The organism is Paenibacillus sp. J22P90 (assembly GCF_059692195.1).
Genome location: NZ_JCAUAY010000005.1, coordinates 403,701 through 572,612, shown reverse-complemented (window position 1 = coordinate 572,612; position 168,912 = coordinate 403,701). Strand labels below are relative to the sequence as shown.

The window sequence follows — 168,912 nt, the reverse complement described above, 5'->3', positions numbered from 1 at the left end:
TTCGTGGTGAACGGAGTACACCAATCATTGAACAAAATGATTTGAGAGAGATTAATATGGGAACCTGGGAGGGAAAGACACTAACATTCATTAAAGATACATACCCAGATGCGGGCTATGAGAGATACTAAGAACATAAGATAGGAGCATATAAAAGGGAGGGGCTGTGTTCATTTGCGCTTGTCGATAGATATTTCTACGATGAACAAAAAGAACTTCTAAGTAGTTTCCTGCATAATTCATACAATTTTCTAGTAGATAAACCATTCGAGTTGAAATGGTTAGCACAGAAAATTGCAGCTGCATATTTAACTAGTTCTTTAAGTGCATTTCGATTTTATTCTGAAAGTGGGGCCAGAAACAAAATTGCCCCAACTCGCACTATCTTTGAATCTTTGGTTCAAGACACTCTGCCATTTATCGTTATTAGACACCCAAAGAATCTGGCAAGCGGAGTGCCAATAACATTTTTTGAATTCAAAAAGAACCAACATGAGCAAGAAGATTTAGTGTGCCCAAACCAGAATAATCAAAAAATAAATAGAATGAAAGCGAAGATTCATACACCAATAGCATATTCCATGAGATATTATGGTTTGGAATATCCAGAAAATCACAAAAGCGAAACCAGGGAAATTGATAAGCATGTATTAGGCTTATGTGCTCCAACAAAATACTTGCACTATTGAGCGAGCAACCGCATGAATATGGCGGCGGAGTTAATCGGACAATGTTCTTGTCATCCGACATTTGTCGGGTGACAAGAACATTATCTCATTAATGGCCGCCTAAATCGCGGCTTTTTTGTTTTATGGGATCAAGTTCTTGTCACAAGTCGATGACAAGAACTTGATCCCATTCCCGATTTTGACAAGAACTTGATCTCATTCCCGACAGAATCATTCGAACGTTATTTGGTAAGTTCTAATGAGAAACTTCAATTCAAATAAACATGAGTTTCTATTGGCTGTCTTCGCTAAACTAACGGGCAGGTTAACGCAATAAGCCAATCTTTTGATATACTTTGTCAAAGGGTGTTTTATACGTTTGGACACATATAAAAAAAGGGGTGTAAGAATGAGCGGCTGGACTTTATTAGAAGAAAATGAGTTGGAAATGGTGTGGTCAAGAGTGTATAGGGATTTTCATTTTAAACCCAGCACAACAATATTTCCTTCGTACAGCCTCCCCAGCCCGTTCATCAAATACGATATATCTAACCGTTACACTGAAGAAATCATTATAGACTTTGAGGACAAATCGGCTATAGCGTTTCAACAATGTACTAAGCCTGGGGAGCTTATTTACGCTTTAGATTGGCAACATGATTGTTATTTAGTGGATACACGATTGGAGTTTCCGAGACATGTGCCTTGGAGAGTGGATAATGGAGATTGGATAATTTCTATTCATCCAGATGGAGATTATCATTTCTTTCTTGCCAGGGATTTTTCTTGGGGTATTTTAGGTCATCCATGGGAAAAAACGATAACTATCTATGGAGAAAAGCTTATTAGTTACTTGTTAAAAGATGAACCGCGACATGACCCAGTCATTGGGCACTTGGTCCCAAGCTAAGGCGGCAGGTATTGATGAACAGACCATTAGCAAGCAGCGTGAGGTCCGCAACGTCTATTATCAGGAATATCTAAGAACAGAAGCCATAGAGATTGAAGGCGTAGTTGAAACTCTAGCCGAACTGTCAAAGTACGTCCGCATGGCCATCGTGACAACTGCAAAACGTGCGGATTTTCAACTTATTCATGAAAAGCGCCAGATTAGACAATTCATGGAATTCGTCCTTGTTCGCGAAGACTACGAGCGCAGCAAGCCGCACCCGGAACCATACTTGACCGGCCTAAAGCGCTTCGGAGCTACCAAAGAAGAGACCCTGGTTGTAGAGGATTCAAACAGAGGGTTGAACTCGGCCGTGGCTGCTGGTATCGACTGTGCTATTGTCCATAACGACTTCACAAAAACACATGACTTCTCACAGGCCAGCTATCGAATCAAGACTCTGATTGAACTAAAGGACATTATCCTGAATGTAACCTGAGAGAGCATTCGCTAGCGAGTCCCGCACTCTCTTTAAAAGTGAAGAACAGTGCGGGCAGCGCGGGAGTGAATAAGTAATAATGTACTAGAATCCGCTAACGCAGAACGATAGTTCAAACATGACATGACGGCAACCAGCGCACGACTGGCTGCCGTTGTCCGTTGAAGTAACGGGCAGTTTAATACAGAAATGTATTCCATTAAATGGTATGATGGAATCGTTGGAGGTGGGTATTGTATGGAACTCATAGAGGTTTCCTTTGAGAAGAAAATCATTTTAAGGAACCTAATGGAATTGTATCAGTATGATATGAGTCAATTCGAGGATGAAAACGACAATGATGTCAACGAATATGGACTTTTTGATTACAGGTATCTCGACCATTACTGGACTGAAGAAGGTCGCTATCCATTCTTTGTTATGATAGCAGAGAGGCTGGCTGGGTTTGTTTTAATTAGGAAAATTACCACCGCTTCAGACCATCAATCGCCAAAATTCTCAATTGCTGAGTTTTTCATTTTAAAGAAGTACAGAGGGCATGGTGCTGGAAAAAATGTAGCAAATAAAGTATTTGAGATGTTTAAGGGTAAATGGAGTGTTTCTTGGTTGGAAAAAAATACACCTGCCAAGATATTTTGGACGAAGACTATCTCAGAATACTCGAACGGTAATTGTACTGAAACCATGTATGCAGGCAATCCAGCGTTAGAATTCAACTCCAATTTTTTAACTAACGGAGAACTATAGTTTAGGATCTGCTTCGCGGCAGATCCTATTTTGTTTATTGAAGTAACGGGCAGATTAGTTTAATAGTCTATGTTATAATCTTCCTGCGGGGAGATGAAATTATGGCTAGTACAGAATGGATTACTGAGCTTTTGGAGAATGAAAATCCTTCATCCGTTAAACAAGCAATCAGTCTTATTGAAGACCCAGAAATATTGCATGCCATCGCTCTGAATTATAATTGGGATAATGGTTTTGAAGTTCCAAATTGGATTGTAGAGAATGGAAACTGCGAGTTTGGAACAGCACTAACTATTGTTGTTCTATAGGGCTGATGGATACGTACTCTTAAAGAGTAATACGGAGATGACAACGGGGCAAACAGAGTGGGTAGCATTCGTAAATGTCCTTTTCAGTAAACTAATGAATAATTATTTTATTATTTCGCAAGTTACTTATCGACCAGAGTTGACTAAAGTACAAAAATATAAATTAATAAAAGCTAATCCAAACATACCCGAAATTATTTTTGATGGGGTCTAATCCCCGTTAGCCATTGGACTAACGGATAACTTTAGTTCAATTAAAAACAGGGAGCAGGATGCCGCAGGCAACTGCTCCCTGTTTCATTCATGTAACGGGGAGGATAATTTTGTGGTAAAATAGTAAAATGGTGTAAATTTTCTTTGGGGTGACTTATGAAAAATTGGATTTTTAATGCAACGCAGATTACGAATTATATGAATGCGATTAATTATTTCTCGCCATCAGCCAACACGATGACAGGGGCGAATCGCGTCATTTATGACATCATCCGACAACATTTATGAACAGTGTCCATAATGCGATATTTTGATTCTCAGACATATGTATAAAATACGGATTTTGTGAACTAGTATATAGGTTTTTAATATTTTCGTTTTAATTTGTGCTTTTCCCATTTCCCTCACATACAAGTGTTTGAAAATAACTTATTCGAATTCTACCGGACTAAATTGTGGATTTGCACACCAACTTAAATACCTCAGCCATTGTTTTATGATGAGCGTTCTTCTGATCCATCCTTTACTCCTTAGCTTACACATGTCTCTTTTATACATAAAGAAAAGAGGTCAGTTTATGAAAGCAAACTGACCTCTTTATTATTCAACGAAGTGGATGGAAAAATTCTTCTTTTGTGCAACAGGTTATAGCACTTGTAACATTGCAGCTACAACACCGTTATGATTGGACAAATGAGCTGCTGTTGTTAAGATTAGCTCTCCAAAGCTTTCCGCTTTTTTGAAATTCTCGGGTACAGCTTCCTCAAGGCGTTCGTTCAGTGTGTTGTAAATTCGTTCATGTTGTTCTTTTAACTGCGCAATCAGATCGTCCCAAGCTGGCAATTGTGCCAGTTGCTCATCTGTCCAGCCCTTTACACTTGTACCGTAAAAAAACAGATCCTTATATTTCTCCGGGAGCGAACTCGGTTGTTGTGCCAGACCATATACATGGAACTCTGTTATTTCTAGTACATGCCCCAGATGCCAATATAGGCTTGTGTTAAATCCCTCAGGAGCTACAGTGCGCTTGTCTTCTGGGCATTTGGCAAGGAGTTTCAGGAAATTCTCGTGCTCTACATTATATAGGTGAAATACGAATTCTTTTCTCATTATGATTAGCTCCTTTGAGTAAATTGGGTGAAGTTGCGTTGGAATGATACAGAATAAATCAACATGTAAATGACAAGCAACGCGGCGAACAAATTAATAATGACCAATGACAAATTCAGCGTAAAAAATACAGTTAGCAGACCTACGGCAACCGGAGGAACAATAAATCCGGCATAAGCACACATATAGAAAGCAGATATAATGCGCGGTCTATCCTCTGGCTTCGGTAATTGACTAGCAAACCTTAAAGCCGCTTGAAACGTCCATCCAGCTCCAAGTCCCTGAATAAAAATGCCAGCCCAAAGCAAAAACAAACTGGATGTTTCACCAGAAAAAACGATGAGCCATGAACCTATAGCTAGTGACAGGATACTAATACGCATCCTAGTAATCGGGTTACGCGGCCATGGGAAGAACTGAAGCAAGCCACCTCCACCCAGAAGCAACAATATTAATAGTCCGGAGATCGAAAGATTGCTAGTATGAAGGACATTTTTAACGAAAGATGGAATTAGAGCAAACACCACGCCGCCTAATGTAAATACGGTGAAAACAGGCAATCCGATAAATGACCAGAATGGAGACTTCATGTGACTTGGTATCCCAAGGGAGATTCTGTTCTTCTGCCGATTCTCATCTTCGCGTTGTGGCAGCCATTCCAATACAACTAAAGAAATTAACAACAGCCCGAGCAGGAACCAAAACGGTAAACGAAGAGGCTGCACATGCAGGTACTGTATAATCAAGCCAGAAATAGCCGGCCCCAATCCAAAACCTATATTTACGATTACCCCGGATAGCTTAAGTGCCGTTCCCACCTTGTCTTGCGCGGTTTGTTTTAGGAGAAAGGCGCTTGCGACACCCGTGAATGCACCATACGCTATCCCTTCTAGGATCCTTGATGCATATAACATCCATACGTTAGTACTGAGGATAAAAAGTAACGTTGATGCGATAGAAATCCAAATACTGTACCGAAGTACCTTCTTTAATCCCCAGTAGTTCCCTCTAGATCCCACGATTAATAAGGTCGGCAGTAAAAATAACGCATAAACAGCAAATAAAATGGTTATTTCCAGACTGCTAAGCTTGTAGTGCTCTCCATAAACAGGAAACAAGGAAGAAACGTAGGTGGCCCCGCAAGACATAAGAAGCACAACGAACAACATTCTACGCATTCAAGCATCCCCCGTCCTTTTGAGTTTCTGTATGCATTAGTATTTCCTCTCTAAGTTAATAAAATTTATCTAATTCAATAGTCTCATATGCCCGTATTTGACTCGAGTTAATCGACGATGTCCTATCACCGTCGATATTCAATACGTACTTAAATTTAATAGTTGTTAAATGGAAGGGCAATAATATTGTCCATGATATCTCTCATGTTCTTTGATTGATCAATGCCAAACTGTTTCTCGAATTCAGCTTGGGCCTTGACCCAACCGGGTTTTCCTATCGCTAGCTTTTGTAACCCTTCATCGGTCAATGAAACGATTCGTGCGCGCCGATCGGATTCACTGACCTCAATACGAACTAATTGGTTGCGTTCGAGTGGACGGAGATTATGTCCAATTGTTGCACGGTCCATCGTCATGAGTTCAGCTAGCTCCAGCATCGTCTTTGGCCCTTCATGCTTGAGATAGCCAAGGATCGAAAATTGAGTCGCTTTTAGCCCGACCCCAGTTTCTGCTAGGCAGGAATCGTACAAACGTGAAACATGACGTTGAGCTCTTCTTAGCTTCGTACAGTTGCATATGGCAGGTAGATTGATCGTTGTTGACATGTGTTCATCTCCATCTTTCGTTCCTTGTAGCTGGCTACAAACACATTTTAGTTTCATATGCCCTTAAATGCAAGCGGGGAATTTTTCTAACTGCTGCAACTAAAAAATAGAAAAGTTACCCTAGGCCGAATACTGCAAAGGATAACCTTTCTTAGTAAGATTTGATTATTTCATCGGATGAATTGGATTGTTATGCAAGATGTCTTCTACTTCTTGGTAGCCATCAGGGTAGGCAAAGTTATAGCGTGCCGGAAGTGCGAACACGTATTTGTCATTACGCGTCAGTTCGCTTGGTCCGATAGGCGCTGCACCGATATGGAACTTTTCCTGCTGAAGCTCGTTCCATTGGTCGATAGTAAAGATCAGAATAGGGATATCCTGTCTAGGCTTTTCAGCGGACCATTCGGGATGACGGATGCTGAGTTGCGCGCCGCTGACCTTATTGCCTTGCGCATCCCCTACATAAAGCCCCTCCCATTTGTCCGTTACGATCGTGTACCTTTTCCAACTGTCCGGCAGCGTAAAACGGAATCCATATTGGGTATTCTCATAGATGGTCTGGCCTACTTGACCCGTTTGTCCCGTTATACTAATCTCGCGTTTGTCCCCATCCCACTTTACATCAGCTCCAAGTGACTCAGAAACAACCCTCAAAGGAACATAGCTGGATCCATCTACGATCTGCATATCCGTTTTGATTAATTTCCCGTTAATAAATAATTTAATATCCGTTGCAGCATAAGCGCCAACAGCAATAGATGCAGCGATAACACCAGTAAGTCCAAGCGCAATTAATAATTTCTTCTTCAAGTAAATTCCTCCTCATTTTGTATAGATGTTAAAAGAAATGGCAATACCTGTTTTCTGCTAGACAGGTATCGTGTACATACGTGAAACATGCAGTTGAGCTCGTCTTAGCTTTTGTATATCACCTCCATCTTTCGTTACCTTTTAGCTGGCTACAAACACATTTTAGTCTCATATGCCCGTAATTTCAAGTGGGTAATTTTTCTAATTGCTGAGTATCACTTATTCTTTTTCAATGATTTTTTTGCTGTTCTTTTTTCAATTTTTCAGGAGTAACATCATTACCTAAAGGATCTAATATCGTTAATCCTGTAACTGTGCTGATTACTTGTCCACGAATAATTTGAAGATATTCTTGACGTAATTCTTGACGCTCCATTAATTCTGTTTGAGTCAAACCTTCTTCTTTTTGTTTTTTAGCTAATATGTTAATACGATGTAAAATTTCAATCATTTCTTTCTCCGCCTTCCTGTTTATAAAAGTTCTTGTGCAAGTAACCGATAGGATTGTAGTCTTGCTTCATGACTATGACTGATTGTCCCAATCACAGCTTCATGAATACCATAATTTTCATCATGTGCACGTAATGTATTTGCAACATCCTTTGCACTCCCCACTAAGAATCGTTTACGGTTATTCTGTATATGCATCTTATCCATTTCGGTATAAGAATAATTTAATGCTTCCTCAGGAGATACTACTTGAAAAGGCATCCCTTTGTCTAAAAATAATAAGTTTAAATCTAAACTAGCTGCATGATATTCAGCTTCTTCATCTGTTTCTGCCACCATCACGAAATAACCAACATTAATTTGAGGGGTTTGCATAAACTCCGAAGGACTGAAATTGGTACGATAAGACTCCAACGTTTCGGCAGATAATTGTCCACTAATGAATTGAGCAAACGAATATCCAATACCAAATCTTCCTGCTTGTGCTGCGCTGCTGCCATTAGATCCTAATAGCCAGACTTCAGGTATTGGAGCACCCAATGGAGCTGCCAGTGTACGATTATATAGATGGTCAATAGGCATCGTTTCTGACATAAACATCATCGTTTCTGCTAATTTATCATATAGGTTGAACAGGTTCGGTTGTTTTCCTTCATGTAATGCCAAAGTAGAAAATTGGTCGCCACCTGGCGCACGGCCTACACCGAAATCAATTCTATTCGGGTATAGTGTCGTTAATGTTTTAAATATTTCTGCCATTTTTAATGGCGAGTAATGCATCAGCATGATTCCACCGGAACCAACTCGAATTTGGTTTGTCACTGATGCAATGTGGGCAATCAATATTTCAGGTGAAGCACTAGCAAAGTTTGCAGATCCATGATGTTCGGAATACCAGATTCTTTGATATCCTAAACCATCAACTAATTGAGCTAATTCAATAGTATTTTGTATAGTTTCATGTGGAGTATGCCCATTAGAAACTGGAGTTTGATCCAAAACGCCTAATTTCATAATAAACCTTCTTTCGTAGTTAATATAGATACTTAAATGCGACCATAGCCGAAACTGCTAAGTGACCATCCTCTGCTTACTCGATTGATTCTAAAGAAGAATCCCTTTATGCTCAATCATCAGTTTTGGTGTTTTATCGCCTAAACAACAAACGAATTAAATTGTCGTCTATTCATAGAAAAGAGGAAGCCTTATTAATTGGTACTACTGTGTTGAGTTGGGGAATTTACGGAGCATCTGTGGATTGGGAAATTAATAGTTCTCTTTCAGCCATCAAAGATAGTGCATTGTTATCTCACTTCTGACTAAAAATCTTGCATTAATCCCCGTCTGTCCAATTCCCTTGGATATATAGTAAGTACCATATTGATTAGTATGGATACCTTTATATATTCCGCTCCTAGGTAAGTCTCCAGCATTCATGAGACGAAACATAAATGGGATATTAAATTGTTTACCATGAAGATGCCCCGCCATTAATAAGTCATATCTTTTATTTATATATAAGACAACATTAGGATCGTGGGTAATAACGACTTTTGTTCTATTGTGATCAACAGCATGAAATGAAGCTTCGATGTTGCTCTTTCCTGAATCATAATCATCGATTCCAATTAACTCAAATTGATCCAAGTGCACTGATTCATTCCTTAACAAATGCAAACCGTATTTCTGAAGTAGACTGATTAAATCATTTACATTTTTTTGTTGATAGTCATGGTTTCCGAGAACACAATAAATTGGCACGTTACAACTAGTCAATGCTCTTAGATATTTTTCTAACTTGGGGAGACTTTTACTGTGTTTGGTAAAATCACCTGTAATAATGATATAATCTGGTTTCTCGCGATGAGTAATTCTTTTAATTTTCAAGGGACTTATTCTTAGTCGTTCTACATGCAAATCACTAATCTGTAGAATTTTCAAATTTAAATTCAGAGGATGTTTAATCTGCTCAATTTTTAACCACTGCGTAGGTAAAATTAAACTTATATATAGTAAGATGATTAGAATCACTACTATAGAAATATAAATCATTTCACAATCTCCTCTTTTAAACTGCTATTATTTCTTAATCCTTATTAGTACATAGATCAGCACGTAACTAATAATTAAAACTATAAACATAAACTTACAAAAAGAAAAAATGTGATATAGCTTACTAGTATCCGTGAACATGATATATATTTCTTTTAAGATGGAGCCTGGCCGCATTACAACATCCCAACTATTCCATCGAACGAATCTGCCTATGTATATTCCAAAGCTACTTAGTATGAGAACAACGATCACTAAGATCCAACTTGTAATGACTCCAAATGAAGTTCTAACTAAACTCTGCACTGAAAAGAGTGAGTATGATCCCAGTAAGACCCCGAGTATAGCTATAGTAAATAAGGTAAATAAGTGCTGCCAAAACATGACATCTATCCAAAATCGTTCTGTAGGATCAAAGCTGTACCGTACGAATACATGAAGTAAATCGGTCACAAGGTATGGCGCGTTAGGTAAGAAAAATAACCATGCAGCACCGACGACTATGAGCATAAATCCACGGACTTTCTTGCGGGAATAACAAAATATTAGATCTAATGTGACGGCAAGTCCAACCGGTACCCATGCAAGAAAAGTATCCCAAAAGATAAATAAATAAGATCTTTCTCCTGATGAACTTTGGATGTTATAGACACATAGTAAACTAATCATAGTAGCGACACACATGACAATAATAAGCTGAATCTTTCTTGGGTAATTCAGTACTTTTAGTTTTTCCAAGATTGCCCTCCTCAATTACTCCGTTAAAAATTAGTTGCCGATTCCTACCCTATCACCTCTACCAATTAATCCCATATTTAAGACGTTGCAAATGCAACATAAGTTGCGATATTAAAAAAAGAACCACAGCAACACGCCGCGGCTCTATATTATTATGTTCTCTTAGTTTTTAACCAACTTTATATAATCAAAAGCTAACATAAAACCACTGCTGCTTGCGTTGCTGCCAGTCACCTTAAATCGGAACTGCTTATTGCCGGTGGAAGTAAAGGTCACTGTTCCCAGATTTGATTCCCTAAATCCACTCGCACTCGCATACTGATCAATCGCCGTGCCCTGGTTTACTCCATCAATGGCTAACTGGTAAATCCCTTTATTGGCTGCTATCCGATCCACGGCATACACCGTATGTGTCCCTGTTTGTGAAACATTAACGGTGTACTCTACATAGTCATTTACAGCATTCAAAGTTGCACTGTTGTATACGCCAGCACTAGCTGCTGAATCGCTATAATCAGCTTGCGTATCTGAGGTACTGACGGTGCTCGTCAGATTCTCAGCTTCGTACATAATCGGCGGTGCCGCAGACTCGAACCTTACCGCATCGACTCTTATATTTGGATTTGTCGCTGCTTGCGTCGTTGAAGTCAATTGCACATAACCCGATGATCCTGCCGCAAAACTTTTCGTACCTAATAGCTTCCATGCTCCCCCGCCCTGTGTCTGATCGACGAAATAATCCGTACTTCCGCCATTAAAAGAAACCGTATACTTGACGTTTTGAGCGTTAGCTGAATGCACCGGATACCAAACATAAACATTGTAATCGCCTGCTGTCCCGATGTTTGGAGTCCATTTAGCGGTGCTTCCTGTGTAGGCATTCGTCGTGTAGGAAGTCGATGACCCGTTATAGCCCGTGAGTGAGCTCGATAACCAAGTTCCTGTTTCTGTATAGCCGGTACCACCGTTATCAACAATAATTCCGCTAGGAGCTGGCGGCTCCGAAAAGCTAAACTTAACTTTAAATGTTTTGCCTTTAGCACCATTCACGTTGACCGAGATTTTTATCGGATTAAGCGATAACACCGTGATGCCGCTGTCTGCACTGATGGTAGAACTAGCAGTTTTGGCAATATCGATGGTGATCGACCCCGTATTGGCTTGCGTTGGATCACTAACCGCCACTTCCAAATCAAGGTCTGGATTTTCTTTTGTCATGACGGATGCTTTTTTGTTACTTGTGATGATATCTGCCGTTTGCGTCGTATCGCTCCAGAAATTGGCAGCAACGATATTTAAATTTGTTTCCTTCACGGCATGTACTTGAGCCAAATTTTGCAGCACCTGGATATTCGGGTTACTCGCATAAGAGCTTACCTGAGCACTCGATTTATTGGGCAATATGACATAAGAATAGTTAGCATTAGAAGGATTCGTACCGTGATTCACACGCATACTTAAATAATTTCGGGTTTGCGGCGTTGAGTCAAAGTGTGTTGAGCTCGTGTTGATCGCACTCCAAGCTGCAGTCCTCGATTGTCTCTCGCCAGTTATCGATGCTCCTCCCGGGAAATAGTACCCGATATCCGACCCTGTTACATTTCCTGCCAAATGAGCCCAATTCACGGATGACATCGTCTCAGTCCAGCCTAACGCTGTGGATTTGGACGTCCCATTCACCGTAAACGCATTATTGCCGCTGCTGTTAATTTTTCTGTTTTCCACGATAGTTTCAATGGTTCGGTTATCTGTGCTTGTGATGCCCGATCCTAAGGCTACAAGCTCATCATCAAACATGAACCAGGACTTTTTCGCCGCTAAAGATGATCCATAACCGTCCAACTCCATCCCTGTCGCACCGTATAACCCGAGTAGGCTTGATCCTCCTACCCAATTATTGGAGCTGCGGTAGCTTTGACCACTGGCATTTCCTCTGCTCAGGCCTGTGTCCACCGTAGTTCCGGGCAGCCGGTAAGGATCGATCGTTGACCAAAAATGGTCGTCATACTGGGCCAGATCGTTATTGAATAAATAGGTCATACCGTCCCCGGTATACCAGCCCTTCAAGTTTTCTGAATTGATACTTTCATAATTTGCAATGCGATTCGAGCTCATGCTGACCGCAAAACCAAAACCTGGTCTTAGATGGACAGCACGGTCCATTCGTGGGTATTGCTTATTTTTGATCAATTCCCCTCTCGGAGTCACTGCTCCATCGTTCATAATTTGTTTAAGTAAGACGACCATTTCAATGGATGAATCACTGTAAATGTTCTTAAACGTATCACTCTGAACCCAATATTTAATCATTCTCTTATATTCCGTTGCATCTGGCGTGGGAGCTAATTGAGATAACCGGACGATCGCTCTTATTGCTTTATGTCCGGAAGTATGGGTTTGCGAAACCTGCCTTGCAATTTCCCTCCCTCGTGCCAAATCCATAAACGATCCTTTATATATCAAAGGTTCGAACGCATCATAGACCCAATCGAATACATTTTGTTTATTGGTGTTTGTAACTTCCCAGGTCGTACCACTCAGCAAGTACATTAAATTTGCAATATCTGCAATCAACGCAATGCCATAGCCGCCTGTATATGAAAAGTAAGTATGCTGGACAAACGAACCGTCCGAATAAAATCCATCCCCACTGTTCACATAGGAAAAAACTGCCGATAAACCGTCTCGTGCAGCTGCAATATTTGTACTGTTCTTCACAATGACAGCCCTCACACCTACGACAGTGGAGATCCATACTCTGTTTGCGCCGGTATACGATGAGATCAGTGACGCAGGCGTATAATAGTTGACAGCATTCATATAGTTGGTTATTTGTGTCGAGGATAAATTGGCATAAAGCATGACAACGGTATCATTCAAAAGCAAAGGCACACCGATATTCCAGTCCCACCAATTTCCATACTTTGTTATACTCGTCGAGTACCTGTTTGCATTCAACCAGTCCAGCCCGCCAATAATGTCACTGATTAATGTTGAATTGTTAAAAAGACTGGAACCTTGAATGACAGCTGCCTGTGTCATGATTTTCAATCGCTTATAGGATGCCGTAATGTCCGCAGGGTCTGTCGTGCTATTGAGATCACTCCATAAATATGTTCTTGAGGCGTTTTTATCCATACTCGTCCAGTAAGTTTGCGCCTCAGTTACAATTGACGCCGTCCTGGTCGCGATATCTGTATCCAGCGTGTTGATCGAATTCCCTCCAGTCAATGTATCTCTCCATTTTAGCAGCATCGAATCGTACTCATCGGCATGAACAACTTTTGGCAGTGTGAAAAACAATGAGGATAAAAGTAATAATGCTGCCAGAAATAAACTAATGACCTGGTTTACATTCTTAACAACCAATGGCTATCCCTCCATCATTTCAATTATTAAACTGAACGCCCAAATCATTTCATCGAAATTGTACGCGCTTTCAACTCTTCAGTTAACCTCCTCTCTTATCTGAAAATAGGATTACCTCAAAATTCTAGCATGAAACGTTTGGCCATCGAATGCCTCCATCTTTTCAGAGTACGTCTTATTCTTGACAGAATGGGAAAAGTTCTGAGTAAGAACAAAAAGACGGCTCCACTTGGAACCGTCAAACCGAAAAAACGTGGAAGCCCACTATATCCTTTATTTGAATTGCTGCAGGAATTCGAGTACACGTTGCATCAGCAACGCTGTCGCCTCAGCGTCGTATGACGACAAACTACTATCGGCGAAGTAGTGTTGATCGCCTGGGTACAAATAGAGCTCGGCATGATTGGCCGAGGACACTAGCTCCTTTGCCGCCTCCAGGTCGCCTTCATCGACAAAATAGGGATCAGCGTCCATGCCGTGAATCTGCACCGGCAGATTCGCTGGCCAGGGTGACCCGAACATCGAGGTCGGAACGCAGGAGTAAAAGAATAACGCGCCACGGGTACCTTCACGGGTCTGTGCAAGTTTCTGAGCCGGCAATACACCGAGTGAGAATCCCGCATAGATAATATCACATGGTAGTTCACTTGCCACGCGTACACCGCGCTCTATAATCTCTTCGAAACCAATCTCGTTGATGTAGGCCATACCGTCATCGATAGTGGCAAACAAGCGACCTTCAAAAAGGTCAGGCACGTGCACAGTGTGCCCTCCCCTTCTAAGCTCGTCAGCGAAGGTGTAAATCTCTTGTGTCAGTCCCAGTGCGTGGTGAAACAAAACAACCTCAGCCATTTCTCTTTCTCCTCCCATGTGGAACAAACAAAATCAAGGATAAAGTGCGGTTAATTCCAAATCAATTTTATCAGCAATATGTTGACACTAGCTGGTATATAGTACCATTTTTGGACTATTTGTCAACAATAATCGCAAATAGAGACCCTCAGCAACGGGCTGAGAGTCTCTGTTTTATTTTATAAATGCTTATCCCTAAAAATCTACCCCGCGATAAAACTCGTTATAATAGAAAACTGGACTTGCCCCAAATTGAAAAACGAGTTGGAAGCCCGTCCTCGTCATTTGAACTGCGCGAAATGCTTCCGAGTTCACTTTGCTTCTAATTAATCGTGACAACAGCTTCTTATTTCCCGTCTTATTCGCTTTAACCACGCTTCCAGCAAAAGCTTGATTAGAAGCAATTTCTTGGTATAAAGGGAGAATAGCCCCCGCAATTGCCTGATGATGGCTGGTTTTGAAGGAGGTTCTCGAAGCATTACGGCTCATTGAAATACCATTGGAGAGTGCAACAATCGGATAAGGTGCTTCGAAATCAACCGAATAGAGATTATAAGTACTGCCGAACGAGAAAATGTCCTTATCGTTAAGGCTTATACCAATTTTATCTAACAAACGATGGTTTATTTGGGCTTTTCGTAAGGATGCTGTCCAGGCTTCCGCATATTTCCGATTTAGCGCAATTCGCGTATAAAAGGGAATCATTCGTGCAGCTGCTCGACGTAAGATGGCAATTGTTATATAACGATTCGTTACAGGTCTTTGATCCTTTTTCATCGGTCAGAACCTCCTAGCTAAATGGCTATTTGGTTTCAGCATATGATGTTTTTCCCAGATCGTGTGGACGCCGAATCTTAAAAAACAAGGAGCAGCTGCCGTGGCAAACTGCTCCTTTACTGATTAAACTCCCTCGGTCTGCATCGCTTTCAAATTGACATAAAATGCAGCTGAAGCGGCTGCCGTATATGTAAAGACAGGCAGTGTGAATAACGCTATAATGACACTACTCCAATAAGGGTCCGCCATTTCGATCCCTGGGAGTAAACCAATTGTGATTAACCCACCAATAATTGCAAGTAGATACCAGCCAATAAAGCTCAATTGAAGCTTGAAATAGTCCCATTTATGCCCTCTCATCATTTCCGAGCTGCGTTTAATGGCTTGTAGCGGTTTGATGTCTGGTTCATCATTCAAAATGTAGAAGGTCATGGCATAACGAATGCCTGCAATAATTCCAGGAATGATGAGTAAGAGTGTCCAGAGCAGGATGAAGAGTATAAACAAGAGGTAAGTCAGTAATGAAGAAACAAACTGTTGGAATCCGTAAAATAGATCTGTAAACTGTGCACGTTCATCACGATGCAGTTTTAGAAAATAATGCACAGAGCCTAGCATGAAAGCTCCACCTATTAGAAAGCATACAAGGTCTACGAGCCAGTTCGTCTCAGGACCCGTCAATGTACTGAAAAAAGAGGCAAACACCGTAACAAGCATAGCTGAAATCCAATTCCCTCTCAGACTCGACCTTGCTATTTGTTTGAGGTCCGATGAATCTTTGTCATAATAATTATCTTGGTTGGCGTTCATGTTGGTGCACGTCCTCACTTCATCTGGTATATTTTACATTTCCTTTCAATAATAAGGAAATTGGTCTAATCCGTAAAGAACCAAATTTATATGTAGGTGTATTGTCCTAATCCTTTGACTTCATTTGGCCAGTAACATAACACGGCTGCCGATACAAACCGGCAGCCGCGTTATGTTGAACTTTTAAAAAGTCACAGGAACCTCCACCAAATCTTGAATGCTGCCGTCGCGGGCGCTGCGTGTGTACACCATCAGTGTACCGGTTTGAGTCGTGGGAGATTGATCAAACTGAAGCTGTACGTCGAATACTCCAAAAGCTGGAGCGCCTTGTGAAGCTGTTGCAGCCCGTTCTTTCGCAATGACACGCCCCACCGCGTCAAGAATTTGGTAATTAATATTCGCTTCGAACGCTCGAGCGCTACCCGTCAGACGCTGTCCGGGAGCAATCTTCGTTGCGGGCAATGGATCTAGCACAACGATATTCGTCGACGATGGAAGCGGGACGACCAAACGGAAACCGGGATAAATGACGTCCAGTGATAAACCCTGGCGGTTACGGTTAGCTCGAACCAATTCGTTCAATGGTGTTCCTAAACGGCGGGAAATGCTGAACAGCGTGTCTCCCTGCTCTACTTCATATACGAAAGAAGCAACAAATAGCAGCTGCGCGACTCGAAGAATGTCCGGTTGTTGGATTTGGTTGAGTCCGGCTAACATATCAACGCTTACAGAGAAACGTTCGGCGATCCTAAACAGTGTATCGCCTTGCTGAACCTGATATAGAACAGAGCTTTGCTCCGCCATACCTGGCAATCTCGCTAACAGCACTTGACCGGGATAGATTCGGTTGGGATCTGCAACAGGTGGATATAACGCATTAATCTGCACGAGCGACGGTACGTTGGTACCCAATTGTTCAGCAATCATATACAGGGTGTCACCCGGGCGAACAGTATACAGCAAGTGGGTCCCTGATGAAATCGGCATGAAAACGCAACTCCTCTTAAAGTAGGTTAATACCCATCTTATGCCGTATTCATCTACAAAGGTGATTACTGTTTAAAGAACGATTCCCCCTAGGATGTCGCTCCCGCTAATTTGAGCGCTACTTTCGGCGTGATCGTTATTTTCGACTTGGCAAAAGCCGCAGCCCAATCGTTTTGTACGGTTTTCCATGCTGAATATTGATAAGCCCTTACATATAGCCCAAAGCCGAAAGGATCCACCTCATTTTTCTGACATTTCGCGACTAAATCTGCAAACTCTTGTTGAAGCTCAGCAGCGATCGCTTCTTCCAATTGCTTTTGTTGTTTGGCAATGTCGAGTTTAAAGTTGCGAGAGGTTAGATCGATAGCCATTTTCAAATCAACGTCAAATGCAAACCCTGTTTGATCATCTAGCCTTGATTTAATTTTCATCTTGATTTTCTTTACGTTTATGGTAATCACATGATCGGGAGAAACAGATGGATCTAGCGTTTCGGCGACAGGGATGGATAGCGAGATGTCTCCTTTAGCTTCCTTTTGCAGAATCAACAATAATGAGCTCTCTTGCAAACCGACTGCGGTGGCGTACGATCCATCGTCATGCAGCAATCCTGTACCTGTAACGCGGATCTGCTCTTTCTCCATCTTCACGTTGGAAATTGAAGGCGTTGTGCCCTTCTCTTCCATTTGCCAAGATAAATTCTGCAGTGTGGTTGATGTGGTAATTGTTCGATGATTGGCGGTATCGATTAACTTCCTCATATGCAGAGAAAGTCGAGGTTTATCTCTCGGTTTACTGTCGAAGATATCAACTATCGGCCCGTCTACGAGGATCATGCGCGAAGTTACGGTTGATTTGGGATCACGAATTAATACATCGAGTAACTGAAACCAATCCTCCCTTTGTTGAAGCAGACGCTTACCAAGTAGAATCGTTTGAATTTTGCCTCCAATGGTCAGCCCTGTCGCAATCGAGTCGAATTTCGTACGCGATTCACGTATGGAAGTTACCTTGACTCCAATGGACTCTGATTTTTCCTTCGCCTCCTTAAAAAATACAGGGCTTTGCTGAAATATGATTAAATTATTGTTCTCATCCAAATCCAGGCCCAACATCAGAGTTAGCGAAGAATCCTCTAAAGCCATTTGGTCGTAGCACCCCGTAGTCATCAAAAGACATACAACGATAACTAGCCCCGTAACTACGCGTTTCATAGCGAAGCCCCCTTTCGAAGCCTTCTGAATAGGGATGTGTACAGCCACAAAAACCAAGGAAATATAAATGCAAAGATGATCCCTGCTTCTCCTGACCACTCTTGAAACTTCTGCCCATTGCTATATCCCGGAGCATAGAAAAAGGAAGCCATTAGCAACATTAGGACATAGATCCTTACATAAGGACGATGGTCTTGTTTGCCGAAAATCAGGCTGGAACCCAGTGAGGCATAATACAAAGCAAAGATCCAAACTCTTGAAAGAATAAAGAGATAGCCCACAATCCATATCACTTCAAATCGCTCCATAAAACGAAATTCAATCGTTTTTAATAACCGAAGCGGAGGCCAATTATAATGCGTGATACCATCTGGCGGAAAATAAACAAAACATACGAGCACCGCCATGACATATATGAACAAAGTCAATGCATTGGCAATAAAGACTCCCTTCATCGCTTTCTCTTTGTTTTTCAAAAACGGATACAAAATAAAAAGGGTTTCGAATCCCTGAAAGGAAAGTGAGGTTGACTTCCCCCCTTGAAGGATAGGCATCCATCCCTCTTTTATAATGGGTAACAAATTTAGCCAAACACTTTCTTTCAAGGCATACATAAACAAAGGCAGCAACCATAAAGAGCCCCAGAACGTTAATTCCGCATATCTAGCTAGGACACGAAGATGGTTTTTAGCAATCGTATAAATCGGGATGCAAACTGCAAGCGCGAGTAAGTAATTTGGTGTCTTCGGAAGTAGCGTTTGCTTAACGACGGAAAGTGCTGCGAAGGTACTTGAAAAAAAAGCCAATAGAAAATAACCAACCAGCAAGAGGTTTAATAGCAGGCCCAACCATTTTCCAAAATACCTCGGAAGCAAGTCATACAGCGTATCCTCCGGATGGTGCTTCATGATTTGAATGATAACGACACTTATGATGACTGTAATCGCCCAGCCGATAAAAATCGAAATCCACCCATCCGTTCCAGCAATCTTGGCCAAATCCGCAGGTAAGGTTAGGATGCCAACGCCTAATTGCGCACCATGAATCATGAAAATAAACTGCATCAGCGTAATGTCGTTCAATGCATACCTTTTCATTCACCATCACCTTTGGGTGGATTTGACGCTTGTCGTTTTAATTGCGTAGGCCTTGCGCTAGTAGGACGCTTATCCAATTTCCAAAGCGGGAAACGGATGAACGCATCTTTCCAATCTGCAAAACGGACAGGACTAAAGGGACTAAAATACGGTGTCCCCAACGATTCCAGTGCGATTAGGTGCCCGATGAGCACCATCGTGCCAATCCCAACGCCCATAAGCCCGAAAAATGATGCCGACAGCATCATCGGAAACCGAATTAAGCGAACGGTCGCGGACATATCACTATTTGGAATAATATAAGATGATAGACCCGTCAGAGAAACGACGATAACCATAATATTACTAACAATCCCAGCCTGAACCGTCGCCTGACCGATAACAATGGCTCCTAATATACCGACGGTTTGACCAATCGGAGATGGCAGACGAATACCCGCTTCTTTCAACATTTCCAAAGTGAACTCCATGATCAAGGCCTCCAGAAGTGGCGAAAAGGGAACGCTAGCCCTAGATTCCCCAACAGACAGCAGCAGCTGTAATGGAATGACTTCGATGTTAAAGGAAATGACGGAGATATAAATAGCAGGTAATAAAATGGCCACAAAGAAGGCGCTGTAGCGCAGTATTCGCATGAACGTACCGACTTGCCATCCCATCGAATAGTCATCGATATTTTGAAAAAAGTTCACGAATGAAGCTGGTCCCATCAGGACGCCCGGTGACCCGTCGAGCACAACTGCGATTCTTCCTTCGAGAACATGCAACGCTACAACATCAGGCCTCTCCGATGTGAGAAATTGCGGAAATGGTGAATAAGGATTGTCCTCAATCAACTCCTCTAATTCCCCTACGCCGATGACAGAATCAATGTGTAATCGCCCGATTCGATCTTCGAATTCTTGAAGAACTTCTGGTTCTGTAACATCTTCCAAATAGATCAGACTAGCTTTTACCTTTCCCCTCTGACCTACCTCGATCTCTCTCACTTTTAATTCCGGGTTCGGAATGAGCGTTCTAATTATGGCAACATTAGTGCTTCCCTTTTCAATAAAGCCTTGATGCGCACCTTTAATCGACATTTCTGATTTGGGATCTTGAATATCCCTTTGTGGCAATTTGCTCGTATTTAGTACTTCTACGGTTACTTTGCCTTCCTCAAAAATCACGCTTTTGCCTAGTAGAATAGCTTGTTTAACTGCAAACCAATCATCTGCCTGCGTCACGTTGCCAATCGTGATGAGCTGTCTGATCGGCGTATTCCCTACTCCCTCGTGCATCAACGGATGGAGTACGTTGTTATGAATCATATCTCGATCAGATAGCAGATCCAAATAGACGAGGATAGCTGATGTTCCCGAAGACTTGATCTGAAATTCACGAACGATGAGCTCAGGGATTTCATTTTGCATATGCTGAAGCCTTGTGTGCGTGTCTGCGTAATCAGCTTGAATTGGTATCTTTTCTTGCGGATTGGAACCCATTGTGATCCCTACTTTTTTCACTATTACTCAGTAGCATGTGATATAAATTGAATTTTATTCCAAAAGAGGCTAAATCGTTTCAACAAAAAAGTGACCGCTCCCTAGTAATGAATGGGAATTGGTCACTTCATATTAGTCTTGCCGATTCTTAATGCCATATCCAATTTTCTTAAGGAGCTCAATAAGTTCAAGTTTCTCCTCATCCGTCACAAAGGACAAATTGTCCGAGATCGTCTGAACGTGCTTAGGGAATATCGTGTCAAAATAGGTTTGTCCTTCAACGGTCATAGTCACATTCGTTTTGCGTCGATCACCGGGGATTGGAAGCCGTTCCACGTACCCTTTCTTCTCCAGCTTATCTACTACATAGGTAATACTCCCGCTTGGGATGGAGAAAGTTTCACTTATTTTTTGGATAGATTGTGGACCTTTATTGTATAGAAACTCGAGGATTCTAAAGGTTTCCATACTGAGTCCATAGCTCTCAATGTCTCCTTCTAAGCTTCCGTACAGGGCGTTTACCATGTTTCTAAGTACTCTTGTAAGTCTTAAGTCAAGCTCTTTTCCTTCTGTATCACGTTCAGTCATGTTCGACCACCTTACGTTCAATATCCTAAAATTATTATATCTATTTATAAAAAATATAGTAATAAATGATGCTTCAGTCAATAGAGAGCTTGAACTAACGCCGCTTCCGGCGAACGCACCGTCCTGGGGACGATGAAGTGGACAAAGTGAATGTCGAAAGCAAAGGAGCTAAGCGAGAAAATCACTTAGCTCCTTTGTTATCTCTAACCGATTAGGGGCAGCCTCTTTTCATGCTCAACTCGGAATCCCTTCCGCTTCCTCCCATTTCGCTACCTCTTCCCGAACTCGCGGTGCGACTTCCGTTCCTAATAGTTCAATGGCTCTCATAACATCCTCATGCGGCATTGTACCGACAGGTAGATGTAAGAAAAATCGTGAGAAACCTAAATGTTTTCTCATATGAATCATCTTATTGGCAACCGTTTCCGCATCGCCTACGTAGAGTGCGCCTTCTAAGCTGCATGCAGCGTCAAAGCTTGAACGACTATAATGTCCCCACCCACGTTCTTTACCAAAATAATTAAATGATGCCTGTGTAGGTGGGAAATACTTTTCGGTTGCAAGCGAGGTACTGTCCGCAACGAACCCCAGTGAGTGCACGGCTATTTTTAATTTCGAGACATCGTGTCCTGCGCGAGCAGCAGCTTTCTTATAAAGTGGTACTAAGGGAGCAAATTGCATAGGACTTCCGCCAATGATGGCCAAAACAAGTGGAAGCCCGAGTACCCCTGCTCGTATGACGGATTCTGAATTCCCCCCACTACCAAGCCATACAGGTAACTGGTTCTGAACAGGACGCGGATACACACCTAGATTCGTAAAGGCTGGTCGATGTCCACCCCTCCAAGATACGATCTCCGAGTCCCTTAGTTTTAACAATAATTCCAGTTTCTCCTCGAAGAGTTCATCGTAATCTTTTAAATCATAACCAAACAATGGAAACGCATCGACCATAGAGCCTCGACCCGCGATAATCTCCGCACGTCCATTTGAAATACCATCGAGCGTGGCGAATTGCTGAAACAATCGCACTGGATCAGCAGCCGAGAGCACAGTAACGGAACTGGTTAAACGTATCCTTTTGGTCATAGGTGCCGCTGCTGCCAGAATAACAGCAGTAGCAGAATCCCCAAACTCCTTTCGATGATGCTCCCCAACCCCAAATACATCCAACCCAACCTGATCGGCAAGGACGATTTCTTCCACAACCTGCCGTAACCTCTGCGCATGACTGATCGTCTCACCCGTATTAACATCCGGGGTTGTTTCTACAAACGTATCTACGCCAATTTCCATGTTCAATCACCCTGCCCTTTATATGAAATAATACTATAATTAGATATCCTAATATTATTTAATATAATTATATTGTTTCGGTGTGTCAACATGGAAAAGTTGACATAGACTTCTATACCTTTATTTCCTGATACCCAATTGCGTAATATTCACTTTAACATTCAACGTAACGTTCATCGTTGGATATTCTTGTTTCCATACCTCTTCATTCCAATTTCGCTCTTTACTTCTAACGAAATCACCTAATCCGAGGGGGTCGATCCCTTCTTTTTTAAATAGCTGTATGAGATCCATGCCATTTGTCATAAGATCCTTTTCGAAAAGGTCTATTATTCTCTCTTGCTCTTGGATGGTTAATGGATTCCCTTTTGAATCAATTATTTCACTATTTACATTAAGATTTATCGTCACTTTTGGACTTTCGGAATCTTTCCCTATTCGATATTTCACTTTTGAACCGACATTTTTCACTGCAATATAAGAACCATTGTCCAGCTGTGCTTCTAGCGTGCCGTACTTCGTATCTTCATGAAGAAGCTTCATCACTCGCATCTGCTTTTCGTTCAGAGACATGACATATTTGTCATCCTTAAATAAAGCTAAGCCGGTAATCATAACTTGATTATTTTGCACAAAAAGAATCGGCAAAAATGGGTCCATGCCTTGGCCTATATAAGAATACTCGAAATCGTGAAGGTTTTGCCTTGGGACAAACCCGTTCCGCACGTTCGTATCGAGCAAATTGAACAAAAACTTCCCTTTTTCCTCATTCAAACAGAAATTCGATTTCAAAATATCCTTTGCTTTTCCATCTACGATAGCCAAATACATCCTTCGTGAAGCTACTGCGTCACGCAAAAACACATCCAGTTCATCTACCATTCCGTTTGCCGCTAACTCTTTTCCAATTAATATGACCGAAAGACTTCCTGGTTTAATAGGTCGGTTTAATTGCATATCCATTAATTCTGCGATGTTCCTAGTGGTATGGCCAACCTTTGAGTATAAAATATTAGTCACGGAACTGGGTTTACCGGCTTGATACTTAGGCGCGGCTATCGTAAATTCGATTTGATCGTTCGGAGCTTCATCTAATGCGCTGACAAAAGTAATGGTAATTTTCTCTAATGTATGTTGCGATACGCACCCCGTTAACAAGAAACAGATGAGCAACAATAAGAAAAAAGCTCGATTCATACTGTTCTTCTCACTTTCATTCTAACAAGGTCAACGATGTACAAAAATGGAATGTACGCAAAAATCATGTAAAATCCGATTTCGGATAACATGGTTTGAACAGCTTCAATACGAGCACGATCTGGAATCAGACATACAGCGGTAAAGACCAAAATCAATAATAGCGGCAGCGCTGTCAATTGTTTCACACTAAACATGAATTTACACATTCGGCTCGATATCCAAAGACAGAAGCATAGAATAGGAATGACCCATACGATCTGTGCAGCTGCGCCGATATATTCAAAACGTTCAATAAATGGAAAATGTATAAATTTATATTTGGTTAATTGCGGCCATATTTCCTTTGACAATTGTTCAGGCTTGAACATTAATATTGCAAAGAAAATGATTAAAAGATACGAAATGGTTGAGATTAAGTTAGCCCAATGAGCCCACTTTTGTGATTTTTTTGGAGTTTCGATGAACGTGTAACAGAATAATAACGTCTCCACACCTAAAAAAGGAAATGTCATTTCTTTTCCTGCCTTGACAATATCGGTAACCGAATGATTCAAAACTGGCGTTAAATTATTGAAATGAAAATAAGCAACTGGAAAAAACAAAGCCAATATGGTTACATAACGGACCAAGCTAAACATACAAATACCAACGATAACTCGAAAACCTCCAACCACGATGTAATAAACAAGTAGTAGCAAAACTAATGCCAATGGCCATGTCTCTAAGTCTGGAAATAGCCATACTTGTATTATTTCTATAAACTGCCGTATTAGGAAGCTTGCAACGAGCAGGAAATAAATGATGAAGCTGAAATTAAGAACCCCGCCTGCCAATTTCCCGAAAAATTGTTGATGAATATGGACAAGATCCGTCTCGTTATGGTTGAGAATTTGATAGATCATCCAAATAACGATATGGAAAATGATCCCCCAAAGGACGACTGAGATCCACGTATCTTGTCCAGCTATTTGAATCGGTTTGATCGACATTGAAAGATACTCGGGTCCGAATTGCATCGAATGAATCAACACGAATACAAGGAAAGGCGAAATAGTTAAACTCGGATTTTCTGTTGATTTCATCTTTGTCTCCCCCCAAGGTGATTCATTCATCTATGTCTTTTTTAGAGCTTGCGTTTTTCCTGTTGAATCTTTTAGGTTTTCTTGATCTTAAGAACGTAAATCTATGATCAAATTTAGAGTATGGTGGACGAATTAAGGTATCAAATAAGTCGGCAGTGCGAAAAGGATAAAAAGGAACCAGATAAGGCATGCCAAGCGACGTTAATCGCAACAGATGTGCAACCATCGCTAAGATACAGATGAAAATACCTAGCAACCCCCATAATTGTGCAGCGAAAATAAATGGAAAACGAAGAATTCGTATGGTTGCGCTCATTCGAAAAATAGGTGTAGTGAAAGAGGCCAAAGCCGACAAAGCCACTATGATCAATAAAAAATTGCTTGTAAGCGCAGCTTCAACCGCTGCCGTACCAAGCACAATACCTCCAACAATACCAATGGTTTGTCCGATTTTCGTTGGCAATCTAGCGCCAGCTTCCCGCAATAATTCAATGACAAGCTCCATAATGAGAACTTCCACGATAGGAGGAAAAGGCACATTAATTCTGGAAGAAATAATCGTAGGCAAAAAAACGGATGAAATACTTTGACCATGATAGGTGATAACGGCAACATACAGTGGTGACGCAAATACGGAAAACAATACGGAGAACATGCGAATCAGCCTCAGTATGGAGGCAATAATCCAAGGCAGATAATAATCTTCATAGGTAATAAAAAATTGCCAGAGGTTGACCGGTGCAAAAAACGCAGTCGGTGATCCATCCTTCAAAACACATACTTGACCTGAGGATACAGCCCAGGCCACATAATCGGGTCTTTCGGTCCCGATTGTCTGTGGAAAGATCGAGTTGGAATTATCTTCGATCATTTGTTGAAGCAACGTAGTATCCGTAATTTGATCGAACTGTACATCCTCTATGCGTTGAATGCATGTATTTACATATTGTTCGTTCGTTAATCCTTCTATGTAAACGATCGCAACTCTCGACTTCGAAATACTCCCTGTCGTGAGCTCTTTGATACGTAACTCAGGATAAGGAACTCGCTTGCGAATCAAGTTAAGATTGACGTCCAAGGATTCCACAAAGGATTCTTTTGGCCCTTCTACGGTGAATTCGGTTTCAGGTATCGATACGTTGCGCCCCATTAAGGCAGCGGCATTGACCAAAATACATTGATGGCTTGTAAGGCCATATTGAATAGCCACATATCCCCGATAAATTTTGCTTTGAATGAGCTCCCAATTGGTGGATATTTCTTTCTCCGGTACAGGGATCACTTGGTACAAATCCTCGAAAGTGATATCCGAATTGTTGCTCAAACTACCTAGGATATGCCATTGCAGTACTTCTGCCTCTGTTAGTGATTTAAAATAACCGATGAACAAAGGAATAGCGTTCATTTTATGTTCATAGCATACGAAATCGGCTGAATCACTGAGCTCCTTCCATAATGGAGGGACTGCATCCACTTCTAATCACTCTTTTCTAATCATAATTTCTAGTTAATTGTGTCTCTTCAAGCGAATATTTATTCAGAAGCCGCGCATGAAAAAAGGAGCCCCGTTAATCCGGTTCTCCTTAATTCTCATACTATATTGCTTTCGCTGAGCAGATCGCAAACAGTTCCGTTAAACTTGAAATCGTGTACGTACTTTGTATGTCCGGCGGGCTTTTCTGCGACTTTCTATTGATCCAACAACTATCAATGCCCGACTGCAGACCGCCTTTGATATCTGTATTTAGTGAATCCCCAATGATAAGTGCTTCTTGTCTATTAAAATTCGGAATGTGATCTATGACGTAATCAAAAAATTTAATAGATGGTTTTTGATAACCTATACTTTGCGAATCAAAGATGTCTTCAAAATAATCATACAGACCCGACTGCTTCATTCTCTTGATTTGCGTACGGGTGATCCCATTCGTAACCACGAACAATCGATGGGTTGCAGATAAACGCTGACAGACCTCCATAGCTCCTTCAATCAATATCTGCTCTCCATCTCCCAGTAGTTCTCTATAGATGTTTTCCCACTCAGTGCCGTCTACGACCTTGCCAAGCTTTAACATCGTTTCCGAAAATCTCGAGTTCAGAACAACGTCAAGTGTAATCGTTCCATTTTCGTAATCAGCCCATAATTGTTTATTAACAGCATTATAGAGTTGAAATATCTCGTCCGAGAACGAATAAGCATACTGCTGAAATAATTTGGTCAATGATTCCGCTTCATTCGTACCGAAATCTAGCAGTGTATCATCGAGATCAAATAGAAGTATTTTGTAACTCATTTTTTACTGACTGCTGGCTGGTAATTCCCAGGGATCATGCCTGTAGAAATCGCGATTCGGTTCCAACAGTTGATACCATTAATCGCCATGATTAAATCAACAAACTGTTCTTCGTCGAAATGTCTGCGGACTTGTTCATATAATTCCTCCGGCACACCACCGTCAGAAATCTTGGTAACTGCTTCCGTTAAAGCGAGTGCGGCACGTTCCGATGGGGTATAAAATGGTGCTTCTCGCCATGCGTTTAGCAAATATAAACGTTGTTCAGTTTCCCCCATCGCCCGCGTATCCTTCGTGTGCATATCAATACAAAAGGCGCAGCCATTAATTTGAGAAGCACGAATTTTAATTAGCTCCCACAGTTTATGATCTATGCCGCTATTCTTCACATACCCTTCCAATTTCAAAAGTGTTTGCAAAGACTCCGGGCGTACTTTCGTATAATCTAATCTTAATTCCATTTGGCATTACTCCTTTAATTTGAATTTTATTCGTCGACAACATCTATCGTCGATTAACTACATCTACAATATAACTCTTCCATTCTGTGTAGTCAACAATCATCCAAATGGCATTTTTGGGCACATGAACCACCCCGACTTCTATTTGACAAGGTTTATAAATCTATCTAATATGTAAAATATCAACTTTTGCATTTAGAAAGCAGGTGTTTGCATGCAGTACAGTATTGGCGTTGAGTATGCACTGCATTGCTTAGTATATTTGATCGATATTCCGCCCGATTCCACCATTGGTATTAAAGAGCTCTCTTCCTTTCAAGGGGTTTCAGAAACGTATTTATCGAAGATTTTCGGCAAATTATCGAAACACGGTATTGTTAGCTCAGTTCCTGGCGTAAAAGGCGGTTATAAGTTAGCCAAGCCACCTGCGGATATCTCATTTTGGGATGTCGTTGAAGCCGTTGAAGGCGCCTCTCCCATTTTTCAATGTAAAAACATCAAAGATAACAGCTATCTTTGTCGTGACGAAGAAACTGCCGCATGTACCAAAGCAACTCCCTGTGTGATTAATTTAACGATGCGTGAGGCCGAGGAAAGCATGCGGAATATGCTGCGGAACAAGTCGTTAATCTGGCTTAATGAAGAGCTAGACCGTGTGTTAACACCTAAGACGCGCCAAGAAACTCGCGACTTTTTTGCCAATAGTATTAGCATTTAATATCGTTAGATCCATGGAAAAAACAGCCTTAGCCCGGTGGAATGCCGCGGCTAAGGCTGTTTAACGTTTCAGAACCTTGCAGATAATATAATTATACTTGACTTGTTGAGCGGTTTAACCAATCCTCGAAACGAGTCGAGGCGATGATCGCTTGGCCTTTAGGGACGAGCGAATGATCTTTATCGTCGATCTCAACACCATAGTAACGTGCTTTGTCGTCTGTAACTACCTGTCTTGAGTCATTTTTTGCGGTCAGGAATTGACGAACGAGTTCGTCGAGACCTAGACGTTCTGGGCCAGCCAGATCAACGATACCGTTCACAGGCGCCTCAAGCGCGAAATCCACTAACGCGGCAGCAACATCATCTGAAACGATAGGCTGTATAGGGGCAGACGGCATACGAACGATTTGCCCTTCTGTGGAAAATTGTGCAATAGCTTCAACAAACTCGAAGAACTGTGTTGCCCGAACGATTGTGTAGGGAACTTCGGAAGCTTTAATCAATTCTTCTTGTGCCATCTTTGCTCGGAAATAGCCACTCTCAAGCAGGCCATCCGTACCAACGACCGACAACGCAATGTGATGTTTCACGCCAGCAGCAGCTTCAGCTTCGAGGAGATTTCGAGTAGAAGTTTTAAAGAAGTCTAGAACTGCTTGGTCCTCCCACGAAGGAGCGTTCGTAACATCTACGACAACTTGTGCCCCACTTACTGCTTCAGCCAATCCCTCTCCCGTAACTGAGTTGACGCCAAGGGAAGGTGATGCTGCCACAACCTCATGACCTTTCTCACGAAGGTTATTTACTAGTTTTTTTCCAATAAGTCCACTACCGCCAATAACGACAATTTTCATATAAATCCTCCTAGTTTAGAGCCCCTTATCACATGCAGGCTGTTATTGTTTTTTACTAACACTGATAAGACAATCGGCAGATTCAAAGTGTGACATCGTTCAGCCGTTTTTATTTTTCCTATAATCTACATCAATACATACATGGCATTAAGACAAATCCTAAATATATTCAGAGTACACTTCATCATCGATTCCGCTTCTTGAATTGATACAGGAAAAATTGCAGGGAAAGAATTATGAAAGTAAAAGCCATTCCCGCTTCGATCACGATAAAAGGATAAACTCGGATGTACTTAGCTCCGTAAGCGATCAACGAGGTCCACTCACCTGTCGTCGTCAAATAAATGACATAGGGCACCTCACCCGGCACTAATTTATCTACCATATCCAAAGTTTCTGAACCTCCGATAATAATATTAAAAATAGCCAATTGTCCCATAAGGAAGAGGACGATAATGAATTCACTTATGGCTATATAAAGCAACTCCAGTCTCATGCTTGGAATGATGTGCCTTACGATTATATGAAATGACGAACCACCCATCAGCCGGGATGCATCGACAAAAGGTTTGGAATAGTAGAAACGAGTTCTTTCGGCAATCTGATATGCGAGAGGAAAGATTCCTACGACAGTCACCATGCAGATAAAGATATTCGTAAAAAGCATCACGTTGTGAGGAGCCGCTTTATTCACCTCATTCAAACCAAGTTTGAAGTACATGCCAACCAGCGGTGGATACAAAAACAAGAAGGCAGGCACGGCAGAGATCACCCATTGCATGGCACGCAACATGCCCCTTCCTCTCCCCTTCGTTCCCGACCACATGCCAATCGGCACAGCGAAAATAAATCTGAATACCGTTAATAAACCAGCATATGCCAATGTGTATTTCAATCCGTTCAGCAGCAAGCTCAACATATCGAATCCCCTGTGGTCTGTCCCTAACAGGTAAGTTGTATTCGGACTAAGTGGAGGCGTTTCAAAACTCATTTTGCCGTCATTAATTTTCGTAATCACGTAGACTTTATCTGCGTTCGTAAGACCATGGGGCTTAATTATCCCCCCGAATGCCGCTAATAAAACGATGAAAATCATAATTGCGCAGGCGAAATAAAAAAGTATTGAGGAATTCTTTTTCATTGTCATGCACTCTCCTTTATCTGCACGACAAAGAGTTTGCTGAGTAAAGCATATGTGATATGAAGAATCATTGCCAAAATGCCAAGCACGATGCAAAAGATCGGAGTAGCGCTGATGTTTTGCATTCTGGGACTTACAATGTATCCCCCGAGCCCCAGAATATCGCACATGGCTTCCGCCACCGCCATGCTTGCGAGCGCCAAGGTCGTCGCTTTGGGTAACACCATCAATAGATCCTCCAAGATGTTTCGGATAACGTGTTGAAATAATACCTCCCGTTTGGACAATCCTTTGGCTTGTGCTGTCGTGAAGTAATCTTGCTTCATCTCTCGCTCGATTGCGAGCCGCAGTGTTCCATAAATCAACACGCCGGGAATTAAAGCGATCGCAAGAAAAGGAATCGTAAACGGAATGTTATTGCCGTAATGCGCGACAAGTATGACATTTCTTCCAGTCAAACGAGTTAAATAAATAGACACGAGCTGGATGAGAATGATTAAGAGAAAGTCTGGCAGGCCGCTTAGTAACGCATGGATCGAATCTAACAATCGCCCTATCACCCGCCACATCGAAGCAACTAGGGATAATAAAGTGGACAACAATACTCCAGCAATCAGACCCGGTACTAGATAAATACAAGTACGAACAATTGTTTCCTTTAAAATCTTATTTACCTGAATTTCGTATTTTCCAGTGCGGATCAAGCCTAAATCGCCATGCGCGTAGTTAAGTAAAATGTCCTTGAGGAAAAACAAATAGTAGCGAATCGAAATTTCTGGCTTCTCCAGCTGTACAGCTCTCGGAAGAGAAACGCCGGGAATTAGGACAGCAAGCTTCCCGTATTCGTCGACTCTGCCATAAGGTACGCTGAGAATGCGTTGACTCGCATCGAAGATCGTACTTTCAGGAAGCTGCGAAACAACTTCGTCAATCGTCGATTCAGAGTTAATGTTAATCCGCAACAGATCAGGCGCCTCATAGATGAAGGCTTTGCTAATATTGCTCACCAGAAAGACAGCTGCAATGGTAAAGAGGCTAAGCAATCCCCACTTCATGATGATTCTCAATAGGATCAGACTCCTTTCTAGATGTGAGATAATGACTTAGTCGTTATTTTGATGTTGATATGACAATTGAGGACTTTAATGTGTGACATGGAGGATACAAAAAAAACGCACTGCCGCTTCGGCAATGCGTTTTTGACAATATTAACATTTACTTCCCTTCCAAACACAGCCTAACCAAATCATCCACATGAGCGGTTGCCAAACACTCAACCGTATCTGCAGCCCCATAGTAGATTTTCACTTCGCCAGAATCCTCTAAAATCATGCCCCCTGGAAAAATAACATCGTTCCGGAATCCGCCGTCTGTTTCATAATGAACCTCTGGTGCCAATAACGGTTCTTTGTACAGACCGATTACTTTCTTCGGGTTATCTAAATCCAAAAGCATAATGCCCGCAGTGTAGCGTTTTTTCCACGTTGGCTCCCAACCATTCTTGCCTCGGTTTGCATCGATATCCACGGCATGGATCGTTGTCAGCCATCCCTTGGATGTTCGAATCGGCGGTGCTGCTGGTCCGATTTTATCGTTCGCATATGGAACATGTTCCACGCCTAATAGTAGATCTGTGTCTCCCCAGTATTTGAGATCAGGTGACTGAGATATCCAAATATCGAAGCGATCACTTCCCCCGCGGCTATACACCGGGAACGGTCGTTCTAATCGCACATAATTGCCGTTAACTTTCTCAGGGAATAAGACCATGTTGCGATTGTCCGGAGCTGAAATAGAAAGAATTTCAAACCGATCAAAGTCATCCGTTACAGCAATACCGCCTCGGACGCCATGACGTGTATCTACGGCGAAGCACATATAGACGCGTCCATCCATCACGGTTAATCTAGGATCGTAAACTCGCGTGATTTCCTCATCATAGAGCTTCCAACATGGTCGGGACTGCACTTCCCAATGGATACCGTCTTTGCTGTATGCTAGCCCCAAATCCGTAGTATGCGAAGGTTCCAATGTCTGGTTTTGGACGGATCCGTGATCATTGCGGAACACCATGACATATTGCCCTTGGAACTTCGTTACTCCCGCATTGAATGTAAGCGCGGTTGGATAAGGAACGGAATCTGCCGTTAGAATAGGATTGGCAGGATGTCTGGTAATAACAGAGCTTGACGTTAATGAACCGATGGTTAAAGTCATGAGAGTTCCTCCTTCATTCTTCGTTATCTTTAGGTTACAATAGGTGTGCTCAGGATTCCTATCAATCCTTGAACAAACCTCTCATTTCTTGAATAGGCTGTGATTCTCATGACATTTCCCATGAATAAACACTTATCAGATTATCCAAATATCGGATCGTTCCCGTTTCATTTATCCATAAATCGGGTTGATCAGCATTTTCCCAGTCATCGTCATGACTTTCTGGAATTCTCCTTGGTCGTAGAGGGCAGCGGACACGAAACCGTGAACGGTAAAGCTCATCCCATGAGACCTGGCACCTTTACCCTGCTGCTTCCTTATCAAGTACACGAAATTACCGCGAATCCCGGCAGTCCTTTAATTTTGTTCAATTGTATGTTCGGTATAGAACTGCTTGGCGACCCCGCTGAGCGGTTACTCCTTTCAGATAACAATCCGTTCCTAACACATTATGACCTGACCGATGAACAAATTGAATGGATGACACATAAGCTCCACGGCATGCTTCGCGAATATGAACACTATACCGATGATATTTGGCAACCGATTTTATTAAAAGGAGAGCTCCAAGGCATCTTAGCCTTTCTCCATAGACTTCGTTTGAATCAAGCGCAGCAGCCGAACTTATCCGATCCTCCTCCCAAAACGGCACTACCCTGGGCCATGCTGCGCTACATTTATTCCCGTTATCGGGAGCCGCTTACGTTGGAGCAGATTGGCGCTCATTTTCAATGCCATCCGTCCAGAGTGACGCAAATATTATCTCAGCATCTCGGTATCACTTTCGTCGCGCTCCTTCAAGAAACTCGAATACGGCACGCCTGCAGTTTGTTGTCTAGTACGGAGATGAAAGTAACGGATATAGCTTTTGAAGTCGGTTACGAATCGTTTGCCAGCTTTAGTCGTAATTTTCTTAAACATGTGGGTATTTCTCCAACAACTTATCGCGCAAAAATATAAATGCCAGCTCATTTACAAAAAATTAATATAGTAACTTATTTTAGTGTAGCTGCAACCTTATCATCAACATGTCCGTTATGGATCTTGAAAGGCCAGTAACACAAAAAATAAATGAGGTGAATTGTAATGAAACGTACGATGAAATCGATCACACTATCTGCAGCAACTGCTTTATTATCACTTGCAATTGTGGGTCAAAGTTTTGCAGCTACTACATCATTTACAGACATAGATAAAGTAGCATCCAAGGATAAAATCATTTCCCTGCAACAAAGTGGAATTGTCGATGGGATGACTGCAGACTTATTCGCTCCACAAGAGTCGGTTACAGCGGCTCAATCCGCTAAACTTCTGGTAAAAGCACTAGGGCTTAATTTAGACTTGGTTAATTTCGTGAAAGCTCCCAAAGCCAGCGATTATTTTGACAATGCTTCCAATGATGCTTGGTACTCGCAGACGCTGATCATTGCGGCGGTTAACAATGTCGATCTTCCTAAAGACATCACCCCGAATAAAAAACTAACACGTGAAGAGTTCACACATCTTCTCGTTCGTACCATCGAAGTGCATAAAAATCTTCCGCTGATTAACCCCGTCGTTGTTGATATCAAAGATGCAGATCAAATCAATGTTTCTTATTCAGGCTCAATTCAACGCGCACTAAAATACGGGATCATCAAACTAGATTCAGCGGGTACTTTTAATCCAAAAGCTGAAATTACACGTGCTGACGCTGCGGATGAAGTTTATAATGCCCTTGAATATTTGAAGGCTCATCAAAAATAAACAGTAAACAAAACAGACCCATTCATTACGAACGGGTCTGTTTTTCATTTTTAAAAGCAACCTTACTTCTTCCCTACTCGCTCAACTAACAATGAACTCGCTAGCTCAATTTCGTCTACCGTAGTATATCGCCCTACCGAAAAACGTATTGTCCCAGCGGCTGCTTCAGGAGTCACTTTCATCGCTTTTAATACCGGCGACATGGCACTGCTTCCCGTATGGCAAGCCGAACCCGTCGTAGCAGCGATTTCCGGAATTAGAGCTAAAATCTCCTGCCCAATACGATTCAAAAAACTTACGTTTAACGTATTTGGCAATCGTTTATTGGGGTGTCCATTCCTGAAGACCCCATCTTGAAAAGCAGTTGATAATCGATCCCATAACAGGTTTGTTAATGCCAACATCATTAACTGATCCTTGTGATTATTGGCCAGTTCTGCCGCTTTCCCTAATCCGACAATGTAAGGCACATTCTCAGTGCCTGCTCTACGGCCGGCTTCGTGACTAGCACCGTGATTATGGGGATGGATCTTCGTGCCTTCTCTAATTATTAAAGCGCCTACTCCTTTGGGTGCATATAACTTATGTCCTGCAATGGTGAGCAGATCCGCCTGCAAGTCATCCCATGTTAGTTCAATTTTGCCTACAGATTGTGCCGCATCCGTATGGAGAATGATCCCTCGACTCCTCGTGATTTCAGCAATTTCTTGAATTGGCTGGACGGTTCCCGTCTCATTGTTTGCATGCATGACGGACACAAGAATCGTATCTTCGGTTATGGCTGCAGCAAGATCATTGAGGTCCACAAGCCCCTGCGCATCGACATCTAAATATGTAACCTTAGCTCCGATAGATTCAAGAAAAACACAAGGATTCGTAACAGAAGGATGCTCGACTTTCGTCGTTATGATGTGATTGCCTCGATGCTTATTTGCAAAATAAGCGCCCTTAATGGCATGATTATTGGATTCACTTCCACCACTGGTAAAAACAACTTCCCTTGCTTTACACCCGATCAAGCGTGCTATGCGCTGTCTAGCAAGCTGGATCGCTTCATCAAGCTTTTCAGAAGCCCAATGTGAAGATGATGGATTACCGTAATGTCCATACAGAAATGGCATCATTTCATCCACAACCTCTTGAGCAATCGGTGTACTCGCATTATAGTCGAGATAGATGCGCATCTGTTCCTCCTACGTAAGCTTTAACAGCTTCTACAGCTTCATCTAGGTTCGTAACGTCTATTGTATGTATCTCTTGATCGTACTTGTTCATAGCATGTTCATATCGCGGATCGTAATAATGCTCCAACAGGAGGCTAACGGCCTTCTCAAATTGATCTTCATGAAGTGCGATTTCAATCTCTTTCGCAATTGGCGTGTGAATGCGGTCTTTGATATGGCTATAGGCATGAAGCAATTGTTCTTTATTTTCCCATGGACGGTAATCCGCCATAATATGACGAACACGTTCACCAAGTGGCATTCTTATATAAAAATGGGAACCGGTCTCCTTTTTGTTACAAATAAAGTCAGGGAGTACCGCTTTTCCGATACGCTTGCTTTCTCCCTCAATGATGACATACGGATAATCCTTCCATTTCAGAAGACTTGTAACGAGATGAGCTTCAAACGACTTTTGATTGCTTGCTTGAAGTCCGACATGTCCAAAGATAGATCCACGATGCCCAGCATAAGCTTCCAGGTCCAACACGGGATAACCCTCAGCCTGCAAACGTCTTAGAATTGCTGTTTTGCCTGCGCCCGTATTCCCGGAAATGACACATACACGAGGTTTAAAATCTATTTTCTCCAGCGTATCGACGACCCACCTGCGATAGGAACGGAAACCCCCAGTCAACCGATAGGTACGGATGCCCATTAACGAAAGTACAGTAGCTGATGAATGACTGCGCATGCCGCCGCGCCAACAAAAAACAGCTTTTTGCTCTTTGATCGCGTCAAAAGTCTTAACAAACGCCGGCAGCTTGGCTGAAATAATCTCAAGTCCACGATCTTTAGCCGCTTGTACACTGACTTGTTTGTAAATCGTACCAATTTCAGCTCGTTCGTTATCATCGAAAAATGGGATATTCATACTGCCGGGAATCGTCGCATCCTGAAACTCAGAAGGCGAACGCACATCGATCATGACGATTTCTTTCTTGTCTTGGAGCACTAATAGCTCTTCTATGCTGATGTCTTGAAACAATGATCTCGCTCCTTTACATGACGACGATATGACCTGGATGTTCTTCCGTTGTTTCTCCTATGATACTGGCTTCGACACCAGCAAGCTTCAGTTTACTAAGTAGTTCCTCTGCCTGTTCACCAGCTACAGAGATTAGTAACCCTCCCGATGTAACTGCATCGCATAGGATCCATTGACCAATTTGATCCAACGTATCTGGGAACGCAACTGAATTCTGTACATGGGCAAAGTTATTCTTAGTGCCACCAGGAACAAATCCTTCTTCCGCCAATTCTCTAACTCTCGGCAATAAAGGAACATTGTCAGCCGTGATGCGAATGCCGACCCCACTGCCTTTGGCCATCTCAAGCGAGTGCCCGATCAACCCGAACCCAGTCACATCTGTACAAGCATGTACATCGAATGGCTCCATCGTTTCTGCAGCTGTTTTGTTCAATGTGGCCATAACCTGCGTTACTCGCGCGACTTCCTCCTCATTCAATCGATCTTTCTTAATCGATGTTGTCAAAATACCAACACCAATCGGCTTCGTCAAAATCAATTTATCACCTGGAAGCGCTCCCGCGTTGGTGCGCACTTTTTTCGGATGCACGAGTCCCGTAACGGCAAGTCCGAATTTAGGTTCGTTATCATCAATGGAGTGGCCGCCCACGAGTGTAATGCCGGCTTCCTTCATTTTATCTCCAGCACCGCGTAATATATCAGCTAATACCTCTTTATCCAACGTACGAATCGGAAAAGCTACGATATTTAATGCCGTTAATGGTCTACCTCCCATGGCATAAATGTCACTAATCGCATTCGCGGCAGCTACTTGTCCAAACGAATAGGGATCATCCACAATAGGTGTAAAAAAGTCTACCGTTTGCACGAGTGCAAGATCTTTACTTAGTTGATAAACGCCAGCATCATCGCTTGTGTCGATCCCAACAAGTAGGTTCGGATTTGGCAGAGCCGGCGGTAATTTCTTGATCACTTCCGATAGATCAGCTGGACCAATTTTACAGCCGCAGCCCCCTTTAGTTGAATAGGAGGTTAGTTTAATTTTATCCGTTGTCGTCATAGGCTTCTTCCTTCTTTCAGCAAGGGAATTGGATTGAATCTAAGACTAATAATAACCGATTTTGCGGAGCAATATCTATTTTTTGGGGAATAAAAAACTGCCGATTGATCGGCAGCTTCCTCTATCCTAACATTGCAGCTTGACGCTTGTATTGATCTTCCAGTACTAAGCAGACCATCGCTTCCACCACAGGAACAATTCTCGGACAAATACAAGGATCATGTCGACCTTCTGTACGAATGTCCTGTTCTTCTCCATTCACGTGTAGTGTTTTCTGAGTAACCGAGATGGAAGAAGTCGGTTTCACACTAATTCGGAATATGATTTCTTGACCAGTACTAATCCCGCCTAGAATGCCGCCAGAATGATTACTTAGAAATCCGGATTTGTCCATTTCATCATTATGCTCACTGCCTAGCATCGAAGCTGCTGCGAAACCTGCACCAAATTCAATACCTTTGACAGCGCCGATTGAGAGCATGGCTTTTGCTAATTCTGCATCCAATTTATCGAAAACGGGCTCTCCAAGTCCCGGCATAACACCGCGAATGCGACATTCCACGATGCCTCCGCAACTATCGCCAATTGCGGCTAATTGTTCTATTTTTTCAATCATTTTGTTTGCGGCAATTGGATCACACGCCCGAACGGCATTAAGCTCAATCGCATTTTCATCGAAGGTCTCACATGCGATTCCTCCGACCTCTCTAGTATAGGCTAACACTTTCACGCCTCTTTGCTCTAATAACTTTCTAGCTACTGCTCCGCCAGCCACTCTGCCCGCAGTTTCTCTTCCAGAAGCTCGCCCACTCCCCCGATGATCCCGAATTCCGTATTTCTGCAAATATGTGAAGTCTGCATGGCCAGGTCGAAAAGAGTGCTGAATATCATTGTATGCTTCCGGCTTCATATCCTGATTATAAAGGGTGACAAATAGCGGTGTACCTGTTGTTTTTCCTTCGAAAACGCCAGATAAGATGTGAATCTTATCGTATTCTTTCCGTGGAGAAGTCACCGAGGATTGACCTGGCTTTCTCCTATCCATCTGTTTTTGAATATACGCTTCATCAATCTCAACACCAGGTGTTACACCATCCACGATAACGCCTACGGCTGCTCCGTGTGATTCCCCGAACGTAGTAATCTTGAAAATTTCACCAAAAGTATTTCCTGCCATATGGAATTATGCCTCCTATTTCAGTAATTTATTTCTATCCCTAGCGCAGACAATTGCTCAAAATATCCTGGACACGTTTTGGATACGCAGCCTGGATCGGTAATTCGTATGTTTGCCACTCTTAATCCAATCAAAGACAACGCCATGGCCATCCGATGATCGTCATGTGATTCTACCAAAGCAGGTACCGGTTGCCCCGGATATATCGTTAAACCATCCTGATGCTCCTCTACGTGAATGCCGAGCTTGCCAAGTTCTGTACAAATGGCAGCGATGCGATCGCATTCATGATGTCGAATGTGTGCAGCATCGGTTAGCGTAATCGGTCCATCAGTAAAAGGAGCCAAAGCGGCGAGTGTTAACGTTTGATCTGACCATTTTTTCATACTTAATGTGAATCCGCCTTTGAGATGCTTAGTTCCCTGCACTTCTACAAACGTATCGCCTCGTGTTACGGTACAGCCCATCTGCTCCAAAACATCTAAAATCTCAATGTCTGGCTGACTTGTCGTCCACGCATTTATCCCCTCAATTCGTACAGTTCCTGCTGTCAGCGCAGCTGCAGCCCAGAAGTAACAACATGTCGATACATCAGGCTCAAGTTGGAATGTCTGTGCTTGATATTTCCCGGTAGGAACCAGGATCGATTGACCGTCCTCGGAAACTCGCGGTGTGACACCAAAAGCAGTCATCATATCGATGGTCATTTGCACATAATCCCTTTGTACGATTTCCCCTTCAATTTGAATGGTAAGCGGAGTTTCCGTGTAGGGTGCTGCTAATAAAAGTCCACTGATGAATTGGCTGGATGTTGAACCGGGCAGGCTTACATTTCCCCCTTTTATTCCAGACGCTTGAAGTTTATAGGGCAACCGATGTTCTTCGTCTAAATATTCAAAACCAGCACCAATACTGGAAAGCGCAGACAGCAGCGGCGCTAACGGCCGCTCACTTAATCGTTTGCTTCCTTTTATCGTCCAATCGCCATTTCCTATAGCCAAAGCTGCAGGCAAGAAACGAGCAATCGTACCTGCTGCTCCCATGTAAAGCTCACCAGATGGATGGGGCCAGTTCCCTCCACAACCTTCCACAAAGGCGGTTTCTCCATCAATGGTTACAGACACACCAAGTTTGGTTAGTGCGTCAATGCACCAATAGGAGTCATCACTTTTCAATAAGCCATGGAGTTGAGATTTACCTTCGGCTAAAGATGCGATAATCAACGCGCGGTTCGTCAAGCTTTTGCTCCCAGGTACTCGGATGGTTGCTGCTACGTTGGATTTTGGAGGACTAATCTGTACCTCTTTCGCCTTATTCGTTGACCACGGGGAACGAGCTTCCCAATCAGGCTGCTGCATCGCCATTTGCTCCACCTCTTTTGAATTATTTGTATAATCCAATTATAATGAGAGGATTGAAATAAATGAAATTGGATTTTTAATATAATGCCATAGAGGTGATCTATACCAAATGATGAATCTAGAATGGTATCGCATTTTTTTACATACGGCTAAATGCCAGAATCTAACGAAAGCTGCGCAAGAACTTCATATTACGCAACCTTCCGTAAGCTACGCTATTAAGCAATTAGAAGAAGCTGTCGGACTGAAATTATTTCATCGGCTATCGAAAGGTGTAGAGCTAACAGAAGAAGGACGTACGCTTTTTGACTATGTGGAGCAATCATTTGCCATGCTGGATTCAGGACAGAAGCACCTACAAAATCTTAAACAATTGCATCAAGGTGAGCTTCGAATTGGGGCTAGTGATTCCCTCATTAAACATCTTCTGCTCCCTCAATTGAATGCATATCATCAGAAATATCCAGGAATCCGCATTCGACTTTCACATGGGAAAACGAACGAGATTACGAAACGCTTAAAAGAAGGCGAAATCGACTGCGCTATTGTGCACATGCCGATAGAAAATTCTGACTTTTCCATTCAAACATTAGCGGTGCTGGAGGATTGTTTTGTAGTTGGGAAAGATTACCAAGAAGTAGCAAATCGAACGCTTTCGACGCAAGAACTATCCGAGCTTCCGTTAATCCTATTATCTCCTGGCAGCAGCACCAGAGTGTTCATCGATAAATGGTTTGCCTCTAAAGGATTCGAGGTGCAACCAGATATTGAATTAGGGAATATTGATCTCCTAGCGGAGTTCGCAAGGTTAGGCTATGGAGCTGCCTTCATTAGTCGGTCATTTGTACAGGAAGAGCTTCAATCAGGCACACTTTTTGAGCTTAAAATAGTTGACTCTCTTCCACCGCGAAGTATAGGCTTGGCTGTTCGCAGCGATATGAACTTGTCGGTTGCGGCTGAAGGATTTATGGAGATTCTACAAGCTAAATTATCATAATTGAACGATTTCCCCTTTTCCTGCGTCTTATTTAGATGTACTAATTAATATGGTTAAGGAGTAGTTGAATGAAAAACTTTTTCACATCACGAAAGAACTGGCACACGTTCATTGAACAACTAGAGTCTTATTGGGAAGCAAAAGTGTTGAAATGGAAAAAACGGTTAAACCCTTTGACGAATAAAATTGGACATGGCATTTACTTTTATAAAAACTTGACCTTAAATTTAAATCGGTTGAACAAGGAAATCTTACAAATTGCTGAGGATCATATGAACCTCTCCCTTCTCAAGAAATCCGAGTTCCCTAGCTTCATTTCCGTTGTTGATGGGATTAATGCCTCTACGATGGTTATGAAATTACCAAACCATATCACGAAGCAGATCACGACCATGGTCAGAGCGCTCCCAGGGTTCAAATCATTGCAAGCCATTGCTTGTGAGTATGGGTACAAATGTGAGCTGCATTACAATCAAGGGAAAGCATTTTTTGGTTCATTGCAAATTCACTTTATTAAAATTAACGCATTCCCAGCTGCACACGCATGAAGAAAAGGCTGCCGACATTTAATGTCAGCAGCCTTTTCCTATTCCTCTTGCTTCCTTTACTTGCTTCGATACTGTGTAATCGCTTCGAGTACTGCTGCTAATTCCTGATCTGTTTCCGTTAAATGACTTTCGAGAAGTTCCATTTCCTTATGCTTGAGTGCTTCCTCTAACTTCTCCGCAGCGATCAATAACGGATTGGCACCAATCGTAGCAGCTAACCCCTTCAACGTATGGGAGATCCGAATTGCTATTTCTCGATTCCCTAATCGAACGGACTCCCGAACTTCATCTACGGTATGAGCATGATTAATCTCAAATTTCCCTAAAATCTGAAGATATAACTTGGAATTCCCACCTAAACGACTCATGGCTTCATCAACTTCAAGGACCGCCACGCTTTCGAGCGGGTTACTGATACTAGCAGCTATTGTTTCTTCATGAAGAGGTGACATCTTAATGAACCTACTCAGTTCATTGATTAACTTGAGGGGATTAAACGGTTTGGTAATATAAGAATTCATCCCCGCGGCCAGTACGAGCTCCTCCACACCTTTCATGGCATCCGCGGTCATGGCAATAATGGGCGTATCCATACCATTCTCTAACATTCGAATGGACCCCGTAGCTTTGTAACCGTCCATTCTGGGCATGATCAAATCCATCAATATCGCATCGTATCGCCGATTTTGAACGAGCTGGATCGCTTCCTCGCCATTATTAGCAATGTCCACTAACATGAAAACCTCACTTAGCAATTCTTTCACAACCAGCTGGTTTATTTCATTGTCCTCTACCAATAGAATGGCAGCATTTCGAAAATTAGCATAGTTGTCGCTCGAATCTTGGTCGGTTCCCTTACTTCTCATATGAGATACCGATGACTGAAACATGGAGAATGTCTTCTCGTTCATAGGTGACTGAGTAAGCCGGAATTGAACTGTAAAGGAAAAACAGCTCCCTTCTTGGGGAATGCTTTCGACGTCAATGGAGCCTCCCATTAGCTGGACTAGGTTCTTACTAATAACGAGTCCAAGCCCTGTCCCGCCATACTTACGAGTGATGGACATATCCGCTTGTGTAAATTCATGGAACAAATGCGCCATCTGCTCCATTGTCATGCCGACTCCGGTGTCACGAACATTAAATCGAAGTGTAACCCCTTCCTCCTCTTTAGAAACAACCTCAACGGAGATCGCTATTGTCCCTTTGTCGGTAAATTTCACAGCATTGTTCGCTAAATTGAGCAATACTTGATTAAGCCTGAATGGGTCGCCATTCAGTTGTTGTGGAACGTCCTCGTGCATTGAAATACTCAGTTCCAAACCTTTTTCATACGCCATAAAACCGATCATATCTAAAATGTTTTTAAGTACCTCATTCAAATCAAAGTCGGTATGTTCAATGACAATTTTGTTCGCCTCAATTTTCGAAAAATCGAGGATATCATTAATTAACGTCATTAAGCTTTGTGCCGAGGAGATTGCTTTATCCACATAATTTTTCTGCTGAGGGGATAAATTAGATTGCTGCAACAAATAATTCAGCCCCATAACCGCATTAATCGGTGTACGGATTTCGTGACTCATCATAGCTAGAAACTCACTCTTGGAGTGGCTAGACATTTCTGCAGCTTTTTTGGCTTCAACCAGCTTTGCGTTGTTAATCTCAAGTTCTTGCTCTTTAAATTCAATTAGGTTCTTTGACTTGATAACGCGTATGTATAACTCAACCAACTTGTAATACATTCGATTAAAAGCAACAATCAGCACAACAAGCATAATACTAGCGAAGATGAAACTATTTACGATTGCCATATACCAAGAGGTACTGAATCGACTATCAGCCAGATATAAAGAAAGAAGGATGTCGAGTAAAAAAGCAAAGACAGCAACCGCAAGCCATAAATTCACAACGGTTTTGATCCGTGTCTTGATGATGAGACCCAACAAAGCAGCTAAGATAAGCAGCGTCGCAACCAATCCTGGCCCCAGAGCAAAAAATAGCGTTACACGGTCATTCCTGACTAGGACAGGCAACGCGTTATGAAACATAGTCGTTATACAAGTCATGCAAACTACGCATGTAATAGTCATAAGAACCATTAAAATAGACCACAGTCTTGTCTTTTCTTTACTCATCACCTTGTCTACCTTACTTACAGAAACGAGTACATATACACACATCAGGAAACCAAATCCACCATGCCAAATACAATACATCCAGGGAGCGGTCTGCAGACCTGTACCTAATAGAGCTTCGTCGGAAAATAAATTGGGGAAACTTAATGAATAAGCCGTTGTAGTCAGCGCGGAAAATAAGTAAGCCGAGGAAAGCACAAGAACGGATGGTATCCGGTTAATTCGAAATTGCTGTAAAAAGATATACGAAGTGATGAGTTCAAAACATATACTTGCAAACAGAACAATAGGTAGAAATGAAGGATTTTCAATCAATGTTTTATCAGTGAGAGGTATGGTTACAAAAAAGAGTAAACACATAATTATGACCAGGGAAATTGCATTTTTTCGGTGTGCGGGGATCACTTCATAGGAAATTAGAGTAAGTGGCTTTAAAGCTTCTTGATCTTGCATGGGCATCTTGAGGACTCCTTCATGTTTTTCTCAGCTGCTTTTCGTCATTACTTACATGGAATAACCAATAATGAAGGGCAGAACGAATAATGATATTCGTCTGCCCTCTCTACAATTGAATGAGTAAATAAAATTTCTTTTTTACAACATTTTTCGACAAATATATAATGAAAAAACTATTAAATATTCAATTTTATGGGTCAAAAGAACTATTTTCATTGTAGGAACTATTGTATAATTTGATTGGAATAAAGTAAAACAAATAAATTTATACACTCTGCTTAGTTTTACTTAACAGTTGAGGAGTGAGACGATGAATATAGAACAGATTGGCTATCTTCTAGAAGTAGCTAAGGAAAAATCGATACGAAAAGCTGCGAATAACTTACACATAACTCCCTCAGCCATTAGTCAATCTATTTTATCTATTGAAAAGGAACTAGGAATAACGATTTTCCAACGAACTGGTAAAGGAACATACCCAACCCTAGAAGGGCAAATCGTTCTAGCAAAGTCACTTGAAATGCAAATTACATATAAAGAATTAACCGAAGATATTAAAAAATTAAAAAGTCAAAATGACATCTATATCAAAATAGCTTTCTCTGCTACTTTTGGACATATTATTTATAACGCATTAGTCGCTTTTAAAAGAAAATACCCCGATGTTAAACTCGAGATTCAAGAGAAACTGCATCAAGAAATTTGTGAAGATATCAAAGATCAGGTTATTGATCTCGCATTTATCGGGGAAAACAGTGAACTAAAACATCAGTTAAATGATCATATAGTCATTGAACGGTTGTACCGAAGTCATGTTTGCGTATGTGTTGGTAAAGATTCTCGGTTTCGATTCAGGGATTCCTTATCCTCTAGTGATTTAGCAAACGAAAAAATTGCCGTGCTCGACTCAATCTCAAATAAAGAAATGGTCAAAAAAACAAATCTTGCCGATAACCCCGTTTTTATCTCTTCAAATAATAGCACCTTAGTGAGAGAGTCTATTAAGGGAGGTCATGCCTTTTGCATTATGGATGATTTCACTCTTTCAAGCCATCCCGATATTACAAGCGGCAAGCTGATCCTTATTCCGTTTAAAGACCCCGATTATATCTATCGCGATTTGTGGGCGGTTCATAGTAATGCGAATGAAATTACCAACACAGCTAAAGAATTTTCGAAATTTGTAAAAGCGCAATTTACATAAGATGCCGCGCATCGCATACACAAAAGGATCTCCAACATTTGGAGATCCTTTTCAATATCTACTCCGTTGAGTACCGAATGAAAGCCAATAATGCTAATATCCCTGCTGCAATGGAGATTACATATAAAGACGTAAGCCTTACCCACTTCGTACCTGTTTTTTGAAAATAGGACTGATCCCCTTCTCGATTTTTACGAGAAAAACCGATTATAAATGTCGATAACAGACCAAATAATAAAATGATTGAGAATATCACGAAATATATGGAAGTATTCATAAAAAATCAACCACCCATCTTTGTCTAGTCAAATCGTTTCCATTGCGGAAACATTTGTTATAACCGTATTTTCAATTGCACGTAGTTCCGTTCAAACGTTATGCTACTCTTATAGATGAAACCTATTGGAGGCCATAACCATGTTAAAAATCGGAATTATTCTCGGCAGCACTCGCCCAGGACGCAGAGGTGAAGTCGTCGCGCAGTGGATTCACGAAGTGGCAACTAAACGTACAGATGCGATATTTGAGATCGTCGATCTACTCGATTTTAATTTACCACTTTATGACGAACCTCATCCACCCATGATGATGAAATACACAAAGGAACATACGATTGCTTGGTCGAACGCCATTCGTGCTTACGATGGTTACATCTTCGTAACCCCGGAGTATAATCATGCCGTTCCTGCGGCGCTGAAGAATGCGATTGATTTCTTGTTCAATGAATGGAAAGATAAAGCCGCTGGCATCGTGAGCTATGGTGGTGGTACTGGCGGAGCTCGTGCAGCTGAGAACCTCAGGCTTATACTGAGTGAACTGCATGTAGCTAGTGTACGTGCACAGGTAACCTTGTCCCTCTTTACTGATTTTGAGAACTTCACGGTGTTAAAGCCAGGTCCGCGTCAGGAAACGGCTGCTAACACGATGTTTGATCAAGTGATTGCTTGGAGCGGGGCGTTGAAGACGTTGCGATGAGACATATTAGCTAAAAATGCTTAAAAAGCTGATTTAGGGTTCACCTATTTCAGCTTTTTTAAGTCTACTTCATCAAAACGCAAGGTGAACATTATCGCCTATTCGATTCTGTTTAGGGCTTCTCATCATTTTGTTTACATAACATATATTATGTAGCTAAAATATATTCAAAAATGCAATAGTACACTTATTTTCGTAGAAAACGGCTAGAAATTAACAAATTAGTGCAAAATGGCATCCTACATGGCCAAGTTGGCATCAAATGGGTATGTTCCAGGAGAAATAGTTGCACATTTGCAAGCATTTCAGAATACTCCGTTAATTCGATGCTAAAAGATGCTCTTTTGCAACTTTCCAACTAATTTATTTGGAGATGGCTTTGAGGTCCCCCTACCACCCCATCCGCTCCTTTAACGAAGCAATCTGCGCAATGTGATGCCGGTCATGCCAAACAAAACGTTGAAGCGCAACATCCAAACTCAGTAAACCAAGAACAGGACTCGTAAAAGTCTTCGAGAAATCAGATTCATTCATCGAACGAAGCACAGCTTCAAATCGAATATGGATCGCTTCCAGCAGTTGAATCGAAGCTTCTATAGGCACTTGATAATCACTCAGCTCTGCCCATAAGTCTTCTCGATAAGAGCTTGCAACGGGGCTATCCTCCGTAAGGGCTCGCTTGAACCGATTAAAAGCATTCATATCATTATCTGCCATATGATGAACGACTTGTTGAACGGTCCAGCCGTCAGGGCGATAAGGGGTCAAACGTTGTTCCTGGTTTAGGTTGCCGATAGTCAGACGCAGGATGCTAGCTGTCTCCGCAACGTCTGCAATCCACCCATCTCGCATAGCTTGAGTTGAATCCTTGATACTCTCGAATCTCCCAATGGGATAACGTAACTGTTCCAAATTGACAACTTCCTCTCACCATTTTACCAGCAGCCTGTCGACCCATTGTTCAATCCAATCTAACCTCTTTACTCGGATCTCTTAGATAATCAAACATACTCTTCACCTGAGCGATCGTATTCCGTTCTGCAGATAATTCGGGCAGCTCATTTTCCCCAAAAAATTGCACCTCACTCGTTTCCACACCGCTTATCGCACTTCCGCCAACGATTTGACAGAGAATGAACATTTTGTAGATGTGATAGGGTTCTGGCGGGTGGTTATGAAACTTTTTATCAAGAACAGCGAGCAATTTCACGGGCACCACATCAAACCCGGCTTCTTCTCTGATCTCTTTCACAGCGACTTCCGAAGGTGAATGCCCAATATCAGCCCATCCTCCTGGAAGTGCCCAGGCGCCATCTGCTTTTTCTTTTACGAGTAGAATCTTATCGTCCTCAAAAACCACACCACGAATATCAACCTTTGGCGTTGCATACCCGGATTCATTAGCAAAGCTAAGTCTAATTGTGTCCTTACCCACCAATGTGTACGTATCGAGAATATCTATACTTATCTCCCGCAATGCTTGGAAACGTTCTAGATCGTAAACGTCCTTGGAATAGGTTAAGCCGGTCTGAGCAATCGCTTGGATTTGCTTGGCCCATTCTAACCATTTGAGAGCTTGATTTTGCTCATTCTTAAGCAGCTTTTGGAACGGTTCGACACTTGTAAAAATAAGATCCGGCTCTATTTCAAAATGTGTGCTTTGATAGGTTGAAAGCCATTGAACACCATAAGTCCGCAAGCCTGCTGCCTTGCCTGCCTTAATATCCGCATTGCTGTCACCAACAAAAACAGCCTCTTCATGAGAGACTCCTAGAAAATCCAAAGCAGCAACAATCCCTTCAGGATGCGGCTTTGGCTTCTGTACGTCATCACCTGTAATCACAATTTCAAAATAATTCGTTAGATTCAAAGCTTTCGAAGAGATCTCATACGCTTTTCTGCTTTTTCCTGTAATAATGCCAATTTTGATGGCATTGGTTTTCAAATACGTGAGAAGCTGAAGCATGTCGTCCGACATTTGTACTTCCGCGGTATGATTTTTTTCATAAATCAAGTAATAGTCTGAAATAGCAGCCTGTACGTTTTCCTTCGTTCTAAGATTCCCTTCTATGATCTCATCCTCCGTAGGACCAAACATAGCGATCAACTCATCTGTGGACATATCACGGTCATCATACTTTTTAAAAACATATTTAAAAGCATAGAAAGATAATGGCAACGTATCCGCCAGCGTCCCATCAAAATCGAACAGTACAGCCTTAATCGTCATCGCTTCACGCTCCTACTTTTCGCCCGATATATAACAAATGCGAGGAAACACCTAGAATCGAGGGATCACGGGCTAACCGGATAAAAAGCTCAATCAACTCATCCTTTTCCCCGCGTTCCGTCCAATATTGTTTCTGTTCCTGCGATATCAATGCCCCTAGATTGGAAGAGCCAATCAACTCTAACGTCTCAAACCCATGACTCTCCATAAAAGGCTTCACTTCTTCCACATTGTAATAATAAGCTCCTGTAAATCGCCCTGCATCTGTATGGTTAAAAATGCCTCCGTCTATAAAATGCTCGATCGCTGCCATATTGTCATTCGGTTTCCATGCATTGGGGTAGAGCAACGAGGTTAGAAGCATCCGCATCCGGCTTTGAAAAGCGACAAACACGACACCATTGTTCTTGGTCACACGGTATAATTCTCTAGCCGCAGCAATGCGATCAGCTTCTTCCTGCAAATGATACAGAGGTCCCAACATCAGCGAAGCATCGAACGTTTCATCTGCTATCCCTTGCAACTGCGTTGCATTTAACGAATGAAAGCCAGTAAACCTATCTGCTAAGCCCAGCTCACTTGCCTTATTTTTCGCGAGCTCGACGAGATTTGGCGTTAGATCCGAAAGGGTCACGTCATAACCTAGTTTGGCTATTTCCATTGCATATTTCCCTGGTCCAGCCCCGTTATCTAGGATATGACCTGAGCTGGGGAGATACTTCTTCATGTAGTGCCAATTTACCGTAAATTCAATCGGCTCGCGATCTAATCTTCCCCATTCATCAAACTTGGCATAGTAATCAATCACATTCTTCATTCGTTTTCCCTCCCTGTTTTGAAAATGCAAAAAAGACCTATCGCCTACAAAGAGGCGACAGGTCTAACTATCGCGGTACCACTCTTCTTGATTGCACCAAATAACACATACAAATCCTCGAGACCCGTTCACGGAGGTTAACCGTTAAGATCTACTAGACACTTCGATCTTACCGCTCAAGGGTGAGTTGGGGAATCTATTGGCTGTCTTCCACCGAAGCGACAGCTCTCTGGACAATAGGGGTTCCTTACTAGTCCCAATCATTGCGTTTACATATGAAATGAACTGAATGTGATGTAAGTTTATAATCCCAAATACTTCCTGTCAATAAATTCTTTCTTTACAACCATTGTAGCTAACACAAAGCCTGATCCCATTAACGCTATAGATGAGCTTTCAATTGATCAATAATATCCGCATATTCCTGCTCCGTCAGCTGCTTATTGTCGGCAGGATTCATCTCGAACATCTTCCCCCAAGTGTAACCGTCCTTATACTTCGGCACAATGTGGAAATGTACATGCGGCATCGTGTCGCCAAATGCACCATAATTAATTTTGTCTGGTGAAAAAGCACGCTCAATCGCCGAAGCTACTTGAGCCACGTCGCGCATATAGGCATCTTGCTTCTCTTGTGATAAGTGAAAAAATTCAGTCTGATGCTCATTCAAGGCAACAATACAGCGCCCCTTGTACGTTTGTTCTTTAAACAGGTACAGGGTTGAAATACGCAATTGACCAATTTCAATCATCAGGTTGATTAATGCCTCATTTTTGCTGCAGTAATTACATACTTGGCTCATCGTGGAAGTCTCCTATTCTAGCGATAAAATAATGGGAATGTTTACTAGTATCATAGCATATTTCAAACCATAGAGAACAACCACATTTACAACTATCGAGGATTACGCTGCCGAGTCATTCTTAACAATACAACTCAGCCAACTTCCTCACACGTGCAATACCATCCCACATATCTCCTGGCCCATCGTACACAAGTGTCAGCGGTCCTTCATAACCAGCCTCTTTGACGATATCAAGGCACCGTAGAAACTCAAGTTCATCTAGCAATCCTTCGGTATTCGTTTGCGCTTTGGCATGGATGGATTCACTGTACGGAATCGTCCGAACAAGCTCATTGAATTTTCCAGTGCCTTTAAAGTTACCAAAATCAGAAGTAAACCCAAGGACTTCGCCGCATCCCTCCATGATAGCTAGACAATTATCCGCTGTTGAGGAAAGGGATTTGAAGTTTTCAGTCACAACGCGCACCCCATGCGCAGCACCGTATTGTCCTAGCTCTCGCAATGAAGCTATCGATCTTGCCAAGGCTTCTTGGTCAGTTGGATCCGCTTCTCCCGCGATCACTCGCACTCTTTCGGCGCCTGCTAATGCCGCGACATCAATCCACTCTTTAATCCATGCAAGGTCGGCTTGTCTGCGTTGCTCATCTGCACTAGAGATATCTCCGTATTCGATTAGGAGTGTATAAAAGCGCAGCCCAGCTGCTGAAAAAGCCTCCTTCAACGCTAGTAAATACGCTTCACTCGTCTCTGGAAAATTGAAATGACATACTTCCAGTGATGAAAAGCCCTTTCCTACTAGTACTGCAGGTAACTCGAGCAAAGAAAGCAGCTCTGGCTGATCTTGCACATCTGTATATGGTGTGCGATTGCTCTCATCCCAGCGTGTCCACCGCAAAGGCCCCAAATTCCGATGCAAACTCCAACTCGTCAATGATAAAAATGGCATAGCTTCCATCCCTTCCAAACTTCTGTTTTGGAGTATCGTATCAAAGTCATCGAGCAATCACCATATTCGAAAACGCAGATAGATGTCTTATTGTGCTATTTTCTACGATTATTCCTTCCAGCAAAACGATTCACTACACTAATTATTAATGTCATTAATTAATATAATGGTTTGTTGTTCAATAGAAAAAGCAGGCCACATCAGCGCCTGCTCCTCTATCTTACTTCATTCGCTCCAAAAGCTCTTCTAACCGCTCATAGGAGTCTTGCATCCCCTGCTCCATACCGGAGTGCAGCATGCCATCCCGATCTGCGACTGACTGAAACACCGATTGCATCACTAATTTGGTCTGACCGCCATCCATCGCTTCGAACTTAGCTGTCTCTAGGATTACATGTCCCTTCTCTGGAAGTCCTTCGAACTCAAAGGTTTGAATAATCCGTTCAGGTTCAGTAACTTCATGAAACACACCGCGAAAAGCAAACCCGTTCCCGTTGCTATCGCGATGGATATAACGCCAATTCCCGCCATTTCTCGGCTCAAATGTCTCCAGTTCCATGGTCAGACCTCGTGGTCCAAGCCATTCCACAATTAGCTTCGCATCTGTAAATGCTTGAAACACAAGCTCTCGCGGCGCATTAAACACACGTGTCATACTCAGCTGCTGACCTCCAGGTTCATACGTGAGAAACGCTTCATTTTTAATCATGACCTCATACTCCCTTTCCTATTTTCATCCTCTTACTATCCTTCGATATCCCTTTTTTAATCCAACGCAATCCGACCAAAAGCCCTCAATGTCATCAACATTTGCAACGTGATATATCCCTTCCAGTCGGCCTTCGCTTGCTGCCATTCGTCTTCGAATCTGCCCCACGTCCAGTTAGGCTCCCAGGTACCATCCTGGCCTTGATTTTGAATGATTGCATCTAAGTCCGTCGGGATGGCTCATGCGCGTGCCCGAACCCCTGATCATCGTTCTGATATGCTGTAAGCGTGGCGACGACTTCTGCCGGATCTCCATTTTCGAACACATATAGAAACATAGATTTCTCAATTTCTCTCGCCTGACTCAGAAGATAATCACGTGCTAAAGCATATCGCTCCTTAGACAGCATCACGATCGCTTCCTCTACCCTCCAACTCCAAGCTCATAAATTCCTCATCCAAAAAAGTACCATTCACGTACATGGATTTCGGCTCAACACCGAAGGTTTTAAAACCAAGCGAGTGATAGAGCTTCTTCGATGCGACATTCGTTACGCCAGTTGTTAATAGGATCAACCGAAGCCCATCTAATTGCTCTGCTCGCCTTATGATCGTTTGCATAATTTGCTTAGCCACACCTTGTTTTCGGTACGCTTCAGTAACATAAACGCCCCATATCGTGGCCTTATGCTTCAATTTCAATGTTTTTTCTCTGCCGAATCCTGCTACTCCAACAAGCCCATCGTCCTGATGAAAAGCACCGACAATAAAACGTTCCTCACTCTCAGAAATGCGTTCTAGTACACCTTCAGCCGTAAGTAAGACAGACTCTTCATAGGAAGCTGAAAAAGCCTCAGGATGCAGGCGCAGCCCCTCTAATCGCAATTTCCAGAACGCCTCAGCGTCAGCTTTCGTTACATTTCGAAGCGTAATCATGACACCCTCTCCTCTCATTGGATGAAACAACATACACTACATACTCGGTTTCGTTTGTTTTCTTTGCAAGAATAGAACAGCCCCAAAAACAACAACACATGCTATAGATACATAGGAGCTATAGAGGAAAACTTGTCTCATTCCATATGCTGCACTCATAATACCGCCTAAAAAGCTGCCGATAATGCGCGCGGCCCCAAGGCTGAGCAGGCCATTAAGCGTTTGCCCGCTTGCTTTCCATTCCGGTGGTACCTCGCGGTTAATAATAATGGCGATCGTAACGGAAAGTACGATAAAGATGAGGCCATGCAATACTTGAACAGGTAAAATCCAGTGCGCCACTTCTATCTGCGAGAATAAGAACCATCGCAAGGCTGCAGCCAATGCTGCAACGATGAAAATGAGCGAAACCGAGATCCGCTTAAATATTTGTGCTGAAAATAGTAAGAAAGGAATTTCACTGGCGGATGAAATGGCCATGGACCAGCCTAGCATGACACTATCCCCGCCCATTTGCTTGAAGTAGATCGGGAAGAAGGCGTAATAATAGCCTAATGTAATTTGGATAATAAAATTCAGGCTTAGATAGAGCATAAGTTTGCGATTTTTGAAAAGCTCACGAAATTTACGCCCCATCACATGTGCTTGGCGTCCTGTTGCACCCGGAAAGCGCCATAGAAATATGAGCGCAGCAGCCATCGTACAAGCATATACCGGGAACATCGAGCCAATGTAGGACTTGGCAATGAACCCAAAAAGGAGTGACATCATAGAGAAGCCTACGGTTCCACCTAGACGAATCCACCCAAAGCTCCATTTTGGATGCCGATCTAATTCCTCTAACGTAATCGCGTCGCTTAACGCAAATATAGACGTTTGAAAAAAAGTGAAAATACAAATGAAAACGAGTAAATATAAGAAATTGTGTGAAACTGGGAAAAACAGAATGGATATTCCGCTGCCAATGACCAATAGACGCAGGATGTGATTCTTCGATTTGGCACGGTCCCCTAAAGCTCCCCATACGGGTTGACCGATCATAGCAATTAAAGGTCCTAGACTTAGTAGGACCCCTATTTGCTCTTGTGAGAAATTAGCGTTGTTGAGATAAACCGGCATGAACGTTCCATAAACGGCGTTTCCCATGTAAATGACGACATAAAAGAATAAAAATGCTTTCATCTTCGTAGGTGTTCCCTTCTGTTACATACGGGGGTTATATAATGCCGATCCGCATGCGGTATCCAAATAAAATCGCTCGTTCTTCACCAGCGAACGCCTTCTCCACAAGCTGGCGAAAAATCGCCGCTTCTGCTTCCAGCTCTTTTGCCCCTAATTTTAAAGCGGTTTGCAAGCTGCCCTGACTCAACGCGAGGTTGGCATAGCGTGCTGCATCGCAGGTTTCCCAATTATGGAATACAATTTCTCTAGCATACCGGAACAACTGTGAATCCTGAATTTGCTTCAGATGCTCCTCCTTATTCCACTTGTGCGCTTGTTCATCCTTCTGTGCCAATTCTTTGGCTCTTTGATCCCCAAGGGCGGTTAACTTCAAATATTGCTGCTCGATCTCCCAGTCGATGACGGGCGGCCAATCACAATCATATGCAGCAAATACGCCGTCTGGACGAAGCACTCGAGCAAATTCACGCAAAGTGCTTTGCGGCTCCATCCAATGAAACGATTGCAAACACGTAACGATGTCTGCAGAATCAGCAGGTAGTGCTAGCTCATGCGACAGCCCCGCCATAAACTGCATATGCTCAGGCTTGTTCATCGCTTCCCACTTGGCAACAGCGACTGCACGCATATCGTCACTTGGCTCAACCCCAATGATCTGCTCTGCGTCATTCAACCATAGAAAAGAAGACAAGCCTGTACCGCAGCCTACATCCACAACGTTTTGCGGTTTTCTCCCCAAATATCCATTCAAAATCTTTATCAATTCCTGCGGCGCTGTTGGCCTGCTTTCATCATATAAAGCTCCAAATCCGGAAAAGCGCGTAACATTATTCGTCCGTATGTGCTCGATCATTCTTAACCCTCCCTTTCTACTTCATTGCGTTAGTAAGCACCACGAATATGGTTGTGAACTTGCTTCGCATAGAAGCTTTGCAGACGTGCCTGTTCTTCCGTAGTAAATGGAAGAACATCAAGCGTTGCCAGGTTGTCTTCAATTTGCTTCACGTTTTTAAAGCCAGGAATAATACAAGTAATGTTCGGATTCTCTAAAATCCAACGCATCGAAGCGCGTGCCATATTGCCGCGACCTTCACCGATCCAAGTGAGCTCCTGCGCAAGCTCTACGCCCTTGGTAAACGGCAGTCCTGCAAATGTTTCTCCCACATTGAACTGATCGCCGTTCGCATTGAAATTCCGATGATCATCAGCCGCAAAAGTGCTGGAGGACGTGAATTTCCCTGTCAATAAGCCGCTTGCGAGCGGAAGCCTCACGAGAATACCTACGCCTGCAGCGTTTGCTTGCGGGAATAGCTCTTCGGCAGGCTTTTGACGGAACAAGTTGTAGATCACTTGCAACGCTTTGACACCAGGCACAGTCAGACAGAACAAGCCTTCTTCCACTGTCTCAACGCTCACGCCATAATGGCGGATTTTGCCCTCGGCTTTTAATTTCTCAAGCACCTCGAAGACAGATCCATCTTTCAAGATCGCTAGAGGCGGACAATGGATTTGGTACAGATCAATTCGTTCACGGTTCAATCGTTTCAAGCTATTTTCAGCAAATTGGCGGACAGCTTCTTCTGAATAGGTGGCGAGATCATGAATATCTCCAGAACGACAAAATTTCGTCGCGATATAAACCTCGTCTTCTTTCCCCTTCGTCGCTTTCGCAAGTAACTCTTCCGCATGACCTGAGCCATACACATCTGCCGTATCGAAAAAGTTTACACCAGCATCCATCGCACGGTGTAATCCACGAATGGATTCATCGTCGTTCGCTTCACCCCAGCCTCCACCGATGGCCCAGGTTCCAAAGCTAACCTCACTAATTTGAAGTTCCGTATTTCCAAGTTGACGATATTTCATCTCTTCCCACTCCTTCTCTGTAAGTATCACTCAGTTGCTTCCATAGATTTTCATCTCACATCACTTCGCCATTAAGGAGGGGGAAACCTCCCCAATACACAACAAAACAGGATATCCCTTCATAAAGGATACCCTGTTCGTTAACATTTGCTACGCTTCCTGCTGTTTACGGAATTCGTTCGGGGGGAAGCCAGTTAATTTCTTAAACGCACGATTAAATGTAAAATAATGCTCATAGCCGACTTTTACGGCAATTTCTTGAATCGGCATCACCGATTCTTCCAGCATCTGTCTCGCATGCCGCATGCGAATACTCGTTAGATAATCAATGAAATTTTCGCCAATTTCATCTTTAAATAATCGGCTTAAGTAATTTTTGCTAAGACCGAATTTCTCGCTCAAAAGTTGCAACGACAAGGTGCTATCATTGAAATGCTGCTCAATATAATCTCTTACGTCACGCATTTGCGTACGCTGTCCGCGATGATCGCGAGCTAATCTCCACTTATCGGCTACTAAAGTCAGACTGTTATAATAAACACAGCGAAGCTCTTCAAGCGTTTCAAATGTGCCAAGCGCATGGGCAATGGGTGTCATCGCCTCTTGCTTCCATATTTCTGTATATTCGGGAGGAAAATCAGATAGCTCTCGGGTGAATGTATAACTCATATAGTGAAACAAGTTAAGCATTTCGTCATGCGTATATAGCCCACGGCCAATGGCTCCGAACAAAAAGTCGAACTGCTTCATCCAGTCCTCATTCCCGCATTTGTAAGCTTGCACAATAGAACGGATTAATTGGAGAACTTCGAATAGCTCTGACTCTGAACGACGCGAAGTTGAGGCGTAATCAATGACGCGATTGTTCCCAAGTGCTGATTTATACTCCAGCGCTTTTTCAGCCTGTTCAAACGAGAGGCGAATGTCCTTAGACAACGTAACGATAGAGCCAACCCCGATGGTAACTGTAAAGTCCAAATTAGCCTGCACCCACTCCTGAATACTCGTGCAAGTGCTAACCGTATGATCTTGATGCAGCGATTCCTGATGACCGAAGAGTACACCAAGTGTTTCTGAAGATAGCCAATCACACCATACGCCCATGTTCTGCTGTTCAATAATTTCTTTGAGAACATTCATTAACACGAATTTCAATAAATATTGATCCCGATAGCTATAATCCTGAGCAAATTCGGACATTCGGTCAATCTCGATAAGCGCAACGCCGAACGAGGACCATTTTTCCGTAAAACCGAAATACCGCATCTCCTCGTGCAGTTCGTTCGTATCGAATACACGGTCACCTGCCAGCAGCTCCTGGAAGAAATGCTTTTGGCGATATGGCAAATTCGTATTGCTTTCCGACTGATAGCGTTTGGCAAAATCAATAATCTGATCCACCGCCAAATCCACGTATTGCAGCACTTCGCCTTTCGATTGCCCTAACTGCTTGCCGCTAATGAATTCGGAAATCCGGTTCATGCTGGAATCGATCGGTTTGGAGTACCGTCTTGATAAATACACGATTCCTACAGAAGCGATCACAATCATAAATACGCCTAGTATAATCCAACCGTCATACAAATCTGTGAAAATCCCATAATGATAATTGGCATTTAAACCGCTGCTTAACTTCCATCCTGTAACTTCAGAAGTAAGTGTCAATATATCGCTATTGGCCGCATTTTTACTCGTACCAAGCAGAGCACCTTGACTGTCGAATAGCTTCACATAGCTGATTGAGCCTGAGGTTAATTCGTTGAGCCATGTTTGAAGCGAAGCTACATCCAAATTGATGACCATGACCCCGTATGGGGTCGTAGGGTTCGGTACTTTTTTAACTAGTGAAACAATGTTTACATCATAAGCCTGCATATCGAAATCCTTGTACTTCCGTGCCGTCGTCCACGTACTGGTGAAGGATTGAGACAATAAATCTTGAAGAAACAGTCGATCTCCAAACCTGTCCAGTGGGAGCAGCATGTCGGAGCTCAACACACTCATATCGATATTTCGATACAAATATATGGAATAAATTAGCGGAAAACTTAACTTGATTTGCCGAAATCGATCTGACACCTTACTGCTAAGCAGATATGGATTAAGCTCTACATCATTTTTCATAAATACATAAGAATTGAGCTCTTTATTATTCGTAATTTCAGCATTCACAATCTGATCAATATTCGCCAGAAGTGAATCCAACCGCTGTAAGGTGTAGTGGGAAAATGCTTCGTTCGCTCGTACGGTTTGCCGTTGTGATAATTGATTAACCGTCATGAAAAAAACAAAAATCAAGACGAAGATAACCACATAAAGAATCGGCAAATACGTCGTAAGTAAACGAAAAAACAAAGTTTGTTTTGTTCGCATAGCACTTCCACTCCCTATCGAGTTCAATCCGTGAAATACGTTGAAACTGCCGACAGGAAATCCTGCCGACAGCCATCACGGTATCGTTTAATTGTTGAATTGTAAGCTTAGGAGATCATTTTGATTAATCATCGTTTCTTTATTTTTCACATACCAGTCTTGATACCACGCTTCTAGCTTATCTCCATCTGATTTTTTCCAAAGCGTTTGTGCATCCTGTTTCGCTTGTTTGATGCTATAAGAGCTGCCGCTAACGATGGCTTTGTTCCAAATATCCTTGACTGGACCGCCATTATCGAACAATGTTTTACTGATGAACTGAATATCGGACGGCAGAATTGGATAAAACCCTGGAAGCGTAATATGAGCGAGCGGTCGATCTTTGGTAATGTATAGCTTGAAGATTTGTTGCGAAAGATCGAACACTTCTTTATCGAACGGTTTGGTTTGATCAAATGCTTTCGTCGTTGTATCGAATTCGTTGTACACATATTGACCGCCAAGCATACGGAAGTCACCTAACCAGTCGAGCTCTTTCTTGTTCTTGTCTTTATCAATCGGCACTTCTTTCCCATTATCCAATTTAAAATGAATGCCTTCCTGTCCAACATAGGTTGTTTTGACCCATTCTTTGGAGCTCAAGAAATCAACGGCTTTAATGGCAGCTTCTGGATTTTTGGTTTTGACATTCAAGGCGCCGGTTAATTGTACCGGAGGATTGAAATCAGGCGAGAATTGACCAAATTGGCTCTTCGGCAGAGCAATTGGGATCAATTTGGAATCTGGTACGTTTTTACGCAATGTTTCATACAACGTGTAGAAGCCTTTGATGGAACCACCCGAACCATAGATACCTGTTTTCCCTGTTACAAAATCCTGCTCCGCTTTCTTTCCATTCTTATCTGTCAAAAAGTCTTTATCCACGAGACCTTCGTCGAACAGCTTTTTACGGAATTCCGCAGTCGCTTCAGCACGGTCCCAATCTTTGGTCCATTTGCCATCTTGAAGGATCCAATCGACATTCTGGAACATAAAATTGATCCAACTGTCATCGCCTGGTGCCGTCGTGCTCATGTTTAGTCCGAACGTATCCTTCTTGCCATTGCCATCTGGATCCTTTTCTGCAAACGCTTTCGTTACTTGGTACAATTCATCGACCGTAGTCGGTACACTCAGGTTTAATTTCTTCAACCAGTCCTCACGAATGACAACGTAGTGATATGGAACGTAACCAAGTACGCGACCAAAATCGTACAACTTCCCATCGTCGTGAGTGCCAAGCTTTTTGAGTAATGGAAATTTAGCCAGCGTCTCTTTATAAGTCGAACTATATTTGTTAATCAAATCGTCGATCGGCATGATCTGCTTTTGAACATACAGCTGATTACGGAAGCCTCCATCATATTCGAGCACGAGATCAGGTGCAGATCCGGAAGCAAACAGCGTATTGAATTTAGCTACGGATTCCCCACGTGGAATGGGAACAACCTTTAGATCAATACCAGCTTTACTGGCAATATACTTCGTCCACAAGTTATTCTCTGGTGTACCTACTTCGGGAGCTATGCTACCTCGATCATAAAATGACATACTAACTGGCATGGGTGCTTTCGGCGTAGCTTGTGTGGTTGCTTGAGCTGTGGATTGCGCAGCTGTTTCTACCGCTTTGTCATCCGACTTATCGGACGAACACCCTGATACGGCCACCCCGCTTAGTATGACGGATACAGCAGTGACAAGAATCGTTTTCTTTTTCATTTTATGACCTCCCAATTATATTATAAATCAACATTTTGGAAAAGATATACATTTCTAACGATCTCATACTAACCTTTCACTGAGCCGATCATGACACCTTTAACGAAATACTTCTGGAGAAACGGGTACATGATTAGCATCGGAATCACCATTACGAACACACCCGCTGCTTTAATTGATTCAGGGGTAATGGAGTTCAGATCCTCCGATGAAGTGTTCGCAATTTGCTGCAGCAACTGCTGGCTTTGAATCATTTGTTGCACGAGGACGGCTAATGGCGCTTTGGTTGAATCATTAATGTAAATCATCGCGCCGAAGAAAGAATTCCAATGGCCTACGGCATAGAACAATGTCAGGGCAGCTAGGACGGGCACGGAAAGTGGAAGAATGATACGCACTAGCAACCGCACTTCCCCACATCCGTCAATACGTGCAGCCTCTTCAATTTCCTCCGGAATGCCATTTAAAAATGTACGAAGCACGAGCATGTTATACACGCTGATTAAGGATGAGAACCATAAGGCACCGAACGTATTCACCAGACCAAGCGATTTAACAACCAGATAGGTTGGGATCAGCCCTCCGCTAAATAACATGGAGAATACGATCAGCAGGGAAAAGAAACGTCTCCCGTACATAAACTTTCTAGATAACGGATAGGCACAGAATATCGTAAATACCATATTCAAAATGGTTCCCACCACGGTGATCACGAAGCTGTTCCTAGCGGCCGCAACGATATGCGTACCGGTAAATAACTTATTGTACGTCTCCCAATTCCAGCCGACTGGCCAAAGCTTGACGAAGCCGGACATAATCGCTTCATTCGTGCTCAGTGATAAGGCAAATAGATGAAACATCGGCAGCGCACAGCTAAGCGCAATAATGGATAGCAGCGTATAGTTAAAAACATAAAACCATTTTTCGCCCAATGAAGCTCTCAAACGTGGTCCCTCCTTCTCACCATAATCCTTGATCAAATCGTCTCGCGATCTGGTTCACGATGACGACCAGGGTCAGACTCACAATGGATTCAAAGAGTCCCATGGCTGTTGCTAAACTAAACCGTCCACCATTAATCCCGAATTTATAGTTCCATGTCGAGATGACCTCAGAAATATTGGCAACGGCCGAATTCTGTAAGACGTAGATCTGGTCAAACCCTACTTCCATGACATGCCCAACGGCTAAAATAAACATTATGGCCAGTGTTGGTCGGATGGATGGAATCGTGATGTGATAAATTTGCTTCCATTTCCCCGCGCCATCGATACTCGCAGATTCATATAAAGCAGGATCGATCGATGCTAATGCGGCCAAATAAATGATGGCACTCCAACCAGCTTCTTTCCAAATTCCGCTGCTCACGAATATAGCCACCCAAGCGTGCTCTTTATAGAGGAACGGGTAAGGTTCTCCAGTCCAGCTTGTGACAAAATGATTAATAATTCCGTTTTGCTGCGCGAAAATCAGAATAATAATGCCCCCGATGATGACCCAGTTCAGAAAGTGCGGTAAATAGACGACCGTCTGCACAATTCGCTTAAACCATAGCTTTCTAGCTTCATTCAACATGATGGCTAGAATAATAGGAAAAGGAAATCCGATAACTACTTGGAATACACTGAGCAGCAGCGTGTTCTTAATAATTTGAAGCATTTGAGGCTGGGTAAATAGAATTCGAAAATTTTTCAATCCCACCCATGGACTTCCGAAAATGCCGTCAGTAAAGTTGTACTCTTTGAAGGCGATGAGTAGGCCTCCCATTGGGGCATAGCGAAAAATCAGAAAATACGCAAGCGCTGGAAGAAACATGAGCATGATGGGAATGTTCTGTTTAAATCTCCTGTTGTTCCTCCGTTGTTTGCTATTAACCAAAGGAGCGACTACATCCACTTGTACATTCGAGATGATCTTCACCCCCTCGTGATAAAATTGTTGAGCTCGAATGCTTGATGCTTGATGACTTGCACTCAGCATAGGTCTTTACGGTCATTCGTTCAATTCACACATTTACAGATGCCTCACATTTATTCAGAAAGCGGGTTACATCACACTTTCTATTCGCATATCGAAATGTGTTATGAGCTGCCTCCAGCTCCTTTGTTTCATTCAAACAGTAGCTGGAGGCGCTCGTTCGACCTAGTTCACTTCCATTTCAGCCAGCTGCAAGCGATATTGATTCGCATCATTTGGATTCGCACGCAAGCTCGTTCCTTCCACCTTCACATAGCGTGCATTCGTGCTAGTAAAAGTAAAGCTCTGTACGGCATTGCCAGGCTGCGCATACCCCGTTCTCGTGACAACCGTCGTCCAGTTCGTGTTGTCTGTCGACACTTGAATCGTGAAATCGATTGGGAAGCCTTGCCCTAATCCGCCACTATCGTTGCGTGGAAACAGATTAACTTTGCTTATCGCTTGGCTTGCTCCCAAATCTACCGTTAATGACTCTGTGTGATTCACATTCAGATTGTTGCTGGAGCTATATCCGAGCAATCCGCTAAGTGAATTACGATATCCGTCAACGAGCTTCGCTTTGCCCCAGCTAGCGCTTTCGTAGGAGCTAGTTGCCGTCACCGTTTTATTAATAGCAAAATTATTGCCATAGGCCTCAATTTCGGCCAGCTGCATGCGATATTGATTGCTGTCGTTCGGATTTGCCCTTAAGCTTGTGCCTTCAATTTTGATGTATCTAGCCGTCGTAGCTGCAAACGGGAAGATCTGTGCGAAGTCACCCGGTTGTGCGTAGCTTGTTTTCGTGACAACCGTAGTCCAGTTCGTATTATCCGTTGACAACTTGATCGTAAAATTAACAGGGAATCCTTGACCGACATTGCCGCTGTCATTACGCGGGTACAAATCAACTCTAGCAACCGATTTAATCGCACCCAAATCAACCGTGATCGATTCGGTATGATTCGAACCTGTCGAGTTGTTGCTAGTCCAGCCTTTAATACCGCTGCCTGTATTGCGCTCACCATCTACAACTGCTCCTTTGCTCCACCCTGAGGTATCATAGGAACTGGTAGCGGTTACACCTGTGAACAGTGCCAGATTGTCAAAGGTTGGTATCGTACCTGATGTCAAATTAACAGTTACCGTTGCAGAGCTTCCTCCGCTGCCAGTGAACGTTAATGTTTTGCTATAAGCCGTATTAGAGCTCAACTTCGTTGGATCAATCGTGAAATAAACTTCTTGTTCCCCACGCAGGTTCCCCGTAGTTTGCTCAAGGTTCAACCATGTGCCTTGCCCCGTCGCAGTCCACGTTTCAGTTAACCCTCCCCCCGCATTGACCAACTTGATTCTGTGTTTGAACAAGCGATTGCTCCAATCCACAGTACCCAGGTTAATGACTGGATTCGTAATCGTTAATTTAGCCGCGGGGATCGAATTAATGACGCCTAGATTATTCGTTTCTGTAAATTTTTGAACCGTGCCTTTCGATGCCGTCAGCTTGAGCTGCAGCTTCTTAGAACCGCTAATCCCACTAGGAATTGTAAAAGAGATCACTTGTTCGGCATGTTCACCATAATTGACCGATTTATTAAAAGTTCCTGTCGAGATGGCGGTATAAACGCCAGTAGCGGAATCTGCATACCCAGCTTCCCAGTCAACTTTGATGGTCGTTCCATCCTTGAATTCATCGTTATAGACAACAACGGTACGATTCATGACAGTACTTGGGGTATAGACGGTCGGATTCGTGCCAATACGAGGAAGCGTATCAAAGGCTTTATCGTAGGCGGCAACCGCCGCGAACGAATTTTGGAAATACGTGTAACCGTCTCCCTTCTTTTCCGCAGGCGTGCTGGTGTTGTAAGGATTAAATAGCGGTCTCGCAAACACAGTCGGTTTCAGACCAGGTGCAGTAGGATCAGTCCAGGTAGGATAGATGTTGGTTTCAATGTGGTCAAAAGCAAATTCATAGTCGAAAAACGGACGGTAGTCAGGGATATAAGAATACCTAGCTCCACGTGTAATTCGACCAACTTCCCGAACAAAGACGGCTTGTGACACCGAATTGAGATCCCCATAATAGCTCGCTCCGGAGGTAGCATTCAGTGTGCCATCTGCATTTAGCTTAGGAATTCCGCGGCTAGGCGTCATCGCTTCGCCCTCACCTTTCGGGATCGTGCCAGTATTTGAATAAATACCGTAAATATTGCTGGAGTTAATCACAGAAGCGGGAAATCCGCCCGTATAGTGGATATTGGTTTCATCATCACCCGCAACAACCACATTAATGCCATCGTTATACGTAGGTCGCGTGCTGTCTACAGCCAATACTGCACTGCGCAGCCTTGGAATCAGCACAGCCGGATCGTTGGCTCCCCATGCTTCATTCGTCAAAGAATACATAATAACGGATGGATGGTTGCGAATACTCTTGACCCAACGAGTAGCCCAATCTGCCGCATTATTCATCGAAGTTGTGCCATAATCCAGCTTCAAATGGGGCTCCCAGAAGGATCCTTCATCAATGATCAATATGCCTTTTTCATCCGCATAGTCGTAAATGTCATCCGTGATAAACGATCGGATATGGTTACGAATAACATTGATGTTCAGCCCTTGGGCTGCGTCGAGATATTTCTTCACCATAGAGCTCTCAGCACTATTCGCTTCCATGAGCCACGTATAGACATAACCGCGTTCTTGATTCGCATTCAGAAAATCGAAGGAATCCCCTCGTAAATTAGCACGGATACCATTCAATTCGAAGTAATTAGCGCCGGATTTTCGATAAAATTGCCGGAAGCCGAATTTCGTGTCTAGCGTATCAATCGTCGTCAAGCTGGAATCGACGATCTGCGTGGTGAGCGTGTATCGTTTAGGATCATGTGGCCACCAATAGCTGGCGTTTGTCCAAGTAATATTCGAGAGGGTAACCGTTTGACTGGAATTGGCTGCCACCGTTACCGATTGATCGGTAAATGTTTTCTCCAAGCTGCCGCCAATCAGTGATGCTGCGTTCTTGACCGTAACGGTCTTACTTGCGCTTGAGTAATTATTGACCGTCGCTTTGACCGTTATTTTATCATCGGATGGATCCGTATTTTGATTCAAATCAGTAATGACGTGAATATCCGAAAGCGCGACAGTCGGAAGCGCAACCAACTTCACATCACCGCAAATTCCCCTGCGGCCAATATTGTTCAAATTTTCAGTTCCATATGGATACAAGAACAATCCAGATGAGCTTAGCGCGTCTGACGGAAATGAAGCTGTACCATAGACATGCACCTCAATGGTGTTGCTCGCACCTACTGTAACATATGGCGTAACATCGATTCTGTATGGCAGCATCATCATTAGATAATTGCCAGAAGTTTCGCCACCCACACGGGTACCATTAATAAGTACCTTCCCCAGTGCGGTCAAACCACCGATGTCTAGGAAAATACGTTTTCCACTCATGGTGCTAGGCACAGTAAAGGTTTTTTTGTACACGCCATACGTTAGCGTTCTCCATTCTGCTGGATAACCCGCGTAATCGTCGGGTGTGTCCCAATACGATGGAACTTGAATATCGTAACGTGCCGTGCCGTTATTGGGATAGAAGTCCCACGTACCATTCAACATCACATTATCACGATCATACGCACCCGCTGCCGCTATTTCTGGCTTAGCCGCGAGTACAATCGGAAGTGCGATCAGCATACACAAGAGCAACATGCATGCTTTAAACCAACGCTGTCTCATCATTGACTGCCTCCTTTATTCGAATTGACCTCAGCATAAAGTGCGACGATAAGCGGTACAACTCACACATTTCATGGAGCTTCACACTTTTGATGATGACACGTGACTTCACATATTTCGCACGCTTCACTTTTTATGTTATTTCGCTCGGAAAAACACAAAAAAAACCTATCATCAGTCAGATTCCCTGGCTGTTTAGGTTTTTTTGAGTTAAGGATTAAATTGGTTTAACGTCTGCGTTTATTATATCCCTTATCTTCATAAGGCTCTAACTTCTCTAGCCATAATTCAAGCAGCGCATCCACTTCGGCTCGATAGCTTTTCAGATCTGCGGCATCCGACATAATACCGTCCCGCGGCTCGATGCGATCTAACACCTCAAACACGAAGCAATCGCCTCCGAACGTCGTCCAATCCTTTTGGAGCTCATTGAACGTATTCGTATTCATCTGCTTGCAAAATTCAAGCCGATTCCTCATACCATCGAGATCCATGCTGCCATTCACGAATATTTTATCGTTCTGGGTATTGCGAATTTGATACACACCCATCGCCCGAAACGTTTGCTTATAATTGGTAGCAAGCTCCTTTTTCTTCTGTTTGTCTAACATGTTGATTAGTACCCCATTTCTTTTAAAATCCTGGAAAGCGTGCGTAGACGTTCCCCGATCAGCTCTCCGTCATCACTTAAAGCTTGGCTGAATAGCTTGATATCTTCGTTGATTCGCTCATTGTCCGTGCATACGCCGACCGTCATTGCATCCCCTTGAAGTCCGATTCTGTCGATGACCGGATTCTCGGAATTGTATGAGTTCTCAAACCGATATGCATCCTCTTGAAAATGCAGCTTCGTCCGGCATACGAGAATCGCCAAATCTAACACGCGGTGCAATGGCAGCTCCTCGGATTGACGGGACCATTTCTCCCCCGTGTAACGCCATACTTTAGCAGAAATATCGACCTTTCCTCTGTCGTTCCACTGTGCGAGTCCAAGGGAAAGACCTTGCGTATCCGTGTTTTGCGTGTATCTACCGTCGATGTTGGCATAATTCTCTGCAACGATGACTGGTTTATGTTTAAGAGTTGTTGGTATTTTCATTGTGATTCCTCCTGGCTTAGATTTGAATGACGGATCGAGTAGTGATAAATTGAAATTTAAATCTTAATTGATTTAGTTGTTTAGTAATTTACTAAATTACTAATTGTGAAATTAAGTATACCTCAGCTACTTATTCAAGTCAATGGATGGCTGAGGCGGTTCTGACCACCACTAGACACGCTATTCGTATATTTTTAACCAAATCAGGACATACTATTTAGACGCGAACGGCGTTTCCCCATACAGAAAAACTCCCATACATGTGCCTTTATGGCACATGTATGGGAGTTTTTCAATGTGTATACTTATAAGTCCAGACGCAGCCGAATCATGTCCCGACATTGAATGCCATTTTCGAAAATGGGCTCCTTGTAATGCCTTGTGAAGAAATCGAAATCCACACCATAAATTCGAAAACCGCATTTCTGATAAAGACTTAATTGCTGAACCCCGGAATTCCCTGTGCCGACCTCTATCGTCTGATAGTTCAACGTCCTTGCTGTTTCGATCGCGTGTTTAATGAGTCCTTTACCATATCCCCTGCCTTGTTTCTTCGTTATCACCGCAAGGTTAACAAGTTCAATCGTCTTCGGTCGCGTTGGCAGCAGTAAATAAGATCCGATAATTTCATGGTTTTCTTCCAGTACAAAGCATTTACTTTGATACACATAAGACTCCACCATCGCAAGCTCAGGATCCGCTAATAAAAACAAGTGAAGCGGGTATTCCTCCGTTAACTGCAATTCTCTAATGTGCAACATTATCTATGCCTCCATTCTTATCGTTTAGGGATTCAGAAATGAAACCTTTCTTTGATCATCGCCGCTACGACCTCAGGGCTCAAGCCTGTGTTGTTGATTCGCAAGTAATTCTCTCTCGTTATCTCACCTTCGAAAGAGTTTAATCGATGCTTCTCCATACTTTCGAGTAAATTCTGTTCCGATTGTGCGAGATTTCGCTTGGTTGGCTTATGTTCAAGTCGATGCGGCGTTTTGTTTCTTTCCAAACGTTCATCAGTAGGTGCTTCAAGCTCAACGAAATACACGTCACCACCATTAGATTCGAAAATCGAACAAACCTTCTGCACAAAATTCCAATCCGCTTGCACATCAAATGCCCATACGTACGTGAAAATTAAACCATCCAGCTCACTTTTCGCAACAGCCTCGAAGATCTCACAACGGAACAAATCAACTAACCGCCATGTCTCCGGTGAAAATCCGAAAAAAGGATGAACAAGATCAATCGTCATATGATTATGGAAAAGCTTCAATTCAGTTATTTTGCCAAGCTCGTGGCCGACTGTCATTTTACCCACAGCCTGCGGCCCAAATAATAGTACAAATTTCATGACAGCACCTCGCTTTAAGTCATTCCTCACTCTTAGTTTATCATGGGAAGTGCCCATTTATTTGGAAAAAATAAGTAGCAGGTAAACTTTCCAGCCCCGAGGCCGCTTTTGCTAGCGAGTTAGTCGGTTTGGTCGACTATCTCCAATAACCGGCTGCGAGCACAACATAACGTATTAATAAAAAAAACGGCCGCCCCAAGGCAGCCGCTTCTTAATTATACGTAATTTTCAAGCCCAATTCCGCGGCACGCACGAGTGCTGTGTCTGAGAATTTTGGCTTTTTGTATTTCTCTTCGAATTCTTCCTTTGTAAGAGGCAGCCAGTTAAAATCTCGGTTCTGGTACACCCATGTTTTGGTGCCCCAGTCCACATGGATCGTACGACTCGCTACCTTTTTCACCACACCAATCTCAAGAATGACGCCTGTTTTGCCAAAAAACTTTGCACAGTACTTCCCAACCATTTCACTCACGTTACATCCTCATCTCCATTAGTCAAATCACGCAGAATACGAATTCCGATTTCAAACGTCTCTTCATCCGCTTCAAATTCATTCAAAAAAGACTTCTTAAATACTTGTTGGATAGCTTGTCCTAAACCAGCAACGCTAATATCATCCATATGCTTTATTATATAAATGGCTACGCTCCGCGCTTCACCCTCATACTCATCGTCTTGACTTGCACCCTCAAGCAGCCCAATCGGATCCCACAGATCTAAATGATGCTTTACCACACCAATGACGGGTGAAGGATCAAAAGGTAATGACGCCAAATACTTATTTTCTTTCCTAATTTCATTCTGTATACTCCAAAATACATAATTCATCTTGGTTTCTTTCGAAACGGCTCGAAATTTCACTGAGATTGCCTCCTTTGCTCGACATTAGCAGTTTATCATGTTGCTCGCGCGTTGCCAACAGTTCACAATTAACCCCCTAAATAATTAATGTCATTAACAAAATAAAAACAGCCCCTCATCTGAGCGACTGCGCACCTGAATACACATAAAATCCTTGACCCGTCTTGCGTCCAAGACGTCCCGCCTTTACATATTTCCGAAGTAACGGACAAGGCCGATATTTGGTATCCTTGAATCCTTCGTAGAGTATTTCCATGATCGATAAGCAGGTGTCTAAGCCGATGAAATCTGCTAGTTCAAGTGGTCCCATCGGGTGATTCATACCGAGCTTCATCACCGTATCTACTGCTTCTACCGTGGCTACCCCTTCATAAACCGTGTAAACCGCCTCGTTAATCATCGGCATCAGTATGCGATTCGAAACGAAGCCAGGAAAGTCCTGGACTTCAACTGGTGTTTTGCCAAGCTCCTTGCTTAGCTCATAGATGGAATCAAAAACAGCCTGTGAAGTTTCAAGACCACGAATGATTTCAATCAACGGCATAACGGGAACAGGGTTCATAAAATGCATCCCAATCACCTGCGAGGGGCGTGAAGTTGCCGCTGCGATTTCGGTAATTGGCAAAGAAGACGTATTCGTTGCCAGAATTACATTAGGCGGACAGATTCCGTCCAGCTTTTGAAAAAGTGCTGTTTTCCACGCCATATTCTCGGATATTGCCTCGATCACTAAATCCACAAGCGCAGCATCTTCGATTGCTTCCGCAGGTTGAATCCTATTTAGAATGTCCGCCAGCGTTTCCTCCGTCATTTTCCCTTTCGCTACACTCCGTTCCAGATGTTTGCGAATGACCAGCATGCCCTTGTCAATCAATGGCATCGACAGGTCATGCCAAAGCACCTTACGGCCTGCGGTAGCAGCCACCTGGGCTATGCCGCTTCCCATCTGCCCTGCCCCTATGACCATGATGGTTTGTATAGACATTGTTCATCGCTCCTACACTTAATCCACGCGAAGCAGCACCGCATCTCCCTGTGCCGTACCGCTGCATATCGCAGCAATGCCGTAACCACCGCCTATTCTGCGAAGCTCATGAATTAATGTCAAAATAATCCGCGTGCCGCTTGCGCCAATCGGATGACCGAGCGCGATTGCTCCGCCGTTGACATTGACGCGCTGCGCATCCCATCCAAGAAGTTTCCCACTGGTGAGAACAACAGCGGCAAAAGCCTCATTCACCTCGAATCGATCAATCTGATTCAACGTCATTCCCGTTTGCTGAAGCAGCTTACGGATGGCCAAAGCAGGTGTCGTCGCGATATAAGGCGCACGCTCGCCAACACTGGCATGGCCAAGTATCGTTGCCAGCGACGTCAAGCCCTCTCCATCAGCGACTTCCCTCGCCATCACGACCAAAGCGGCTGCGCCATCGTTTACACCAGGCGCATTCCCTGCTGTGATGCTGCCCTGCTTATCGAACACTGGCGCTAATGAAGCAAGCTTAGCCATGTTTGTGTCCGAACGCGGCCCCTCATCGCGATCCACTACACTCGCACTTAGATGAACAGGTACAATTTCCTCGGCGAAAATCCCTTTTGACATTGCTTGAACAGCTAGTTGATGGCTGCGGAAAGCCCACTCGTCCTGCTCCTGACGATCAATCTGGTACTCAGCGGCAACGCGACTGCCATGGAGCACCATATGCACGCGTTCGAAGGGGCATGTCAAACCATCATGAATCATCAGATCAATAAGCTTCTGTTCGCCCATTCGAGCTCCCCAACGCGCATGTGTTGCCAAATAGGGAGCGGAGCTCATGCTTTCCATGCCTCCTGCGACAAGGATCGACGCGTCTCCTGAGCGGATGATCTGGTCCGCCATGGTCACACTGCGCAAGCCAGAGGCGCACACTTTGTTGATCGTTTCAGACGTCACGCTCCACGCTAGACCTGCCTTGTGTGCCGCCTGGCGGGAAGGGATTTGTCCTGCACCTCCTTGCAGCACCATGCCCATCAGCACTTCATCAATCATGGAAGGATCCAGAGTCGCGCGTCGTATGGCTTCCTTGATGACGATACCTCCCAAATCAACAGCAGGGACATCCTTCAACGCGCCTCCGAACTTGCCGAAAGGAGTTCTCGCGCCGCCAACAATGACGCTTTCTCGCATTCACCTCGCCCTCCAGTCTTTTCGCTGCAAATTCTACTTCTGATAACGTCTCAAACTACCTCTCCTTTCCCATCCGTTCTTTTCCGATCCGCCACTTCAATTCACTTCACTTCGTCCCTAACAAACGTACAATCCCCTTCCGTTGCTCCTCCATTTCGGCTTCCACCATTTGAAGCATTTTGGCATCCCGCAAATACCGCTCGACAGGAAATTCTTTCGTATACCCGTAGCCTCCATGGATCTGGACAGCTTCTAGCGCCACCGCCATCACGGTATCACCAGCGAGTAGATTGGCATGCTCACTTCCACCTCCGTCCCCCTCGCTCTCCCGCCATGCGGCTTGATACGTGAGCAGCCTTGCAGCTTCAATTTGCGTCGCCATGTTCGCTAACTTAAAAGCAATCGCCTGCTGCTGCGCAATCGGTTTACCGAATTGCTTGCGCGTCTTCGCATAGGCAATGGCCACTTCCATGGCCGCTTGCGCAAGCCCCACCGCCAGTGCTGCAACGCCACTTCGCGCACTTGCCAGCGTCCGCATAGCGATCCGGTAGCCATCGCCTTCTTCCCCAAGACGATTCGCCACGGGAATCCGGCAGTCCACAAGCTCCAAGGACATGCTGGGTGAACCACGCGTGCCGAGTTTACTGTCCTTTTTGCCTACCATGAACCCAGGTGTACCTTTCTCTATCATAAAAGCACTACAAGTCCGCGCTGTTGGATCATCCTCCATCCCCGTCGCTGCAAACACGATACACACATCGGCTTCGTCCGCATATGAAACGAAACCCTTCGCCCCCTGCAGCACATACTCATCTCCATCACGCATAGCGCTTAATAATTGACCTGCCCCCATATCTGCCCACGCAAACGTCCCAAGCTTTAGCCCAGCCCCCATCGGACTGAGAAATTTCTTCCTTTGCTCCTCACTGCCAAACCTCGCAATCGCAGCACCTGCCAACGCACTATGCATAAAAAGCGTAAATCCCGTCGAAGCACAAGCCCGTGCTAGCTCCTCCAAAACCAAGCAATTCGTCAATACATCCGAGCCTAGCCCCCCATACGTCTCAGGCACTAGAATCCCAGTTAAACCAAGCTCTCCCATCGTCTCAAATAGCGAACGATCCAATCGTGACTCTTCATCCCGCAGCGCCGCCGTCGGCGCAACCTCCCCTGACGCAAAGTCGCGCACCATGCTCCGAATCATTTCCAATTCCTCTGAAAGGCTATAATCCATGTCAAGCCCTCCCTCAACCCGCGTGCACCTCGCTCTATTCCTTTCCCTCCCATGTTGATCGTGCAATCGTACCGTCTAACGCTTCATATTCCTCATATCGAATTGCCTTATACAGCTCACTGCGCGTCTGCATCTGATCCAATAAACCAACCTGCGTGCCTTGCTGAAGAATCTCCTCAAATACACGCTCATAAGCCTTAGCAGCTACACGGAGAGATGTTACTGGATAGAGCACCATGCGAAAGCCCATACTTTCAAATTGCGCTGCCGTAAAGTAATGAGTGCGTCCGAATTCCGTCATATTAGCTAAAAGGGGGGCATCTACTTCCTTCCGAAATTGATGAAAGTCTTCCTCCAGTTCCAGCGCTTCTGGAAAAATCGCATCCGCACCAGCGGCGAGATAGTGCTTTGCACGGGTGATGGCTTCTGCCATACCCTCGACTCCTTTCGCATCTGTACGTGCAACAATATACAAAGTCGGGCTAACCGCTTTGAGTGTGCGGATTTTTTGGCACATTTCCTCGGTGGAAATGAGCTTTTTACCGCTGAGATGGCCGCATTTCTTCGGCATATCTTGGTCCTCAATTTGCACAGCGGCGACCTTCGCCTCCACCATTTCCTTCGCTGTCCGTGCGACATTCAAGATGCCGCCGTATCCTGTATCAATATCTACCAATAACGGCAGTCCAGATGACCGAACGAGTTCACGTGCTCGCTCAGCAACTTCGTTGGAATAAATAAGCCCCAAATCTGGCAATCCCCTACTCGCCGTATAAGCAGCACCAGATAAGTAAAGGGCTTGAAACCCAACTTGCTTCGCCATTCTTGCCGCCATACCATCGTGGGTACCAACAATCTGAAGAATTGGACCCGTTTCAACCAAACGACGCCATTCCGCTGCTAACTGCGCTTGACTCGGCTCCTCCTCAATCAGCCATGACATAATGACCTCCTGCCCACCCCATACGAACTGTTCTGCCGCCAGATCAAATCACAAAAAGCGACATATACGCAGGCACAGTTGTCTGAATGAGTTTCTCGTAATCAAGTGATAGCTTCATAATTTCTTCAGTCTGTTTCCGAGGGAATCGCGTTTGCACGTTCGCTTTAAACTTATCAATCACCTTAGGCAACCCCTCAACACGCCTTCTGCGGTGTCCGATGGGGTATTCACACACAATTTTTTCCGTCGATGTACCGTCTTTAAAATAGATTTGAATACTGTTTGCAATGGAACGCTTATCTGGATCCAGATAGTCCTTGCTGTATTGCTCGTTCTCGACGACCACCATCCGCTCTCGAAGCGCATCAATACGTGGATCTGCAGCGATATCATCTTCGTAATGCTCGGCAGTCAACGTGCCGTAAATGAGCCCGATGGCAACCATGTACTGTAAACAATGGTCACGATCGGCTGGATTGTGCAGGGGTCCTTTTTTATCAATTATTCGCAGCGCTGATTTGTGTGTAGTTAACATAATTTTAGTTATGTCAACAAAATGATCTTTTACTCGATCATGAAGTGTGAGCGCACACTCAACCGCTGTTTGCGCATGAAATTCCGCAGGAAATGAAATTTTGAATAAAATATGCTCCATCACATAACTGCGCAGGGGTCGAGCTAGGGTTAAGGTTTTGCCTTCGAATAAAACATCCTGAAATCCCCAATTTGGAGCCGTCAATGCCGATGCATACCCCATCTCCCCGCCTACTGCCATCAATGCCAATCGAACCGCTCGACTTGTCGCATCACCTGCCGCCCATGATTTCCTAGAACCTGTATTCGGCGCATGCCGATATGTTCGTAAGCTAGCCCCGTCAATCCATGCGTTGGAAACGGCGTTGCATACCTCATCTTTCGTCCCTCCCAGCATGACCGTGGCCACGGCCGTTGAGGCGATTTTCACCAGATGCACATGGTCCAAGCCAACTGCGTTCAAACTATTTTCCAATGCGAGGACACCTTGTATTTCATGGGCTTTGATCGTCATCGTAAGTACATCATGCATGGTAAACGGCGCTTGCCCCTCTGCCACACGCTTGCGGCTTAAATAATCGGCAACGGCAAGAATACTTCCTAAGTTATCGGATGGATGCCCCCATTCTGCGGCTAGCCATGTGTCATTATAATCAAGCCAACGAATCATGCAGCCAATATTAAAGGCCGCTTGCACGGGGTCCAATTCGTATCTCGTCCCAGGAACTCGTGCACCGCCAATCACCTCAGCTCCCGGAACAATCGGACCTAGATGCTTCGTACACGCGGGAAAACGTAATGCCAGCAAGCCTGTTCCCAGAGAGTCCAATAAGACGTGCTGGGCAATCTGATACGCCTCCTCACTCTCAATCTCAGCATTCAGCGCATAGTCAGCAATCTGTTCAATTAGCGGGTCAAAAATCATCTCCCTCTGATTCGATTCACGCGGCGTACTCATACGATTTCGTCCTCACTTTCGGCAAGACTTTGTTCCTGAGGCGGGTGCAAATCTCTTGCACCGGTATAGCGAACACGTGGTCTGAAGAGTCGATTGTTCGCATGCTGCTCCATCACATGTGCACTGATGCCCACTGTCCGTGATGCAAGAAAAACAGGCGTAAACAGCTCAATCGGAATGCCAAGCAAGTAATAGACAGGCGCTGCATAATAATCCAAATTCGGATGCAATTGCTTCTGAGTTCTCATCACCTCTTCGCCACGCACACACATATTGTATAATTCCTGCTGATTGCATAAGGGGGCGAGTTGTGCCAGCGCTTCTTTCATCAATAATGCGCGCGGATCCGGTTTTCGCATATACACGCGATGCCCAAAGCCCATAATGCGCTCCTTTCGCGCTAGCTTCGAACGGATCAAAGCCTCTAACTCTTCTTCCGAACCCGCTTCCAGCAGCATGTGCATGACCGCTTCATTCGCTCCACCGTGTAACGTGCCTTTTAGAGAAGCTACAGCGCCAACCAATGCGCCATATAAGTCAGACTGTGTGGAGGAAATGACGCGTGCGGTAAAAGTTGAATTCGGCAGTTCATGTTCACTGTATACGACCAACGATTGGTCAAAAATCGCCTCCTCAATCTTCGACGGTTTCTCGCCTGTAATCATGTACAAAAAGTTTGCCGTATATGATAGTTTCGGATCAGGTTCGATCATCGGCTGCTTGGTTAGCGCGCGATAGCCGTAAGCAACAATCTGCGGAACCTTGGCAAGCAGGCGTATCGCTTTGCGTCGGTTAGCTTCAGCCGATCGATCATCAAGCTCCTCATCAAAGCTCGCTATCGCGGATATACTCGTTCGCAGCACATCCATCATATCTGCTCGATCTGGCATCAAATGAAGCATCGCACGAACGTTCGACGGTAATCCATACTCAGCTTGTATCTGTGACTCAATCTCCTTGCGCCTTTTATCATTCGGCAATTCGCCTTCCAGCAGCAGCCCAACGACATCCAAATACGTCATTTTCTCCGCAAGCTCCATCAGATCATACCCGCGTATGACGATTTCTTCCTTCTCCAAATCCAAAAATGAAATGCTAGTCTCACTGGCAATCACATGCTCAAGTCCCGGCAAATACGCATCACTCATGTTTTCGCTCTCCCTTCCTACGTGCTTTCAGAAAGTAGCAACCGCGAAATCACAATCCGCTGAATTTCATTCGTCCCTTCATAAATTTGTGTCACCTTGGCATCTCGCAGATAACGCTCTACCTTGGATTCCTTCAAACACCCCCATACGCCACAGAGCTGGACAGCGCGCAAACAAACTTTAACAGCCGTATCACTGGCAAAAAGCTTCGCTATGGCAGCCTGCTTCCCATAAGAGAGCCCCTTGCACTTGCGCCAAGCGGCTTGATAGGACAGCAGTCTTGCGGCCTCGATGTGCGTGGCCATCTCAGAAATATGAGCATCAAACAGCTCGCCGCTGCGTGCGCCGGTTCCATATGCGGTCACAGCGTCCAACGCTGCTTGACCGATGCCCGTTGCTTGTGCGGCAATCCCGATCCGGCCGCCATCCAAGCTCCGCATCGCGATGCGGAAGCCTTCGCCTTCTGGACCTAGCCGGTTCTCGACCGGCACTTTGCATGCCTCAAACCTAAGCTCCATCGTCGTGGAAGAGCGGATGCCGAGCTTCTTTTCTTTGGTGCCGAAAATAAGCCCTTCCGTCCCTTTTTCAACGATGTAGGCCGTGCAGCTCTTTTGCTTGTTCAACGCATCCGTTACCGCAAAAACAATGTACACCTCCGCCTCCCCGCCATTCGTCACGAATAGCTTGGAGCCGTTCAACTCATACGCATCTCCCACAGGCGTGGCAGTTGTGCGCATAGCACCAGCGTCCGAGCCGGATTCGCTCTCCGTCAAGCAATAGGCGCCAAGCTTATGTCCTCCAGCCATGGGGAGCAAAAACCTACTTTTCTGTTCCTCCGTACCATACGTATGAATCGCCCAGCTTGCCAACGATGTATGCACGGAGAGCATGACACCCGTAGAAGCACATACGCGCGAAAGCTCTTCAATCACCATCGCATACGTGAGAAAATCAGCTCCGCTGCCGCCATATGCTTGGGGCCATGGGATCCCGCACCATCCAAGCTGACCCATCTGATCAAAAATGCCGCGATCAAACCGCTCCTGTTCATCCCTTTCTTCTGCAGTTGGCTCCATAATCGCGAGTGCGAACTCATGAACTTTTGCTCGAATTGCTTGCTGATCGGGGGTATAAGCGAAATGCATGCGACGACCTCCTTCGACGTGTTCATGCTGCTAACACCTGATAGGCCGAGGTTAATTGGGTCGATCGTACTTCTTTGGACAAGTTGTAACCGCTTTCATATATGTTATATATACACGCTAGCTTTAGGCATTAGACTGTGCGGAGTCAAAATTTTCACAATCGGCTGAGAAATGCAAAAGTGCAACTTTTTTCGATTAACTTATCTATAAACGCAAAAATAGATGCGAAAAGGCATCCATTTTTGCGTTTTCAGCTCTTTATATCCCTTTTCGTCTCGAAAAAGATGTCTATTTGCATTTATTTACAATGTTGATTTAACTATATTTACTGCGCTCTTTATTTGAAATTACAAGCTCAGCAGTAATCGGCAAGTGATCAGCCGCACTTGTGTTGATGAGGTTACCTGCTTTGATTTTTACATCTTTAGACGTAAAAATGTAATCAATACGACGATTCGGTACATCTGAATAATAATAGGAAGTATATGCCTCATTTTGACCGAGTTCTGCATATACGTCATTGTACTGTGCAGACATTTTTAGAATTTCTGGACTTTCAGGAGTGGCATTGAAGTCTCCAACCAAGATAGATGACCCTTTATCTTGATTCATAATTTCAAGGATCTCACTCACTTGAACATCTCTTTGTTCGGCTTTGTTATTTTCTAGATGCGTATTATAAAAGTTAATATGATTTCCTCTTACGTTAATCACTGTTTTCGCTAAACCGCGCTGCTCTGAAGGATATAGCGTATTATCAAGTAGATGATTTTCGGAAGAAAGGATCGGATATTTACTTAATACAGCCGTTCCATACTGACGACGTGCTTCCCCTTCATGAAGAGGATCATAGTCTAGACTTGGAGCAAACATATAATGCATGCCTAATAAATCAGCTAACCATTTCGCTTGATCTTCAAAATTACTGCGCGCGGAAAAGTGATTATCAATTTCTTGTAATCCAATGATATCTGCACCCGAAGTTTTAATCACATCTGCAATTCTGTTCAAATCCAAAATATCATCCATGCCTTCTGCATGATGAATATTATACGCCATCACTTTAATGGCAGTCTCTTTTTCTAATTCTAATGCATGTGATTCACTTAAAACCGAAGTAACATGAACTGACTTTTTAAGCATGCACAACATCCTCTCGAGGTTTTCGATTAAACCACCTTTAGTAAGGTGATTACGCTTCTATAATTTCATATATTGCTTTATATTTCCATAGTCTAATAGATTTAGTTGTTTCAAAAAGAGGAGCAACAAAGTTGCCCCCCTCCTCTATCACACTATTCTGATTTCATCCCAACGCCTGTCGGTAATACCCGCTCCACATGCTCCCGCAATGAAGCATTTGTGTAAAGCTCTTCGCTGAAAATTGCAATGATTCCGCTATCTTCTCGCGTTCGAATCAAACGGCCCATACCTTGTCGCAATCTGAGCAGCATGTAAGGAATATCCACCTCTTCATACGGTGAAGCTGCTGCCTCACGTTTGGCGTTAAACACCGGATCCTGTGGAGGAAACGGAAGTGCCCACACGATAACATTGGATAGGGATGGACCTGGAATATCCAGTCCCTCCCACAAGCTAACGGCAGCCAATACGCTGTGCTCGTCCTCTTGGAACGAAGCGATCACATGGGAGATTTCTTGATCTCCTTCATAGAAGAAAGTTAGATCTTTACAATCCGAACGAGTCGACATTTCAGCTTTGAAACGTTGTAATTCCTGATGTGTCGGGAATAAAACCAGCGCTCGGCCTTCCGTTCTTTTCAACAAGCTAACGGCTGATGTCATCTTCTCGTTGAACGTTCCGCCTTCCGTGAAGCGAGGAGCAATGACTTCCATCCGTTCCGCATAGTCATACGGCGAATCAACCGAGAATGACAAGTATTTCTCCAAGCCTAAGCTGTTCGCCACATAGTCGAAGCTGCCTTCTACCGAAAGTGTCGCCGAGGAGAAGACAATCGGCATTTTAGACGAAAAGACATGCTCCTTCAACACTTCCTTCACCGTTCTTGGCATGATGACAAGACTGAGTCCTGTAATGCTTTCCGTTGCCCAACAAATGAAAGAATGATCGTTGCGGAACAACGCGAGCGCCTTCTGCATCATTTCCAAATGCTCCTCGACAATCTTCAGCTGATAGTCATTAAGGGTGAACATTTCTCCTTCAAAGACAAGTTCCTCTTCAATCTCGGACAAAATATCACAAAGCGTATGAATCTCTCTTTTCAAAAGATCACTCATAACGATCTGTTTACGATCAGAACCTGCAATCGGACGACAGCAGCTCTCCAACACCTCAAACATGCGTTCGCTTTGCTCAATCGCCCGATCAATACAGACGGCTAGGGTTTCACGAACTTCCCCTTTTAATAATCGAATGACCAATTCCTCAAACACCATGTGCTTCAGCTTATAGGTCAACGCTTTTTGTGCGGCGGATTCCATCAAATGCCCTTCATCAAACACAACGGTGCAGTGTTCTGGCAGTAATGGCAGTTGTCCTTCTCGCTTTCTACCGTCATACGTCCATACATGCTCCATGTAAAAATCATGCGAACATATGATCAGATCTGTCGATTTCCGATAGGATTCACGAGACAGGGTTTGTCCGCAACGGTGACGCTTATCGCAGACAAAGCAGTCTTGGTAAGCATCCCAGTTCATGCGGTGCCACTGCTCATCGTTCAGTTGTGGGTAGTTTTTGCGATCCCCGTAGGCATAGAACGTTTGCAGCGCTTCACGTGTATGAACAAAATCAGGAAGATCTCCATATACCTCGCGATATAGAGCTGTATCTTCGTGCCCGAATCTTGCCTCATCCAGCTTCACTAAGCAAGCATACTGATCCGGAGACTTCGCTAGCCGCGCATCGATGGTCATATTTAAATGGCGAGCAATTTTATCGATATCCCCGCCGGGTTTCACGAGCTGCTCAATAAGTGATTCATCCGCGCAAGCGATAATCGCCGGTTTGTTCGTGAAACGCGAATAGCACAGCGCATATAATAAATAGACCAACGTTTTACCTGTCCCAACGCCAGCCTCTGCAAAAATCGTCTGTTTCTCCGCATAAGCCCGCTCTAGCTGAAACGCCATGTAAATCTGTTCATCTCGTACCTCAAAGCCTGCTTCAGGTAAAATGTCATAAAAGATATCCGCAATCCAATCAGACACTTGCTGCATATATGGTTGTGCATGATCATACGCAAATGGATAACGTCCCACGTTAATGCCCCCAACTTCTAGTTAAGAATCAATCTATCTTAAGAATTAAACTTGTATTATCTCATGAATGTTTGTTAAATGCAAAAAATCGCACAGAAAATGAAAAGCCCACTCCCCAGCATTGTACGACGCTGTTCGGAATGAGCATTTATTTTACATGCTAAAACGTTCGCGATAACCGCATTTACGGCATAATTCCTCGACCACTTCTCTTCTGGAAAAGCCTTCGAATAAGCGATTCGCGCGTTCACCCTCTACGATTTCTGAGAAAGGCGTGTGGTTGATGTTCCCCAAATTGATAACCCCTTCCCCATCGAGACAACAAGGAATGACGGTGCCGTCAACAAGAATACCTGCTTGATTACGTAAGGCATGGCAGAAGCCAGGACCCTCAATCTCCTCCGCCTTCAAATCTGGCCACTGGAACTCGTGATCCTGATTCAGATAGACGCGATCCGCCAGCTTCACGCCTGTGCCGCGGACGAATTTTTCATCGATTTTGTAATCGAGCTCGAATTCCTTCTCTAACATCTCTAGCACTTCTCGGTTGCGATTTCGCTCTAAGTTCGTCTGATTATCCGTGTCTAGATTCCATAATCGGAAAGATATAATGACATTGGATTTCGCGACAATTTCCTTCGCAAACCGCAGAATGCTCATGACGTAGCCTTCTTTATCTTCTGAGCCTTCATGGCCGTCAAAGCTATGCAAGGAGAAATTCATTTGACGAAGCGCCGGTTTATCGAGCAATTTGTGCCTATTTTTGTTAATCAGCGTACCATTCGTCGTAATATTAACCTTAAAACCTTTCTCGTGGCTCAGATCGAGCAGTTCATCGATTTTAGGATGAAGCAGAGGTTCGCCTTTTACATGCAAATAAATATGATCCGTGTGCGGTTTAATTTGATCGAGAATATTGGTAAACGTATCTATTTTAATAAAATTCGCCTGACGCTTCGTCTGCGGACAAAATGTACACGCTAAGTTACATACGCTCGTAATTTCAATATAAAACTTTTTGAACTTCTTCATGGTCGGACTCCGTTTCTTGTTTGCGCTACTATGATAGAGGCTATTATACCAAGCGAGGCGGATGAATGAAAGGATTTCAGCCATTTTAGAAAAATAGCTGTACACTCCACCCAATAAAATACGCAGATGGTACGAGAAAAACTTGTGCTAAAAGTGTTCCTAGGAAGCGTGTTGTCATCAGTAATGCGTAGATTTTGCCTAGCTGCTTACGCTGAGACTCATCATGCAGTGCCTTATCTGTGATTAAACCTAACTGCGGATCAATAAATATCGTGAGCAAAATGGTAGCAATCCCGTTGATCAAACCGGAAGCTTGGGAGGCGGTCGTGGCATGTTCAGGCCATAAATGAGCTGCATAAAGTGAGGCTAGAACACCTACGGAATAAAACGCTGTTACGACGATATTGATGAATAGGAACCGTTTGGATATCCCGAGATAGCGAAACTGACTTAGTTTTACTTTCGGTTTTTTGATGTATTTGGTCGTGTTCTTAAGTTGTGAAATCGTCACATTCGTAAGCATCTTCGGTAAGGAGCCTGCAATTTCAAGACGAGCAATCACTCTAGCACTAAGGTTGATAAAAGTAGGAAATAATGCGATGGCAATGATCGTCCCAATGGACGAAGCCAGTAGGCTTATTCGTAAATATCGCACCAAATCAAACGTTGGCTCATGCTTGGCAAAATCCACAAAGTGCGCCGTCATTGGCGCTTGGATTAAGTTCGCTGTCCGTGAGACGAGCACGACGATGCCTACTAGTGAGAGTGCCACCGCGAGTTTGTTCACGCGAACGCCTGCGTAGCGGATTGAATACGAGAGTGTCTCTGCTGTGTGAATGATCATTGTTAGGATGAAAACCAAAATGAGCGTGTTGATCATGGGAAATGAATCGCCTTCCTCCACTAGAGTAATAGGTGGTAATGCGAACGAAAACCCACCTTCTGTGGTAGCATCGGGTGGGTTCGTGGGGGTATGATTAAGAAATTCCTGCTTCCAGCGCCAAATTCTAACTTCGATCCCCTCTTCTCGGAAGGTCAGCCAGAAATAGATGGAAAACATGCAGTTAAATTCGCTGAATTCGCTCAAAAGGACACTTTAACTGGAAAATATGTAGTTAATTTAACGAGTTTCGGCGAATTCGGTGAATTCGGATGAAATTAACTACAGGAAATACAGTTATTTATGATTTTCGTGAGAAATCGCGAAGATTAGCTGTAGTTTTTACAGTTAATGCCTTTAGTTAATAAATATTCGTGACGCAATACGGATTCCCTCTATTGGCATCCGCAAAACGCAGCCGTTAGGGACTACGCCTTGCGGTCGTCCCCGTACCACAGCTCACGGAACGTGGAGCTGTCTCGCAGCAGTTCCTCCGACGTGCCTTCCGCTTCGATGCGGCCGTCTTTCATTACGATGATGTGGTCGGCACGCGTCAACGCGGTTTTGCGGTGCGAGACGACCAGACACGTCGCATCGCTGCGGCGCTGGAACATCCGCTCCCAGAGCTTCTGCTCCGTCTCGACGTCGAGCGCGCTCGACAGGTCGTCGAAGACGTACAGCTCGGCGTCCCGCACGAGCATGCGGGCTGCAGCCGTCCGCTGCGCTTGGCCGCCGGACAGCTTCACCCCGCGCGGGCCGATGACCGTGTCCAGCCCGCCTGGCAGCTGCGCGACGTCGTACTCGAGCACCGCCGCGTTTAAAGCCTGCTGCAAGCTGCCATCCTGCTCCGCTTGCCCGAGCAAAATATTGTTGCGCAGCGTATCGCTGTACAGCCGCGGCACCTGCGCGGTGTACGCGCTCTGCGGCGGTGTAAAGAAGGTGCCCGGATCCTCGACGGGCACACCGTTCCACGCAATCGTTCCTTTCTCCTTGGGCAGCAGCCCAAGAAGGGAACGAACCAGCGTGGTCTTGCCAGAGCCGATCGTTCCCGTGATGACGGTGAACGATCCTCTGCGCATCGCGAAGTGAATGTCAGCGATACCTCTACCCGTATCCGGGTAGGTATAGCTGAGCCCATTCACTTCCAATCGCTGCAGCGGGGGAGCAACCACGCTGTCACTCAGTTGTTCTTTAGCACCACCGACGATGTCACTCTTTTGCTCTTTTTCTTCCACCCGCTCCTTCTTTAAATACAACGGCTTCACCATCGTCAACACCTTCGCCGACGCGCCCTGCAGCAAGAACGTCAACCGCTCTAGTGAAACACTCATTTGTTTAAAGTACGTGATAAACTTCCCAACATTCGTAATAAACTGTGTCACGAAAGTCAAATAGTAAACAAACAACGCGAGATCACCAACGGTGAACGTCCCGGCTCTCATTTTCGTACCCGCAAGCAAAAGCAGTAATCCCGTTCCTAAATTCACCGAGTTGGAGAAGACGGAATCGAGCACTTCACTCATGAGCCGATCTTTGAGCATCGCTTTGCGACGAGCATCACCGAAGCTGCGAAAACGCTCCATCACTCGCTTCTCAGCGCCTGCCACTTGAATGGCCTGCACGTTGCCGAACATTTCGCTGATTTCACCCGTCACTTTCGAAGTCGCCTCTCTGCTTGCCGCACGATATTTCTGCAAACGTACGGTTGCTAGCTGCGCCGCTGTAATCACAATAACGATGGGCATAAAGACAAGCAGCGTCATTTGAGCATCAATATTAATCAATATGTAGCCGGACACGAGGGCAAAACAAGTCATCCCAAACACATCAACTGACCAACTCGCGGCTTCTTCGGATTGATCTACGTCGTCCCTGAAATGGCTGATCGCTTCCCCTGGTGATACCGGTATCGCTTGAGCGCCGGGTTGCTTTAGCACATGCTCAAGCAAATTGCGACGAAGCAGCATCCCCATCCGAAAGCGGAAATGCACATCCGTAATAAATCCAAAGACGATCAGCAAAATTCTGCCTAAGGCCGCACCGATCAACATCGCGATCAAGCCCCACACGCCAAAGCTCAGCTTGGCATTCCCCGTCAGCGTGTCGAAAAACTCTTTTGTAATTAGACCAGGAGCAATAGGAGCCAAATAAATGACCGTCCAGGCAAAGGCATTAATGAAATATCGGAAAGGCTTATACATGATAAGTCCTTTTAAATATTGAAACGTCGTCATGCCAACACCTCCTCTAACCCTGTCGCGAGCAATTGGCTGAAGCGGGAATTCGGGTCAGCGGCAAGAACCTCTCTACGACCTGATTCCAGCACACGACCTCCGTCCAAAATGACGATATGATCCGCACGCTGAACCGTGGCTAGTCGATGGGCAATCATGATGCAGGAGCGTTCATTTAACAATTTGGAAACGGCTTTCTCCATCCGCTGCTCCGTCAAAGGATCCAGTCGCGATGAAGCTTCATCCATAATGACCAGTCCTGGGTTCGTTAAGAACACACGAGCGAAGGCTAACAACTGCGCCTCACCTGCAGACAGACTGCTGCCACCCGATGCGAGTCCCGTATCCAAGCCATCTGGCATCGCTTCATACCACGCACCTAAGCCAAGCTCATGCAGCACCTCAATAATCTGTTCATCCCGAATCTTCTCATTATAAAAGGTTAAGTTATCCCGAATCGTCCCTTGGATGATCTCGATGTTTTGTGTAACGAGCGCGACACGTTTGCGCAAATCCGCCAGTTTACAATCTCGAACATCGGTTCCGCTGAGTGCAATCACACCGCTTTGCGGGTCATAGAACCGCAGCAATAGCCTAGCAATCGTGGACTTTCCACTCCCTGTCCGCCCCAATAAACCTAACACTTCGCCTGGTTTCAGCGTCATTGTCAAGTGATCAATTGTCGGCTGATCCTCGTCGTAGCTAAAGACAACATCCTTGAAATCAACCCCAAGCGGTCCATCCGGAAGCTTAGCCCCCGGCCCATCTTGAATCTTCGATTGAATCGCGAATAGCTCACGAATACGGGAAATACTTGCGTCTGCTTTTTGCAAATCTTCCATTTGCGTCCGAATCTTTTCGATGGGCTTTGCCAGCAATTCCGTATAGAAGAAAATCAAGTACACCGTACCCAGCGATATTTGCTGTCCATACCATAAGTAGGCACTGATTCCGAACGCCATCGCATTCCCTAACGCGAACACGAAGATCGACATGTTCCACATCGCACAAAAGCCGAGGAACGCTTTGACGCGCAGCGGAAGCATTTTCCGGAGCATGGTATAAAAACGATTCATCACGAAGCCCACCGCACCATTGGCGCGAATGTCCTCCGTCCCTTCCAAATGCTCACCGATAAAACCATAAAACTCCGCGTTCGCCTGCCGCCACCCCGCCCAAACTGGCACAGCGAATTGACGAATCCACTGAATCATATAAATGGCAAACACAACGAATACCGCCATGCCTACGCCAATTAACCAATTTTCACGGAAGAGCAAAACGAGAATCCCCGCCATTAGCAGTACATTACCTAACAAATGAATGATCATGCTGGAAAAGAAATTCGCAAGCGCATTCACATCGCCATCCACCCGCTCGATCAGCGAGCCGGACGTATGACTTTTATGAAAAGACATATCGAGTGACAAACAATGTGCGGCTAGATCGACGCGCAGCTTATTCGTTGTTTTCCAGCCTGCATTTTCACTAAAATAGGTGGCAATCACGGACACTAGCTGCTGCACCAGCGCAAAGCCGATAAAGAAGAGCGCCGCTTTAAAAAGAGGCTGCATCGCCCCTTGTGACTGCGCGGTATCAATAAAATACCGGATAATTTGCGGATTAATGAGCTGCAATCCTATGGATGCGAACAAGAGCAAAGTTAGTCCGATCAGCGTCCCTTTCTGAGGGAACAAATAACGTCCCAACAGCTCGCGGTATTGCCCCATGGAGTTGCTGTTTTTTCGATTTTTCTTCATTAATATGGAGTCCTCCGTATCCTCATGACGTACTCCCCATCATACTAAATTGACTCGATACAGACAACGGACTGTTTGTATAAAATGAAAAAAGCCGCTAAGCGGCTCTGTAAAGAGAATTGTATAAGTCATACACTATTTCTTACTCTAAGTTGATTTTTTTAATTTTATCCATCTCTATCTTAGGTTCACGTTGAATGCTTAGCAACCCATTTACTTCTTGCTGCACGTCGGTAAGCTGCGTGTAGCAGAAACCGCTAACGTACGCTAAGTTTTTGATAGCTCGGGTAATGCTTTCATAACGCGCCAAAAATTCTTCTTCATTCTTCACTTGGTTGCCGTAGCCCCAACCCTCTTCGCTTTTAAACGCGATACCGCCATACTCACTGATGATGACCGGCTGCCCCTTATAGCTGTAACCATTAGCAAAAGGATATCGATGTTTGTCATGCGCAACTTCATTGCTAAGCAGCACTTCTTTATCCTTATAACGAGCTTCGAATGCTGATCCTAGCTCCTCGTAGTCATGTAGCGTTATAATATCCGAAACTGTGTGCTCCCAACCGTCATTCACAACGACTGGCCGCATTTGGTCATACGACTTGGTTAAGTGATAGATCGATTCGGTGAACTGTTGCTGCTTCCTGTTCGTAGAGACGTTTGAGATGCCCCACGATTCATTGAACGGTACCCATGTGACGATACTTGGATGATTATAATGCTGGTGCACAACTTCGGTCCATTCCTTCGTGAATCGATCTACGGCATCATCTCCGAACTCATACGCAGCTGGAAATTCTGACCATACCAAGAGTCCTTTGCGGTCCGCCCAGTACAAGAACCTCGGATCTTCCAGCTTCTGATGCTTACGTACACCGTTAAATCCAAGGGCTAATGTTTTCTCGATATCTTCAATAAGAGCTTCCTCAGAAGGCGGCGTTAGATGGGTATCTTCCCAATAACCTTGATCGAGCAGCAGACGTTGATAAATCGGGTGATTATTGAGCAGGACCCGATTGCCTTTTATCTGGATGCTGCGCATGCCGAAATAGGTATAAACCGTGTCGACCGGCTGGCCGTCCTTCTTCAAGATAACTTCTACATCGTATAAATTGGGATGATTGGGATGCCAAGCGAAAACCTTCCATTCGTAGGCCTCGTTTATCACGCTGACATCCACTTTCACGAACTTCCTGTCAACTTTTAATTCGATTGCGCTAACTAGCTTACCATCGTATCGGACATTCGTCAGCAGCGTCAATCCTTCGTAAGATCGAACAGTGCTTCCTAGCTCGTATTCGAACGTGACGGAAGCTTCCTCCAGCTTTGGTGTAATCTTCGCTCGCTTTACATGAGATGCATCGACATATTCCAGCCAAACAGATTGCCAAATGCCTGTCGTCTGCACATACCAGCAGCCATAGTTCTTGTCGACCCAACGTTGCTTTCCACGCGGCTGCATCGTACTGTTGCCATCCTCAACCCGGACAGTAATGCGGTTCTCACCGCCCAGCTCGACAGCATTTGTAATATCAAATGAAAATGCGGAATAGCCGCCCTCATGCGAGCCTATATAAGTGCCATTCACCCAGAGCTTAGTCAAATAGTCGACAGCTTGAAAGTGAAGTATAACGCGCTTTTCATTCGTATTTATAGGAATAGACACGATCCGTTCGTACCAAACGCATGGATGAAAATTCTCCTCGCAGATGCCGCTTGCCTTCGTCTCGTATGTAAATGGAACTTGAATTGTCCGATCTGCATCGAGCTTGCTGCTCCAATTCTTCCGTTCTCCTTCAAATGAATCATCGAAACGGAAGCACCACTCCCCATTCAACAATTGCCATTCGTCGCGTACCCATTGCGGTCGCGGGTAATTTTCAACATACTTATGCGCGCTGCTCATGCTCTCACAACTCTCCTTTTAATTAACATTTTTATTAACTAAATAACTATGAAGAGAACAATTAATGTACACATTATGCTAAATTGCAGATATATTGTCAACGAAAAGTTTATTAGTTAACTTATTAGTTATGTAGTGACGGAACATCGTTTATGATGTACTCCTCACCACAAACACCAAATACCCGAGGCCCCATCGCCTCAGGTTATCTTCACTCCTGCTTCTATAAAATTTCTCCACATGTCATTGGACACATTGTATAATTAACTACAATCCCTTGTCGTTCAAACTTACGTTAACTTTCCTTCCATGAAAGTGGTGATTTGGATTGAACCAAACCCTTTTACAATTAACTGTGCATGATATTTTACAGCGTCCTCTCTTTCACAAGGCAGAAGCCATTGCAACAGAGGAAGGTTTAGCCCGCAAAGTACGTTGGGTTCACATTATGGAAGTTACGCAAGTCGGTCAGCTTTTGAATGGAAATGAACTGATCCTATGCACGGGAATTGGCTGGCAGGACAATGAGGAAACGAGTCTTTCCTTCCTTCAGCAATTAATTGACAGCGGTGCTTCAGGACTGTGTATCGAGTTGGGCACCTATACGAAGCGGCCGCTAGAGAGCATGAAGACACTTGCCCTTCAAGCCCATTTTCCGCTTATTTTTTTCCACGAGGAAGTTCGTTATATTGATATCACGCAGGATTTGCATACGCATTTCATTCATCAGCATCACAAAATGGTCTCCGACCTAGAACTGCTTTCTACCTATATCGAGGAAAAAATCCGCTATAAACAGGACCTCTGGGTAACCGATTGGTTATGCGGCAAGCTTTCGCTTCAAGATATTCGTGAGTATGTCTTGTCCGTCCAGCCTGCGGTGAAACTCGGTCCAGTCATCGTTTGCGTATTCGATAAGATTTCTGGCAGCGAGGGCAGTAAATGGCATGAAACGCTCCTTTTTCAAAAACAAATGATAGCCCGCTCCCTGTTTGAGAGAGAAGGCTTTTATCTCCTGCCTACGGTCTATGATCAGCGCATTGTCTTCATCCTTTTAGATCAAACGCCCTCTTCTACATGTCATGAACGAATCCTGCGAACGATACAGCGCTTGCAGAAATCGCAAGAATCCAATCTTTTCCCGTCACTTTATGGTATTGGGAAAGCAGTTAGCGACCCACTACATATTCACCACAGCTATGAATCCGCCTTAGAAACGATCACGATTCAGAAGGATATCGGCGCACTTCCGAAGCCCTTTTATCACGAGCTACACGTCTACAAGGTGCTGCTATTTATGAAGCAAGCCGGCCAACTGAACTCGTTCATTCACGAGTATCTTGAAGGCATCATCGGGTATGATCGCGAGAAGAATGGTCAGCTTTTGAAAACTTTACACGCGTATTTAACGCTGTCCGGTTCAAAACAAGAAACAGCCAAAGAGCTGTTCATCGTTCGGCAAACGCTGTACCATCGGCTGGACAAAATCGCCGCCATTCTCGGTGACGATTTCATGCAGCCGCAGAAACGAATCGCGTTAGAGCTTGCTTTACATGGCTATGAATATTTAAACGGTGCCATTCGTTAAGATTTGGTTTTGCCTTGTGACAACAGTACATTGACGTAATACTTCCTGGCGTTAGCTGTCTTCAAATGCAGTCTTGCCGTTTCCCCGCCGGGGTGCTCGAGATCCAGCCATGCCCCTTCTAGATCTTCGAGCACACCGACGATTTTGAATTTTTGTGCGACGTAGCCGTCCAACTTTTGCTTTTCTGCTTGATAGAGCTCAAATTCAGACATAGGGGGCACCTCCTTGGACCGTTACCTTCCTCGTTTCGCTTACATCAGCCGAAGATGAAACATACGTTCCCCTCTTGATGTATTGACCATTTCCCGCTTCACCCACGAATTGTTTATCCTGAATGACGAACTCGCCACGAGACAGAACCGTCACAGGCTCCCCCGTGATCTCAATACCTTCAAACGGATTATAATCCACATTCATATGATGGGTTTCGGCTGAAATCGTGCGCTTCGCATTCGGATCAAAAATAACAATATCCGCGTCGCCGCCAACCGCAATCGTCCCTTTTTTCGGAAACAAGCCAAACAGCTTCGCGCTTCGCGTCGACACAATATCTACAAACTGATTCAGCGTAATCCGCCCTTTCCCTACCCCCTCAGAGTAAAGAATGGAGAAGCGGTCTTCGATGCATGGCCCACCGTTGGGAATTTTACTAAAGTCCCCGAGCCCTAAATCCTTTTGACCGTTAAAATTAAACGAGCACTGGTCCGAGCCTACCGTTTGTAACTGGCCCGTTTTCAACGCATTCCATAGCACGTCTTGGTGAAACTTCGGCCGCAGTGGTGGCGACCACACGTATTTCGCGCCTTCAAAATCCGGCTTTTCCAAGTATGTTTGATCGAGCATCAAATACTGTGGACACGTTTCCCCCCAGATATCGACACCTTGATTACGCGCCTCCGTAATTTGCTGAACCGCTTCCTCACACGTGACATGGACCACATAGAGCTGCGAGTTGGCTAACGCCGTGAGCTTGGCAGCGCGCCCCGTTGCTTCTCCTTCAATGAGAGACGGCCGAGTCAGCGCATGATAGATCGGTTCGGTATGTCCGGCTTCGAGCGCTTCTTTGATCAAATAGTCGATCACATCGCCATTCTCCGCATGAACCATGACAAGCGCACCATGTTTTTTGGCTTCTAGCAATGTCCGATACAGCGTCCCGTCGTCTGCTTGGAAAACGTTCTTATACGCCATAAATACTTTCAAAGAAGTGATCCCTTCGTCATGAATCATGGCCGGCAGCTCCGCCAGCACCTCATCGTTGATTTCGGCAATCATCAAATGAAAACTATAATCAATGACGGCTTTCCCTTTTGCCTTCTGATGCCACGTCTGCACGGACTGACTTAAAGGTTTCCCCTTATTCGTCAAACAAAAATCGATGATCGTCGTCGTTCCGCCGAATGCCGCAGCCATCGTGCCTGTCTCGAAATCGTCCGCTGTCACCGTCCCGCCAAATGGCATTTCTAGATGCGTGTGCGGATCAATTCCGCCAGGAAACACATATTTCCCCGTCGCATCCACAATCTCAGCGCCTTCTCGGCTCAGGTTAAGCCCGATCCCGGTTATGATGCCGTCTTCAATGAGAATATCCCCCTGATACTGATCCGATGCAGTGACAATCGTTCCATTTTTAATGAGCTTGGCCATGGCTACACAGCCTCCTTCTTATCGGCATCTTTACCCTCAGACAGCTTGGCGACGACCTCCTGACGCTCGTTCCACGTCATCGGCTCCTCTGTGCCTTTTACCTCAACCATGGCAATTGCGCCATCTACCGGACACACAATCGCACATAAATTACAGCCTACACAATCCTCTTCCCGCACCTGCAAAAACGATTTCCCTTGATCATCCGTATGCCGCTCAATACATTGATGCGAGGTATCCTCGCAGGCAATATGGCACTTATTGCAGTTAATACACGTTTCCGTGTCGATCTTAGCCACCACTGCATAATTCAAATCCAAATTTCCCCAATCCGAGTAGCGCGGAACGGATTTCCCGATGAGCTCGGAGACGCTGGCAAGACCTTTGTCATCCAAATAGTTGTTCAGCCCATCGATCATATCCTCGACGATTCGGAAACCGTGATGCATTGCCGCCGTACAGACCTGCACGCCTGTTGCGCCCATGAGCATAAATTCAACCGCATCACGCCAATTGGAAATGCCGCCAATGCCGGATATCGGGATATTCACTCCTGGATTTCTCGCACAATCCGCAACCATGTGAAGGGCAATTGGCTTTACCGCTGGGCCGCAATAGCCGCCATGCGAGCCTTTACCCCCGACATGCGGAATCGTGTTCCATGTGTCGATATCTACGCCAGCCAGCGAGTTAATCGTGTTGATGAGCGATATCGCATCCGCACCTCCACGCACCGCCGCTAGTGCTGTACTTGTAATATCCGTGATGTTCGGCGTCAGCTTCACGATCACTGGTGTTTGTGCGGCTTCCTTCGCCCACATGGTCTGCGCCTCGACAAGGTCCGGCTGTTGGCCGGATGCCGAGCCCATGCCGCGCTCCGCCATGCCGTGCGGACAGCCGAAGTTTAATTCGAGACCGTCTACGCCGACGGCTTCGACTTTTTTGACGATCTCATGCCACTTCTCTCGCTTAGGCTCAACCATTAGAGAGACGACCAACGCATGATTCGGGAAGCGTTTCTTCGTTTCATAGATTTCCTTGAGATTGACGTCAAGAGGACGATCAGTAATCAGCTCGATATTGTTGAAACCGGCCACACGCTGCCCGTTAAAATGAACAGCGGCAAACCGCGACGATGTATTAATAATCGGGTCTCCGAGCGTTTTCCACACAGCGCCGCCCCATCCCGCTTCAAAAGCTCGCTGAACCTGATACCCCGTATTCGTCGGTGGGGCCGATGCCAACCAGAAAGGGTTGGGTGACACAATTCCAGCTAGATTCGTTCGTAAATCAGCCATGTTGAATCCCTCCTGATTCTGTAGTAAGTCAGCTTATGCAGACGCCTCTTGCCCTTTCCCTAGCTGCTTATAGATGGCATAGGCGGTCAACTTCCCTTGTTGGGCAGCCGATACGACCATCGCTTCACCCTGTCCATCGCCGAATATAACGTCGCCAGCCGCGTAAACCTTCGGATTCGACGTCATGCCTGTGCCCGCATCGATCAAGGTCACGGTTCCCCTCGAATGTGCGAGGCCGAATTGTTCGATCAACGAAATATGCTTCGTCTGACCGATGGCTTTAATTACGGCATCCACTTCGATGACGAATTCGGAATCAGCTACAGGGATCGGACGTTTGCGCCCGCTATCAACAGACTCTACAAGCTCCATCCGCACACATTCGATGCCTACAACATTACCCTGTTCATCACCAAGAATCCGTTTCGGTGCTGTTAACCACTGAAACGCAACGCCATCGAGCTTCGCAAACTCATATTCAAAATCATACGCTGTCATTTCCTCTTGTGTTCGTCTGTATACGATTTGTACATGTTCCGCACCAAGTCTGACCGAACATGTCGCCGCATCAATTGCGGTATTCCCTGCACCAATGACAGCTACCCGCTTCCCAACGAAAGACTCGTCTAGATCTGCTGTAACTTTCGTTGACTCTACAAAATCTATTGCATCATAGACGCCGTTTAGTTGTTCCCCGTCGATTCCCAGCATAGGCACCTTTGACATCCCAACTGCTAATACAACCGCGTCGTAATCGCGCAATAGCTGCGCAGGGGTTACATCCGTGCCAACGCGTGTGTTCAATCGAAACTCAACACCGAGCTGTCGCACTTGTTCAACCTCCCAGTGCGAGATCTCCTGTGGCAGTCGGAACGACACGATCCCGTACGTATCCAAGCCCCCCGCTTGCTCCTTCGCTTCGAATACGGTGACCTTAAAGCCGAAGCGGGCTAGCTCACGGGCTGCCGAAAGCCCCGCTGGCCCACCACCCACGATCGCGACTCTTTTACCATTGCTTGCACCAGCTTGAAATAAGATCTGTTCATTCTTCATAGCCCAGTCCGTGGCATACCGCTGCAATTGACCGATGAGGATAGGCTTGGACGAATGATTGAGTACACAAGCCCCTTCACACAATTCCTCTGTTGGACATACTCGTGAGCATGAAGCACCAACCGGATTAGCTTCCATGATCGTTTTGGCAGAGCCTTTTAGATTGCCAGAGGCAATCTTTTTAATAAAAGAAGGGATATTAATGCCTGTCGGACAGGCCGTTATACAAGGAGCGTCATAACAGAACAAGCAGCGGTTGGATTCTTCGATCGCCTCTTTGGGCTTCATGCCCGCCTTCACTTCGGCGAAATTTCGCTTCAAATCCGTTAAAGAAATAAATGATGTACCCATCTTCGCTCCTCCTCCCCATCATGAGAATTGTTTATCTACAGCGATCTGGCGGGCTGCTCGATAGAGAAGCTCTGTTCCCAAGGTAATATCCTCGGGGCTCGCATATTCCTTCGGATTGTGACTAATCCCCTCGAGGCAGCGTACAAAAATCATGCCATAATCGCATACGTAGGACATGGCTAGTGAATCGTGGAAAGGCCCGCTCATAAGCTCCGGCGGCTTCATCTCCATCAGACCTGCTTCCTTGTGCAGCAGATCTTTGATCCACTTCGCACAATAGCGAGGCTCGCTGTTCGTATCCTCTCGAATCGTATAGGTAAGACCATGCTCACGTGCAACGTTCTCGATAATGCTGAGCAGCTCAGCTTCGAGCGCGTTCCGACGACATAATTCGATGTCGCGCAGATCAACTGTGAAGCTGACTTTCTCGGGGATGATGTTCCGGGAATCCGGAAACACTGTGAGCGACCCGACGGTTCCAACCGTTGGGGCACCTGGTTCACGACACACAAGCTCGTTCAGTGCGACGATGATTTTGGCACTGCCGAGCAGTGCATCATGACGCATCGACATCGGTACGGAGCCAGCATGGCCTGCGAAGCCTGTCATCTCTACGGTGAGCCATAACGGACCCGAAATGCCGCTCACGATCCCAATTGGCTCATTTATAGACTCCAGAACAGGACCTTGCTCAATGTGCAGCTCCAGAAAAGCCCCGATACGACCTGCTTGGAACGTATAGCCTTCCATATCTGCTGGATCACAACCGAATTCCAGCAGTGCTTCTCGGCGGGTAACGCCGTTTTTATCCGTACGATCTAACTCATCTGCCTCCAGCTTACCGAGCATGCCCCTAACTCCGAACAATCCTTTGTTGAAACGACTGCCTTCTTCATCACAAAAAGCAACAACCTCGATATTGCATGCTGGATGCAAGCCTTCCTCCACCATCGTTTGCACAGCTTCGATTGCACCAAGCACACCAATTGCGCCATCGAATCGCCCCCCGTAAGGCTGCGAATCGACATGCGAGCCGAGCATGAGAACAGGTGCTTGCGGATCGCTCCCGCGCCATACGCCGATCAGATTGGCGAAAGGGTCGATGTGTGTCTCCATCCCGGCTTCCTCCATCCAGGATTTCACCAGCTCCACACCGGCACGGTCTTCCTTCGAAAGAGCAAGTCTGCATACGCCTGTTTCGCCGATTTTTCCGATTTGAGCGAGATCATGAATGTGCTGTCCAAGACGTTCTGCATTGATTTGGATAAGTGGCTTCGTTGACAAGACCGATCATCCTTTCTCTTTCGCGATACCAAACACCGTCAATAGAGTTTCGATAATAAAATTCACATCTTCATCCGTTGAGGATAATGGAGGACTTAGCGTCACAATGTTGGCGAAGCCAGGGACGGTGTCCCCATTTTTACCGACGAGCAGTCCCTTGCTTTTGCATGCCAGAATAATATCTGTTACCCGTTCTACCGTAGCGGGAATCTTCGATTGCCTATCCTCCACCAGCTCAATGCCCATTGCTGAACCGAAAATTCGTATTTCTCCGACATGTGGATGCTGCTTTAAAGGTTCTAATCGCGTCCTGAACGCCTGCCCAATGTCCGCCGAACGTTCAACTAAACCCTCTCGCTCGAGAATCTCGATATTCGTTAACGCCACTTTACATGAAACGGGATTCCCACCAAACGTATTGATATGTCTAAAATGGCTTGTCGCCTCTTTCTCCTTGAAAGAGTCATATAATTCGGCCGATACTGCGGTTGCAGATAACGGTGAATAAGCGCTTGTTAAGCCTTTGGCCATCGTGACGATGTCCGGTCTTACTCCATAATTCTGATGACCGAAGGGCTTGCCCGATCGGCCAAAACCGCAAATGACCTCATCTACGATCAGCAAAACATCGTATTTATCACAAATTTCCCTAACCATCGGTAAATAATCATCGGACGGAACAATCATGCCTCCGCCAGTAATCACTGGCTCCAGAATGACACCGGCAACGGAATCGGCTCCCTCCCATATGATGGCGTTTTCGATCGCTTTGGCACATTGTAGGCTGCACGTATCTTTCGTCTGTCCGAACGGACAGCGATAACAATAAGGCGGAGGCACATGCTGAAAGCCAACACCAAGCGGCTCATATTTCAACTTACGCTGAGCTTGGCCCGTTGCTCCCAATGCCCCCATGGAATTTCCATGATAGGCGCGATGACGCGAAATAAATTTATGTTTGCTCGGTTTGCCATTTTGATGATGATATTGCCTGGCAATTTTGAACGCGACTTCATTAGCATCCGATCCTGAGTTGGAGTAAAAAATGCGATACTCGCCATCCAACCACTCATTCAACTTCGCCGCTAATTCAATGGCCGGGATGTGGGATTGAACCAGCGTTGCATAAGCGATTTTCATCATTTGCTCAGCTGCTGCTTCGGCAATTTCTCTTCTGCCGTGACCAACATTCACGCACCATAATCCTGACATGCCGTCTAGATAACGATTGCCGTCTATATCCGTTACCCAGCTTCCCCTACCTTCAGCGATGATCATCGGATTCTCATTGTGCGCGGTCATATGATGCCACACATATTTACGATCTTTTTCTAGCAGCTCCTCTTTGGTCAGTACTGGATCGATATCATCTTGAGCACTCATACGTAGTCCCTCCTGTTGATCTAACAAGAATCACACAAACCATACTATATTTCTATGTGTGAAAAGAGGTTGTCATCCCTAGCTTTACCTATTATTTTCATTTGGTAGAGTCAGGTTTACAGATGCGGTTAATTCATGAAAAAGTGGGGTTTCACGCGTTTGCAGCGTTCGATCAGGTAAAGGGACTTGGTGGATCGCAAGCACACGGCCTGGATTTGCGGATAATACGATAATTCGATTGGAGAGGAATACAGCTTCTGTGATGCTGCGAGTGACATAAACGATGGTTTTGTTCATTTTTTTCTTCATTTCAAGGAGATCAAGCTGTAATTTGTCCTTGGTGAATGCGTCTAAAGCGGAGAACGGTTCATCCAAGAATAAAATGGGTGGATCGAGGGATAACGCACGTGCTATGGCGACTCGAATCTGCATTCCGCTACTCAACTGCCATGCGTAATAATCTTTAAACTTCGCTAAACCAACCGTGTCCAGCAGTTGATCCATACGTTCCTGAAAGGAACTGCGACTAAGCCCCATATCCTCTAGTGGCAGCTCGATATTCTCTCGCACAGTTCGCCACTCGATTAAGTTAGGCGTTCGAGAAATGATGCCAAACTTCCGGCGCAGCCGAAGCTCTTGGGGGTGTTCCTTCTGAATCATAATCTGACCACTAGACGGCTGAAGGAGATCCGCCATTAGTCGAAGTAACGTTGATTTGCCACAGCCTGAAGGCCCAAGTATAGAGACGAATTCATTCTGGCCTACATCAAAGGTGATGTCTTGAAGAACCGTTACTTGTCTTCCTTTCTTCCCAAACACTATTCCGACGCCTTCTAACGAAATTTCCGCCTTCTTTCGGGAAAAGTCTGAATACATCGGGTTCCTCCTCATTCATGCTTGCCATTACGTTACGTATCCGTGAGTATAAATAACCCTATATGTTATATTATATAACGAATTTACGATTTTTCATTATACAGAGTGTTCCTAAATTAGAACCGCCATTTGACATTGTGTAAAATGTGGGGCAGATATGTAATGCTTTTGTCTCGTCGAATATTACATAACTAATGTTATGTAAACTAATTATGCACTATTTTTCTATTATCCAAATATTGTTCATATTCTCTGTTTCTGCAATTTGATAGAATGTGAAAGTAACCACATCAACCACATCTAGGAGGACAACGATGAAAAAGATGATTCTTACAACGGTAGTCGCAACAAGTCTCTTGTTCGGGGGTATTGCGAATGCGGCAACTTCCACTACATACGTCGCTACGGATTCCGACACGTTCTGGTCTATTTCACAGAAATATAAAGTGTCTCTCTCCGAGCTAATCGCACTAAATCCGAATGTGAATGCGGATAACATTTATGAAGGCGTTATCATTAAAATTCCTGTTAAAGAAGTCCAAAAAACTAGCTGGGAAGTCAAAGCAGACGCCATCATTGCAACAGGAATGAAGCAGCTAGGTGTCCCTTATGTTTTTGGCGGCAGCACGCCGAATGTGGCTTTTGATTGTTCGGGCTTTGTTCAATATGCATTTAATCAAAACGGGTTTAATTTGCTCCATTCCTCTGCCCTGCAAAGTCAAATGGGAACGCCTGTAGACAAAAACAATCTTCGTAAAGGAGATCTCGTATTTTTAGAAGGAACCTATACCGCTGGCGTTTCCCATGTTGCTATTTATTTAGGCAATAACCAGATTCTTCAGGCAGGTACGATGGGTACGCGTGAAGTTAAAATTAGCACTTTATTTGGCACTCCCTACTATGACGCTCATTATTGGGGAGCACGCCGTTTAATCAACTAGCCAATGAAAAGCCGCGGTTATTGCCGACGGCTATTTTTTTTGAGCTTTAGCCTGTCACAGTAGGCTCAAGTAGAGTAAAATTGTTCGAATACGTATCGAGCTCAGCCATGGCCCCAATGGGGATCGCTGCTTTATAGTAACCATGAGCTGTACTCAGATTGGTCATCAGCGGTTTACCTAAAGGAACGATTAATCCGGCAATGAGATCATTATAGGTGGTAAAATACGAAACCGAACAATTCGTACATTGTCCCATCACGATGCCGACGCAATCCCGAAATTTGCCTGCCATAATGAGTTGTGTCAAATAACGATATATCGCATTGGTTGGCTCATGCGTCTCTTCGATGACGATGATCTTCCCCTTTGTATCCACTTCGAACGGCGTTCCAAGTGTGCCTACAAACGAAGTAAGATTTCCGCCGACGATGCGGCCTCTGACAATTCCTTTTACGAGGCCGGTTAGTGGTAGGCTTGGTGGATTTTGTATCATTCTCGGGCTCGCTAGTGTTGAAGTCGCTGCATAAAATTGATCAAAGTTATAAGCAGGTGTATCCGGTTTAAAATCAATTAGCAAAAGGCTTTGAAATGTAATGAGATTGGCAAATTGGTAGAGGATATTTAATAAAATCGTAATATCACTGTAGCCAGTTACGATTTTGGGATTGCTATTGATAAGGGGAAAGTCCAAAAGAGGCAAAATATCCTTGACCCCTGTTCCACCTCTTGTGGGCAGAATCATGTTCACATTCGGATTTCTAAACATAGACATGAGGTCGTCTGCTCGTTGCCCGGCAGTAGCAGCAACGATCCCCCCGTAGGCATACGTGTATTTCCCTACGATCACCTGAAAGCCCATATTCTCAAGCGTTTGAATTCGTGCATCGATCGTGCTTGCGTCCAGTGGACTTCCTAGCGTTACAATACCTATTGTATCTCCACTTTGTAATAAGGGGGGCCGAATTGCCATTATTTTGCCTCCTACCCACGATAGCTTAGTGAACTGGATTCTCTCTATGTTGCCTTATATGCATAAACTTTACATATTAGACCACTTAGATCCTCATGCCAGTAGGAATGAACGCTGACACGCGATTCATTGCATCTTGCTTTTGCTTATCCCCCACGTGCGTATAAATTTGTGTGGTTTGGATGCTCGAATGTCCAAGCAGCTCTTGCAAGGTTCGGATATCCGTCCCTGCTAATACTTGCATCGTCGCAAACGTATGCCGCAGCTTATGGCTGGAAAACGATTTGCCTTGCAGCTCGATATACTGCCCCTTTAATTGGCCGAAATGCTTCTCGGCAATCGTTTGAATCATTCGGATACTTATGCGCCGTCCAAATTGCGATACAAAAAATGGCTGCTCCGCCCCACTCCTCGCTTCCATACGCTCTTCCAGCGCACGCTCGAGCACTTGAACGATTTCGCCTGGAAGCGGGATCACACGCCACTTGCGTCCTTTGCCTAGGACCATCAACGAATTCGTACCGCGATTGAAATCAGACATATTCAATCGGTGAAGTTCACTGACCCGCAGGCCGGCATAGCTCATCAGCAGAAACATCGCCACATTGCGAATCTGGTATTTTCCTTCAATGGATTGCAAAAATACAGCAAGCAGTTCCTCGCTCAGAAAGGTTGGAACTGGATTCTTTTCCACCTTCGATTTCTTCACGTTGATCGACGGGTTGTTCACAACAATCTGCAGCTCTACGAGTGCTGCAAAAAAAGTACGGATCGACGAGAGGTACCGATTCCTCGCCGCATCCCCTGCCCCTCCCTGACGCATCCTCGTCAGGAACCGCATAATGTCAATCGCCTCGAGCGTAGGCAAGACCTTCTCTCCGAGGCTCGACAGAAATAAACGAACATCGCCAAGGTAGGCTTGCTGTGTTCGTTTCGTAAATCCCTGGTCCTTCATCCAGGAATCAAAAAGCTCCAAATACTCGTCATCATAAGCAAAACTAGTGTCCATGTTGTCAATCTCCGTCCGTCACAAGCTAAATTGCGTTAAATATAGATTTAGTGCAATTTTTGGGTGTTAATAAAGACCGCCCTTATTGTAGAACGGTCTGGAAATAACTTAGTGAATCTCATTTTTCAGTTTCTGAGCTTCAGCTTCCGAAAGACCAGAAATCTCCGCAGTATCAGAAACTGTTGTCGATTCTTTCGGTCAATTATTGAAATATTTATAAATCTAATCTCGCGGATACTCCACCTTCATAATATCCATAAATGGAACCTTATCGATCTCTCCGTTGCATTCCATATGTACTCTGCCTGTACGTGAATCCATCGTTGCGATCGTGCCGCGCACCAGCTCTTCACGTCCCCATACGGTTAGCACGATCTCGGAATTTTCCATCTTTGCTTCCGACAATTGGTTCCCGATTTCTTCTAGTACAAACTCATCTCGCGTTGGCCGTTTTGCCACTTTCGCCTTTGCCATACACCATTCTCCTCCATGATCCGTCAATTGGACGGCGTAATGATTTCCTTCACACGACCGACTTGGCCATCTGTGAGTCTTACTTTTATACCATGAGGATGTGTTGGTGAGTTCGTTAATAAATCCTTCACGATCCCGCGTGTAAGCTTTCCGCTGCGTTGATCTTGTTTTAACACGATATTCACTTCTTTACCGGGTACTACATCTTTCCGATTTTGTCCATTCATGCTGCGTATGTCGCCTGCTTTCATGCCATAATGTGATTTATTATACCATAGTTTGTCCATCAACCCCATCACGGGGGACTTATTATCACCAAAAAAATAATTAATATCATTAATTATTAATTACATAAAATTAATTCCCGAACAAAAAAAGCGTTAATCCTAAGATTCCACGCCTTTTAATGAAGTCTTTTCAACTGCGTCATCACTTTTTCGAGCAAAATAAGGGATTAACAACGCGCTTGAAAAGCTAAAGATCATAACAGCCTTGAATACGAATCCATCGAAATCCTGAATGCCGAGGATCAGTGCCAACAAAAACATCCGAGAGATAACAAGGATGAGCTCCCGCCAAACCATCACGCGTGTTTGATGTAGCGGATCTAAGGGATAGGTGGCCAGAAATTGCCTGGAGCTCCATATCGTAAGGAAAAAGAACATGCCTATTGTCGTAAGTATGTTGGACAGAATTAGAATCAAAGGGGACGGGAAAAGCGCGAGCAAGAAACCAACCGCCGCGGCCCCCATGCCAAAGGTTAGCCATTTGTTATCACTGATTTGTCGTGTCCGACTAAACCGGCGATAAATGAATACACACGCGATAGTGAACGAGGTGTACATGATTTGCAGCATAGCGATTTTCAGCTTATCTTGTGTGACTGAAAAGGTAAAGATCAGCGAGAATATCCCCTGAAACTGTATGAAAAATCCGCCTGCCACCAGGGATGGAATCATCCATTTTAGACGAGGTGTTGTGAATACGTGGCGCAAGCCAAACCTCCGAAACACAGGTTCTTTGGCATCTTTTAAGGAAATGGTCGGCACGTAATAAGAAGTAAATATCATAAGCCCAATAAAAATGAACATAATGAAGAAGGAAGCGGTAAATCCCAACCATTTAATAATAACCGCGAATAGCAATGGATTTAGAAATGAAATCAACTGACCCATAACATTGATTGTGGAGAAAAAAGCGGTAAACTCCCTCCCCTTCCCGAAGAGAGAGATGCCCATATTTTGCGCTGAGCCGTATAAGCCATTCGTAAGTCCAACGGGGACAGCGATTAAAGTAATGTACAGAATTTTAGGTTCAAAATGCACCCATGAAAGCATGATAAACGTGATTCCCGCACCGAGGGCAGCAATACGCATCACCGTGCCAATCGTGTACTTGGATAAGAGATTCGCGCCGTACATAAAGGCAACGCCCCACGCCAAAAACATAATAAGATTGAACCAAGCCACGTCAAAGATGGAATTGCCCTTTTCCCAGATAAACAGGTTTATAAAAATACCCATATAGTTAAAAATAATGCCAGAGCTTACGCTCATCCATAATAATCGTTTTAGCGCGGATGTCATGTCATGTTGTGCTCACTTTCTAAACGAAATTTTGGTAAAATAGGTTACGAAGGATGGTTTCTCCCTTATAATAGATAGCAACAACGAAAGTTAATGCGTTTTAACTTTCATCATCATACCACGGAGCAAGCACGGAAGGAATGTATGTTATGCCTAGGTTCATGGACGATACGATAAGTCCTTATCCACTTCGAATCATCACTTTACCCATTGACGCCAGTAAATTAAAGATACAAACCCTACGTATTCTCTATGTTGGACATTTACCTGGGCGTATTCTATATAGAAGTCATGCCAAATTCGAAAGCTTTGCGGCTGTTTATATTTCAGGGGGCAGCGGAACTTTCCGTGTCAATGACGGGCCTGTTCAACGCGTTGAAAGCGGCAGCCTCTTCTTCTTCCTTCCGAATCATGTGTATCACTATGGACCTGAGCCAGGCGGATACTGGGACGAGTACTATTTCACACTTGAAGGCAGCCGCATAAAGGAATGGCAAAACAGCTGGCTCACTGAGCTAGATCAGGTGAAACAGGTTGGGCATGAAGATGCTGCACAGCATAATCGGATTGAGCGTATTTTCATCGGACTGGAAAGCGGAATTCCCGCTAATATAGATCGGGCTGCACTGCTTGTGGAGTCACTGTTATTTGAATTTATCCAACGAGCCGAGGCAACAATGGAATCGACGAAGAAGCAGCAATTCATTAATCTCATCGAGGAGCTCAGCGATTCGTTATATCAGCCATTTGATGCGCAAAGTATCGCGAAACGCCATCACATCTCTCTTTCTACCCTTCGCAGAATCGTCAGCGAATATTCTGGATATCCGCTAAATACGTATATGCACAGAATGAAAATGGCTGAAGCCAAAAATATTTTGTTGAATACAACCAATTCCGTCAAAGAAATTGCCGACTCACTAGGTTACAAGGATGTGTTCTACTTCTCACGTATATTTAAAAAATATGTCGGCGTGTCCCCTCTTATTTTTCGCAATACCATGCATACCTAGCGTAAAAATTTGCGCCTACTTGGCACGACTTGTCACATTGCTGCATATGATAGATTGAAAGCAAATCTTCGTATGTGGAGGTGAATCAGACATGGCACTTACACTATCGGGTTTAATGCTTTATGCAATGTGGCTTGTCTTAGGGGTCATGGGTCTTAGCTTTGTAGTAGATTTGTTCAAATCGTTTGCAGCAGGAACGTTCTCCGGCGCTACGGTTACATCTTACTTGAAAGACCTATTGTACTTTGTTTTCCCTTTATTCTTGCTTTCCAACATGATGCCGCTAGATCATAGCGATTTCCTACTGAAAATCGCGTACTATCTCGGTGCTCTTGGCGTCGTCTATCATTATGTCGGAGGCTATTTTAAAAAATAATGTGCAAACGCATTCAAAGCTGCTGAGTCCACTCAGCAGCTTTTTTTCACATGCAAAAAGCTGCTTACCACCAAACCATGGTAAACAGCTAATGAACCAAACAACTTCAAAACCGCGGTAAATTCGATAGATTATTACTTGGATCCCCATCCGGATACGAACGCAAGGTTTTCTCTCCCTTTCGATTCACCCCTGTATTCGCATCTTCGATTAAATCAGCTTCGGTCATTTCAATCGCAGTCTGTACATCCACGACTTGCCCATTTTGGAATTGTACCGCTTGGATACTCCCATCTTCATAATGAACGGATTGAATCATCGCTTTATTGGGATCAATGGAATGTGGACCACTTCGACGTCGCGGCATTTAGAATTCCTCCGTTTCTATAACTACAACATCTATGACTGGGAAGACTCACTCTGTGATTGCATTTCCTGCTTCAGTTCTTCTGTTTTCTGCTGTGCTTGCTTGATTTGATTTTGAAGATCCTGTACGTGCTGCTCTGCCTCAGTAAGTGCTGCTGCCGTAGCTTGTGAATAAATTTGCTGAGCAACTTGAAGCGTTTGCTCCGCAGCTTGCTCTGCTTTTTGGGCTACATCTTTGATTTGCGCTAAACCAAGTTCCTTTTGTTGCGGCATGGTAATACCCCCAGCTGAAGTTTTGCATACCCAATTAATGTAGGCAACGAAGTCCAATTTTATTCGGGCAAAAGATAAGCATGCGTGCTCAACAGATCCGTCAGCAGGTTAGTCGGAATAATGAATTCAGGAACTCCCATGTAGCCAGGTGTAACCTCATATTTCTGAAACACAATGACAAGTTTGCCATCCTTATTGATATAGAAACTTTGATCTTTTTTGATCGTTTTAAAAGCAAAATTCACCTGATTCGGCACCCCTTCTACCCAGTAAACTTTTGAAGGGTCATCTAGCATTCGTTGCTTCATTTGTGCCTTAATATTCTCACTTATAACTTGAATATAGCCTTCATCCTTAAACAAGCTCGGCAAAGTGATGAGCAGTTGATTCTTTTTATCAATCGTATCGTATTGAAAAGTTGTCGACGAAGAAGCCGCTGTATTGACTACATATCTGCCTACCGCGAAAATCTGTTCATTATCCGTTTTGACGATATAGCCGCTATCCACGCCCAAATGTCCCTCTAAGCCACTTGCTTTCATTTTTTCAACATCCACCATAAAGTCCGTGTAGAGCTTTTTACTTTCCTCCAAATACTTCTCATTTAAGGATTCCTCAAGCACCTTATTTTCCATATTCATAATCACAGGCACTTCTATTTTTGCTTGACGAGCACCATCATCATACTGATATTCTCGAAAAGTCAGGACTTTCATCCATTTGCCAACGACGGGCATTTCGGATAAAGTTTGAGCCAACGCTGGGCTCGTATTCAGACCCGCGACAAGTACGATAGCTGCTGCCGCTACCGCCGTCATCCACTTCAAATGCGTTTTCGGCTTTCTTCTGTGCTGCTTTATCGCTTGATTAACAATGAAATCGAGTTCCGCAGGGATAGGAATGTCCATATAGTTTTGTTTCATTTGCTCTAATTTCTCATCCATGGTTAGTTTACCTCCACTAGCTTATCATCGTTCATTTTAATCCGTAAAAGCTTAAGTGCTTGGTAGAGCCGCGTCTTAATCGTGCTCGTATTTTCCTTTAACACTTCAGCGATTTCATCAATTTTCAAATCTTCAAAATAGCGGAGCGTGATAACGCTGCGATACATCGTCGGCAAATCCTCTAGCGCTCGTTCTAAATCAATATTCGTATAGGCATCTTCACTGCCTGGCGTGATTGCTTCCATCGTTACATCATCCATCACCGTAAGCTTCTTATGTTTTCTCAGGAAATCCAAGGAGGTGTTGACGACAATTCGGTAAAACCAGCTTTTGATGGACGCATTGTTTTTCAAGGAACCTGAAGCTGCAAAAGCCTTCTGAATCGCCTCTTGCACAATGTCGAGTGCATCCTCTTGATTTTTCACATAACTGTAAGCAAGTCGATATACGTTCTCCTTGTGCTCCGTTATGCACGTAATTAATTCATTTTCCAGCTTACTATTCATACTCATGTCGTGATGACGCTCCTTTTACCGCGCGGTTTTAAGAACTAATCTTGTCGTAGCTAAGACGTATCAGGGTGCCAAATAGTTTGATGGCCATATCTACCAATTCCACATCTCCACTGGTATACTAACAGCAAGACGCTTATGAGGTGAACAACCATGAATATTATTAAAGTTAAAGATCGTCATGAATTAGATCGGCGCGTTCCTTCCATGCCGTGGTATATTGAGAAATTTATCAATTATAAGCTGCCAGACCTCTCGCCATCATCGCTGCTTGAATATGTACGTGATTATGAAATATTCCTGTCCTGGCTGCTTGCAGAGGGCTTAAGTACAGCGACCGTCATGAATCAGGTTCCTCTTGAGGATTTAGAGAAGCTGCATATGGACAGCATCAACAATTTTCGCATGTTCCTTGCTACCCGTAAAGTACAAGCTAATGGTAAAACAACAATTAATCGCAAGCTCTCCGCGCTTCGCTCCTTATTTCATTACTTGAGTCAAATTGCAGAGGATGACAACTTCTACCCGCTTCTTAAGCGGAATGTGATGGCGAAAGTGGAAATTAAGCGTTCACACAAAGCTAAAGACAGCGCGGCGAAGCTCGAGGGCAAGCTGTTGCAAGAGGAAGAAATCGTGGAGTTCATTGCGTATGTGAAGGAAGGCTATGCGCATGATGTAGCAAAGAATAAACAGGCGCTTTACGCTTATGAGATAAATAAAGTCAGGGATGCCTGCATCGTAACACTCATCCTGAATTCAGGGTTACGTGTTTCTGAAGTGTTCAACCTGAACGCCGATGATATTGATTTGAAAATGAAGCTCGCCCACGTGTATCGAAAAGGTAAAAACGACGACACCTTCAAAACGCCGGTCTATTTTCGTCTCGACGCGATCCAAGCCCTAACTGACTACCTAGCTATTCGCAATTCGCGATACAAGCCAGCGAAAAAAGAAAAAGCCCTCTTCATTGCCATGGCGAACGGCAAAAAAGAAGGCGAACGTATGACGAAGCGTGCGATTCAAGAACTTGTAATCAAATATGCCAAACGCTTTGGCAAGCCATATTTATCTGTACATAAACTGCGACATTCCTTCGCCACCGATTATTACTTACAGAACGACTTGTACAAAACTCAAGAGCAGCTCGGCCACGCTTCACCGGAAACTACGCAAATCTATGCGCATCTTACGGATCGCACGATGTCTGAAGCGATTGATCGACGCGCGGAATCCTGATTTTATACGAGTTTGGCTTTATTTTAGCTTATCCATTTGGATAAGTTTTTTTGCTTATTAATTAGCCATATTATTAATAGAATCTACCGTATCAAAAACAGAAATATGATCTACTTTTCCTGTGGATTTTGGAATAATAAATTTAAGTTGAAACACTTGCGAAGCTTGGTAAATATAAATCGTATCATCCCCATTTACTTTAGTGTCAGACGGTTTACCTAATGCTTGTTCAATCTGACTTAACGTCAACGAATGCAATTGTGGATCATTGGAGCGAATATCAATGATTTGACTTCCCTTGTTAAAGCCAACAACAGCATTTTTCTTTGAGTACGTTGCATAAATCCCACTACCCGCTGATTCTTTCTTGTCTGCCTTCCCCCACGATTTCTCGACATCGTCAATCAGTCCAGTCTTTGCTGCAAACGTAATGCCACTAACTTTACCGAGTTTAGCCAGTTCAAACATATCCTTAATTTGCTTCGATACTGCGCTAGCACTTGTGGAAGACGAAGGCACCGGTGAAGTAGGAGCCACAGAAGGATTCGCAGATGGACTAGCCACGGGAGTCGATGCAGGCGTAACGGATGGGCTCGGTGACGAACTAGAACTTGGACTTGGACTTGGACTTGAGGTCGTCGTATTCGACGCCGGTTCTGGTGTTGAAGAACATGCCGTTACCATGAGCATAGTCGACAGCAGTAGCGTATATATGGTTGTTTTTCGATTGTATTTTTTCATATCAGTCACCTCGATCTATTTTAGTTACAGTTTACTAACGATCATCCCACATCAAAGGTTGCAATTAAATAAAAACAAACCATAAGGGAATGATCCCCTATGGTTTATTTTGCTTCAAATAATTCAATGTATTCCTGAAGACTACTTCAGGATTTTATCAATTGCGGCTAGCTCTTCCGGAGCAAACTCCAGATTTTTCAATGCTGCTACGTTTTCCTCGATTTGAGATACACGGCTTGCCCCGATCAACGCTGAAGTAACGCGCTCACCGCGGAGCACCCATGCCAGTGACATTTGAGCCAAGCTTTGGCCGCGTGAGCTAGCCAATTCGTTCAGCTGGATGATTTGGTTCAGCTTCTCTTCTGTAATATCCTTCTCCTTCAAGAATACGCTCTTACCGCTAGCTCTCGAATCCGCTGGGATGCCGTTCACATATTTATTCGTTAGCAAGCCTTGAGCTAGTGGACAGAACGCAATACTGCCGGCACCGAAATCATCCAATACGTCCTGCAAGCCATCTTCGATCCAGCGATTCATCATGCTGTAGGCTGGCTGGTGAATGAGCATTGGTGTACCCAAGCGCTTCAAAATACCTGCCGCTTCTTTCGTTTGCTCAGCAGTATAGTTGGAAAGACCAACGTAGAGTGCTTTACCTTGACGAACAACTAAATCCAGTGTCGCCATCGTTTCTTCGAACGGCGTATTCGGGTCTGGTCGGTGTGAGTAGAATATATCAACATAATCAAGACCCATTCTTTTTAAGCTCTGATCTAAGCTGGACACCATATTTTTCTTGGAGCCCCACTCACCATAAGGCCCTTCCCACATATAATAGCCTGCCTTCGTCGAGATAATTAACTCATCCCGATAGGCGCCAAGGTCACTCTTGAGCACACGCCCCATCAATTCCTCTGCAGAACCAGGCGGCGGTCCATAATTGTTCGCCAAATCAAAATGCGTGATTCCCAAATCAAAGGAACGAAGCAGCATCGCTCTCCCGTTCTCGTGCAAATCTAAGCCACCGAAATTGTGCCACATGCCCAAAGAAATAGCCGGAAGCTTTAGCCCTGACTTCCCTGTACGGTTATATTTCATTTCTGCGTAACGAGTTTGACTAGCCTGATAGACCATGATTGTCCTCCTTTAAATTTCAAAAAACAGCTTAACTAATGATCTTATGTATTCACTAAAGTTTTCACAAGAATCCTGTATCCTATGTACTAGTTGAATCGAAGCAAGGCATTGTGCTCTTGCAGCCATTTCGTTTTCTCGTACGTATTTCGAATAATATCGACCAACACACCTTGTGGATCCACCCCATCTAAGTATCGACCCAAAAAATGAATAAACACGTCCAACCGACGCAGCTCGATTAACAAGGGTAAAATACTTATCTCTTCCTCAGACAATCGGACAAAATGACGATATCCTTCATAGAAAGCGCTGCTATTCGCCTTGAGTCGCTCTTCCGCCAAGGTGGGATCGACTAAATCCGATAAGCATACTGCAAGCTCCATGACTCGCGCATCGATCGTAACAAATTCAAAATCGAGAATGGCCGCCAATTGCCCCTCGTCGTCCACCAGCATGTTAGAGCCATTAATATCACCATGAACGAGCTGGTGCGGCAGCTGGCGAATCGAAGGAATTGCAGCATAAATGGCCATATAGCGATCAAATATATAAGCAAGTTCATCCTTCTGAGCCTTGAACGGTTCGGGAGGCTGCAGCGCAAACATCCGAATCGCCTTCGGATTACAGCTAGGGTGAATATGTTCAATTTCATAATAAGGGGCATATTCAGGCTTGCTGCTAATAGAAAGTCTAGCTAAGCTTGCGGATAGTTGACCTACCGCTTTCCCCATGTCTTGAAGTTGAGACAAACCCAATTCAATTGGATTATGGCCTTCCGTATATGTAAATAAGGCAGCGAGCTTGCCGCCATCCTCCCCTAACGTCACCACAGTGCCTCCCGTTGGCAGCTCAAGAGGCATAGGGATTTCAAAGGGAAGCTCACCTTTCAACTCAGCTAATTGAAGTAAGACGCTATGCTCAAACTTTATTTTGTTCCGGTCCCGGTGCGTTTCATACAACCGCAGAACATACGTTCGATCATCGACTTCGACGAAGCGTGTCGTGTTATTCATCCCGCCTGCACCAACACGAAGTGTCCATGTTTGAGACGGAAACCAATTGGCGGGAAGTAACGCTAATTGTTCCTCTTGATCAATAACTCGCATAATGCTCAGACTCAGCTCCTCTTCTTATACTTGATGGTCACCTTCTACCGCGAACTCAAAATCCTCCACATCAAATGCCTCAACAGGGATAGAAAACTCCACTAACCGCTCTATAAAATCAAACTGGTCCGTTAGCAGCACAGCTTGCTCCTTAATCGCCGTTAATATAAGTTCCGTTTCGATCGGGTCAAATTGATCCCCATACGCTTCATTATCAATCGCATAAACGATTTTCAGTGTCACATGCTCATTAATCGGTAACGGCGGGCTTTTGCCCCATGGCATGGACAATGCTTTTTCTATTTTCTTCTTGTTAAAAGATTCCTCAAAAAACGCTATGAGCTCCCCTATCATTTGTTTAACAAAACCGTCATCCTCATGTTCTAACATGATCGGTTCAGGACTGCTGTGCAGCTCATACAGCTCTTGTATGGTCGTATATGGAATGATATAAGTCACAGGCTTTGATGGCAGCATGAGCTGGCCATGCACGGCTAACATCACAGCTTCGATTATAAACGTTTGGCTCATGGATTTCCCCCCTAATGCTACAATCATCATTCTGCACTACTTCGCTAGAAAGCTCGGAAATCCTTTTTTAAAGCACGAATGCACATCCTAGATCTATGTGTAAATAAAAACCGTTAGCTCCTTCGATCGCTTTGACCATTGAGCTAACGGTTCTCTAAGCTGATTATAAACTGCCATCAAACACCTCGTGGTCCTCGTACTGGGGGCGAAATGGTTTCTTAGAAAAGCGATTCGCATACGCGGATGCGACATAACAATCGGGTTTAATGACCGGAACCATCCCTACCGATTCCACACGTCTGACCATCTCTTGGACGAATTTTGCCGTCCGATTTCGATTCTCATCATCGCCGGCATCAATATGAATGAACATATCGAACGTGGCTCCTTGATAAAGATGAGGAAGCACTATATTTTCCATATCTGAACGTTTGTTCTCGTCAAAAAACATCGCAATCTCTTCACTTAATGAGGTTTCCATGGAAAGCTTTTCTTTAATTGAGTGAAGGGCTCTAGGTACGATAACTTGACGATAACATGCCCACGCTCCTTTCCCAAGCCGCTGAATCACTACACCAGTAATGAATTTCGTATGACCCGTGTGCACTTGACAGTCCGTACCAATAATGAACTTATAGGTCGCCACAGGATCAAGACGCATGAAATGAAGAATACGCTCGTGCACGGTATCCAGGTTAAGTCCTCTTTCCGTTGTGTTCCTAAATTCCAATGGATGGTTCATCGTCGAAGGTTTCACAGATAAGGCTCTCCCTTTCTCCTTAGACTGTAGAAAAAGGCGGATGCTCAAGGCAGCACCCGCCTCTTCTATAGTATATGGCAAACCTTGCCTGTTCGAACCATCAACTTATTTTAAAACAGAACCACCGTACAAAAAGCGGTTTTCCCACTGCTTGCCATCAATCGTATCGACGCGAACGCCGCCTGATTCAACGGAATACGTATGCAGCATTTGGCCGTTGCCTAAGTACAAGCCCACATGCGTAATCGGTTCTGTTAATACATTGATTCCATCGTAATCAGAAGCTTTGGAGCCTTTATAGCTGCTAAAAAATAGCAGATCCCCGCGCTTCAATTTTGTCCAATCCTTCACAATCAGTCCCAATGCTCTCACGTAGCTGCCTTGCGCAGCAGAATCACTTGGCAAGGATAGTCGAAGCGCATCCCAGAACATCGTTTGTACAAAGTCAGAGCAATCGAATGTGGAAGGGTCATTACGGTCGGAACCAAATTCATACGGAGTTCCCAAGTACTTTTCTCCCGCGTCGATCACGGCTTCGATTTCATCCGCTACAGGCATATTTGGTTTAATTACCGAGAAATCTGTTGTTATGTATTTACTGCTGCTGCTCATATAGCCACTGACACCGTTAGCATCTTTCACTTTATACCAGCTGTCATTGACCTTATCCGTAACAAGTACTTCTTCCCCTTTGCTCAGCATTCGAATCACCTTAGAACCTGAACTTGCGTCTGAGGATGGCAGCGTACGAAAATTAACGCCGTAAATGATTTCTGCATTGCTGACAATCGTTATGTATTTACTGCTCGTTGATACGTAACCTTTAACACCTTGCGCATCCTTAATTTGAAACCAATTTACCGTTGTATAATCGGTCACGGTTACAACTTCGTTCGTTTTCAACATGCGCAGCACATTACTCGAGGTTGACGGTTGATCTCGAAAGCTTACACCTGCAACGATTTGCGCCTTCGTCGTGACGCCTTCCTCAGCTTGCGTTGCTTTGGGTAGAATAATTGTACAAGCTACCATCAATACGGCAATCACCGTTGTCCACTTTCTCATCGTCTTTCCACCCATCCCATATGATGTTAAATATTTCAATCGTATCCTTATTATAGTTTGTGGGGGTCATGCACGAAAATAGGTGAATGGTAGGGATTATTGCCAAAAGGTGTATGGCGATTAGCCTATTGACGCCGTGGCTTAATTTTCCAACTTTCGAGCTTCAGCTTTACGTGTTAGAGATGACCAAAATAACTGCATGTGTGATGAGTTTTTTAGCTTTACATTCCCTATTTTCATCTCATTTTCTTCCAATTCGATAATAGTCCAATTGCTCGGATCACTCACCGATTGTGATGCTAAAAAATGAGCAGCCTGCTCATTCGCTTCCTCCTCCTCCTGCCAAAACTTCACACCGTAATAAGCTAAATTATAATGATTAACGAGCGTGCATGTGTAGATTTGTTCGGTTTTTGTATGCTGTAAAACAAATGGCATTTCCTTTCGACCTCCAATATGAAAGGCACATTCACCACGAGGGGGAATGTGCCTTCGTTTGTTTGCTTACTTACAAATACGCGTTCTCATGCTTCGCTTTCAACATGTTCCAACGACGCTCTACTTCAGTCTCGAAGGATTTCAACGATCCCTCATATTCGGGTTTAGTGAGATGCTTCGTTTTCCCCATCGTTTTCAACCAGTCGGATAATGGAATCTTCTTGCTCTTATCCTCAGGATTGTAGGTGATTGTCGTGACGCCATGTTCTACCTCATAGAGCGGGAAGAAACAAGAGTCAACCGCAGCACCAACGATGTTCGAGCCTTCTTGATCGTCCGACAACCAATTCAGCGGACATGCAATGAGGATTTTGCCGTAAACTAGCCCCTCATGCTGGGCATACCATTGTGCCTTCGCTGCTTTCTTCACCAGATCCTGCGGATACGCCTCTGACCCGGTAAATACATACGGAATGTGTGTCGCGGCCATAATTTGCGCAGTATCCTTATGATGGAATACTTTCCCACCTTGATGTTTCCCAACGTTGGACGTAGATGTTCGATGTCCCATCGGCGTTGAGTAGGACAGCTGTGCCCCTGTGTTCATATAACCTTCGTTATCGTACTCGAGAATAATCATTTTATGATTGCGTAATGCCGCCCCAATAGCTGGCCCCATCCCAATATCCATACCGCCATCGCCTGTAATCATGACGAAAGTGAAATCATCCTTCAACCCCAGGTGATCTAACTCTCCGCGACGTTTGCGCTCCCAGAACATCTCAACCACGCCTGACAGCGTTGCTGCCCCATTCTGGAAGAGATTGTGGATATACGTAGCTTTATGAGCTGAATACGGATACCCTGTCGTTACAACCATCGCACAGCCTGTGTGAAAAATGGAAACAATGTCGCCTTCGATCCCCTTAAAGAACAGCTCCAGTCCCGAGAAAATACCGCAGCCAGGACATGCTCCATGTCCAGGAGCAATTCGTTTCGGCTTCTTCGTTAAGGAACGGAGTGGCGGAATACGCACATTCAGCTTCCCCGTATTCTCATCCGGTGTAACCGTAATAAGCCCCGTGTTCAAATCCTCATACTTCATCGGCGTCAATACCCGCTTCGGCGCCTTCGAAGGATCACCCGGCGTGTGGCCGTAGTAATCGAAAGGAACGTCCACCTTGCCGCTCTCCATCGCGTCAATGGCGAATTGGAACAGATTATGCCCATCCTCGGCATAAAAGTCTTTGCCACCTAAGCCATAGATTCGGCTTATGACAAGCGTATCTCTGTTCCCATGGGTGAACAGTGCCGCTTTAATTTCGTTGACCATGTTGCCGCCATGTCCGCCATAAGAATCAGCGCGATCGCCTACCGTTATCGCCTTCACATTCTTCAGCGCTTCTGCGATTCGCTGCGCTGGGAAAGGTCGGATCAGGTTCGGTGCGATCGAACCTGCTTTAATGCCCTTCGCGCGGAGCTGGTCGACGACATCCTTGATGATTTCGGAAGCCGAATTCATCAGGAATACCGCGACTTCCGCGTCATCCATCCGATATAGCTCAAGAATCGGATAGTCACGCCCCGTCAAATCGGCATATTCTTGCCGAATGCGATCATACACGCCTTCAGCATTATACATGGCCACAGACTGCTGGTAGCAGTTATTGATATAATCCGGTTCATTCATATACGGTCCAACCGTAATCGGATTATTACGATCTAAAGTATCTGGGAAGCCCTGTGGCTTCTCACCTACGAATGCTTGCACATCAGCCCGGTGTGCGAAGGTCTGCACTCTGCGCTTTTGGTGAGAGGTGAAATAACCGTCGGAAGCGACCATGACGGGCAGACGCACCTCTGGATCCTCAGCTAACTTAAGCGCCATAATATTCATGTCATAAACGGCTTGCGGGTCACGACACATGACGATCGGCCATCCTGTATTCAAGGCGTAATATAAATCCGAATGATCGCCATGAATATTCAATGGGCCGGATACAGAGCGACAAACCAAATTCAGAACCATCGGAAAACGCGTTCCCGATTGCACCGGCATTTGTTCCAACATGTACAAATAACCGTTGGCGCTTGTCGCGTTAAATACGCGGCCGCCAGCAGTTGAAGCGCCATAACATATGCCTGCTGAACCATGTTCGCCGTCGGCAGGGATTAACACAATATCATGCTGTCCATTGGACTTCATGAGGTCTAGAAACTGAGCTACTTCCGTTGATGGTGATATCGGAAAGTATCCCATGATATGATAATTAATCTGGTGTGCCGCATAGGCCGCCATTTCATTTCCTGATTCATACACGATACGCTGCTCGACTTTGGCTAGCCCGAATTCCTGCTTGATATCAATGGACATGCGAGTAGTTCCACCCTTCTCCCATAAATACTCTCTAAGAGTTTATAGCTAGATTGAATCGATGAGGCATGCGATTTATGTCTGCATAACCATCTTCTTCCCGCTCACTGGAGAGCGCATCGGTTGGACAAGCCTGTACACATTTAAGGCAACCTTTACAATACTGATAGTCAATGCCTTGCAGGAACATTTGCGGGCGCCCCTTTTTGTCAGGGAGCTCATCCCACACAAAACAAAAGTCAGGGCAAACATTATCGCATGATGCGCAATGAATGCATTTATCTTCATGAAAATGCGGCATCATCCCTGCGCGGGATATGCTCAAATCCTTGAGAATACTATTACCGGGATTCGTAACGACTCCCCCGATTGGCTGTGTAGCAAAGCCCAGAACCGGTGTATCGTACCGAACAAAGTCTGGCATCGACTCCCCTTCTGGAAGCGCATACGTTTGAAAGACCACTTCATTGAAGCCGCGATCAAAGGTACGTAACGCTGGCGCTACGGCAAGCGGGTACTTCTTTTCTAACGATTTCCGAATGACACCGCGCATGACGTCTGGATCCAGAAAATCACACAATCGGAACATCGCACCTAGCATCGCCATATTAACGCGATTTTTCTCTTCGAGCGCAATCCCAATTGCATCAATAACAGCGATTGTTCCCCCTCTGAGCTTCATTTTCTCCTTCAGCTCATCAGGTGTTTTGGTCGAGTTCACCAACACAGTACTATCTTCATAAATGCCACTGATAACGTTTACAGTTTTGGAAAGTGATTCATGAAAAACACCTACAACATGCGGCCGTTCAACGGGTGATGTATCCCGAATCTTCGTATCCATGTCACAAAATCGAATATGTGCTTTTACTGCTGATCCTTTCTTCTCAGATCCGTAGGAAGAGAAACTGACACCGTTCAATCCAACACCAACGACTCCTGCTTCTGCCAGCATCTTACCCGCTAGATTCGCGCCTAGACCGCCGATGGATTCCAGTCTTATCTCGAAAAAACCGAGATCGTTCAATTTAGGTAAAGTTACCATGCTTGGTCTCCTTTCAAAAATGAACTGCATAAAGAATGAATAGCGTGAATAGTAAATCTATTATTATTGTAACAAGAAATGGCTGGTAATCAACCTTTTTTTCATACTAGCCATTTAGAGCAAATAATCCGTGATTAGACCACACTTTCCTAAATAAAAACATAAAGTCTCCGGGTCAGCTTCAGCCTCATGCTGTCGTTCCTCACAATCCTCACAAACGTCTACATAATCGTCTTCAATCGGATTAAACACTACACCGCAAACCTGTGAGCACGTACGCATTCACATCTCTCCTCGGCTACAAATCCCCCAAAATTGTAAACGTTTGCAAATCATGTTTTCTATATTATACCGTGCTTCATGCGCTTGTGACCATATGTCTTTATGAAATCTTTAGCCTTCATCTAAGCCAAAACAACAGATTGAAATTCCGCATGTAAGAACGTGTAGAACAAATTCAAAAATTGTCGAATAATTAAAAAAACAGCAAGCCAAATGAGAGCTTTCTCTCTTCTAGCCTGCTGTAATTTCAATAAAGCCTATGGAGCTAATCTTTCCTTCTCAACAATGTATGCGAGCAATCGGCTGCAACTTTCCTCCACCATTTCATACACTTCTTGAAATTTCCCGGTATAATAGGGGTCCGGTACGTCAGTATGTGAATGATTCCCTGAGAAATCCAACAATTTATGAATCGATGCGCGCTTCTCATCACCTGCAAATTCAGGAGCAAATGCACCTAGATTCACAACATTACTCTCATCCATCGCAATGATATACGTAAATTGGTGGAAATCATCCGGACGTACTTGCCTAGCTTTCATACCTTCATAACCGATCTGATGACGATCTAGAATTTCCCTTGTGCCTTGATGCGGTGGATGACCGATATGCCAATCTCCTGTACCTGCAGAGTCAATAGCAATGACATCCTCCAGTCCGGCATCCTTGACTTGATGGCGAAACACAGCCTCCGCCATGGGCGAGCGACAAATATTACCTAAGCAAACGAATAAGACCTGTATCATATTTGACCAAAGACAAGCATTTTTTCATTTAAGGTAAGCGGTCTAGCAGGAATATCCAGTACAATTCTACCTTCTGACACTCCCCAAATACGTGTAGCAAATCGTTCCGCCAGCTCTACTTTATGTAACGTTGCAATGACAGTCATGTTCCGGTCTTTGCACAACGATTTTAAATCTTGCAGAATGTACTCCGTAGACTTCGGATCAAGTCCGGAAACAGGCTCATCGGCTACAAGTACCTTTGGTCCTAGAATCAACGCTTTGGCAATCGCAACACGTTGCTGTTCGCCGCCACTGAGTTGACCTACCTTTTTTTCTCCTTTATCCAAAAGGCCCACTTTCTCTAAGAAATCCATGCTGTCTATTTTTTCGTCTCTTGATGATAAGCCTGTAACCATCCGAAGTGGTGCTTGATACACTCTTCCCATCAACACATTTTTGACAGCGCTTTTATTCCGATTCAGCACAGGCTTTTCTTCTAAGTAAGCGAAGTCTTTCCCTAATTTAAAACGATCCCAAGGACCTGGCTTCGTAATATCATTCGAGTTATAAATGAGCTGACCGCTAGTCCATTTTTCTTGATGGGCTATGCAGCGAAGCAACGTTGTTTTCCCGCTTCCACTACTGCCAATCACCGCGATAAATTCGCCTGCATCTGCTTGAAAGCTAATTTGCGATAATACCTGATTGTCCGGAGGAAATACTTTACTTAGATTTCGAACTGTCAGCATGCCAACTCTCCTTCACGTAAGACCATTTGAAATAGGATATTTGGGAAAAATCGCCACTCAAATCAAGCCATAATCTGCTCACTGAGGGCGATTTCCTTCTCTTTTACAAGTTAACCTTAATCGCAAGAAGACGGCGCTTCTGCCGCGCCTGCTTCTACATTAATTTTTTCCGAAATCGTATCTCTAACTACGGACATTACAAGCTGCAGCAAGTAATTGATATCTTCTTGTGTTTGCTTAAACTCGTTCACGATTGGGATACCATCTAATTCATCCTGTAGAACTTCGATTTCATTTTCGATCTTTTCTACCATTTTCTTGTTTTGGAACGTTTCAAAAGCAACAATTTCTTTTTGCTTTTTCTTAATCGAACTAATGATGGTTTGAATATCAGGATTCGTTGCAATTTGCTTTTCCGCTTTTTGATAGAACTGAACTTCATTGGAAGTTGTTAGCAAATCAGCTAATTCCTTCGCTTTTGCCAAGATATCTTCGCGAACGATCATTTCTGTATTCGTAAATTCCTCAACTTTAAATGCATGAGGCTGGTTATCATCATGTGCATGATCACAATGGGACATTTCTAAACACGCTCCTATTTATTCTGATCTTCATTTATACAGACATTTGAAGAGGCTTATGGACAATCTCGCCTTTCAAAATCCATGTTTGTGCATGTGTCACTTTCACTTCAACCATTTGGCCAATTAAGGAAGGGTCTCCTGTGAAATGGATGAGCTTATTCGTTCTCGTACGACCGGCAAGCACATTCGTATTGTTCTTACTTTCACCTTCAACCAACACTTCAACAGTTTGATGCAACAAGCGTTCATTGCTCTCTTTGCTCAGCTTATTAACGAGCTCATTCAGACGATATAAACGCTGCTTCTTCACTTCCATCGGAACGTTATCTTCCATCTCAGCTGCAGGCGTACCTACTCGAGGTGAGTAAATGAACGTAAAAGCAAAATCAAACCCGACTTCCTCATACAGCGTCATCGTATCTTCGAATTGCTCGTCCGTCTCACCAGGGAAACCAACGATAATATCCGTTGTCAACACAACATCAGGAATCGTCGCTTTGATTTTACCCGCAAGCTGCAGATAATGGTCTCGCGAATATTTCCGGCTCATCCGTTTTAATACATCTGTATTCCCAGCCTGCACGGGCAAATGGATGTGCTCAACAAGATTCCCGCGTTTGCCTAATACCTCGATCAAGCGGTCATCAAAATCTCGCGGATGCGAGGTTGTGAAACGAATACGTGGAACATCAATTTTGCGCATATCGTCCATCAAATCTGCGAACGTGTACGTGATATCTTCAAAGTCTTTGCCATAGGCATTGACATTCTGACCAAGCAGCGTAATCTCCTGGAAGCCTTGGCGAGCCAGATCTCTAACTTCAGCCAACACATCCTGCGGTCTGCGGCTTCGTTCTTTCCCTCGTGTATATGGAACGATACAGTAGGTACAGAACTTATCGCAGCCGTACATTATGTTAACCCAAGCACGGATACCTTCCCGTTTTTTGGGTAGATTTTCTACGATATCGCCTTCCTTTGACCATACCTCCACAACCATTTCTTTGTTGAAAAAGGCATCCTTCAAAAGGCTAGGCAGACGGTGAATATTATGTGTTCCGAAAATCATATCGACAAAAGCATGCTTTTGCATGATGCGATTAACAACGGATTCTTCCTGCGACATACAGCCGCATACCCCTAGAATAAGTCCAGGCTTTTGCGCTTTCAGGGTTTTCAAATGACCCAGCTCACCGAACACTTTATCTTCAGCATTCTCACGAATCGCGCACGTATTAAGCAAGATGACATCTGCAATCTGCTTGTCTTCTGTAGCTGTATAGCCCATCTGCTCGAAAAGGCCCTTCATGACTTCGGTATCATGCTCATTCATTTGACAGCCATACGTTGTAATTAAGTAATGTTTGTCCTTACCAAATTGCTGCATATCTTCTGGAATGGTAAAGTCGTAATGAACTTGAATATCCTCTTTACCACGCTGCTTCTCATCCTTATAATTGGGTGCAGAATTGATTTGGATATTCCGACCTTTAATCCGATACGTTGTCTTGCCCTCTTCTTGGCTTAACACTTTTGCATCCGAGAAGTCAAAGTATTTGGAGTAATCCTTAACCTTGTCGGATTTTAAGTCCGATGTATTTTGGTTCTCCTTCGACATGATGAATTCACTTCCCTTTATCTATGAATATAGCGCTAACTTGTAATAACCCAATATCAAATTATAGCACAAATGATACCTGTATATCCATATTTGCATCTATTGCGCAATGAGCACAAAAAAACCTTCTCGAATGAGAAGGCTGTGAGAACCATTTTAACCATACGTATATTGTCGTTTAATTAGAGTAGTCATTTCATGCGCAGGAATTGGGCGGCTAAACAAGTAGCCTTGGGCTTCATTGCAATCCTTTTGTGATAAGAATTGAAGCTGTTCCTCCGTCTCTACCCCTTCTGCAATGACCTTCAAATCTAAATTATGTGCCATAGAAATAATCGTATGTACAAGTGCAGCATCCTTGGCATCCTCAAACATATTACGCGTGAAAGATTGATCAATCTTCAAACTATCGATTGGGAAGAGCTTCAAATAATTTAAAGATGAGTAGCCTGTTCCAAAATCGTCAATCGATAAATGAATTCCCATCGTTTTCAGCTTATGCATCGTCTCAATTGCGTATTTCGAATCTTGGATAATACTTTCCGTTAACTCCAGTTCAAGATACTGCGGATCCAAACCTGACTTCGCTATTGCATGGCTCACTGTTTCTATGAGATTGCTTTGCTTAAATTGTCTTGAAGAGATATTAACGGCCATACGTAACGGATCGTGACCTTGATGCTGCCACTCCGCATTTTGACGGCAAGCTTCATTCAGAACCCATTCTCCTATTGGGATGATTAAGCCTGTTTCCTCAGCTAAAGGGATGAAATCAGCAGGAGATATATTGCCCCAATCCGGGTGGTGCCAACGAAGCAGCGCTTCGACCCCAATAACGACTCCCGAATTCACATCAATCTGTGGCTGATAAAACACTTTAAATTCATTACGTTCCAAAGCTTTGCGCAAGCCAATCTCCATTTGCATTTTCTTCGTAACAGTTTCGTTCATCTCTGGTGTATAAAATTGAAAACTATTTTTTCCGTGTTCCTTCACCCGATACATTGCAGTGTCTGCATTCTTTATTAAGGTTTCAATGTCACCGCCATCGGATGGATAGAGACTAATACCTATCGATGGTGTCACGAATAGCTCGTGTTCAAGAATGGTAAAGGACTGCGAAAATATACGAATAATTTTTTGCGCATTTTTAATCATCTCATCGGTATTCGTGTTCGCCCACAGTACGATGAACTCATCGCCGCCTTGACGTGATACCGTGTCGCCTTTGCCGATACACGTTTCGAGTTGACTCGCAACCTCTATCAATAACTTATCACCCATAGCATGACCAAGCGTGTCATTAATATATTTAAAACGATCCAAATCAATAAACATGATCCCAATGGTTTGTTTGTTTGCATGAGCTTGATCTAGTGCGAGCTCGAGGCGATCATTAAGTAACAAGCGATTGGGAAGACCTGTTAATGGATCTCGGTACACCATTTGATTAATTTTTTCTTCTGCCCGCTTGCGTTCGGAGATATCTCGAATAATACAGCTAAAATATGCCTTGCCTTCTTCTTTCCAAACGGCAAGTGATAACTCAAGTGGTATCTCGGCTTGATCTTTTCTTAATCCCTGCAATTCATACGTCTTATCGAGCTCATGCGATTCCTCACTGGAAAGAAGAATCTCTAAACGCTCTTGATGAGTTGCTACATACCGATCGGGGAAAATAACACGTAATCTCTCACCGATGATTTCCTGTTCCTCATAGCCAAAAATTTGTTGGGCGCCTCGATTCCAAGAAATGATGGTCCCTTTTGTATCTGCTAAAATAATGGCATCATGCGCTGATTCTACGACAGAACGAAATCTTCTCTCCGACATCAACATTTGCGACTCAAATCGTTTATCAATAAATGTGCTGATGAACGCTAATCCCAAAACGAACAAAACGCCAAACCCTATCAAGTAAGCTAATAATGAAGTATCAAATGTAATATCGGATACCATTTGCGAATGATCGTGCTCAAACGTTGCAGCTGCCATTCCCGTATAATGCATGCCACAAATCGCAAACCCCATGATGACCGCGCTGACCAGCTTCTTTAGTAAAATGCGAGGTGAAGATGCATTCTGCTTAATCGAGTATAGCAAAAGGAGTGCTACGAAAGAAACAACATAGGCAATGATAGCCGAAGCTGCCCATAGATAAGGGTTATATACGATTTTGGCACCCATCACCATCGCTTCCATGCCGATATAATGCATAGATACAATACCCGTGGCAATAAATGTTGCCCCAATGAATACATCTGGCTTGCGCATGACAGGCCGGCTGATAATATGTAAAGCTAACCAAGATGCCAGTATAGCTGGAATAATGGAATAAATCACCGTAGACAATTTATAACTCACGGAAATGTTTAAATGGAAGGCCAGCATGGCTACAAAATGCATCGACCAAATGCCCATCCCCATAGCAAATGCTCCGCCAGCTAACCAGGCCTGCCTCGCAGAACCCTTGGCCTTATGGATGCGAATACCGAGATCCAATGCTGCAAAGGATGCAATGATGGCAATGAGGATTGAAAAGATAACGAGTGAAATGTGATAATTACTTGTGATAGTTTCCACAAAGATGCCTCCTAGCATTAGGCATTGATAGTTTAAAACCAAATGAAGACTGGTTCAGGTATATTTGCCTATCCATTCATTTAAATATGTATCTGTTGAGAACTATCTTACCATGATTTACAAAGAGCAACTATATATTTATGTCGAATGTACTCGAAAATATGTAAAAGTTACATCTTCGCGTAAATTTGATGCAGATCATGCAAATAATGCAAATAAAAACATCCCTTACATGTCGAGTAAAGGATGTTTCTAATTAAATCATTAGTTCAGTTAATAATTAATGCCATTAACATTAAAGAAGAATTTCTGCTTGATCTCCCGTTTTAACACCTGCTGCGTTCCCTTCATCCGTATCAATATGCATATCTAAAGCAAATTGGTCGGATACCCGCGCAATCACATCTTCAAATATTAATGGCCTCTCGCCGCGCAATTTAACGCGAAGAAGTTGTTTATCTTGAATCCCCCACTGCTTAGCATCTGAGGTATGGAAATGAATATGTCTTGCAGCAACAATGACACCTTTATCTAAAGCAACTTCACCTTTAAGACCAATGACACGTAATCCTGGGGTATCTTGAATTTGACCTGATTCTCTAACCGGTGGGTTAATACCAAGGGAGAAAGCATCTGTACGCGATACTTCAATTTGTGTTGATGGTCGAACCGGGCCAAGAATGCGAACTTTATCAAATTGACCTTTAGGCCCTACAATAGCAACAGTCTCCTGCGCCGCGAATTGTCCTGGCTGAGTAAGGTCCTTGAATACAGATAGCTCATAGCCTTCACCGAATAATATATCTAAATCAGACTTGCTTAGATGTATATGCCTTGCTGAAACACCTATTGGAACTAAGGCCATTGTGGAATCTTCCTCTCATAAAGAACATATTTGTCAGTATTGCCGCTCAACAAAAAAGGCATACGGAATTTCACCGTATGCCTTCGCAGGAAATTGATTATTTGAACTCAGTAAGCAATTTACTGAAGTCAGCTTCGGAAAGCTTAAGATCTTGTTTCGATAGACCTTCTTTAGCAAAAGTTGGAAGAGAATCTTCGTAGCTCTTTTTCTCTTTGTTTTGGTAGATGATACCCGTCAACATGGAGTTTGTTTCCATGATTTTCGTCATCGCCATCACACGGTTTGTGTAATCATAGTCTGGAATTTCATCCAAATCTACGATGTTCTCTTTGAACCAATCATATGTGTTCACTTTATTGAAAGTTACACATGGGCTGAATACGTTGATCAAGGAGAAACCTTTGTGATTCAAACCAGCTTCAATGACAGCTGTTAACTGTTTCAAGTTACTGGAGAACGATTGTGCTACGAATGAAGCACCTGCAGCCATTGCGATTTCCAAAGGAGAGATCGCGGACTCAACCGTACCTGATGGTACGCTTTTCGTTTTGAAACCTTCCGCACTACGTGGGGATGCTTGACCTTTTGTCAAACCGTAGATTTGGTTATCCATTACGATGTAAGTAACATCGATGTTACGACGAATAGCATGAACAGTGTGCCCCATACCAATTGCAAAGCCGTCTCCGTCTCCACCAGAAGCGATTACTGTCAAATCACGATTGGCCATTTTCACGCCTTGTGCGATTGGTAGTGATCTTCCGTGAATACCGTGGAATCCGTATGCATTGATGTATCCGGAGATACGTCCAGAACAACCGATACCTGAAACGATAGCTAAGTTTTCTGGTTCCAAACCAACGTTAGCGGAAGCACGTTGAATTGCCGCTTGTACGGAGAAATCTCCGCAACCTGGACACCAGTTAGGCTTTACATTGTTACGAAAGTCTTTTAATGTTGCCATGCTAAAGTCAACTCCTTACATTTTTGTTCGATTTCTGCCGGCAAGAATGGATTACCGTTATATTTTAGTACATTTTTGATTTTATCTGCGTGACCAACATGCAGCTTGATTTGATCAGCCAATTGACCAGTAGCGTTGTTTTCAACAACGATAACTGTTTTCGCTTTTTCAATAAGCGGACGCAGTTGTTCAGCCGGGAAAGGATGAATCAAGCGCACTGTTGCATGGTTCGTTTTGATACCTTCCAATTCAACACGACGTCTAGCTTCGTCAATTGTTCCACCCGTTGAACCCATACCGATAATAAGAAGATCTGGGTTTTCGTGAGGAGCATCAGCCTTAATCGCATCTGTCACTTTGATGTGTTTCAATTTCTCAAGACGTTTATCCATCATACGTTGACGGTTTTCAGTGCTTTCGGAAGGACGTCCTGTTTGGTCATGCTCTACACCTGTTACATGGTGAATACCGTTTTTAACGCCTGGAATCACACGAGGTGAAACACCATTTTCTGTGAACTCATAACGTTTGAACAATTGGTTCGCTTCTTGTTCAGGAGCTTCTGTTACTAGAGCGCCGCGGTCGATAACGATGCGGTTGTAATCCAACATTTCTGCGGATTGCTTACCTAGTGAAAGTTGAAGATCTGTCATTAGAATAACAGGTACTTGGTATTGCTCAGCAAGGTTGAAAGCTTCAATCGTATCGTAGAAGCACTCTTCAATCGTGCTTGGGGAAAGAACGATTTTCGGGATCTCACCGTGAGTTCCGTATACCATGGCATTCAAGTCAGATTGCTCTTGTTTCGTAGGAAGACCTGTACTTGGACCACCACGTTGCGTATCAACGATAACAACAGGCTGTTCTGTCATACCTGCTAGACCAATTGCTTCCATCATCAAGGAAAGACCAGGACCTGCAGATGCTGTTAATGCACGAGCACCAGCGTAGTTAGCGCCAATTGCCATTGTTACTGCAGCAATTTCATCTTCTGTTTGGATAACCGTTCCACCCATTTTAGGAAGTACTTTTTGCAAATATTCCATTACTTCGGATGCTGGTGTAATTGGATAAGCAGGCATGAAGCGGCAACCTGCAGCAACAGCTCCAAGAGCAATTGCATCATTACCGATCATAAACAATTTTTGTTGTCCGTCTGCAGGCTCAAGTTGGAAGTCAGCGATAGGTCCGCCAGCAAGTTCAAGTACGGATTCCGCACCTTTACGAACCGCTTCAATGTTCTTCTCAACGACAGCTGCACCTTTACGGCCAAACTCTTCTTCTACAGCTTTATTAAACACGTCTAGCGGCAAGCCAAGTAGAGCCCATGAAGCGCCAGACGCGGCCATGTTCTTAAATAGAGACGTTCCTAATTCCTCTGCGATCGCTGTGATCGGCACTGGGAACAATCTAGCTTTAATTCCTTCTGGTAAAACAGGGTTAAATTTAGCATCCGCAACGATAACACCATTGTCGCGAAGCTCGTGTGCGTTGAAATCGATACTTTCTTGGTCAAATGCAACAAGAATATCTAAATCGTCTGAAATTGCGCGAATCGGCTTGGTGCTGATGCGAATCTTGTTATTTGTATGTCCCCCCTTAATCCGTGAAGAGAAATGACGGTACCCATACAAATAGTAACCGAGACGGTTCAATGCAGTAGAGAAAATGCGGTCTGTACTTTCGACCCCTTCACCCTGCTGACCTCCGATTTTCCAAGATAACTGACTAATCACCGTACGTCCACTCCTTTTGATTGTAGCTGCGTGAAGAAAATTTGATAAGCTGATTGTTTAGTAATGTAAGATGATGCAATAAAAAAATTCTTTCACTTGTCATCCAAATTCTATGCCTTTACAGACTAAATTGCAAGAGGTTTCACCGTTTCTAAAAGATAGAGTTTTTAGATTGTATCCATATCAATATTAGATTGATTCCTTTCTATCATTGCGGAAGGTTCGCCAACATGAAATTGCGCCAATTTCCATACAAAAACGCCTCGACTTGCGACTCCGTATAGCTTTTACACAAAGCTTCTATAATATTTCCGTATTGTCCAACATGTCTTAAATCTTTGACCCATTGCTCAATCCCATCAAAATCCGAACCAAATCCAATGTGGGACTCCCCACCTAATGCACAGATATGATCAATGTGTTTCAGGATCGATGAAATCTGAACGGTTGGATTGGCGTTATCCAGAAAGTAGGGAACAAACGTAATCCCCATCAATCCTTTACATTGTATGACAGCTTTGATTTGATCGTCTGATAAATTTCTTGGATGGGGGCAAATTTGATAGGCATTCGAGTGGGAGGCGATAAATGGTTTAGGATAAACCTCAACAAGCTCCCAGAAGGCTGCTACCGAAAGATGGGACACATCGACTATTATACCCATAGTTTCGATTTCTTTTAACATCCGCTTTCCTTTTTTGGTAAAACCACCTTTTCTCGGCTCCATAACACCATCCGCGGCCCAATTCGCATAATTCCATGTCAGTCCTGCACAGCGTACACCTAAGTATTCAAGAATTCGCAAGTGTGTTAAATTACCCGCAAGCGCATCCAAGCCTTCTACTGTCAAAATAGCCCCAATCTTATTGGTTTGCTCTAAAGCAAGCCAATCCGCTGCCGTTCGAATAATGCTCATTTGTGGGTGGCTTGCGATTTTCCGATGAAACACATCAACCATTTGCAAAATATGATCAAAGCTTGGGTTCGGAATCGCTTCCGAAAGATAGATGGCAAAGTATTGCACCTTCACGCCTGACTGCTGAAGCTTAGGAAAACTCACATCAAGCTCCACTGCTTCCTCATCGAATTCCAGCTTCTCATTCATATACAGCTTCGTTAATGCGTCACAATGACCGTCTACGATTCTCCTCATCTAACCGCCTCCTGATATCGAAACTAAGTGCCTAAACAGCACAAAAACCTCTATACAGAGGTTTCTTAGGTACTGTGAAAACATTTCGTTTTAACTTGTTATCAGTTCTGAACGTCAACGTTTATTCATTGTCCTCCTGCTACCGAGGCTCGACAATCAATTTAATAGCTGTCCGGTCCTCCCCATCAATAACGATATCCGTGAAGGCTGGTACACATATTAAGTCGACTCCACTAGGCGCCACAAATCCTCTTGCGATAGCTACTGCTTTGATGGCTTGGTTCAACGCGCCTGCACCTATCGCTTGAAGCTCAGCTGCTCCACGCTCACGCAATACGCCTGCCAATGCACCTGCTACGGAGTTTGGATTAGATTTTGCTGAAACTTTTAATACATCCATGAATAGTACCTCCTCGGAAATGATGGATAGCTTCCAATACCCATCATATTCGCAAGGGTGACTAAACATGCTAACTCATCCCATGATTACGGATAGTGCATGTTTTCTGTACATTAATCCATGAATACTTGATCTTCATCATAGCGAATCAAGTTGATTCCTTTCGCTAATCCTGTCTGATCGTTTAATTCTATAACAACAGCATGGAAATGCCATTTCCCTTCATCTGTAACGAAACGAACAGGGAGCTGTGTTTTAAACTTCTGGAGCACAGCATTACGTTCTACCCCTAGAATGCCGTCACGAGGCCCTACCATCCCTACATCCGTCACATACGCGGTCCCTTGAGGCAATACTCGGTTGTCATTCGTTTGAACGTGCGTGTGTGTTCCTACGACTGCAGAAACCTTGCCATCCAAATGCCAGCCCATCGCAATTTTCTCCGATGTCGCTTCCGCATGAAAATCGACAAAAACAAATTTATGTTTTTTCTTATCGCCTTCCAAAATTTCATCCACTTTACGGAATGGACAATCAATTGGCGGCAAGAATGTTCGGCCTTGTAGATTAATGATAAGAAGTTCTTGATCTTTCACTTTAATAACGGTGTGCCCTCTACCAGGAGTCCCCGGTGGGAAGTTCGCTGGACGCACCATTTTATCATCACGATCGATGAAATCGAAGATTTCCTTCTGATCCCATGTGTGATTCCCCATCGTAATCGCTTGAATGCCCATTTCATAAATCTCTTTCGCGATGGCCGCTGTAATTCCTTTGCCAGCCGCGGCGTTTTCTCCATTCGCAATAAACACTGCATGGGGATGCAATTGCTTTAATCTTGGCATGATATTCTTCAATGCTTTTCTTCCAACAGAACCTACGATGTCTCCGATAAATACAATTTTCATTACTTAAAACTAGCTCCTTTATGACCGAAATTAGTTTAGCTCTCTCTTTGTAGTTACTTTCGGCCTTGAAAATAAGGAAAAGTGGCTATGATAGCCACTTTTCCCATTCGTTTCTTATTTAGCGTATTCAACTGCTCTTGTTTCACGAATGACCGTAACCTTAATATGTCCTGGATAATCGAGTTCACCCTCGATTTTCTTCGTAATATCACGGGCTAAGCGGAACGCCTCAGTGTCATCCACTTTCTCTGGCTGCACCATAACGCGAACTTCACGGCCTGCTTGAATGGCATATGATTTCTCAACACCTTCAAACGACTCTGAAATCTCTTCCAGCTTCTCAAGACGTTTGATATACGTTTCTAGCGTTTCTCTACGAGCACCTGGTCTTGCTGCTGACAATGCATCTGCAGCGCCGACTAGCATGGCAATAACAGAGGTTGCTTCCACGTCACCGTGATGTGAAGCAATACTATTAATGACGATTGGATGCTCTTTGTATTTCTTACCAATTTCAACACCGATTTCAACGTGAGACCCTTCAACTTCATGGTCTAACGCTTTACCAATGTCATGAAGCAGCCCGGCACGTTTCGCCAAAGTTACGTCTACCCCGAGCTCCCCGGCCATTAAACCAGCCAGATACGCTACTTCCATGGAATGTTTCAACACGTTTTGTCCGTAACTTGTTCTGAACTTCAGGCGCCCCAAAATTTTGATCAAGTCAGGATGCAATCCGTGTACCCCAACTTCAAACGTCGCTTGCTCCCCATACTCGCGGATACGTTCGTCCACTTCTTTGCGGGACTTCTCAACCATCTCTTCGATACGTGCTGGATGAATACGTCCATCCGCCACAAGTTTCTCAAGTGATGTGCGAGCAATTTCACGACGGATTGGGTCAAAACCAGATAAGATTACTGCTTCAGGCGTATCATCAATAATAAGGTCAATACCTGTCAATGTTTCCAATGCACGGATATTTCTACCTTCACGACCGATAATACGGCCCTTCATTTCTTCATTAGGCAACGAGACAACTGAAACTGTAGTTTCAGCTACGTGATCTGCCGCACACCGCTGAATAGCAAGTGTGATGATCTCACGGGCTTTCTTATCGCCTTCTTCTTTGGCTTGTGTTTCAATCTCTTTGATTAGCTGCGCAGTTTCATGGCGAACTTCTTGTTCTACATTAGTAAGAATGATGCTCTTAGCTTCTTCCATTGTAAGTCCAGAAATTCGTTCCAATTCGGAAACTTGGCTTTTATAAAGCTGATCAATTTGTGTTTGTGTATCTTCGATACGCTTCTCTTTGTTGGCAACTAACTCTTCTTTACGCTCAAGAGATTCTAATTTTTTATCCAGCGATTCCTCTTTTTGCAACAATCGTCTTTCTTGGCGTTGAATTTCATTCCGACGCTCACGAATGTCTTTTTCAGCTTCGGACCTCAGCTTATGCACTTCGTCCTTTGCTTCCAGAACCGTTTCTTTTTTCAGTGCTTCTGCTTCCTTCTTGGCAGATTCTCTGATCTGCTCAGCGGCTGTTTCAGCACTGGAAATTTTCGCTTCTGCAAGAGATTTTCGGATAAAATAACCAATCCCTAAGCATGCAGCACCAACAACGAGAATGATCGCGATCCAGATGACAGTCATCTTGTTCACCTCCTCGTTGGTTTCTCCAAGTTTTTAGCCTGGGACCTTCGGTTTGTTAATCCGATTCAATTGTTTGGCTAGTCATACATACCCTTACCATCATAAGAGTATGGCTTTTAAATGAATGCGCACAGTGCGTGAGGGCACTCTAGTGCTAATAATCCATAATCAACAGTGTAAAAATTGGCGGTTTTTACAACTGTCCTCTCAAAATCAATGAAATTAGTATGATTTTGAATACATTATGAAAATATACATTGTTATTTTATCTTTTGTCGAAGAAGCTTGTCAAGCGAATGTCAAAGAGTTGATTATTTAGGCCCACTATTTTCGAGACGATAGTTAACTGCATTAAATAAAATCGAAATTAATTAATGCCATTAAATATCATCAAATCCATCTTCCATGAAGGCCATTTCCTCATTCTCTGTTTCACTAATAATCTCGCCCAAGACCTTCGATACAATAGACCCCGTGTAGCCTCTTCGCATTAGAAATGCCGCAGTTTTACGCTTTCTATCCATCACTTGTCCTGTCGTTTGCTTCCATTTCGTGCTTGCTATTTTGAGTGCCCCGGCATACTCATCCTCAGGATCAATGGACTCCATGGTACTTTTAACCACATCTTGATGGATCCCTTTTTGTTGAAGTTCTTGTCGAATCAAGTTACGTCCTTTGCGCTGAGTTATGACCCGATTATCTGTCCACATCTTCGCAAACTCTTCATCATTGATATATTTGTTTTCAACTAGTTTCACACTTGCCCATTCAATAATAGGAGCCTCGAAACCCTTCTCCTTCAGTTTACGCTTTACCTCTGATAGAGAATGAGGACGTCTTCCAACCATATAAAGTGCCTTTACGTAGGCCAAATTTTGCTCCTCATCGATCAGGATAGCTTCAATCGCTTGCTTGTATAAAGATTCACCTTTGTTTAAACGATGTTTGATCAAAATATCTTCGTGAACTGAAAAAGCGTATTCCTCATTAAGATAAATGTTATAGCGAGGTCTTCCTTGTTTTTGTTTCTCAACCCTAGTTATGATTTGTAGTTGTTCCTCTTGTTGCTCATTTTGTTGTTCCTCTTCGTGATTCACTTCTATAACCTCCATAATGAAGAAAAGCACCTCAACACAAGGTTAAGGTGCTTCTTCCAGCCTATCTGACAATCCTATTCAAAAGCTGTTTCCAACTCATCTTCCTCGTCATCCGTGTTTGGACCTACGACTTTAATTAAGTTGCTGTTCTCTCTAATTCTCAGTTCAATCGTTTCGGAGATCGCTTTATTATCTTTCAAGAATTGCTTCGCGTTCTCACGACCTTGACCAAGGCGTTCACCTTCATAGGAATACCAAGCGCCGCTCTTATTCACGATATCCAGCTCAGTCCCGATATCAATAATACTACCTTCGCGTGAGATACCTTCACCGTACATAATATCGACTTCAGCTTGTTTAAATGGAGGTGCTACTTTATTCTTAACGACCTTAATTCTCGTACGGTTACCAACCATGTCATTACCTTGTTTGATAGTTTCAATACGACGAACATCCAAACGAACGGAAGAGTAGAACTTCAATGCACGACCACCTGGCGTTGTCTCAGGGTTACCGAACATAACGCCAACTTTCTCACGCAATTGGTTAATGAAAATAGCGATAACTTTGGATTTATTGATTGCTCCAGACAATTTACGAAGAGCTTGTGACATCAAACGTGCTTGAAGACCTACGTGAGAATCCCCCATGTCGCCTTCAATTTCCGCTTTAGGTACTAGTGCTGCAACGGAGTCGATAACAATAATATCAACCGCGCCACTGCGTACAAGTGCTTCCGCGATCTCAAGCGCTTGCTCACCTGTATCTGGCTGGGAAAGTAATAGTTCATCTATATTAATACCAAGCTTGCTTGCATATGAAGGATCCAACGCATGCTCCGCATCGATGAAAGCAGCTTGTCCGCCGACTTTCTGAACTTCAGCAATTGCATGTAGAGCGACTGTTGTTTTACCTGATGACTCTGGTCCGTATACTTCAATAATTCTTCCACGCGGGAATCCACCTATTCCAAGTGCGATATCAAGGGCAAGAGCACCTGATGAAATCGTTTCAACTTGCATATGTGTAGATTCTCCAAGCTTCATGATGGAGCCTTTTCCGAACTGTTTCTCAATTTGACGTAATGCGTTATCAAGTGCGGCACGACGATCTGACAAAACGACCACTTCCTTCTATCATTATAGGTATATGATAACTTGTTTTGGCATGTTTGCCAAGCATTTTTTCGAACATACATTCGTTTTTTCTGCGAACAAACAAAAAACCGTAACAAAGTTATCGCTTTGCTACGGTTCTTCCGTTAACTAACTCCAATTATAGTAGATTTCTAATTGTCTTTCAACTGTTTCCATAATTGATAGAGTGCACGCTTTGCAGCTCTTTGTTTGATAAACGCTCTATTGCCAGATAATTGGAGAGTAAAGACTTCTGTCTTCGCATTCTTTTGTGCTAACCCGACATAGACAAGCCCTACAGGCTTCCCTTCAGACGTGCTTGGACCCGCCACTCCGGTCACCGAGATCCCAAAGTCACTACCTGTCCTAATAATCAACTGCTCAGCTAAAATGACGGCTGTGTCGCTGCTGACAGCGCCTGGGGCACCTTCCCCCTCCAAAACATCCATTGGAACACCAAGTAACTTATGTTTTAAAGCGTTAGAGTACACGATAATACCGCCTAAGAATGATTGTGAGCTGCCCGGCACGGCTGTTAATAAATCACTTAGCAAGCCCCCTGTACAGCTCTCAGCCACGGCGAGTGTCTTCTTACTTGCTGCGAGTAACTGTAAGATGATCGTCTCTATAGGCACGTCTTGATCCGCGTAGAGATACTCCCCTAGCCGATTTATAATTTCAGCTTCAGTCGCTTGTAATTTCTGCTCGCCTTCTTCAGCCGTATGTGCACGCGTAGTTAGACGAATGGTCACTTCACCCTCATTGGCGTATGGAGCAATGGTCGGATCCGATTGCGACTCAATCAAATCCAACAAATGATGCTCCAAATTGGACTCCCCAATGCCAGCAAATTTCAACATTTTCGAATATAGCGGCACTTCATTCGTCATTAAAGATTTCAGCCAAGGCACAGCATAGTTCGTAAACATCGGCTTCATTTCTTTCGGAGGACCTGGTAAAAGGATAAAATACGTCCCCTCAAACGTCAGCGCATTGCCAACGGCCAAACCTGTATCGTTATGTAAGGGATCGCTGCCTTCTAACATCAGGGCTTGTCGTCGATTGCTCTCCACCATATGAATTCCTCGCGAGGAAAACATGTGAGTAATAGCCTCCATGGACGGCTCGTGAAGCACTAATTTGCGCCCCGTCAATGCCGCTAAGACATCTTTAGTCAGATCATCTTGAGTCGGCCCTAGACCGCCTGTACAAATGACTACATCAGCTCGAGATGCCGCTAATTTCAAACTTTCTAATAAGCGCTGTTCGTTATCGCCAACTACGGTTTGAAAGTACATATCAATCCCATGTGCAGCACATTCCCTCGATATAAATTGCGCATTCGTATTGACAATTTGACCAAGCAGCAATTCTGTTCCTACCGCGATGATTTCGGCTTTCATTCTGATTCCTCCTTAAATGAGAAAACCTCTAATCTGATCGATCAATGATGATCGACCAGGTTTAGAGGTAGGTTGTTATGATTTTTCCGAAAAATCAATGACATGCTTATTTTTGACGAAATATTCCACACCTGAATAAACGGTAATAATTGCTGCTGCCCAACTAGCTATTACATCAAAGGGAAAATCTAGAAACGTAAATGGAAAATTATTAATTAGCAGTGCAATGATCGCTGTAATCTGAGCTGCCGTCTTCGCTTTGCCCCATTTGCTGGCCGCCATAACAGTACCCTCTAAGAGCGCAATTTGACGAAGTCCCGTAACAGCCCACTCTCTGCTAATAATGACAATAACGATCCATGCATCAACTTTATCCATTTCTACTAATGAAACAAGTACAGCGGTAACAAGCAGCTTGTCTGCCAGAGGATCCAGAAGCTTGCCCAGATTCGTGACAAGATTCCGTTTCCTAGCGATGTAACCATCTAAGCTATCTGTACTCGCAGCAATAATAAAAATTAAAGCAGCAATAATTTGATTATACGTTATGCTAAACTCCTCGATCCGTATTTGAGGAAATTTTACCTTAATCAACAGGAAGAACATGATGATTGGTACTAATAAAATTCTCGCTACGGTGATGCGGTTAGCTAAGTTCATGCAATTACCTCCCCGGATAAGTCAAACTCATAGGAGTGGGTAATACGAACTTTGGCTAGTTCGCCAATGTTCAATTTGGCATTCGAAACGAATACTTCGCCATCAATTTCAGGCGCATCGAATTGGGAACGACCGATATACACATCGCTTCTGCCATCGTATCTCTCAATAAGCACATCAATTTCTTGACCAATACGACGACCGCCGCGAATATTCGAAATCTCACGTTGAATTTCCATAATCGCATTCGCACGGTATTCTTTCACATCATCCGGCACTTGATCCGGCAATCTTGCTGCTGGTGTATCATCTTCTTTGGAATAAGCAAACACACCAAGACGATCGAACTGAACGTCACGTACGAACTGCTTCAAATTCTCAAAATCTTGTTCGGTTTCGCCAGGGAAACCAACAATAAGAGACGTACGCAGAGCAACATCCGGAATGGATTCGCGAATTTTACGAACAAGCTCACGTGTATCCTTTTGACGGCCTGGTCTACGCATACGTTTGAGAATGGAATCCTCACTATGCTGCAAAGGCATATCGATATACTTGCACACTTTCGGATTCGTCGCCATCACTTCAATTAGCTCATCGCTGAAGAAGCCTGGATATGCGTAGTGCAGACGTACCCACTCAATACCCTCTACTTCACTAACTTTGTTTAACAAAGTAGGAAGCATAAAGCTATCATACAGATCTGTCCCATAGTTCGTAGAATCTTGAGCAATTAAGCTGATTTCTTTAACCCCTTGTGAAGCTAGGTTAGCTACTTCTGCCACAATGGACTCAATGCTTCTGCTTTTGAAGCTACCGCGCATAATTGGAATCGAACAGAATGTACAAGCGTTATCGCAGCCTTCAGCAATTTTCACATAGGCCGTATAACGAGGTGTTGTCATCAAACGAGGAAGGTCCGCGTCATAGTTAAATACCGGATTCCCTACTAGAACCGGTTTCTTCCCTCTGAGCGCTTCATCTACAATATGATTAATTTTATCAAAATCGCCCGTACCCACAATGCCATCAATCTCTGGCATTTCCTCCATTAACTGCTTCTTGTATCGTTGTGTTAAACAGCCCGAAACGATAAGCGCTTTGAGATTCGCTGTTTGCTTCAGCTCTGCCATATCCAAAATTGTATTTACGGATTCTTCTTTCGCCGCATCAATGAACCCGCAAGTGTTCACGATAATGACTGTAGCATCTTCCTTGTTGTCCACAAGGTGAAAACCACGGCCATGAATTAAACCTGACATAATCTCGGAGTCAACTAAATTCTTCTCGCATCCGAGAGTAACTACTTTAACCTTTTCTGTCATGAAAGAAACAACCTCCAATAGTCCTAAAAAACACTCCCTACCAGTATAATACAAGCCTTATAGGGTGTCAAAATGTAAAAACCCCCTGCATCCAGGGGGTTTTCCATATCATAGAGCTTTTTTACTGCTTATTTCATGTTCACAAACTGCAAGTCCAACTGGATATCTGCCTTCCGAAGGAGCGCTATGACCGCTTGTAAATCATCGCGACTCTTCCCGGTTACACGAATTTGATCCCCTTGAATTTGCGTTTTTACTTTCAACTTCGAATCACGAATTAATATATTAATTTTTTTGGAATTCTCTTGATCGACGCCTTGCTTCATGCTAATTTTCTGTCTGACCGTGGAACCAGCGGCTGGCTCAACTTTGGAATATTCGAGATTCTTAATCGAGATTCCGCGCTTCGTCATTTTAGCATGCATAATATCAAGGACGTTCTGAAGCTTAAACTCATCATCCGATGTGACAACAAGCTGATCTTTATCCAATTTAATACTGCTTTTGCTTCCTTTAAAATCAAAACGGGTCAAAATCTCTTTCTCCGCTTGTTGAATGGCATTATTTAATTCCTGCATATCCACTTTGGATACAATATCAAATGAACTCTCTGAACTCATCTACATCCCAACATCCCTTCCATCAAATTACATTAGCATTATAGCAAGAACGCCAAAAAAAAGAAATATCCAACGCCAGTGGCTTCGAATATTTCCTAATAAGCTATTTTAATTACCCGGGAAAGCGCAGGAATTGCCAAATTGCTAGCTTTTCTGCAAATTTAGTTGAACCCGCTTCGGATTCGGCGTATCTCCAACAGGAACGAGTGTGCCATTGACCATGAGCTGCAACGCACTTGCTGCGCCAACATTCAAGAAAGCTGAGGTCCCAAGATCAAAGGTATCCGTTTCACCGGAATTATACAATTTCTGTCTAAGCAATTCACCTTTTTCACCAGTAGGAGTTAAAGCGTTAACCGCGATCCAACAAGAGCCGGTAATCTTGAACTCAATCTTCAAATTCGCAGTTCCCGTAATGATGTAGTTGTCTACACCTTTCTCATTCGAGCTAAATTTAACCTGAACGGCTGGCGGCGTTGGTGTCGGAGCAGGCGTTGGTGTAGGGGTTGCAAGCACCGTTGCTTTCCCATCCCCCGTAGCATTCACAGATGAACCCGGCGACGGATTCGTCGAATCTGTGATCCGCGGCGACTGCGTTTGCGTCGGCTTCTCATCCGCAGGTGTTCCTTTATAATTCTTATATGTATAGTAATATACGATCCCAAATATAAGCAAAATAAAACAGACAAACATCAGGCTGGATGCCCAGCGGCTCATCTTTTCCGTATTGCGAACACTTGATCTATTTTTGCGAATCGCTTCCACAACAGGCTTCTCAATCGTGGGGGCGGGTAGCGTCGACTGATACATATTTAGAACTTCATTCGGATCAAGGCCCAAAGCTTCAGCATAACTTTTAATAAAAGCCCTCACGTAGAAACTCCCAGGCAGTACCTTGTAGTTCCCCTCTTCAATGGCTTCTAGATAGCGTTTGCGTATCTTGGTAACTTCCTGTAGATCATCCAGCGATATCTTTTTTTCCAGTCGTGTTTTGCGCAAAATATAGCCTAAGTCAGACATATGGTCACCTCCCCGAAGGAATTATGAATCCTGTTATTGACGTTTTAAAACTCAAAAAGGTTCGGACGTATACGTAAATGAATCATAGTTAATTTCTTCATCCGGGCTATTCCGAAGCTCAATGATATAATCAAAGTGATTATAGGTGTATTCCGATTCGCGAATAAAAATGTCTGGATGTTCGATCACCTTCGTTGAAGGCATCCCCATTATATCTTGTAACAAGCTGTAATGCTTCTCATTGGATCGAATCGTTGAAACGATACCATCAATGATATATACATTGTTAGGGGTCATTTCATCCTCGGAAAGCTGGCTGCGTACGGTTTGTCTCAACAAGGTTGAGGACACGAACGTCCATCGTTTGTTTGCGCAAACACTACCAGCAATAATCGACTCCGTTTTACCAACACGCGGCATCCCGCGAAGCCCAACAACTTGGTTACCTTCACGTTTGAAGATTTCACCAAGAAAATCAACTAACAAGCCAAGCTCATCGCGCGTAAAACGAAACGTTTTGCGATCGTCAGAATCGCGTTCAATATATCTGCCATGGCGAACAGCCAGAATATCAACTAATTTAGGAGGTCGCAAAGCAGTAATAGTAATATTATCTACTTTTCTCAACATTTTACCCATTAAATCAATTTTTTCTTCATCATTCGTTTGAAGCAGCATTCCGCGTGTACGATCTTCAACCCCATTAATCGTCACGATGTTAATATCCAGCATCCCCATCAAAGAAGCTATATCACCTAATAAACCGGGACGGTTCTTGTGAATTTTGTATTCCATATACCATTCTTTAACGTCCAATTCTTCCACCTCATCATCATCTCTGTCACACATATCTGTAAATGAACTACTCAATTCAAGTCCATTTCATTAATTTCTACAAATTCCGCCATAATCCTTCTCTAAAACCATCTGCAATCGACATTATTTCAGTTTTAGTTCCTTTGTCTCTTGCGCATTATAATTTTGGATACCTTTTTGCCAACCATGCGTTTTCATCATCGCGAGTCGATTATCAAAAATCTGTGCCCAATTGAGCTCTGCGGTTCCTGCACCCGTAAAGTCCATGACCGAGACGCCCAAAGATTTCACTCTTTGAAGCTGCGCTTCCTCAACAGGACTGTAGAAAACAACCCAAGTTGAGCGATGCTGATTGATTTGAAATGTCAGTTGCTGTACCCACTGGGTGTTGTTCAGGAATACAATGTGATCGGATTCTTCGGAAGGTGCCCAGGCGGATGGAATGGGACGGTCGACTTGTGTCACCCATTCAATGCTCACATTTTGAAACAAGAGATCCTGAATCGCTTTGTTTTTCATAGTATCCATCTGTTGCATATCCAATTGGAGTGAAGCGGCCTGTTCATTCACTGCAACTGCGCTGCCAGCGGCAAAAGGTTGACTTTGTAAATACGTCCACTTGCTCGAAGTAAGTCCTAATGCTATCGTTTCGTTAGCCGAAGCGAACAGTTCGTTTCCAACAACGTATATGTAATCATATGATTTCGTTTTCAGCTTTGAAATCACGTTATCATCCAATGTATTCACATCTTTGACCCAGTCGAACGCAATCGAATTGGCATCGCGCCAGCTTTTTAAAGTTTGACTTAGCGCTTCTTTTGCAGGTGCCGTAAGCCCTGCACTTGAGATCATCAATACAGACATTTTCTGATCAAGTACTTCTTGTTTAATGACTGGAATTCCACGATTCCCACAACCAGTAATTATTAATATAAGTAGGATGAAAACAAAAAAGACTCGATTCTTATGCATACGATGATAATTCCTTTCCAGCTTATAAAGCATGCAAAAGCCTCCGAAAGAGGAGGCTCTCACATCATACCCTATTGAATTGTAAAACGGTTATTAACCTTTGTCTACTAATTTTACCATGAGGCGGGCAAGTGTATGCTTTTCCTGCTCATCGCCGGCATCCCACAACTCTTTGAGAACTCTTTCTTGATCATTTTGAGGATCTACTTTGTCAGCCAAGAACTCCCCAATTTGAAAAGCGAGCTTGGAGATGGTTTCATCACTCATCCCTGCATGTCCCGCCTGACTCACGCGTTCAGCCAAAAACTCTTTCCATTTGTCGAACACCTTAAGTACAGTAGCCATTGTAAGAAGCCTCCTTCGAGTTATGAGAAATGGTCATTACATACGTAATATGCGCTTCTCAAAACCGAATTATGCGTGGGCTTCATTGCCATGGAAACTATGTCATTAAGTTAGCCAGCCGCCATTGGGAGAGATAATTTGGCCCGTTATGTACCCCGATTCTGGCAATGCTAGAAAATAGACAAGTGATGCAACTTCGTGCGGTGAGGCGAGGCGCCCGACGGGTATTTCGTTCGTAATGGCATCGATCTCGTCCGATTGAAAGCCAGCCATCATTTCCGTTTGAACAGCTCCAGGTGCCACGGCATTCACCGTAACACCTGATGGAGCAAGCTCTTTAGCCAGAGCCTTCGTAAAGGCATTTAAGCCACCCTTGGCTGTTGAATACAAGACTTCGCACGAAGCTCCTGAAATCCCCCAAATCGAGGATACGTTGATGATTCGGCCATATTTCTGCCTAACCATTTCACCCATGAAAGCTTGCGTGCACAGGAAAGAACCTTTCAGATTGACATTCATCACACGATCCCAATCTGCCTCTGTTACATCCGAAAGCAGTCCATAATGAGAAATTCCTGCGTTATTCACGACGATATCTGGCAGCATGTTCATTTGCTCCAATTTATCTCGCATTTTAAGAATCTGTTCATTGGATTGAATATCTGCAGAAACCGTTATTACCTTGGACCCTTGCTTCATGCAAGCTCGAGCTATTTCATTGGCTGCCTCATGAGATTCCCGATAATGAATCACAATCTGCATACTTACCGCGGCGAAACGTTGCGCAATAGCAGCGCCAATTCCTCTGCTAGCACCCGTTATAAGCACGGTCTGTTCACTAAATGGTTTTATGGCAGCATTCACGACTTCTCACGACTCTGCACAATGGAAACAGCGAGCTTACTCCAGTCAAAATGCTCACGGAATCGACGATTCACATCCTCCAGCGTTAACTGCTCATACACGGGCAAAATATCGAAGAGATCAATCCCTTTGAACCGATATTTCGTGTATTCATTGGCAATAGACTCAGGCGAATTCATCATGCGAAGGAAACTGCCAATCTTCTTCTTCCGGCTGCGCTCAAAAGTAACTTCATCGAGGCCCGCGGCTTTTCTTTTTTCAACCTCTTCACGAATCCTTGCGATCAATTGTTCTGGATCCTTGGTATCCCCTCCAACAATCGAGAACGCATAGCCGTCGCTGCAGTTATATTCATGGCCGAAATTATCAGAGATAAGCTGATCATCGTAAAGCGTTTGATAAATGTCTGAGCTGGAGCTAAATAAAATATCTAACATTAACTTCGTCGTAAGTTCTCTTTCCAATAATGGCTTACCTGTCACTGCTGGGGCCGATTCTTTAAAGCCCATTAAGCATTTTGGCAGCGAAACTGGAAGTAAAATAAGCCTGCGTGCTTCCTTGACATCGACTGGCTCATCTGGGAAAAACCGTTGGATCCCACCTTGCGGCGGAAAGGTTTTGGCAGCTTGATTATCTCTCACTAAAGTAATAACCTCTTGCGGATCCACGCCGCCAACCACAAATAAGCTCATGTTGCTCGGATGGTAAAACGTATTGTAACACTCGTACAACGTCTCTTTTGTGATTTCAGCAATTGACGCGACTGTGCCAGCGATATCAATATGAATTGGATGCTTCGCATACAAGGACTCAATCAAGCCATAATAGCTTCTCCAATCCGCGTTATCCTCGTACATTTTAATTTCTTGCCCAATGATCCCTTTTTCCTTTTCCACATTCTCATCTGTAAAATAAGGATTTTGCACGAAATTAATTAATGTCGTTAAGTTTTCTAGGTAGCGATCTGTTGAGGAAAATAAATACGCTGTTCGATCAAAGCTTGTGAAGGCATTCGCCGACGCTCCATTCGTCGCAAACGTAGCAAAGATATCCCCTTCGGGCTCCTCGAACATTTTGTGCTCTAAGAAATGCGCAATCCCATCTGGAACTCGGACTTCTTCTTTACCTTGAACCTGAAAATGGTTATCGATGGAACCATATTGGGTTGTAAAAGTCGCATACGTTTTCTGGAAACCTTCTTTGGGTAACACGAACACATGCAGCCCATTATCAAGCTTTTCATGATAAATGGTTTCACCGAGATGTGGATATGGAATACTCTGCATGGTCTACTCCCCCTTCTGATCCCGTAAAAAGTATATCGTGTCCAATTGAACCCGCTTCGCCACTTCAGCAATGGCCGGAATGTCGACTTGTTCAACTGCTGCAATTAAGCCATCTGCTGTACGCTCTTTTCCAGACAGAATGGCATTAAAATCAAATGAAATCAGCTCAAACGCTGAGTCTTGAATTTCACGCAATTGATTGGAAATCATAGCTCTTGTTTGACTCCATTCAATATCTGAAATTTCGCCTTGCTCCATCGCTTTAAGCTGCTTACGAATAATATCAACGGCTTTCTCATAGTTGGCCATCTCAATACCAGACTGAATCGTTAAAATCCCTTTATGTCCGTCGAAACGCGATGAGGCGTAATAGGCCAGACTCGCTTTCTCCCGAACATTCGTAAACAATTTGGAATGCGGATACCCGCCAAGGACACCATTGTACATGAGGGCAACCGGATACAAATTATCACCATACGAAATATTCGTCCGTAAACCCATATTCAGCTTGCCTTGATTCACATCCAGACGCTCTACGATTGTCTTCACATCACCTGTAACGCCGCGGGGCGCGGAGGTGACATAGCTTGCATCAGCGGATCGATCGATGGCAAACGATTGCTTCACGATTTCTTCAACCTCACTAAGCGTTGTATTGCCAACAACATAGATGTCCATCGGTGACGTTTGGAGCCATTCCTTATATTGTTCGTAAAGGCCTTGTGCATTCATGCCGTCCAGATCTTCAATTTTACCTAAAGGATGAAGTCGATACGGCTCCCTGCTGCACATCTCTTCCATACAGCGCTCAGCAGCATATCGGATTTTATCGTTGATGACAGATTCGATTCGTTTACGGAGTGTTTGCTTCTCAGCATCTACATATTTGTTGCGGAAGTGTCCATCTTCTAGAGCTGGGCGTGTTAATGTTTCACCAACAAATTCAAGCCCCTGCTTCAATAAGGAATTCGCTGACTTCACGAAACGATCATTAATAATGTCCATTCGTAGTTGAACGATTTGATAATCGCCACGCTTATAAATATCAAACCCAAATCCAGCACCGTATAAATCATCTAAGTACTCGCGGAATTGCTTCGTCTCAGGACGCAGTTCTGTACCTCTACGGAGGATAAAAGGTGTTACCGCCGTGCTTGTGACCGTCTCTTCATCTAATTGACGACCTATGTATACGGAAATGGCAAATGTTTTGAAACGGTCTGTCGGCAAAACATGCATTCGGATATGCTTCCAACTGCTGCGCTCAAATTGATTAGGCTTCAAAGGTCAGTCTCCCTTCTATGTCCGTGTGATAAATCCATTATATTCCTATACGAAGAGGAGAAGCAACCAATGTTGGTTCCTTCTCCTTGTCCTTCTCTAAATTACACACAGAAAATGTGTTTACCGATTTTTTTAATTTGTTTTCTCGTCCAAATCCATTTGGACGTTGCCGTTTCTGGATTGAAGTAATAAATACATCCACCAGATGGGTCCAACCCATTCAAGGCATCCCTGACGGCTTTTTTGGATGATTCATTCGGTGTTAACCATATTTGACCATCGGCTACGGCTGTGAAAGCACCAGGTTGGAAAATAACACCAGAAATTGTATTCGGAAAACTTGGCGATTTCACTCGGTTTAAGATGACAGCTGCTACAGCAACTTGTCCAATAAACGGCTCTCCTCGCGCTTCTCCATTAACGGCATTGGCCATTAAGTTGATATCCTGCTCGGAATACCCTTGATTATTAGAGGGTGTTAAATTAGCAGGCTTCTCATCTGCACCGGCCGCTGCATTATTACCGCCTTGATTTTTAGCAGTTTCTGGCGCTGTGGGCTTCCAGCTTTTCGTTGCTTCCCAAAGCTTGAGTTTGGTTTTCGGACCAACAACACCATCAACCTTCATGCCGAACTCACCTTGGAATCGCTTCACTGCAGTTAAAGTCTTGTAGCCATAATCGCCGTCGATACTGCCGCCATAAAAGCCAATAAACTTCAATCTACCCTGTAGTTCATATACATCGGAGCCTGTCGCACCATATCGCACTTCATTTTTACTAAAGGTTTCTTCCGTCGGCGGATTAAATTTGCCCTTTAATTGAAACGAAACTACCAAGACAAACACAATACAGAATGTAATAACAATTAGTCGTTTATTCATTCCCCTACACAACCTCACTTTTCATATTACAGCCTTTTCTTGCTTATTATGAGAAAGCGAGTCAATGATTATGCACATAAAAACACTCTCCAACGGAGAGTGTTCGTCTGAATCGGATTAGGAGCTAATCCGATTATGTTGGTATTGTTCGAGTGAGATAAGCACTTCGCGCGGCTTACTGCCTTCATAGGGGCCAACGACTCCTTTGGCCTCCATGGCATCAACCAATCTTGCTGCACGGGTGTACCCTACTCTCATTCGACGTTGAAGCAGTGATACGGAGGCTTGTTTAGCTTCCAAAACGATTTGTACCGCTTGATCGTACAGCTCGTCCTCAAACTCATTCTGCTGCTCTGGCATTTCCTCTACTTGTGGGACTAATTCCTCGCGATAGTTCGCTTGTTCTTGCGTACGCACGAAACCGACAACCTGTTCAACCTCTCCGTCGGAGAGGAATGCTCCTTGAATACGAACTGGCTTGGATGCGCCAACAGGCAAGTAAAGCATGTCTCCGCGTCCTAACAGCTTCTCAGCTCCTACCATATCCAAAATCGTCCGTGAATCCACTTGCGACGAAACACCGAACGCAATACGCGAAGGAATATTAGCCTTGATAACCCCTGTTATGACGTCAACAGATGGTCGTTGTGTGGCAATGATTAAGTGAATGCCAGCTGCTCGCGCCATCTGAGCAAGTCGGCAGATGGAATCCTCGACATCATTGGCCGCAACCATCATAAGATCCGCTAACTCATCTACGATGACTACATAATATGGCAGCGGCGCTGCCGTGCCACTTTCCGTCAACATCGCATTATAGCCTTCAATATTCCGCGTTCCGCTCTTGGAGAATAACTCATAGCGTTTCTCCATTTCGACAACGATTTTCTTGAGCGCTAAGGATGCTCGCCGTGGATCTGTTACGACTGGCGCTAATAGATGTGGAATCCCATTATAAACATTCAACTCAACCATTTTGGGATCGATCATTAAAAATTTCACTTCATTAGGTTTCGCTTTATACAAAATACTGGTGATAATCCCGTTAATACAAACAGATTTACCTGATCCAGTAGCACCGGCAACGAGTAAATGCGGCATTCTTGCCAAATTGCCAACGATTGGTTGACCGGAAATATCTCGTCCTAGCACAACGGATAAGCGTGAACTAGACTCCTGAAAAGCAGACGTTTCCATGACCTCACGCATCGTAACAATAGATACTTCCAAATTTGGCACTTCGATACCAATGGCAGATTTACCAGGGATCGGAGCTTCCATCCGGATATCCTTCGCGGCTAATGCAAGTGCGATATCGTCGGTTAACGATACGATTCTACTGACCTTTACACCAACGTCAGGTTGAATTTCATATCGTGTAACGGCAGGACCTCTAACGACCTCCAAGACCTTTGCCCGAACACCAAAGCTTTCTAATGTGGCTTCTAGCTTCCTTGCATTCGCCTTATAGTCCGCCATTTCGCTTCCCTTACCTAGAGCAGGTCTTGCTAATAAATCAAGCGACGGTATTTCGTACGGACGTGTCACAATAACTGGTGTTTCTTGAAATTCAAGCGTGACGGGCTCATTCTCATCGTCGTTAGCAACGGGAGCCGTAGTCGGTACATTTGTTGCTATAGGCGTAGGTGAAGGTACTGCTGACGGCCTAACGACTTGCTGTGCTTCCTGAATAACCTGTTCTTGAAAATCACGAATAATTGGCGCGCCAGGCTGTTCACCTGTAGTATGTATTAGTTCATCCGCTAGCTGTTGTACAGGATTCGAGTAAACGACTTCCTCATGGATTTCATTATCTTGTGGAGCTGATAAGTTATCCTCGATATCGTCTTCTCGATCTCTAGAAGTAGACTTCTTGCGGCCCTCCTTGATCGGGCGAAGGAGTTCCATAAATAACGGAGATCTCTTAGCCCTCTTGACCGGTTGGAAAACCTCTTCATCAAATTCATCATCGACTGGCACATAAGCTGCCTTTTTCACTTTTGTTGGTGCATTTCCAGCTGAACTTGAAGCTGAAGCGGCCTGTGGTTGCCGACCTTCACGGTCCTGCAGCCATTCCTTCATTCTGTCTTTGAAATTTTGCCCTACATTGCTGAAGCGCCCCTTCAAGATATTGCCTAAATCTACATAGGAAACACCTGTTGCTAAAATGAATCCCATGACAAAAAGCATATATTGGATTAGTCTTGCACCGAGATAATCGAATAGGAAATACAGGATGCTGTATAAAAATGCCCCTATCATTCCTCCACCAATACCGTTTTCTAACGAAGCTCTGCCCTCTTCCGTAGGATGCAGCCCTTCTAACATGGCTGACCAGGTCGATGAAATCACTTTACCTGACGTAAAATCGTTGCTTGGATAAAGCTGAGCAAATAAATCGATATGATTCTTGATTAGTAATCCAAGAATGAATAACAAAATGCCCGCTTTCTTGGGAGTTATCATTGGTGGCCATGCGCGTTTGATCATCGCATACAACGCCACATAAATGAATATCAGAGGTATGAGTGAATACCATGTTCCCACAAAAAAACGAAACAAGTAAACTAATGAATTCCCTACATGTCCTTGGTGGGCAAGGGCAATGACAGAGAAAATCAAGATGAGGATTCCATACAATTCGAATAATAAGCTGGTTTTTACAGCCTTCGTCTTTTTCCTGCGTTTCGCCAAGATTGTCACCCCCAAGTCCACATTATACCATAATTGACTTGAGGGATGATAGCGAACACGACTTACCTAGATGAAATCGTCTCCAGCTGAGGACGGTAGGAAATGATGTTTCCAGGAGCATATTGTTCATTCAAATAATCCTGAGGATTGCAGCTGTACAGCCTTACTATACGTGCCTGATAGCCAGATAGCGGCTCAATTTGCATCATAACGCCATCCTGCTCGATATCTAAGAATTGGGGTGCAAAGGAATCGTAGCCTTCAAAGATGACTTCCATCGGAATCACTGAGTAATGAATCATTGCACAAGTCCCCCTGCATTCGACGCTTTCTTCGCATCTATTCGTTTATTCAACTCCTTAATGGCATCACCAATACCACCAACTTGATTGATTAATCCATATTTAACCGCGTCAATCCCGATTACTGTTGTACCGATATCCCTCGTAAGCTCACCTGTTTTGAACATCAGCTCCTTGAACTTCTCTTCCGTTACATTAGAATGTTTCGTTACAAAGCGTACGACGCGTTCTTGCATTTTGTCTAAATATTCAAAGGTTTGCGGTACCCCAATGACCAACCCATTTAGGCGGATCGGATGAATCGTCATTGTTGCTGTTTCCGCGATAATTGAATAATCAGCCGAGACTGCAATTGGCACACCAATACTATGTCCCCCTCCGAGTACTAAAGCAATGGTAGGCTTCGACAATGTCGAGATCATTTCAGCAATGGCCAGTCCAGCCTCCACATCACCGCCAACGGTGTTTAAAATGATCATAACCCCTTCGATCTTGGGATTCTGCTCAGCGGCTACAAGCTGGGGAATTAAGTGTTCATATTTGGTTGTTTTATTCTGAGGAGGTAGTACGATATGACCCTCTACCTGACCAATTATCGTAAGACAAAAAATATTCGATTCGCCAGAAACAGTGTTCGTTTGACCTAGTTGTTGAATATTTTCGAGGACGACATTTTTCTTGGTTTCTTCTGTTCCCTGATCTTGTTCCTTCGCGTCTGGTGCTGATGCCACTCCAAAATCCCCTTTCGAATTATGCTACAAAGACAAGTTCTTCAATATCTCCCATAGTATGAATAAACTTGAAGTGTTTCATGCATACTTCACATTGCAGTAACAAGAAAAAGCTCCCTCCGATTGGAGAGAGCTTTACTATTTGCATAGGCTCAAGTGACTTGTTCGAGTACCTAAACTTCCATAATGATTGGAAGGATCATTGGTCTTCTTCTGGTTTGTTCATATAAAAAGCGTCCGAGAACATCTTTAACATTTGTTTTTAAAGATGCCCATTCATTTACATTTTCATTCATAAGTTTAGTTAGCGTATTTGTTACAATACGATTGGCTTCTTCAAGAAGTCCTTCGGACTCACGAACATAAACAAATCCGCGTGAAATAATATCTGGGCCTGACAAAATTTTGCCATCTTGTTTACTTAACGTAACCACGACAACTAGAATTCCATCTTGCGACAGCAATTTACGGTCACGCAATACGATATTGCCTACATCCCCTACTCCTAGTCCATCAATTAGGATGTTGCCGCTTTGAACTTTCGATCCTTTGCGAGCAGCACCATTTTGAATTTCAACCGTATCCCCAATATCGCAAATAAAAATATCTTCTTTAGGAATACCGACAGTCTCGGCAAGAATGGCATGTTGACGCAGCATACGGTATTCGCCATGAATTGGAATAAAGTATTTAGGCTTCATCAGGTTCAGCATCAGCTTCAATTCTTCCTGACTTCCGTGACCTGAAACGTGAACACCCGTTACGGATCCCGGACCGTAGATCACGTGGGCACCGATGCGCATAAGCTCATCGACCGTTCTCCCTACGTAACGCTCATTTCCTGGAATCGGAGTTGCCGCAATAATGACCGTATCCCCTGGTAAAATATCAATTTTACGATGGGTTGAACGCGCCATTCTTGTAAGAGCAGACATCGGCTCGCCTTGACTTCCCGTGGATAAGATAACGACACGATCAGCTGCAAGCTTGTTAACTTCCTCTGGCTCAATCAACATGCCATCTGGAATATGCAAGTAGCCTAATTCGCTAGCAATCGAAACCACGTTCACCATACTGCGTCCAATAACTGTTACTTTGCGATTCGTTGCTTGTGCTGCATCAAACACCTGTTGAACACGGTGAATATTCGATGCAAAAGTCGCAATGACAACTCTTTGCTTCGCTTTACGGAACACTTCTTCAATCTCAATACCTACACCGCGCTCAGACCCTGTGTAACCAGGGCGTTCTGCATTCGTACTGTCTGAAAGCAAGGCAAGTACACCTTTCTTTCCAATCTCAGCCATACGATGCAAATCTGCGTATTGTTCATTAACTGGGGTTTGATCAAACTTAAAGTCACCTGTATGAACAACAACACCTTCTGGCGTATCCAAAGCGACACCCACAGAATCCGGAATACTATGATTGGTTTTAAAGAATGTTGCCGTAAGTACGCCAAGAGGAAGAACAGACTCCGAATTAATAAGAATTCGGTTCGTCGTTCCGAGCAAGTTAGCTTCCTTCAGCTTAGCTTCGATAAGTCCCATCGTTAGCTTCGTTGCGTAGAGGGGAACATTTAGGTGCTTAAGCACGTAAGGTAAGCCACCAATATGATCTTCATGGCCGTGCGTAATGATGATTCCGCGTACTTTATCCCGATTCTCCGTTAAGTACCCGATGTCAGGGATGACAATGTCAATTCCGAGCATGTCCTCCTCTGGAAATTTCAAACCACTGTCAACGACGACAATATCGTTCGCATACTGAACGCAATACATATTTTTTCCGATTTCGCCCACGCCGCCAAGAGCGAAGATCAAAAGTTTATCAATATTTTTTTTGGACAAGAATATACCTCCTTCATAGATTGGACGACGAATTTTAAATGAAAAAACCGAACTAGTCACTTGCAACCATTATACATGAAAAAAAACAGCAAATACAAGTTAATCTGAATACATTTAGACTTCCCAAAAAAAGAAAACCGATGCCGGAAGCACCGATTCATTAGGCCTGATCATACAAAAAGTGATTGAATGAATTGTCCTTCTTGCTCGGATACACGTACTAGTGGAAGTCGAACGCCGCCTGTTTCAATGCCTTTGAGCGCTAGCGCATGCTTAATTGGCGCAGGGCTCGGCGCACAGAAAATGCCAGTGAATACAGGATGGAGCTTACGATTAAGCTCAGCAGCTTGCCCAACGTTGCCTTCTAAGTAATACTTTATCATAGTTTGCATTTCTTTTCCAATCACATGGCTCGCAACACTGATAATTCCTTCACAGCCAACAGCTAAAGCTGGCAATGTGTTACTATCATCTCCGCTATAAACGAGGAAATTAGGAGCAGCATGTGTAAGAATACGTGTCAATTGATCCGTATTGGAACAATCCTTCGTAGCTACGATATTCGGAATTTGGGACAGACGAATCGTTGTGTCCGCATCCAAATTAACGCCTGCGCGACCAGGTACATTGTAGACCATGATCGGAGCACTAACCGCTTCAGCAACAGCTTTAAAATGCTGGTACAACCCTTCCTGTGACGGACGGTTGTAATATGGCGTAACGAGAAGTAAAGCATCTACGCCAAGTTGTTCTACTTTACGAGAAAAAGAGATCGTATGAGCAGTATCATTACTGCCAGTACCTGCAATAATCTTGCAGCGACCCGCAGCAACACGAATGGAAAGCTCGATTAATTTCAGCTTTTCATCGTCTGATAAGGTTGGTGACTCCCCTGTAGTCCCGCAAATGACGAGACCATCCGAATGTTGTTCTTCAATTAAATAATTAATGAGGGGTTCAACTTGATCCCAATTGATTTGTAACTGCTCGTCAAACGGTGTAACCATTGCTGTGACTACTCTTCCAAAACTCACTGGTACGCCTCCTGATATATGCAAAGTTATTTATATAAATTGAATTTTCGATGAAGTGCTCGAACGGACTTAATCATATCCACACCTTGTACAAGCACCCAAATGGTTGTGTTCGAATCCGCAGATTGCAGAATTCGTATATCTTCCACGGTTAACGCTTCAACAATGTGTGCCATAATGCCAGGAACGCCATTCATTCCGCCGCCGATCACAGATACCTTCGCACAGCCGCTTGTAAACTTGGGCTCGTAACCTTGCGCCTTAAGCAATTGAACTGCACGTTCAGCTTCATGATCGAATACGGTGTAGATAACGCCTGATGGGTTCACGTTAATAAAATCAACACTAATCTGATGCTGAGCCATCGTCTTAAATACACGCAGCTGAAGATCGAATTCCCCATCAACGGCAGCGACCTGGATCTGTGTAATATTCGTAAAATGAGCAATCCCTGTAACGAAGCGATCTTTAACATGGTTAACTTCTGAAAGCGTATCAGACGCTGTTACTAGCGTTCCTTCTTCTTTGGTGAAGGTTGACCTCACCCGAATCGGAATATTCGCTTGCATAGCCACTTCAACAGCTCGCGGATGTATAACTTTGGCTCCGTTATGGGCCATATTGCAGATCTCACTAAAGCTCACACGCTGCAATGGTTTGGCGTCCTCAACGATTCTTGGATCCGCTGTCAAAATACCATTCACATCCGTGAAGATGTCCACGATTTCTGCTTTGACTGCAGCACCCAAGGCAGTTGCGGATGTGTCACTGCCGCCGCGGCCCAACGTAGTCAACTCGTCGCTGCTCGTTTTGCCTTGAAACCCAGTCACAATAACAACTTGGTCTTGTTCTAGCAGTTCAAGGATCCGATTAGGCTTCATGGCAATAATCTGAGCATTGCCATGATTCTCATTCGTGATCAGACCTGCTTGCCCACCCGTCAAAACCGTAGCACGAATACCTGTCTTGTGTAATAAACTGCACAAAAGCACTGCAGATATTAATTCTCCGCAGCCCATCAACATATCGAGTTCCCGAGCGGGCAGCCCCTCTCCATTCTTTCGAACGAGATCTAGGAGCGTGTCAGTCGCATAGGGTTCCCCTTTTCTTCCCATCGCAGATACGACAACAACTAATTTATAATGTTGGATTAGTGCATCTTGAATGTGTCCAATAACGTGTTCTCTAGCTTGTGCGGTGGAAAGCGAAGTACCTCCGAATTTTTGAACAAGAATTCGCATGAGTATCCCCCATTTTCACTGCTACAAGTAAGCAGTTTGCTGATTATTGCTCTATAGCAATATATTCAGCAATTTGCACTGCATTCCAAGCAGCACCCTTTAACAAATTATCTGACACAATCCACAGGTTAAGCGCTTTAGGGTTGCTCAAATCGCGGCGAACACGTCCGACGAACGTTTCGAGTTTACCCGCAGCATCTGTAGCGAGTGGATACAGTTGCTCTGATGGATTGTCAACAAGGACAATACCGGGTGCATTCGCAAGTAGATTTTTCACTTCTTCAATATCAAAATCTTCTTTCAATTCTACATAGACGGATTCCGAGTGTCCATAAACAACAGGAATACGTACACAAGTAGCGGTAACTTCAATGGACTCATCGCCCAAAATTTTCTTCGTTTCAAGAATCATTTTCATTTCTTCATTCGTAAATCCATTGTCTAGAAATTTATCGATTTGCGGAATTGCATTGAAAGCGATTTGATGCTTCACTGGCAAGGAACCGACTGGCAAAATATCCGGCTTCGCCACATTACCAGCTAGTACTTCTTTGGACTGTCTAAGCATTTCATTTATCGCTTTAGCGCCAGCACCGGAAACGGCCTGATACGTTGAAACGATAATACGGGAAATACCATAGCGGTCATACAGTGGCTTAAGTGTTGCAACCATTTGAATCGTGGAACAGTTCGGGTTTGCAATGATCCCTTGATGTTCATTGATTTTCTCAACATTCACTTCTGGAACAACGAGCGGGGTTTCTGGATCCATCCGATACGCACTTGTATTATCAATACAAATCGCACCAGCTTTAACCGCATGCGGAGCCAGGGCTTTCGTAACATCGCCACCAGCACTAAAGAGAGCAATGTCCACGCCTTCAAAGCTTTCAGGAGTCGCTTCTTGCACGACAACTTCTTGACCTTTAAATGACAGCTTAACGCCAGCTGAGCGAGCGGAAGAAAGTAATTTCAATTCCTTGATGGGGAAATTCCGCTCTTCTAGTAGTCGAATGATTTGTTCGCCAACGGCGCCAGTAGCACCTACAACTGCAATGTTAAATAGCTTCTGGTTGGACATATGCTGGTCTCTCCCCCTCAAGTTAGTATCTATAAGTTAGTATTGAAATCTCTCAATAATCATAGGCTGCAATTGTTTTCCTTCAAGCGCAGCCTCACAAGCTTCCATAATCAAGTCCATCCGTGCCACCAACGAATTTGGTTTTGCACCAGGCGCATCTTGACCGTAAGGAACAAAATAAATATTTTTCGTAATGAGCAGCTTCGCAATATTCATTGCATTTAAACCCAAACCGTCATTCGTTGAAATCGCTAATACAAGCGGTCTCAAGTTTCTCATTTGTGCTTTTGCTGCCATAAGAACTGGACTTTCAGTCATTGCATTTGCTAGTTTACTAGTCGTGTTCCCCGTACAAGGAGCAATCACCATGACATCCAATAATTTGGATGGACCTAGCGGTTCAGCATCAACAATTGTAGAAATAATTTCGTTGCCGGTAATATCCTTGAGCATTTGCTGCCAATCAGCGGACTTACCAAAACGTGTGTCGGTCGTCATAATCGTATTCGATACAATCGGAATAACCCGAGCACCCGCATCTACAAATCTCTTAATTTGAGGCATAACCTCTTCAAGTGTACAGTGAGAACCGGTTAACGCATAACCGACTGTTTTCCCTTGCCAATTCATTCCACATCGCTCCTGTCTTTGAAGTCTTCCTCGATCAGCTGACTTAGTGTGTTAGCCATAATTCGGCCAGCTGTTTTAGGGGCGACGATTCCAGGTAAACCGGGCGCTAGCATCGCTTTAATGCCTCTCTTCTCGGCAAATCGAAAGTCCGTTCCGCCGGGTTTGGAAGCTAAATCGATAATAAGCGCGCGATGTGGGATATTGGTAATAACTTGCGCTGTGACTATCATAGTCGGAATTGTGTTAAAAAGCAAGTCAATATTGCCCACTTCCGGGTACAGATCCTTCGTATAAAAAGGCTGAAAACCCATCTCCCACGCCCTTGCATAATGCTCCGGTTTCCTGACGCCAACCTTGACGGTTGCCCCTAATCCTTGCAAAGTTTTGGCCATTGTAAACCCTGTTCGACCAAACCCCAAAACCATACACACGGATCCATGAATCGTAATATCGGTGTTCTGGATGGCCATCATGAGCGCACCCTCTGCAGTTGGAATCGAATTATAAATGGCAATATCATCACGATCTAGCAGCTCTACAAGCTCAATCCCATGTGCCGCAACGAGCTTCTTCAAATAGCTCTTCGCCATGCCTGTATACACCTTGGCATGCTTCGGCAGGGCCGAAATGTGCTCATCCGTAAGAATCATTTCTTCGCTTGAGAAAATAGATTCCACATGTCCTGTCTCATCCGTACCTACAACTGGCAAAATAAGTGCATCCACATGCTGAAACAATTCCGGATCTAGCTTCACATTCGTAACACCATGAAGTTGCCTCCCGAGATTGTCAAATCCGAGTAAAATAACGGTAGCGTCTAGCTCAGTAAATTTCTGAATTACTTCAAGTTGCCGGGCGTCTCCCCCCATAATAGCAACCGAAATCCCAGTAAGCATTCTTGCTTACACCCCTTCCTCGGTCCGTTTCAATACGTTATAGTATGCGTTCGCCTAAGGATGGGTGACTTCCGACTTTGCATCCTTGTAAACAAGAAAGAACCCCTTCCGAAGAAGAGGTTCTTTCTTGTTCCTATTAAGTAACTGCCAGTCTTAGCGCCCTGTATGGCCGAAACCACCAGATCCGCGCACCGTTTCTGACAACTCAGTTACGACGTTCAATTGGATGGAGGGAACTTGCTGGAATACCATCTGCGCGATACGTTCATTTCGCTGAATAGTAAATGGCTCCTGACCATGATTAATCAACAAAACTTTAACTTCACCGCGGTAATCTGCATCGATGGTCCCTGGTGAATTGAGTGTTGTGATGCCATGTTTATAGGCCAGCCCGCTTCTCGGGCGAATCTGTGCTTCCAGTTCTGGTGGCATGCTGAGCGCAAAGCCAGTTGGAATCAATTGACGCTCACCAGGAGCAAGCACAATAGGTTCACTTACTGCAGCATGCAAATCATACCCGCTAGCTGCTTCGGACATTTTCTGCGGTAAAAGGATGTCTTCCTGACCCGGCATTCGTTTCATTTGAACTTCAAAATCAAAGCGAGACAAGCTGATCCCTCCTGAAGCCGCTAATCACATCATCCGCGTTTCCAACCATAGACAATGCAAAAGGAGTGGAGAACAACGATTTCGTCAAACGACGAATATGGTCCATATTAACACTTTCAATACGTTCGATCATTTCATCCAAGCTATAATGCTTGCCGGTCATCAATTCGTTTTTACCATAACGATTCATCCGGCTGCTCGTGCTTTCTAAGCTAAGAATCAGGCTGCCTTTCAGCTGCTCTTTCCCCTTTTTAAGCTCATTATCTGTCATGCCATTCACTGCAATATCATGAAGAAGCTCCATCGTTACTTTCAATACTTCTTCCGTTTGTTTAGGCGCCGTTCCTGTATAGATGGTAAACATCCCACTATCGATATGTGATGAATGGTACGAGTAAACAGAATAAGCTAATCCGCGTTTCTCACGAATCTCTTGGAACAGTCTTGAACTCATGCCGCCGCCAATCGCATTATTTAACAACACCATCGGATACAGATTCTCTTCTTGAAGCGACAAGCCAGGCAGCGACAAACAAATATGATTCTGTTCTGTTTTCTTGGCATGGAAAATCAACTCGCTAAGGAAATCTGGCGCGTCATAACTCGTTTCAACACCTGATTGTGAAAACTCACCAAAATGCTTTTCAATCAATGCTTTCACACTATCATCGATATTCCCCGCAATACTAAGAACGGTATTCTCAGTATTATAATTTTGTTTCATGTAAGACCGCAGATCATCCGACTTCATGGCGGACAAGTTTTCTTGCGTGCCAAGAATCGTGTAACCTAATGCATGCTTGCCGTAAGACGCTTTTGCTAACAAGTCGTGAACAAGATCGTCCGGCGTATCCTCATACATCGAAATTTCTTCATAAATAACGTTCTTCTCTTTTTCTAACTCGCCTTCATCGAAGGTTGAATTGAAAAACATATCCGAAAGTACATCCATCGCTAAAGGTAAATGTTCATCCAGCACTTTGGCATAATAGCACGTGTACTCTTTGGATGTGAAGGCATTCACATTGCCGCCAATACCATCAAAAATTTCTGCAATATCTTTCGCTGAATGACGCTCTGTGCCTTTGAACAACATATGCTCAATGAAATGTGAAATACCATTACTCGTTTGAGACTCGTTACGCGAGCCTGTTTTTACCCAAATCCCGAATGTTACCGAACGAAATGTAGGGATTTGTTCCATGACGACTCTTAAGCCATTATGTAAGCGATATTTGATCACCAAGGTTCCTCCTCGAAATGGTACACCTAAAAGTCCAATTCTCCTATTATACTTCCTCAGTCTAACAAAAATGTGCCAAGGACTCAAATTAGCGCCAAAAAATCACTACTAATTCGTAATTTCACCTTGTCCAATGACTCTTTTTGAGGAAAGCAGCTCGGAAACGGTCCCTAGAACTAACCCTTTTTTCTTTACCACATTAATCATACCTGGCAGAGCATCACGCGATGAAACCGTTGGATGCATCAGAACGAGTGTTCCTGGTTCAACATTATTGGAAAACCGTTCAACAATGCGACTTGCGCCTGGATTTTTCCAATCAATCGTATCAAACGTCCATAGCACGGTTTGCAGCTTAAATTCCGAAGCAACCTGAACCGTTTCTTGATTAAAGTAACCTGAAGGCGGCGCGAACAATGTATTTTTGACACCGAGCTGCTTTAGCAAATCTTCGGTTTTCGAAATTTCCTCAACCGCTTTGCTCCGCGAAATAGTTCGCATGTCTTTATGTGAATACGCGTGGTTCGATACTTCGTGACCTTCACTCAGAATGCGTTTGGCCATTTCAGTATTCTTCTTTAACCATGAACCATCGAAGAAGAATGTTGCATGCACGTTTTCTTTGCGAAGCGTTTCTAACATACTAGGCAAAAATTCATTGCCCCAAGCGACATTAATCATAAATGAAACCATTGGCTTCTTCGGATTTCCTTTGTAAACAGGTGTAGGACCTAAATCATCTAATTGAATACGCGGTGCTATTTCTTTCATCACGTAATTAATTTTTGTAGGTGTTAATTGATGTTCGGCTAGCTTCAATGTCTCTTCAATGTCTACTTCTAGACCATTATAGCCGGGGATCGCTTTCCATACAGGATCTACTTTGGCATTAATCGGCGAGACTTTTCTTTTCTCTGCTTCTTGTGTAATTGTATCCAGTAATGATGATTTGCTTATCGCAGCATTCACGGGACGTGCTTCTTCCCTCATCCCATTATTCGCTTCTGCAAATGTCGGTTGGTCGTTTTTCACGCTCTGTACATAGGATTCTACACTTGAAATTGAGTTCACTGTTAGTAGAACCATAGCAAAGAAACTCCCAAGCAGAATCCACTTTTTATGGCGCATACACAGGTCCCCTTTCTGTCATCTCCTGATTGTATGAGAATTGGGACAAGAGTAGAACCTGTGCATGTCCATACATGTGTGAAAAGCAAAAAAGAGACAGATAGATCTGACTCTTTATCCTTAAAACTATGAATGAAACGACTTCACTTATGATGAATCTCTAGCTTTGAGTAGGGACTTGTGAAGTTAACGTTGCTTTGCGTGAAAGATTAACTCTTCCTTGTTGATCTATTTCCGTGACTTTAACTGTAATTTGATCGCCGACATTCACAACATCTTCTACTTTAGCTACACGCTCTGTAGAAATTTGTGAAATATGAACTAGGCCTTCTTTACCAGGCAAAATTTCAACAAATGCGCCAAATTTCTCAACGCGCTTAACAGTGCCTAGGTAAGTTTCACCAACGACAACTTCACGCACAATGCCTTCAATAATGGAACGAGCTTTCTCATTCATTTCTTGATTGGACGATGCAATGAATACGCGGCCGTCTTGCTCGATGTCGATCTTCACGCCAGTTTCCTCAATGATTTTATTGATGATTTTACCACCGGCACCAATAACATCACGGATTTTGTCCGGATTGATGTTCATTGTAAGAATTTTAGGCGCATATTGAGATAGATTTTTGTTTGGTGTAGAAATGCGGGAAACCATTTTGCCCAAAATGTGCAAACGGCCTTCTTTGGCTTGTTGCAAAGATTGCTGCAAGATATCACGGTCGATACCATCAATTTTGATATCCATTTGTAGAGCAGTGATTCCCTCAGCTGTACCAGCAACTTTGAAATCCATATCGCCTAGGTGATCTTCCATACCTTGAATATCTGACAAAATGGAGAAGTGATCGCCGTCTTTGATAAGACCCATTGCGATACCCGCAACTGGAGCTTTAATCGGAACACCAGCATCCATAAGCGCAAGTACGCTAGCACAAATACTCGCTTGGGAAGTTGAACCATTCGATTCCAACACTTCAGATACGAGACGAATTGTGTAAGGGAACTCTACTTCATTCGGAATGATCGGCTCAATAGCTCGCTCACCTAACGCACCGTGACCAATCTCACGACGGCCTGGAGGACGCAAAGGTCTTGCTTCCCCAACGCTGAACGGCGGGAAGTTATAATGATGCATGAAACGTTTCGTCTCAGTTAGATCCAAACCATCCAAGATTTGAACATCACCCAATGCACCTAATGTACAGATACTTAGTGCTTGCGTTTGTCCACGTGTGAACAAGCCAGAACCGTGTGTACGAGGCAGCAAGTTGACGTCGCAATCAATCGGGCGAATTTCCTCAGGCTTACGTCCATCTGGTCTTACTTTATCATGCGTGATTAAGCGACGAACTTCTTCTTTCACGATATCATAAAGTGTTTCTTTTACGTCACCAAGAAGACCTGGTGTTTCTAGGTACAAAGCAGTAAAGTGTGCTACCGCATCTGCATTCACAACATCGATCGCTTCTTGTCTTGCATGCTTTTCAGCAATTTTAATCGCATCAACCAATCTAGCTTGAGCAAATTCACGCACCGCGCTATTTACTTCAGCATCAACTGCATGGAGTTTTACCTCCATTTTCGGCTTTCCAACTTGCTCCACCAATTCTTCAATCGTCGCTACGATTTTACGAATTTCATCATGACCAAACATGATAGCTTCAAGAACTACTTCCTCAGAAACTTCCTTCGCGCCTGCTTCAACCATCATGATTGCATCTTTGGTACCAGCTACAGTCAGATGAAGATCACTTTTCTCAGCTACTTCACCAGTTGGATTAATGACGAATTGACCATCTACACGACCAACAATTACGCCACCAACCGGACCGTTAAAAGGAACATCTGAGATCGCAAGTGCCGCGGACGTACCAATCATCGCTGCCATTTCTGGCGGACATTCTTGATCTACGCTCATGACGATGGACACAATTTGAACATCATTGCGGAATCCTTCTGGGAAAAGAGGACGAATCGGACGATCCGTTAGACGGCTCGCAAGAATCGCTTTCTCACTCGGACGTCCTTCACGCTTAATAAAACCACCTGGGATTTTACCAACCGCATATAATCTTTCTTCATAGTTCACTGTTAACGGAAAGAAATCTAAATCTTTCGGTCCGCTGGAAGCCGTTACTGTGCTTAGCACAACCGTGTCGCCATAACGAACAGTTACTGCTGCATTGGCTTGTTTGGCTAGTCGGCCTGTTTCAAGAATGAACGGCTTACCGCCAAGTTCCATTTGTACCCTTGTCTCCATAATATCCTCCTAAGGCATGGTTTAAATTTCAAAATATGTGTTGAATAGCTTGTACAGAAATCATGAGATCCAGAGACCAATCCGAATCTACTCCGTATGTATGATGGGCTAGCTGTGGAGTTATCCTCTATTTCTGCGTTATGTCTAGTATTTCCTTCTTTTGCCGTTTTAAAAATACAAGAAAAAGCAACCTTTTGCCGCTCTCTGCCAGCGCTTTATCAAGCCCAGCAAAGGAGCAACAGGTTGCTTCTCATTGTCGGTTTTATCGACGCAAACCAAGCTTTGCAATCAAAGCACTATAACGGCTTACATCTTTGTTTTTAACATATGCTAGCAACTTACGACGTTGTCCAACCATTTTAAGCAAACCACGACGGGAGTGGTGATCTTTCTTGTGCGTACGAAGGTGGTCTGTAAGGTTAACAATGTTTTCTGTAAGAATTGCTACTTGTACTTCTGGTGAACCTGTGTCGGTATCGTGTACCTTGTGAGTTTGAATCAGTTGTGTTTTGCGCTCTTGCGTAATTGCCATAATCGTTCATCTCCTAAATTCTATATAGTATCCCCGCTAGCCTAGAAAGCGCCGATGAAAACGTCAATCCAAGCCAAGGTTCATGCCAAAGGAACACGTCCATTTGACAACGTTATTCAGTATATCACATTTGACTAGTAGAAGTAAATGTATGATTACGACTCTAAGCTCAATTTATGCTTAGCATCTTCGGAGTCACGCTTAATTTGAGCTACTAATTCATCTAATGAGGAAAATTTACGCTCTGGTCGAAGAAATGAAATTAACTCAACCTTTACGGTCTCCCCATAGATTTGCTCGGAGAATTCAAATAAATGCGCTTCAAAAGATGGCTTCAATTCCCCAGTCTCGAACGTTGGTTTTACACCAATATTCATAACGCCTTGATAAACCTCTCCGCGGACCGTTGCTTTAATCGCATAAACACCGTTCGTTGGAGTGACATAAGACTCATCCAGTTGGAGATTAGCTGTAGGAAAACCAAGTGTTCTTCCTCTTTTCGCCCCATCAACGACAATGCCGCTCACACTGTAGGGACGACCTAGCAACCTAGTTACGGTTTCAACTTCTCCAAGGTTCAATGCTTCACGTATACGTGTACTGCTTACTTTTTCACCATTCATATGAAAAGGTCTCACCACTTCAACAGAGAATTTCCCATGACTCAACTCACAGAGTGAATCAGGGGTACCTTTACCTTGAAAACCAAAAGTAAAATCAAAGCCGCAAATAACGCTGTCAACACCAAGTCGATCAAGGACTTGATCCACGAATTGCTCCGGAGATAATCGCATTAGGGATGCATCGAACGTTACGATGTACGTTTGATTCACACCCATGCTCTCGAAAATCTCCATTTTCCTTTTTATCGGCGTCAGTAAATCTACATATTTGTCTTGACCCATTACCGCTCGCGGATGTGGAGAAAACGTCATTATGGCTGACTTCAGCCCAAGCGACTTCGCCGTATTCAGGGCACGTCCGATTACTTCTTGATGACCTAAATGTACACCGTCAAAGTCACCAATGGCCACGACTTGTTTCCCTACTATGTGGGCAAGCTGATCCAGATCCATCGGATAAGATATTGGTATTATTTTCATAAAAGTTCGTTCACCTACCCATTTCAACCCGTCCCGAGACGTTATGATTAAAGGAAAACTTTGGCCGGGACCAAGACGTGGCTAGTGCTTTTCCATTCAAACAGACCAAGAAATCGTTCATCAGGTGAATAGGCCCGAAATATGGTTGGAGAAGCATCTGCATGAGCCACCCGATTCGCAGCTAGAGCTATTTTTTTGCCTTGTAAAGAATGAACAGCTTCTTGCTCAGTGAGCGATATAGCCGGAATATGCGAGATCACTATATCCATAGGAATCATATGTTGTTCAAGCGTACCCGCTTCTTTCATCTGAACAATTTGCTCAAATGTTAAGCATTGCTCTTGGCGAATATTCCCCGTCGACGTACGTATCAAGCTTACCATGACCGCAGGATAACCAAGCGCTTTCCCAATATCTACACAAAGTGTTCGGATATAAGTGCCTTTGGAGCACTTGGCGCGGAAACGAATTTCAGGATGCTTCTGATCCAAGTTAAGCTCGAGAACTTCGAGTTCAAAAATCGTGGCTTTCCGTGATTTGCGCTCAACTTCCTTACCTTCTCGTGCCAATTCGTAGAGACGCTTGCCATCTATTTTAACAGCTGAGAACATAGGTGGAATCTGCTCGATCTCCCCGACGAATGAAGCAAGAACTTCACGTACTTGTCCTTCTTCGAGTGACACTTGCGGCACTTCTTCCAGCACCGCTCCCGTCATATCTTCAGTGTCCGTAGATACCCCAATCCGTAAAACGGCTTCGTATTCCTTCGGAAGCTCTTGAATATATTCAACCATCCGTGTAGCTCGACCAATACAAAGTGGCAGAACACCTGTCACTTGCGGGTCAAGTGTACCCGTGTGCCCAATTCTTTTAATACTCAAAATCCTTCTAACTTTGGCGACAACATCATGTGATGTAAAGCCCGCTGGTTTCCAGACAGGCAATATGCCTTCTAGCGTCATTTCAGCTTGTCCCCTACTTCCTGAACCATTCTAGCTATAGCTTCGTCTAGTGTACCATAGATCGTACAACCTGACGCTCTAACATGCCCCCCGCCGCCAAGCGATTGAGCAATAGCTGCAACATCAACTAGCCCGGAGGAGCGAAGGCTGACTTTAATAACCCCGTCTGACTTCTCCTTAATCAGCATACCCACTTCGACACCTTCAACATTACGCGGATAGTTGACCAAACCGTCCAAATCATCGCTCGACGCCCCTGTTAACTCTAAGTCAACAAGTGAGACAGCAAGCCATGCAAGCTTTCGATCATAGGCAAAGGAAAGTGTTGATAACGCCTTCTGGAGAAGCACAATTTGCGCGTACGTCATGCGTTCAAGGACATGCTCTGCAATTTCAGCACCTTTGACACCTAGTTCCAACATCAAAGCTCCCATTTTCATGACCTCAGATGTGGTGTTCGAGTATCGAAAGCCTCCTGTATCCGTCAACAATCCTGTATAGATACATTCACCAAACGTAATGTCAGGCTGCAGCTTCATATGTATTGCCAAATCGTACAATATTTGAACGGTTGCCGCGGCATCATGCTTAATGAGATGACATGAACCAAACTGATCATTAGTGGGATGATGGTCAATATTGAGTAATTGTACCTGTTCATCAAAAAGAGTGCTGATCCTACCCATTCTGGAGAAATCAGCACAATCTACACTTATGATGGTTTGGAAAAGTCGGTTCGGTGCCATTTCACTATAATCAATGATGTGTTGGCTACCATCTAAATATGAAAATTTAGAGGGCATAGCGCCCTCGTTAATCATGGTGAAAGACTTCCCAAGTTGACGTAGAATCCAACCTGTTGCATACGTTGAACTGGCAGCATCTCCATCGGGTTGGATGTGAGACACAACCAAGAAATCATCATGCTGCTCGATAAATGCAGCTGCTGCTGCCAGCTGCTGACAGTATTCGTTGGCATGGTTCATTCCGTTATTCATACGTTTGTATTTCCTTCCTGATTGAGCTTATACAACAATTGGTCAATGTGACTACCATAGTCAATAGAAGCATCAAATTTAAACTGAAGCTCTGGAATCTTACGCAAACGAATCCGTTTGCCTAATTCAGAGCGAATATATCCTGAAGCCACAGAAAGCGCCTTAAGTGTGGCCGCTTTCTCTTCTTCAGTTCCCATTACGCTTAGATAAACTCGAGCAAGGGATAAATCATTCGTCACTTCAACACCTGTTACGGTCATAAAACCGATACGAGGATCTTTCAGTTCCGCTTGAATGATTTGACTTAGCTCTTTCTTAATTTGCTCTCCAACGCGACCTACGCGAACTCTAGCCATTTATAATCACCTCTCAACGGACTCCATGATAAAGGCTTCAATAATGTCGCCCTCTTTAATATCATGATAACGCTCAAGAGATATACCACATTCGTAGCCTTGTGCAACTTCTTTTTGATCATCCTTAAATCGTTTCAAGGAGTCAATTTTGCCTTCATGAACAACGATACCGCCGCGAACCAACCGAGTTTGTGCATTACGCGCAATTTTACCTGAAGTTACATAGCAACCAGCAATTGTTCCTGCGCCCGTAATTTTGAATACGTTACGCACTTCTGCTTGACCAAGGACAACTTCTTTGAAAATAGGATCCAGCATGCCTTTCATCGCTTGCTCGATTTCTTCAATTACGTTGTAAATGATGTTGTGCAGACGGATATCGACTTTCTCTTGATCAGCTGTTGCTTTCGCAGCAGGCTCAGGACGAACGTTAAATCCGATAATAATCGCATTGGATGCAGAAGCCAAAATAATATCGGATTCTGTAACAGCCCCAACGCCATTGTGTAGAATTTTAACGCGTACACCCTCGACTTCGATCTTCTCAAGAGAGCTTTTCAGTGCTTCAACAGAACCTTGAACGTCACCTTTAATAATGACATTCAAATCTTTGATTTCGCCATCTTTAATATGCTTAAAGAGGTCATCCAACGTAACGCGGGAGTTCGCAGTCATCTCGGATTGACGAAGTGCAATTGCACGACGATCCGCGATATCTCTTGCTTTACGCTCATCTTCATAAGCCAAGAATGGATCCCCAGCTTGTGGAACTTCAGTCAGACCCGTAATTTCAACTGGTGTTGAAGGACCTGCTTCTTTCAATCGTTTACCTTTATCATTCACCATCGCACGGACACGACCGAAGCATACACCGGCAACGAAGCTATCTCCCACTTTCAAAGTACCATGTTGAATGAGGATACGAGCCACTGGGCCTCTTCCTTTATCCAACTCAGCTTCAATGACAGTCGCTCTAGCACGTTTGTTAGGGTTCGCTTTGTACTCTTGTACTTCAGCTACTAGCAAAATCATTTCAAGCAGGTTTTCTAGACCAATACGTTGTTTTGCGGAAATTTCGCAGAAAATCGTATCGCCGCCCCACTCTTCCGGAACTAACTCGTAAGCCGTAAGAGCTTGCTTGATTTGATCAGGATTAGCGCCTTCTTTATCAATCTTGTTCACAGCTACAATGATCGGTACACCAGCTGCTTTAGCATGGCTGATAGCCTCTACAGTTTGTGGCATTACACCGTCATCTGCTGCAACTACGATAATCGTAATATCTGTCACTTGAGCACCGCGGGCACGCATCGTTGTAAACGCTTCGTGACCAGGCGTATCCAAGAACGTAATTTTCTTTTGGTTAACTTCAACTTGATAAGCACCGATGTGCTGTGTGATTCCGCCGGCTTCGCCTTCGGTTACACTCGTTTTACGGATAGCATCAAGCAATGTTGTTTTACCATGATCGACGTGACCCATGATCGTAACAACCGGTGGACGCTCCAGCAAATCAGCCTCGTCATCGATTTCTTCGAAGGTTTCAAAGTTGTCTTCTTCGACTTTGATTTTGATTTCAACTTCAACGCCAAATTCAGTCGCAATCAATTGGATTGTTTCCAGATCTAGCTCTTGGTTGATTGTTGCCATTGTTCCAAGGAACAAAAGCTTCTTAATCACTTCAGAAGCATCTTTGTGAAGCAATTTCGCGGTTTCACCAACCGTCATATTGCCACGAACAATGATTTTCTTAGGTGTGTTATCCACTTTTTCTTTTTTAACCATATCTTGTTGGTAACGACCTCTGTTGTTGCCGCGTTGGTTGCCACGATTGTTGCCGCCAGGACCACGGTTACCGCCAGATCTGTTATCATCAAAACGTTTAGGCGTAGGCTTGGATTTCTTCGTTGTAATAACGCCAGCTTTTGCTGCTGCATCATCCAACTCAGCTGCTGTTGCACCTACATGGAATTGCGGCTTCGCTTCTTGCACAACCGGTCTTCCGCTTTGGTTATTGTTGCGGTTCTCAAATGGCTTGGACTGACGATTAGGACCAGCGCTGCGGTTCGGGCTCGATTGAGGACGTCCGCTGTTCGCACTTTGACCGCTGCTAGCTCCTGGGTTGCCTGCACCTTGGCTAGGACGTGAACCTGCATAGTTACTGTTCGTACGCGGCGCTCCACCTTGTCCTTGACCTTGGCTATAGCCTTGGCTAGCTGGACGGCTGCTGTTGTATCCGCCACTGCTTCCACCTGCTGGACGTTGTCCACCTGGATTGGAACCTTGGTAACCCGTACGCTGCCCACCTTGGCTTCCGCCTTGGCCTGCTGGACGTTGTCCACCTGGGTTGGAACCTTGGTAACCCGTACGTTGGCCGCCTTGGCCTCCGCCTTGACCGCTTGGACGTCCGCCATTCGGATTGGAACCTTGATATCCTGTACGTTGTCCACCTTGGCTATTAGAACGATTGCCTTGGTAATTGCTGCTTTGTCCACTTGGACGTGACTGTTGCGGGCGACTTGTTGCATTTTGAGTAGACTGACCTTGTTGTGAAGTCCCTGTACTCGTAGTAGTCGTTGGTTGACTACTTGCTTGTTCTGTAACTGCTGACGGCTTAGCCGCAGGAGTTACTGCACCTTTATTCTCTTGTGCTGGAGCCTGCGATGCAGGATTCTGATTCGTCGTAGATGAACTCACATTTCCTCCGTCCGTAGCTGCTCGTTTGGCAGCCGCATTTGCTTTAATATCTCTAAAAAACTTTTCCACACTGCTAACCGCGTCATTCTCCATTACACTCATATGGTTGTTAACAGGTATATTTAATCGTTTGAGAATTGTAATAATTTCTTTACTGCTCATATTGAGCTGCTTCGCGTATTCGTACACGCGAGTCTTATCTTTATTATCTTGTTTATTGGTCAATATGTTTCACCTCCGCAGGATTTTCTTGACTCTTCTGCAGCATCTGCGCGAAGCCTCCGTCCAATACACCTATGGTGACACGCATTTCTTTTCCAATGCTGCGGCCCAATTCATACTTCGTACCGATCTCGATGAGTTTAACCCCATAAAATAGGCATTTATCTTGAAATTTCTTACGTGTATTAGCTGAAGCGTCCTCCGCCATGATCACAAGCTTGGCTTCACCCGCGCGAATTGCTTTGAAAACACCTTCATCACCCGTTACGAGCTTTCCGGCTCTCATTGCCAATCCCAATTGTGAAGAAAATTTAGGATTCATCTTCCGACTCCTCCTCTTTCGAAGAAAGGAATTCATCTTCAACACGAATAAAATCTTGTTCCAGTTGGTCATAAATATCTGCGCCTACAGCATGCTTCAGAGCTCTATCCAGGGCTTTGCTTTTCTTTGCCAATTTAAAACAAGAAACTTTACCGCACAGGTAGGCACCGCGCCCAGACTTCTTCCCCTTGAGATCAATGAGAATGTCATCCTCAGGCGTTTTGACGACGCGGATCAAGTCCCTCTTCGGCATCATTTCCTGACAGGCAACGCATTTTCTCAGAGGGATTTTTCTCTGCTTCATTCCGATCACCCCTTGTTCCTAAAACAAAAACTTAATCGATGCTTACCGAATCCTGATGCATCTCTTCCGTGTACGTTTTCACTCTGCCATATTCTTGCTCAGCTTGTGTTTCGCTCTTGATATCGATTTTCCAGCCCGTTAGTTTGGCAGCCAAACGTGCGTTCTGCCCTTTAATCCCAATGGCCAAAGAAAGTTGATAATCAGGCACAATGACACGCGCCATTTTTTCATTTTCATGAATTTGAACTTCAAGCACTTTAGAAGGGCTAAGCGCATTCGCTACGTACTCTTCCACGCTTTCCATCCAACGAACGATATCGATCTTCTCACCGCGCAGCTCAGTCACGATCGTTTGAACGCGTAATCCTTTAGGTCCTACACATGAACCTACAGGATCAACCTCAGGGTTGCGAGAGTGAACCGCAATTTTCGAACGGAAGCCTGCTTCACGAGCAACTGAACGAATTTCAACTACACCATCAAAAATTTCAGGAACTTCCAGCTCAAATAAACGCTTCAATAAACCTGGATGTGTTCTTGATAAAATAATTTGAGGACCCTTCGTCGTGTTCTCAACTTTTGTGATATACGCCTTGATGCGGTCTCCCTGCTTGAACTTATCCGTAGGCATAAGCTCCGTAAGTGGAAGAACTGCTTCTACTTTACCCAGGTCAACATAAATATTACGTTGATCTTGACGCTGTAGGATACCCGTAACGATATCTTCTTCTTTATCGATAAAAGCATTATAAATTAAGCCACGCTCGGCTTCGCGGATACGTTGCGTTACGACCTGTTTCGCAGTTTGTGCGGCAATACGTCCAAAATCACGAGGCGTCACTTCAATTTCAACAATATCATCCAATTGGTAGTTTGGATTAATTTCACGTGAAGCATGCACAGAAATTTCCAATCTCGGATCCAATACATCCTCTGTAACGGTCTTCCTTGCATATACCTTGATAAGACCCGTATGTCGATTGATATCTACACGCACGTTCTGT

At 44.1% G+C, this 168,912-nt stretch carries 163 protein-coding genes and 1 other annotated feature (1 of these 164 cut by a window edge); of the genes, 20 read left to right on the top strand and 143 right to left on the bottom strand.

Going from position 1 to position 168,912, the window contains the following annotated elements; genetic code table 11:
- From AC58UX_RS20175 to AC58UX_RS20145, 7 genes are all read left to right on the top strand, one after another.
- The coding region (locus AC58UX_RS20175) for a histidine phosphatase family protein (protein WP_497255966.1) at positions 1–131 on the top strand (131 nt) is incomplete at its 5' end.
- Between the two features lie 141 nt (positions 132–272).
- The gene (locus tag AC58UX_RS20170; RefSeq protein WP_497255922.1) at positions 273–689 is read left to right on the top strand and encodes a hypothetical protein; all 417 of its coding nucleotides are present in this window, start codon (positions 273–275) and stop codon (positions 687–689) included.
- Positions 690–1,077: 388 nt separating this feature from the next.
- The gene (locus AC58UX_RS20165; protein WP_497255920.1) at positions 1,078–1,578 is read left to right on the top strand and encodes a DUF2716 domain-containing protein; all 501 of its coding nucleotides are present in this window, start codon (positions 1,078–1,080) and stop codon (positions 1,576–1,578) included.
- Positions 1,544–2,056 (top strand): HAD family hydrolase, encoded by a 513-nt coding sequence (locus AC58UX_RS20160; protein ID WP_497255918.1) that lies wholly within the window; start codon positions 1,544–1,546, stop codon positions 2,054–2,056. Before AC58UX_RS20165 ends, AC58UX_RS20160 begins: the two co-directional genes overlap by 35 nt.
- Positions 2,057–2,293: 237 nt before the next feature.
- Entirely contained in the window at positions 2,294–2,803 is a 510-nt protein-coding gene (locus tag AC58UX_RS20155; protein WP_497255916.1) for a GNAT family N-acetyltransferase, read from the top strand.
- A 101-nt stretch (positions 2,804–2,904) separates the two neighbouring features.
- Positions 2,905–3,111 carry a DUF4274 domain-containing protein gene (locus AC58UX_RS20150; protein ID WP_497255914.1) on the top strand — a complete coding sequence of 69 codons (207 nt, stop codon included), beginning with the start codon at positions 2,905–2,907 and terminating at the stop codon, positions 3,109–3,111.
- A gap of 369 nt (positions 3,112–3,480) precedes the next feature.
- A complete protein-coding gene (locus tag AC58UX_RS20145; RefSeq protein WP_497255912.1) occupies positions 3,481–3,612 on the top strand; it encodes a hypothetical protein in 132 nt (43 codons plus the stop codon).
- Between the two features lie 357 nt (positions 3,613–3,969).
- Here the strand turns inward: AC58UX_RS20145 and AC58UX_RS20140 are convergent, their stop codons facing one another.
- The 23 genes from AC58UX_RS20140 to AC58UX_RS20030 all read right to left on the bottom strand — a co-directional run bounded on the left by AC58UX_RS20140 (position 3,970) and on the right by AC58UX_RS20030 (position 27,778).
- Positions 3,970–4,434, bottom strand: a complete 465-nt coding sequence (locus AC58UX_RS20140; protein ID WP_497255910.1) for a DinB family protein — start codon at positions 4,432–4,434, stop codon at positions 3,970–3,972.
- Positions 4,435–4,439: 5 nt separating this feature from the next.
- Positions 4,440–5,612: an MFS transporter gene (locus AC58UX_RS20135; protein WP_497255908.1), complete on the bottom strand. Its 1,173-nt coding sequence runs from the start codon at positions 5,610–5,612 to the stop codon at positions 4,440–4,442.
- A 155-nt stretch (positions 5,613–5,767) separates the two neighbouring features.
- Positions 5,768–6,217, bottom strand: a complete 450-nt coding sequence (locus AC58UX_RS20130) for a MarR family winged helix-turn-helix transcriptional regulator (RefSeq protein WP_497255906.1) — start codon at positions 6,215–6,217, stop codon at positions 5,768–5,770.
- A 165-nt stretch (positions 6,218–6,382) separates the two neighbouring features.
- Positions 6,383–7,027 carry a stalk domain-containing protein gene (locus AC58UX_RS20125; RefSeq protein WP_497255904.1) on the bottom strand — a complete coding sequence of 215 codons (645 nt, stop codon included), beginning with the start codon at positions 7,025–7,027 and terminating at the stop codon, positions 6,383–6,385.
- Between the two features lie 229 nt (positions 7,028–7,256).
- On the bottom strand, positions 7,257–7,478 hold the full coding sequence (locus tag AC58UX_RS20120; RefSeq protein ID WP_497255902.1) for a DUF896 domain-containing protein: 222 nt from the start codon (positions 7,476–7,478) through the stop codon (positions 7,257–7,259).
- A gap of 20 nt (positions 7,479–7,498) precedes the next feature.
- Positions 7,499–8,491: an LLM class flavin-dependent oxidoreductase gene (locus AC58UX_RS20115; protein ID WP_497255900.1), complete on the bottom strand. Its 993-nt coding sequence runs from the start codon at positions 8,489–8,491 to the stop codon at positions 7,499–7,501.
- 273 nt (positions 8,492–8,764) lie between these two features.
- Positions 8,765–9,529 (bottom strand): metallophosphoesterase, encoded by a 765-nt coding sequence (locus tag AC58UX_RS20110; RefSeq protein ID WP_497255898.1) that lies wholly within the window; start codon positions 9,527–9,529, stop codon positions 8,765–8,767.
- A gap of 27 nt (positions 9,530–9,556) precedes the next feature.
- Positions 9,557–10,198, bottom strand: coding sequence for a DUF1361 domain-containing protein (locus tag AC58UX_RS20105; protein WP_497255964.1), 642 nt, complete (start codon positions 10,196–10,198; stop codon positions 9,557–9,559).
- 231 nt (positions 10,199–10,429) lie between these two features.
- Positions 10,430–13,636 carry a polysaccharide lyase family 8 super-sandwich domain-containing protein gene (locus AC58UX_RS20100; protein ID WP_497255896.1) on the bottom strand — a complete coding sequence of 1,069 codons (3,207 nt, stop codon included), beginning with the start codon at positions 13,634–13,636 and terminating at the stop codon, positions 10,430–10,432.
- A 273-nt stretch (positions 13,637–13,909) separates the two neighbouring features.
- Positions 13,910–14,488, bottom strand: a complete 579-nt coding sequence (locus AC58UX_RS20095; RefSeq protein WP_497255894.1) for a dienelactone hydrolase family protein — start codon at positions 14,486–14,488, stop codon at positions 13,910–13,912.
- A gap of 195 nt (positions 14,489–14,683) precedes the next feature.
- Positions 14,684–15,265, bottom strand: coding sequence for a hypothetical protein (locus AC58UX_RS20090; protein WP_497255892.1), 582 nt, complete (start codon positions 15,263–15,265; stop codon positions 14,684–14,686).
- A gap of 123 nt (positions 15,266–15,388) precedes the next feature.
- Positions 15,389–16,075: a DUF975 family protein gene (locus tag AC58UX_RS20085; RefSeq protein WP_497255890.1), complete on the bottom strand. Its 687-nt coding sequence runs from the start codon at positions 16,073–16,075 to the stop codon at positions 15,389–15,391.
- A 183-nt stretch (positions 16,076–16,258) separates the two neighbouring features.
- Positions 16,259–17,062, bottom strand: coding sequence for a LysM peptidoglycan-binding domain-containing protein (locus tag AC58UX_RS20080; RefSeq protein ID WP_497255888.1), 804 nt, complete (start codon positions 17,060–17,062; stop codon positions 16,259–16,261).
- A gap of 89 nt (positions 17,063–17,151) precedes the next feature.
- Positions 17,152–18,276 (bottom strand): Ger(x)C family spore germination protein, encoded by a 1,125-nt coding sequence (locus tag AC58UX_RS20075; RefSeq protein WP_497255886.1) that lies wholly within the window; start codon positions 18,274–18,276, stop codon positions 17,152–17,154.
- Positions 18,273–19,373 (bottom strand): GerAB/ArcD/ProY family transporter, encoded by a 1,101-nt coding sequence (locus tag AC58UX_RS20070; RefSeq protein WP_497255884.1) that lies wholly within the window; start codon positions 19,371–19,373, stop codon positions 18,273–18,275. The genes AC58UX_RS20075 and AC58UX_RS20070 overlap by 4 nt, the downstream gene beginning before the upstream one ends.
- Positions 19,370–20,878, bottom strand: a complete 1,509-nt coding sequence (locus AC58UX_RS20065) for a spore germination protein (RefSeq protein WP_497255882.1) — start codon at positions 20,876–20,878, stop codon at positions 19,370–19,372. The genes AC58UX_RS20070 and AC58UX_RS20065 overlap by 4 nt, the downstream gene beginning before the upstream one ends.
- A gap of 111 nt (positions 20,879–20,989) precedes the next feature.
- A complete protein-coding gene (locus AC58UX_RS20060) occupies positions 20,990–21,445 on the bottom strand; it encodes a MarR family winged helix-turn-helix transcriptional regulator (RefSeq protein WP_497255880.1) in 456 nt (151 codons plus the stop codon).
- A 234-nt stretch (positions 21,446–21,679) separates the two neighbouring features.
- Positions 21,680–22,741, bottom strand: coding sequence for an LLM class flavin-dependent oxidoreductase (locus AC58UX_RS20055; protein ID WP_497255878.1), 1,062 nt, complete (start codon positions 22,739–22,741; stop codon positions 21,680–21,682).
- A gap of 120 nt (positions 22,742–22,861) precedes the next feature.
- Positions 22,862–23,938, bottom strand: coding sequence for a Ger(x)C family spore germination protein (locus AC58UX_RS20050; RefSeq protein ID WP_497255876.1), 1,077 nt, complete (start codon positions 23,936–23,938; stop codon positions 22,862–22,864).
- Positions 23,935–25,023: a GerAB/ArcD/ProY family transporter gene (locus AC58UX_RS20045; RefSeq protein WP_497255874.1), complete on the bottom strand. Its 1,089-nt coding sequence runs from the start codon at positions 25,021–25,023 to the stop codon at positions 23,935–23,937. The genes AC58UX_RS20050 and AC58UX_RS20045 overlap by 4 nt, the downstream gene beginning before the upstream one ends.
- A 22-nt stretch (positions 25,024–25,045) precedes the next feature.
- Complete coding sequence (locus AC58UX_RS20040) at positions 25,046–26,497, bottom strand: spore germination protein (protein ID WP_497255872.1); 1,452 nt, start codon at positions 26,495–26,497, stop codon at positions 25,046–25,048.
- Between the two features lie 121 nt (positions 26,498–26,618).
- On the bottom strand, positions 26,619–27,317 hold the full coding sequence (locus AC58UX_RS20035) for a YjjG family noncanonical pyrimidine nucleotidase (protein ID WP_497255870.1): 699 nt from the start codon (positions 27,315–27,317) through the stop codon (positions 26,619–26,621).
- The gene (locus AC58UX_RS20030) at positions 27,314–27,778 is read right to left on the bottom strand and encodes a carboxymuconolactone decarboxylase family protein (RefSeq protein WP_497255868.1); all 465 of its coding nucleotides are present in this window, start codon (positions 27,776–27,778) and stop codon (positions 27,314–27,316) included. The genes AC58UX_RS20035 and AC58UX_RS20030 overlap by 4 nt, the downstream gene beginning before the upstream one ends.
- 214 nt (positions 27,779–27,992) lie before the next feature.
- On the opposite strand from AC58UX_RS20030, the gene AC58UX_RS20025 reads away from it, so the two are divergent.
- Positions 27,993–28,496 (top strand): RrF2 family transcriptional regulator, encoded by a 504-nt coding sequence (locus AC58UX_RS20025; protein ID WP_497255866.1) that lies wholly within the window; start codon positions 27,993–27,995, stop codon positions 28,494–28,496.
- 91 nt (positions 28,497–28,587) lie between these two features.
- On the opposite strand, the gene AC58UX_RS20020 is transcribed toward AC58UX_RS20025, so the two are convergent.
- From AC58UX_RS20020 to AC58UX_RS20005, 4 genes are all read right to left on the bottom strand, one after another.
- A complete protein-coding gene (locus tag AC58UX_RS20020; protein ID WP_497255864.1) occupies positions 28,588–29,349 on the bottom strand; it encodes an SDR family oxidoreductase in 762 nt (253 codons plus the stop codon).
- Positions 29,350–29,533: 184 nt separating this feature from the next.
- On the bottom strand, positions 29,534–30,490 hold the full coding sequence (locus tag AC58UX_RS20015; protein WP_497255862.1) for an ABC transporter permease subunit: 957 nt from the start codon (positions 30,488–30,490) through the stop codon (positions 29,534–29,536).
- A 2-nt stretch (positions 30,491–30,492) separates the two neighbouring features.
- The gene (locus AC58UX_RS20010; protein WP_497255860.1) at positions 30,493–31,557 is read right to left on the bottom strand and encodes an ABC transporter permease subunit; all 1,065 of its coding nucleotides are present in this window, start codon (positions 31,555–31,557) and stop codon (positions 30,493–30,495) included.
- A 148-nt stretch (positions 31,558–31,705) separates the two neighbouring features.
- Complete coding sequence (locus AC58UX_RS20005) at positions 31,706–32,707, bottom strand: glycoside hydrolase family 130 protein (RefSeq protein WP_497255858.1); 1,002 nt, start codon at positions 32,705–32,707, stop codon at positions 31,706–31,708.
- 120 nt (positions 32,708–32,827) lie between these two features.
- On the opposite strand from AC58UX_RS20005, the gene AC58UX_RS20000 reads away from it, so the two are divergent.
- Together AC58UX_RS20000 and AC58UX_RS19995 are read left to right on the top strand one after the other, a co-directional pair.
- Entirely contained in the window at positions 32,828–33,667 is an 840-nt protein-coding gene (locus AC58UX_RS20000; RefSeq protein ID WP_497255856.1) for an AraC family transcriptional regulator, read from the top strand.
- A gap of 126 nt (positions 33,668–33,793) precedes the next feature.
- Complete coding sequence (locus tag AC58UX_RS19995; RefSeq protein ID WP_497255854.1) at positions 33,794–34,453, top strand: S-layer homology domain-containing protein; 660 nt, start codon at positions 33,794–33,796, stop codon at positions 34,451–34,453.
- Between the two features lie 62 nt (positions 34,454–34,515).
- Here AC58UX_RS19995 and AC58UX_RS19990 read toward each other — a convergent pair whose 3' ends face one another.
- The 5 genes from AC58UX_RS19990 to aroA form a co-directional block, all read right to left on the bottom strand.
- Positions 34,516–35,637, bottom strand: coding sequence for a cysteine desulfurase family protein (locus AC58UX_RS19990; RefSeq protein ID WP_497255852.1), 1,122 nt, complete (start codon positions 35,635–35,637; stop codon positions 34,516–34,518).
- Positions 35,615–36,664, bottom strand: a complete 1,050-nt coding sequence (mnmH, locus tag AC58UX_RS19985; RefSeq protein WP_497255850.1) for a tRNA 2-selenouridine(34) synthase MnmH — start codon at positions 36,662–36,664, stop codon at positions 35,615–35,617. The genes AC58UX_RS19990 and mnmH overlap by 23 nt, the downstream gene beginning before the upstream one ends.
- A 13-nt stretch (positions 36,665–36,677) precedes the next feature.
- The gene (gene selD / locus AC58UX_RS19980; protein ID WP_497255848.1) at positions 36,678–37,727 is read right to left on the bottom strand and encodes a selenide, water dikinase SelD; all 1,050 of its coding nucleotides are present in this window, start codon (positions 37,725–37,727) and stop codon (positions 36,678–36,680) included.
- Positions 37,728–37,848: 121 nt separating this feature from the next.
- Positions 37,849–38,904: a chorismate synthase gene (gene aroC, locus AC58UX_RS19975; protein ID WP_497255846.1), complete on the bottom strand. Its 1,056-nt coding sequence runs from the start codon at positions 38,902–38,904 to the stop codon at positions 37,849–37,851.
- Positions 38,905–38,924: 20 nt separating this feature from the next.
- Entirely contained in the window at positions 38,925–40,268 is a 1,344-nt protein-coding gene (gene aroA, locus AC58UX_RS19970; RefSeq protein WP_497255844.1) for a 3-phosphoshikimate 1-carboxyvinyltransferase, read from the bottom strand.
- 106 nt (positions 40,269–40,374) lie between these two features.
- Here aroA and AC58UX_RS19965 point away from each other — a divergent pair, with 106 nt between their 5' ends.
- Entirely contained in the window at positions 40,375–41,262 is an 888-nt protein-coding gene (locus tag AC58UX_RS19965; RefSeq protein WP_497255842.1) for a LysR family transcriptional regulator, read from the top strand.
- Between the two features lie 68 nt (positions 41,263–41,330).
- The gene (locus AC58UX_RS19960) at positions 41,331–41,810 is read left to right on the top strand and encodes a hypothetical protein (RefSeq protein ID WP_497255840.1); all 480 of its coding nucleotides are present in this window, start codon (positions 41,331–41,333) and stop codon (positions 41,808–41,810) included.
- Positions 41,811–41,866: 56 nt separating this feature from the next.
- Here the strand turns inward: AC58UX_RS19960 and AC58UX_RS19955 are convergent, their stop codons facing one another.
- Entirely contained in the window at positions 41,867–44,308 is a 2,442-nt protein-coding gene (locus AC58UX_RS19955) for an MASE4 domain-containing protein (protein ID WP_497255962.1), read from the bottom strand.
- A gap of 406 nt (positions 44,309–44,714) precedes the next feature.
- Here AC58UX_RS19955 and AC58UX_RS19950 point away from each other — a divergent pair, with 406 nt between their 5' ends.
- Positions 44,715–45,608, top strand: a complete 894-nt coding sequence (locus AC58UX_RS19950; RefSeq protein ID WP_497255838.1) for a LysR family transcriptional regulator — start codon at positions 44,715–44,717, stop codon at positions 45,606–45,608.
- Positions 45,609–46,025: 417 nt separating this feature from the next.
- On the top strand, positions 46,026–46,583 hold the full coding sequence (locus AC58UX_RS19945) for an NADPH-dependent FMN reductase (protein WP_497255836.1): 558 nt from the start codon (positions 46,026–46,028) through the stop codon (positions 46,581–46,583).
- Between the two features lie 390 nt (positions 46,584–46,973).
- Here AC58UX_RS19945 and AC58UX_RS19940 read toward each other — a convergent pair whose 3' ends face one another.
- The 33 genes from AC58UX_RS19940 to AC58UX_RS19780 form a co-directional block, all read right to left on the bottom strand.
- The gene (locus AC58UX_RS19940; protein WP_497255834.1) at positions 46,974–47,495 is read right to left on the bottom strand and encodes a YfiT family bacillithiol transferase; all 522 of its coding nucleotides are present in this window, start codon (positions 47,493–47,495) and stop codon (positions 46,974–46,976) included.
- Positions 47,496–47,544: 49 nt separating this feature from the next.
- A complete protein-coding gene (locus AC58UX_RS19935; RefSeq protein ID WP_497255832.1) occupies positions 47,545–48,813 on the bottom strand; it encodes an NUDIX hydrolase N-terminal domain-containing protein in 1,269 nt (422 codons plus the stop codon).
- A gap of 4 nt (positions 48,814–48,817) precedes the next feature.
- Complete coding sequence (locus tag AC58UX_RS19930) at positions 48,818–49,630, bottom strand: class I SAM-dependent methyltransferase (RefSeq protein ID WP_497255830.1); 813 nt, start codon at positions 49,628–49,630, stop codon at positions 48,818–48,820.
- A 47-nt stretch (positions 49,631–49,677) separates the two neighbouring features.
- Positions 49,678–49,903, bottom strand: a binding site (T-box leader).
- Between the two features lie 109 nt (positions 49,904–50,012).
- Complete coding sequence (locus tag AC58UX_RS19925; RefSeq protein WP_497255828.1) at positions 50,013–50,432, bottom strand: HIT family protein; 420 nt, start codon at positions 50,430–50,432, stop codon at positions 50,013–50,015.
- Between the two features lie 121 nt (positions 50,433–50,553).
- The gene (locus tag AC58UX_RS19920; RefSeq protein ID WP_497255826.1) at positions 50,554–51,366 is read right to left on the bottom strand and encodes a sugar phosphate isomerase/epimerase family protein; all 813 of its coding nucleotides are present in this window, start codon (positions 51,364–51,366) and stop codon (positions 50,554–50,556) included.
- A 235-nt stretch (positions 51,367–51,601) separates the two neighbouring features.
- Complete coding sequence (locus tag AC58UX_RS19915; RefSeq protein ID WP_497255824.1) at positions 51,602–52,090, bottom strand: SRPBCC family protein; 489 nt, start codon at positions 52,088–52,090, stop codon at positions 51,602–51,604.
- A gap of 220 nt (positions 52,091–52,310) precedes the next feature.
- Positions 52,311–52,502 carry a hypothetical protein gene (locus AC58UX_RS19910; protein WP_497255822.1) on the bottom strand — a complete coding sequence of 64 codons (192 nt, stop codon included), beginning with the start codon at positions 52,500–52,502 and terminating at the stop codon, positions 52,311–52,313.
- The gene (locus AC58UX_RS19905; RefSeq protein WP_497255820.1) at positions 52,489–53,025 is read right to left on the bottom strand and encodes a GNAT family N-acetyltransferase; all 537 of its coding nucleotides are present in this window, start codon (positions 53,023–53,025) and stop codon (positions 52,489–52,491) included. Before AC58UX_RS19905 ends, AC58UX_RS19910 begins: the two co-directional genes overlap by 14 nt.
- Before the next feature lie 36 nt (positions 53,026–53,061).
- Positions 53,062–54,207 (bottom strand): MFS transporter, encoded by a 1,146-nt coding sequence (locus AC58UX_RS19900; protein ID WP_497255818.1) that lies wholly within the window; start codon positions 54,205–54,207, stop codon positions 53,062–53,064.
- Between the two features lie 34 nt (positions 54,208–54,241).
- Positions 54,242–55,060, bottom strand: a complete 819-nt coding sequence (locus AC58UX_RS19895; RefSeq protein ID WP_497255816.1) for a class I SAM-dependent methyltransferase — start codon at positions 55,058–55,060, stop codon at positions 54,242–54,244.
- Between the two features lie 29 nt (positions 55,061–55,089).
- Entirely contained in the window at positions 55,090–56,073 is a 984-nt protein-coding gene (locus AC58UX_RS19890; protein WP_497255814.1) for an aldo/keto reductase, read from the bottom strand.
- Positions 56,074–56,223: 150 nt separating this feature from the next.
- Complete coding sequence (locus tag AC58UX_RS19885) at positions 56,224–58,446, bottom strand: helix-turn-helix domain-containing protein (protein ID WP_497255812.1); 2,223 nt, start codon at positions 58,444–58,446, stop codon at positions 56,224–56,226.
- Positions 58,447–58,533: 87 nt separating this feature from the next.
- A complete protein-coding gene (locus AC58UX_RS19880) occupies positions 58,534–60,204 on the bottom strand; it encodes an extracellular solute-binding protein (RefSeq protein WP_497255810.1) in 1,671 nt (556 codons plus the stop codon).
- Between the two features lie 68 nt (positions 60,205–60,272).
- The gene (locus AC58UX_RS19875) at positions 60,273–61,148 is read right to left on the bottom strand and encodes a carbohydrate ABC transporter permease (protein ID WP_497255808.1); all 876 of its coding nucleotides are present in this window, start codon (positions 61,146–61,148) and stop codon (positions 60,273–60,275) included.
- Between the two features lie 16 nt (positions 61,149–61,164).
- Complete coding sequence (locus tag AC58UX_RS19870; RefSeq protein ID WP_497255960.1) at positions 61,165–62,025, bottom strand: ABC transporter permease; 861 nt, start codon at positions 62,023–62,025, stop codon at positions 61,165–61,167.
- Between the two features lie 321 nt (positions 62,026–62,346).
- Positions 62,347–65,907: a discoidin domain-containing protein gene (locus AC58UX_RS19865; protein WP_497255806.1), complete on the bottom strand. Its 3,561-nt coding sequence runs from the start codon at positions 65,905–65,907 to the stop codon at positions 62,347–62,349.
- Positions 65,908–66,134: 227 nt separating this feature from the next.
- Complete coding sequence (locus tag AC58UX_RS19860) at positions 66,135–66,518, bottom strand: GIY-YIG nuclease family protein (RefSeq protein ID WP_497255804.1); 384 nt, start codon at positions 66,516–66,518, stop codon at positions 66,135–66,137.
- A gap of 5 nt (positions 66,519–66,523) precedes the next feature.
- Positions 66,524–67,006 (bottom strand): DUF6530 family protein, encoded by a 483-nt coding sequence (locus AC58UX_RS19855; RefSeq protein ID WP_497255802.1) that lies wholly within the window; start codon positions 67,004–67,006, stop codon positions 66,524–66,526.
- A 305-nt stretch (positions 67,007–67,311) separates the two neighbouring features.
- Positions 67,312–67,764: a GNAT family N-acetyltransferase gene (locus tag AC58UX_RS19850; RefSeq protein ID WP_497255958.1), complete on the bottom strand. Its 453-nt coding sequence runs from the start codon at positions 67,762–67,764 to the stop codon at positions 67,312–67,314.
- Between the two features lie 35 nt (positions 67,765–67,799).
- A complete protein-coding gene (locus tag AC58UX_RS19845) occupies positions 67,800–68,357 on the bottom strand; it encodes an AAA family ATPase (RefSeq protein WP_497255800.1) in 558 nt (185 codons plus the stop codon).
- A 211-nt stretch (positions 68,358–68,568) separates the two neighbouring features.
- Positions 68,569–68,829: a hypothetical protein gene (locus AC58UX_RS19840; RefSeq protein WP_497255798.1), complete on the bottom strand. Its 261-nt coding sequence runs from the start codon at positions 68,827–68,829 to the stop codon at positions 68,569–68,571.
- Positions 68,826–69,218, bottom strand: coding sequence for a hypothetical protein (locus AC58UX_RS19835; RefSeq protein WP_497255796.1), 393 nt, complete (start codon positions 69,216–69,218; stop codon positions 68,826–68,828). Before AC58UX_RS19835 ends, AC58UX_RS19840 begins: the two co-directional genes overlap by 4 nt.
- Before the next feature lie 115 nt (positions 69,219–69,333).
- Entirely contained in the window at positions 69,334–70,203 is an 870-nt protein-coding gene (locus tag AC58UX_RS19830; protein ID WP_497255794.1) for a 3-hydroxybutyryl-CoA dehydrogenase, read from the bottom strand.
- 18 nt (positions 70,204–70,221) lie between these two features.
- Positions 70,222–71,388, bottom strand: coding sequence for an acetyl-CoA C-acetyltransferase (locus AC58UX_RS19825; RefSeq protein ID WP_497255792.1), 1,167 nt, complete (start codon positions 71,386–71,388; stop codon positions 70,222–70,224).
- A 106-nt stretch (positions 71,389–71,494) separates the two neighbouring features.
- Positions 71,495–72,622, bottom strand: coding sequence for an acyl-CoA dehydrogenase family protein (locus AC58UX_RS19820; protein WP_497255790.1), 1,128 nt, complete (start codon positions 72,620–72,622; stop codon positions 71,495–71,497).
- A gap of 34 nt (positions 72,623–72,656) precedes the next feature.
- A complete protein-coding gene (gene prpB, locus AC58UX_RS19815) occupies positions 72,657–73,565 on the bottom strand; it encodes a methylisocitrate lyase (RefSeq protein WP_497255788.1) in 909 nt (302 codons plus the stop codon).
- Positions 73,566–73,608: 43 nt separating this feature from the next.
- Positions 73,609–75,057, bottom strand: a complete 1,449-nt coding sequence (locus AC58UX_RS19810; RefSeq protein WP_497255786.1) for a bifunctional 2-methylcitrate dehydratase/aconitate hydratase — start codon at positions 75,055–75,057, stop codon at positions 73,609–73,611.
- The gene (gene mmgD, locus AC58UX_RS19805; protein WP_497255784.1) at positions 75,054–76,205 is read right to left on the bottom strand and encodes a citrate synthase; all 1,152 of its coding nucleotides are present in this window, start codon (positions 76,203–76,205) and stop codon (positions 75,054–75,056) included. The genes AC58UX_RS19810 and mmgD overlap by 4 nt, the downstream gene beginning before the upstream one ends.
- Before the next feature lie 17 nt (positions 76,206–76,222).
- Positions 76,223–77,350, bottom strand: a complete 1,128-nt coding sequence (locus tag AC58UX_RS19800; RefSeq protein WP_497255782.1) for an acyl-CoA dehydrogenase family protein — start codon at positions 77,348–77,350, stop codon at positions 76,223–76,225.
- 315 nt (positions 77,351–77,665) lie between these two features.
- Entirely contained in the window at positions 77,666–78,493 is an 828-nt protein-coding gene (locus AC58UX_RS19795; protein WP_497255780.1) for an endonuclease/exonuclease/phosphatase family protein, read from the bottom strand.
- 152 nt (positions 78,494–78,645) lie between these two features.
- A complete protein-coding gene (locus AC58UX_RS19790) occupies positions 78,646–80,592 on the bottom strand; it encodes an ATP-dependent DNA helicase (protein WP_497255778.1) in 1,947 nt (648 codons plus the stop codon).
- 153 nt (positions 80,593–80,745) lie between these two features.
- Entirely contained in the window at positions 80,746–81,624 is an 879-nt protein-coding gene (locus tag AC58UX_RS19785; protein WP_497255776.1) for a radical SAM/SPASM domain-containing protein, read from the bottom strand.
- A gap of 85 nt (positions 81,625–81,709) precedes the next feature.
- Positions 81,710–82,504, bottom strand: coding sequence for a lipid II flippase Amj family protein (locus tag AC58UX_RS19780; RefSeq protein WP_497255774.1), 795 nt, complete (start codon positions 82,502–82,504; stop codon positions 81,710–81,712).
- Positions 82,505–82,597: 93 nt separating this feature from the next.
- Between AC58UX_RS19780 and AC58UX_RS19775 the strand changes: the two genes are divergently transcribed.
- The gene (locus AC58UX_RS19775; protein WP_497255772.1) at positions 82,598–82,780 is read left to right on the top strand and encodes a hypothetical protein; all 183 of its coding nucleotides are present in this window, start codon (positions 82,598–82,600) and stop codon (positions 82,778–82,780) included.
- 152 nt (positions 82,781–82,932) lie between these two features.
- Here AC58UX_RS19775 and AC58UX_RS19770 read toward each other — a convergent pair whose 3' ends face one another.
- The 3 genes from AC58UX_RS19770 to AC58UX_RS19760 form a co-directional block, all read right to left on the bottom strand.
- The gene (locus AC58UX_RS19770; protein WP_497255770.1) at positions 82,933–84,738 is read right to left on the bottom strand and encodes an ABC transporter ATP-binding protein; all 1,806 of its coding nucleotides are present in this window, start codon (positions 84,736–84,738) and stop codon (positions 82,933–82,935) included.
- Positions 84,735–86,498: an ABC transporter ATP-binding protein gene (locus AC58UX_RS19765; protein ID WP_497255768.1), complete on the bottom strand. Its 1,764-nt coding sequence runs from the start codon at positions 86,496–86,498 to the stop codon at positions 84,735–84,737. The genes AC58UX_RS19770 and AC58UX_RS19765 overlap by 4 nt, the downstream gene beginning before the upstream one ends.
- Before the next feature lie 142 nt (positions 86,499–86,640).
- Entirely contained in the window at positions 86,641–88,404 is a 1,764-nt protein-coding gene (locus AC58UX_RS19760; protein ID WP_497255766.1) for a glycoside hydrolase family 2 protein, read from the bottom strand.
- Between the two features lie 328 nt (positions 88,405–88,732).
- On the opposite strand from AC58UX_RS19760, the gene AC58UX_RS19755 reads away from it, so the two are divergent.
- Complete coding sequence (locus tag AC58UX_RS19755) at positions 88,733–89,992, top strand: PucR family transcriptional regulator (RefSeq protein ID WP_497255764.1); 1,260 nt, start codon at positions 88,733–88,735, stop codon at positions 89,990–89,992.
- On the opposite strand, the gene AC58UX_RS19750 is transcribed toward AC58UX_RS19755, so the two are convergent.
- The 7 genes from AC58UX_RS19750 to AC58UX_RS19720 all read right to left on the bottom strand — a co-directional run bounded on the left by AC58UX_RS19750 (position 89,989) and on the right by AC58UX_RS19720 (position 97,884).
- Positions 89,989–90,204, bottom strand: coding sequence for a hypothetical protein (locus tag AC58UX_RS19750; protein WP_497255762.1), 216 nt, complete (start codon positions 90,202–90,204; stop codon positions 89,989–89,991). The genes AC58UX_RS19755 and AC58UX_RS19750 overlap by 4 nt on opposite strands.
- The gene (gene hydA / locus AC58UX_RS19745; RefSeq protein WP_497255760.1) at positions 90,197–91,639 is read right to left on the bottom strand and encodes a dihydropyrimidinase; all 1,443 of its coding nucleotides are present in this window, start codon (positions 91,637–91,639) and stop codon (positions 90,197–90,199) included. Before hydA ends, AC58UX_RS19750 begins: the two co-directional genes overlap by 8 nt.
- 2 nt (positions 91,640–91,641) lie before the next feature.
- Positions 91,642–92,937 carry an NAD-dependent dihydropyrimidine dehydrogenase subunit PreA gene (preA, locus tag AC58UX_RS19740; RefSeq protein WP_497255759.1) on the bottom strand — a complete coding sequence of 432 codons (1,296 nt, stop codon included), beginning with the start codon at positions 92,935–92,937 and terminating at the stop codon, positions 91,642–91,644.
- Between the two features lie 33 nt (positions 92,938–92,970).
- On the bottom strand, positions 92,971–94,341 hold the full coding sequence (locus AC58UX_RS19735; protein ID WP_497255757.1) for an NAD(P)-dependent oxidoreductase: 1,371 nt from the start codon (positions 94,339–94,341) through the stop codon (positions 92,971–92,973).
- A gap of 18 nt (positions 94,342–94,359) precedes the next feature.
- On the bottom strand, positions 94,360–95,625 hold the full coding sequence (locus AC58UX_RS19730) for a M20 family metallo-hydrolase (RefSeq protein WP_497255755.1): 1,266 nt from the start codon (positions 95,623–95,625) through the stop codon (positions 94,360–94,362).
- 6 nt (positions 95,626–95,631) lie between these two features.
- The gene (locus AC58UX_RS19725) at positions 95,632–97,008 is read right to left on the bottom strand and encodes an aspartate aminotransferase family protein (protein ID WP_497255753.1); all 1,377 of its coding nucleotides are present in this window, start codon (positions 97,006–97,008) and stop codon (positions 95,632–95,634) included.
- An 84-nt stretch (positions 97,009–97,092) separates the two neighbouring features.
- The gene (locus tag AC58UX_RS19720; protein WP_497255751.1) at positions 97,093–97,884 is read right to left on the bottom strand and encodes an ABC transporter ATP-binding protein; all 792 of its coding nucleotides are present in this window, start codon (positions 97,882–97,884) and stop codon (positions 97,093–97,095) included.
- A 314-nt stretch (positions 97,885–98,198) separates the two neighbouring features.
- Between AC58UX_RS19720 and AC58UX_RS19715 the strand changes: the two genes are divergently transcribed.
- Complete coding sequence (locus tag AC58UX_RS19715; protein WP_497255749.1) at positions 98,199–98,825, top strand: C40 family peptidase; 627 nt, start codon at positions 98,199–98,201, stop codon at positions 98,823–98,825.
- Between the two features lie 46 nt (positions 98,826–98,871).
- Here AC58UX_RS19715 and AC58UX_RS19710 read toward each other — a convergent pair whose 3' ends face one another.
- The 5 genes from AC58UX_RS19710 to AC58UX_RS19690 all read right to left on the bottom strand — a co-directional run bounded on the left by AC58UX_RS19710 (position 98,872) and on the right by AC58UX_RS19690 (position 102,864).
- Entirely contained in the window at positions 98,872–99,795 is a 924-nt protein-coding gene (locus AC58UX_RS19710; protein WP_497255747.1) for a S66 peptidase family protein, read from the bottom strand.
- A gap of 85 nt (positions 99,796–99,880) precedes the next feature.
- Entirely contained in the window at positions 99,881–100,804 is a 924-nt protein-coding gene (locus AC58UX_RS19705; protein WP_497255745.1) for a tyrosine-type recombinase/integrase, read from the bottom strand.
- A gap of 222 nt (positions 100,805–101,026) precedes the next feature.
- Positions 101,027–101,278, bottom strand: a complete 252-nt coding sequence (locus AC58UX_RS19700) for a YolD-like family protein (protein WP_497255743.1) — start codon at positions 101,276–101,278, stop codon at positions 101,027–101,029.
- 23 nt (positions 101,279–101,301) lie between these two features.
- On the bottom strand, positions 101,302–101,505 hold the full coding sequence (locus tag AC58UX_RS19695; protein WP_497255956.1) for a YwbE family protein: 204 nt from the start codon (positions 101,503–101,505) through the stop codon (positions 101,302–101,304).
- A 159-nt stretch (positions 101,506–101,664) separates the two neighbouring features.
- Positions 101,665–102,864 (bottom strand): MFS transporter, encoded by a 1,200-nt coding sequence (locus AC58UX_RS19690; protein ID WP_497255741.1) that lies wholly within the window; start codon positions 102,862–102,864, stop codon positions 101,665–101,667.
- A 161-nt stretch (positions 102,865–103,025) separates the two neighbouring features.
- Here AC58UX_RS19690 and AC58UX_RS19685 point away from each other — a divergent pair, with 161 nt between their 5' ends.
- Positions 103,026–103,877, top strand: coding sequence for a helix-turn-helix domain-containing protein (locus AC58UX_RS19685; RefSeq protein WP_497255739.1), 852 nt, complete (start codon positions 103,026–103,028; stop codon positions 103,875–103,877).
- Between the two features lie 91 nt (positions 103,878–103,968).
- Positions 103,969–104,253 (top strand): hypothetical protein, encoded by a 285-nt coding sequence (locus AC58UX_RS19680; protein ID WP_497255737.1) that lies wholly within the window; start codon positions 103,969–103,971, stop codon positions 104,251–104,253.
- Between the two features lie 106 nt (positions 104,254–104,359).
- Here AC58UX_RS19680 and AC58UX_RS19675 read toward each other — a convergent pair whose 3' ends face one another.
- Genes AC58UX_RS19675 through sigV form a run of 4 tightly spaced genes read right to left on the bottom strand, consistent with a single transcriptional unit; the run spans position 104,360 to position 106,348 of the window.
- Positions 104,360–104,620 carry a DUF3892 domain-containing protein gene (locus AC58UX_RS19675; protein WP_497255735.1) on the bottom strand — a complete coding sequence of 87 codons (261 nt, stop codon included), beginning with the start codon at positions 104,618–104,620 and terminating at the stop codon, positions 104,360–104,362.
- A gap of 32 nt (positions 104,621–104,652) precedes the next feature.
- A complete protein-coding gene (locus tag AC58UX_RS19670; RefSeq protein WP_497255733.1) occupies positions 104,653–104,892 on the bottom strand; it encodes a hypothetical protein in 240 nt (79 codons plus the stop codon).
- A 59-nt stretch (positions 104,893–104,951) separates the two neighbouring features.
- Positions 104,952–105,836 (bottom strand): anti-sigma-V factor RsiV, encoded by an 885-nt coding sequence (gene rsiV / locus AC58UX_RS19665; protein ID WP_497255731.1) that lies wholly within the window; start codon positions 105,834–105,836, stop codon positions 104,952–104,954.
- Between the two features lie 2 nt (positions 105,837–105,838).
- Entirely contained in the window at positions 105,839–106,348 is a 510-nt protein-coding gene (sigV, locus tag AC58UX_RS19660) for an RNA polymerase sigma factor SigV (protein WP_497255729.1), read from the bottom strand.
- A 153-nt stretch (positions 106,349–106,501) separates the two neighbouring features.
- On the opposite strand from sigV, the gene xerS reads away from it, so the two are divergent.
- A complete protein-coding gene (xerS, locus tag AC58UX_RS19655; RefSeq protein WP_497255727.1) occupies positions 106,502–107,584 on the top strand; it encodes a tyrosine recombinase XerS in 1,083 nt (360 codons plus the stop codon).
- 57 nt (positions 107,585–107,641) lie between these two features.
- On the opposite strand, the gene AC58UX_RS19650 is transcribed toward xerS, so the two are convergent.
- The 58 genes from AC58UX_RS19650 to nusA form a co-directional block, all read right to left on the bottom strand.
- Positions 107,642–108,325, bottom strand: a complete 684-nt coding sequence (locus AC58UX_RS19650; protein ID WP_497255725.1) for a YjgB family protein — start codon at positions 108,323–108,325, stop codon at positions 107,642–107,644.
- A gap of 141 nt (positions 108,326–108,466) precedes the next feature.
- Positions 108,467–109,456, bottom strand: a complete 990-nt coding sequence (mgrA, locus tag AC58UX_RS19645) for an L-glyceraldehyde 3-phosphate reductase (protein WP_497255723.1) — start codon at positions 109,454–109,456, stop codon at positions 108,467–108,469.
- A gap of 89 nt (positions 109,457–109,545) precedes the next feature.
- Positions 109,546–110,565 carry a phosphotransferase gene (locus AC58UX_RS19640; RefSeq protein ID WP_497255721.1) on the bottom strand — a complete coding sequence of 340 codons (1,020 nt, stop codon included), beginning with the start codon at positions 110,563–110,565 and terminating at the stop codon, positions 109,546–109,548.
- 24 nt (positions 110,566–110,589) lie between these two features.
- Positions 110,590–111,096: an ADP-heptose synthase gene (locus tag AC58UX_RS19635; RefSeq protein WP_497255719.1), complete on the bottom strand. Its 507-nt coding sequence runs from the start codon at positions 111,094–111,096 to the stop codon at positions 110,590–110,592.
- 163 nt (positions 111,097–111,259) lie between these two features.
- Positions 111,260–111,853 (bottom strand): ribonuclease H-like YkuK family protein, encoded by a 594-nt coding sequence (locus AC58UX_RS19630; RefSeq protein WP_497255717.1) that lies wholly within the window; start codon positions 111,851–111,853, stop codon positions 111,260–111,262.
- 108 nt (positions 111,854–111,961) lie between these two features.
- The gene (locus tag AC58UX_RS19625) at positions 111,962–112,921 is read right to left on the bottom strand and encodes a C40 family peptidase (protein WP_497255715.1); all 960 of its coding nucleotides are present in this window, start codon (positions 112,919–112,921) and stop codon (positions 111,962–111,964) included.
- A 141-nt stretch (positions 112,922–113,062) separates the two neighbouring features.
- Positions 113,063–113,359 carry a hypothetical protein gene (locus AC58UX_RS19620; RefSeq protein WP_497255713.1) on the bottom strand — a complete coding sequence of 99 codons (297 nt, stop codon included), beginning with the start codon at positions 113,357–113,359 and terminating at the stop codon, positions 113,063–113,065.
- Between the two features lie 70 nt (positions 113,360–113,429).
- Positions 113,430–115,733 carry a thiamine pyrophosphate-dependent enzyme gene (locus AC58UX_RS19615; protein ID WP_497255711.1) on the bottom strand — a complete coding sequence of 768 codons (2,304 nt, stop codon included), beginning with the start codon at positions 115,731–115,733 and terminating at the stop codon, positions 113,430–113,432.
- A gap of 34 nt (positions 115,734–115,767) precedes the next feature.
- Positions 115,768–116,778 (bottom strand): 2-oxoacid:acceptor oxidoreductase family protein, encoded by a 1,011-nt coding sequence (locus AC58UX_RS19610; protein ID WP_497255709.1) that lies wholly within the window; start codon positions 116,776–116,778, stop codon positions 115,768–115,770.
- A 114-nt stretch (positions 116,779–116,892) separates the two neighbouring features.
- Positions 116,893–117,060, bottom strand: a complete 168-nt coding sequence (locus AC58UX_RS19605; RefSeq protein ID WP_497255707.1) for a hypothetical protein — start codon at positions 117,058–117,060, stop codon at positions 116,893–116,895.
- A 257-nt stretch (positions 117,061–117,317) separates the two neighbouring features.
- The gene (locus AC58UX_RS19600) at positions 117,318–117,806 is read right to left on the bottom strand and encodes a low molecular weight protein-tyrosine-phosphatase (protein ID WP_497255705.1); all 489 of its coding nucleotides are present in this window, start codon (positions 117,804–117,806) and stop codon (positions 117,318–117,320) included.
- A complete protein-coding gene (locus AC58UX_RS19595) occupies positions 117,803–118,537 on the bottom strand; it encodes a phosphonate ABC transporter ATP-binding protein (RefSeq protein ID WP_497255703.1) in 735 nt (244 codons plus the stop codon). The genes AC58UX_RS19600 and AC58UX_RS19595 overlap by 4 nt, the downstream gene beginning before the upstream one ends.
- A 116-nt stretch (positions 118,538–118,653) precedes the next feature.
- Positions 118,654–119,118, bottom strand: a complete 465-nt coding sequence (locus AC58UX_RS19590) for a YlbF/YmcA family competence regulator (RefSeq protein WP_497255701.1) — start codon at positions 119,116–119,118, stop codon at positions 118,654–118,656.
- A gap of 34 nt (positions 119,119–119,152) precedes the next feature.
- The gene (gene miaB, locus AC58UX_RS19585; RefSeq protein ID WP_497255699.1) at positions 119,153–120,739 is read right to left on the bottom strand and encodes a tRNA (N6-isopentenyl adenosine(37)-C2)-methylthiotransferase MiaB; all 1,587 of its coding nucleotides are present in this window, start codon (positions 120,737–120,739) and stop codon (positions 119,153–119,155) included.
- A 156-nt stretch (positions 120,740–120,895) separates the two neighbouring features.
- Positions 120,896–123,322: an EAL domain-containing protein gene (locus AC58UX_RS19580; protein WP_497255697.1), complete on the bottom strand. Its 2,427-nt coding sequence runs from the start codon at positions 123,320–123,322 to the stop codon at positions 120,896–120,898.
- A 295-nt stretch (positions 123,323–123,617) separates the two neighbouring features.
- Complete coding sequence (pduL, locus tag AC58UX_RS19575) at positions 123,618–124,187, bottom strand: phosphate propanoyltransferase (protein ID WP_497255695.1); 570 nt, start codon at positions 124,185–124,187, stop codon at positions 123,618–123,620.
- Positions 124,188–124,284: 97 nt separating this feature from the next.
- Positions 124,285–125,151 carry a 2-oxoacid:ferredoxin oxidoreductase subunit beta gene (locus AC58UX_RS19570; RefSeq protein WP_497255693.1) on the bottom strand — a complete coding sequence of 289 codons (867 nt, stop codon included), beginning with the start codon at positions 125,149–125,151 and terminating at the stop codon, positions 124,285–124,287.
- Entirely contained in the window at positions 125,139–126,887 is a 1,749-nt protein-coding gene (locus tag AC58UX_RS19565) for a 2-oxoacid:acceptor oxidoreductase subunit alpha (RefSeq protein ID WP_497255691.1), read from the bottom strand. The genes AC58UX_RS19570 and AC58UX_RS19565 overlap by 13 nt, the downstream gene beginning before the upstream one ends.
- 208 nt (positions 126,888–127,095) lie before the next feature.
- On the bottom strand, positions 127,096–128,040 hold the full coding sequence (locus AC58UX_RS19560) for a dipeptidase (protein WP_497255689.1): 945 nt from the start codon (positions 128,038–128,040) through the stop codon (positions 127,096–127,098).
- A gap of 139 nt (positions 128,041–128,179) precedes the next feature.
- Positions 128,180–128,440 (bottom strand): stage V sporulation protein S, encoded by a 261-nt coding sequence (locus tag AC58UX_RS19555; protein ID WP_028558349.1) that lies wholly within the window; start codon positions 128,438–128,440, stop codon positions 128,180–128,182.
- A 113-nt stretch (positions 128,441–128,553) separates the two neighbouring features.
- Positions 128,554–129,348: a TIGR00282 family metallophosphoesterase gene (locus tag AC58UX_RS19550; protein WP_497255687.1), complete on the bottom strand. Its 795-nt coding sequence runs from the start codon at positions 129,346–129,348 to the stop codon at positions 128,554–128,556.
- A 114-nt stretch (positions 129,349–129,462) separates the two neighbouring features.
- Positions 129,463–131,001, bottom strand: a complete 1,539-nt coding sequence (gene rny / locus AC58UX_RS19545; RefSeq protein ID WP_497255685.1) for a ribonuclease Y — start codon at positions 130,999–131,001, stop codon at positions 129,463–129,465.
- A gap of 380 nt (positions 131,002–131,381) precedes the next feature.
- Positions 131,382–132,098 (bottom strand): regulatory protein RecX, encoded by a 717-nt coding sequence (locus AC58UX_RS19540; protein WP_497255683.1) that lies wholly within the window; start codon positions 132,096–132,098, stop codon positions 131,382–131,384.
- Positions 132,099–132,172: 74 nt separating this feature from the next.
- Positions 132,173–133,216, bottom strand: coding sequence for a recombinase RecA (gene recA / locus AC58UX_RS19535; RefSeq protein ID WP_497255681.1), 1,044 nt, complete (start codon positions 133,214–133,216; stop codon positions 132,173–132,175).
- 170 nt (positions 133,217–133,386) lie between these two features.
- On the bottom strand, positions 133,387–134,637 hold the full coding sequence (locus tag AC58UX_RS19530) for a competence/damage-inducible protein A (RefSeq protein WP_497255679.1): 1,251 nt from the start codon (positions 134,635–134,637) through the stop codon (positions 133,387–133,389).
- Between the two features lie 75 nt (positions 134,638–134,712).
- Positions 134,713–135,297 (bottom strand): CDP-diacylglycerol--glycerol-3-phosphate 3-phosphatidyltransferase, encoded by a 585-nt coding sequence (gene pgsA / locus AC58UX_RS19525; RefSeq protein ID WP_056625118.1) that lies wholly within the window; start codon positions 135,295–135,297, stop codon positions 134,713–134,715.
- Entirely contained in the window at positions 135,294–136,622 is a 1,329-nt protein-coding gene (gene rimO, locus AC58UX_RS19520) for a 30S ribosomal protein S12 methylthiotransferase RimO (protein WP_497255677.1), read from the bottom strand. The genes pgsA and rimO overlap by 4 nt, the downstream gene beginning before the upstream one ends.
- Positions 136,623–136,750: 128 nt before the next feature.
- Entirely contained in the window at positions 136,751–137,242 is a 492-nt protein-coding gene (locus tag AC58UX_RS19515) for a YajQ family cyclic di-GMP-binding protein (protein ID WP_497255675.1), read from the bottom strand.
- 144 nt (positions 137,243–137,386) lie between these two features.
- A complete protein-coding gene (locus AC58UX_RS19510; RefSeq protein ID WP_497255673.1) occupies positions 137,387–138,262 on the bottom strand; it encodes a helix-turn-helix domain-containing protein in 876 nt (291 codons plus the stop codon).
- A gap of 51 nt (positions 138,263–138,313) precedes the next feature.
- Positions 138,314–139,111, bottom strand: a complete 798-nt coding sequence (locus AC58UX_RS19505; RefSeq protein ID WP_497255671.1) for a DUF3388 domain-containing protein — start codon at positions 139,109–139,111, stop codon at positions 138,314–138,316.
- Between the two features lie 90 nt (positions 139,112–139,201).
- Positions 139,202–140,050, bottom strand: a complete 849-nt coding sequence (locus AC58UX_RS19500; protein ID WP_497255669.1) for a hypothetical protein — start codon at positions 140,048–140,050, stop codon at positions 139,202–139,204.
- A 93-nt stretch (positions 140,051–140,143) separates the two neighbouring features.
- A complete protein-coding gene (locus tag AC58UX_RS19495; RefSeq protein ID WP_497255667.1) occupies positions 140,144–140,395 on the bottom strand; it encodes a DUF3243 domain-containing protein in 252 nt (83 codons plus the stop codon).
- Between the two features lie 105 nt (positions 140,396–140,500).
- Complete coding sequence (gene ymfI / locus AC58UX_RS19490; RefSeq protein WP_497255665.1) at positions 140,501–141,259, bottom strand: elongation factor P 5-aminopentanone reductase; 759 nt, start codon at positions 141,257–141,259, stop codon at positions 140,501–140,503.
- Positions 141,256–142,545, bottom strand: coding sequence for an EF-P 5-aminopentanol modification-associated protein YfmH (yfmH, locus tag AC58UX_RS19485; RefSeq protein WP_497255663.1), 1,290 nt, complete (start codon positions 142,543–142,545; stop codon positions 141,256–141,258). The genes ymfI and yfmH overlap by 4 nt, the downstream gene beginning before the upstream one ends.
- 3 nt (positions 142,546–142,548) lie before the next feature.
- A complete protein-coding gene (gene yfmF / locus AC58UX_RS19480) occupies positions 142,549–143,829 on the bottom strand; it encodes an EF-P 5-aminopentanol modification-associated protein YfmF (protein WP_497255661.1) in 1,281 nt (426 codons plus the stop codon).
- Between the two features lie 101 nt (positions 143,830–143,930).
- Entirely contained in the window at positions 143,931–144,710 is a 780-nt protein-coding gene (gene sleB, locus AC58UX_RS19475) for a spore cortex-lytic enzyme (RefSeq protein ID WP_497255659.1), read from the bottom strand.
- 117 nt (positions 144,711–144,827) lie between these two features.
- The gene (locus AC58UX_RS19470; protein WP_497255657.1) at positions 144,828–147,404 is read right to left on the bottom strand and encodes a DNA translocase FtsK; all 2,577 of its coding nucleotides are present in this window, start codon (positions 147,402–147,404) and stop codon (positions 144,828–144,830) included.
- 62 nt (positions 147,405–147,466) lie between these two features.
- Complete coding sequence (locus AC58UX_RS19465; RefSeq protein ID WP_497255655.1) at positions 147,467–147,706, bottom strand: YlzJ-like family protein; 240 nt, start codon at positions 147,704–147,706, stop codon at positions 147,467–147,469.
- Positions 147,703–148,437 (bottom strand): ClpP family protease, encoded by a 735-nt coding sequence (locus tag AC58UX_RS19460; RefSeq protein WP_497255653.1) that lies wholly within the window; start codon positions 148,435–148,437, stop codon positions 147,703–147,705. The genes AC58UX_RS19465 and AC58UX_RS19460 overlap by 4 nt, the downstream gene beginning before the upstream one ends.
- 173 nt (positions 148,438–148,610) lie before the next feature.
- Positions 148,611–150,287, bottom strand: coding sequence for a ribonuclease J (locus tag AC58UX_RS19455; protein WP_497255651.1), 1,677 nt, complete (start codon positions 150,285–150,287; stop codon positions 148,611–148,613).
- Positions 150,288–150,457: 170 nt separating this feature from the next.
- Entirely contained in the window at positions 150,458–151,321 is an 864-nt protein-coding gene (gene dapA / locus AC58UX_RS19450) for a 4-hydroxy-tetrahydrodipicolinate synthase (protein WP_497255649.1), read from the bottom strand.
- 26 nt (positions 151,322–151,347) lie between these two features.
- Positions 151,348–152,562 carry an aspartate kinase gene (gene dapG, locus AC58UX_RS19445; RefSeq protein ID WP_497255647.1) on the bottom strand — a complete coding sequence of 405 codons (1,215 nt, stop codon included), beginning with the start codon at positions 152,560–152,562 and terminating at the stop codon, positions 151,348–151,350.
- A 43-nt stretch (positions 152,563–152,605) separates the two neighbouring features.
- Positions 152,606–153,643 (bottom strand): aspartate-semialdehyde dehydrogenase, encoded by a 1,038-nt coding sequence (locus AC58UX_RS19440; RefSeq protein ID WP_497255645.1) that lies wholly within the window; start codon positions 153,641–153,643, stop codon positions 152,606–152,608.
- Positions 153,644–153,679: 36 nt separating this feature from the next.
- Complete coding sequence (locus AC58UX_RS19435; RefSeq protein ID WP_056625070.1) at positions 153,680–154,273, bottom strand: dipicolinate synthase subunit B; 594 nt, start codon at positions 154,271–154,273, stop codon at positions 153,680–153,682.
- Entirely contained in the window at positions 154,270–155,169 is a 900-nt protein-coding gene (gene dpsA, locus AC58UX_RS19430) for a dipicolinate synthase subunit DpsA (protein ID WP_497255643.1), read from the bottom strand. The genes AC58UX_RS19435 and dpsA overlap by 4 nt, the downstream gene beginning before the upstream one ends.
- Positions 155,170–155,322: 153 nt before the next feature.
- Entirely contained in the window at positions 155,323–155,751 is a 429-nt protein-coding gene (gene dut, locus AC58UX_RS19425; protein ID WP_497255954.1) for a dUTP diphosphatase, read from the bottom strand.
- 13 nt (positions 155,752–155,764) lie between these two features.
- Positions 155,765–157,021 carry a M16 family metallopeptidase gene (locus tag AC58UX_RS19420; protein ID WP_497255641.1) on the bottom strand — a complete coding sequence of 419 codons (1,257 nt, stop codon included), beginning with the start codon at positions 157,019–157,021 and terminating at the stop codon, positions 155,765–155,767.
- A gap of 108 nt (positions 157,022–157,129) precedes the next feature.
- Positions 157,130–158,107 (bottom strand): polysaccharide deacetylase family protein, encoded by a 978-nt coding sequence (locus AC58UX_RS19415; RefSeq protein WP_497255639.1) that lies wholly within the window; start codon positions 158,105–158,107, stop codon positions 157,130–157,132.
- 202 nt (positions 158,108–158,309) lie between these two features.
- Complete coding sequence (locus tag AC58UX_RS19410; RefSeq protein WP_497255637.1) at positions 158,310–160,412, bottom strand: polyribonucleotide nucleotidyltransferase; 2,103 nt, start codon at positions 160,410–160,412, stop codon at positions 158,310–158,312.
- A gap of 262 nt (positions 160,413–160,674) precedes the next feature.
- A complete protein-coding gene (gene rpsO / locus AC58UX_RS19405; RefSeq protein ID WP_028558319.1) occupies positions 160,675–160,944 on the bottom strand; it encodes a 30S ribosomal protein S15 in 270 nt (89 codons plus the stop codon).
- 155 nt (positions 160,945–161,099) lie between these two features.
- Complete coding sequence (locus AC58UX_RS19400; protein ID WP_497255635.1) at positions 161,100–162,047, bottom strand: bifunctional riboflavin kinase/FAD synthetase; 948 nt, start codon at positions 162,045–162,047, stop codon at positions 161,100–161,102.
- 47 nt (positions 162,048–162,094) lie between these two features.
- Positions 162,095–163,009 carry a tRNA pseudouridine(55) synthase TruB gene (truB, locus tag AC58UX_RS19395; RefSeq protein WP_497255633.1) on the bottom strand — a complete coding sequence of 305 codons (915 nt, stop codon included), beginning with the start codon at positions 163,007–163,009 and terminating at the stop codon, positions 162,095–162,097.
- Positions 163,006–164,007: a DHH family phosphoesterase gene (locus AC58UX_RS19390; RefSeq protein ID WP_497255631.1), complete on the bottom strand. Its 1,002-nt coding sequence runs from the start codon at positions 164,005–164,007 to the stop codon at positions 163,006–163,008. Before AC58UX_RS19390 ends, truB begins: the two co-directional genes overlap by 4 nt.
- Positions 164,004–164,363: a 30S ribosome-binding factor RbfA gene (gene rbfA / locus AC58UX_RS19385; protein ID WP_056625044.1), complete on the bottom strand. Its 360-nt coding sequence runs from the start codon at positions 164,361–164,363 to the stop codon at positions 164,004–164,006. The genes AC58UX_RS19390 and rbfA overlap by 4 nt, the downstream gene beginning before the upstream one ends.
- 6 nt (positions 164,364–164,369) lie before the next feature.
- Positions 164,370–167,285, bottom strand: a complete 2,916-nt coding sequence (gene infB, locus AC58UX_RS19380) for a translation initiation factor IF-2 (protein WP_497255629.1) — start codon at positions 167,283–167,285, stop codon at positions 164,370–164,372.
- On the bottom strand, positions 167,275–167,604 hold the full coding sequence (locus AC58UX_RS19375) for a L7Ae/L30e/S12e/Gadd45 family ribosomal protein (protein ID WP_497255627.1): 330 nt from the start codon (positions 167,602–167,604) through the stop codon (positions 167,275–167,277). Before AC58UX_RS19375 ends, infB begins: the two co-directional genes overlap by 11 nt.
- Positions 167,594–167,908 carry an RNase P modulator RnpM gene (rnpM, locus tag AC58UX_RS19370; protein ID WP_065853834.1) on the bottom strand — a complete coding sequence of 105 codons (315 nt, stop codon included), beginning with the start codon at positions 167,906–167,908 and terminating at the stop codon, positions 167,594–167,596. The genes AC58UX_RS19375 and rnpM overlap by 11 nt, the downstream gene beginning before the upstream one ends.
- 31 nt (positions 167,909–167,939) lie before the next feature.
- A protein-coding gene (gene nusA / locus AC58UX_RS19365; protein ID WP_497255625.1) for a transcription termination factor NusA crosses the window boundary here: on the bottom strand, positions 167,940–168,912 show its 3' portion. It continues 125 nt past the right edge of the window; 973 of the gene's 1,098 nt are visible here — the last part of the coding sequence; its start codon lies off the right edge, out of view; it ends in the stop codon at positions 167,940–167,942.

Excerpts from the sequence above, each read along its gene's own strand:
- AC58UX_RS20000 (WP_497255856.1), top strand. The coding sequence starts at position 32,828 with ATGAATAAACACTTATCAGATTATCCAAATATCGGATCGTTCCCGTTT.
- AC58UX_RS19625 (WP_497255715.1), bottom strand. The coding sequence starts at position 112,921 with ATGAGAAAGTGGACAACGGTGATTGCCGTATTGATGGTAGCTTGTACA.
- aroA (WP_497255844.1), bottom strand. The coding sequence starts at position 40,268 with ATGGCGATGCAGCAGCCTGATTGGGAAGCTCGTTCCCCGTGGTCAACG.
- AC58UX_RS20020 (WP_497255864.1), bottom strand. The coding sequence starts at position 29,349 with ATGAAAATTGTCGTTATTGGCGGTAGTGGACTTATTGGAAAAAAACTA.
- AC58UX_RS19715 (WP_497255749.1), top strand. The coding sequence starts at position 98,199 with ATGAAAAAGATGATTCTTACAACGGTAGTCGCAACAAGTCTCTTGTTC.
- AC58UX_RS19670 (WP_497255733.1), bottom strand. The coding sequence starts at position 104,892 with ATGCCGCAACAAAAGGAACTTGGTTTAGCGCAAATCAAAGATGTAGCC.
- mgrA (WP_497255723.1), bottom strand. The coding sequence starts at position 109,456 with ATGGTCTATCAGGCTAGTCAAACTCGTTACGCAGAAATGAAATATAAC.
- AC58UX_RS20130 (WP_497255906.1), bottom strand. The coding sequence starts at position 6,217 with ATGTCAACAACGATCAATCTACCTGCCATATGCAACTGTACGAAGCTA.
- AC58UX_RS20150 (WP_497255914.1), top strand. The coding sequence starts at position 2,905 with ATGGCTAGTACAGAATGGATTACTGAGCTTTTGGAGAATGAAAATCCT.
- AC58UX_RS20045 (WP_497255874.1), bottom strand. The coding sequence starts at position 25,023 with ATGAAATCAACAGAAAATCCGAGTTTAACTATTTCGCCTTTCCTTGTA.
- AC58UX_RS19640 (WP_497255721.1), bottom strand. The coding sequence starts at position 110,565 with ATGCGAGTTATTGATCAAGAGGAACAATTAGCGTTACTTCCCGCCAAT.
- AC58UX_RS20140 (WP_497255910.1), bottom strand. The coding sequence starts at position 4,434 with ATGAGAAAAGAATTCGTATTTCACCTATATAATGTAGAGCACGAGAAT.
- AC58UX_RS19820 (WP_497255790.1), bottom strand. The coding sequence starts at position 72,622 with ATGGATTATAGCCTTTCAGAGGAATTGGAAATGATTCGGAGCATGGTG.
- aroC (WP_497255846.1), bottom strand. The coding sequence starts at position 38,904 with ATGGCAGGAAATACTTTTGGTGAAATTTTCAAGATTACTACGTTCGGG.
- AC58UX_RS19945 (WP_497255836.1), top strand. The coding sequence starts at position 46,026 with ATGTTAAAAATCGGAATTATTCTCGGCAGCACTCGCCCAGGACGCAGA.
- AC58UX_RS19705 (WP_497255745.1), bottom strand. The coding sequence starts at position 100,804 with ATGGACACTAGTTTTGCTTATGATGACGAGTATTTGGAGCTTTTTGAT.
- AC58UX_RS19695 (WP_497255956.1), bottom strand. The coding sequence starts at position 101,505 with ATGAATGGACAAAATCGGAAAGATGTAGTACCCGGTAAAGAAGTGAAT.
- AC58UX_RS19930 (WP_497255830.1), bottom strand. The coding sequence starts at position 49,630 with ATGAAGAATGTGATTGATTACTATGCCAAGTTTGATGAATGGGGAAGA.
- selD (WP_497255848.1), bottom strand. The coding sequence starts at position 37,727 with ATGACGACAACGGATAAAATTAAACTAACCTCCTATTCAACTAAAGGG.
- AC58UX_RS20035 (WP_497255870.1), bottom strand. The coding sequence starts at position 27,317 with ATGAGTTACAAAATACTTCTATTTGATCTCGATGATACACTGCTAGAT.
- AC58UX_RS19690 (WP_497255741.1), bottom strand. The coding sequence starts at position 102,864 with ATGACATCCGCGCTAAAACGATTATTATGGATGAGCGTAAGCTCTGGC.
- AC58UX_RS19605 (WP_497255707.1), bottom strand. The coding sequence starts at position 117,060 with ATGCGTACGTGCTCACAGGTTTGCGGTGTAGTGTTTAATCCGATTGAA.
- pgsA (WP_056625118.1), bottom strand. The coding sequence starts at position 135,297 with ATGAACTTAGCTAACCGCATCACCGTAGCGAGAATTTTATTAGTACCA.
- AC58UX_RS20145 (WP_497255912.1), top strand. The coding sequence starts at position 3,481 with ATGAAAAATTGGATTTTTAATGCAACGCAGATTACGAATTATATGAAT.
- AC58UX_RS20115 (WP_497255900.1), bottom strand. The coding sequence starts at position 8,491 with ATGAAATTAGGCGTTTTGGATCAAACTCCAGTTTCTAATGGGCATACT.
- AC58UX_RS19570 (WP_497255693.1), bottom strand. The coding sequence starts at position 125,151 with ATGGCAACATTAAAAGACTTTCGTAACAATGTAAAGCCTAACTGGTGT.
- AC58UX_RS19825 (WP_497255792.1), bottom strand. The coding sequence starts at position 71,388 with ATGCGAGAAAGCGTCATTGTTGGCGGCGCGAGAACTCCTTTCGGCAAG.
- AC58UX_RS20005 (WP_497255858.1), bottom strand. The coding sequence starts at position 32,707 with ATGACTTTAACCATCGGTTCATTAACGTCAAGCTCTGTTATTACCAGA.
- AC58UX_RS19885 (WP_497255812.1), bottom strand. The coding sequence starts at position 58,446 with ATGCGAACAAAACAAACTTTGTTTTTTCGTTTACTTACGACGTATTTG.
- AC58UX_RS19720 (WP_497255751.1), bottom strand. The coding sequence starts at position 97,884 with ATGTATTCAGACTTTTCCCGAAAGAAGGCGGAAATTTCGTTAGAAGGC.
- AC58UX_RS20090 (WP_497255892.1), bottom strand. The coding sequence starts at position 15,265 with ATGAAAAAGGATCAAAGACCTGTAACGAATCGTTATATAACAATTGCC.
- AC58UX_RS19675 (WP_497255735.1), bottom strand. The coding sequence starts at position 104,620 with ATGCCGCGACGTCGAAGTGGTCCACATTCCATTGATCCCAATAAAGCG.
- AC58UX_RS19880 (WP_497255810.1), bottom strand. The coding sequence starts at position 60,204 with ATGAAAAAGAAAACGATTCTTGTCACTGCTGTATCCGTCATACTAAGC.
- AC58UX_RS19550 (WP_497255687.1), bottom strand. The coding sequence starts at position 129,348 with ATGAAAATTGTATTTATCGGAGACATCGTAGGTTCTGTTGGAAGAAAA.
- AC58UX_RS19775 (WP_497255772.1), top strand. The coding sequence starts at position 82,598 with ATGATTAAGAAATTCCTGCTTCCAGCGCCAAATTCTAACTTCGATCCC.
- AC58UX_RS19505 (WP_497255671.1), bottom strand. The coding sequence starts at position 139,111 with ATGTGTGACAGAGATGATGATGAGGTGGAAGAATTGGACGTTAAAGAA.
- AC58UX_RS20060 (WP_497255880.1), bottom strand. The coding sequence starts at position 21,445 with ATGACTGAACGTGATACAGAAGGAAAAGAGCTTGACTTAAGACTTACA.
- hydA (WP_497255760.1), bottom strand. The coding sequence starts at position 91,639 with ATGGCCAAGCTCATTAAAAATGGAACGATTGTCACTGCATCGGATCAG.
- AC58UX_RS19860 (WP_497255804.1), bottom strand. The coding sequence starts at position 66,518 with ATGTTAGACAAACAGAAGAAAAAGGAGCTTGCTACCAATTATAAGCAA.
- pduL (WP_497255695.1), bottom strand. The coding sequence starts at position 124,187 with ATGGCCTTAGTTCCAATAGGTGTTTCAGCAAGGCATATACATCTAAGC.
- AC58UX_RS20030 (WP_497255868.1), bottom strand. The coding sequence starts at position 27,778 with ATGGAATTAAGATTAGATTATACGAAAGTACGCCCGGAGTCTTTGCAA.
- yfmH (WP_497255663.1), bottom strand. The coding sequence starts at position 142,545 with ATGCAGAGTATTCCATATCCACATCTCGGTGAAACCATTTATCATGAA.
- rnpM (WP_065853834.1), bottom strand. The coding sequence starts at position 167,908 with ATGAAGCAGAGAAAAATCCCTCTGAGAAAATGCGTTGCCTGTCAGGAA.
- sigV (WP_497255729.1), bottom strand. The coding sequence starts at position 106,348 with ATGAGTATGAATAGTAAGCTGGAAAATGAATTAATTACGTGCATAACG.
- AC58UX_RS19950 (WP_497255838.1), top strand. The coding sequence starts at position 44,715 with ATGAATATAGAACAGATTGGCTATCTTCTAGAAGTAGCTAAGGAAAAA.
- AC58UX_RS19400 (WP_497255635.1), bottom strand. The coding sequence starts at position 162,047 with ATGAAAATAATACCAATATCTTATCCGATGGATCTGGATCAGCTTGCC.
- dapG (WP_497255647.1), bottom strand. The coding sequence starts at position 152,562 with ATGCGAATTCTTGTTCAAAAATTCGGAGGTACTTCGCTTTCCACCGCA.
- AC58UX_RS19965 (WP_497255842.1), top strand. The coding sequence starts at position 40,375 with ATGATGAATCTAGAATGGTATCGCATTTTTTTACATACGGCTAAATGC.
- AC58UX_RS20160 (WP_497255918.1), top strand. The coding sequence starts at position 1,544 with ATGACCCAGTCATTGGGCACTTGGTCCCAAGCTAAGGCGGCAGGTATT.
- AC58UX_RS19780 (WP_497255774.1), bottom strand. The coding sequence starts at position 82,504 with ATGATCAACACGCTCATTTTGGTTTTCATCCTAACAATGATCATTCAC.
- AC58UX_RS19620 (WP_497255713.1), bottom strand. The coding sequence starts at position 113,359 with ATGCCATTTGTTTTACAGCATACAAAAACCGAACAAATCTACACATGC.
- prpB (WP_497255788.1), bottom strand. The coding sequence starts at position 73,565 with ATGTCATGGCTGATTGAGGAGGAGCCGAGTCAAGCGCAGTTAGCAGCG.
- AC58UX_RS19925 (WP_497255828.1), bottom strand. The coding sequence starts at position 50,432 with ATGAGCCAAGTATGTAATTACTGCAGCAAAAATGAGGCATTAATCAAC.
- AC58UX_RS20095 (WP_497255894.1), bottom strand. The coding sequence starts at position 14,488 with ATGGCTGAGGTTGTTTTGTTTCACCACGCACTGGGACTGACACAAGAG.
- AC58UX_RS19765 (WP_497255768.1), bottom strand. The coding sequence starts at position 86,498 with ATGAAGAAAAATCGAAAAAACAGCAACTCCATGGGGCAATACCGCGAG.
- AC58UX_RS19615 (WP_497255711.1), bottom strand. The coding sequence starts at position 115,733 with ATGTCCATTGATATCAAGCAGGAATTCGGGCTAGCCAAAGTCGAGCAG.
- AC58UX_RS20025 (WP_497255866.1), top strand. The coding sequence starts at position 27,993 with ATGCAGTACAGTATTGGCGTTGAGTATGCACTGCATTGCTTAGTATAT.
- AC58UX_RS19960 (WP_497255840.1), top strand. The coding sequence starts at position 41,331 with ATGAAAAACTTTTTCACATCACGAAAGAACTGGCACACGTTCATTGAA.
- rsiV (WP_497255731.1), bottom strand. The coding sequence starts at position 105,836 with ATGGATGAGAAATTAGAGCAAATGAAACAAAACTATATGGACATTCCT.
- xerS (WP_497255727.1), top strand. The coding sequence starts at position 106,502 with ATGAATATTATTAAAGTTAAAGATCGTCATGAATTAGATCGGCGCGTT.
- AC58UX_RS20015 (WP_497255862.1), bottom strand. The coding sequence starts at position 30,490 with ATGAAAAAGAATTCCTCAATACTTTTTTATTTCGCCTGCGCAATTATG.
- AC58UX_RS19830 (WP_497255794.1), bottom strand. The coding sequence starts at position 70,203 with ATGTCTATACAAACCATCATGGTCATAGGGGCAGGGCAGATGGGAAGC.
- AC58UX_RS20085 (WP_497255890.1), bottom strand. The coding sequence starts at position 16,075 with ATGAACGCCAACCAAGATAATTATTATGACAAAGATTCATCGGACCTC.
- AC58UX_RS20155 (WP_497255916.1), top strand. The coding sequence starts at position 2,294 with ATGGAACTCATAGAGGTTTCCTTTGAGAAGAAAATCATTTTAAGGAAC.
- preA (WP_497255759.1), bottom strand. The coding sequence starts at position 92,937 with ATGGCTGATTTACGAACGAATCTAGCTGGAATTGTGTCACCCAACCCT.
- AC58UX_RS19810 (WP_497255786.1), bottom strand. The coding sequence starts at position 75,057 with ATGAGTACGCCGCGTGAATCGAATCAGAGGGAGATGATTTTTGACCCG.
- AC58UX_RS19710 (WP_497255747.1), bottom strand. The coding sequence starts at position 99,795 with ATGGCAATTCGGCCCCCCTTATTACAAAGTGGAGATACAATAGGTATT.
- AC58UX_RS19435 (WP_056625070.1), bottom strand. The coding sequence starts at position 154,273 with ATGAATTGGCAAGGGAAAACAGTCGGTTATGCGTTAACCGGTTCTCAC.
- AC58UX_RS20075 (WP_497255886.1), bottom strand. The coding sequence starts at position 18,276 with ATGAAACGCGTAGTTACGGGGCTAGTTATCGTTGTATGTCTTTTGATG.
- AC58UX_RS19990 (WP_497255852.1), bottom strand. The coding sequence starts at position 35,637 with ATGCGCATCTATCTCGACTATAATGCGAGTACACCGATTGCTCAAGAG.
- AC58UX_RS19635 (WP_497255719.1), bottom strand. The coding sequence starts at position 111,096 with ATGAGCCAAACGTTTATAATCGAAGCTGTGATGTTAGCCGTGCATGGC.
- truB (WP_497255633.1), bottom strand. The coding sequence starts at position 163,009 with ATGACGCTAGAAGGCATATTGCCTGTCTGGAAACCAGCGGGCTTTACA.
- AC58UX_RS19390 (WP_497255631.1), bottom strand. The coding sequence starts at position 164,007 with ATGAATAACGGAATGAACCATGCCAACGAATACTGTCAGCAGCTGGCA.
- AC58UX_RS19900 (WP_497255818.1), bottom strand. The coding sequence starts at position 54,207 with ATGAAAGCATTTTTATTCTTTTATGTCGTCATTTACATGGGAAACGCC.
- AC58UX_RS19955 (WP_497255962.1), bottom strand. The coding sequence starts at position 44,308 with ATGTGTTTACTCTTTTTTGTAACCATACCTCTCACTGATAAAACATTG.
- AC58UX_RS19600 (WP_497255705.1), bottom strand. The coding sequence starts at position 117,806 with ATGATACAGGTCTTATTCGTTTGCTTAGGTAATATTTGTCGCTCGCCC.
- AC58UX_RS19905 (WP_497255820.1), bottom strand. The coding sequence starts at position 53,025 with ATGATTACGCTTCGAAATGTAACGAAAGCTGACGCTGAGGCGTTCTGG.
- AC58UX_RS19800 (WP_497255782.1), bottom strand. The coding sequence starts at position 77,350 with ATGCATTTCGCTTATACCCCCGATCAGCAAGCAATTCGAGCAAAAGTT.
- AC58UX_RS20070 (WP_497255884.1), bottom strand. The coding sequence starts at position 19,373 with ATGAAAAGGTATGCATTGAACGACATTACGCTGATGCAGTTTATTTTC.
- AC58UX_RS19895 (WP_497255816.1), bottom strand. The coding sequence starts at position 55,060 with ATGATCGAGCACATACGGACGAATAATGTTACGCGCTTTTCCGGATTT.
- AC58UX_RS19515 (WP_497255675.1), bottom strand. The coding sequence starts at position 137,242 with ATGAGTTCAGAGAGTTCATTTGATATTGTATCCAAAGTGGATATGCAG.
- AC58UX_RS19500 (WP_497255669.1), bottom strand. The coding sequence starts at position 140,050 with ATGCATAAGAATCGAGTCTTTTTTGTTTTCATCCTACTTATATTAATA.
- AC58UX_RS19680 (WP_497255737.1), top strand. The coding sequence starts at position 103,969 with ATGGCACTTACACTATCGGGTTTAATGCTTTATGCAATGTGGCTTGTC.
- AC58UX_RS19795 (WP_497255780.1), bottom strand. The coding sequence starts at position 78,493 with ATGCTTAAAAAGTCAGTTCATGTTACTTCGGTTTTAAGTGAATCACAT.
- AC58UX_RS19915 (WP_497255824.1), bottom strand. The coding sequence starts at position 52,090 with ATGATTAAAAATGAAGCGTTTCTCACGTATGAACCTGGAGGTCAGCAG.
- AC58UX_RS19595 (WP_497255703.1), bottom strand. The coding sequence starts at position 118,537 with ATGCTGACAGTTCGAAATCTAAGTAAAGTATTTCCTCCGGACAATCAG.
- dpsA (WP_497255643.1), bottom strand. The coding sequence starts at position 155,169 with ATGCTTACTGGGATTTCGGTTGCTATTATGGGGGGAGACGCCCGGCAA.
- AC58UX_RS19375 (WP_497255627.1), bottom strand. The coding sequence starts at position 167,604 with ATGAATCCTAAATTTTCTTCACAATTGGGATTGGCAATGAGAGCCGGA.
- AC58UX_RS19410 (WP_497255637.1), bottom strand. The coding sequence starts at position 160,412 with ATGGAGACAAGGGTACAAATGGAACTTGGCGGTAAGCCGTTCATTCTT.
- AC58UX_RS20110 (WP_497255898.1), bottom strand. The coding sequence starts at position 9,529 with ATGATTTATATTTCTATAGTAGTGATTCTAATCATCTTACTATATATA.
- AC58UX_RS19855 (WP_497255802.1), bottom strand. The coding sequence starts at position 67,006 with ATGAAAATACCAACAACTCTTAAACATAAACCAGTCATCGTTGCAGAG.
- rny (WP_497255685.1), bottom strand. The coding sequence starts at position 131,001 with ATGACTGTCATCTGGATCGCGATCATTCTCGTTGTTGGTGCTGCATGC.
- AC58UX_RS19415 (WP_497255639.1), bottom strand. The coding sequence starts at position 158,107 with ATGGTTCTACTAACAGTGAACTCAATTTCAAGTGTAGAATCCTATGTA.
- AC58UX_RS19725 (WP_497255753.1), bottom strand. The coding sequence starts at position 97,008 with ATGAGTGCTCAAGATGATATCGATCCAGTACTGACCAAAGAGGAGCTG.
- AC58UX_RS19845 (WP_497255800.1), bottom strand. The coding sequence starts at position 68,357 with ATGAAATTTGTACTATTATTTGGGCCGCAGGCTGTGGGTAAAATGACA.
- AC58UX_RS20120 (WP_497255902.1), bottom strand. The coding sequence starts at position 7,478 with ATGATTGAAATTTTACATCGTATTAACATATTAGCTAAAAAACAAAAA.
- AC58UX_RS19700 (WP_497255743.1), bottom strand. The coding sequence starts at position 101,278 with ATGGCAAAGGCGAAAGTGGCAAAACGGCCAACGCGAGATGAGTTTGTA.
- AC58UX_RS19735 (WP_497255757.1), bottom strand. The coding sequence starts at position 94,341 with ATGGGTACATCATTTATTTCTTTAACGGATTTGAAGCGAAATTTCGCC.
- AC58UX_RS19610 (WP_497255709.1), bottom strand. The coding sequence starts at position 116,778 with ATGGTAACTTTACCTAAATTGAACGATCTCGGTTTTTTCGAGATAAGA.
- AC58UX_RS19495 (WP_497255667.1), bottom strand. The coding sequence starts at position 140,395 with ATGGCTACTGTACTTAAGGTGTTCGACAAATGGAAAGAGTTTTTGGCT.
- AC58UX_RS20055 (WP_497255878.1), bottom strand. The coding sequence starts at position 22,741 with ATGGAAATTGGCGTAGATACGTTTGTAGAAACAACCCCGGATGTTAAT.
- AC58UX_RS19465 (WP_497255655.1), bottom strand. The coding sequence starts at position 147,706 with ATGATTCATTACTCAGTGATTCCGATGGAAGTCATCTTTGAAGGCTAC.
- AC58UX_RS19650 (WP_497255725.1), bottom strand. The coding sequence starts at position 108,325 with ATGAAAAAATACAATCGAAAAACAACCATATATACGCTACTGCTGTCG.
- AC58UX_RS19760 (WP_497255766.1), bottom strand. The coding sequence starts at position 88,404 with ATGAGCAGCGCGCATAAGTATGTTGAAAATTACCCGCGACCGCAATGG.
- AC58UX_RS19560 (WP_497255689.1), bottom strand. The coding sequence starts at position 128,040 with ATGAGGAGAATCGTAGACGGTCATTGTGACGCATTAACGAAGCTGTAT.
- AC58UX_RS19770 (WP_497255770.1), bottom strand. The coding sequence starts at position 84,738 with ATGACGACGTTTCAATATTTAAAAGGACTTATCATGTATAAGCCTTTC.
- sleB (WP_497255659.1), bottom strand. The coding sequence starts at position 144,710 with ATGAATAAACGACTAATTGTTATTACATTCTGTATTGTGTTTGTCTTG.
- rbfA (WP_056625044.1), bottom strand. The coding sequence starts at position 164,363 with ATGGCTAGAGTTCGCGTAGGTCGCGTTGGAGAGCAAATTAAGAAAGAG.
- miaB (WP_497255699.1), bottom strand. The coding sequence starts at position 120,739 with ATGTCGAAGGAGAACCAAAATACATCGGACTTAAAATCCGACAAGGTT.
- AC58UX_RS19440 (WP_497255645.1), bottom strand. The coding sequence starts at position 153,643 with ATGTCCAACCAGAAGCTATTTAACATTGCAGTTGTAGGTGCTACTGGC.
- AC58UX_RS20165 (WP_497255920.1), top strand. The coding sequence starts at position 1,078 with ATGAGCGGCTGGACTTTATTAGAAGAAAATGAGTTGGAAATGGTGTGG.
- AC58UX_RS19530 (WP_497255679.1), bottom strand. The coding sequence starts at position 134,637 with ATGAAAGCCGAAATCATCGCGGTAGGAACAGAATTGCTGCTTGGTCAA.
- AC58UX_RS19685 (WP_497255739.1), top strand. The coding sequence starts at position 103,026 with ATGGACGATACGATAAGTCCTTATCCACTTCGAATCATCACTTTACCC.
- AC58UX_RS19890 (WP_497255814.1), bottom strand. The coding sequence starts at position 56,073 with ATGAAATATCGTCAACTTGGAAATACGGAACTTCAAATTAGTGAGGTT.
- AC58UX_RS19750 (WP_497255762.1), bottom strand. The coding sequence starts at position 90,204 with ATGTCTGAATTTGAGCTCTATCAAGCAGAAAAGCAAAAGTTGGACGGC.
- AC58UX_RS19935 (WP_497255832.1), bottom strand. The coding sequence starts at position 48,813 with ATGACGATTAAGGCTGTACTGTTCGATTTTGATGGGACGCTGGCGGAT.
- rimO (WP_497255677.1), bottom strand. The coding sequence starts at position 136,622 with ATGACAGAAAAGGTTAAAGTAGTTACTCTCGGATGCGAGAAGAATTTA.
- mmgD (WP_497255784.1), bottom strand. The coding sequence starts at position 76,205 with ATGAGTGATGCGTATTTGCCGGGACTTGAGCATGTGATTGCCAGTGAG.
- AC58UX_RS19865 (WP_497255806.1), bottom strand. The coding sequence starts at position 65,907 with ATGAGACAGCGTTGGTTTAAAGCATGCATGTTGCTCTTGTGTATGCTG.
- AC58UX_RS19510 (WP_497255673.1), bottom strand. The coding sequence starts at position 138,262 with ATGTCTGACTTAGGCTATATTTTGCGCAAAACACGACTGGAAAAAAAG.
- AC58UX_RS19590 (WP_497255701.1), bottom strand. The coding sequence starts at position 119,118 with ATGTCCCATTGTGATCATGCACATGATGATAACCAGCCTCATGCATTT.
- AC58UX_RS20105 (WP_497255964.1), bottom strand. The coding sequence starts at position 10,198 with ATGATTAGTTTACTATGTGTCTATAACATCCAAAGTTCATCAGGAGAA.
- AC58UX_RS20050 (WP_497255876.1), bottom strand. The coding sequence starts at position 23,938 with ATGAATCGAGCTTTTTTCTTATTGTTGCTCATCTGTTTCTTGTTAACG.
- AC58UX_RS20080 (WP_497255888.1), bottom strand. The coding sequence starts at position 17,062 with ATGCCGATTTCATCAGGGACCCACTTGCTGTATACTGTTCGCCCGGGT.
- AC58UX_RS19555 (WP_028558349.1), bottom strand. The coding sequence starts at position 128,440 with ATGGATGTATTAAAAGTTTCAGCAAAATCTAATCCAAACTCCGTAGCA.
- AC58UX_RS20135 (WP_497255908.1), bottom strand. The coding sequence starts at position 5,612 with ATGCGTAGAATGTTGTTCGTTGTGCTTCTTATGTCTTGCGGGGCCACC.
- AC58UX_RS19870 (WP_497255960.1), bottom strand. The coding sequence starts at position 62,025 with ATGCTCATGTTTCTTCCAGCGCTTGCGTATTTTCTGATTTTTCGCTAT.
- dut (WP_497255954.1), bottom strand. The coding sequence starts at position 155,751 with ATGAAACGAATGCCGGGTCAGGAAGACATCCTTTTACCGCAGAAAATG.
- AC58UX_RS19995 (WP_497255854.1), top strand. The coding sequence starts at position 33,794 with ATGAAACGTACGATGAAATCGATCACACTATCTGCAGCAACTGCTTTA.
- AC58UX_RS19785 (WP_497255776.1), bottom strand. The coding sequence starts at position 81,624 with ATGAAGAAGTTCAAAAAGTTTTATATTGAAATTACGAGCGTATGTAAC.
- rpsO (WP_028558319.1), bottom strand. The coding sequence starts at position 160,944 with ATGGCAATTACGCAAGAGCGCAAAACACAACTGATTCAAACTCACAAG.